Source organism: Bacillus sp. Root131 (assembly GCF_001429475.1).
GTDB lineage: Bacteria > Bacillota > Bacilli > Bacillales > Bacillaceae_G > Bacillus_A > Bacillus_A thuringiensis_S.
Map to the genome: position 1 here is coordinate 937599 of NZ_LMJQ01000001.1, position 193474 is coordinate 1131072.

Below are 193474 nucleotides of genomic sequence, written 5' to 3' on the forward strand. Positions count from 1 at the left end.
TGTATTATGTGTCGTGTCATTCATTATCGCAATTTTAATTCAAGCACCTAAACATAAAAAAGAACAAGAAGAAGAGTATCGCAGCGTAGCATAAGTATATAAATCTTCTATAACACTATGATTACGAAAAAGCATCCTATTCTATTAATTAGGATGCTTTTTTTATGAGTTATTTTAACAAGGTTAAATTACTTTTTGGATTTTTATAGATGTAAAAGTGAGTGAAGTACTTATTTGGATTATATTGGAATATAATAAATTAATACATCGCATTCGAAATATATATTAAATCTTAAATAACAAAGAAGACATTCATTAGTATTTGCAAGATTTGTTTTCAGAAAAATATTGAGAAAATATATACTTGAGTTTTTCATAAAGCGTTGTTAATGAACGTAGCTCTAGTTTATCTTCTTCAATTTTAAAAAGAGGAGTTTGAATTTTATTTATAATATAAGTACTTTTAATGCGTTTACATATGATTTTATTAAGAAACATTAAAATACTTTATCTGAAAAATAAAAAAAGATTGACAAGTTTATTGAGAAACATTATCATTTCGGTGTAAGATAGTAAATGAAAAACATTATCAATAAAATAGATTTTAAAGTAATGCGCACTTGACCAATTAGTTTAGTAAGTGTATTATTTTTTACAACGCTGATGATAATGAAAATCAATATCATTATTATTAGTGTTACTTAATGAAATTAATGTTTATGTGAAAGGATAGAGAAAATGAACTTAGGGGAATTTGATGGGAAAACAGTTTTAGTAACAGGTGCAGCACAAGGCATAGGCAGTGTCGTTGCCAAAATGTTTTTAGAAAGAGGAGCCACAGTTATTGCGGTTGATCAAAATGAAGAGGGGTTAAATGTACTCTTAAATCAAAATGAATTAAATAAAACACGTATGAAAACGTTTCGTTTAGATGTGAGTGATAGCACTGCTGTTGAAGACATTGTAAATCATATTGCAAATGAAATAGCGCCAATAGATATTTTAGTAAACGTTGCAGGGGTTTTACGTATGGGAGCAATTCATTCGTTAAGTGATGAAGATTGGAATAAAACATTCTCTGTAAATACTACAGGGGTTTTCAATATGTCCCGAGCGGTAAGTAAAAATATGATGTTAAGAAAATCAGGGGCAATTGTTACAGTCGGTTCAAATGCGGCAAATACGCCGAGAATGGAGATGGCTGCGTATGCTGCGTCAAAGGCTGCAACAACGATGTTTATGAAGTGTTTAGGATTAGAGCTTGCAGCATACAATATACGCTGCAACTTAGTTTCTCCAGGTTCTACTGAAACTGAGATGCAAAGATTACTATGGGCTGATGAGAATGGAGCTAAAAATATAATTGCTGGTTCTCAAAATACATATAGACTCGGAATTCCATTACAAAAAATTGCACAACCTTCAGAAGTTGCTGAAGCAGTGTTATTTTTAGCTTCAGATAGAGCAAGTCATATTACAATGCACAATTTATGTGTCGATGGCGGTGCTACGTTAGGAGTTTAATAAAAAATCAGGAGGTTATTATATTATGAGTGAACATACAGCTGTAAAGGAATTGTCAGAAAAACTTTTAGAAGATTATAAGACTGAATCTTCGTTCTTTTTTGCTTCACCAACTCGAACGATATTAGCAGAAGGAGAGTTTACTACAGTAAAGCATCGTGAAATTGAAAGTTTCCCAGAGCTTGTGCAAGCGACATTAAGTAATGCGAAACAAGCTGGAAATCCAAATCCTATTGTTATGGGTGCTTTGCCATTTGATCGTAGAAAAGAAGTCCAACTTATCGTACCAGAATATAGTAGAATTTCTGAGCGTTTACAATTTGATACAACCAATCAGCTTGAAACAAATGAGAACGTAACATTTGAAATGACGCCAGTACCAGAACCTGAAGTTTATATGAATGGTGTGAAGCAAGGAATTAAAAAAATACAGGACGGTGATTTGAAGAAAATCGTTCTATCTAGATCGTTAGATGTTAAATCTTCCGAAAAGATTGATAAGCAAAAACTTCTGCGAGAATTAGCAGAGCATAATAAGCATGGTTATACATTTGCTGTGAATTTACCGAAAGGTGAAAAAGAGAACAGTAAGACGCTAATTGGAGCAAGCCCTGAATTACTTGTTTCACGTAATGGTATGCAAGTTATTTCTAACCCGTTAGCTGGTTCGAGGCCACGTAGTGAGGACCCAGTAGAAGATAAAAGAAGAGCAGAGGAATTACTTTCTTCTCCAAAAGATTTACATGAACATGCGGTAGTAGTTGAAGCGGTTGCCGCTGCACTTCGTCCGTATTGTCATACATTACATGTTCCAGAAAAGCCATCAGTTATTCATAGTGAAGCGATGTGGCATTTGTCTACAGAAGTGAAAGGTGAACTTAAGGATCCAAATACTTCTTCTTTACAATTAGCAATTGCCCTTCATCCTACGCCAGCAGTTTGCGGAACTCCGATGGAAAAGGCAAGAGAGGCTATACAGTATATTGAGCCATTTGACCGCGAGTTCTTTACAGGAATGCTAGGATGGAGCGATTTAAATGGAGATGGAGAATGGATTGTTACAATTCGTTGTGCTGAAGTACAAGAAAATACACTTCGTTTATATGCAGGAGCTGGAGTTGTTGCTGAGTCAAAACCAGAAGATGAGTTAGCAGAAACATCAGCTAAGTTCCAAACAATGTTAAAAGCTTTAGGGTTAAGAGATAGTTCACTTAATGAAAAATAGGGGGAAGAAAGAATGCTAGTAGGTTATAGGGAATGGCCAAAAGAATTTGCCGATCGTTATCGAGAAGAAGGGTGTTGGCTTGGTGAAACATTTGGAGGAGTGTTAAGAGAGCGAGCTGAGAAATATGGAGATCAAATCGCGGTTGTAAGCGGTAAGACGCATGTAACGTACAGTGAACTTGATAAAAAGGTAGATCGTTTAGCAGCAGGTTTACTGAATTTAGGAATAAAGAAAGAGGACAGAGTTGTAATACAGTTACCTAACATTATCGAGTTTTTCGAAATATGTTTTGCACTATTTCGAATTGGAGCGCTTCCTGTCTTTGCACTGCCTTCACATCGAAGTAGTGAAATTAGTTGTTTTTGTGAGTTTGGTGAGGCGAGCGCTTACGTTATTTCAGATAAGGCCCTCGGTTTTGATTATCGAAAACTAGCAAGAGAAGTGAAAGAGAAAGTGCCAACTTTACAACATGTAATTGTAGTGGGAGAAGAGGAAGAGTTTGTGAACATAAATGATCTGTATATGGATCCTATCTCATTGCCAGAAGTTCAGCCCAGTGATGTTGCATTTCTCCAATTATCAGGAGGGACAACAGGTCTTTCTAAATTAATTCCTAGAACACATGATGACTATATTTATAGTTTACGTGTTAGCGCTGAAATTTGTAATTTGAATGCAGAAAGCGTCTATATGACAGTTCTTCCAGTAGCACACAATTATCCAATGAGTTCTCCAGGAACATTTGGAACTTTCTATGCGGGTGGAAAAGTGGTATTGGCAACTGGTGGTAGCCCAGATGAGGCATTTGCTCTTATCGAAGAAGAAAAAGTTACAATTACAGCGCTCGTTCCGCCATTAGCAATGATTTGGCTTGATGCTGCATCTTCTCGTAATGCCGATTTATCGAGCCTAGAGGTTATTCAAGTAGGTGGTGCTAAGTTTAGTGCTGAGGTTGCAAAACGTATACGCCCTACATTTGGATGTACGTTACAGCAAGTATTCGGTATGGCGGAAGGATTAGTGAACTATACCAGATTAGACGATCCGGAAGAAATTATTATTCATACACAAGGTAGACCAATGTCTGCACACGATGAAGTACGAGTTGTTGATGAAAATGACAACGATGTAAAACCTGGCGAAGTAGGTAGTTTATTAACACGAGGTCCATATACAATTCGTGGTTACTATAAAGCCGAAGAGCATAATGCACGATCATTTACAAAGGATGGATTTTATCGCACAGGAGATCTTGTAAAAGTAAATGAACAAGGATACATCATTGTAGAAGGAAGAGATAAAGATCAAATTAACCGTGGTGGTGAGAAAGTTGCTGCGGAAGAAGTTGAAAATCATCTATTAGCACACGATGCGGTTCATGACGTAGCAATTGTATCTATGCCTGACGATTATTTAGGTGAACGCACCTGTGCTTTTGTTATAGCTCGCGGACAAGTTCCAACTGTAAGTGAATTAAAAATGTTTTTAAGAGAACGTGGTATAGCGGCTTATAAAATTCCAGATCGAATTGAATTTATTGAATCATTCCCGCAAACAGGAGTCGGAAAAGTCAGCAAAAAAGAACTACGTAAAGTCATTGCTGAAAAACTTATTACAGTAAAACAATAATAAAAACCGGAAGGAAGTGATTAGATGGCTATCCCATCTATTTCAGTATATAAAATGCCAATTGAATCAGAACTACCAAAAAATAAAGTGAATTGGACACCAGATCCGAAACGTGCAGTACTTTTAATTCATGACATGCAAGAATATTTTCTTGATGCATATAGCGATAAAGAATCACCAAAAGTAGAACTTATTTCAAATATTAAAATGATAAGAGAAAAATGTAAGGAACTTGGTATACCAGTTGTTTATACAGCACAACCTGGTGGGCAAACGTTAGAACAACGAGGTTTATTACAAGACTTTTGGGGTGACGGTATTCCTGCTGGACCGGATAAAAAGAAAATTGTTGATGGACTTACTCCTGATGAAGATGATATATTCCTAACAAAATGGAGATATAGTGCATTTAAAAAGACAAATCTATTAGAAATTTTAAATGAACAAGGAAGAGATCAACTTATTATTTGCGGTATTTATGCGCATATTGGCTGTCTTTTAACAGCTTGTGAAGCATTTATGGATGGTATAGAGCCCTTCTTTGTAGCAGATGCAGTTGCTGATTTTTCACTAGAGCATCATAAACAAGCATTGGAGTATGCATCTAATAGATGTGCAGTAACGACATCAACAAACCTACTGTTAAACGATTTGCAAAGTGTAAAAGGTGATGAGAGTGAAGGAATCACTATACAGGAAGTGCATGAACTAGTTGCACAACTACTTCGTGAGCCAATAGAAAGTATTGATTTTGATGAGGACTTATTAAATAGAGGACTTGATTCGGTCAGAATTATGAGTTTAGTAGAGAAGTGGCGTCGTGAAGGGAAAGAAATCACTTTTGCAGATTTAGCAGAACATCCAACTGTTGCAGGTTGGTACAGTTTACTATCTTCACAAACAGCACAGGTGCTGTAACAAATAGACTACATAATAAAGGGGTAGTAAAGAATGCCTAACAGTCAAAAGATTCGTCATTCGTTATCATCTGCGCAGTCTGGTATGTGGTTTGCGCAACAATTAGATCCGCTTAACCCAATTTATAATACTGGGGAATATGTAGAAATAAACGGAAATATTCATCAAGAAATTTTCGAATTAGCTGTACGTAAAGTTGTAATAGAAGCAGAAGCACTTCATGTTCGCTTCGAAGAGGATGAAATTGGCCCATGGCAAGTTATTGAAGAATCACAGTTTTATATGCATTTTATTGACGTTCGTAAAGAAGAAAACCCTGAAGAAGCTGCTAAAGTATGGATGAAAAATGATTTATCTATGCCCGTCGATTTGAAAAAAGATATTTTATTTACGGAAGCACTTATTCAAGTTGAAAATAATCGTTTCTTTTGGTATCAGCGCATCCATCACATTGTGATGGATGGCTATGGATTTTCACTTCTTAGCCAAAAGGTAGCGAATGAGTATACATCACTTATAGAAGAAACAAACAAGAATGAAAAGCCATTTGGTTCTCTTACAAAAGTTGTACAAGAAGATATTGAGTATCGTGAGTCTAAACAATTTCAGGAAGATCGTACTTTTTGGTTAGAAAAGTTTGCTGATGAACCAGAAGTTGTAAGCTTGGCAGAACGAGCACCGAGAACATCAAATGGATTTTCACGAGAAACAGCTTATTTATCTAGTTCTAGCACGAAAACTTTACTAGAAGATATCAATATTTCGTTAACAAGTTGGCCGGAATTCATTGTCGCTGTAACAAGTATTTATATGCATAAATTAACAGGTGAAAATGATATTGTTTTAGGTTTACCGATGATGGGGCGTCTAGGTTCTGTATCTATTCATACACCAAGTATGGTAATGAATTTAGTACCACTGCGTCTCACTGTAACTCCAAATATAACTCTTGCGGAATTATTGCAGCAAGTTTCTAAAGAAATCCGAGATGTACGTCGTCATCATAAATACCGTCACGAGGAATTAAGAAGAGACTTAAAGTTACTAGGTGAAAATCAAAGGTTGTTTGGACCGTTAGTGAATGTTATGCCTTTTGATTACGGGCTTAATTTTGCTGGAAATCGTGGTATTACGCATAACTTATCAGCAGGACCTGTAGATGATTTATCGATAAATGTATATAAACGTTTTGATCAAAATGAGCTAATGATTCATTTTGATGCGAATCCCGAAGTATATAATGGCGCGGAGCTAGCATTGCATAAAGAAAGATTTATGAATCTATTTGAATTAGTAATAAAGAATTATGAGAAAAACGAGTCGATTGGAAAAATAAATATTACTCTGCCTGAAGAAAATCATAAGGTTTTATTAGAATGGAATGAAACGAAGGAAGATGATGAGTTAATCAGTCTACCTATATCATTTGAAAAACAAGTGCAAAAAAATCCAAATAAACTAGCGATTACTTGTGACGGTATAAACCTTACGTATAAAGAGCTAAATGAACGAGCGAATGAACTAGCACATTATTTAGTAGGAGAAGGAATACGACCAAATCAGTTTGTAGCTTTAGTATTCCCTAGATCAATAGAAATGGTAGTTAGTATGCTAGCAGTCTTAAAGGCTGGTGCAGCATATTTACCAATAGATCCAGAATACCCAGCAGAAAGAGTTAATTATATAGTAGATGATGCAAAACCAGTTTGTATCATAACACATTCATCTGTTTCATCTAAGTTAGTTATAGAAAATGGTATGAAAAAAATTGTATTAGATGGCGAAGAAACGAAACTAGCGTTACATACATATTCTCGTATGAATATAGCATGTAAGAATGATGTATTACTTTTAAACCCAGCCTATACAATATATACTTCAGGCTCAACAGGAAACCCAAAAGGTGTAATTGTTCCTATGAGAGGTTTAAGTAACTTTTTAATGGCTATGCAACAAAAGTTTTCGTTAAATGAAAATGATCATTTATTAGCAGTTACAACTTTTGCGTTTGATATTTCTGCTCTAGAAATTTATTTACCTCTTATTAGTGGTGCAAGTTTAACAATTGCGCAAAAAGAAGACATACAAGAGCCTTCTGCATTAACGACACTTTTACAAGAAGAAAGAGTGACCGTTATGCAGGCTACACCGACGCTTTGGCAGGCGTTAGTAACTGATTATCCAGAGAAGCTACAAGGGCTAAACATACTTGTTGGTGGTGAAGCTCTTCCAGCGCATTTAGCAAATAAATTAAAAGAATTAGGTTGCTCAATAACTAATTTATATGGACCAACTGAAACGACGATTTGGTCTACTTTCATGAACATTGATGAAAGTGAAAAGGGTATACCTCCTATTGGAAAGCCAATTTCCAATACAGAAGTGTATGTATTGGATGCAGGGTTACAACCAGTTCCACCTGGAGTTATTGGTGAATTATATATTGCAGGGGAAGGACTTGCAAGCGGATATTTAGGAAAACCTGAGTTAACAGCTGAACGGTTTGTTGCAAATCCTTATGGAGAATCAGGGAAGCGCATGTACCGTACAGGAGATCTTGTGAAATGGCGTAGTGATGGTGCGTTAGAGTACATTAGTCGCGCAGATCATCAAATTAAAATTCGTGGATTCCGAATTGAATTAGCTGAAATTGAAACGGTATTACAACGACATGAAAATATTCAACAAGCGGTAGTAATGGTACGAGAAGATCGTCCAAATGATAAACGCATCATTGCATATATCATTGCAGAAGAAAAGGAACCGATTAATCTTTCAGAAATTCGTTCTTATGTTTCAGAAAGTTTAGCGAATTATATGATACCATCGGCATTTGTTGTGCTAGAAGAATTACCATTAACGCCAAATGGTAAGGTTGACAGAAAGAAATTACCTGCGCCTAATTTTAATGGAATGAACAATGAGAGGGTTGCTAGAAATCCGAAAGAAGAAATATTATGTGATTTATTTGCAGAAGTACTTGGTGTTTCTCGAATTAGTATTGATGATAATTTCTTTGAAATGGGTGGACATTCCCTTCTTGCATCTCGTTTAATGGCAAGAATTCGTGAAACGTTAAGTGTGGAATTAGGTATCGGGAAACTATTTGAATCACCAACTGTTGCCGAACTGGCGAAACAATTAAACCATGCAAAAAGTGCAAGACCAGCTATTCAGAAAGCAAGTAGGCCAAATGAAGTTCCACTTTCATTTGCACAGCGCAGGTTATGGTTCTTAAATTGTTTAGAAGGTCCAAGTCCTACTTATAATATTCCGCTAGTCATTCGTATGAATGGAATATTGAATGAGGAAGCATTACAAGGTGCTTTTTATGATGTAGTTGAGAAACATGAAACACTTAGAACAATTTTCCCTAACGTATTAGGTAGTTCCTATCAGAAAATTTTAGATATGGAAAACTTAAATCTAGAAATGATTATAACAAAAACATGTAAAGATGAATTAGAAAGTGTACTTTCAGAGGCGGTAAGATATAGTTTTAACCTCGATATTGAGCCGGCAGTTCGTTTGCAACTTTTTACAGTGAGTGAAAACGAACATGTATTATTAATTTTATTACATCATATTGTAGGTGATGGCTGGTCATTACAGCCGTTAACGAGAGATTTTACAGCGGCGTATAAAGCACGATGTCAAGGTGACAGAGTTCAGCTGGAGACACTTCCAGTTCAATACGCAGATTATGCACTTTGGCAACAACAATTGCTAGGTGATGAAACGACACCAGAGAGTCTTATTTCAACACAATTAGATTTTTGGAAAGAAGAACTTAAAGGTTTACCAGATCAAATGGAGTTACCTACAGATTTCCAGCGTCCAATTGAGACGAGTTACCGCGGGGAAACAATTCATTTTCATATAGATGAAGGTATGCATAGTAGGTTAGTAGAGCTTGCACGTAAAAATGGAGTTAGTTTGTTTATGGTGTTACAAGCAGGGCTTAGTGCACTATTTACAAGATTAGGTGCAGGCACTGATATACCAATTGGAAGTCCCATTGCTGGAAGAAATGATGATGTACTTTCAGATATTGTTGGTTTATTTGTAAATACATTAGTGTTACGTACAAATACTTCAGAAGATCCAAGTTTTAAAGAATTATTAAATAGAGTGAAGCAGGTAAATCTTGCAGCTTATGAAAATCAAGATGTTCCATTTGAAAGGCTTGTTGAAGTGTTAAATCCAGTACGTACTCGAAACAGCCACCCGTTGTTTCAGGTTATGTTAGCTTTTCAAAATACACCAGAAGCAACGTTTCATGTACCAGGTTTAGAAGCGATCCTTGAAATTCAAAGCGTCGGTTCTGCGAAATTTGATTTAACATTTGAAATTAGTGAGAGTAACGGGGATGATGGTACTCCGAACGGTTTACATGGATTACTAGAGTTTAGTACCGATTTATATAAACGTGAAACGGTTCAAAAACTAATAGAACGATTCATTTTGTTATTAGATGATGCGGCGACAAATCCGGATCAATCCATTGGCAGATTAGAAATATTAACTTTAGCAGAGAAAAATACAGTATTAGAAAAGTGGAATGGTGGTTTTCAAATTGCACCAGAAATGACATTGCCACAATTATTTGAAAAACAGTCTCATATAAATCCAAATTCTATTGCTGTTGTCTTTGAAGATAAGAAATTAACTTATGAAGAGTTAAATAGAAAAGCAAATAAAATAGCTCGATTCCTAATAGCAAAAGGGATTGGTCCTGATCAACTCGTTGCTTTAGCGATGCCAAGATCATTAAACATGGTGGTAAGCTTATTAGCTGTTCTTAAAGCTGGTGCTGGATACCTTCCGTTAGATCCAGATTACCCAGCAGATCGTATTTCATTTATGCTACACGATGCGAAACCATCATGTGTTTTAACGAATTCAGAAGTGGAAATTGAATGTGACGAGGCACTAAAAGTTTTAGTTGATGATGTGAAAGTAATAGCAGAAGTTGAGAAATATAGTGAAGACAATATTGATGAAGTGGAACGAATTAAGCTATTATCTCCATCACATATTGCTTACGTTATTTATACATCAGGCTCAACGGGTAGACCGAAAGGCGTTATGATACCTCATCAAAATGTAGTAAGACTTTTAGGGGCAACTGATCATTGGTTCCAGTTTGACGGAAACGATGTTTGGACGATGTTCCATTCATACGCTTTTGATTTCTCGGTTTGGGAAATTTGGGGACCTTTATTATACGGAGGGCGTTTAGTTGTAGTGCCACATACTGTAAGTCGCTCGCCGAAAGAATTTTTACAGCTTCTTGTTAAAGAAAAGGTTACGGTTTTAAATCAAACTCCATCAGCGTTCTATCAATTGATGCAAGCAGATCGTGAAAATGAAGAGATTGGCCAAAAATTATCTTTACGATATGTTGTTTTTGGAGGAGAAGCACTTGAGCTAAGTCGCTTAGAAGATTGGTATAGTCGACATCCTCATAATGCACCAAAGCTTATTAATATGTACGGTATTACGGAGACGACAGTGCATGTTAGTTATATTGAATTAGATGAAACTATCGTCTCTTTACGAGCAAATAGTTTAATTGGGTGCAGTATACCTGACCTTAAAGTGTATGTGTTAGACAACTATTTACAACCAGTGCCACCTGGAGTAGTTGGAGAAATGTATGTTGCAGGTGCAGGGCTTGCGCGTGGATATTTAGGAAGAGCAGGATTAACGGCTGAACGCTTTATCGCAGATCCATTTGGCAAGCCAGGTACAAGAATGTATCGTACAGGAGACTTAGCTCGCTGGCGTAAAGATGGGACGCTAGATTATATAGGACGTGCAGATCATCAAATAAAAATTCGTGGATTCCGAATTGAATTAGGAGAAATAGAAGCAGTCATAATGAAGCACCCTAAAGTTGAGCAAGTAGCCGTTATTGTACGGGAAGATCAACCAGGGGATAAACGGTTAGTTTCTTATATCGTCGCATCAAATGATGAAGAGATTGATACGAATGAAATGCGTCAGTTTGCTAGTGGTAGTTTACCAGATTATATGGTTCCATACGCTTTTGTAGTAGTAAATGAGTTACCTTTAACTCCAAACGGTAAATTAGATAGAAAGGCATTGCCAGCTCCAGAATTTATCGCATCATCTTCTAGTCGTGGTCCAAGAACACCGCAAGAAGAAATGTTATGTGACTTGTTTACAGAAGTGCTAAGTGTACCTCAAATTGGAATTGATGACGGATTTTTTGATCTTGGTGGGCATTCACTCCTTGCAGTACAGCTTATGAGCCGCATTAAAGAGGCGCTTGGAGTGGAACTAAACATTGGCACTTTATTTGCAGCACCGACTGTTGCAGGGTTAGCTGAAAGACTTGAGATGGGGAATGGTCAAAGTGCACTTGATGTGTTGCTTCCATTACGAGCAAGCGGGGATCAATTACCACTATTTTGTGTACATCCAGCAGGTGGATTAAGTTGGTGCTATGCAGGACTTATGAAATCTTTAGGAACAGATTATCCAATCTATGGTGTACAAGCACGTGGTATTGCTAAAAATGAAGAACTTCCAAAAACTTTAGAGGAGATGGCGGCGGATTACTTGAAACACGTTCGTGAAGTACAGCCTCATGGACCATATCGTTTACTAGGCTGGTCGCTTGGAGGAAATGTTGTGCATGCAATGGCGGCGCAACTACAAAATGGAGGGGAAGAAGTAGAATTACTCGTTATGCTTGATTCTTATCCTGGACACTTCTTACCGAATACGGAAGCGCCTACTGAAGAGGAAGCGTTAATAGCATTACTTGCTTTAGGCGGATATGACCCAGATAACATGGATGGTAAACCACTTACAATGGAAAGTGCAGTTGAAATCCTTCGTAAAGATGGAAGTGCATTAGCAAGTCTTGAAGAAGAGACTATATTGAATTTGAAAGAAACATATGTAAATTCAGTAGGGTTGTTAGGGAAGTATGTACCGAAAGTTTATAACGGAGATATCTTATTCTTTAGATCTACTGTTATACCAGATTGGTTTGATCCTATTTCTCCAAATACGTGGCTAAATTATTTAGACGGGCAAATTGTGCAGCACGATATTGATTGTAGACATAAAGATCTATGTCAGCCAGGTCCACTCACGGAAATTGGACAAGTATTAGCGAAATATTTGCAGAATAAGAAAGGGGTAAGTAGAGTATGACGAATCCATTTGAAAATGATAATTACACATATAAAGTATTAATAAATGAGGAGGGCCAGTATTCTCTCTGGCCTGCTTTTCTCGATGTACCTATTGGCTGGAATGTCGTATATGAAGAAGCTAGTAGGCAGAGCTGCTTAGAATATGTTGAATATAACTGGAAAGATTTGAATCCGAAAAGTAATCAAGTTCGCGAAAAAACATTAGCAGGAAAACGATAATGAAAGCAAAACTAAATCCAAAAGTAGTTGTAAGTATCGTGTATATAACTGCGATGTTTATGGCTGCGATGGACGCAACGATTGTAAATGTAGCACTGCAAACGATAAGTAGAGAACTACAAGTACCTGCATCTGCAATGGGGACGGTTAATGTTGGGTATTTAGTTAGTTTAGCTGTTTTCCTTCCGATTTCTGGTTGGTTAGGAGATCGTTTTGGGACGAAAAGAGTATTTTTAATTGCTCTTTTCGTATTTACAATCGCTTCTGCTTTATGCGGAATGGCTAACGATATTACTTCATTGAATATTTTTCGTATCATTCAAGGTGCTGGTGGAGGACTTTTAACACCGGTCGGAATGGCGATGTTATTTCGAACATTTTCACCAAAGGAAAGACCGAAGATTTCCCGGTTCATTGTACTTCCAATTGCTGTAGCGCCAGCAGTTGGGCCTATCATCGGTGGTTTCTTTGTAGATCAAATGTCTTGGCGTTGGGCATTTTATATTAATGTACCGTTTGGAATCGTTGCATTGCTATTTGGACTTCTATTTTTAGCAGAGCATGTTGAAAAATCAGCTGGTCGCTTTGATTCTCTTGGCTTTATTTTATCAGCACCAGGATTTGCGATGCTCATATATGCACTCAGCCAGGGACCATCAAAAGGGTGGATTTCTCCAGAAATTATGAGTACCGGGGTAGCTGGGCTTGTATTCATTGCGTTGTTTATAATCGTAGAACTGAAAGTAAAGCAACCGATGTTAGATTTACGCTTATTAAAAGAACCAGTATTTAGAAAGATGAGCATTATATCATTATTTTCATCAGCTGGTTTATTAGGAATGTTATTTGTTTTTCCACTTATGTATCAAAATGTGATAGGAGTTTCCGCGCTAGAATCAGGACTTACGACATTTCCAGAGGCGATTGGATTAATGATTTCTTCACAAATTGTGCCATGGTCATATAAGAAATTAGGAGCTCGAAAGGTAATTTCTATTGGATTAATATGTACGGCGGTTATATTTGTTTTATTGAGTTTTGTAAATCACGATACGAATCCGTGGCAAATCCGGGCATTATTGTTTGGCATTGGTATTTTCTTAGGTCAATCTGTCGGTGCAGTTCAATTTTCTGCCTTTAACAATATCACGCCGCCTTCTATGGGGAGAGCGACTACTATATTCAATGTGCAAAATCGATTAGGTTCAGCAATAGGAGTAGCTGTTTTAGCTAGTATACTAGCTGGTTTTGGAAGTAATAACGTTCAATCCGATTTTTTACCATATCAAGCAGCATTAATTGGATCAGCAATATTTTTGCTCATAGCACTACTATTTTCTTTACGTATTTCCGATAAAGAGGTAATGTCAAAGAAGAAAGAAAAAACATTATCAGTATCAGAAAAAGAGAAAGTACTTGTCAATGAATAACAATATACGTATGCTTTTTTATGAAAATTGATATTCGTTGAATAAAGGAGAGTTTACATGATAGAAAGTAAAGTTGTAGATTCTATTCCAACTTTGAATGAGAATGATTGTCAAATATGGTGGGCAAGAATTTCAGATTTACAATCATGGCATTACAATTTACTAAATAATATAGAGCGAGAGAAAGCAAATTCGTATCATCATTCGGCAGATCGAGCTCGTTTTATAATAGGTTGCGTAATTAGTAGATTAGTTCTCGGCAAGATACTTTCTATGTCACCAGTCCAAGTACCAATTGATCGAATGTGTTCCGTATGTAAATTGCAGCATGGAAGACCACAATTACCAGAAGGTATGCCGCAATTATCTGTTTCGCATTCAGGTGAGTGGGTTGTCGTTGCATTTACAAAATCTGCACCTGTTGGCATAGATGTAGAACAAATGAATCCAAATGTAGATGTTATGAAAATGGCAGAAGGTGTATTAACAGACATTGAAATAGCACAAGTTATGAAACTGCCAAATGAACAGAAAATAGAAGGTTTTTTAACATATTGGACTCGAAAAGAAGCGGTGTTGAAAGCGACAGGTGAAGGACTAATGATTCCACCAGTACATATTACAGTATCAGCTCCAAATAATCCTCCAAGATTGTTAGTTTTTAAGGATAAGCAAGAGTTGGCAAATAATACAATGATGGAAGATGTAAGGCCTAGTTTAGATTATATGGCTTCTGTTGCAATATTCAGTAAGGAAGTGACTGAAATTACGCAATTAGACGCGGTAGCACTTTTAAATCTTAAATAAAAAATTATAGAAGAGGTGTTCCTCATGTTAGTGGCGGAAAATAGAAAGAATGAATTCACTTATAATATACAAGCAATTAAAAATATTTTATTTTCTGGAGATACATCATCCATTCACGCTTTAGAAAAGCTTTTAAATGATACAGTTCAGTTTGATGTTCTTGAACAAGAGGCACTTGGTAGACAGTACATTCCGAAAGAAGCAAAGAATTTCTTTGATAAAGATGGAACATTTCTTTACCGTGTATCTAATGTTAGTTATAAAGGTAAGGTTTTATCTGAAAATCTAATTTTTGCAGACACTTCGTTTTTACCGGACGCAATAAAGAGTGAATTAGAGAGTGGAAATATTCCTGTTGAAAAGCTTATAGAAAAGATGGAAGTAAGAAGAAACGTATTATATGAAGGATATCAGCCATCTGGAAATATTATCGAATTGTTTGATGGATGTTCTGTTACAGCGAATGTGTATCCAACTAGAAAGTATCAAATTGTAAGTAACTGCAAATGTGTATTTTATATTTGTGAAGTGTACCATGCAGAGAATATAAAGCAATTGCTTAAATGAAAACAAGAAACCAGCCTATAAAATGGCTGGTTTCTTGTTTATTTAACAGCTTCTTTTAATTCTTTACCTGCTTTAAATGCAGGAACTTTACCAGCTGCGATTTGAATTTCTTCGCCAGTTTGCGGATTACGTCCTGTACGAGCAGATCTTTCGCGCACTTCAAAAGTTCCAAATCCGATTAATTGAACTTTATCGCCAGATTGTAATGCATTAGCAATTGTGTCAAATACGGATTGTACAGCTGCAGAAGCGTCCTTTTGAGAAATATCAGCTGATTGTGCTACGTTTTTAATTAATTCTGTTTTGTTCATGTTTTCACCTCATAAAAAAATTTTTGGAATGAATGTTTTAGTATAATAGATAGTAAAGATAAAGCTATCACTATGATTAGAAAGAATACTATATAATTATGTTAATTTCGTTGCAAGAGACTGAATCCCTTCTATTATTTAGGGATTAATTAAGAATCGATGCATATAAAAAGCTTAAGTATGAGGATGAGGGGGAGTATAGGAATGATTTTTCGTGAAAAAAATGAGAAGGAAAGTATATTAATTCGTCAACATGATCATGGTTTTTTAGCTGGAGAGATTGCAAAGCATATAAAAGAGGACTTTTTTGAAGGTAAAACATATTTAAAAGAAACAGTTGATGCAATATATGAGCATGACAGAGGATGGATAGAGCTTGATAAAGTACCAATTTTGAATGATGCTAAAAATATTCCATATACATTTATGGATTGTCCAAGCCCATTACGTTTTGTTTTTTATACGATTGGTTTGAATGAAATTGAAAATTCTAATCCATACGGGGCATTGCTTTGCAGTAAACATTTTTTATCATTTCCACTAAACGAGGAAGATGAAGAGATGATGTCATTTTATAAACATGAATTAGAACGACAAAAAAGAATTTTGAAAACGTCAACAAAGGAACAGTTTGCGATGTTTGATAAACATTATAGATTATTAAAGTTTTGTGATGAACTTTCTTTATACGTATGTATGAATAAGCCTGGTGTAAAAAAGAAAGATGAAATTGATTTATTTAAAGATGGTTTTGAAGGAACAGAAATGTTTAATAGTAAGGAGGAGAAACTTATTCAAGCTGAATGGGTAGACGAGGAAACAATTCGGATTACACCATTTCCATTTCAAACGGAATTTCATACGTATGTAAAATATAAAACGATAAATAAACAGGAAATGAAAGGAAAAGGGATTGCAAAGGCTGATAGAGAATCGGAAATGAAGAAACAAACCATTCGTTTCATACAATAAGGAGGTAATATAAATTGAAAGACTATATATTAAAACAGTGTGATTACCATGCTTGGGCTAATACTAGATTATTCAATCGATTAAAAGAGTTACCAAACTATGAGACAATTTTTAATGAGCAGATACAGAGTGTATTCCCATCCATTAAGGATACTTTTGTGCATATTTATATTACAGATCAAGTGTGGTTACACATATTGCATAGTAAAAGTATGAATGAAGCAATACAAGACCGAGAAGATTTACGAAAACAAATTGAAACTAAATCGTTACATGAATTAGAAAAAATGTTTGAAAACATGGCAAATCAATATAAAGACTTTTTAATTACAATACAAGACGTGAATGCTGTATTTGTTATTGAGAACCCATATGCAGGGGCATTAGAAACTTCAATTTTAGAGTTAGTACAACATGTCGTAAATCATGGTACATATCATAGAGGAAATATAACAGCGATGATTCGTCAACTTGGTCATTCGTCGACAATGATGGATTTTGTACTGTATTTACATATGGTTAAAAAGCATGGAGAGTAATATAGTTTGTAAGAAGGAGAGGCTTTAATTATAGAAGTCTCTCCTTCTATTTTATTCCGCATTCATGGTAGATCGACTGATTAAAGTTTTCTTAAGAAGCTTTATTTTCTTGTAATTGCTTAGCGTATTGTACAGCCTTAAATGCATTGACTCTACCATTTTTCCAGTACGTACCTGTACCACTAATTTTATCAGAAGTTGACTCAATAATTTGGCGAATTTGTGTATTGCTATATCCTTGATTTGCTAAAAGAGCAGCGACTCCTGCAACATGAGGTGTTGCCATAGAAGTACCACTTAATGATTGATACGAGCTTCCTTTATAAGTGGAGTATATATTTGAACCTGGTGCTGCAACATCTACCCAGCTACCATAAGTAGAAAATGAAGATTTCTTATCTGCTTGATCTGTAGAAGCAACTGCAATTACTTCGCTGTAATAAGCAGGGTAATTAGCTTTTGTATTTCCAGCATTTCCAGCAGCTGCAACTATAACAGAGCCTTTATTCCATGCATATTGAACGGCTTGTTGTAATGCAGTACCACCATTTGGAGCTCCTAAACTTAAACTAATTACTTTTGCCCCCGAATCAGCAGCTTCTCGAATACCTTGCGCTACAGCATCAAGTGTACCACTTCCTTGATTATCTAATACGCGGACAGCATAAATTGAAGTTTGTGGGGCAACACCAGCAATTCCGACACTGTTATTCGTAAGGGCTCCAGTAATTCCAGCGCAATGTGTACCATGACCATTACCATCATCAGATGTATTGTCGTTATCAACATAATCATGCCCGTAAATTACTTTCGAAGCCAAATCAGGGTGTGAGCCTTGAACTCCTGTATCAATAATAGCTACTTTTACACCAGGATCACTTCGTTGGCTATCCCAAGCTTGTGGAGCTTGAATCTTTTGCAATCCATATTGATTTTTAAAATATGGGTCGTTCGGAGTCCAAAAGGCGTGAACGTAATAATTCGGTTCTGCATATTCTACATCTGGATTATTTTTATAACTCTTTATTTTTTCTTTTACAGTACCTTTCGAAAATTGAACGACTTCAAAACCTAACTTATCATCTTTAGATAAGACATTAGCTCCGACAGATTTATGAAAAGATTGCACGTTACTTAAAGATGCATTTTGCTTGAACTTAACGATTAATTGGTTAGGAACGTAATCAGTAGATGATGTTTCAGCGCTTGAAGTATTCGTGTTAAAGAAGAAACCACCAATAATAAATGATAAAACAGATAGGAAAACAATGATTTTGTTTTTCAAAAGATTTTTCCTCCCTTTTCTTGGATAAGTTTTTCAGCGACGCTTTAATGTCGCATTCCTTTTCAACTATATAGTTAGACCATACGATTTATGTCATTTATTTGAAAAACTTTTAGTGGAATAAAAAAGGGAAAGATTGATATAAATATATTTTTAATGATATTTACTGAGTAAGAAAACAAAAAAAGGAATGCTCATTATGTATGAGTCATTCCTTTATTATTGATTAACTTGCCTGTTTTTTATGACTTTCTTTTAATTTCTCTGCTTGTAAAAAGCGATTCGTTTCAGCGACAACAATACTACTTAATCCAATTAGACCAATTAAGTTTGGAATTGCCATAAGTCCATTTGCAATATCCGCAAATGTCCATACGATGCCTAATTTTAAATTCGCACCAATAGCAATCATGATGATAAAGATTGCTTTATAATATTTAACAGCACTTTCTCCGAATAAATAAGCTACACATTTTTCTCCATAATACGACCAGCCTAAAATAGTAGAGTAGGCAAATAAAATAATTGCGATACCGAGAATCATACTACCAGCAGTACCGAATACAGATTGGAATGCAAGTGTTGTAGCTTCAACGCCAGTTTTACCTGATTTCCATGCACCTGTTGTAATTAATACAAGTCCTGTAATTGTACATACAATAAACGTATCTAGAAAAGTACCGGTCATAGAAACTAATGCTTGCTTTGCAGGTGAATCTGTTTTTGCAGCCGCCGCGGCAATAGGGGCACTCCCTAAACCAGCCTCGTTCGCAAATACACCGCGCGCCATTCCGATTTGAATAGCTGATGCAACTGTTGCTCCGATAAAACCACCAGCAGCTGCAGTACCAGTAAATGCACCAGAAAAAATAAGTGAAAATGCTTCTGGAATTTGATCGTAGTGATAGAAAATAATAATAAGGCCAGCAATGATATAAAAGAAAGCTTTAATAGGAACGATATATCCTGTCACTTTCCCGATTTTTTTAACTCCGCCTAAAATAACAATAGCGATTAAAAACGACATCAATATACCAGTTAGAGCAGGGGGGAAAGAGAAATTAATTCGCATTGCCTCTGCAACTGAGTTAGATTGCACCATATTACCGATACCGAAAGAAGCAGTTGTACCGAATATGGCGAATAAAACAGCAAGCCATTTCTTTCCTAAACCACGTTCTAAATAGTACATTGGTCCACCCGAATATTCGCCATTTTCATTACTAACACGGTATTTCACCGCAAGAATTGCTTCGGCATACTTTGTTGCCATCCCGAACAAAGCAGTAATCCACATCCAAAAGATTGCACCGGGACCACCGATTGTCACAGCTGTTGCAACACCAGCGATATTTCCCATACCAATCGTTGCCGCCATAGCTGTCATAAGCGCTTGGAAGTGGCTAATATCTCCAGAAGAAGATGTATCTTCTGATTTTTTAAAAGCTAGTTTGTGAGCGTATAATAGTTTACTAAACTGTAAACCTTTTAAACGCACTGTGAGAATGATACCAGTACCAACGAGTAACAACAACGTTGGTAGTCCCCACACATAGTGATTGATTTGTTCTAACACTTTACTTACTGTCTCCATCTGTATTCTCCTTTTTTAGAAAAAAATAAAAACCACTTCAAGTAAATGAAATGGTCTCTGGAGAAACAAGGGATAGAAAAATAAACCGATACAAATCGGCATTTTCTTTCGCTTGTCTCTGTCCTTTTACCTGAGAGATTATCCGCTATAGTAGCGGATTTGCTCCTTCGGTGCTCGTTTTCCTCTGCGCTATATAAAGCGAAAGGGAGTCTCTCCAGAGATTCGTCCCCATGCAGTTCTACTTGTAACCAAGACCTGAGAGTTTCAAAGTTGGTTTTACAACTTTTTGCCCCGTCGGTAGATCAATAGACCTTCTCCTGAATGGTTCATCCGAATTATAAAATTTACAAACACATTGATTGTAAATCAATAAAAATATTATAGACAGACAAATTGTAAATTGCAATCATTTTTTATTTTAAAATAGTAAATAGTTTTATTTTTTTGTAAGTCCTAATTTATCTTCAACTTCATATAAAGTAGATAAAGCGATGACAATATGTTGATCCGCAAGTCCTAAAGCTTGTTTTGTTTTTTCAATAGTTTCATTGGTTGGAGTAGAGTTATTTGCTCCGTCTATAATCAAATTTGCTGCATTTTTCATGAAATTTGATGCGGATTTAAACTGAGTTGTGAATTGAAGTAGTTGTTTTTGTATATCTATATCTGTTATGTTTTCTTCAATTTTAAGTGTGTCTATTTCGTTCATAATTGTTTCATACTGCTTGGAAACGGCATTCATTGTAACTAATAGTTTATTTCGATCTACTGAATCTCCATTCGTGTTAATCTCTTCCCAGGCAGGCAACCAATCTTTTTCAATGATTTCATTATAATTAGTAGTCAATTCATTAATTTTAGGTTGTAATTTCGTTTTGAAAGTTTTTGTATCCGCTGTTTCTACAGGTGCTTTTTCGTTGTTATTTTTAACATTAGTAACGTAGAAAATTGTACCGAAAATGATGAAAATAGAAATAATAACTGTCCATTTAGTAAAAAGTAATTTCTGCAATATGTAACGCCTCCAAAATTTAAAAACTTATAATTATAATATATAACAATAATGTTGTTTGGAGTAGAGAAAATAGGTTGGAAATGATTTGAATTATGTCTTTTCTATACATAAATAATTAAAGTTAGTAAAATGATGAAAGTTATATGTGAGAAAAGAGGATTTTTAGTGAAAATGAATAGAAGAAAACTAGTTTCAAGTATTTCAATGGCTATGTTATTAGTTGGTGTAATTGCATTCATATTTATGAATAAAGAATCTAAAATTAAAGGTTTTCCAGTACCAATGTCAGCAATTCATATTAACGATGATAAGGAAGAGGATTATCAATATATAAGTGTAATGCCAATTACAAAGGCGAGTGGATGGGAGAACTTAGGGGAAAACGGGCATACTGTTAGTTTTAAAAAGGGGGAGCGGAAGGTAACTGTATTACATTATCCAGGAGAAATTACGTATTATTTGTTTGAAAAATAATTGATGATAAAAGAGATAGGGAGTAGATGATAATGTAAGATTGTTTACTTTCTATCTTTTTTGGATTTTAATTCTGAATTGTTTGAATTAAAATTATTATGCGTATAGTATAAAATAATATGTTTTATTGAATGATATAGATAATCGGTAATACATAATAATGTTATGTAAACTATAAGCGGGGTAAGAAAGCAAAGCAAGAGATTTTAATTTTTATATTTTAGATGTATTTTTACACGGTAAGTATTCCAATAATCAACTTACAACATTTACGGAGGGCATCAAACTTTGAATAAGTAATGGAGTTGATAACAAAATAAATTAACGTTTGTGTATATGGAAAAATAGAAAGTATGGCGAGTGGGAAATGGATCGAATCATAGGGGGGAATTAAAAATGTTACTAAAAACAATCTACTGTAAGGTGGAAGAAGAGAAAAAAGAATTGTTTTCCAGTGCGCAAGAAAAATGGCATGATATACAACACCTAGATGGTTTTCATGGACAATTTGGTGGATGGAATGAAGATGAGGCATGTGTATTTACTTTATGGGAAGATAGAAGTGTATATCAATCATTTATGAATGCTTCTCACGATACAATTTATTTAAATAGTAATCAAGAGGATACGTTTCTTTCATGTGAAATTGAATTATTTCAAACGTTGTATGATATAACTGATATGCATTTGGAAGATATTGTAATAGAGGGAGCATTCGTAAGAGTTGCTATATGTGATGTAAAGTTGGAAAAGGAAAAGCATTTTTTACATAAGCAAGAAACAATTTGGAATAAAGGAATGGAAAAAGCAAAAGGAATGCTAGGTGGAGTAGTTGGGAAGTCTTTAAAAAATGAAAATCGTTACATAGTGTTAACGTATTGGAAAGATGAAATAGCGCACCAACATTATGTGGAAGAGATTTTCCCAGATTTATATAAATTAGCTAATATTCATGAAGATATAGAAGAGATAAAAGGAAAACAAGCTGTATGTAAGGAAGAATGGCTTGTATATTAAACGCTGAAAAAGTGCATAAATGATTGTATAATAACGATATTTTCTTATAAACAAGTAATTAATAGAAGACGTTATATACCCTTTCATGTTAATATATTTAAGTTATAATAGGAGGCTTACCCTTTTGTATTGTACGGTAGAAGCAGTGTGAGCTTGAAATTTTTTTTAGAAAAGGATGTGCCTAATTTGCGTATCAATAAATTTATTAGTGAAGCTGGAAAAGCGTCTCGACGTGGAGCGGATAAACTAATTAATGAGAGAAGAGTAATTATTAACGGTAAGGTTGCAAAAATTGGTGACCAAGTAAATCCAGGTGATGATGTACGAGTAAATGGAGAGCAGCTTCGAATTGCTCGAGATCACGTATATATCGCTTTAAATAAACCAGTAGGTATTACATGTACGAGTGAAAAAGCTGTAAAAGGTAACATTATCGATTTAGTGAACCATCCTTTACGAATTAGTCACATTGGACGTCTTGATAAAGACTCAGACGGTTTAATTTTGTTAACGAATGATGGTGATATCGTTAATGAAATTTTACGTGCTGAAAACAAACATGAGAAAGAATATATCGTTTCAGTAGATAAGCCAATTACTCCTGATTTCTTAGAGAAAATGGCAGCGGGTGTTAAAATTTTAGGAACAAAAACGCTTCCTTGTGAGATTACACAGCTATCAAAATATGAGTTCCAAATTATTTTAACCCAAGGGCTAAATCGTCAAATTCGCCGTATGTGTGAAGCTTTAGGTTATCAAGTATACACGTTAAAACGTACGAGAATTATGAATATCGAATTGAATAATTTACCAGTTGGACAGTGGAGAGATTTAACGAAGAAAGAGAAAAGACGTCTATTTGCAGACTTAAATTACGAACCACAAGATTGGTAAAATTGTGAAGTGAAACCAAAAAAATTTGGTTTCACTTTTTAAATTAAATAAAAAATTTTTTTAAACACTTGCAAAAATAAAATGAATAAGATATATTAAATAACAATAAATGGATGTTTTACAAAAAGCAAAGAAAAGGACACGAGTTATTTTACCCGGTTATACAGAGAAGGAAGGAAAGCTGAGAACTTCCTAACGCAGAAAAATAACTTACCACCTTAGAGCTGCACTGGGGANAAGAAAAGGACACGAGTTATTTTACCCGGTTATACAGAGAAGGAAGGAAAGCTGAGAACTTCCTAACGCAGAAAAATAACTTACCACCTTAGAGCTGCACTAGGGAAATTAAGTATCTAGTGCCGTGTATGCGACGTTATCGCAAAAGAAGCCATTATGTTTTTTGTGATGGGAATCTGGGTGGAACCACGGATATAAGCATATTCGTCCCTATATTTAGGGATGAATATGCTTTTTTGCATTCAATTTCATAATAAGCGAAGAAAAGGACACGAGTTATTTTACCCGGTTATACAGAGAAGGAAGGAAAGCTGAGAACTTCCTAACGCAGAAAAATAACTTACCACCTTAGAGCTGCNCGAGTTATTTTACCCGGTTATACAGAGAAGGAAGGAAAGCTGAGAACTTCCTAACGCAGAAAAATAACTTACCACCTTAGAGCTGCACTGGGGAAATTAAGTATCTAGTGCCGTATAAACGACGTTACCGTAAAAGAAGCCATTGTATGTTTACAATGGGAATCTGGGTGGAACCACGGGTATAAGCACGCTCGTCCCTATTTTAGGGATGAGTGTGCTTTTTATTATGAAATGGAGAGATGAAAAATGAAAGAACAAATGATTGAAATTAAATTTCCAGATGGTAGCGTGAAAGAATTTGTAAATGGAGTTACTTTAGAAGAAATTGCTGGATCCATTAGCAGTAGTTTGAAAAAGAAAGCAGTCGCGGGGAAAGTAAATGATGGATTATATGATTTACGCCGAAATATTGAAGAAAATGCGGAAGTGGAAATCATTACTATAGATTCAAATGAAGGTGTAGAAATCGCAAGACACTCTGCGGCACATATTTTAGCGCAAGCTGTAAAAAGATTGTATGGTGATATAAATCTTGGAGTAGGGCCTGTTATTGAAAATGGATTTTATTATGATATGGATCTTCCAAGTAGTGTAAACATAGAAGATTTACGAAAAATCGAAAAAGAAATGAAAAAGATTATAAATGAAAATATAAAGATAGAACGAGTTGAGGTTTCTCGAGAAGAAGCAGCTAAGCTGTTTCAAGAAATAGATGATAGTTTGAAATTAGAAATTTTAGAAGCAATTCCTAGTGGAGAAAGTGTAACACTATATAAACAAGGTGAATTTGTAGATTTATGTAGAGGACCACATTTACCATCTACAGGTTATTTGAAAGCATTTCAATTAACTCACGTTTCCGGTGCATATTGGCGAGGTGATAGTAATAACCAAGTGCTTCAGCGTATATATGGTGTTGCATTCTCTTCTCAAAAAGAATTAGAAGAGTATTTACATTTCGTTGAAGAAGCAGCAAAAAGAAATCATCGTAAGTTGGGAAGTGAGCTTGAGTTATTTATGTTTTCTGAAGAGGCTCCGGGAATGCCGTTTTATTTACCGAAAGGACAAATTATTCGAAACGAATTGGAAGCATTTTTAAGAGAAATTCAAAAAGAGTACAATTATCAAGAAGTACGCACTCCGTTCATGATGAACCAAGAAGTATGGGAGAGATCAGGGCACTGGGGACATTATAAAGATAATATGTATTTCTCTGAAGTAGATAATAAAAGTTTTGCATTAAAACCGATGAACTGCCCAGGGCACATGCTTATGTTTAAAAATAAATTGCATTCTTATCGTGAATTACCGATTCGTATGTGTGAATTTGGTCAAGTACATCGTCATGAATTTAGTGGTGCGTTAAACGGATTATTAAGAGTACGTACTTTCTGCCAAGATGATGCACATTTATTTGTAACTCCAAAACAAATTGAAGATGAAATTAAATCCGTAATGGCGCAAATTGATTACGTATATAAAACTTTTGGATTCGAATATGAAGTAGAGCTTTCTACTCGTCCAGAAGATTCAATGGGTGATGATAAATTATGGGAGCAAGCAGAAGCAGCATTAGAAAATGTATTACAATCGCTAAATTATAAATATAGACTAAATGAAGGTGACGGTGCATTTTACGGGCCGAAAATTGATTTTCATATTAAAGATGCTTTAAATAGAAGTCACCAGTGCGGAACAATCCAGCTTGATTTCCAAATGCCAGAGAAATTTGATTTAAATTATATAGATGAAAATAATGATAAGAAAAGACCAGTTGTTATTCACAGGGCAGTTTTAGGGTCATTAGATCGCTTCTTAGCAATATTAATTGAGCACTTTGGAGGTGCGTTCCCGGCATGGGTGGCACCAGTTCAAGTGAAAGTAGTTCCGGTTTCAAATGCAGTACATGAACAATATTGCAGTGAGGTTGCACATAAATTAGCACAAGCTGGAGTTCGTGTTGAACAGGATGCACGAGATGAAAAATTAGGATATAAAATAAGAGAAGCACAAATGCAAAAAGTACCGTATTTTCTTGTTATTGGGGATAAGGAAATGGAAAGCGGAGCTGTAAATGTACGTAAATATGGGGAAGAGAAGTCAGAAGTTGTTGCGCTAGATGTATTTGTGGCAAGGATTGAAGAGGAAATAAAGAATAGAGAATATTGATTGTAAAGAAAACACACTATTAAAAATTAGTGTGTTTTCTTTTTTATCTTACAAAAATGTAAGGTAAATGTAAGCGAAATCGAGGGAACGAGTTGTAGAAAAATGAGAATATGAAGTAGGAAATAGGTTCATGTTACGGATGTAACTCTTATTGAATGCATAATTAAAAAATTCTTAAGAATTCACATGACAAAATAATAAGAAATATGTGAGAAATTGATTTTATACAAAAGGGATGGAGTGAAAGAGATGTCAACAAATGTAGTTACTGTAGAAAGTGTAGAAAAAACGTATGGGAAAAGAAATGAGAATCAGTCAAAAGCATTAAGGGGCGTATCGTTAAGTATTAAAGAAGGAGAATTTGTCGGGATTATGGGGCCTTCTGGATCTGGAAAAACGACTTTACTTAATGTGATAAGTACACTTGACCAGGCGACAGGTGGTAGTGTGACGATAGCTGGAACAAATATTACTTCTATGAAAGGTAATGCATTATCAGATTTTCGATCTCAAAAATTAGGTTTTATCTTTCAAGATTTTAACTTACTAGAAAATTTATCAATTTATGAAAATATCGCTTTACCACTTTCTTTGCAAGGCGTACCGTCCAGTGAGATTACTGGAAAGGTAAATGACGTTGCAAAAAAATTAGGCATCACTGAAATTTTAACAAAATATCCGACTGCTGTTTCTGGAGGACAAAAACAAAGAACAGCGGCGGCAAGAGCTTTAGTACATAATCCGGCAATTGTATTAGCAGATGAACCGACAGGAGCGCTTGATAGTAAAAACGCAAAAAGTTTATTAGAAGCGATGCAAGATTTACATGAAAATCACAATGTAAGTATTTTAATGGTTACACACGATGCATTTAGTGCAAGTTATTGTGAGCGTATTTTATTTATTCAAGATGGTCTTCTTTATAAAGAATTAAATCGTCAAGGCACTCGAGAGAATTTCTATCAAGACATTTTAGGTGTGCTCGCTCATATGGGCTCAGCTGCTGAGTCTAAGTAGGGGGCGAAACTATGTTATTTAAATTATCACGTCATAGTATGAAAAAGATGTTAAAAGATTATATGGTTTTACTTATTGGTCTCGTTATTAGTATTAGTATTTTCTACATGTTCCAAACGATGGCGATGAATAGTGAATTTACGAAAGATAATAGCCTAATTAGTAGTATTAGACTCGTCTTTTGGGTAGGTGCAATACTATTATCTTTCATTACTGTATTTTATATTATATATGCCAACTCTTTCTTGCTCACGTTAAGAAGAAAAGAACTCGGTATGTACATGATGCTTGGTGCGAAAAAGAAAAAAGTAGCACAGTTATTATTTATTGAAACATTCGGTATGGGGATTGTAAGTATTATTATCGGTATTGTAGTAGGGATGTTACTTGCAAGTGTAGCAGGAAACTTTTTAATGAATGGAATGGAAATTTCAGCAAAAGGTAGTTACGCATCTGTATACACACCAGCAATTTTAGTTACAGCTATTTTCTTCTTAATACTATTTTTCATTACTGGCTTAATGAACAGCGTCCGATTGTTACGTAAAACTGAACTAGAGTTAATTCGTGAAGATGAAACACTAGATGAAGTGAAGAAAAGTAAAACTCGCATTATTATAATGACAGTACTTGGTGTATTACTGGTAAGTACAGGGTACTATTTTATGATCAATGTAAAAATATATGCTGAATTAGGTTTTATTATAGCAACCATCGTTACAACACTTGGCACATATTTTATCTTTAGTTCATTACTCCCATTTTTTGTGATGAAAATTAAAGGGAATAAAAAACGAAATGAAATTGGTCTAAATAGTTTTACATATGCACAGCTACGCTTTCGAGTAAATAGTTTATCGAGAGTATTAGGTACTGTAGCGATGTTAATTGCATTAGGAGCAGGTGCGATGACTGCAGGTATGGCGTTCCAAAAAAATGTAGGTATTATGACAGACTTTTCTCGTGTATATGATGTTGTAATTCATGATCCGAATGATCAAGACAAAGCGGCCTTGAAAGAAATGGAAATTGTTGAAGAGAGCAATTACAAATATAAAGTAGATGGAGAAGCGGTTTATTATTTACGTAACGACTTAACTGCGAAACCACCACTTGTTTCAGACCATTTTGATACAAAAACTTTAAAAGAGCCTGTTCGTAAACGTGTGACTGAACCTTTAACTGAACCTGTATATTCAGCTTTAGAGGCTCCTGAATTAGCAAAATTCCCTCAAATGCCAAAGGATTGGGAAGACGCAGTTGTAAGAGAGATACAAATTACGCATAATCAATTTAGCGGAAAACCAGTAAGAATTGCAGACGAAGAGCATTATAAAGGGATTCAAGGAACAGAACACACTGTAACATTAGCAAAAGTAGATGATATGAAAAAATATAAACCGTTATTGATCGAAATAGACAAGAGACAAAAAGAACAAATTGAAAAAGCAACAGGTGCAAAGGTAGACTTATTTACGAAAATGACAATTTATCAGTTTATGAACAGCTTCATGAGCGGAACAATGTTTATGGGATTTTTCCTCGGAATTGCCTTTTTAGCAATGATGGCGAGTTCCCTTATGTTCAAAATATTAACAGGTGCTTCTCGTGATGTACGCCGTTATGAAATGTTACGAAAAATCGGCGTAAGACGTAGTATGTTAACGAAAAGTATATATAAAGAAATTTCATATTTATTTATCTTCCCAGCAATCATTGGCATCTCTCACGTTTTAGTGGGGCTTAACTTATTCAGCTTTATATTAGTTGATCCGTTTGTAAAAGTGTGGGTGCCAATAGGAATCTTCTTAGTCATTTATTTCATCTATTACTGGATAACTGTTCAACTTTATAAAGGGATGGTAATGCCGAAAGAAGAGGTAGCTAAATAGTTTATGAAAAGAGTCCTTGTTTTGAAAATAGGGCTCTTTTTATGTTTTTTATAAAGAAGGAAAAGATTGATAATGGTCGAAAAACATAATGTTATTTCCAATAAATTACTAAAATGATAATGTTTTATTAAGAGAAACGACCCGAAGTATGAAAGAAATGCTACAGTTATTTCGAAACAAAGTGTATGCACGTTTTTTCTAGGGAATATTTTAGAGCGACTTAGTTCTATGATTGCTGGAATTATTCTTTCTATAGAGAGATAGAAAGAATAAAAAAGATAGCTGAAGACAAATTGTTTTCAGCTATCTTTTTTGTTTAATTTAGTGATGTCCAGCTAGTAGAGTAAACGCTATTATTAGGAGAAAACCACTAGTTGCCCACATTAGAAATGTAAGGAAAGAGAGCTGTTTCTTAGCTTTCCAAAGCATTTCATGAATTGTGACATATCCAAGTGAACCAATAGCACTTCCCATAATGAGGCCTTGCAGGTGACGAGCTTTTCCTTCCATCAAAATTCCAAAAACCGTACCAGTACCGAGAATAAGAGAAAGTAATAAAGTCGTTAATAAAAAGGAAATATATTTATGCTTTGTAAAAAGAAATGGAATAATTAAAGCTAATCCTTCTGGAATATGGTGCACGACGATTGCTATTAAAAAGGGAATGGCAGAGTCATTATGATTTATAAAAGCTGTACCTAACGCAAATCCACTAGGTATATTATGAATAAATATAGCGAAAGAGAGAAAAAGGAAGGTTTGCCATGCTTGTTGATCTTTTTTATGTATCATTGGATGATGACAATAGTTATCTAATAAGCTCATAACTAAAATACCGATGGCTATACCAAGTATAGGCCCAATTATTTCATAGCTTGAAAATGTTTCAGGGATAATTTCAAGTGATAATAACCCGAATAAAATACCACCACATAATGCGTATAAACGATGCATCTTTTCTTCAATGAGTTGGCGTGTTGCTACTCCAACAGCACCACCTAACAGTAATCCACCGAACGAAAAAAATGTTACAATCATTGGGATCCATAAACGTTCCATAGTATCACACTCCGATTCTATTCCCTTATTTTTAGCTTACGAAAAATTAAGTTGGATTAGTCCAAGTAATTGTGTTTGAGTATAGAGAAAAAAGTAGTGATTCGTTATAATTTATATATTAAATTTAAGTGAGAAAATGAAAAGGGGAATTGGTTATGCAACAAATTAAAAAAATAGGAAACTCATTTTGGTATATGACACCAGTTTCTGAAACGGATAGACCTATATTAGGAATGGTTGTTGGAAAAGAAAAAACTTTAATGATTGATGCAGGGAATTCAGAAGAACATGCACAATTATTTTTAGAAATGTTAAAAGAACAAAATGTATCGAATCCTGATTTTGTAGCACTAACGCATTGGCATTGGGATCATATTTTTGGATTATCTGTATTACGGAATGCATTAACTATTTCGCACGCTGAAACGAAAAAAGAAATGCAGGCAATAGTATCTTATGAATGGACAGATGAAGCGTTGGACGCACGCGTAAAAGAGGGTACTGAAATTGAATTTTGTGCGGATTGCATCAAGAAAGAGTTTGAAGAAAAAGCGAGAAATATTAACATTATTCCTCCAACCTTAACGTTCCAGGATCAAATGGAATTAGACCTTGGTGAAGTGACCTGCGTGTTAAAACATGTGGGCGGAGATCATGCACATGATTCTGTTGTTATGTACATAAAAGAAGAAAAGATATTGTTTTTAGGAGACTGTATATATGCAGATATTTTTTCTTCGAAGTGGAACTATACGACGAAAAGAACGTTTAAATTGATAGATGAATTAGAGAAATTTGATGCTGAGACATATATTCTTTCTCATGGGGAAGCGATAAATCGAGAGGAGTTTTTACAAGAGATTCGTATGTTAAAAACAGTAGGAACTTATACAGAAATTCATAAAGGCGATGAAGAGAAGATAAAGGCAGTGTATAAACAAGAACTAGATAGAGAATTAAATGAAGATGAGTTAGAAACAATAACGTATTTTGTCAATGGTTATGAAATGAATAATCAATAAGACACTACATTAATCCAATATAATTAAATTGCACAAAAAGAGTATTGAAATTTAATTCAATACTCTTTTCAATAGTTAAATATGTAGTTTCAACTAAATTCTAAATATAGGGGTTCATCGTCTGAAGTGATTTTATTCTATTTATTTTTCGTATAGATAGTGGTTCAAGTAGAAGCTTTCTTTGCTAATTCAGTAATATATTCAAAGAATACATCACGTTTTACATCATAAACGACATTTACAGGTCGTCCATCAGCAGTTTCCTCTGTACGCCCCTGACTTGGTCCATATGTATGAACGATACTATTAATCGTTTCAGTTTTTGCAAGGCTAGTGTTTCCGACAAGCGCGGTAGTTAGTACATCCCATAAATAATAAGTAGAGTTCGTTGAGAAGTGAACGAGAGGGGGGACCATTGCATAACATTGACCAAGGAAATCAACACCAATATACTTTCTCTCTTTTGCCCACTGTTCACGTATGTTTATAGTTAACGGAACTTGGTTTGTACTTTCTAGTGTCACTAAGTCGATTTTAATTTTTGCATCCCATACACGAGCCACTGCTTCAGGGTCCCAAAACGAATTCCACTCAGCTGTTCCATCATGCTCTGGTTCATGTACATTGCCTGCTGTAAGAAATGTACCACCCATCCAAACGAGACGTTCAATTTTATCTTCGATTATGGGAGCTTCATATAATGCACGAGCAAGGTCAGTTAGGGGCCCAGTAAATAATAAAGTTGTTTTTCCTTCCGTTTGTAGAAGCGTTTCTATTAAATGATGATGCGCGGGTTTTGCCACCACGGGTGTTACAACTTTTCCAGACTCATTTAAAATTGGTAGAGCATCTACATAAAATGCATGCATCCGCCAGTCTTTTGGAAACGGGTTTTGCCCGCGAGAGTTTGAAGCGGCTACTGCAATATTACCTTTGCCGAAGCGATCGATAATTTTACGACTGGCAGACATTGCGGGTTCTAAATAGCAGTCTGCTGGGATAACAGATACACCGGTAAGCTCAACGTTTTCCATTTGAAGTAATAAAAATAATGAAATTAAATCATCTACGCCGCCATCATGATTGAAGTACACTTTTTTCTTCATTGTAATCTCCATCCTATATGATTTAGTTAGAAATTAAATATGAATTGAGGAGAAGTCATCAATAATTTCCACCACTTCAATTTCTCCATTAATCAGTAGCTCAGGAAGTTCATTTCTAATATTTCCTTTCCAATACTCTCTAGCTTGTTCGATTTTTTGAGAAAAAGGAATACCATCTTCTTTTGGTAAAAGATTCCCGTCACCTTCAAAAGAACTTCCGATTACTTGTAGTTTAACAATCTGTAAAACTTCTCGATTGTAAGAATCAAATAATGCTTTCCATTTTAAAGCATCTTCATAGCTTTTTGCAGCGTATAAACAAGATAATCTGGAAGGATATTCAGGGAATTCTTGTAGTCTAACCATTTCTACAATTGTTTCTCTAGCTGCTCTAATTGTTTGATCCATATAACTCATGACTACTTTAGCATTTTCATTATTTATATGTAATTCGTTATTTTTATAGTGTTTATTTAAAATTTGTATGCCATCTTCACCATTAGCATTTAATTGTTCTCTTTCAAAAAAGAAGTGATATAGAGTATTGTGTTGATTTTTGTTAAAAGGAATGATTTGTCCGATATGCATTTTTTTCTTTGTTACGATATGATATACGAAAAATCCTTGTTCATTCATGGTTATCCTCCTAGTAATAATGTAATGCAATGTTAAATTTAGTAATTCAACATTGAAATATATAAAACCTTTATAAGTAAAAGTGAGAATTTGAGTTGAAAGTAAAGAAAATACATGAAAACGTTTTAAATTTGTTCACAAAATGTTCACTTACGAAGGGGGTTTCAATATCGATATAATGACAAAGACTCAAAGAGAAAGGATGATGAATTTTGCCAACAACAAGAAAAGAAAACCTCCAATTTGGTATGATGATGTGCCTTGGGATGGTTATCGTAATGACTTTTTACAATTTACTAATGAATGAAACAGGAGGACCAATTTATATTAAAGAGATTGCATTAGAACTATTAATTGGCTTTATTATTGCGCTATTAATTGAAATATGTATCGTTGGACCTTGTGCGAAAAAAATTGTATTCATGTTGCCATTTGATAAATCTAAGAAAATAAATATTATCGTTGCGATGGCGACAACTATGGTAATCGGAATGGTGTTCTTTATGTCATTTTTCGGTATGGCTATGATGCATTTACATGGTGGACTACAAGGAGCTTCATTTGTTTCAATTTATTTTTCAATTTTTATTAAAAATTTCATAATGGCATATCCATTACAATTAATTATTATGGGACCGCTTGTACGTTTCTTATTTGCAAAGTTTGTTATGAAAAAGAAATCTTTTAATGTAGCGTAATTCAAATTTATAAAATTTTATATATAAATAATAAAGATAAACACATCTCGCATTTTTGAGGTGTGTTTTTTGTTCATTCCAAGTTATTTTCATAGTGATGTGACATTTGTCCTTTTGCCATTATAGGATTATAGCTTTTAATTAAGTCAGAAATAAAAGATGAGGAGATGATTTTTTGAAAGGTATTATATTTGCTGTTTTTGCGGGGATATTTATAACACTTCAAGGAACCTTTAATGCGAAACTTAGTTCACATATCGGTATATGGTCGACGAGTATTATAACCCATTTAATTGGATTCCTTATTGCAACAACTGTATTTTTGTTAAAGAAAGAAGAGAAAGTAACAGATTTAAAGAGTGTGAAAAAAGTATATTTAGCAGCGGGTGCATTTGGTGGATTCATTATTTGTGCAGAAACGATGGCGATATATTCACTAGGAGTTACATTGACAGCTGGCACACTAATGGTTGCTCAATTGTTAACGGCAACAGTTATTGAAATGAAAGGACTGTTTCATATAAAAAAGATACAGATGGAGAGATATCATATTGTGGGAACAATAGTAATGATTATAGGTATTGTTGTATTTAATATGTAAATGAAAGGAGAAATGAATATGGAGGATAAATCAGGTTTAATTACGCATTATTTGAGAACCAATAAAACGCTCGAGATTTTTTCAGAAATAGATACAGTTTATTTTCAATTAAATTACTTTGAAAAAGGCGAGCTTATTTGCAATATAGATGACGAAATGGATCGTTTATATTTTGTTGTTAAAGGTAAAGTAAAAGTTTACACGATTACATCAGAAGGAAAGAAACTAATCCTTCGCTTTATCAATCCATTGGCCATTGTTGGTGATATTGAATTAATTCAAAATAGCAAAGCACATAATGTCGTTGAAGCTTGTTCAGATGTTATAGCTATCTCCATTTCTAATACGGTTATTAGAAACAGGTTATTACATGATCCTATATTTATGAAGTTCTTACTTGAAAACATTGCGAACACGTTAAAAATATCGACTCGTTTTACTGCTCTTAATTTACTTTATCCTGTAGAAGTACGTGTAGCTAGTTATTTACTTTCAATTTCAACAGATAGTAACGGGGATATGTACAAAGGGGATTTGGATACGACTTCGGTAACAAGTATTGCAGACTTTATAGGGGTAAGTTATAGGCACGTAATTCGGGTATTACAAAGATTTTATAATGATAAATTAATTGAAAAGAGTAATGGAGTTATTGTCATTAAAGATTTTTCTAGAATGAAGGAAGTCGCTAAAGATAATATATATGAGCAATGAAAGGGAGAGGAAGATTTTGATTGGATTTAGTTTAGCTATATTAGCAGGAATATTAATTAGCTTACAATCTGTTTTTAATGCAAAAGTAAATGAAAATGTAGGACAGTGGTTAACGACTACATGTGTCCTTGGAATAGGTCTCATTAGTTCTATTCTATTTTATATCATTACAGAAAACAGTATTAACATTAAAGTGTATACTACAAATTATTTGTTTTATGTAAGTGGACTGTTTGGCATCGGGTTAATTATTTGTATAATGGGTGCAATAAAGAGCTTAGGTCCAGCATATACGGTGCTAATTAGTCTTATTACTCAATTGGTCGTTGCGTTATGCATTGATACATTCGGATTATTTGGAATGGAGAGCATTCCATTACAAATAAATAAATTAGTTGGTATAGGTTTATTAATTGTGGGGGTAGGAATTTTTAAAAATCTATTTTTGAATAAGAAAGCTATTCATATAAGAAAGGGTAGGGTCTAAAGAATATAAAGGGAAAAAGTGTGAATGGTCAGAACTTATACATCTAGATAGTAATAAGTGAGCTATAGGGAGATAGGATAAATGAATCAGTTAATGTTGCAAGATGGTGTACACTATTTGAAAATCAATGGGATTATGCATTGGTGTAAAGTTGCAGGGACAGCTCATAATACAGTCCCTCTTATTATAGTACATGGTGGTCCAGGTGGTAATCATTATGTATTCGAAAGAACGCTTGGTTTGAAGTTAGAAGGAAATATGACTGTAGTTTATTACGAACAAAGAGGTTGCGGACGAAGTGAGGCACCAGAAGATGACGGTGAGTACTCAATCAATACTCTAGTCGAAGATTTAGAGGAATTAAGAAAGCAATTACATGTAGAGAAGATAAATTTGTTAGGATATTCTTTTGGTGGACAACTTTGTTTAGAGTATGCTTTGAAATATCCAAAAAATGTTGAACAAATGGTATTACAAGCACCATCGTTAGATGATTTTAATGATATGTATACTGTGCAGATAGAAGGTTTTCTACAAGTAACGAAAGGGGAAGTGAAAGAACAAATATTGATAATAAGTAAGTCAGAAATTCCTTTAAAAGAAAGGTATAATCAAGTTTGGAGTATAGTTGATACAGAAAATGTAGATCGACTATTGTTTAAAAATGAAGAATTTGCAAAGCTAAATAGAAGGTTTTGGGAGGAAAGTAAGTTAAGTAATACAGGGAAGATGAGTAAAGTTATTTTTGGAACAAAATCATCTTTACCGCTTATTGAGCGTATTAAAGGTTTAGAAATTGATACGTGTGTCATAGTTGGAGCGCATGACTATAACACGGGTGTAGGAATGAGTTATAGAATAACGAGACAATTGAAAAATGGTAAACTTGTTATATTTGAAAATAGTGGACATTTCCCAGATATCGAGGAGACGGATAAAGTATGTGAAACGATTATTGAGTTTTTGGAATAAAAGGGGGATATTAAGGTCGAACCGAATTAATAGAGTTGAATTGGTTATTGGGATATTAAATCATGTAATATGCTAATTGTTTACTTGTAATTGAGGAAGAATCAATTAGTGTATTTGGAAAATAAGTAAAAAAGACCTCGTAAGGTGGAGGTCTTCTTGATTTATTATTTAATATTTTGAACTTATATGAACGGAAGTAGAAGAGTATGATAAGCACTTTCAGGGAACGAGAATATAACCGAAAATAAAATATTACTTAACATATATAACTAATGAATGCAATGTCTTTTTCAGTTATTAAGTTGTAAATCATTTTATGATAAAATCTTTTACATAATTTAATAAAGGGGTAGTTTTCAATGGGTTATTTCTCAAATGGTTTATTAGTTTTGTTTGTGCTAATCGTATGCAGTTGTATATTTTTTGGTTGATAATATAATGAGAGTCTTATATAAAAGAAGTTATCTTAAGTGAGATAACTTCTTTTTATTTTATATTGAGAAGGAATTCTATCTTTCTTATTGAAGTTTGTTCTAGTTATTTTTACATCAATCAGATTTGTGTAAAGGGAATTTTATGAAATATAAACAAGTCAGAGAATAGGGAGTATTTACATGGAAAATAGTATACGCCACACAAGTGAACATCCTACAGATTTTAATGGATTATTATCCTTATACGAATCTTTAGGATGGAATTCTCTTAAATTAACGGTTAACGAGTTAGAACAAATGTGTAAGCAAAGTTGGTATGCAATTTATGTTTTTGATGATAAGAGGTTAGTAGGGATGGGGCGTGTCATATCAGATGGAGTCATAACAGGCATTATTTGTGGAGTTGGTGTATTGCCAAAATATCAGTCTAGTGGCATCGGAAAAGAAATAGTGAAACGATTAATCCAGCACTGTGAACAAAACAAGGTTATTCCACAACTTATGTGTGTAGAAAAATTGCAATCTTACTATGAATCTATAGGGTTTGAAGCATTCTCTATTGGGATGACAAAACATATTATAAGATAAAGGTGCTTTATCCCGCTATTTGCCGGGCAGTAAAACCCCAACGGATTAAAGTTTCACTTTATATTTTCAGTTTACTCGTACATATTTTCAAACTTCAGTATAAAGGAGAATGGCTGTATGGAGATTGCTAAAGGGATAGAAATGTTACAACTTGAATTTCAAGAATTTGTTATTCATCCAATTCTTTTATGGGATGATGAAATGGCAGTATTAATAGATACGGGTTTCCCAGGACAAATTGAAGATATACAAGTAGAGATGGAAAAGGTTGGGGTATCATTTGATAAGTTAAAAGTCGTGATTTTGACGCATCAGGATATTGATCATATAGGTAGTCTTCCGGAGTTGTTGCAGCGCTGTGGAAATAATATTAAGGTTTATGCGCACGAATTAGATAAGCCATATATTGAGGGGGATTTGCCTTTATTGAAGGAAGGAAATGTAGAGAACCGACCAAAAGGAAAAGTGAGTGATACTGTGATTGACGGACAAGAACTTCCGTATTGCGGTGGAATACTAATTCTTCATACTCCAGGGCATACTCCGGGTCATATTAGTTTATATTTGAAACGAAGTAAAATTCTTATTGCAGGAGACTCTATGTATAGTGTGAATGGGATGTTAGGAGGAATTCACGCCCCAACAACTATAAATATTAAGGAAGCAAAGCAGTCTTTGAAGAAGTATTTAAATTTACATATTGAATCTATAGTTTGTTACCATGGGGGATTAAGTAAGGAGAATATAAATGTTCAACTTCAAAATTTGTAAAGTTAAAATGGAGTTTTTTGTTAAGTGACGTTGAAGTATAATCTGGTTATTAGTATATAAATAAATTATAAAAGAGCATGTTTGAAAAAATTAAACATGCTCTTTTATTAAAGTAAATCAGTTTAATATGAATGACCTAACCCATTCCAATAAAAAGAAACGATTTCTTGTGCTAATTCATCTATATTTGCAAGAATAGGATTGTGATTCTCATCTTTAAAATTCCCAATTGATAATAAAGATACGAAAGCATGAGCCGCAAATTTAGCGTTTCCTTTCGGAGTTTCTCCGATGTGCATCGCATTATCGAGTGCTTTTTCTAGTACTTCATACATATTATCTTCAGCATTTTTTAATTCTTTCAATTGTTTTTCAGATAACGACAGTTTTGCATCTTTCATAAAATTTTTCATATCAATATCCATCGTTGCGTGTAAGTAAACTTTAGCGAAGTCTAATAATCTTTCTTCTAACGTTTTGTTTGTAGAGAGTATTTGAGACATATTTTCGCGTATACGTACCATCATTTCGGTCATAGTAGCGGTAAATAAATCGGCTTTTGTTGAATAGTAATAGTAGACAGTTGCTTTCGTAACACCACAAACTTTTGCGACCTCATCCATAGAAACGACTTGATAATTTTGTGTAAGAAATAAGCGGGTTGCCACTTCTAAAATGGTTTCTTTTGTAGATTTTGTATTTTTATTTTGACGAGGCCTTCCGAGAGGACGTTGTTTTTGTTCCAAATACATTCGCTCCTGACATTTATGATTGAGATAATTATAACATAATTTTCAATCATTCTTGATTAATTAACCGACCAGTATATATAATTAATAATGGAGGAAAAAAGGAAGGTGGGTTTTTATGAAAAAGCACCCGTTACATATGTTAGGGAGGCTTGTAGCAGGGAAAAATACGCAATGGATCACTTTATCGGTGTGGGTTCTTATTACATTATTACTTTCATTTACGTTACCACAAGTAAACAGTACGAAAGAACCGAATCCAAAAAATTTACCTGAAACAGCTATGTCACAGCAAGCGGAAGCGCTTATGAAAAAAGAGTTTCCGAATAATACAGGGAATCCGTTGTTAGTAGTATGGTATAGAGATGGTGGATTACAGTCACAGGATTATAAACTCATACAAGACGTTTATAAAGAGTTAAAAGCTAATCCTTTAAAAGAACAATCAACGTTACCGCCATTTGATACAATTCCAGAGCAAGTATTATCAAAAAGTGCATCAAAAGATGGTACATCATTTGTTACACCGGTATTCTTTAATAAATCTGCTGGTACGGATATATTAAAAGGAAATCTGGAAAAGCTTGAAAAAAAAGTGAATAGTAAGGTGGATGAAGATCCATTTAAACAAAAAATAAGTGAATCTGGTTTACATGTTCGATTATCTGGGCCTGTAGGTATTCAAACGGATGCAGTTAGTTTATTTAGTCAAGCAGATGTGAAATTGTTAGTGGCTACTGTATTATTAGTCTTGATCCTATTAATTTTGCTTTACCGTTCGCCAATTTTAGCAATTTTACCTATACTTGTTGTTGGCTTTGCATACGGTATCATTAGTCCTACACTCGGTTTTTTAGCTGATCACGGATGGATTAAAGTAGATGCCCAAGCAATATCAATTATGACAGTATTATTGTTTGGTGCTGGAACGGACTATTGTCTATTTTTAATTTCAAGATATAGAGAGTACTTGTTAGAAGAAGAAAGTAAATATAAAGCATTACAACTTGCGATTAAAGCTTCTGGCGGTGCAATAATAATGAGTGCGTTAACTGTTGTACTTGGATTAGGAACATTACTACTTGCTCATTATGGTGCCTTTCATCGATTTGCAGTACCATTTAGTGTTGCTGTATTTATAATGGGAATCGCGGCTTTAACCATTTTACCAGCACTATTATTAATTTTCGGTAGGATTGCATTTTTCCCGTTTATACCGAGAACAACTTCAATGAATGAGGAGTTTGCAAGAAAGAAAAAGAGGGCTGTAAAAGTTGAAAAATCAAAAGGCTCCTTTAGTAAAAAACTTGGAGATGTAGTAGTACGAAGACCGTGGACAATAATTATGCTAACTGTGTTTGTATTAGGTGGATTGGCTTCGTTCGTACCACGTATTCAATACACATATGACTTATTAGAATCGTTTCCAAAGGATATGCCTTCTCGTGAAGGGTTTACGTTAATTAGTGATCATTTCTCAGCTGGTGAACTAGCACCAGTAAAAGTGGTTGTTGATACGAAAGGAAAAGAGCTTCCTATTAAACAAGAACTAGAGAAATTTTCTTTCGTAAATACAGTGAAAGAGCCAAAAGAGGGAAAAGAAAATAAGCAAATACAAATGTATGAAGTTTCTTTAGCGGAAAATCCATACTCAATTGAAGCGTTAGATCAAATTCCTAAATTGAAAAGTAATGTAGAAAAAGTATTAAAAGATGCTGGGATTCGTAATACTGAAGATCAATTGTGGATTGGTGGAGAAACAGCTTCATTATATGATACAAAGCAAATTACTGAACGTGATGAATCAGTAATTATTCCAGTAATGATTAGCATTATCGCTTTACTATTACTTGTCTACTTACGATCGGTTGTTGCGATGATTTATTTAATTGTAACTGTCGTTTTATCATTCTTCTCAGCGTTAGGAGCAGGATGGATATTGCTTCATTACGGTATGGGAGCGCCGGCCATTCAAGGTGCGATACCGTTGTACGCATTCGTATTTTTAGTTGCTTTAGGTGAAGATTATAATATCTTTATGGTTTCAGAAATATGGAAAAACAGAAAGACACAAAATCACATGGATGCAGTAAAAAATGGTGTAATACAAACAGGTAGTGTTATTACATCGGCAGGTTTAATTTTAGCAGGAACTTTTGCAGTGTTAGGTACACTTCCAATTCAAGTATTAGTTCAATTTGGTATTGTAACTGCAATTGGCGTATTACTAGATACGTTTATCGTAAGACCGTTACTTGTACCCGCAATTACAGTTGTGTTAGGCCGATTTGCTTTTTGGCCAGGTAAACTTTCAAGAAAGAGTGAAGAAATACAAAAGGTGGATGCATAGTTAAAAAAGCCAAGGATATTTTCCTTGGCTTTTTCAATGTAGTTAATTAATTTTTTGAAGTCAAATCATCAGCTGAAGCGTGATCAGCATCTTCAATTGTTGTTTCGGGCATTCCGTATAAGCCGTTCATTGCTTGTTCTTCGATAGTAAGGTTTGCAGTATTATTATTTTGAATAGATGTAGTGTTTTCAGTAACATTTTCTTTTTTATTCATATTTTTGTTATTCATGTATGTATCCTCCAAATTTCATTTGATTTATCTATAGTATGTGGATGGATTTCCAGAAATATGTGAATTGATTCTTACATATGTTATATAATTAAATAAATAATTAGGGTGAAATGTACACTGTTAGGAGTGAACAATTATGGTGAAAGCAAGGGAATTAGCCTTCTAAAATAAAAAGAAAATTTTAGGAGGCTATTAGAATGAAGTTCCATGTAATTGATAGAGAAGATTGGAATAGAGAGCAGTATTTTGAGCATTATTTAAAGTTGAAATGTACATTTAGTATGACTGTGAATGTTGATATCACGATGTTATTAGAGGAAGTATATCAAAAGGGAATAAAATTTTATCCCGTTTTTATATATTTAATTTCTAGAGTAGTAAATAATCATAAAAAATTTCGAACATGTTTTAACGATGAAGGAGTTTTAGGCTATTGGGAGGAAATGATACCGAATTATACAATCTTTCATAAAGATGATAAGTCTTTTTCAAGTATATGGACGGATTATTCAAGTGATTTCCGCACTTTCTATAAAAATTATGAAGACGATATGAGATGCTATGCTAATGTTCATGGTCTTTTCACGAAAGAAAATATTCCGCCTAATGTATTTCCGATTTCTAGCATACCTTGGACTAGTTTTACTGGATTTAATCTTAATATTAATAATGATGAAAAATTTCTATTGCCAATTATAACTTGTGGGAAATATTTTAACGAAGGAAATAAGGTTATGCTACCAGTTTCATTGCAAGTACATCATTCGGTTTGTGATGGATATGATGCGAGTCAATTTATAGAAGATTTACAGCAGTTAAGTAATACTTGCAACGAGTGGCTTAAGTAATATCTAATTTTTAATTATATAAAGTGAAACTTTAATCAGTGGGGGGGTTCAGCCCTCACCAATCGGGCGTTCACGGGCAGCAGGGCCCCACCTAACTTCTTTGCTTTTGCTGAATTTTGAGGTGGGGGTCTTACTGTCCGGCAAATAGCGGGATAAAATTGAAAATGAATAAAAGAAGAGAACATGTTGATATTACATGGTCTCTTCTTTTATTCATTAATACTAAGTAATTGTGGAAAATATAGGGTGATTTGTAGTTTAATAGTAAAGAGAGTGATTAGTATTAATTTTCTTTGTTTTTAAAAATTTAAGGATATAAATGTTTTAATAGGGGGGAATAAAGTGAAATTCTTAAGCATTGAAAAAGATGAAATCTTAATTGGGAATATGGCAAAATTGTATTGTAAAGTATTTGAGAAAACAAATTTCAATGAAATGATCGAGCGAATGAATAGGCATATAGAATATACAGGTTTTAAAGGTATAGTAGCAATAAATGATGAAAATGAAGTAGTTGGCTTTACTTATGGTTATCGCTCAATGGAGGGACAGTACTATAATCAATTAATGAGAGAAGCGTTACATCTAGAGCAAGTAGACGAATGGTTACAAGATTGTTTTGAATTTGTAGAGTTAGCAGTTCACCCACAATACCAAAATGAAGGTCTTGGAACGAAATTACATAATAAATTACTAGAAGGGCTTTCAAATAGAACAAGTGTTTTAACAACACAAATAAACAATGAAAAAGCACGTTCGTTATATGAAAGATTAGATTGGGTAAATGTATTAGAGCCATTTCATCCAAGTAAAAATGATGTTCCATATATAATAATGGGAAAAGCATTAAAAATAAAAGTGAATTGATAATTATGGAATTCACAATAGTTGTTGGTTTGTAATAATGAAAGGGAAAACAACAATGCTATCTATAGAAAAAGCTACAATTTTAGATGCTGAGAAATTAACAGAAATAATGAAAAGAACATTTGATGCAGAAGCAAAACAATGGCTATACGGCCAAGATAATGTCATTGATTATAACATTCAACCGCCAGGATATTCTTCAGTTGAAATGATGGAATATTCCATTGAAGAATTGGATTCTTTCAAAGTTGTCATGGATAAAGAAATAATCGGAGGGATAATAGTTACGATTTCTGGTAAGTCGTACGGTCGAATTGATCGTATTTTTGTAGATCCTGTTTATCAAGGAAAAGGAATTGGATCACATGTTATGAAATTAATAGAAAAGGAATATCCGAACATAAAGATTTGGGATCTCGAAACATCTAGTAGACAAATTAACAATCATCACTTTTATAAAAAGATAGGTTACCAAATGATTTTTGAATCGGAAGATGAGTATTGTTACGTGAAAAGAATAAAAACAAGCTCAAACAAAGAGAGTGTAGTTACAAATAAAGATATGAAAAATAGTCAATACGAAAACTGTAATTTAGCAAATACAGAGTATTATCAAGTGAATTTAAAAAACAGTTCATTTGTTGGTAGCAATATAATGAATACGAATATGAGTAATTGTAATGTAAGTCAATCAAAGTTTAGAAATATAAATTTTAGAAGGTCATCATATGCAGATTTAAATCTTTCTGGCAGTAAATTTAATTTGGTGACTTTAGGTGGAGTGCAATTTAAAAATACAAGTCTCGGAGATGAGAAGGAACCTATTGTATTCGATAAATGTGATTTGGAAGGTAGCACCATAAGTAATAGTAATCTGAAAAATATTGAAATAGAAAATTGTGATATAGTCGGCATGAAACTAAATGGTATTCTGATTGAAAATTTGCTTAATTTATATAACAAGGTGAAAAGTTAACCATATCCATATAGTTGTTAATCTTTTAGGAAAATAAGTATTATATCGAAATAATTATGTGAAAATGACATAAAGAAATACGAGTGAGAAGGTCATTCATACACGTTTCTAGAATACACACAAACAAATATATTGTTATTTATATGGAGGAGAGAAAGATGGGGATCAACGTTAGAGCAGTAGAAATACAAGATGCTAGAGCAATTCATCGTATATGTATACAAGATGAAGTTTTACCGTATATGGTTTTCTTACCTAGCATGCGTGTAGACGCTATGGAAAATAGAATTCGAAATTTAGCACCAAATCAATTTGAATTTGTTGCAGAATATGATGGAGAAATTGTTGGGTTTGTAGGTTTAACACAAAGTCCGGGACGAAGATCTCATTCAGGCGATTTATTCATTGGGGTCGATAGTGAATATCATAATAAAGGAATTGGGAAAGTACTTCTTACGAAGATGCTTGATCTGGCTGATAATTGGTTAATGTTAGAGAGAGTAGAACTAGGTGTGTTAGAAACGAATCCAAAAGCAAAAGCTTTATATGAAAAATTTGGATTTGTAGAAGAGGGAGTAAAGATAGGGAATTTGAAAGCTCAAGGAAAGTTTATTAATGAAATTATGATGAGTCGTTTTAGACCGGATGGTTTAATTGTACATAATTAATAGTTAAAAGCATGACAGTATACTGTCATGCTTTTTTATTAGAATTTGGCTGTAATAAAAATAATACTAAACCAATAAAAATAACGGTAATTCCTAGTCCTTGTTGTAAAGAAATGGTCTCATGTAATATAAAGTACGCTAGTATACAAGTTCCAATTGTTTCTCCTAAAATGCTCATGGAAATTAAAGTAGCACTCATCCATTTTAATAACCAATTAAAAATGGTTTGTCCTAAAATTGTAGCAATGAAAGCTAATCCAATAAAGCACAACCAAGTTTGTGTAGAATAATGGATGAAAGATTCTTGTTGCGTGAAAGCAAATATGCCAAGAAAGCCAGCACTACTTCCATAACTAATTACCGAATATGGTATAAGTGCCAAATCTTTACGAACGTGTTGGCTAATGAAAAAATAAGCAGTAATGATACCGGCAGCGATAAATGCTAAAATATCTCCATATAAAGCTGCTCCACTAATTTGGAAATCTTGCCAGCCAATAACGATACTACCTGAAATAGCGATGAGGCAACCAATAACCGCTCCTTTCGTAAATCTCTCCTTAAATAAAAAATAAACACCAATCATTGAGAACAAAGGTTGTAGCGTTACGATAACTGTAGAGCTTGCTACAGAAGTATATTGTAATGATTCAAACCAAAGTACATAATGTGCAGCTAAAAATAGCCCAGATATGGATCCGAATCCCCATTGTTTTTTCGTTAAAGTTTTTAGCTCATCTCGACTATTTTTATTAAATAGTAATAACGGTAACAGAATCAGTGTGGCAAAGAATAATCGGTAAAAAGCAATGATTGTAGCAGGAGCATCTGCCAATTTTACAAAAATTGCAGAAGTTGATAAGGCGAATACACCAAAAAATAAGATGCAATATGAAAGAATAGGTGATTTCAAAGTTTGTCCCTCCGATAGAATGTTTATTATAATAAACTTAATACGATATAATGTACAAAAGTAAGTATATAAGTCCCAGAGATGATAGGGAAGGATTATTTGCCTTTGTTTAGTATGTCAGCACAAAGACAAAGAAACATGCATTATGATGGACGAAAGGAATTTTTACTATGATACATGATAGGCTTGGACAAACGGTATTAAGTTACCGTAAGAAAAATAACATGACAATTCGTGAATTCGCTGATTATGCAGGGATTAGTACATCGTTAATTAGCCAAATTGAAAGAGGGCATGCTAATCCTTCTTTAAATGTTTTGGAATTAATTGCAAAAGCATTAAATGTACCGCTGTTTACACTTTTTATTAACGAAATTGATACAGATTCGCTCATTTCTAAGAAAAAAGATCGAAAAAAAGTATATCGGGAAAACAATAATCACATTGTATATGATGTATTAACACCTGATTTTATGAAAGCACGTATTGAAATGCTAATGATGGATTTAAATAAACAAGCAAACACAACAGAAAGCCATTATTCCCATGAAGATAAGGAAGAGATTGCTGTTGTTATGAAAGGGGAAGTGTATGTGGAATTGGAGGGAAAAGAATATTTTTTAGAAGAAGGCGATGTTGTACGTATTCCACCGAATGTGAAGCATCGATTTTTGAATAAAAGTGATGAATCGAATCACATTTTATTTGTACTGACACCATCTTTAGGGTGAAAATATAGTGATTTTTATCCCGCATTAACGGGCAGTAAGACCTCCCTCAAAATTCAGCGAAAGTAAAGAAGTTAGGTGGGGGATTAACTGCCCATAAATGCCCGATTGGTAAGGGCTGATTAAAGTTTCACTTTATTAGGGGAGATAGAAAATGGAAAACAAAAGTATTTTAAAAGGCGGCCTTTCAATTATTTCTCAATGCAAAAAAGAAACAAATGATATTTGGCATGCGCATTTTGGAGCAGCTGCAATTGCTAGTTATTTTTTTATGAAAGATAATAATATTGATGAAGAAACAGCTCGTAATATGTATTCGCAAACAAGGATGATGCTGAACAAGAAAAAAATTGGTGAGATGATTGATGATAAAAAAGAAATAGATTTTCAAATTGCGGAGAATATGATTATAAAATCTTTAGAACAAACGATTGATGAACTTCATTGGGTGGGGCATAACGTCATTTATGCGTCATTAAGTTTATTGGCTATGAAAGAGCTACAAAAATGGGGCGATAATCAAGCAATTGAAGGGATTACTACTCTTATTTTATCATTTCGAAAAACAATTCCAGGTAGATCGTGGATTGGTTATACGACGAAAGAAGTAAAACAATTAAGTTTTGAAGATGAGATGAAAAGTGAATTGAGTAATCCAACACAAGTATCTCAGTTCATTTTAAATGAGTTATCGAAATTTAATAGTATTTATCGAGCGGAATCGCATCATGATTTAATTGGGCATTTGCTTACTTACTCCCACGCAATTAATATAATGTACGATTTAGGGCATATAGATATATTTCAACGAGGGATACGCCCGCTTTTAAAACTAGTATACGTACTACGAGCTAGCCAAAAGCTCAAGCTGAATACGGGAATAACTTTACACTCACCTATAGATCGATTACCTTTAATTCAATCTAAACGTGCAAATATTTTACCAACTGAAAATATATTTTGGATAAAAGACTATAGTGAATTCGATTGGGATTTTGGTCATGTATTTAAATTCTCATATAGTTATTTTAATCATATAAAGAGAGCTCCAGATTATAAAGATATAACATTAGAAAAATTCCGGTATGTTATTAATTCTTAATGAACGTCAATAATCTGTAAGAGGGAGCTTAATCTAGTTTCTTTTTTGTTAGTAGTATATTATTTTTTCAAATTTGTAAGATTTTACATGCGTATTTTACTTTTACTAATTATGTAAGTAGGCTATACTGAAATACATACATTTTATTTTTGGAGAGATGTAAAACGACATGGAACTAGCGAAATTAGAAAAAGTAATTGAAATAAAAAAAGAAGAACTTTTATATTTAGTATCGGATTATGGAATTCAACATGAAAAAGTATTGGCATTGAGTCAAGAACTAGACAAATTAATCAATTACTTTATGTTTTTAAAATAAAGAGAACTATGACGTGGTTTGTATATGTTATAGTTCTTTTTTATTAGGTAATTTGAAAATATATTCAAATATATTGTCTAATTTCTTACAGAATGCGCAACTTGCTAGTCGAATATAAGGACTTTTGGTTATAATAAAAAGGAATTATTAATTGTATCGGTTAGGAGCGCAGCACATATGAAAACAGTTGTTGTTATCGGTGGAGGTATAACGGGACTTTCTACTATGTTTTATTTAGAAAAATTAAAAAAGGATTATAATATCGATTTAAATTTAATTCTTATTGAGAAAGAAGAGTATTTAGGTGGTAAAATCCATAGTGTGGAAGAAAAGGATTTCATTATGGAGTCAGGAGCGGATTCAATCGTTGCTCGTAATGAATATGTTATGCCACTTGTAAAAGATTTAAATTTAGAAGATGAAATGGTATATAATGAAACGGGTATTTCTTACATATATTCTGAAAACATGTTACATCCGATTCCTTCTGATACTATATTTGGGATACCGATGAGCGCCCAGTCTTTGTTTAGCAGTACGCTAGTCTCAACGAAAGGGAAAATCGTAGCTTTAAAAGATTTCATAACGAAAAATAAAGAGTTTACGAAAGATACATCACTTGCTCTATTTTTAGAAAGTTTCTTAGGGAAAGAGTTAGTGGAAAGACAAATTGCTCCTGTACTTTCAGGCGTATATTCTGGTAAATTGAATGAGCTTACAATGGCATCTACACTACCGTATTTACTGGATTATAAAAATAAGTATGGAAGTATTATTAAAGGTTTTGAAGAGAATAAAAAACAATTTCAATCAGCAGGAAATAAAAAATTCGTATCATTTAAAGGTGGACTATCTACGATAATTAATCGCTTAGAAGAAGTGCTTACTGAAACTGTCGTAAAAAAAGGTGCTATAACGACGGCTGTAAGTAAACAAGAAGATCGATATGAGATTTCTTTTGTAAATCATGAAACAATACAAGCTGATTATGTTGTTTTAGCAGCTCCGCATGATATAGCACAAACTTTATTACAGTCTAATGAGTTAAATGAGCAGTTTAATACATTTAAAAACTCATCTCTTATAAGTATTTACTTAGGATTTGACATACTAGATGAACAACTACCAGCTGACGGCACAGGGTTTATTGTAACGGAAAACAGTGATTTACATTGTGATGCTTGTACATGGACAAGTCGAAAGTGGAAACATACATCCGGTAAACAAAAATTATTGGTAAGAATGTTTTATAAGAGCACCAATCCGGTATATGAAACAATCAAAAATTATAGTGAAGAAGAATTAGTACGAGTAGCTTTATATGATATTGAAAAGAGTCTCGGAATTAAAGGTGAACCAGAAGTAGTCGAAGTTACAAATTGGAAAGATTTAATGCCGAAATATCATTTAGAACATAATCAAGCGGTTCAAGCATTGCAAGAAAAAATGACGAATCTTTATCCAAATATATATTTAGCTGGTGCCTCATATTATGGTGTCGGAATTGGTGCGTGTATTGGAAATGGAAAGAATATAGCCAATGAAATAATGGCTACATTAAATGAATAATACTGTAGAATAAATAAAAACTGTTCCTTCAGCAAAATGGAGGAACAGTTTTTATTTATTTTATTTGAATGGAAATTGTATTGTTTTTTACATTGTTTTCTTTTATTGTTAATGTTATTTCTCCAGACTCTTTAAATGAATACGGTGATAGTTGATAAATATCTTTTATATCATGTTTTTCTTGTAATTTATTTACCGGTATTGATACGATATTTGGCTTCCATGTTTCTTGTTTTCCTGAAGGATATTCTATAAGTATTACCGGATTTTTTAACTGTATTGTTTTCCAAGAGACGAAATATAGTTGTACTTCTGTATTTTTTTTTAATAATTCTTCGGAGAAATAACCGAATTCGCCTACATTACCGAAAACAGTATAGTTTTGATTTTTTAATTTAATATCTAAATAACTAGGTTGATATGTTACCGCATGATAAGTTCCATATGAAAGTGAGAGTATGGCAGCGATTAAAATACCGATTGAAAATGTCCTAAAGCTATTACCTTTAAAGCTAGTCATCATGAATGAGTTTGGTGTGAATTTTTTTGCGAATAAAAAAATAAGTAATATGAGTAAGAGGGATAAGCTGATGAATATATACATAGGAAATCTTCACCTCCACAATAAAATAAATATTAACTATATTTTACCATAAATGTATGGGGTAGGTTGGTTGTTTAGAAGGAGAAAATGAAGAAACAATTTCTTTACAGTTCTTGATAATTTAAAATTCGATTTATGGAAATTATAGCGTCATGTTTGAGGTGCAATCAGAAGGTATCTAATTCGTGTATATAGAATTAAGAGAGAATGTGCCATTAGAAATGTTTGATTTATGGAACAATAAGGACTTTACTAATTATACATATTTTTTCTGATATAATGAATGAGTAGAGAGAAAGGAGTGATCCTATGGCATTTCCTATATTAGAAACAGAACGCTTACGTTTAGTTGAAATAGAACAATCTTATTGTCAAAAAATATATGAAATCTTTTCATTGGATGAAGTGACGTGTTACTACGGTATGAATTCTTTTACGGAGTTTGGACAAGCTTCACGTATGATCGAATCTTTTTCAAAAAATTACTTTGAGAAAAAGGCAATACGATGGGGAATTGTGTTAAAAGAAACGAACGTTTTAATAGGAACAATTGGACTAAACAATTTACAATTATGGAGTAAACGATCTGAGATTGGATATGATCTGCATCCTCGCTATTGGGGAAATGGTTATGCTTCAGAAGCAGCTGGAGAAATTATTGATTATGGATTTAAAGATTTAGGTTTGTTTAGAATTGGAGCTATTACATATCCTGAAAATGTTACTTCTTGTAGAATGTTATCTAAAATTGGCTTCCAAAAGGAAGGGCTATTGCGCGGATATATTCATCAAGGAAATAAGCAACACGATGCATTATTGTATTCTATAGTGCGAACTGATGTTGAGGACATAAATTTATAATAAAAAAACCTCTTAATTAAAAGAGGTTTTTTTTATTATAAATTAACCTAATTTAGGTAATAAACGTTCTCCGCTTTTCATGCTACTTTTACATAAAGGGCATTTAGGCTCTTCTTCAAATGAAAAGTTCTTTCTCATCCATCCTAAACAATCCTCTGATTCACATTCCCAAACAGGGGTTTGTTCTGGTGGTACTTCTGCTACATCGTTCTTTCGATTGCGATACATGTAACCACTCCTTTTATGTAAAAAATTTTAGTTATATATTAAAAAGGTTGTTAACCTTGCTGGTAACAACCTTTTTATTGTTTGAATTATAGCTTTACAACGTTTTTAGCTTGAGGTCCGCGGTTACCTTCTTCAACTTCAAAGCTAACTTCTTGACCTTCGTCAAGAGACTTGAAGCCGTCGCCAGTGATAGCTGAGAAGTGAACGAATACATCGTTACCGTCTGCAACTTCGATGAAACCGAAACCTTTTTCGCTGTTAAACCATTTTACTTTACCTGTTAATGTCATGGTAATGCCTCCTAAAAGTAGAAAAATTACAATATGATCGGCCTTATTTGAATGAAAATAAAATTTCACATATTATCAAAAACCCATAAGGAGTACAAACTGTCCCTGATTGATACTTGATAATATGCAAAGAAAATATAGTGTTAAATTGACCTTAATTACTATCTTACAACAAATGGTGGGAAATAGCAAGTGCTGGTAATACCACTGAGTAATCTGGGTGATAATAGTAAAGGCACAAAGGCACCTCTTTTATTTATATATTATTCCTAATTTGGATTTATTCCAAACAAAAATCATTTATATGAAAAAATAAGTTTAAATAAAAGGCTAAATATTATTTTAATATTGCTGATGAGTACCATAATTAGGAGGATAGAATATTGCAAAATAAACAATTTAAAATAATTGAAGCAGCAAAAGAAGGAAGAAGAAAAGTTCATCCTGTTTTTGCTGTCATACTCGCGATTATATTTTTAACTTTAGGTGAATTATTTATGTTGTTTATGCTGATTTTACCGAAAGCAGAAACAACTTTTATGAAGGCGATTTATAGCGACATTGAGATGATATTAACGTTTGGCGGCGCAATATTTTTTGTGTTTTTATGGATTAGATTTGTAGAGAAAAGATCATTTTCATCCATTGGTTTTTGGAGAAATCAATGGATAAGAAAATATTTGAGAGGTACATTAATAGGATTTGTTTTCATTTCAATACCAGTAATTTTATTCCTATTAGCAGGAGTTGTAACATTACAAATACAAAAAATTACAGTAACCGCTATATTGGGTATTGTAGGTTCTTTAGTTGCATTTTTAATACAAGGGGCAACGGAAGAAATTATTGTACGAGGTTGGTTATTCCCGGTTCTTTCTGTTAGAAGTCGTATATGGGTTGGGATTGTTGTGACATCTTTCTTATTTGGTTTTCTTCATTTACTTAATCCAGGTATTACAATTCTTTCAATATCGAATATAATATTAGTTGGTGTATTTGCAGCTTTTTACGTTTTAAAAGACAGTAGTCTGTGGGGGATTTGCGCATGGCATTCCATTTGGAATTGGGCACAATATAACGTCTACGGTTTTGCAGTTAGCGGGATGACCATATATTCAACTCCGCTATTTAAACCTGCAACAAATGGCCCCGAATTCCTTCATGGAGGCACGTTCGGAATTGAAGGTAGTATCATTACAACAATCATGCTCACTGTCGCTTCAATTGTTTTATGGAGAAAGTTATGGGGAAGAAAAGCGAAACAACGAAATTTTAGTTAATGAAAGAGGGAGAAACTATGGGGATAATAGCATTTGAGGGAGCAAGCGCTGTTGGTAAAAGTACCACGTGCCGTGAATTAGAAAAGAATTATGGTGCTTATATAATACCTGAAGTCAATTCTTTATTTGAAAGGCCAAAAAATGAACATAGAACATGGTATTTTGAAAAACAAGTTGAGCGCTGGAATATAGCTGTTCAGAAGTCAGAGCAATATGAATTAGTAATACTCGATGGCGATATATATCAGCCACTTAGTTATAATTGGTGTTTTCATTTTGATCTATTTAATCAGCCATTATCTTTAATAGAAAATTTTTATAAAGAAAAGATGATAAATAGGGAAATTGGTTTTCCGGATCAATATTTTTATTTATATACGAACGATGAAGAACTTAGAAAGCGGAAAGTATCTGATGAAACGAAAAGAAGGAGAAACTTTGAAAAACATTTACATATATCAAAATCGTTTCAGTGTTATTATGAAAATTTAAATTCTGTTACAGATGGGTATTGTAAATTAATTGAGGCGAAAAGTGTAAAATCGAATGAAATAGAAATTGTAAAGAATTTAAACAGTTTAAATGTTTGTGAAGAAAGACGTTTTGATGTTTCGAGGTTAGATGCTATTACGAAGTGGTTAAAAGAAAATCGTGCATAAAGTAAAAACAACGAGTGTTATTTATCGCGCTCGTTGTTTTTTGTTTCTTTATAAATATAAAGGGAAAATTTGTAGAATATTTTCAATATTTAACAGAATAATCTTTCAATTTTAAAGAAAAAGAAATACAATATGAGGAAGTATATATAAATAATATGATAGGGGATGGGATGCGATATTTTGAATGAAGGAACAGTTTTTATATAAGAAGTAATTAGGTAGTAAGAACAGAGATATTTGGGAGGAAACAAGCGCGATGAAAACACTATTTAAAATAATAGGTATTCTAGCTGGTATGGCGGTAATTGGAGTAGGTTTAACATATGGTATGCTGTATTATTTAAATAATAGTAAACCAGCTGCGAAAAAGGCATCACCAGCTGCTCCAGCAGTAGAAGTATTAGCTGATAGTAATGTAAAAGCAGAAGATGCAAAGCTTTTAGAAAATGGCAATTATTCATTGCCGAATAGTGGTTTTAATAAAAATTTTAAATGGACAGATGAGAACATACAGACAGCATTACATGAAATGGCACATCAAAAAGCGAAAGCTGATCAAAAGTGGGGCTATATTTTTATTACACAAGAGCGGATTGAAAGCTTAATTGATATTGTAAAGAGTAATGATCTTGTACAGGGAAGTACATATGTAGAAATTTTAGAACGATGGAAACAAGGAAAATATGAAAAAGTTGATGCAGATCACAATAAGATTTGGAAATTACAAAGCGGGAATTTAGGAGAAGGAAAAGGAGTAATGTCGGAAGCTGAGCAAAAAGAATTAATTAATCAAGTGTTTATGAACAAAGGTACATATTCAGGTAGTAAATTAATTGCAGGCGGGGGACAGACTAATAAATAGTATACTAATTAATGAAAAAGAGTAATTGCTTATTAGGCAATTACTCTTTTTATATGTACGTCTTAATATTTTAGTCTCGTTCAAGTAAGGAAAGAAACGACTGTAATACCGGGGAAATCCATCTGGATTTATGATAGATTACATGACTTTGCATAATGGTTGGAGTTTCGATAGGCTGAAAACATAGTTGTTCTTTTTGGCAACTTTCTTGTACAACGATATAAGGAAGAATTGAAATGCCTAATTCACACATAACGGATTGTTTAATGACTTCAACATTGGAAGTTTCAAATGTTTTAGCTGGAATATTTCCACTTTGACGTAAAAAACGATCTACCATTGGCCTATAGCCGCAGCTTTGTTCTGTAAAAATGAACTGGGTGTCCTGTAATAACTGGAATGGATTTGCGTGTGCAGCGGAATAAGCTGGTAAAATCCATCCAAATGTTTCATTACTAAAAGTACGCGTAATAAAATCATTATGTTCTATACTTTCTCCAATTATGAAGACAACGTCTGTTTCTCCTTCACGTAATTTTTGTAATGCTTGTTCATTTGTGTTTGTTTCAAGTACGATATTTACTTTCGGATTTTTCTGTTTGTAAGTACGTAATAATTGTGGTAATCGGTATACCGCTAATGATTCATTAGATGTAATACTTAATGTACCTTCTAAATAATCTGTATTTTGGGGGATTTCTTGCGCTTTTTCATATATTGCAAGTAATTCTAATGCATAAGGATGAAATTGATGACCTGCTTTTGTAAGTAGCACTTTTTTCCCTAACCGATCGAAAAGAGGAATATGTAAATCGTTCTCTAAAGCTTTCATATGTGCTGTAACAGTAGATTGCGCATAACCTAGCGCATGAGCAGCTTTAGAAAAATTACCATACTTCACAATGGCGCAAAATGTTTTAACATGTCTCATTTCCATAAGCGATCCCTCTTTTATTATCATGATTTGTGAATGATTATATCATGTATTTTAATTTTCCAAATGATTAAATTCCGTATAAAATAAAATTGTGGAAATATTCATTCAAGTGATATTGGAGGAGAAAAGATGATCAAAAAGGGCTATCATGTAGCTGTTGTTGGGGCTACAGGTGCGGTAGGGCAAAAAATTATTGAACTGTTAGAGAATGAAATGAAGTTTAATATAGTTGAAGTTACATTGCTTTCATCAAAACGATCCGCCGGTAAGAAAGTAAGATTCAAAGGACGAGAGATAATTATACAAGAGGCAAAAACAACTAGCTTTGAAGGTGTAGATATTGCCTTTTTTAGTGCTGGGGGAGAAGTATCTAGACAATTTGTAACTCATGCAGTTTCTAGTGGTGCGATTGTAATTGATAACACAAGTGAGTACCGAATGGCACAAGGTGTACCGCTCGTTGTTCCGGAAGTGAATGCGCATACTTTAGAGCGGCATAAAGGTATTATTGCAGTTCCAAATTGTTCAGCATTACAGATGGTAACTGCACTTCAGCCGATTCGAAAATCATTCGGTTTAGAAAGAATTATCGTTTCAACATATCAAGCTGTATCGGGTTCTGGCATTCATGCGATTCATGAATTACAAGAGCAGGCTAAGTCTATGCTTGCTGGTAAAGAAGTGAAAAGTGATATATTACCGGCGAAAAAAGATAAAAAACATTATCCAATAGCGTTTAATGTACTGCCTCAAGTAGATATATTTACAGACAATGATTTTACTTTTGAAGAAGTAAAGATGATTCAAGAAACGAAGAAAATATTAGAAGATGAAAACTTGAAAATGGCAGCTACTTGTGTACGTGTTCCAGTCGTATCAGGGCATTCAGAATCGGTTTATATAGAACTGGAAAAAGAAGCAACCGTTGCGGAAATTAAGGAAGTATTAATGGATGCACCAGGTGTTATTTTGCAGGATAACCCTAGTGAACAGCTGTATCCAATGCCATTATATGCAGAAGGGAAAATAGATACATTTGTCGGAAGAATACGTAAAGATCCTGATACGCCAAACGGATTCCACCTGTGGATTGTTTCCGATAATTTATTGAAAGGTGCGGCTTGGAATTCAGTTCAAATCGCAGAGACTTTAGTGGAAAGGGGGATACTTTAATATAGTTTGAAAAATTGGGGAATCGTTAATGATTTCCCGGTTTTTACTCATTGAAAGTTGGAGGAAGTATGCCGTTTTCTGAGGTGAATGTGAACTTTAAAAATAAAACTTATACTGACTTTTGGAGGGAAGATAAGAATAAATTGATGCCTAAAAGATAAATGGGATAAGATGGTAATATAAAGAGTGCATATACACTGGAGGGATTACCAATGCTAAAAGTTATGTTACCATTTGTTCTTATCTTTTTTCTTGTTATTGCGATGTATATTGCTTATCAAAAGAGAAAAAAATCCGAGATAAAAGGATTGAAAAGTGCGCTAACTTCTATTTGTTTCTTTTCACTCGCAATATTAAATATGTTTGCATATTGGTTTCATTTTGGCGGTGTTTTTACTTGGTTATTTTCAATTGTATTATTGCTAGTTGGTGCATATTTTACAAAATATATTCCAATATCTAAAAAGGTACATTAAAATTTATAAGAGTTTACATGCAATGTTTACTTTTTTGAAAAGAGATTATTCTACTAGATCGTTGTGAAACGATTTCATAGGACAATCTCTTTTGTTTAGTTTTGGAAAGAACGTACTGTGATTTGTAGTTGCTCAATAAATTCTCGAGTGGCAGCACACATATATTTATCTTTTCTATAAATAAGCCCTATTTCAATTATTGGAGTAGGGTTTTCTATTTTAATAGCTTGAATGTTTTTATTTTGTAAAAAGTCTATATATGGTTGTGGTAACACTGTAATTCCCATTCCTTTAGAAACCATTTGGATTAAAGATTCCATCGTACTAATTTCTAAAATTGGTCTTGGTCTAAAGTTGAATTTTTGACAATGAGATGTAATTAGTTCGGTTAAAAAGAAATTTTTAGGTAAAAGAATTAAAGGGTAGTTCTGTAGTTCAGTAATAGATACATGATTACGTTTAGCTAATCGATGACCAGTTGGCACGACCAATGTAAGGTCGCTTTTGTATAGAGGGATGGAGATAATTTCTTTATCTTGCACCGGGAGAAATGTAATGCCGATATCTAGTTCGTTTTGTAATAATTTTTCACGAATATCTCCTGTACGAAGCCCTAATACAGAAAGCTCTATATTGGGATATAAATTATTGAAATTTAAAATAGCTGGTGGTAGTAAATAATTTACGACGGTTAACAAAGCCCCTATTGTTAAGGAACCTTGCTGTAATCCGTTTAGGTCTTGAAGGGCTGAACGAGCTTGTTCGACTTCATGAAAAATGGTTTTACAATGTGATAATAAAATCTTCCCTGCTTCAGTTAAAGATATTTTTTTACCAATTCGATCGAAAAGTGGCATTCCTACTTCATGCTCTAATGCACGTATTTGTTGACTTAGTGAAGGCTGTGAAATATTTAATTTCTCAGCTGCTTTTGTGAAATGTAATTCTTTTGAAACAGCTAAAAAGTATTCAAGTTGTCGTAATTCGATTGAAATCACCTCAAGTATAATAATAGGTTATACCTATCATTATTATATAAATAATTGAATTGAACAATGATTTTAGAGGTTTTATAATCATCTTTATATAGCAGAGAGGGTTGTAAAAATTAATCGAGAGAAAATACATGTAACACCTTTAAAGGAGGAAATAGAATGGCTAATGAATATCGATTATTATCTTTAAATATAGGATTACCAAAAGAGGTTACATACGGCGGAAAAGTAATTCATACAGGCATAAATAAGAAACAAGTAAAGGAACCGGTATATTTATCCTTTGTAAAGTTTAATGGAGATGGACAGGCGGACTTAGTTCATCATGGAGGAGTAGATAAAGCAGTTTGTGTTTATACTGGTGATCACTATCCATACTGGGAACAAGAATTGAATCAAGATCTTGTATATGGGGCTTTTGGAGAAAATATAACAGTTAGTGGTATGCGCGAAGAGGATGTTTGTATTGGTGATACGTTTGAGCTAGGACAGGCAATCGTACAGGTAACACAACCAAGGCAACCTTGTTTTAAATTAGCAAAAAAATATAATATTCCAAAGTTACCACTATATTTTCAAGAAACAGGATATACAGGATTCTATTTTCGCGTATTAAAAGAAGGATGGGTATCATCAGTCGATACATTAAAAAGACTACAGTCTGATCCAAAAGGTGTTTCAGTAGCGTTTGCTAACCGTATCATGCACAAGGAAAAACAAAATATTGAAGGGATAAAAAGGATATTAGAAGTAAATGCACTTTCAAGTAGTTGGAGAAAGTCTTTTGAAAAGCGTATAAGTGGAGAAGAAATTAATACGAAGGAAAGACTTGAAGGGATAAAAGACTAAAAATATTTTATTATAAATAGTGTATTTCTATTAGTAAAAGCTAATTAGAAAGCGCTATTTTTATATAATAAACTAATTAATATCCAAAAATCTTAATATTGTTTTATTCGACTTATTTTCAAATAGTCAAAACATAAAATTAATTAGACTTTTTTTTTATGTTTTATGATAGTATATTGATTGGTAAGACCTCTATTTTTAAGAGTAGGTCATATAAGTATATCTAATTTAATGGAATTTAACATTTGGAGGTACAACATGGGGAATGTTGAAAAAATGGCAAGTCTTCTAATAGAAGAACCGAAAAGAGAGCAGTTATTTCCTTTATTTGAAGAAGTGTTTGAAATTACAACTCAAACATTGAATGATTTTTCGGATAAAGGGTATTGGGATGATACATATAAAGCTTTATCATTTTTACAAGAAGATAAAGTGATTGCAAATGTTGCGGCATTTTCACTCCCATTATTAATTAATGGAGAAAAAATAAATGCGGCGGGTATTCAATCAGTAATGACACATCCTAATTTCCGTAGACAAGGGCTAATGAAACAATTAATGGGTAAAATGATAGAAGAAATCGATAAGAAATGTGAATGTACATTATTGTTTACGGAAAACCCTGAACTATATACAGCGTTTGGATTTAAAGTTGTGCAGGAATATTTGATGACTATACCATACGATAAAAACAATAATAACGATTCACTACTTAAAAAATTAGATTACTATAATGTAGAGAATAGACAGTTAATACATGAAACTATTGATAGTGGCCAAAGACTTTCAAATAATTTTTCAACTTTAAATTTCCGTCCTTCATTTTATTTGAATATGTATGACTCGGAATGGAATGAGAAATTGTATTATTCAGAGAAACTAGATGCTTTAATCGTTTATGAAGTAGACAATGAAAAGTTGAAATTATTTGGAGTATTTGCGCCAGTACTTCCGGTTTTAGATGAAATATGTGGAGAAATCAATGAAAGGTTTACGGAAATCGAATTTTATTTTTCTCCAGATCAATTAGGGATTGAGGATGTACAGTTTACAGAATTACAGTCTAGTAAGTATTTAATGGTTCGAAGTGATAAAGAGTTAGATTTTAAAGGTTATAAATTCCCAGTATTAGCGGAGTTTTAAATGTCTATATAAATGCTTTATATATCGTATATACCAGAACGTATTGAGCAACTCACTATAATGAATGTACCTGAATACTATAAGATTAATGACAATCATGCGTTTATTGTCCGTTCGAAAGCAGAAACTGATTTTTGGCTTAAAACACATTATGGTTTTGAAGTAATGAATGGTCATGTATTTTATAATGAGATGATGACAGACTTTCAAGCTGAAGTTCAGTTACGTATGAATCCAAATTCAAAATTCGATCAAGCAGGTCTTTTTGTTATGATTTCGGAGAACTGTTGGCTAAAAACATCTTTAGAATATATCCCTGAAGGGCCATCTCACTTAGGTGCTGTCGTAACGAATAATGGATATTCTGACTGGTCAACGCAAGATTATCCAACTGAAGAAGCTAAGCAACAAATTCGTTTTCGAATTATTCGAAAACGTGGTGATTATACAATATATGTGAAAAAGAGCCATCAATGGGAACAAATAAGAATCACTCATTTAATGGAGGATATAGGGAATGAGCCTATTAAAATAGGTTTTTACACGTGTAGTCCTTCTAAAAATAAGGGATTTGAGACTGAGTTTTTAAATTTTACAATTGAAGAAATATAGATGAAAAACCGTATTCTTTTCAGTAAGAATGCGGTTTTTGTATTTACATAATATAAAGCACATTTATTGACCAGAAAGTCATTAATGCTTATCATTTAATAATGTTAAATATTAATTTACATAATATAATAGAAGTAATGAAGAAATTACAAAATATATCGCTTAAATAAGGAGGGATATGAATTATTCAGTGGTAATTTCATGGGAAAAGGAGATTATGTATGAAATCATTTCGTAAGTTATTACAGTATTTAAAACCATACATGTTCTTCGCTATTATTGGACCGCTATTTATGGTACTTGAGGTTGCGATGGACTTAATTCAACCGACTATTATGCAACATATCATTGATGTTGGGATTGCAAATCGGGATTTAAATTATGTAATAAAAATGGGGCTTCTTATGATAGGGGCAGCAGCACTCGGTTTAGTTGGAGGGCTTGGGTGTATGATGTATTCTACAAAAGCAGCTGTTAATTTCGCTACAGACATAAGAAAAGATGTGTTTGCGAAAATAGAAACATTTTCTAGTAATAATCGTGATTCATTTGGAACAGGTAAATTATTAACGATTGTGACGAATGATATCACTTCTATTCAATCGGCAATGACGATGACATTACGTGTTCTCGTTCGTGGCCCACTGTTATTTATCGGAAGTATAATTATTGTTTTTGTAACAGCGCGAGAGTTATTTCCAATATTACTTGTAGTTGTTCCAATTTTATTACTTGCAATTATTTTAATTGCAAGTAAAGCAAGTGGTACATTTAAAAAGGTGCAAGAGGCATTAGATAAAGTGAATACAAAGTTACAAGAAAATTTATCTGGTGTGCGTGTTATAAAAGCGTATGTAAGACAAAAATATGAAATCGCTCAATTTGGAAATGTAAATACAAATTTAACGAAGATAAATATTCGAGCTGTGCAACTTATTTCTTTAATGATGCCAATCATTATGCTAGTTGTAAGTGGCGGGATTGTTGCAACATTATGGATTGGTGGAGAAAAAGTATTCAGTGGAACACTTCAAGTAGGAGCGATTTTGGCATTTATTAATTACTTGAATATCATTTTAATGTCACTTATGTCGATTAGCATGGTATTTATTCAAATTGCGCGAGCTTTTCCATCTGCGGATCGTGTAAAGCAAGTGTTAAATACTGAAGTTGATATTATAAGCGAAGCGAATGCGATTGAACCTGAGAAAATCGAGGGGAATATAGAATTTAAAAATGTTAGTTATAGCTATACGAAAAATAATGAATATGTTTTAAAAGATATTTCGTTTAGCATACAAAAAGGTGAAAAAGTAGGGATTATTGGATCGACTGGAAGTGGTAAATCAACCTTAGCGAAACTGTTACCACGTCTATATGATGTGGATCAAGGTGAAATATGTATAGATGGAATAGATGTTAAAACATATGATTTGCAAAAACTCCGTGCTTCAATAGGCTTTGTACCTCAGAAGGCGTTGTTGTTCTCAGGTAGTATAGAAGAGAATTTACGTTATGGTAAAGAAGATGCAACACACGATGAGCTGGAAGTAGCAACTGCATCAGCTTGTGCGACTGAGTTTATCAATAAGCTGGAAGAATCTTATCAATATAATTTAACACAAGGTGCAACAAATCTATCAGGTGGACAAAAACAACGTGTATCAATTGCAAGAGCACTTGTGAGAAAACCACCGATTCTAATATTAGATGATTCTACATCAGCAGTTGATGCGAAATCAGAGGCTACTATTCAAACAGCTTTAAAAACAAAATATAAAGGCACAACGACTTTATTAATTGCGTCCAAAATTTCTTCCATAATGGATGCGGATAAAATACTTGTATTAGATAATGGTGAATTAGTTGGTAATGGTACACATGAACAATTGTTAGAACAAAGTGAGGTTTATCAGGAAATTTATCTTTCCCAAGGTGGTAATTTGTATAAAGAAGGTGGGGAAGAACATGCGTAATTTTCAAGGACAATTTGCTAATAAAGGTAGAAGAAACACGCCAAAGATGGGAAAAGCTAAAAATGCTCAAGGAACTGTAATGCGGATATGGAATTATATGGGCTATCAAAAAGCTGCTCTTATGTTTGTTATATTTCTAGTAGTTGTTACTACATTACTTGGATTATTAGGTCCATATTTTATGGGAGTCATTATAGATCAATATATTGTACCGAAAGATTTAAGTGGTACAGCAAGAATGTGTATGTTACTTATCGCGATTTATGGTGTAACGGTACTTTTAACATGGTTACAAACGTTTGTCATGATTAACGTTGCATTAAAAACAATTCAAAAAATACGACAAGATATTTTTGAGAAAATCCAAACGCTTTCTTTACGGTTCTTTGATGTACGTTCTCAAGGTGATTTAATGAGCCGTGTGACAAATGATATAGATAATTTGAACCAAGCTTTGACACAAAGTGTTGTACAAATTATTTCATCAGCGTTAACTTTTATAGGTGTAACGATTGCGATGTTCGCCTTAAATTGGATTTTAGCAATTGTAACTTTAATTACAGTACCTATTATGTTTTACGTTACAAAAAAACTAGTTGCATATAGTGGTAAAAACTTTGCGAAGCGTCAAAAAGATTTAGGTGAATTAAATGGATTTATTGAGGAAGCAATTACAGGTGCGGATGTTACAACGTTGTACGGAAAAGAAAAAGAAACTGTACAAAATTTCAATAAAATTAATGAACAGCTAAGAGTTTCAGCTACGAAGGCTGATACATTTTCAGCTTTTATTTTTCCAAGTATGAACTTTATTAATAACTTAGGTATGGGGCTTGTCATTGGGACTGGATCAGTTATGGTCTTAAACGGAATGACAACAATAGGTGTTATTGCGGCTTTTATTAATTATTCTCGTCAATTCTCAAGACCGTTAAGTCAATTTGCGACTTTAATGAATACAATTCAAGCAGCAGTTGCTGGTGGAGAACGTGTTTTTGAGATTATGGATGAGGTACCAGAAATTCAAAATAAAAAAGACGCATTTGTTGTACAAAATTTACAAGGGCATGTTGTACTTGAGAATGTTTCATTTGGCTACGCAGAAAATAAAACGATTTTAAAAGAAGTAAGTCTTAAAGCGCAGCCAGGAGAGACAATTGCTTTAGTTGGTCCGACTGGATCAGGGAAAACAACAATCATTAATTTGTTAACTCGTTTTTACGATATACAGCAAGGACAAATTCATATTGATGGAAAAGATATAAAAGATTATGATATTAATTCTTTACGAAGTAAAATAGGAGTAGTTTTACAGGATACGTATTTATTTGCAGGCTCGATTATGGATAATATCCGTTATGGACGCTTAGATGCTAGTGATGAAGAAGTCATCACTGCAGCTAAGGCAGCATCTGCACATTCTTTTATTAAGCATTTGCCAAATCAATATGAAACAGAAATTGCTTCAGAAGGATCGAATTTAAGTCAAGGACAAAAACAACTTCTTGCGATTGCACGAGCAATTTTAGCAGATGCAGATATATTAATTCTCGACGAAGCGACATCTAATATTGACACAAGAACAGAATTACAAATACAAGCAGGACTAAATAATTTAATGAGAGGTCGCACAAGTTTTGTGATCGCTCATCGACTTAAAACAATTGAAAAGGCAGATCAAATCCTTGTTATAAAAGATGGAAATATTTTAGAAAGAGGGAATCATGAATCTCTCATGGAAGATAAAGGATTCTATTTTGATTTGTATACGAGTCAGTTTAAAATATAGTAAAAGCATTGATATGTTGCGGTTTCTCTTGAGAGGAGAAACCGCATTTTTTTATATTTGAAAATATTATTATTCTAATGGTCTTTCACTACATATTTTAACAGCATCCTCCTGCATTCCAGGCAAAACATGTGAATAGCGATTTAATGTTATGAACATATCTTTATGACTGAAGTGTTCTAGATGTATACCTTGTTTCAAAAGTAGCGGAGCATGTGTATAACGTAAATCATAAAATCGAACTTTAAAAATTGGGATTTAAATAAAAAGAGCGCAGTATAGCGCTCTGAGACAAACTATATATTTAGAGAGAAATCAAGATAATATATGGATATTGTTTGAGAATGTTGTAGGTTTTAATTAAAAATAAAGCACACATATAAGTGTGCTTTTATGAACGCTTTAGATTTGTATGACTATATAGTCAACATACAATAAAATATGCTTGTTTAATATAAATGTGTGTCAAATCTATAAAAATATATTTTAGTGTGTATAAGGAACATTAAATGTTAGTTAGCCAAGTCTTTTGTTTTTATCCCGCTATTTGCCGGGCAGTAAGGCCCCCACCTCAAAATTCAGTGGAAGCAAAGAAGTTAGGTGAGGGCCGGGCTGCCCGTAAAAGTTCGATTGGTGAGGGCTGATTAAAGTTTCACTTTATTAACGAATTTGCGCAACTGTTAACGCTGCAGAACGAATATCTACTGTACCTATTACTTCAACGGGGACAATTTGAATTACATCACCAGGGTTTAAGTTAATTAGAATGACACCACTTGATACATCGACTTCACCAGTTCCGATAATATTAGAACGGACTGCGGTTCCGGATCCTGCAATAACATTAGTCGATGAATTTAATGTCAAGAAAAAGCGCGCTGCTTCCGGGGCTACCGGAACGTTATCAAGGCTAATTGTTAATGTATAGCTAATTTGATAAATACCAGCTATCTGAATTTTAATACCAGTTCCAGTACTAATTGTATCATTGATTACAGGGACAGTAATGTTAGGATTTGGGCCTGTACTAGGTAATAGTAGTGGTGTAAATAATGTTGCAAATTGAGGTGAAGTAGCATTGAAGGCAAAACCTAGGGCAGGTAGTGTACTAGGTGCTTGTGCTTCACAATTAAAATTAGCGAATTTACGAATTGATGAGCGCATATTTTCACTCCTTTCTTGTATTTAGATTGCGTGAGTATTAACTTCACGTTTTGGACAATCATAATACAATATATGAAAATTTATAGTAGATAGTGCACAAGCGTTACTATTACGGATAAAGCTATAAATAATATATGGAAAAAGCAGTTAGCTAAATTAGCTAACTGCTTAGTAGGTTCTCTAAGAGCAAATAGGAGAAGAATTATTGTGCCATATAAAAGGTCACTATAGATAAGTGCTCTTTTTGTGAGTGAGTATAAGTTCCTATCATTCTATCTAGTATATGCAATGTACTATATGTAGTTGCTACTAAAATTGATGTGAATTTTTAAAATTAGAGGTTTCTTTTAATGAAACCTCTAAAAAGATAAATCAAGTTACGTTATAGTAAATTCAATTGCAATAGGAGTGCCTCCATCTAGGACTGCTCCTCCTATAATAGTAGCAGCTGTAGTAGTCACACCAGTAATAGTATCACCTGTTTGAATAACACCATTAATATAAAGTGTTAAAAAGGCATAAGAAGCAGGGAATGTTGTTACAGCGCCAGTGTCATCAGTGAAGTCTGTGTTAGCAAAAGTTAAATCTGCTCCAGCAGCAGTTCCTGTTGCTGCTGTACTTACAAATCGTCTTCCAGCTATAAAAGGTTTAACGATAGGCATTTATATTCACCCCTTTTTGAGAATTAACTCAGACAAGTTTTTTGAAGGTTTTGTCCTGTATCGTATTCTATGCTGTGCTTCTACTAAGAGATACGGCTTGTATACTAGTAAATGAGTATAATTATTATGCGTTTTATAAGTTAGGTTCTTATCAGTAATTAAGTGATTAAGGTTGGATTTTGTATATGGTATGTTTAGGTTAAAAAAGAGCTCGTAATCAAATTATTATCTTAGTGTTGTAGGGAAACTGGCGGCCTCAGTGACAGATGGCAAAAATAATTTACGTGGTATTGTAATAAATTCAAGCGCAATTTGCTTTGGATAAATAAGTATTTGAGTTAAATCTAGAGCATGTATTAATAGTATCATGAAGCTTGTAAGAATTAAAAAACTACCCCAAAAGAAACTTTTTGAAGTGTTGCGGAAATCTTTTATTAAAGAAAAGAATGAAAAAAATGCGGTAACAATGAGAATTAAAAATTTATACTTATCAGCCATTGTGATCCTCCTAAAGAGCAGTAATTTATATTATACGGTATTTTTTCTTTATAATTATAAAAAGATTTTAAAATACCTATGTTGTAGACTTATTGTTTTCATTTTGCCTACAATCGTATAATACTAAAGCGAATAATGTTGAAGAACTTTATTAAGCTAGCGGCACACAACAAAATTAATATTATCTAGTGAGAAACATTCTAGTTTACTTCGTAGTCCCAATCCATAAATTGTGAAACTACGAAATAGATTATTAATAAAAACATTTTAAGATTATTATAATATTGATGTGATGTATACAGAAAAGAGGATAAAAAGCATCCAGAATGAGTTAATAGCTAGTGAATAACAATTGAAATAGCACTGAAAATCAATAAAACAGCCATAATGATGTTAAATAATTGATTATGTTTTAATAAAATTTTTTGGAACATGGAACCAAAAAGGCTCCAACTAAATGTACTCAGTAAACCAACTATACCTAGGAATAATGAGAAAAGTAGAAAAATTGAATATGAGTTGTAGTAAGGGAGTATAAAAGTAGAGACTACGGTGAGTCCAAATAATATTCCTTTTGGATTAACAAATTGAAGAAAAATACCCACTGTAAATAAGTTTTTATTATTTTTTTCATCGGGTTCTGCACTGCCTTTACTAGTGATTATTTTAAAGGCTAAATATAGCATATACGCGACACCTAAAATCTTTAAAGGCAATTCAATTATAGGTACAATATTAATTAATACAATATTAAAGAAACTACATAAAGAAGTGAGGATGAAAAAACCGAATGCTACTCCAAAGCAAAAGTTTATACTTCTCTTTAATCCGTGTTGATTTGCGTATGTCATAGCTAAGAAATTGTTAGGGCCAGGTGTGAAGCTGCTTATAAAAACAAATAACAAAAAAGAAAATATTGGCATTTTAAAACCCCCTAATTATTTTGTATGTTATAATGATCAAAAAGAACAATATAACGTGTGCTTTTTATTATACATAACGGACGTTATATTGTATACAATGTAGGAGTGTTTTTTATGGAAGAAATTCAACTTATTCTGGCAAAAAATTTAAAATCAATACGTGAAAAAGAAAAATTAAGTTTAGAAAAGGTCTCTCAATTAACAGGTGTAAGTAAAACGATGATTGGACAAATTGAAAGAGGAGATTCAAGCCCGACACTAACAACAATATGGAAAATTGCTAATGGTTTGAAAGTATCCTTTACCTCTTTAATTAATAATCCACAGCCTGATACGAAAGTGATTTTACGAAATGATGTTCAAGCATTGTCTGAAGACAATGGGAGATATAAAGTGTATCCCTCATTTCCTTTCCAAGATGATAGAAACTTCGAAATCTATACGGTTGAAATTGAAACAGAAGGGAATTTAAGTTCAGAAGCACATAAAGAGGGTACTGAGGAATTTATAACGGTATTTGAAGGGGAATTGAAAATTGATATAAATGATTGTCAATATACGTTAAATAATGGAGACTCAATTCGCTTTAAGGCGGATAGACCGCATACTTATACTAATTCAGGAAGAACATTAACTCGGTTAAGTATGACTATTTATTATCCAGCTTTATAAGCTGGCAATAATATAAAGAGTAAAAGTAAATGTGTATTGTTAAAACCATCTATAAGAGATGGTTTTATTTTTTTGAATAAAAAAAGACACTCAATTGAGTGTCAATATAGTATTGCTCTCGCGTATAGGATTGGAGATGTTTCTCAAATACATATTGAGATGGTCTGTAAAGGAGAAACAATCTTCATCTTTAATGTAACATCGACTTGGGGGAAGTGTAAATTGATAATATATATACGGAAAATTTAGTATAGATGTTTTCTACTATGGATATAGTATAATTTGTTTTTATTACTTACTCACTATAGTAACATTTACTAAGTGAGTATTTAGATTTTTTATTATAAAAAAGAATGAATCATTTTTTAATCAATTCGTATAATTGTAAGAGAGGCACCTGTTGATCCGCCTCCAACTAAATTCACGACGGATAATATACCAAATAATTGTAGTGAAATTGTATTACCAGCATTTAAATTAGTAATTAAATTATTACTATAATTTGAAGTTGATAACGCGGGAGAAAAAATAGAGCCAGGAATTGGCGTAGAAGCGTTTAATAGTAGTCTTGTTCCAGCAAGTAGAGAGGTTGTCGTATTAACTTGATAGGTTAAATGATATCTTCCAGTTACAGGAATTGTAAATATATCGTTTGAGGCGTTAACTGTAAAATTACCGAGGCTTTGGTTATTAGAAAGAGGAATATTAGTGCCACCTAATATCACAGAGATGGGACCACCTAATGTATTATTAGCGAACATAGAGTTTGTTGTAACGATTAAACCAGTACTTCCGGTAGGCCCAGTAAGCCTGTAAGGGAAAATAATGTCAAGGGCCATTGACATTATTTCTTTTTTTCTAATTTCATTATTATCTTGAATATAAATCACCTCATCTTTTTAAATAAGAATGTTATAGATTTAGTACTTTTTAAATAGAATGATTTATTTATTATATTAATTAAAGCGGTTATAGCAACGGTAAAATGTTTAATATATGTAATAATTCTTTGGGAAGAAAAAGAGAATAGTTATAAAGTCATTCTTTAATAATAGGATCATAATGATGTGTATGAATTAAAAAACATGTGGAATGAGGTATTAAATTGAAACGCAATGACAATTTATCATTGAATAAGGGGATGATAGGGCCAGAAAATATTGGACCTACATTTCCGATTCTTCCACCAATTTATATTCCAACAGGAGAAACAGGTCCGACCGGAATAACGGGAGCAACCGGAGAAACGGGACCGACCGGAATAACGGGACCGACCGGAATAACGGGAGCAACCGGAGAAACGGGATCGACCGGAATAACGGGAGCAACCGGAGAAACGGGATCGACCGGAATAACGGGACCGATCGGAATAACGGGAGCAACCGGAGAAACGGGACCGATCGGAATAACGGGAGCAACCGGAGAAACGGGACCGACCGGAATAACAGGTTCAACGGGAATAACGGGACTGACCGGAGTAACCGGGCTAACCGGAGAAACGGGACCAATCGGAATAACGGGACCAACTGGAATAACAGGACCAACGGGAGTAACTGGAGCAACAGGTCCTACTGGGGGTATTGGCCCTATAACAACAACCAATTTGTTATATTACACTTTTGCAGATGGAGAGAAACTTATATATACAGATACTGACGGGATACCTCAATATGGTACAACAAATATTTTGTCTCCTAGTGAAGTTTCTTATATTAATTTGTTTGTTAACGGAATACTGCAGCCACAACCATTATATGAAGTGAGTACTGGTAAATTAACTTTATTGGATACGCAACCACCATCGCAAGGATCTTCAATTATATTACAATTTATCATTATTAATTAAAAGGACAGATCCTTAATGAAAAGGAATCTGTCCTTTTTGTTTCATATTTAAATAGTTAAAATTAAGTGAAGGTACATTCAATTTCTAGATGTTATAAATGGTTGAATGATAGGAAATTTACTTTCAATCCTTTTCATTGTGTATTGGAATAAAATATAGAATGAATTTTTCAATATATTATATGAGAGTTCTCTATGATACAAACGGCTTCATGTTTAAAAAGAGACCACAATTTTAGTAAAGAAATAATGTGAATTTATATGTAAAAAATGGCACCGTTAATTGTTGAGTATATTCAAATTAATATGTGTATTTGAACCTAAGAGATAAACGTGGAAAAATAAAATAAACTCTTAAGTTTAGGTATTTAATCTAAGCAGTCAATTATTAAAAACATATAATTAATATGTGAGTCATGAACATAATTAAATAGCGTTTGCAAGTTTAATTATATTTCATGTTTCCTATTTTAAGTCAATGTATAACACATACTCTTTTACAACTTTATGATCCTTATAATAGGAAAAACTCAAATATAAAACAAGTAAGGAGGACATAAATGACAAGTAATAATTGTTTTGGTCATAACAACTGCAATAATCCGATTGTTTTCACTCCAGATTGTTGTAAAAATCCACAGTCAGTTCCTATTACTAGGGAACAATTAAGTCAATTAATTACTTTACTAAACTCATTAGTATCAGCTATTTCAGCATTTTTTGCAAATCCAAGTGATGCAAACAGAGTAGCGTTATTCAATTTGTTTAATCAATTTTTAATTTTCTTAAATTCCTTATTACCTTCCCCAGAAGTTAATTTTTTGAAACAATTAACTCAAAGTATTTTAGTTTTATTACAATCTCCAGCTCCTAATTTAGGTCAATTGTCAACATTATTGCAACAATTTTATAGCGCACTTGCACAATTCTTCTTCGCTTTAGATCTTATCCCTGTATCCTGCGACTCAAATGTCGATCCTGCAACTTTACAAGTTCTTTTTAATTTATTAATTCAATTAATCAATGCTACTCCAGGTGCAACAGGTCCAACAGGCCCAACAGGTCCAACAGGTCCTGGAGGTGGAGTAACAGGTCCAACAGGCCCAACAGGTCCTGGAGGTGGAGCAACAGGTCCAACGGGAGCAACAGGAGCAACAGGAGCAACAGGCTTAACAGGAGCAACAGGAGCAACAGGTCCAACAGGCCCAACAGGTCCAACAGGTCCAACAGGAGCAACAGGCTTAACAGGAGCAACAGGCTTAACAGGAGCAACAGGTCCAACAGGCTTAACAGGAGCAACAGGTCCAACAGGTCCAACAGGAGCAACAGGAGCAACAGGCCCAACAGGAGCAACAGGTTTAACAGGAGCAACAGGTGCAACTGGTGGCGGAGCTATTATTCCATTTGCTTCAGGTACAACTCCATCTGCGTTAGTTAACGCGTTAATAGCTAATACAGGAACTCTTCTTGGATTTGGATTTAGTCAGCCTGGTGTAGCTTTAACTGGTGGAACAAGTATCACATTAGCATTAGGTGTAGGTGATTATGCATTTGTAGCACCGCGCGCAGGAACTATTACGTCATTAGCAGGTTTCTTTAGTGCAACAGCTGCATTAGCTCCACTATCACCAGTTCAAGTGCAGATACAAATATTAACTGCACCTGCAGCAAGCAATACGTTTACAGTACAAGGCGCACCTCTATTATTAACACCAGCATTTGCCGCAATAGCGATTGGTTCTACAGCATCAGGAATCATAGCTGAAGCTATTCCAGTAGCGGCTGGGGATAAAATACTGTTATATGTTTCATTAACAGCAGCAAGTCCAATAGCTGCAGTTGCTGGATTTGTAAGTGCAGGTATTAATATCGTTTAATTTGTTACAACGTTTAGTAGGAAATTAAACAGAGGTTTGTATATAGTCCTTCCTAAATTTAGGAAGGACTATATTTTTTGGGGGAATAGGTAATAAATCAATTGAATAATCACTCTTTGTTAAGTTCGTATAAAAAGTATAATTTATCCTTTCCTATTTAAGGAATAAGTTATGTAACATAAAAAAATTCCGGTCAGCAAAAAAAGATGAATTCTTTTACAAAAGAATTCATCCATAAAATAAACTATTTATTTTTATTACAGTTACATCCTTTTTTCTTTACATAGCCTTGCTGAGTTAAGTCTCTTTGCGATTGGGAATTGGAAGATTGGGAATTGGAAGATTGAGAGGATGCTGAAGAGCTACTATTTTTATTATAAGAGTAGTTTTTTCGATAGTTATAATTACTCATAGTACTATCACCTCCAATTTAATATATAAATATTATATGTATGTATACTATCAATTGTTACTATTATTAATAGGAAGAGAAGATACAATAAAAAATCTCCTCGGTATTTTCCTAGGAGATAAATGATGATTATTTTGAAAATTTACAAATTAATAACCCCAGTACAGAGGAAAGTAATAAGAATCTTGGCGATAGGGATTAGGCTGTTGAGTAAGGGGGTGGATTGGATAATTTTTCATTTCACGGTTTTGATTGCAGTTTGCCGGAGGACCAATTACAGTAGTTGATTGAATAGGAGAAATCGCTTGTTTCCATTGTTGTTCATTGAGGCAGTAAGTATGGGCCATCATATGAGCCGGAGTTAATCTTAAAATGTCAGAACCGAAAATAACTTCTGGCGCTGGGGCATTGAAAATAGCTAATAAATGAGTATTATCTGCTGTAGCAATTTCATAATGCCACCACGCTTGTGGAATGTTGGCAACTTGCCCCGGTTTTATCGATAAGTTTAATATTTGATTCGTAAATGGATTAAGTAAAGAAACAACAGCAGACCCTGAAATACAATAAACAAGTTCAGCTGCATTTTGATGAATATGTGGTTCTACAACATTTCCTGTACTTAAATAAATATCTAATAAAGAAGTATTTTCTAAAGTATTTAATTGTTTAATGCCAAGTACATTTATATAATTTTGGGCATCTTTCTGAAAAAAATTACTTTTATTTACATCATAAGTAAAATTAGTTGAGGGGGAGGTATAGTCGATGTTGGCAGTCAATTGTATTACCCGCCTTTCTATAGGTAAGTTAGGTTACAAAATTAGGATATGTGTCTAGTCTTTGTTTTGTGCTGTTGTCGATAACTTAATAAATTCACTTATTCCATAAAGAATAAGGTATTAAGATTAAACTATATTCGTATTCCCATTCATACTTTGGATTGATGGAAAAAAGTAATGAAAATGTTAACTTAAAATTACATCAATCATTTATAAGGAGTGAATGTTCATGTCATTTAGTGAAATGATTAGAAATGAAGTACTCAGCTGGGCGGGTGTTTCTGAAAAAACGCATCGATTTGGTGGTATTGAAATAAATTATGGCAAGAAAGAACTTGGCCATCTTCATGGTGATAAATTAGCTGATTTACCATTTCCGAAGTTAAAGCGAGATGAATTAGTGAAGCAGGGATTGGTAAAACCACATCACGTATTACCTGAATCAGGATGGATCAGTTATTATATAAAGAGTGAAGAGGATATTCCATTTGCAATTGAGTTATTTCGTATGCAATATGACCGAATTAAAAAGTAATGAAATAAAGTAGGATAATAAAAATTTATTTTTATGTCACATCCCTCCTTAATCGTTCGTCTTGTATGTAGAACGATAAGGAGGGATTTTATTATGAATACATTTGATATAGCAATTGTTGGCGGTGGGCTTGCTGGATTAACAGCATCTATATATTTAGCGAAAGCTGGAAGGAAAGTGATTGTATTAGAAAAGTCGAGTCAATTCGGTGGCCGAGGGATGACTATAAATAAAAATGGAATCTGCATGAATCTTGGTGCACATGCTTTATATAGAGGCGGGGCAGCGTTTATAACTTTTAATGAGCTCGGTATGAATCTTCCAGGTGGAATACCATCTACAAAAGCACATGGAATATGGAAAGGGGATATATTCACCATCCCAACAGATTTTCGCTCAATTTTATCAACACCACTACTTTCGTGGTCTGCAAAAGTACAATTCTCACGTCTTATGATTCGTTTAGGAAATTTAGATGTAGGAGAAATTCCAAAAATGAGTCTAACTACATGGGCAGAAAATGAAATAAAAGATCCAATGGTTCGCAATATCTTTTATGCGCTATGCCGGACGACAACATATACGTTTGCTCCTACAATACAATTAGCATCATCTGTACTAAAGCAAATACAGCTTTCTATAAAAGAAGGAGTGCTTTATGTAGATGGTGGTTGGGAAACGATAATAACAAAATTAAGAGCTATAGCGAACGATGCCGGCGTGCAATTTTTGGCTAAAAAGCATGTTTTGGAAATAGAGCATTACGAAGATAAACAAAGAATACATTGTGTTGATGATGAGGTTTTTGAAGTAGGTACAGTCATCGTGACGACTCCGCCGAAAGAAGCTTGTAAAATAATAAAAGGTGCAGAAGGAACAAGTTTGCATAGGTGGAGTGAACAATCGGTACCGGTTACTGTTGCTGCATTAGATATTGGCTTGAGACAATTACCCAATCCTACACATCAATTTGTATTAGGATTAGATCAACCTATATTTTTCACAAATCAATCGAGAGCAGCTAAATTAAGTGAAGATGGATCAATTGCAGTGAGTCTAATTAAGTACCATAATCCTGTGCTAGCGATGAATCATATTCATGAAGATAAAGAACAGTTGGAAAGTACGATGGAGTTGTTACATCCAAATTGGAAAAGAGAAGTTGTTGCACAGCAATATTTACCGAAAATAACAGTAGTACATGATTTTCCTCATATTGACCGTGTTGAAAAACCGGGCCCAAATATACCTGAAATGCCAGGTATTTATGTTGCAGGAGATTGGGCAGGGCATGATGAAATATTAGCTGATGCTGCGGTAGCAAGCGGGAAACGTGCAGCGTTACACATTTTAAAGCAATATGAAAGTGAGGTAGTTCATCATGGAAACGGAGCAGTTATATGAAGCGTATCAACCATTATTATTTTCGTTAGCATACAGAATTCTTGGGAGCGTTATGGATGCTGAGGATATCGTTCAGGATGTATTTATCTCGCTAAATAATATAGAAGATCCTCAATCTATAGAAAATATGAAAGCATATTTATGTAAGATGGCGACAAATCGTTCAATTGATAAATTACGATCGGTAGCGCATAAACGTAACGTGTATGTAGGGATGTGGTTACCAGAGCCACTTGTAGAAGAGAGTGATGAGCCATCAAAGTCATTTATAATGAAAGAATCCCTTTCCACCGCATATTTATTACTTTTACAACAACTATCTGAGGTAGAAAGGATTGTTTTCATATTAAGAGAGGTTTTCAGTTATGAATACGAAGAAATAGCTTCAATTGTTGATAAGAGTAGTGTGAACTGCAGGAAGATCTTTCAACGTGCACGAAAAAGCATTTTGGAGAAACCGAAGCAATCAAAATTAAGCACGGAGAAAATGGCTTCTTATGTTGAAAAGTTTGTATCATCATTACAGTGTGGGGATGAGGAAGGTATGTTAGAAGTATTAAAAACAGATGCTATACTCAAAGCTGATGGTGGTGGTAAAGTTACGACTGCGATTAATCCGATTTATTCTGCGGATCGAATTATGCGCTTGTTCTTTGGGATTGCACAACGATTGACAGAAGAGTACACTGTTGATTTCAAAATGGTAAATGGTATGCCAGGAGTTATAGTTACAATAAATAATAAAGTAACGTATGTTCTTTCGTTTGCATTTGAGGATGAGAAAATTTCAAATATTTATATGATGGTTAATCCTGAAAAACTTATGCATTTAAATGTAAAAATATAAAAAAGCGCATTTCTTCAGAAATGCGTTTTTTATTATTTTTCTAACATTTCAAGAGGTACATCTTTTTCGCCAGCTACCTCAAATTTAATTTCCCCGTCTTCTTCATAAATACGTGTAATAATCGGTATAGTAATCATTAATTTTTTATGCTGCTTTCGTTTTCGAGCAGCATCTAAGCTAATCACGTTCATTTGTAAGCATCCTTTCTTCTGGAAATATATAAACAAAGAAAATGCGTCCGAAAAGGGCGCTTAATTGAATTTGAAATACCGATTCATTTAAATGGGGTTTATATAATTTAATAACTGCAATTTTAATATGAAATAATATGAATGGAATAATTGCACGTAGAAATTAACTTTACCAAAAAACGAAACAATATGCTATAAAAAATTATAAATCTTTGTCATATAACAGGAAAAAGGTTTTTGTTTCGCATATAATAAAAAGTAGACGGGCAGCAAGAGCTTTTTCATCATATTGCTTGGAAAGGCGATGAAAAGAATGGATACAGTAGATTCATTATTATTGCAACTTGAACAATATGGAGAAGAGCATGATCGAAATAAAAAAACAAGGGAAGAAAAATTACGGAATGTTTCTCGTGAGATGGGGCAATTTTTATCAATTTTAGTAAAAGGGTGTAATGCAAAAAACATCTTAGAAATTGGAACTTCTAATGGTTATTCTACATTGTGGTTAGCTAATGCGGTAGAAGAAACGAATGGAAATGTAACGACTGTAGAGCTTTCTTCAGAACGAGTTGGAGAGGCACTTGTCAATTTTGAAAAGGCAAACCTGTTACAAAGAATCGATATTCATAATCAAGAAGCCGGGGCATTTTTAGATTCGCAATTAAATCATTCATTTGATTTTATTTTCCTAGATTCAGAGCGTACGCAATACATGTGGTGGTTTGAGCATATAAAACGTATGTTACAACCAAAAGGTTTTCTTGTTGTTGATAATGCAACTTCTCATGCGAGTGAATTAGGTGAGTTTATAAAAATGATTGAAGAAGATGATACGTTTGAAACGGTGTTATTAGCGTTTCAAAAGGGAGCATTTGTAGCTCGCAAAAATAAATAAAAGTGAGCGTAATAGAATTATCACATTGAAAAAGGGTGAATGTCAAAAGATTGAGTGTAGCACGATTGAAAGAACGTAAATTATTTAGGAAATATATGAAGAATCCGCCTTCAGCATGTAGTTCTCTAGGTCTTAAGTCTGAGGAAAATTATGTTGATTACAGGTATACTTATAGTAAGAAACAGGGAATGACTGCATAAACAGACATTTCTAAAAAATCGATTTCAAGCAGGCAGAATGTATATGAAATACGATATAATTGATGAAATATAGTGCATATGAATTCGCACATATAAATAAAGGAGCGATTTTGTTGACTGAACTCGAGAAAAAAGAACCTGTATCCATTGTGAAAGATAATAATGTAGAAGTAGTAGTTGATACAGTTATAAAAGATGCAGAATTAGAGGAACTAAATAAAGAAGCTGATCTTTATGTACAAAAGTTAAATAGCGAGCAAAATACAGATTTATCAAAAGTATTGTCTCAGCTAGGAGATTTAGGGGATAAAGAGCAACAAGCAGCAGGACAAACGTTATCAGCTTTAAAACGCCCTGTAACAGCGATGATGAATGGGAAAAATGAAGAAATTCCAAATACATTGTTAGAATTACGAAAAGTGGTATCAGAGCTTGATCCCAATTCACTTAAAGCAAGTGGTATGAAGAAAATAATGTTTAAAGTATTCAAGAAAAATCCACTTGAAACATACGTGCATAAATACCAATCTATAGATAAACAAATCGAGGAAATTATTAGATCCCTCCTAATTGGTCGTGATAACCTACAAGAGGATACAGTTGGTCTTGAAATGTTAAAAGAACAATCGCACGATAAAATTCATGCTCTTGATAAACAAGTATACTTAGGGAAAAAGCTTGCTGGCATGCTTGAAGCTGAAAAACAAAACCCAGAGCGTCAAAGGGATATTCCGTTAATTAACGATGCATTAGAAAAGATACTTGTACGTACACGTAATATGCAGCAAGCGAAAAGTGTATTATTACAATCTATAGCTTCTGTAGACATCATTAAGAAAAACAATGAAAAATTAACAGAGGCAATACGTAATGCGATTACGATGACGCAAAACGTTGTAACAGTTTCAGCTGCTATTCAGCTAGCATTAACGAATCAACGTAAAACAATTGATGCCGTAAATGCGACGAATGAAGCAATTGAATCGATGGTGTTAAGTAATTCTCAAGCGTTAAAACAAAATACAGAAGAAACGACGAAATTGCTTGAGAATCCTGCTATTAGCATGGATAAATTACGCGAATCATTCCAAAATGTGTTCGCTGCAATTGAGGCATCTGAAAAATCGTCAGAACGTATTATTGAGTCAAGTAAGAAGTTTGTTATTGAACTAGACACATTTAATGATGAGATGAAGCAGAAACTCATTCAGCGTCCAAGGAAATAACGGATTATTAGAGGAGGTGAACAAATGAGTTTCATTCAAACAGTACTATTACTACTCGGTACATTGCTTTTAATAGCATTTACTGTCGTTGTTTTAGTCGTATATTTCGGACGGAAACTGTATTTTTCATGGACGAAGCCATATAAAAAAGCGCAAGATTCTTTAGATAAGTTATCAAACAAATCAATACCGTTTCTACAAGAATTTACACAACACCCACTGTTTTATCGCTGGATTCGCACCGAAGGAAAGAAAGAACAAAATATACTAAATACTCTATTCTGTGCATCAGGTCAACGTACGAGAGAACAAGTCTTCTCGATGTTACCGAAAGAAAAGCAGAAAAAAGTGCATGTAATGGCAAAAACTACGAAAAAGCTTACAAGTGAAGATATCGATGTGGCTGCGATGAAAGTGAAAGATTTCTTAAGACAAGAAACGCAGCAAACTGTAAAACCGACAGACTTATCATTTTATAAATTGTATTTTTATGACCGTTATCCAGACGCATTAAATACAATTCAAGCGTATAAACGCTCAATAAATCCTTCATTACAAAGAACGGTTGATGATATTACAATTTCAGTATTAAATGCACTTCCGTACTATCAAGAGCAACGCATGTTTGAACAACAACATAAACTTGAAACGTTCTTAATGAAAGATTTAACGGCCATGTTATCGTTGGTAGTACAATTACCACCTTCACAAAGACCAGAGAAGGAAGAAGAATTGAAAATCTACTTGGAAAATTTCAAAAAAGAAATGGAAGTAGTAGAGCGAGATATTCGCGACTCAATTGATCATGATTTAAATGTGAAGATGAGAGCAGCGACTGAGAAGTTTAAGAATAAATAACAAAAAGCGCCTTAAAAGCTAAGTATCACAGCTTTAAGGCGCTTTTTGTTATGAGATTTTATTTTGCTCTAACGGTAGTATGACTAGAAGCCACACTTTCATTATGCAATCGATCAACTGCAGTTACGACATACGTATACATTTCTCCAGAAATAACGGTTTTATCTACATAAATTTCTCCAAGTTTTGTTTTTCTTACAGTAGTAAGTAAATTTTTAGGATTTTGTATATCCACTTCATTTTGCCCATTCGCGCGGTAAATAGCGTAATAAGCAGAATCATTATCTCTATTATCAATGATACCGATTGCAATACCTTCATTTCTTGGAATGGCACCTTTTAATGTCGGTTGTTTTGGTGCATCATGATCAATCCAAGGCATAGGCGGGATTAATGCAGGATGTATATATATGTCTTTTGAGAGTCTATCTTTAACTCCAAGTGGATTGTTATTAATATCTTTTAAGCTAAAATGCATACTACCTTTTATTTCAGGATATAGCCGGTTTAATGTAATTTGTCTTGGATATTCTTCTGGATCAGACCAAGCAGAGACGGAGTTATTATTAATTTTATAGGCCGCTTGACCGATGTATAGGTGAATCGGTTTGTTATTTGTTTCTTTAACCCACCAATCTACTAATATGTCATATGCAGCTGGGGTGAAACCTATATTCCAATATATTTGCGGTGTAATGTAGTCAATATATCCTTTTTGTATCCACTCACGTGTGTCAGCATAAAGGTCATCATAGTTTCTTTGGCCTGCGGTTGTGTTAGAGCCAGTCGGATCGTCAGCTATATTTCGCCATACACCGAACGGACTAATGCCAAACTTTACGTATGATTTTTCTTGTTTTATAGCAGTATTTAAATCTTTTACAAGTTCATTTACATTGTTACGTCGCCAATCTTCTATATTTGTAAATTTACCGTTATTATATGTTTCGTATGTTTTCTGATCTGGAAATTCTTCACCGGCTACTTTATATGGGTAAAAATAATCATCCATATGCAGCGCATCAATATCGTAATTTTGTACGATTTCTAAAGCACCTTCTGTTATAAATTTTTTCACTTCTGGAATACCGGGATTGTAATATAACTTTCCGCCATAAGGTACAACCCAATTGGGGTGTTGCCCTGCAGGGTGATTATTTGATAATCGATTTATATCAGTGTGATTCATCGTTATTCGGTATGGATTAATCCATGCGTGGAATTCTATATTTCTTTTGTGTGCTTCTTCAATCATAAATGCAAGTGGATCGTATCCGGGGTCTTTTCCTTGTGTACCCGTAATGTATTCAGACCAAGGGCCGTAATTTGAGGGATAGAAAGCATCAGCTGTTGGTTTAATTTGTACAACAACTGCATTCATACCAGTGCTTTTTACATCGTCTAATAATCTTATAAATTCTTGTTTCTGCTTTTCAATAGGTAAGCCAGTTTTTGTGGGCCAATCAATATTCAGAACTGATGCGATCCATACAGCACGTAATTCATGTTTTTTGTACGTAGTATTTACTTCAGCATAAGTAGAGTGAGGGGAAATGAAAGAGAAAGGGATGAACAAGATGACGATACAACATATCATTAATAAACGTTTAACGATCATTTATACGCCTCCCTATCATATGATTATTTAAAATAATATCTGAGGTGAGGTTGGCCTTGCAATAGAGAAAATTACACATTGAAACATTAATTTAATAGGAAAAATATTTTTAATGAAATTTACTTTCATTATAACTAAATTCATTTACTACTTCATATGCTTGTTAGTAAAGTGAAACTTCCTTTCATTTGAAGGGTAATAAATTATAAGTATAGGAGGATTAATAAATGAAGGTTTTGTTTGTCTGTTCTGGAGGAATGTCCAGTGCAATTGTTGTAAACGCTTTAAAAAAAGAAGCGGAGAAAAATGGTTTGAACATGGAAGTGCATGCAATTGGAACGAATGAGGTAGAGGAAGAAGTAAAGAATGGCTGGGATGTCGTAATGGTGGCACCTCAAATAAGACACCGATTTGACTCTGTAAAAAAATTTGCAGAGGAGGAATCTATTCCGTGTGGCATCATTCCACCGCAAGCATACACGCCGCTTGGAGGCCCGACTTTATTAAAAACTGTAAATGAATTAATCAGTTAGGGGGAAGCGTTATGAATAAGTTTGTCACGTTTCTTGATAAAAACTTATCTGGCCCGATGGCAAGGCTTTCTGAGCAGAGGCATCTACAAGCAATCCGTGATGGAGTTATTTCGGCGTTACCATTTATTATAGTAGGAAGCTTCTTTTTAATAGTAGCATTTCCACCACTGCCGAAAGATAGTTTCATATCGGTTTGGGCATTAAAGAATCAAACAAGTATATTAATACCATATCGTTTAACTATGTTTATTATGTCCTTATATATAGCATTTGGAATAGGATATAATTTAGCGAAAAGTTATAAATTAGATGCTTTATCAGGAGCACAGCTTGCGGTATGTTCACTACTTTTAACATTAACGCCTGAGTTAATTGATAAAAAAGGATTTATGCTTCCAATGACAAACCTCGGAGGTCATGGATTATTTGTGACGATGATTGTCTCTATTTTATCAGTTGAGATTTTAAGATTTTGTAAGAAGAATAACGTAACGATAAAAATGCCAGAACAAGTACCACCGTCAGTATCACGTTCATTTGAAGCACTTATACCTGCAGCATTCGTTATTATTATTATGAGTCTTATTACAGTCGTTTTTAAAGTTGATTTACATTACGTTGTAGATAAACTAGCCGCACCGTTAGTAAAAGCTGGTGATAGTTACTTTGACGTTATTATACCTGTATTTTTAATTACGTTTTTCTGGTCTTTCGGGATACACGGAGTATCAGTTGTAGGTACTGTGGCAAGGCCGCTTTGGGATGTGTATTTAGGAAAGAACGGTGAAGCTGTAGCAAGTGGAGCGAGTCATTTTCCGTTTATTGCACCAGAACCGTTTTATCAATGGTTTATTTGGATTGGTGGTTCGGGCGCAACGTTAGGGCTTGTGTTAGCTATGATCGTATTTGGTCGATCAAAATATTCGAAAGCATTATCGAGAACGTGTATTGTTCCGGGGATTTTTAATATAAATGAACCGGTTATATTCGGTTTGCCGATTGTATTAAATCCAATTTTAATTATTCCTTTCGTCATTACACCGTTAGTAACAGCTACTATAGCTTATGCTGCAACAGCGATGGGATTTGTAACACCAACGCATATTATGCCGCCATGGACATTACCTGCTCCAATTGGTGCTTATTTAGCAACAGGTGGAGATTGGCGTGCGATTGTATTAGTTTTTATAAATATAACAATATCGTTCCTTATTTATTTACCATTCTTTAAAATGTACGACAAAAATATGCTTGAAATTGAAAAGAATGGTGACGGGGAATCTGTTAATCCTTAATCTGCATGCTATTATTTTGAGTGATAGACTTTTTGTCTATCACTTCTTTCACATTAAAACTAGAAAGGGAGAAATAGAATGAATATAAAATTTAGTTATAAAGGCGTATTTTTATTATTATTTGGAGTGATTTGTGCAAATTTACTTTTTGTCCCTTTATTAGGCATGCTAAATCTATCACAAATGCATAGTATCTGGCTCGTTACAAGTATTGCGGCAAGCGTTTTGCTTACGGTAGTTGTTTCTTTCATTGATGGATCGTTTGCATCGAAAGCTCAGTTGTTTTTTAGATTTATATTGTTTTCGATTGGTTGTACGTTCGTTACTTACATGATTGTTTTTTTGTAAATAGGAGGTCATGCACGTTATGTATATTGCAGGGGTAATGTCTGGTACTTCATTAGATGGAATAGATGTAGCGCTCGTTCATATAGAAGGAAGTGGTGTAGATTCTAAAATCGAACTCATCCATTTTACTACTGTTCCATTTTGTAATGATATGAAAAATGAGATCCAACAAGCGTTATCAATTGAAACTTCGAATGTCCAACTTATATGTAGTTTAAATTTTAAACTTGGTTTATGCTTCGCCAATGCTGTAAAGGAAGTTTGTAAAGAGGCCAATTTTCCTTTGAGACAATTAGATTTAATAGGCTCTCACGGACAAACGATTTATCATCAGCCAAAGCAAGAAGGAAATATTATTTCTTCAACATTGCAAATTGGGGAACCAGCAGTAATAGCATATGAAACGAACACGACAGTTATCTCGAATTTCCGAACGATGGACATGGCGGCAGGGGGACAAGGTGCACCACTTGTACCATATTCAGAGATTATTTTATATCGGCATCAAACTAAAAATAGACTACTACAAAATATTGGCGGGATTGGTAATGTTACAGTGGTTCCAAGTAAACGAAGTAATGAGAGTGTTATTGCTTTTGATACTGGACCAGGGAATATGATAATTGATGAAGTATGTCAAAGGTTATTTCAGTTGTCATATGATCAAAATGGTAAGATTGCAAAACAGGGAGTAGTTGTAGATGAAATTTTGACTTATTGTATGAACCATCCATTTTTGAACGTGAAACCACCAAAATCAACAGGTAGAGAACAGTTTGGAGAAGCGTTTGTGACTGAATTATTGAATCGATTTGAAAAGCATAGTAGAGAAAATATATTGGCAACTGTCACAATGTTTACAGCAAGTTCAATTGTTCATCATTATCAGGAATTTATTTTTCCGTATTATGAAATCGATGAAGTAATTTTAGGCGGGGGCGGAAGTTATAATCGTACACTTGTTGAAATGATACGATTTGGATTAAAGGAAGAAAAATGCAAAATATTTACTCAAGAAGATTTAGGCTATTCCTCAGCGGCGAAAGAAGCAATCGCCTTTGCGATTTTAGCAAACGAAACGTATCATCGTAATCCGAGTAATGTGCCGAGCGCAACAGGTGCAAAGCAATCTGTAGTTTTAGGGAATATAACATTCCCTCCAATTTGAAGAGAATGAGGCGAATATATGAAGTATATGATTGGAGTAGATGGCGGGGGAACGAAGACAGAAGCAATTGCATTTGATAAAGACGGTAACGAATTTGCAAGAGCTACAAGTGGATTTGGAAATATATTAATAGATTTTGAAGAAGCTCTTGTGCATATTATGGAAGTGATTGATCAATGCCAGAAAGGGTTATTAAAGGGGGATTGCGTTTGTATTTGTTTAGGATTAGCGGGTGTAAGTGGAGCAAATACAAATGAATTAACATTACGTCTAAAAAAGAAGTATGGAACACCAATTGAAGTATTCAATGACGCAATGATCGCACATGCAGCTACTTTAAAAGGGAATGACGGAATTTTAACAATTGGTGGTACAGGTGCGATTTGTCTTGGAAAGAAAGGAGAAGCGTATGAGTATAGCGGTGGATGGGGACATATTTTAGGTGATGAAGGAAGTGGATATTGGATTGCATTACAATCTTTAAAGAAAATGGCAATTCAATTTGATCAAGGAATCAGTCTTTGTCCATTGAGTTTGAATATTCAAAGGCAGTTTCAACTTTTGACACCGTCTCATATAAAAAGCTTAGTATATACTTCTTCTAAAGATAAAATTGCAGCAATCGCGCCATTAGTTATTCAGGAAGCGAGAAATGGAAATGATGATGCACATGAAATTATAATGCAAGCTGGAAAGGAATTAGCAAGGATTACAGTAAATGTTTATAACAAGTTAAACTTTAAGCACTCAACGCCAATTGCAGTAAGTGGCAGTATATTGCGTTTAGTTCCTGAAATATTTGCTGTATTTAAGAAATGCTGTGAAGAAAGTATGAAAGAAATTATATTTGTATCACAAGCAGAAATGGCAGTGAAAGGAACATATTATTTAATGAGGGATATATATTTTTAAAAATAGCGTATGAGAATTTTTGTATGATTTGTAAAAATATGATGTTAAAATGTATAAAGGGATGTATATTAAAACGTACAATATACGTAGTAATTGAATATTGTATATGTAATCCCATGTAGAAAGTGAATGATTACATGATTAATAGTATGCAGTTTTTATATTTGGTGGCTTCTTATTTAATTGGAAACATCTTGACCGCTTATATAGTAACAAAATTGAGACATAACGTTGATATTAGGGGTGAAGGAAGCGGAAATCCTGGTGCAAGAAATATGGGGCGCGTATATGGAAAAGGGTATTTCATCGCTACATTTTTAGGTGATGCAATTAAAGGAGCAATCGTTGTTACTGTTGCAAAATATCTTTTTGAAGATCCTACATTCGTAATGTTAACATTATTGGCCGTTATTATTGGACATATTTACCCAGTTTTATTTAAAGGTAAGGGCGGTAAAGGTATTTCAACATTTATTGGAGGATTAATCGCATTTAATTATTTGATAGCGCTTACCCTCATAGGCATTTTTATTGTATTTTATTTAATATTTAAAGGATTTACGAAGCCAGGACTAATTACGATTGCTTGTTTACCAATTTGTATGATTCTTTATTCTTATTCTATTGTTACGACTATTTTAAGTGGAATGATTATTGTACTTATTCTATATGTAAATCGAGAATAAAATGAATGTTTAATAAGTGGGGATAGTCTCCACTTATCATTTTTTATTAAATAGATAAAGGAGATAAGGCATGGGGTTAATTTATAAAGTTGCTGATCAAGATTGGGAATTTGAAAGTATACATAAATTAAATTATAAAACTTTTGTGGAAGAGATTCCACAACATGAAGAAACGAAAGACCAGTTTCGTATAGATAGGTTTCATGAAGAAAATACATATTTAATTTGTTTAGATGAGGATAGATTAGTAGGTATGGTCGCGGTGCGGGGAAAACGACCATTCTCGTTAGATTATAAAATTTCAAATTTAGATGTTTATTTGCAAGAGCATGGAGAAAAAGTGTATGAAATTCGTTTACTTTCAGTAGAACGTGAATATAGGAATGGAAGAGCGTTGTTAGGATTAATCCGTTTTCTACATCGTTATTTGCTTCTAAACGGATATGAATTAGCACTCATTTCTGCAACAACACGTGAACTAGCTTTATATGAGCAGATGGGATTCAAAGATTTCCATACGTTAGTTGGTACAGAAGCAGCAACCTACCAGCCAATGTATGTTACCCCTGCTATGTTTGAAGAATCGAGTGTTGGAAGTATTATGACGAAAGAATACACGTTTTTACCTGGTCCAGTAGACATTGAAGAGAACGTTCGAAAGGCATTTTGTACTAAGCCTATTTCGCATCGCTCTAAGTCATTTCAAGTGACAATGGACAATGTGAAAAAACGGTTACTTCACATGACAAAAGCAAAACATGTACAACTTATGTTAGGAACAGGGACGTTAGCCAATGATGCGATTGCTTTACAGTTACGTTCTTTAAAAGGGAAAGGACTAGTATTAACAAATGGAGAATTTGGAAATAGATTAGTTGGGCATGCAAAACGAGCACAGTTACATTTTGATACGTATAAAAAGGAAATGAGAGAGCCGTTTATTTATACAGAATTAGAAGAAATAATGACAACTGGAAATTATGAATGGCTTTGGTTTGTTCATCATGAAACATCTACTGGAATGTTAAACGATTTAAACGAGCTAAATACTCTTTGTAACGAGAATCAAATGAAACTATGTGTAGATTGCATAAGCTCAATTGGAGCAATACCAATAGACTTGAAGGATGTGTATTTTGCAAGTGGTGTTAGCGGTAAAGCGATTAAATCATATACAGGAATTTCTTTCGTTTTTCATAACCACATTGTAAAAATAAACGAGGCTGTGCCGGCCTATATGGACATTGGCATGTATGAAGAAAATGAAAGCATTCCATACTCACAATCATGGAATTTAATTTATGCATTGCAAGAAGCGTTGAAGAGATTTGAAGATGAAAAGGCATTTGTAAAAATTAAAGAGACATACGATTATGTTGAAGAAGTTATTACTGATATGGGCTTAAAGCTTGTTTCACCTAAAGAACATGCCGCGCCAATTATACTTACTATTGTATTGAGCGAAGATCATTCTTCTAAAGTAGTAGGCGATGCATTAGCATTACAAGGATACATCGTTCATTATGAGTCATCTTATTTACAAAAGAATAATTGGATCCAAATTGCATGTTTAAATCATTATAAAGAACGTGATATGAAGAGGATGTTGAATTGTTTGCAAATGTGTTTATTTCAGAGTGGGGTACAAATATAAAGACTTTTTCTTTTCGTATAAAGGAGCTACGACTTACGAAAACTTAGGAATAGAACATTGGAAGAGGTGTAAGTATGATAACTAGAAAACTACCATTACATATAGATAATATTAAAAAAGCTCACAAGATTCTAGATAGAAATGCTCGTAAAACGCCATTAGTAAAATCTTTTTACTTGACTAGTAAAACGGGCGGAGAAATTCATTTGAAATTAGAAAATATGCAATTAACGGGTTCTTTTAAATTTCGTGGCGCATTTAATAAAATGTCGCGGCTCACGGATCAAGAAAAAGAAAGAGGTGTAATTGCATGTTCAGCAGGTAATCATGCACAAGGAGTTGCATTATCTGCTCATTTACTCGGTATTAAGAGTAAAATTGTTATGCCAATTTCTGCACCGCAGGCTAAAGTCGAAGCAACTAGAGGATATGGATCTGAAGTAATTTTACATGGTGAAACATTTGATGATGCAAAGGCAAAATGTGAAGAAATTATAAGGGAAACAGGTGAGACATACTTACATCCATATGATGATGTAGAGGTAATGGCTGGTCAAGGTACAATTGGATTAGATATTCTTGATGATATGTGGGATGTAGATACTGTCATTGTACCAATAGGTGGAGGCGGAATTATTTCTGGTATTTCTGTAGCATTAAAATCTTTTAATCCATCGATTAATATAATTGGTGTCCAAGCAGATAATGTTCATGGAATGAAGGCATCTTACGATAAAGGAGCAATCGTAGAACATTATGAGGCGCCTACTATTGCAGATGGTTGCGCTGTTAAAATACCAGGGGAATTAACATTTGAAATTGTAAAAGAATTAGTAGATGATATTGTAACTGTATCAGAAAAAGAACTGGAAGTAGCGATGAAAGATTTATTACAACGTGGGAAAGCTGTTGTAGAAGGTGCAGGTGCATTAGCAACTGCTGCACTTCTTGCAGGAAAAGTTGATAGCTATATAAAAGGAAAAAAATTAGTAGCGGTTATATCTGGTGGGAACGTGGACTTACAGCGCATATCAAGTGTATGTGAGCACTTTTTTGTCGCTAATGAAGTGAAATAGTTTTATGAAAGAAGAGCTAAGAGAAATAATTTTAGCTCTTACTTTTTGTCTACTGTTTATTGTAAGTAGCAATAAATTTGCTGTTTAATGAATTGTTTTATTTAAGCGCCAATTTTTACACATATCTTGAATGTTACAATAATTATTTCAATATTGTCGAAACGTAAGCAGAAATTTAATATAATAGTTTTAATGTACTAATGAGCGGTGAGGAGGGCAGGTCATGAATAAAGAAGAACAGGTCATGAACGGTTTCAGGGAATTATATAATAAGCTGGTTTGGCTTAATAAAGATAAGATGGAAGAAGGTCTTAAAGGTTTTAAGTCTTCTGAAGTCCACTGCATTGAATATATTGAAAATAATGTGGATTCTAATGTGACACAACTTGCAGAGGCTTTTTATGTGACTCGCGGTGCTATAAGTAGAATGACTAAGAAGCTCATACAAAAAGGCCTTATTGAAAGCTACCAAAAGTCGGAAAATAAGAAAGAAATTTATTTTAGGCTTACCGAAGAAGGGAAAGAAATTTATAAAATCCATGAAGATCTGCACAAAGAGTTTCAAGAGCGGGATAAAGCTGTATTTGAGCAAGTAACTGAAGAAGAATTCGACAGTATAATTAGTTTCGTGGAAAAGTATAGTAGACATTTGGATGCAGAAATAAAGAAACAAGGTATACATATTAAATCCTAATACATTTTAATAATGAAATGGCAGCCTTACTCTAATGAGAATAGGCTGCTTTTTTATTATGTTATTTTTGTTGACTAATCAACAAAACGGAGTTATCGTTTTGTTGACACGACAACAAAATGTTTTAAGGAGAGAAGTTAAATGTCTATATTTAGATCACAAAATGAAAGGAAAACTGAAAAAAGCATAGATAAACATGCTTTACTATTCGGACTTATTTCTGTATTTCTTTGTGGTATAGGTTTCAGTATTATCATGCCTGTAGTCCCATTCTTAGTACAGCCATATACAAGTAATCCGGAAGAACAAGCATTAGTTGTTACACTACTAACTTCCGTATATGCGGCTTGCGTGTTTTTAGCTGCCCCAGTACTCGGAGCTTTAAGCGATAAGTATGGCCGTCGTCCATTACTTTTAATATGCTTATTTGGTTCTGCAATTGGGTACTTAGTTTTTGGTATAGGAGGAGCTTTATGGGTACTATTTGCTGGACGCATAATAGAAGGAATAACAGGCGGGAGCATAAGTACTATCTTCGCATATTTTGCAGACATCATTCCAAAAGAGCAGAGAACAAAATACTTTGGATGGGTGAGTGCAGTTGTAGGTGCGGGAACTATCATTGGCCCCACTATTGGGGGATTACTTGCCAAGTTTGGTGATACTGTACCTATGTATTTTGGAGCAATCATAACGTTAATAAATGTTGTATATGGGATCAAATATATGCCTGAGAGTCTTGACAAAAATAATAGGTTAAAAGAGATTACTTTTGTAAGGTTGAATCCTTTTGCACAGCTAGCAAACATACTTTCCATGAAAAATTTAAAATGGTTACTTGTCTCAGCGTTTTTACTTTGGATACCTAACGGATCTTTACAAGCAATTTTCACGCAATTTACAATGGATACTTTCAGTTGGAAACCTGCACTAATCGGACTTATGTTTTCAATTTTGGGCTTTCAAGACATTGTTTCACAAAGTTTTATAATGCCAAAGCTTTTGATCCAGCTTAGTGATAAACAAATAGCAATTCTTGGGATGGTTTCGGAGATTATAGGATACAGTTTTATTGCGGCATCAGCTTTGTTTTCACTCTATCCACTACTTATCGTTGGAATGCTGATGTATGGTTTTGGGGATTCAATTTTCGGGCCTTCATTCAACGGGATGCTTTCAAAGTCTGGCGGTTCTAGTGAACAAGGAAGGATTCAAGGGGGAAGTCAATCTATTCAAGCTTTAGCAAGAATGATTGGTCCTATTATTGGAGGGCAAATCTATGTATCGCTTGGTCATGCTGCACCTGCTTTTATGGGTATGATCCTTATAGTCGCGGCAATAGCAGTTTTGTATAAGGGGACACATGCAACTGTATAGCAGATAGATATAAGAACAAATAAAAGGGTGTCAGAACTTAGGAACACGTGCTGACACCCTATTTGTTTACGGTTTGAGAGCTAAGAGAAATGCTTTTGTTTAGGGATTTATTCTGCAATGCTCTCATAGTGAAGAGTAATGTTCAGTGAGATTGAACTATCATTAATTACAGTTAGCTTTTTTGAAAGTAAAAAGGTATGTAAATGACTAGTTAGTTTAATTATGCTTGTGCTGAAGTAAATAATGACTCCATTTTTACCTTGCTCTTCTCTCGAATTTCAGCATCTGCATGGCGCATAACATATTTATGCGCTACAGCGATTGCTAAAACATCATCTAATAAGCCAATCCCAATAATAGCAGCTATATCTGGAATGAAATCAATTGTTAATACGTAATAAGATAAAGCGGCTAATATTATGAATTTCGCTTTAGTAGGTAATTCTTTCTTTTTCATTGTGTAGAATAAGATAATACTTTCATATACGCTGGATTTACCGAGGTTTACAGAGCTTTTTTTGAACTTTTTCCAAAGTGTCTGTTTCTCCATATAAATACTCCTTTTACAAAAACATAGATTTTTTAAAAGGATAGACAAAGAAGTGAGAGATTAATCAATGTTATTGTTTTTCTTATTATATATTTCCATAAAAATAGGGGATTACCTGTTCAAAATAATATAATGTGGATTATGCCACGATTCACAGTGTTCCGTTACATAGTATATATATTGTAAAATGTATGTGGATGATTTAGTTATTATTATGCATTTTATAAGCGGTATGGGGGAAGAAAAATGAAAATAATAGAACTACCAATTGAATTCGAATTTAACGGGCAAAAACAATGTATTTATCCAAGTTTAATTATATTACATAATGAATTAACGTTAGTCGATACAGGATATCCAAGTTTTTTACCTTTAATTGAAAATGCAATATTAAAACATGGATATGAGATGAAAAACTTAAAGAATATAATTATTACCCATTATGATGACGATCATATAGGGGCTTTATATGATTTTAAAATGAAATATCCAAATATTAATGTTATTGCTAGTGAAATTGAATCTAACTATATTAGTGGTGATATAAGATCAGAGAGGTTGGCTCAAGCCGAAAAAATGTTAGAACGTATGCCAAATGAAGAAAAAGAATTTGGTAAATGGTTTATTCAACAGTTAAAAAATATAAAACATATTTCCGTCGATGAAAAAGTACATGATGGTCAAATGATTTTGAATAATGAATGTCAAATAGTAGCGACGCCAGGACATACTTCGGGGCATATTTCATTATATTTTCCGAATTTAGACTGTGTAATTACAGGAGATGCAGCGGTTCAAGAGAATCGTGAGTTAGTAATAGCTAATCCGGATTTTTGCTTAGATATAGAAAGGGCGGAAAAGTCTTTAAATAGGATTAAAAGTCTTAAAGCAGCACAGTATTATTGCTACCATGGAGGAAAGCTGACTTTATAAAATAATGAAAACCGGTCTTTCCTAAATCAAAAAGATCGGTTTTTTAGTTCATATATTTTGCGATTTCAACCAAATCAGTAACAGTATATTTCGGTAAAATTGAAATGTATATGTACAAAAGAATATATATAATTTGAGCAAGGATATAGGAGGGAGAAGATGGGTTCGTTATTTGATGTAATAGCAAATGTTATTTTGTTTTATCCTCGAAATGACATGAAATTGAAACACCATATTGCAAAATTAAGTGAATTAGAGTGGTTTCGAAATCTACATGAAGATCCGAAGTATACAAGTTTAATTTGGAGTAATAGAAAAATTAAAAAGTATATTTTGACTTCTGCAAATATGGAACCATTAATAAAATCCGAGAAAAAGCAAAAAGAATTTGTCCATCTAGTACAGGATGAATATAAAAAAAGAAGATAAGAATTTTTTTATTTTTCATATTTAGCGAAACAAATGGTACAATGAAAGCTAATGTGAAAAATAAGGAAAAGAAGTGGTCTATTTGAAAAACTTTTTAGAATTAGGAATTAGTGAAACTTTTAATCATACATTACGTGAAAATGGAATTACAGAAGCAACACCAATTCAAGAAAAGGCAATTCCAGTTATTCTGTCAGGTAAAGATATTATTGGGCAGGCGAAAACTGGAACGGGTAAAACGTTAGCATTTGTGTTACCGATTTTAGAAAAAATCAATCCAGAGTCTAGTGATGTTCAGGCTTTAATTGTTGCACCAACAAGGGAACTAGCTCTGCAAATTACAACTGAAATTAAAAAAATGCTTGTTCAAAGAGAAGATATTAATGTACTAGCGATTTATGGTGGGCAAGATGTAGCACAACAATTGAGAAAATTAAAAGGTAATACACATATTGTTGTTGCAACACCAGGACGATTATTAGATCATATACGACGCGAAACAATTGATTTAAGTAATCTTTCAACGATTGTACTAGATGAAGCGGATCAAATGCTTTATTTCGGTTTCTTATATGATATTGAAGATATTTTAGATGAGACACCTGGTAGTAAACAAACGATGTTATTCTCAGCAACGATGCCAAAAGATATTAAAAAATTGGCGAAGCGTTATATGGATGAGCCGCAAATGATTCAAGTACAAAGTGAAGAAGTAACGGTAGATACAATTGAGCAGCGTGTCATTGAGACGACAGATCGTGCAAAGCCAGATGCACTTCGTTTTGTTATGGATCGTGACCAGCCATTTTTAGCAGTTATTTTCTGTCGTACAAAGGTTAGAGCAAGTAAGCTTTATGATAATTTAAAAGGACTAGGTTATAATTGTGCTGAACTTCATGGTGATATACCTCAAGCGAAACGTGAAAGAGTTATGAAGAGTTTCCGCGAAGCTAAAATTCAGTACTTAATCGCAACGGATGTAGCAGCTCGTGGACTTGATGTAGATGGTGTAACGCACGTATTTAACTTTGATATCCCTGAAGATGTAGAAAGTTATATTCACCGCATTGGCCGAACAGGACGTGCAGGTGGATCAGGTCTTGCAATTACGTTCGTTGCAGCGAAAGATGAAAAACATTTAGAAGAAATTGAAAAAACGCTTGGTGCACCAATACAAAGAGAAATAATCGAACAACCGAAGATAAAACGTGTAGATGAAAATGGAAAACCGGTACCAAAGCCGGCTCCAAAGAAATCAGGTCAAAATCGTCAAAGAGATAGCCGCGAAGGTTCAAGAAGTGAATCAAGACGTGATTCGAGAAATAGCTCGAGAAGTGATTCAAGAAATGAAAATAACCGATCATTTAATAAGTCAAGTAATAAAAAAGGTAGTACAAAGCAAGGTCAGCAAAGACGTGGCCGTTAAAGTATGAAATGGTAATCTGGATGAAGAGATATATCGTTTGTTAATAGAGAAATCGCTATATAATAAAAAATCCTGATATAATTATTAATGCAGAAGGAGTCACAAAAATTTGTGGCTCTTTTTGTATTTAATAATAGGTTGGCGTGCATTTGCACCATAAGAGTAAAGTTTATAATTTCATTTACCGTATTTAAAATAATTTAAAGAATAAAGAAAAAATTAAAATGTGGAGCCTTTATTCGTCTGAAAGTTCAAAAAGATATATAATAATTTTCTGACCATTAATTCATGGAGGGGTATTAATGAAAACTGAAACGTTACACACACAAGAAGACATCTTAAAAATGCTTGATTCATTATTAAGACCTGCAGAACCATTTTGGAATGAGTTTTATGAGAATAGAGAAAAGGATGTTCCGTTTTTTGAAAATGTTCCAGATGAGAATCTAGTTTCGAATATACAAAAAGAGAGAGTTTCAAAAGGGAAGGTATTAGAACTTGGATGTGGTCCAGGTAGAAATGCCATTTATTTAGCGACTCAAGGATTTGATGTAACAGCAGTGGATTTATCTGTAGAAGGCATTAACTGGGCAAAAGAGAGGGCATTGGCAAAAGGGGTAGAAATTCATTTTATTTGTAATTCAATTTTTAATTTAGAGGTTCAAAACGAATTTGATTTTGTATATGATTCGGGCTGTTTGCATCACATTCCACCGCATAGAAGAATAAATTATGTGGATTTAATTAAAAACTCATTAAAATCGGGTGGTTATTTCGGATTAACATGTTTTGCAGCAGGCAATTTAGATGAGCGAAATGGATCAGAAATAACAGATTGGGACGTATATAGAGAATGGAGTCTACAAGGTGGTCTTGCATACTCGGAAGAAAAGTTAAGAGAGATATTTAAAGAATTTGAGGTAATTGAGATTAGAAGGATGAAACAAATGAAACAACCGAAAGAAATGTTTGGAGAATCATTTCTTTGGACAGCATTATTTAAGAAGAAATAAGAAAGTAGATAATTGACAAACTCATCGTTTTTATAGACAATACACTTATAGGAATATACGTTCGGTTTTTTGGCCGACTTATGTTTTACATAAATATATAACAAGGGGCTGTCTCCATATGAGTAACACAAATCAAAAAATTACTACGTTTTTAATGTTTGAAGGCAAAGCTGAGGAAGCAATGAATTTTTATACGTCGCTATTTGATCAATCGGAAATTGTAAGTATTTCTCGCTACGATGAAAATGGACCTGGTAAAGAGGGAACTGTAATTCATGCAACTTTTACGCTAAATGGCCAAGAGTTTATGTGTATTGATAGTTATGTAAATCATAATTTTACATTCACTCCAGCTATGTCTCTTTATGTAACTTGTGAGACAGAAGAAGAAATTGAAACGGTCTTTCATAAACTAGCGCAGGATGGAGCAATTCTCATGCCTTTAGGTTCTTATCCGTTTAGTAAAAAGTTTGGCTGGTTAAATGATAAGTATGGTGTATCTTGGCAGTTAACTCTTGCTGAATAAAAAAGAAAAAGCGTAGCTTATTTGTTTAATGGATTTAGTTAAAAGCTTGAAAAATGAAATAACATAAAAAAGCGTTCCAACTGTCAACAGTTTTGGAATGCTTTTTTTGTGGAAATGAGTTGTTTAAAACTTACCAATTCTACGATTATTTTAAATGAATGATGGAATAGATGTATATTTTTGTGTCTTTTTAGAATTTTTAGTAATTATTAGTATTTATCTGTTAATATAAATGTAAACAACTATGTATGAACTATCAGGCAGGTTAATAGGAAAAGGAAAGTATAAATAGTTAATAAGCTTACACATTGAATGCCACTAGATCGTTTGGAGGACTAATCGCAATGGATACTACACAACAAAACAGTAATGCATGGGATAAGAAGGTTGAAGAAGGTTCTAGATACACGCAGCCTGTAAGTAGCGAGATTATTGAGAAAAGCAAATCAGGTGAATGGGAGATTACAGTCACTACGGAAAAGTCAGTTCCTAGAGAGTGGTTTCCAAAGTCATTAGATGGATTAAAGATACTTTGCTTAGCGTCAGGTGGTGGACAACAAGCACCTGTTCTAGCTGCTGCTGGAGCAGATGTAACAGTTACTGATATATCTAAGAAGCAATTGGAACAAGATAAAAAGGTAGCAAAACGGGATGGTTTGACTTTAAAAACCGTACAAGGAGATATGTCAGACCTTGGTGACTTTGAGGATGAATATTTTGATATTGTTGTAAATCCTGTCTCTAATTTGTTTGTAAAAGATGTTCATCTTGTATGGAATGAAGTTTCTAGGGTTTTAAAGAATAAAGGTATTCTTATTGCTGGATTTACAAATCCATTACTATGGATCTTTGATGATAACCAAGAACAAAAAGGTATTCTTGATGTTAAACATTCAATTCCTTCATCAACATTGGATTATTTGCCAGAGGATGAAGTTCAAGATTACATCGATTCAAATCAAACAATAGAATATGCGCATACTTTAGAAGACCAAATCCAAGGCCAAATTGAAGCTGGTTTTGCTATGACAGGTTTTTATGAGGATGATTTTGGTGGGACAAGGATATTAGATAAGCATATTAAAACATTTATTGCGACAAAAGCTATAAAGTTAAAGATGGATTAAGAATTTTTGCTTGTCACACGGGGCGTTAGTCGAAGAACGCTCTTAAAATAGAAAAAGATGGTGCTTTCCATCCTTTTCCTTATGTATTTTGAGTGTCGAAATTATTCTCAAAACAAATTTTACACTACCAATTGTATAATTAGTTTTTTTATATTAAGAATTTTGCTGACCGAATCTTTTCCCGAGTTTAGCTAACAATTCAGGTTGATCGCTTTGGCTCATTATTACCTCAATAAAGATAAGTTGATTCTTATTAAAAGTTATATTTGTTAAGACTTCTGTTAACTCTGTTTCATTCTCCACTTTAAATGTTAGGCTTTTTTCTTCTGATCCGAATAGGTTCGGCAAGCTAGTATAATCCCACATCTGTATGTCATTATATGGTTGGTTTTGGCCGTGAATGGCACGTTCAACAGTGTATCCGTTGTTATTGATTAAAAATATAATCGGTTTTAAATTTTGACGTAGTATAGTTGATAACTCTTGGGCAGTTACTTGGTAAGAACCGTCACCAATAATTAAAATGTTGCGCCGTGATAAATTGGCGACCTGTGTACCAATTAGAGCGGGCAGTGTATATCCGATAGATCCCCATAACGGTTGTCCTACATATGCAGTGTTATTAGGTAGAGGGATAGCAGCACTACCAAAGAAAGGTGTTCCTTGTTCTACAATTAAGATGTCGTTTTCTTGTAAGAAATGGTACATTTGCTGCCAAAAACGTTTTTGTGTGACCATTTGTGATTTGGGATTGAACTCTTCAGTAAAAAGAGATGATTTTAAAATAAATGGCTTAACGTCAAGAGTATCTTTATTACGATGCTCAATTGAATCACTTAAATGTTGTAAAATATCCTGCATTACAACTGAACCGTATTTTTTATCTATAATTTTCACAGTGTAGGGATGGATTTCTATAACTTGTTCTTTTGTAAAACCTTGTGTGAAGCCGCCTGTAATAGTATCAGTTAACTTCACACCAATACTAATAATACAATCGACTTTAAATTTTCATGTGGTACTACATCATCTAAAAAGGCAAGATTATAATCACCAGGAACCCCGAATGTATGTTCAATTCCTAATTCGTGTAGTCTATCCAATAAATATGTACTTACAGTATATTTTTTTCAAATGAATCATCTCCTAATTATGCAGTGAATGTTTCAATAGACTAAACAGGTTCTAATAAGTTGATTAAAATATTCATTACTAGATTGTGGTATAATTTACATACAGGGGGAAAGTAGATGACACAACATAAAGAAGAACAGATGAATGAGGCATTAGCATTATTTTATTTTGCATATAAAACATTTACTGAAAAGCCAGATGAAATTATAAAAGAATATGGCATTCAACGAGTACATCATCGAATTTTATTTTTTATCGCACGTTTTCCAGGGATAAGTGTAAATGAGTTATTATCATTATTAGAAATAAGTAAACAAGCTCTCCACGGGCCACTACGTCAACTTGTGGAAAAGGGCTTAATTGAGAGTAATGAAGCTACGCATGACCGCCGTGTGAAACAGTTGTCTTTAACAGAACAAGGTGCAGATTTAGAGAAAAAATTGAGCGATGTACAAAGACAACAAATGGGCGCTATTTTTTCAAAATTTGGTGAATCATGTGAAGACAATTGGCATCAAGTTATGAATGAAATGGCAAATAGTCGATCAGGTTTTGATGCTTGGATATCAAAACGGGAAATACCAGTCGATCAAAAATAATGAAAAACTTCTGTTTTTATAGTTTGAAAAAGAACAAATTTTATCCATACATTTGGCAACTATCGTTTGGTTATAGAGTGAATGGATAAAAAGATACATTACTAGATACTTTATACGTGTACGCAATGGAACAATAAAATTCACATTTCCGAAAGGGGAATTATAATGATAAAACTTGTACTTATTCGTCACGGACAAAGTTTATGGAATCTTGAAAATCGCTTTACTGGATGGACAGATGTTGATCTATCAGAGAATGGATTAAGTGAAGCGAGAGAAGCAGGAGCAATATTAAAGAAAAACAGATATACTTTTGATGTGGCTTATACATCTGTATTAAAACGCGCAATTCGGACGTTATGGATTGTACTTCATGAGATGGATCTTACTTGGGTCCCAATACATAAATCTTGGAAGCTAAATGAAAGACATTATGGTGCATTGCAGGGGTTGAATAAAGATGAAACTGCTCAAAAATATGGTGAGGAGCAAGTTCATATTTGGAGAAGAAGTGTTGATGTAAGACCACCGGCTCTTACTGAAGACGATCCTCGATATGAAGCGACCGATCCAAGATATAAAACACTCAAAAAAGGTGAATTTCCATTAACTGAATGTTTAGAGGATACGGAGAAGAGAGTACTTGCTTATTGGCACTCAGAAATTGCGCCGATATTAAAAAATGGTAATAAAGTAATTATTTCATCACACGGTAACACAATTCGCTCGCTAGTAAAATACTTAGACAACCTTTCGAGTGATGGTGTAGTTTCATTAAATATTCCAACTAGTATTCCGCTTGTTTATGAATTAGACGAAAACTTACGTCCGATTCGTCATTATTATTTAAGTATGGATGGAGAAGTACCTGAAGGGGAAATTCCGAAACATATTTCTTTTTAATACGAAAATTTGAAATGAATGCTTGTCTACATATACAATATAGACTCATGGTAAAGTAAAATTTTAATCAGTGGGGGTCTTACTGCCCACAAATAGCAGGATAAAAGACGTGGTACCTTCTAATATATATGCGATGTAGCTAAATTTAGAAGCTTGTCCATGTCTTTTGTCATAAAGAGAGCAGCTTGCGCATGTAATGATATCGTGAGTAGTTTTTGAATGGAGGGTGATGTGATTAATGATCTCTAACATTCGAATTGGCTTATTTGTTTTAGCGATTTTCTTTGTAGTCCTTGTTTTCTTTTATTGGAAAAATGAGGAGTTGTACGAGGAGAAAAAGCAACGTATTAGAAAGACTTGGTATGGTTTGTTTATCATATCTGTCACCGTGTATTTCATGATAAAAGGAATTGATTTAACCCTCTGGAAAAATCTTTTAATGTTTACTGCAATGGTTATTTTTGTTGATATTGCGTTCATTTTAACGCCTAATATTTCAGAAATATGGGGTGCGAAATTTAGCGATATTGGCAAGACAGTTCAATCAATAAAACGATCATTAATTGCATCTAAAGCGAGAGGAGAAATATACACCACAATTATTCAAAATGTTAATCCAGCAGTTTTCGGTACGATGGAATGGCATACGGAAGAAGAATATACAAAGAGCTTAAATGTATTTTTAGATTCATATGGGGAAAAAATTGGCGCGAAAATTGTTGTTTTTGAAGCGGCAAAGGAATTAAATACAAACTTTCGTGGTATTCGCTCGCAATTTAGTATTATCGTTCCGTTAGAACATATCGAGCAATTGAATGAGCAGAAAGCAGTGCAAGTAGAAAATGTCGGGATTATACCAGCAAAAATAGTAAGTGATGTTTTCATTGTTATTGATGGAAAGAAAAATAACCTGCAAGATCGGGATTTTGAAAATGTATATAATTTAACAATACATCATAGTTATTTTAGTAAATAAGGACAGAATCTTTTTCTGTCCTTTTCTTCTATACATAAATTAAAAACAAAATCCGACAAAGTTGAATAAAATTGGACAATCATTCCTACACTAGCATGTAGAGGTGATTGTAGTGGTAAAAGATTATGACAATGATTTTTTTAAAGAAGATAACGAAGATACAACAGATTTCTCTTTAATAAAAGGGGATGCGTTGCAGCAAGTAGAAGAATTAGAAGAAGAATTAAAAAGAAAATCATAAGTGTACACTCTTTCTACATTTGCTATATAATATAAATAAAAGGTTGTATCTTTTTGAAAAGGGGGAGAAGAGATGGCTGAAGTCAATGTACAAAAGTCTTCGTTTTTTAAAGAAAAAAAAGAAGAATCCAATACAGATTTCTCTCTTGTGAAAGGTGCATTAACGGAGAATATAAATCGGTTAGAGAAACTGATGAATAATAGTAGTTCAAAATATATACAAGTGAAAAGAACAAAAGAAAATGCATAGAGCATTTTCTTTTGTTTTTTATTTAATAGTAAACTTATCTTTTACTTTTTTAGGTAAATCTGTTTTCTGAATCTCTTCATAGGACTTTACTTCAATTGATGATATTTCATTTTTGCTATTATCATCTTGATCTACATAAAGGCGTAAAAACGCGTCTTCATTTAATTTATGGTCGTTTTCTTTTTTTGTACTTCTAAATGTAATTTGTTTTTTGACACCATCTTCATGATATGCGGGCAGCGTATAGTTTCGTAAGTTTCTACCATCTACTTTTTCGATAGCTCCTTCGCCTTTTATCTGCATGTAATATACATCTTTACCAATTTTATTTAGTGACGCTCTCTCACAGCCAATAGTAAAACTAAAAAATAATAAACATAGTGTAATAATTGCTGCAAACTTTTTCATTTTCTTTATCTCCTTTAATGTGTTTCTTTAAAAAGTATACGACTATTATTAAATGAGAAAAATCGATATAGCTTACAACGCCCTTATAATGTTGTATGAGTGTTGTAAATAAAATGAACAATAAAAGTTAAAAGAAAGGTAAAATAATGAATCATGGTATAATGATAAAAGACTTACATACTATTTTTTCATTTTGAGAGGAGCTTGAAAAATGTATTCTACTTTAGAACAATTAACAAAGCACCCTGTATTTTATCATTTTGCAGAAATTTCAAAGATTCCTAGAGGATCAGGTAATGAAAAGGAAATTAGTGATTATTTAGTGGGCTTTGCAAAAGAGCGTAACTTAGAAGTCATTCAAGATGAAGCATTAAATGTCATTATTAAAAAAGAAGCAACAGCTGGTTATGAAAATGTACCAGCTATTATTATTCAAGGTCATATGGATATGGTTTGCGAAAAAAATCAAGCAACAGTACATGATTTTGAAAAAGATCCAATTGAATTACGAATCATTGGGGACATGTTATATGCAAATCAAACAACTTTAGGTGCGGATAATGGTATTGCAGTTGCGTATGCATTAGCTTTATTAGATTCAAAAGAAATTCCGCATCCAGCACTTGAAGTCGTTATCACTACTGAAGAAGAAACGACAATGGGCGGGGCTTTTGCTATTGATCCAAATCATTTTGAAGGAAAGATATTTATAAATATTGATTCTGAAGAAGATCATAAATTACTTGTAAGTAGTGCAGGTGGTGCGAAAGCTGTTGAAACAATTCCCGTAATTTGGGATGAAACACCAGCGAATATGGATGCATACCGTCTATATGTTGGCGGTCTAAAAGGCGGACATTCTGGTATGGAAATTGATAAACAACGCGGTAATGCGAACAAAGTATTAGGACGAGTGTTACGTGATTTATCAGCACATACGGAGTTTAACATAAGTGAAGTTCACGGCGGATTAAAAACGAATGCAATTCCGCGTGAAAGTGTAGCTACAATTTTAATTCGTACAGAAGATGTAGGGCAAGTAGAAGAAAAACTAGAATCATGGACACGTGTATTACAAGAAGAAATGCGTGCTGTTGATTCAGATGTTCATGTTACACTGACAAAATTGGATGAAACAGTTGAAAAAGTATTTGCTAAAGAGACACAAAAGCAGCTTATTTCATCATTATTCTTAATTCCGAATGGTATTCAAAGTATGAGCATGGATATTAAAGGTCTTGTAGAAAGCTCAACAAATTTAGGCGTTATTGAAACGTTGCAAGATGAAATTAAATTACGTAACGAAGTGCGAAGTTCTGTAAGTAGTTTAAAACAACATGTTGCAGAAGAAATCAAATATATTGCTGAATTAGTTGGTGCTACATTTGAAATAGAGTCAGAGTATCCAGAATGGCCATACAATCCAAACTCACAAATTCGTAATTTATTTGAAAAAGTACATCAAGAAAAATACAATAAAGAAATTGAAATCTTCGCTGTACATGCGGGGATTGAGTGTAGCGCATTCGTTCAAAAGATGCCTGAATTAGATGCAATTTCATTCGGACCAGACATCTTTAACGTCCACACTCCAGATGAACATATCAGTATCTCTTCTGTAGTGAATAACTGGGGATTCTTCGTTGATGTAATGAAGGTTACGAAAGAATTAGCTAAGTAATAACGACGAAATAAAAAGGAGCCTATAAAAATTTATAGGCTCCTTTTTTGTATTGGAATTTATCTCGCTATTTGCCGGGCAGTAAGACTCCCACCTCAAAATCCAGCGAGAGCAAAGAAGTTAGGTGGGGATCGGGCAGCCCGTAAAAGCCCGATTAGTTTAACTAATAATCAGTGAGGGATGAATAAAACCCCCACTGATTAAAGTTTTACTTTATGAGAAGTCATTTTTCGTTAGTATGTAATATTAAGCTTGAACAATTAATAAGGATGAATTGTTGATGTTTTTTAGTACTGATGAAGGGGTGGAGAAATGAAGGGAAGAAAGCATTTTATTGTTTGTATGGTTTTATTGTTCTTCACATTTAGTTTTATTGGTGTTCAGAAAATAATAGCAGAAGAAGTTGAATTTTCAGGGACAACAGCTCCATTGAATGTAAATGTTAGAGAGGCGAAAAGTTTGAATGCAAATATTGTAGATGTGATTCCCGGAAATACAAAAGTATCTTTTAAAGGATGGGAGTATGGTGAAGCGGTTAAAGATTACTGGACAGGAAATTTAGATAATCGTTGGTTTTACTATTTTAAAGATGGAAAAAAAGTATATGTAACGTCAGCGTATATTAATGGAAATCCTCCAAGTACACCAATAGACCGTAAATTATCTGTACCTAACATATTACAAGAAAGATCAAATTGGTGTTGGGCAGGCACTTCGGTTTCAGTTTTAAATTATTTTGGGAAAACTCCTTCACAAGATCAGTACGTTAGGTATGTTAAGGGTGGATCATATAATAATCCTGCAACTTCACGTGAAATACAATATGGATTATCGGGATATGGTGTTAGTTCAGCTATAAGTTCTGGAGCAAAATCGTATGATTGGTTCAAAAGTCAAATTAATAGTAATCAGCCGATGATTGTACTCATTATGTGGCAAAATGGAGCTAACATCGGACACTTTCTAGTACTTGATGGATTTTATAAAGGGACAAATGGAACAGATTATATAACGTACATGGACCCTTGGTATGGTGATCATTATAATCATAATTTCAGTACGTTCCATAACAATAATAATTTTTGGTGGAGTGAAACTGTTTATAATATCCATGCAAACTAATAATATTAAAAGCGGGGGTTCATAAATGGGAAATCTACTTAAGCTTGTGATACCGTGCATGTGTTTAATGACCGTTATTATTTTCGCTAGTAAAATTAGTTATGCATCAAAAAATAAAAGTGAATCAGTACAATCGATCGCATTAAAAGATTATCAATATAGTAAGGGAAGTTCTTCTGAAAATTTAAATTTTGAAAAAATAACAACATCTCCATTTTCGTTACCAATCTATGCAACAATTCCAGCACAGCAAATTTTAAATAGCTCTGAATTTAAGCAATTGCTATTACCAACAAATGAAAAGCTGTGGTTTATTATGAAGGGTGAGCAGCCAGAAGGACTAATTGTTGCGAATGATACTGAACCGATTCGAACGGGCGGAGAAAATAGAAGTAAAGATTTATATGGATTATATAAAGCAATAAAAAATAATACAAATGAAACAAAAGATATTAGTTATTTCGAATTTGAAGGGCAAGGAATATTGGTAGTAAATCAAAATAATGATCAAGAAATATACCTTAGCAAAGGTGCCGCTGCCATATTAAAACTTCCTGCTGGTCAAAAAGTATTGAGCAGTGAAGTAATACAGAAAATGAAAGAGAGAATTGTAACTAGTTTTGAAAAGTAGGAAGGGCTAATTCTTTTTTGTGTTTATACAAGGTTGAACAGATAACAGGATTAATGGTAGCATTAGGGCTGTTTAAAAGCTAATATTGAATATAAAAAGGTTAGAGAAGTTAATTCTCTAACCTTTTTATATTCTGCTATCTACTGTACAACCTTTTTGCATAGCTGAATTTCCTTATTAGAAAATAAGGGTGCATCTATAAAACCATAATGATAAACTAAAATACCTAATTCCACTCTAGAATTAATATGCCATTTTTCTTTAATATGATTAATTATCGTTGAAATTCTTCTAGGGGTAACATATATTTTTCTGGAAATTTCTGCATCTGTATATCCTTTTGCTACATAAATAGCCACTTCTAATTCTCTTTCGGTTAATATTCTTTTCATAAAATAAGCCCCTTCGAAATTGTTTATATAAAATCAAAAGAAACTATTAAAAGAAATAAAGGTCAAAAATCATATTTATTTCTTTTAATTTCGCTATTTGCGGGCAATAAGATTCTCACCTCAAAATTTAGCTGTGACAAAGAAATCGAACTACCTGTAAACGCCTGCTTGGAGTGGACTAATAATCAGTGGTGATGAATAAAACTCCCATTGGTTATTAGTGAACTTTATTGTAATAATTTCTCATATTGTGATACAAGTTTGTGAAAAACTATAAATCTATATAAATAGTAATTGTAACTATACTAATTTTACATTACATTAAAAGTTGGAAAATATTCTTATACTCATAAAGTGTTACATTTGAGGGAGGAAAGATGGAATTCTACAATCTTGGTATTATTATTAAAGAACTTAGAAAGAAAAAAAATATGTCACAATCTGAATTATGTCATGGAATATGTTCACAAAGCCAAATTAGTAAGATAGAAAAAGGGATTATTTATCCATCTAGCATATTGTTGTATCAACTATCTGAAAGACTTGGTATTGATCCAAATTATATATTTGCACTGACCAAAAATAAAAAAATAAAATATATTGAAAATGTAAAATGTGTAATGAGAGATTGTGTGAAACAAAAAGAATATAATGAGCTTTACGAAATAGTGAAAAAAGAGAAAAACGAAAATAATTTCCAATCAAAAGAAGATAAACAATTTCTATTATGGCATGAAGCGATTGCTATATATTATGTAAATGGAGCAACAATTAATGCTTTTGACATTTTAAATAGAGCACTAAAACAAACTTTAAGTAGTAGTAACTTTTTATCAGAAAAAGAAATAAGCATAATGAATTCAATTGCTATAATACATGCAGAAAATGAAGAGTATGAGAAAAGCATAAATATATTAAAACAAAGTTTAATTAATTTTAATAAGATAGAATTTCCTAGAGAAAAAGAAATCAAATTAAGACTCATTCATACGTTAACAAAATGTCTACACCTTGCAAATCAATATGAAGAAAGCGATTAAGTATAGTGAAATAGGTATAAAATTAGCCATAAATATGAATACTTTATACTTATTAGGTGAATTGTTTTTTGAAAAAGGTGCAATTTTATTGAAAGTTCAGCACTCTAATGAAGTTGGTTTAACATACATAAAAAAGGCATTATTTATATTTGAACTAACAGAAAGAAAACAATATATAAAAATGATCAAGGATAAATATATTAAAAATGAAGAATAAACAAGAAACAATCCTAACATAAGCTATTTTTAATTGGTATTTATTCCTAAAAAAAGTACTGTAATACGAACTATTCCTTATTGTTGTTTATTGCTAAAATAAGTACCGTAATATTAGATAAAAATAAAGGGTGGCATTTTATGAAATCAAGAGGGATTACTCGTAAAGCAGATAGCATGGGGCGTATTGTTATTCCAATGGAAATAAGACGGAGTTTAGGAATTGTAGAAAAAGATTCTCTTGAAATGTTTATAGAAGAGGATCAGATTATTTTACGAAAATATCAATCTCCAAGAGCTTGTGCACTTACAGGTGATATTTCAGACAGCAATATTTCGTTAGCGAATGGGAAGATTATTGTAAGTCCAGAGGGGACGGAACTATTAATAAAGAAGTTACAGCAATATCTTTTAAAATAAAAGGTAAGTAAGGATTTTAAAATAGAATATTCTTGTAAAGAAAGTCCTCTATCATTTAGGGGGCTTTTTTATCCGCTATTTGCCGGGTAATAAGACCCCCACCTCAAAATTCAGCGGAAGCAAAGAAGTTAGGCGGGGGCCCTGTTGCCCGTAAAATCCCGATTGGTGAGGGCTGATTAAAGTTCCACTTTATTACAGTTAGTTCAATGAAATACAAATTACCTTAAAATAGTCTGACTATTTTTTATAAAAAAACTATTCGTTTACATTTTTTGGTTTCGTGTTATATTTTTATTGTTAATATTAGTGTATTGAAAATTCTGATTTCAATCTTAGGAAAATTCTAGGGAAAGGAATATTTGTGCTTGAATTGAAAATCCTATAAACATAGTTTGAAAGTAAAGTATGAAAAGAAATCTCCATTAAATATACTAATTTAATGGAGATTTACGGGGTTAATGTAACTAAAAAGAAATTTTGTTTACTCCACGTTTATGCTCTGTAATTTGGTAACTGTAATAGCTCTGACGAAAAGCAAAGGAGCAAAAAAGAAGTAGGTAGTTTATTTAATAGAAGATATGGTGAAAAAATAAAACAACGGAGGTTTTATAATGAATAAAGGAATACTGCAGATTACAGAAATCGAAGAAATTAGCATTCCTAATGTATTGAAGGATAAAATCAAGAATCTAATAGACCATGAATTAAAAACTCATAATCCTTATACTTGTGATCAAGAAATAGCTGCAAGCTTTTCAAGAGAGTGGCTTAATTGTTTGATTGATTATTCAAAGAAAACTTCGAATTCAGATATGAAAAAACTACTACATATGATAAAAGTAGCGAATTGTGGTGGAAACGTACCACCTACTCTTATTAAAAATATTCCATGTGATCCTATGGAAACCCTATTACCTGGGGAAAATCGCAAAGGTTTTAATTATGGTGAAGACGAAGACGATAGAATGAAAAAATATTTTTATGCAGAATGGGTCACATGGCTTTTTGCCACACTTTTTAATTATGATGCTTTAATTCACCCATCCGAACATGCAGGGAAAAATAGATTTCACCTCATTTCCCCTTTGAACAACGATGAAGTTTTGCGAAATGTCGGTGCAAGCACCGGTGGCGGGAACTTTTATCAACATAACGATGCCACAGTGTATACAGACATGAAAGACCAATCAGATATTGAAGCAAGATTGAAAATATTCAATACGAATTTAGAAATTGTATCAAATAGACTTAATAAATCCGTGGAACGAATAGTGTCTGAAATTACTTGTGGAAAATTTACTAGAGTTGATGCTCTTTTATTAAAAGGAGTGTTAAATTTAAAAACTCAAACTCATATTGGAACGCCAAAATTACTTCAAAAGCATCTTGAAGAAAATCACTTCAGTAAAGATGATATATTGGCGATAAGTAAAATGCCTATTGCTCATATCGCAGGAATGGCGGATGGTGAAATATCGGGATTTGTAGGGGAAATAAACCAAATCATATTTTTGGATGATAATGGTGATATTATTGCAACTTGTTTGAATGGAGCAGAAAATAGATTGATTTATGTGGGAAAAAGTGAAGAAGAAAAATTGAAATTTGACATGTTTTTAGAACTCTTACGAACAACGCCCACTTATAAGGTTCCACTTACATCTGAAGATTTATTAATTATTCCAAATTCATACTATGGTAAACAAACAAATGTAACTCATGGTAGGGAAAGGTTATCTGAGGAAGAATATAAAATTCCGATTGGAGATAATAAGTACGGAAGAAGAATTGTTTGCAGGCAGTACGTTTCCAGCCGATTACGTGATCAGAAAGAAAGTTACTTTACAGATATTATTAACTAGTTTAAAGAGAGGAGGGACGATGGGGAGGTTTGGGGTATAATAGCTCAAGCCTTCCCATATTCTTTGTATGGATTTTACTATTGAATTACTCATATTACTATTTTTAGTAGCTGTATTAGCAGGGTGGATAGATACAATTGCTGGAGGCGGTGGTATGATAACTATCCCGATAATGTTATTAGTAGGTATGTCTCCTTCTGTAGCGATAGCAACTAATAAATTGCAAGGGAGTAGCGGAACTCTCATGGCGACAGTGTTTTTTATTAAGAAGAAAGAAATTAATCTTAAAGAAATGCGTTTGTCCATCTTAATGACCTTTTTTGGATCAGTTTTGGGTGGATGGCTTGTTTTACAGATACGGGCAGAATATCTAATCATGATATTACCTTTTTTACTTATTATTATTGGTCTTTATTTTCTATTATCTCCAAATATAGCAAACGAAGATCGACCGAGAAAAATAAGTATGTTGTTGTTTGCGTTAACAGTGGCTCCATTCCTTGGATTTTATGATGGTTTCTTCGGCCCAGGAACAGGTAGCTTGATTGCTTTAGCGTTCATTCTTTTATATGGATATAGTGCTACACGGGCAACTGCAAATGCTAAGATTTTGAATTTTACTAGTAATTTCGCTGCTTTGTTGTATTTTATTATTTTTGGCCAAATCGATTGGACAATTGGATTGATTATGATGCTTGGTCAAATTATAGGGTCATATATTGGGGCGAAGATGGTGCTTACAAAAGGGACGTCATTAATACGACCAATAGTGGTTATTGTTTGCTTTGTCATGGCAATTAAGATTTTTTTACAAAATATGAACTAAATGTAATAAATATAGTATTTGTATCGAAGTTAGAGTGTTTTCATGTTGTTATTGCAGTATTACACTGTTTAAGATGTGTTCAAAATTACACAATTTGACTAGTGTAATGTATTGCGTTATGCTTTTTCTATTATAAAAGAAAGGCTTGAAGATAATGATTCGTCGTTTGAGAAAGCTAAAAAATGTAGCAGTCGTAGTAAGCTTCTAAGTAAATAGCAAAATATATAATACTTAGAAGCGAGGAATAAAGTTATGAAGCATCCATTATTTAATCATTGGTCAGAAACAAAATATATAAAAGATATAGTAACAAATCCACTCATTGAAGTAGGAGAGTACTCCTATTATTCAGGGTATTATGGTCATCAAAATTTTGAAGATGGTTGTGTAAGGTATTTGTGGGGGGATGCTAAGTCACAAGCACTGTTTAATCCAATTGAACAGATGGGATGGCATCTTGATAAACTCATTATTGGGAATTATGTTTGCATTGCAAGTGGAGTAGTCATTTTAATGGGTGGTAACCATAATCATCACTCAGAATGGATTACAGTATATCCATTCGCTGAGCAAATTGAACAATCATATGAAACTAAGGGCGATACAGTCATTAAAAGTGATGCTTGGATTGGAATGAATGCTATAATAATGCCTGGCGTTACTATTGGTGAAGGTGCAATTGTTGCTGCAGGATCTGTCGTAAGTAAAGATGTTCCGCCGTATACAATAGTTGGTGGAAATCCTGCTAAGGAAATAAAGAAACGATTCACTGATACAGAAATAAACATGTTAATGGAAATGCGTTGGTTTGATTGGGATAGGAAATTGATCGAGAAGGCAATTCCGCTGTTATCTAGTCCATCCATCGAACCATTATTTGCTTTTTATAAAAATGAAGTAAAAAATAAATAAATTAGTTAGTTAGAAAAACTACATTCAGTATTGGGTGTAGTTTTTTTATTACAAAAAACTAATGGTTTAGACTAAAGAAAATTTATCTCTAATATAAGTCTAGCAAATAGCTCAATTGAATAATTAAAATCCCGATTGGTGAGGGTTAATAATTAGTGGGGATGAACAAAACCCCCACTGATTAAAGTTTCACTTTATTTTTTGTAAATGTGGAACAAATGTATTATGTAGATTGTCTATTAATTGTAATCCTAAAAAATATGAAAGTGCGAATCATTTTAAAAAATATAAGGGGATTAAAAATAAGGATATGCGTGGGAATACAAAGTATCAGGGCACCTAAAAGTGTCAGATGAGATGGTCTATATGAAAGCAATCCTAACGTTTAATATGTATATACAATTTGAGAACACTGTCTATTTTTTTTGAGATTATGTTAGAATAACGCTTTTTTGAGTACAAAGATATTGGAGGTAACAGAAGTGAAAGGTATGTTTTGCAAGAGATTTATTGCAATAGTAACAGTGCTTACACTATTTTTTAGTATGTTCGTTACATTTGGAAGAGCAGCAGCGGAAACAGTTTCTGCTATAGACGTTGAAGCAGGATCAGCAATTTTAATAGAAGCAAATTCCGGAAAAATTTTATATCAAAAAAATGCAGATGAATCATTGGCAATTGCTAGTATGACAAAAATGATGAGCGAATACTTAGTTCATGAAGCGGTAGATAAAGGAAAACTTAAATGGGATCAAAAAGTTAAAATTTCTGAATATGCACATAAGATTTCGCAAGATCGTTCATTATCAAATGTTCCATTAGAAAATGGTGGCTCTTATACGGTAAAAGAGTTATATGAGGCAATGGCAATTTATTCTGCAAATGGTGCAACAATTGCTTTAGTTGAAGAGATTGCTGGTAAAGAGGGCAATTTTGTAAAAATGATGAACGATAAGTCGAAAGAGTTTGGAATGAAAGATTATAAATTTGTAAACTCTACAGGCTTAACAAATCAAGATTTAAAAGGATATCACCTAGAAGGGACAACTCTAGACGAGAAAAATAAAATGTCTGCAAGGGATTGTGCAATTTTAGCACAACGTCTTATTCAAGATTTTCCTAAAATATTGAATACAGCAAAAATTCCTAAAAAAACATTCCAAGAGGGTGGTAAATATCCAATTGATATGGCGAACTTTAACTGGATGTTAAAAGGTTTAATTAAGCAATATGAAGGTGTAGATGGTTTGAAAACAGGAACGACTCCAGAAGCGGGAGATTGTTTCACTGGGACAGTAGAAAGAAATGGTATGCGCCTAATTTCTGTAGTGATAAAAGCAAAATCTCATACGGCACGCTTTGATGAAACAAAGAAATTATACGATTATGGATTTGCGAATTTTGAAGTGAAGAATGTCTACGGAAAAGATTCAGTAGTAAAAGGACATGAAACGGTACGAGTAGCAAATGCAAAAGAGAAAGATGTAGTAGTTCAAACGAAGCAAGCTGTTTCACTTCCAATGCGGAAGGGAAACAAAGACGGTTATAAAAAAGAATTTAAAGTATCAAATAAAGAACCAGAAGCGCCTATTAAAAAAGGTGTAACAATTAGTAAAATAATTATCTCGCCTAAAGATAATACCGATCCTGGGTTCTTATCAGGTAATTCATTACAAATAGACCTTGTAACAAAATCTGATGTGGAACAAGCAAATTGGTTTACACGTTTTATACGTAAAACTGGATCTTTTTTTAGTGGTATGTGGGATAGTGCGATTGATATAGTAAAAAGCTAATTTTATAGGATACAACTAAATATTAGTTTGAAACAAAAGGTTTCAAAGTATTATAGATTCTTATGTGGATAGTTTGGAATGAAAGATTGTATTACTTTTCAAATTTGGTCCTTCGGAACTTTTTGTATTTCTATTAAGCTAAAATAAATTTTTATCCATATACTCCAAAAACGCTATTCTTTTTGTAGAAATATACAGAAGGGATGGCGTTTATTATGAATCTTTCGATTTAAAGGATTCTGGTGCAAGGTTAGTTTAATAAAGTTACATGATGAAAAACCACCCATTAAAGTTTCACTTTATAAAAATTTAATAAAATCTTTTCTTTGTATTAAATATTTTGTTTTAAATTATGTATATAAAGAAATGGAGGTCAAATTAACTTTTTACTGCTTATATTAGGAATTTAAAGAAACGATGTTTACAATTCTCTCACTACATTCGCATAGTGGCCTTTATGGAAAGCAAAATCTACAATTTACAAGGAGAACATTTTATGAGTAAGAGAATAAAAGAATTAGATTCCATACGAGGGTTAGCGGCACTTACTGTGGTATTTGGACATTTTTGTTTAATGCTACCATCGTTGCCTAATTCTATTAAATTTTCCCCGCTTAGGTTTTTATGGGCGGGTGGGGAAGCTGTTATCGTTTTTTATGTACTAAGTGGTTTTGTGTTATCGATGGCACTTTATCATTCAAAAACAAATTATTGGGGATATTTAATTAAGAGATTTGTAAGAATTTATATTCCTTATTATTTTTGGATAATTGTTTCCTTTGTTTTATTTATTTTATTTTCGTCGTATGAAGTGGTAGGACTACGGGATTGGTTCTATGATAGGTGGCAAGGGTCTATAACAAAATTAGATATTCTAAACCACTTTGTGCTTCTTAATAACTTTTTTACGGAAAATTATAATCCAGTTATTTGGTCATTGGCTCAAGAAATGCGTATATCTATTGTGTTTCCTTTGTTATTCCTTCTTTTTTATAAATTGAATTGGAAGAAAACGATACTATTTGCTTTGAGCTTTTCTTTAATTAGTGTTTTTCTTAATGTGTTGTATATTGGGAAAGCTGAAGGATTTTATAATGGTTATGCTGATACACTGCATTTTACATCTATGTTTATGGTTGGAATGTTACTTTTTAAGTATCAGGAAAAACTTATCTACTCATATAGGAATATGAAAAAATTTAAAAAAGGATTTCTTATTGCATTAGGGATTATTCTGTATTTATATTCCATTTTAATTTATGGTTTTTCCCGTAATGATACTACTTTCTTATTAAAAGATTGGGGTGTCGTAATGGGGGTTGGTATATTTATTATAATGGCTATGAGTAACCTAAAAGTAAAAGCATTTTTAAATAAGAGTGTATTTGTATATTTAGGAGAAATTTCATACAGTATCTATTTGTGTCATTTTCCAATCATGATGGTACTATTTAAACTTTTGTATACAAAGATACCTATCTTTTTCCTTCTTACTTTATGCATTGCAATGACACTACTTTTTTCTATAGTTTCATATCATTTAATCGAAAAGAAATGTATCAACTGGGCAAAACAAAGAACAACCAATTTTTTGAAAAAAGTATAATTCCTAGAGAAATTTTATTTCTTTAGTAAATATACGAATATGACCGATTCCTAAGTATACTTAGGAATCGGTCAATTTTGGATTCTAAATGTAAATATAATAAAGTGGAATATAATTGAAATCGAAAACCACTTAGAAATAACAATTACGGTGTGAGCTATTGTATAGTATAGATATGGTTAATAATAAAGGGGGAATACATATGTGGAAGCGATTTGTAGCAATTGGTGATAGTTTTACAGAGGGGATAGGGGATGAAGTTGAGGGAATTGCATTAAAAAGCTGGATAGATCATTTTGTTCAACTGTGTGAAAACGATATAAAATATGCTAATTTGGCAAAGCGTGGCTTAGTAACTAAAGAAATTCGCTCGCAGCAATTGGAAAAGGCGTTAACTTTTAATCCAGATTTGGTTAGTCTCATTGCAGGGGCAAACGATGTTTTAAAAGGACGTTGGAATCATGATGCATATAAGAACGATATGGAATTTATGATAGATTCATTAAGTAAAGCAGGGGCTGATATTATTATAGCAAACCTTCCTGATTTTACAGTTAGGCTTCCTTTTGCTTCTGAAAAAAAACAAGTAATAAAAGAACAATTATTAGAGGCAAATGAAGTTATACGTTCACTGAGCAGAGAATATAAGTTTCATCATGTTGATTTTTGGAATCATCATTTAGTTAATGACAATACGCTTTGGTCTAAGGATTTAATTCATCCAAACTCAAAAGGATATGTAAAAGTTGCTGATTTGATTTTTAGTAGTTTGTCTGTACAGAAGACAAAATAATAGTTTGCAATTTAACGAATATGATATTAATTGTGCTAAGCTATGTTTTTTAGTAAATGGAGAGAACTAGAAATTTAGCATACAAAGCGTATCTACGATATATTTCTACAGTAGTGCATAAATGTAGAATTACAAAGAAAGATCACTTATGGAAATAGGTGGTCTTTAAACGTTTTTATAACTAAATTAAAATATATACTGTAGTACTAACAATTTCGTACTACATAAAAATTAAGTTCTCTTATAGAAAAACTGATTTTATATTATCTTAAAATATAATAACATATTCAAATCATATTTTGGGTGTGTATCCTAATTGTGAATAATTTGTAATTTTTTTGAAGTGTAAATATCTAATAAATAAAATAGGTAGTAGGTGCAGAAGTATTAATACTATATTATTCAATTCTGTTATGAGTACATTAGTAATTGGTAGTATTATATTTTTATTATCAATTTTAGTTATTGGAATTAATTTGCATAGAAAATATGTAGGATAAGAAAAGATAAATATACTTTATTGTATATTTATCTTTTTGTTTAGTAGGATTTATAGTCTCTTTAAACTATTATGTTAATAAAATTAAGAAACTTAATTTTTGATATCCTTATGGCTAAAGCCATCTATAAACTGACAATATAACTAAATAATTGTTTGGTATGATTTGTGGGTTGGTTTTTTTATCTGAATTTTCTGATTCAAATATTTCAACTTTATGAATATAGTAGGTGAAATATTTGTGTGATAGTATTTGAGATAGAAAAAAGCCAACTTTAAAAAGGATGTGAATTGAATGTGCAAACAACTATAAATGGTTATATTAAGGTAATGTTTAGCTGTTTTTTAGTGTAAGGTAAAGGTCTATGTTGTAACAGTTGATATAAATACGAAGAAATAGGTGCGCCTAAATTTATCTGACTATTTAAAATAAACTAAACCTTGAGATTAGTCTAGGTTTTGACGAAGTTACATTCTAGGTGAAATCTTTATAATGATTAATTAGGTTTAATAAAGGGGTACCTTATACGCAAAAGCGTTTATATTAGTAACCTAAGGAGCTTGCTTTTATGAAAACTACTGATTCAAAAGGCCTATTAGGAAATAGGGTTTATTTACAAGTTTTCTCTGCTTATTCATTGCTTATGCTTGGTGTTTTTATTGATATGTTAGCGATTATGACTATAGTTGGGTTTGAATGGGAAGTAGATCCTACTATGATTGGATTGATCCCTGTTGCATATGCACTTCCTGGAATTATTTTTGGCTCATGGGCAGGTGTTATTGCAGATCGTTTTAGAAAAATTCCAATTATGATGTTCTGTAATCTAATGGTTGGTCTAATAACAATTGCTCTTTTATTTGTACAAGATATCCACTGGCTCTTAGTGGCATTAATGATTCGTTCCATTTTTATTGTTTTCTATTATCCTGCACAGCAAACACTAACAAGACAGATTGTATCCCCGGACTTACTTACTAAAGCAGTAAGTATCAACGGAATAGTAGAGCAGGGTACCAAGATAGTAGGTCCACTTATAGGGGGCATGTTGCTGAGCTGGTTTCAACCAGAGTTCTGCCTCATTATAAGAGCTATAAGTTGTTTATTAGCTACCTTAGTTCTCATACCCACAATAAAATTTAAAGAAACTATATCGAAAGAATTTGTTGAAAAGCAAAAACAAAGTACTTGGACCGCTTGGGTACAAGGGTGGGGTTATGTGTTATCTAATCGGATAATATTATCAACCATGATTTTCGTTACAATAGCCATGGCAGTATTACAATTAGTCGACTCACAATTCCCAACTTTATTTAAGAGCTTATTCCCACATGATAAAAGTAAAATGGGATATATCATTTCTATTATTGGTCTTGGCGGAATACTTGGTGCACTACTAACTCAGAAATTAAAACAATTTCAATATGGCTGGGTAGTATGTGGAGGTATGGTTTTAATGGGAATTGGTTTTGGGGGGATTGGTTTGATAACGCCCGGTACGGTCTTCGTTTTAGCCTATTTAATTAGTTTTATCGCTGGTATCGGAAGTGGGCTGATGCTTGTATCTAATCAAGTCATTTTACAAATAGAATCCGACCAAGATCAAGTAGGAAGAGTATTTGGTATACAAAGCAGTTTAACAAACGCAGTTCTAATTATTTCTCCTGCTATGAGTGGCCCATTAGTGCATTTGTTTGGAGTAACTCAACTCTATGTTTATGGAGGGATTGGGCTTGTTATTATTGGATTAATTGGAGTTTCACTGCAGAAATATTTATGGGCTAAACATAAACACGAACCTATAAGAGCAAATAATTTTTGAAGGGGAGATTTTTATGACCAATGAGGAATGTTATCGATTAAGCCATCCGCAGCGAAGAATATGGTATACAGAAGTTATTCATTCTGATAAAGGAATATGTAATTTAAGATTTTTATTTAAACTTCATCGGAAAATGAATTATTCAAAATTAAACCAAGTTGTGAATCGCGTTATCAGTGAAAATGACGGTCTGTGCATTAGGTTAAAAGAAAATGGGCATCAGGAACCGAAACAATATTTTATTAAACATGAAGAACAAGAATTTGAGTTTTTTGATTTCAGTAATGTGGAGAATACAAATTTGCTTGAGGAATGGATTGAGCAGAAAACAAAAGACACGTTTACATTATTTAATTCAGATTTATACTATTTCGCTTTAATAAAATTAAACGATAATGAATGTGCAGTCTTTGGAAATGTTCATCATATTATTATGGATGGTTTATCAATTCAAATATTTACTGAGCAAATTGCAAAATATTATTATGAAATGCATAACGAGAATGAGGAAGGCGAAATTAAAAATTCATATGTTCAATTCCTGACCAATGAACAAACATACTTGAATAGTAGTCGCTTTCAAAAAGATCAAAAATTCTGGTTAGAGGAATTTAAAACACTGCCATCTGTGACTGGATTGAAGCCCTATAATACGTACCAAGTTAGCACCAAAGCATCACGTGAGACATTTATATTAACGGAGCATTTGAAGAGAAAGATAGAAAAATTTTCTGAAGATTACAAAATTAGTTTATATACTTTTTTTGTTGCTGCTTTCTCGTTGTCCATGTATCGGTGGACTTCATCGCTTGATATTGGTTTAGGAATGGCTTACGGCAATCGTATGACTAAAATGGAACGAAAATTGATTGGAATGATGGTGAGTACAGTTCCTTTAAGAATGGATATTGATCCAGAAGAAGAAGTACTTTCATTTATTAGCAGGGTGTCCAGAAAACAAAGCAAATTATTGAGGCACCAGAAATATCCATTTGATTTGTTGTTAAAGCAGATTAATAAAGAGAATAATAGTAATGTGAGACTTTTCGGAACTACGATTGATTATAGGGATCGCGATGAAAGTGGTGACTCACTATGGATTCCAAACCATGAAGAGGTACAAGATTTTGCAGTGCATATTGAAAATCTAATTGATATTGACTCTTTACATGTACATATTGATTATCGTGAGGAGCTATTTTCTAAGGAAGAGATAAAACGGTTTTTTAACGTGATGTTAGCGATAATGGAAAACACTTTTGAAAAACCAAAGCAGAAGGTAGCTGAAATAGAAATCATTTCTGAGGAAGATAAAAGAATAAGTTTAGTTGAGTTCAACAATCCTAAACTGAATGTCCCACCTCAAGTAACTATTCATGAAATATTCGAACAGCAAGCGATGATTTATCCAAATACTATTGCAGTTACGTATGAACAAGAAAAAATTACTTATAAGGAGCTTAATGAACGTGCAAACCAGTTAGCTCATTATTTGCAGAAAAAGGGAGTAGGACCTGATACTTTAGTTGGAATATGCGTTGAACGTTCCCTCGAAATGATTGTAGGTATTTTAGGGGTTTTGAAGGCTGGTGGGGCTTATGTTCCACTCGATCCAACATATCCAGAGCAGCGACTTCAATATATTTTAGAAGATGCTAGCATTCAGTTATTCGTGACGCAAGAAAGTTTAAAAGAATTGAAATGGTTACCAGAAAATGTTGAGTCGATTTGCCTGGATCGTGATCAAGATGAGATTGGGAAAGAAAGTAAGACTTTGCCGCTTTCTAATGTCGGTCCCAAAAATCTGGCATATGTAATCTATACTTCGGGATCAACGGGAAATCCAAAGGGCGTTATGATAGAGCATCACAATGTCATTCGGTTATTTAAATCAACGGATTGTTGGTATCAGTTTAATGAAAAAGATACTTGGACGCTTTTTCATTCGTATGCATTTGATTTCTCAGTATGGGAAATTTGGGGAGCATTATTATATGGTGGAAAATTAGTTGTTGTTCCGTACTGGATTAGTCGATCACCTAAGGATTTTTATCAATTATTAGTGGAGGAAGAAGTCACAGTTCTAAATCAGACACCTTCCGCATTTCGACAATTAATACGAGTGTGTGAACAAGAAGATAAGAATAAAAATTTGCAGCTACGTTACGTAATATTTGGCGGAGAAGCATTAGAACCTATTAGCTTGTTACCGTGGTTTCAAAGGTATGGTGAGAAAAACCCACAGTTAATTAATATGTATGGAATTACAGAAACTACAGTTCATGTTACATATTATCCAATTACTCTAGATGATGTGCAGCATGCTTCAAGAAGTAATATTGGAAAGCGGATTCCCGATTTAGAAGTGTATATACTAGACGCTTATCAACAACCTGTTCCTATAGGTGTTGATGGTGAACTTTATATTGGTGGAGCAGGATTGGCACGTGGATATTTAAATAGACCTGAATTAACAGCAGAGCGTTTTATATCTCATCCATTTAGTAGTGATCCGAAAGCAAGATTATACCGGACAGGAGACTTAGCGAGGTATTTGCCAGATGGGAATCTAGATTATCGTGGAAGAATTGATTATCAGGTTAAAATACGTGGTTTCAGAATTGAAATTGGGGAAATTGAGTCTACTTTACATACATATGTATATGTAAAAGAGGCAGTTGTAATTGTAAGAGAAGATCAGCCGGGCGATAAAAGATTAGTAGCATATGTTGTAGGAGATGGAAATGTAGATGGGTGGAGAGAGTATCTTAAAGCGAAACTACCAAGTTATATGGTTCCTTCGGGATTTGTGGCGATGGAAGCTATTCCACTTACAGCTAACGGTAAAGTTGATCGTGAGGCCTTACCTATGCCGGAGGAAAAGCAGATTAATAGTGAATGTGTTGGCCCTCGGAATAGTAACGAACAGATACTGACTACCATTTGGAAGCGAGTATTAGGTGTTAAAAAGGTGGGAATCTATGATAATTTCTTTGAAATTGGTGGCGACTCGATTCTCAGTATTCAAATCATATCTCAAGCAAGTCAAGTGGGGTTAAAACTTACTCCAAAGCAAATGTTTGAATGCCCAACTATCGCTGAGCTGGCACAAGTGGCTATAGAAACGCAGGGAGTACAAGCGGAGCAGGGAATTGTGATAGGTGATGTGCCTCTTACTCCAATTCAGTGCTGGTTCTTCGAGCAAGAACATCCACATACAGAGCATTGGAATCAATCAATGCTTTTAAGAGTAAAAGAAAGATTGGATGTGAAATTACTAGAGGGAGCGATATTAAATTTACTCAAACATCATGATGCTTTACGTTTCCGGTACGAACAGTTACCAAACGGAACGTGGAGGCAGAGAAATGAAGAGACTGATGAGCTGTCAGTACTCCATGTTGTAAAACGGAATCAAGTTAATGAAAAAGAGTGGAATACAATAATACAAGAAGAAATGAACATTAATCAAGCTAGTTTCAATTTAGTTACTGGTCCGTTAATGAGAGTAGTGTACTTTGAAGATAACTTGACTGGAAATGATCGAATATTCTGGGTGATTCATCATTTAGTAGTAGATGGAGTATCATGGAGGATTCTATTGGAAGATTTACAGGTGGTATATAACCAGATGAAACAAGGTCAAGAAGTTCGCTTACCTGCGAAAAGTACATCTTTTAAAGAGTGGTCTGAACGACTCCAGACATACAGTGATTCGGGTATTTCAAAAGAAGTACAAAATTATTGGAATCAACAAGTAGAAAAAGAAACGATGAAAATTCCAATGGACTATCCAATACAAGAAACGACAGAGGAATCGATTGATCAAGTGACGAGGACTTTAGGAATAGAAGAAACACATGAATTGTTACACGAAGTTCCAGTAACTCATAAGACAAGGATTGATGAGGTACTATTAACGGCATTAGGACAAGCTATCGTCGATTGTACAAATCAGCAAACCGTTTCTATTCATCTAGAAGGACACGGAAGAGAAGAGGTAATTGAAGGTATTGATTTATCAAGGACAGTGGGCTGGTTCACGAGTATTTATCCCGTTCATCTCAATTTTCAAGGAACTCAAACACCTATTGAAGGATTAAAGTCTGTCAAAGAACAATTGCGTCGAATCCCAAATCGCGGAGTTGACTATGGTATTTTACGTTACTTGAATAAAGGATTACTTCCGTTTTATCAGCAAAAGCCTTCAATAAGTTTTAACTATTTGGGCCAATTTGATCAGGTTTTCTCAAGGGAATCTTTGTTTATGCAAGAGACAGGATTTACATTTTTAGATCATGCTCCAGATTCCAAACCATCTCATCTAATTGATGTTATCGGAATGGTGAAAGATGAAAAGTTACATTTTGTTTGGATGTATAGTAGAGAACAGTTTTCTAAATTAAAAATTCAATTGATAGCAGATGGTATGTTGAGGCATCTTCGTCAACTTATAAATAAACCAACAACAGAGTCTGCTTTTACGGTATCAGATTTTGCTGATGCAGAGGATCTTACGGAAGAAAGCTTGAGCAAAGTATTACTTAAATTAAAAAAGAAGAGGGTGTAAAAATGGGAGACGTTATTGATATATATGGTTTATCACCTTTGCAAAAAGGAATACTGTTTCATACTTTATACGATCAAGATGATGAACATTCATTTTCCTATATTGTACAAGTAGGCTTCTTGCTCGGGGGGCAATTGGATATTGCTACTTTTGAAAAGGCCTGGGAATATGTTATTCAACGACATGAGGTTTTACGTTCAGTATTTGTGTGGGAGGAAGTAGAAAAACCACTACAAGTGGTTTACCAACGTCTTCCTTTTACTATTCATCAAGAGGATTGGAGCACCTATCCACATGATGAAAGGGCGAAGAAATTACAACAGTTTTTGAATGTAGATCGTAGAAAAGGATTTTTATTGGATGAAGCACCATTGATGAGAGTCACTGCGATTAAAGAGGCAAAAGAGGAAACGAGAATTATTTGGACACATCATCATATTTTGCTAGATGGATGGAGTGTGTCATTGGTCTTTAGTGAAGTGATGGAAGTTTATCTCAAGATGATAAAGGGAGAATTGTTGAATCTTCCTAAACCTCTTCCTTATAAAAAATATATTCAATGGATAAATAAACAAGATCAAAGTCAAGCAGAGGAATTTTGGAAAGAAGAATTAAAAGGGTTCTATGCACCTACTCCATTAGCAATGGAAAGAAAGGAACAAGGACAAGAGAAGGGTTATGGAGAATGTGCTTATCAAGTATCTGAGGAACTTACTGAGAGTTTACAAGAGTGGGTACGAAATAGTCGATTAACGTTGAATACGTTAGTACAAGGTGCATGGGCTTATTTGATGAGTAGGTATAGCGGTGACAGTGACGTCGTATTTGGCGTAACTAGCGCTGGGCGTCCTACTGATTTAATGGGAGCAGAGAATATGGTGGGGCTATTTATTAACACATTACCTACCAGAATTCGATTAACGGATAATACATCAGTAGTAGATTGGCTTCGTAAAATACAAATGAAAGAAATGGAACGAAGACAGTATGAGTATAATTCGTTGATAGATATTCAAGGCTGGAGTGAGGTTCCGCGAAATAGCTCCTTATTTCATACCTTGTATGTGTTTGAAAATTATCCAATTCAAGGTGAGAGAAATGATGATTTAAGATTACTAGATGTTACAAGCACGGAACAAACAAATTATCCTTTAACACTCATTGTAATGCCCGGTAAGAAAATTACTTTAAAGTTGATGTATGATCGAAGCTATTTTAATGAAGAAACAATAAATCTGATTCAGAATCACTTATTGCAAATATTAATTCAGATGACGAAGAGCCTAGATTCAAAACTATTTGAAATTACTCATTTAACAGAAGAAGAACAGATACAGTTACTAGAGGAATGGAATCATACTCAAGTTAATTATTCGGCTGAAGGCATGATTCATACGATGTTTGAGGAGCAAGTTAAAAAAACACCGGAAGCAATCGCGGCTAGTTACGAAAATGAACAAATTACCTATAAAGAGTTGGAGAAGCGTGCAAATCAGCTAGCTCATTATTTACAAAAGCATGGTGTAGGCCCAGAGTCTCTAGTTGGAGTATATATGGAACGTTCATTACAAATGATGATAGCGTTATTAGGTATTCTAAAATCAGGAGCAGCGTATGTTCCACTTGACCCTACTTATCCAGAGAGTCGGCTTCGATATATATTAGAGGATGCTGGAATCGAAGTACTAGTGACGGAAGAGAATTCTAAAAATTTGTTTGTATCTGAAAATATAGAAACGATTTGTATGAATAAAGATTACACTGCAATTGAAAAAGAAGAATCAACCCCATGTATAAGTGGTGTAACAGGAGAAAATTTAGCGTATGTTATGTATACTTCAGGATCTACAGGGAATCCAAAGGGAGTAATGATTGAGCATCATTCAGTAATTAATTATCTAGAATGGATGCAACATAAATATCCGCTTTCTGAAAAGGATGTGGTCTTGCAGAAAACGCCATTCTCATTTGATGTCTCTGTTTGGGAATTGTTTTGGGGCATTCACGTTGGTGCCAGTGTATCTTTCCTACCTCCAGGTGGAGAAAAAGATCCTTCTATTATAGCTGAAGTGATTAAACAACATCAGGTTACTATAGTTCAATTTGTACCTTCAATGTTATCTGTTTTCTTAGATCACTTCAATCGTATTGAATTGAACATGAATTGTTCGTCCGTACGCCATGTATTTTCTGGTGGAGAAGAACTAAGTTCAGGGTTAGTTAGACGATTTCAACAGAAATGGAATTATAGTGGACAAGTGAAATTAACCAACTTTTATGGACCAACTGAAGCCACTATTTATGTGAATGCATTTGATATTCAGCCTAATCAAGAATTTGTTTCTATTGGGCAGCCAATACAGAACACGCAATTATATGTATTAGACCAAAATCAACGCTTGCAATCAATAGGAATTGAGGGTGAGTTATATATTGGTGGTGCTGGTTTAGCACGTGGATACTTAAATCGTCCGAATCTTACTGCTGAAAAATTCGTTTCGCATCCATTCCAATTGGGGGAACGACTATATCGAACAGGAGATTCAGTAAGATATCTAACTGATGGAAATATAGAATTTATAGGTAGAATGGACCATCAAGTCAAAATGCGTGGTTTTAGGATTGAATTAGGAGAAATTGAAGCCACTTTAGAAAAATGTTCGTTTATTAAAGAGGCTGTCGTATTAGTTAGAGAAGATCGTCCAGGTGATCAACGATTGGTTGCATATGTAATAAGCGATGAAAATACCGAGGAGTGGAGAGAGTATTTACAAAAACAATTACCGAATCATATGATTCCAGCGCACTTTGTAGAGTTAGAACACTTCCCGCTTACTCCGAATGGGAAAATTGACCGAAAGGCCTTGCCAATACCTGATGAGCAAGCTATTGGAGATTTAAATGTTCTACCTCGGACGCCATCGGAAGAGCTTATTGCCTCGGTTTGGGGTCAAGTGTTAGGGATAGAAAATATTAGTATTCAGGATTCCTTCTTTGAACGTGGTGGGCACTCACTACTTGCTACTCAAATCGTCTCTCGGTTACAAGAACTGTTCCAAATTAAAATTCCATTACGTGAACTTTTCAAGCACGATACAGTGGAAGCATTGGCGAAACGAGTGGATCAGTTACGAAAAGAAGATAAAGAACGAGAGGTTGCTCCTCTTGTACCTATGAAACGAGAAGAAGTTATCCCACTTTCCTATGCGCAGAAACGTCTATGGTTTATTGATCAATTAATGCCAAATAGTGCGATGTACAATATTCATGCAGCGTGTCGCTTAACAGGTAAATGGTCAATTGAAGCATTGGAGGTCGGATGGAATCAATTGTTGGAGCGTCATGAATCATTAAGGACGACAATTCTAGAACAAGAGGATGAACCTTTTCAACAGGTTCAATCTCATGTGTTCAGACATATTCCTCAAACGAATCTAACAGATCTTTCTTTGGAAGATAGGGAAAGAGAAATGAAACGCCTTATTCAAAACGAGGCGGAGGAACCATTTCATTTGGGACAAGGTCCTCTGATTCGAACACGAATATTGAAAGTGGACAGGGAAGAATGGGTTCTCATTTGTACGATGCATCATATTATTTCAGATGGATGGTCAATGGGAATCTTACTTGAAGAATGGATGGCTTTTTATGAAGGAGCACTAACCGGAAAACCAGTGGAATTGAAGGAGTTATCTATCCAATATGCAGATTTTGTCATGTGGCAGAAGGAATGGCAAAAAGAGGAGAATTTGAATCAGCACCTTCAATATTGGAAGGAAGAATTATCTGGGGAACTACCGGTTTTACAATTACCGATGGATCGTCCTCGACCTGCAGTTCAAACCCATCGTGGTGCAAGTCAGTCCTTAATAGTGGCGAATTCCCTACAGGAAAAGCTCAAAGATTTAAGTCTGCAAGAAGGATGCACTTTATTTATGACATTGATGGCAGCGTATCAAAGCTTCCTTTCTCGTTATACAGGACAGGACGACATTATAGTTGGAAGCCCAATCGCTAATCGAAATGTGAAAGAGATTGAGGGATTAATAGGATTCTTTGCAAACACGTTGGTTTATCGAGCTGATTTCAGTGAAAATCCGACGTTCCAAGAACTTTTGTCGCAGGTAAGAAAAAAAGCGCTAAAAGCATACGAGTATCAGGACATCCCATTTGAGAAAGTGGTAGAATCCGTAAAACCTGAACGGAATACAAGTCATTCACCAATATTCCAAACTATGTTTACTTTACAGAATACGAAACAAGAGTTTCTTCAGCTATCTGAAAGACAAATGGAACTCATGGAAAGCCATGCTTCTGTTGCCAAATTTGATTTGAGTTTATTTGCTTCTGAGACGGAAGAAGGATTATCACTAACCTTTGAATATAATACTGATTTGTTTAATGATACAACCATTGAACGTATGGCAAGTCATTTTAAACATTGGTTAAATCAAATTGTCTCTCATCCAAAATGTGTACTATCAGAACTGAATATGTTATCGAAAGTAGAATATAAGCAACTACTAGAGGAATGGAATAAATCGCGTGTTATAGATATGGAAGAAAGTACGATTCATACAATGTTTGAAGAACAGGTGAAAAAAACACCAGAAGCAATTGCAGTAGTGTGCGAAGATGAAGAACTAACATATCGAGAGTTGGACGAACGCTCGCATCAGTTGGCACATTATTTACAAAAAAATGGTGTAACATGCGAATCATTAGTTGGGGTTTGCGTTACACGTTCATCCGAGATGATTGTCGGTCTTTTAGGAATTATGAAGGCGGGAGGAGCATATGTCCCAATTGATCCAGCGTATCCGGAAAGTCGACTGCAGTACATTTTAGAAGATGCTCAAATAAAGGTACTGGTGACGCAGGAAAAGTTACAACAAAAAATGGTTATACCTAAATTCGTCAACGTGATTTGTATTGATCGTAATCGAGCAGAAATAGAACAAGAAGTAACTACGGTATGTACGAGTGAAGTGACGGGCGATAACTTAGCCTATATTATCTATACTTCAGGTTCCACTGGAAATCCAAAGGGAGTAATGATTGAGCACAGGAATACAGTAACAATGATTCATTGGGCGCACCACACGTATTCCCGAAAGGAATTAGCGGGAGTGTTAGCTTCAACTTCGCTATCTTTTGATTTATCCGTTTTTGAAGTATTTGTTCCCTTAACGATGGGTGGTAAGGTGATTGTCACTGAAAATGCTCTACATCTAGAGAAGTTGTCTTCCAAAGGTGTGACTTTGGTTAATACTGTGCCATCGGCAGCAAAGGAACTGGTTCGAGCAAAAACAATACCTTCTTCGGTAAAGGTGATGAATTTGGCTGGAGAACCATTGCCATATTCGCTTGTTCAAGATTTATACGAGAGAAATACGATTGAAAAGGTGTACAACCTATATGGACCGTCCGAAGATACTACGTATTCCACGTATATGGAATTAGAAAAGGGTGTCATGCATAGGGTCCCACCGATTGGTAAACCAATATTCAATACAGAAGTATATGTACTAAGTGCTGAACAAAAAATGGTTCCAATTGGTGTAGTTGGTGAGTTGTACATTGGTGGATCAGGATTAGCACGTGGATATTTAAAGCGCCCTGACTTAACGAAAAATCGTTTTATACCGCATCCGTTTAAAGAAGGAGAGCGAATATACCGGACTGGAGATTTAGTAAGGTATTTGCCGGATGGAAATTTGGAGTATGTTGGGCGAATCGATCATCAGGTGAAAATTCGTGGGTTCCGGATTGAACTAGGAGAAATTGAAGCGATATTACAAAGGCATACACTAGTTAACGAAGCTATTGTGATGGTGCGGGAAGATTATCCTGGCGACCCACGTTTGATTGCCTATGTTGTAGGAGACGGAGATGCTCAAAAGTGGCGTGATTATCTCAAGGATCAACTACCAAATTATATGATCCCAGCCTATTTTGTTGGATTAAATGCATTTCCACTCACTCCTAATGGGAAAATTGATAGGAAGGCTTTACCAGCACCAGAGAAACAGGAGATAGCAAGTGGTTATATTGCTCCTCGTACGTCTACGGAAAAAACAATCGTTTCGATATGGCATGAAGTTTTAGGTATGGAAAACATCGGAATTCAGGATTCGTTTTTTGAAATTGGTGGCCATTCATTACTTGCTACGCAAGCTGTTTCTAATCTTAAAGAGGCTTTTGCAATCGACATACCATTGCATGATTTATTTATGTTTCATACGGTGGAGCAATTGGCAGAACAGATTGATCAATTGCTCGATAACAAAAATCAAGAAATGCAGAATGGTAGTAAGGAGAATGTAAGTCTTCAAGACTATATTCAAAAGGAAGCAGAAGTGAGTAATGATGAAGAATTACTGGAACTACTTAAGCAATTAGAAGAGCTATCAGAGGAAGAAGCACAAGGGATATTCGAGAGTAATTTGATTGAGGAAGGGGTAAAAAAATGAGAAGTGATTTACTTGCAAAGCTGAGTTCACTTTCTCCTGAGAAGAGAGCATGGCTTCAGAAGCAAATGCAAAAAAAGGAGAATAAAGAAGCTCTCCCGTTGTCTTATGCACAACAACGTTTGTGGTTTATGGACAGATTTAATCCAAATAGTTCTTTATATAATATTCCAACGGTATGGCATCTAAAAGGAAATTGGATACCTGAAGCATTAGAAAAGGGATTCAATCGACTCATTGAACGCCATGAATCATTACGAACTGTTTTTAAAGAAGTAGGAGAACAACCTGTGCAACAAATTGTCGAATTCCTTCCTAGAGCATTACCTGTAAGAGATTACTCTCAACTTCCTCTAGAAGTAAAAGAAAAAGAGGTAGATAGTTTAATTGCGAGAGAAGCGCAAGAACCATTTAATTTAATGAATGGTCCTTTAGTTCGTAATCAGCTTGTTCAATTAGAGAAGGATGAATGGTTATTACTGTGTACGATGCATCATATTATTTCTGATGCTTGGTCCATTGGTATATTCATGAATGAATTACTTGCTTTCTATGAAGAAGAAACGGGCGGAAATCCTGCTAAATTAAGTTCATTATCCATTCAATATGCAGACTTTGCGAAGTGGCAAAAGGAGTGGTTGCAAGGTGATGTGCTAAATCGTCAGCTTACGTATTGGCAAGAAGAATTATCTGGTGAGCTTCCTATTTTACAACTGCCAGTGGATCGACCTCGACCGGTTAAGCAGACTTACTCTGGGGCTACGCATCACGTAATTTTTCCTTATAAATTGCTTAGTCAATTGAAGGATATAAGTCGACAAGAAGGATCTACTTTATTTATGACTTTAATGGCCGCATACCAGAGCTTTCTTGCTCGTTATACGGGACAAAAAGATATTCTAGTTGGTAGTCCGATTGCAAATCGGAACCATAAGGGAGTAGAAGGATTAATTGGTTTCTTTGTTAATACGTTGGTTTACCGATCAGATTTGAGTGGCATCCCTACTTTTCGAGAGATTTTGAACCAAACAAAGAAAAAGGCGTTAAAAGCTTACGAATATCAAGATATACCATTTGAAAAAGTGGTAGAAGCTGTGCAACCTGAACGAAGCACGAGTCATTCCCCTATATTTCAGACCATGTTTACGCTACAAAATATAAAACAAGAACGACTAGATTTGCCTGATAGAAGTATTGAAATGGTAGAAAGTAATATGTCTATTGCTAAATTTGATTTGAGCTTAACTGCCTATGAAGTGGAAGAAGGTCTATTCGTCTCATTTGAATACAACACGGATTTATTTGATAGTAGTACCATTGCACGTATGGCAGGACATTTTGAGAACTGGCTAAATGAAATCACGTATCATCCAGATGAATCATATACAAAGCTGTCAATGTTATCGGATACTGAGCAAAAACAACTCCTAGAAGAATGGAATGATACGGACGTAGTTTATGGTCATGATTGTATGATTCATGAGCTATTTGAGCAGCAAGTTGCACGGACACCTAATGCAGTGGCGGTAGTTTATGAGGGTGGAAAGCTAACGTATCAAGAACTGAATGAAAAATCGAATCAATTGGCACATTTTCTACAAAAACGAGGTATCGGACCTGAATCATTAGTCGGTATATGTATTGAACGTTCTCCTGATATGATTATTGGTCTCTTTGGGATTTTGAAAGCAGGTGGGGCTTATGTCCCACTGGACCCAAGTTATCCCGAAAACCGCCTGAGATACATTTTGGAGAATTCACAAATTCAAGTGCTGTTAACAAAAGAGGCACTACAGGACTGGTTACCTAAAGATATTCGAGCAATTTGTTTAGACCGGGATCAAGTAATGATTTCTAAAGAGAGTAATTTAGCTCCGGTGAGTGGAGTAACAGCAAATAACTTAGCCTATATTATATACACTTCGGGTTCGACGGGAAATCCAAAGGGGGTAATGATTGAACATCATTCCGTTATCAACCGTCTACAGTGGATGCAGAAAAAATACCCATTGTCCGAGGACGATACAATCCTACAAAAGACACCGTTTTCATTTGATGTTTCTGTCTGGGAATTATTTTGGTGGTCATTTGTAGGAGCACGTGTTTGTTTACTTCCACCAGGAGGAGAGAAAGATCCTGCGGTGATTGAGGAGTATATTGAACGATATCGTGTGTCCACCATGCACTTTGTTCCGTCGATGTTATCTACTTTTTTAGATTATATGGAACTATATAATTCGAAAAGGGATGTATCGTCTTTAATTCAAGTTTTTACTAGTGGAGAAGCGTTAAACACTGAGCAGGTTCGCCGGTTTAAGGGGATCTTTTACAATGTTCAGCAAACAAAGTTAATGAACTTGTATGGTCCTACTGAAGCGACTGTGGATGTGACTTATTACGATTGTGATTTAGAAAAAGAGGCAATGCTTATTCCGATTGGTCGTCCGATTGATAATACAGAGTTGTATGTGTTAGATCAATATCAACAAGTGGTCCCGATTGGTGTGGCAGGGGAACTTTACCTTGGAGGAGTAGGATTGGCACGTGGCTACTTCAATCGACCGGATTTAACTACTGAACGTTTTATTCCGCATCCTTTTAAGGACGGGGAACGATTATATCGAACGGGTGACTTGGTGAGATATATGAATGATCGTAACTTAGAATATATTGGAAGAATAGATAACCAAGTCAAAATTAGAGGATTCCGAATTGAATTGGGAGAAATTGAAGCAGCTTTACATGATCACTCATCTGTAAAAGAGGCAGTCGTGTTGGTGAAGGAAGATCGACCAGGAGATAAGCAGTTAGTAGCTTATGTAGTGGGTGAAGGGGATACTGGAGAGTGGCGTGAATATCTCAAGAAGCAATTACCACATTATATGGTTCCGGCATACTTTTTCCAAATTGAAGGTATGCCACTCACTCCAAATGGTAAAGTGAATCGGAAAGCATTATTGGAATTAGAAGAACAGTTCATAAGTGAAGATATTACTTCATCACGAACACCAGTGGAGGAGCTCATTGTTTCCGTTTGGAGCCAAGTGTTAGGAATAAAAAATATTAGTGTGCAGGATTCCTTTTTTGAAATCGGTGGTCATTCACTACTAGCTACTCAAGTAGTGTCACGTTTACAGGAAATTTTTCAAATCGAATTACCAGTACGTGAACTATTTGAATATACAACGGTGGAGTCACTGGCAAAGCGATTAGAACAGCTACGTAAAGGAGATAAAAAACGAGAGATTCCGCCACTAATACCGATGGAGCGAGGAGAAGCTATTCCACTATCTTATGCCCAACAACGTTTATGGTTTATTGATCAATTTACACCTAATAGTGCCCTTTACAATATGCCAATGGTATGCCGTCTTACAGGGAATTGGCTACTTGAAGCATTGGAAACGGGATGGAATCAACTAATAGAACGTCATGAATCACTGCGGACGGTCTTTCAAGAAGTGAATGGTCAACCCGTACAGCAAATTAAATCGTATGCTTTTCAATCAATTCCGAAAACGGATTTAACTATGCTTTCTTCTGAAGACCGAGAAGAAGAGGTTAAACGTTTCATTCAACAAGAAACAGAAGTGCCATTTGATTTAACAGAGGGTCCATTAATCAGGACGAGTATTTTGCACGTGGGAGAGGAAGAATGGATACTCCTTTGTACTTTACATCATATCATTTCAGATGGATGGTCAATGGGAATCCTACTTGAAGAATGGATGGCATTTTATGAGAAAGCAACGGATGGAAAGGTGGCGGAACTTGAACCATTACCGGTTCAATATGCCGACTTTGCTCAGTGGCAAAAAGGATGGCTGAAGGAGGAAGTGCTTGATCAACAACTTCAATATTGGAGGGAAGAATTGTCTGGGGAGCTTCCTGTACTCCAACTTCCTATGGATCGCCCGCGTCCTGCAATACAAACTCATCACGGGTCGACATACACTCTAGTTTTGCCAAGCACGCTACATGATAAATTGAATGAACTTAGCCGAAAAGAAGGGGCTACACTCTTCATGACGCTGTTGGCTGCGTATCAAAGTTTTCTATCTCGTTATACGGGACAAGAAGATATTTTGGTCGGAAGCCCAATTGCGAATCGGAATTATAGAGAAATTGAAGGACTAATTGGTTTCTTCGTTAACACGCTGGTTTATCGAACTAATTTGAGTGGTGGACCGACATTTCAAGATGTACTGTATCAGGTTCGTCAAAAGGCATTGAAGGCGTATGAATATCAAGATATCCCATTTGAAAAAATTGTAGAAGTTGTGCAACCGGAGCGAAGTACAAGTCATTCGCCAATCTTCCAGACTATGTTCATCTTGCAAAATATGAAACAAGAGTTTCCGGTGTTATCTAGTAGAAGTATTGAAATGATAGAAAGCCATAGTCCAATTGCAAAGTTTGATTTAAGTGTGATGGCAGTTGAGACAGAAGAGGGATTACTTTTTACTTTTGAATACAATAAGGATTTATTCAATGCTACTACTATTGAACGGATGGCAGGACACTTTGAGAAATGGCTATATGAAGTTTCTCATCGCCCACAAAATCCGTTGCATGACCTGAGCATGCTATCGGAACCCGAGCGTAATTTGTTATTAGAAACATGGAATGAAACTGTAATGGAAATGTCCCATCAGGGTCTTATTTGCGAAAGATTTGAGGAGCAAGTAGCAATGCGTCCTGATGCGATTGCGATAGTTGATCAAACAAAACAGTGGACTTATGGTGAACTGGATATACAAGCAAATCAGTTGGCAAATGTTTTACAGCGAAAGGGAGTAGCCCCAGAGTCAGTGGTGGGAGTTTATCTTCCGAGGTCAGCAGAGCTAATGGCAAGTTTACTAGGCATTTTAAAAGCTGGTGGAGCTTATGTTGTTTTAGACCCGTTGTATCCAAAATCAAGGTTAGAATACATGATTGAAGATGCAGGAATTCAATTTGTAGTGACGGCGGAAGTACAAGAAGGACATTTCGCACACGTCGAAATGGTGAGGTTAGAAGAATTAACGGTGGAAAGCGTAATTGCACCTACACGTCAAATAAATCCAGAGAACTTAGCCTATATTGTCTATACCTCTGGTTCTACAGGAAAACCGAAGGGTGTTATGGTTGAATATCGCTCATTAATGAATATGGTTTCTTGGCATCAAGAAGTTTATCGTATTTCAGCAGAGGATCGTGCGACTCAGATTGCAGGGGTTGCTTTTGATTCGGCTGTCCAGGAGATTTGGCCGTATCTAACTGCTGGTGCAGCACTCTACTTGTCAACAGAGGAACTGAGAATTAATCCAGAAGCACTAAGGGACTGGCTCATTGATTCACGAATAACAGCTAGTTTTGCACCTACGCCTATTCTGGAAAGACTCTTGAAATTATCTTGGCCAGATAAAACGGATCTTCGTTTTATCATTACTGGTGGGGATCAATTAACACAGTATCCATCTAACGATATTCCTTTTGCGGTAATTAATCAGTATGGTCCATCGGAAAATACCGTTGTTACCACAGATTGTTATGTACCTGTAGGAGTGACAACAGGTACGCCATCGATTGGTCGACCGATTGCGAATACAGAAGTTTATGTGTTAGATTCTCATCTTCAGCTAGTACCAATTGGTGTAATTGGAGATCTCTATATTGGAGGGAAGAGTCTTGCACGTGGATATGCTAATCGTCCGGATCTTACAAAGGAAAAATTTATTCCACATCCTTTCAAGTCAGGAGAACGTCTCTATTATACAGGAGACAAAGCAAGTTATCTTTCTGATGGTAATCTCCAGTTCCATGGACGTATAGATGACCAAGTGAAAATTCGTGGTTTCCGGATTGAATTGGGAGAAATAGAAGCTGTTTTGCAGGCGCATTCTTCTGTGAAAGAAGCTGTTGTATTGGTGCGAGAGGATAATCAAGGTGATAAGAGATTAGTAGCTTATGTAGTTGGTGAAGGAAGTGTCCATGAATGGCGAGAACATCTACAAACACATTTACCTAATTACATGGTTCCAACAAACTTTATTGAGATGGAATTTTTACCACTTACACCGAATGGAAAACTTGATTTGAAGGCATTGCCTATACTTAGTGAACAATCCGCTGAAAATACTGTATACCCAAGAACTCCGCTGGAAGAACTTATTGCTTCAGTGTGGAGTCAAGTGCTAGGAATAAGAGACATTGATGTTCAGGATTCTTTCTTTGAGCTCGGTGGTCACTCTCTACTTGCTACACAAGTGGTCTCACGCTTACAGGAGGTCTTTCAAATCAAATTGCCAGTACGTGAACTGTTCGAATATTCAACGGTCGAGGCATTATCGAAACGAATAGATCAGTTACGTAAGGGGAGCGAAAAACGAGAAATTCCACCATTGATGCCGATAGAACGAGGGGGAAATATTCCACTGTCTTATGCCCAACAGCGCTTATGGTTTATTGATCAATTTGCACCTAATAGTGCACTTTATAATATGCCAATGGCATGCCGTCTTACAGGGAATTGGTTACCTGAGGCATTGGAGTTGGGATGGAATCAGTTGATAGAGCGTCATGAATCTTTGCGGACTGTATTTTATGAAGAGAATGGCCATCCTATCCAGCAGATTCAACCGTACGTTTTCCGTCCGCTTCTGCAAATGGACTTAACTAAGCTTTCATTAGAGGAGCGAGAAAGAAAGTTGGAGCAATGGATTCAAACTGAAGTCGAATCTCCATTTGATTTAGAACAAGGGCCATTGTTCCGTGGGAAACTCATAAGAATTTCAGAAGAAGAATGGATTCTTCTGTGTAATATGCATCATATTATCTCAGATGGATGGTCGATGGAAATCTTACTTCAAGAATGGATGGCATTTTATGAGAATGCGATTGGTGAAAAACAAGCAGAGCTGGAACCACTACCAGTTCAATATGCCGATTTTGCTCAGTGGCAAAGAGAATGGTTGAAAGATGAATTACTATATCAACAACTTGCGTATTGGAAGGAAGAATTATCCGGTGAGTTACCAGTCTTAATGTTGCCAATGGATCGTCCGCGTCCGCCAGTGCAAACCCACCATGGATTAACTCATAATGTTTTGTTATCGTGCTCATTACTGGATAAATTAAACGAACTAAGTCGTCAAGAAGGGGCCACACTTTTCATGACCTTATTGGCAGCGTATCAAAGTTTCCTTGCTCGTTATACGGGACAAACGGATATTATTGTTGGTAGCCCAATTGCAAATCGAAATTATCGAGAAATTGAAGGACTGATTGGTTTCTTTGTCAATACATTGGTTTATCGAGCTGATTTAAGTAATGCACCGGCATTTCAAGAGTTGTTGTCTCAAGTACGGATAAAAGCATTGAAGGCGTATGAGTATCAAGATGTTCCGTTTGAGAAAATTGTAGAGGTTATCCAACCTGAACGAAATACAAGCCATTCTCCGATTTTCCAAACCATGTTTACTTTGCAAAATACGGGACAGAAGCTACCAGAACTACATGGAAGAAATATAGAAGTAATGGAAAGTAATTCCCCTATCGCTAAGTTTGATTTAAGTTTAACTGCTGCAGAAGTGGAAGAGGGTTTATTACTTACTTTTGTTTATAGAACTGATTTATTTGACAGCTTAACTATTGAATCCATGGCTGAACATTTTGGGAACTGGTTGAATGTAATCGTGGAGAATCCTGATAAATCATTAGCTAAGTTGCCTATATTATCAGGATTACAGCAAAAACAGTTGGAAGAGTGGAATAATGATGCTGTAGCATATCTACAGGAAAGTACGATTCATCAGCTGTTTGAAGAGCAAGTAAATCGTACACCTGATGCGGTAGCAGTGGTAGATGAAAAACAGCAGTTAACGTATCGAGAGCTGAATGAAAAAGCTAATCAATTGGCCCACTATCTTCAGCAATGCGGAATTGGGAATGAATCATTGGTTGGACTTTACTTTGAGCGTTCAGTTGAGATGGTTGTTAGTATTATGGGGATTTGGAAGGCTGGAGCAGCCTATGTTCCATTAGACCCATCATATCCAGAAAGTCGCCTACGATATATTTTGGAGGACACTGGAATTCAAGTATTAGTTACGAACGAGTCATTGGAAGACTGGATACCTAAAGAAATGAAGATAGTTTGTCTAGATAGGGATCAAGCAATGATTTCACAAGAAAGCATTCTTTCACCAAAATGTGAAGTAACAGGAGAAACCTTAGCGTATGTTATCTATACTTCAGGATCAACGGGGAATCCAAAGGGTGTCTTGATACAGCATCATTCTGTACTAAACTTGTCACATGGTTTACAAAAAGAGGTTTTCGAACATGAGATACCATCTAACATGCATGTCGGTTTAAATGCGTCAATTGCCTTTGATGCATCTATCCAGCAATTACAAATGCTGCTTTATGGTTCAAGTTTGTATATTATTCCAAATGAAGTACGAAGTGATCCGGAGCAGTTTGTAGCTTATATTAGGGAGAACAAGTTAGAAATCTTTGATATAACACCTTCATTGCTTCAATTACTTATAGATGTCGGATTGTTAGAAACGTGCGATGGCATTCATGTTCCAAGTAAGGTACTGGTTGGTGGTGAAGCAATTATGCCGTCATTATGGGAACAGCTAGTAGAGACTGATAAAATACAGTTTTATAATGTATATGGTCCTACAGAATGTACGGTTGATGCAACATGCTATCATATCAAAAAAGATAGTAAGAGAGTAACAATTGGGCGTCCATTGCCTAACGTCCAAACTTATGTATTAGATAGAAATAGGTTACCAGTTCCAGTTGGTGTGATGGGGGAACTTTATATCGGAGGAGCAGGTCTAGCAAGGGGGTACTTGAATCGTCCAGAGTTAACATCCGAACGATTTATTTCTCATCCATTCAAAGAAGGCGAGAGGTTATATAGAACAGGCGATCTTGTGAGATATCTTCCAGATGGTAATATAGACTACTTAGGAAGAATGGATAATCAAGTGAAGATTAGAGGATTTCGAATCGAACTTGGGGAGATTGAGTCGACTTTACAAGAGCATGACTTGGTAAAAGAGGTAGTTGTAATAGTTAGGGAAAATCAGTCGGGAGATAAGAGATTAGTAGCTTATGTAGTGGGCGAAGGTAGTTTAGAAGAATGGCGAGAGTATCTTAAAACAAAACTGCCAATCCATATGATACCTTCCTACTTTGTCGAAATGAAAGAATTACCGCTAACCATAAATGGAAAGGTTGATCGGAAATCGTTACCTATACCAGATTATCAAGGAACACAAGAAGGCTACGCGGCCCCAAGAAATGAACGTGAACATAAGCTTTCTATCATTTGGGAACGTGTGCTAGGTTCAAAACGTATTGGTATTTATGATAACTTTTTTGAAATTGGTGGAGATTCAATTCTTAGCATTCAGATTGTCTCTCGTGCAAAGCAAGCTGGTTTACAGTTGACACCAAAACAACTATTTGAACACCAAACGATTGCTGAGTTGGCGCAAGTAGTCAAAGAAGAACAAGGTGTACAAGCTGAACAAGGAATTATAACTGGAGAGACGATACTTACACCTATTCAGCAAAGGTTTTTTGCACAAAATCATCCTAATCCACATCATTGGAATCAATCCATGTTCTTTAGAACGAAAGAAAAATTGGACATAGGATCACTGGAAAAGGCAGCGCGTAGCCTTCTACTTCATCATGATGCCCTGCGTTTAAGATATGAACGTTTACCTAATGGGACTTGGGAACAGTGGAATGAAGGAATTAAAGAACAATTGATGCTGACTGTCATTTCATTAGACGAAGTGCCGGAAGCGGATTGGCATGAAGTTATTCAAAAAGAGATTAATGTTGCACAAGAAAGATTGAATTTACATGATGGTCCTTTAATGAGAATGGTGTATTTTGATGAAGATGAGAAGACTGGCCGATTATTTTGGACAATTCATCACTTAGCCGTGGATGGTGTTTCTTGGCGAATTTTATTGGAAGATTTGCAAACAGCGTATACGCAAGCAGTCCAAGGACAAAAAATTCAATTACCTATGAAGAGTACATCTTTTAAAGAATGGTCGGAGAAATTACAACATTACGCTGAAACTGGAATATCAAAAGAAGTGCTACATTACTGGGAGCAGCAGGCTGAACAAGACGTAGTTATACTGCCAGTAGATGGTACTATAAGTAATCCAGTAAGCGCAGTAACTGAGGAAATTACTGTGGTGTTAAACGAGAATGAGACCCGTATGTTATTGCAAGAGACTTTAAGCACTCACCGTGTCCAAATCAATGAAGTATTATTAGCAGCATTGGTACAAGCTACAGCAGCATGTACGGGGCGGCCGATATTAAGCGTAGATTTAGAGGGACATGGTCGAGAAGAGATTATTGAAGATGTTGATTTATCGAGAACCGTGGGATGGTTTACAAGTATTTACCCAGTTCATTTAAATATTACTAATGCTAATACGCCAATTGCAGCATTAAAAGCAGTTAAAGAACAAGTTCGCAAAATTCCTAATAAGGGTGTTGATTATGGGGTGTTGCGTTACATGAACGCAACAATGTGTGAGCAATTAAGCTTCCAATATACACCGTCTATTAGTTTTAACTATCTTGGACAATTTGACCAATTGTTTTCTAGCGATGCAATGTTTATTCCAGAGAACGAATTTAAGCGTTTAGATCATGCTGCCGGTTCCAAGCGATCGCATGTAATTGATGTAATTGGGGTTGTAACGGATGGAAAACTTCAATTCACTTGGGTATACAATGTTGGACAATTTGCCAAATCAACGATTCAAAGTATTGCACAGAATATGCTATATCAAATGAGTACATTGATCCAATTTTCAGATAGAGAATCTGCACTGACCATTTCGGATTTTGCAATGGCTAATCTTAGCCAAGAAGGTTTGACAAATGTACTAAACAAAATGCATCGCGGAAAGAACAATCAGATTACTGATTTATATCCACTATCACCTTTGCAAGAAGGTATGATTTTCCACACATTGCATGACCAAGGGGATGAATATGTTGCACCGTATATAGTGCAATTGAGTTTTATGATTCGAGGGAAAATGAATATTCCTACATTTGAGCAGGCGTGGAAATCTGTAATTCAGCGGCATGAAATTTTTCGTACAGCATTTGTATGGGACGAAATTGAAGAACCTGTACAAGTGGTGTATGAAAATATCCCATTTAAAGTGAACAAAGAAGACTGGCGTACAATGACGAGTGAAGAGATAGAGGAAAAAAGAAAAGTCTTTTTGGAATTAGATCGAAAACAAGCCTTCCAATTTGATGAAGCACCATTGATGCGGGTAACAGTCATTCAAGAAGGTGAGGAAGAATATCGGATTGTTTGGACCCATCACCATATTTTACTGGATGGATGGAGTTTACCATTAGTATTTAATGAATTACTTACAGTCTATCAAAAGAGAATGAATGGAGAAGCTGTGAAGTTACCTAAGTCCTCACCATATAAGAAATATATCCAATGGCTCAGAGAACAAGATAAGGAGCAGGCGGAACAATTCTGGAGAGAGAAGCTAAAAGGTTTTACTGCACCAACTTTACTGGGCTTAGAAAGTAAAGAGGAAGAAAAAGGTTACACAGAGAAGGTTACGTATTTATCAGAAGAGCAGACTCAAGCGTTACAAGGATGGGCGAAACGCAATAAACTTAATTTGAGTACAGTAATTCAAGGTGCATGGGCATATCTCATGAGCCGATATAGTGGAGAAAATGACATTGTTTTTGGTGTAACAAGCTCAGGGCGTTCTACGGAGATTATTGATGTTGAAAACATCGTAGGTCCTTTCATTACAACGTCACCGACGCGAATTCAATTGATGGATGATATAAAATTAATAGATTGGTTGCAGAAGATACAAGAGGAAGAGATAGAAAGAAGACAATATGAGTATGCTTCTTTGACAGAGATTCAGGGGTGGAGTGAAGTTCCTAGAGGAATACCGCTGTTCAATAGTTTATATGTGTTTGAAAATTATCCAGTGAAAGAGGAGTCTTCAGAAAATCTGGAAATTGGTGAATTGGAAGGGGTAGAACAAACCCACTACCCATTAGGGTTAGCTGTAGTTCCAGGAATCCAGTTATCGTTAAAGTTAATGTATGACCGTAGTAAGTTTAATAGAGTAACCATTGAACGAATGCTGGGTCATTTACACCAAGTGTTAATGCAAATGCTCAAAAACATTGATCAAAATCTATCGGAGCTAGTATATATTACGGAAGCTGAACAAAGAAAGCTATTGGAAGAATGGAATAATAATACTATATCCTATCCACGTCAAAATGTAATTCATCAACTATTCGAAGAGCAAGTAAATCGTACGCCTGACGCGTTGGCAGTGGTAGATGAAAAACAGCAACTAACATATCGAGAGCTGAATGAAAGAGCTAATCAATTAGCACATCATTTACAGAAATGTGGAATTGGGACAGAGTCATTAGTTGGCCTTTGCTTTGAGCGTTCAGTTGAGATGGTTGTTGGTCTCATGGGAATTTGGAAGGCTGGAGCAGCCTATGTTCCATTAGATCCATCGAATCCGGAAAGCCGCCTACAATATATTTTAGAAGACACAGGAATTAAAGTGTTAGTTACAAATGAAGTATTACTAGGCTGGATACCTAAAGACATCAAGACAGTTTGCCTAGATAGGAACCAAGCAATGCTTTCTCAAGAAAGCAAACTTTCACCAATATGTGAGGTAACAGGGGAAAATTTAGCGTATGTTATCTATACTTCTGGTTCGACAGGGAATCCAAAGGGGGCTTTAGTACAGCACAATTGTGTAATAAACCTATCCTATGGTTTACAAAAAGAAGTTTTCTCACATGAAATACCTAATAATATGCGCGTCGGTTTGAATGCGTCAATTGCCTTTGATGTATCTATTCAGCAATTACAAATGTTGCTTTATGGTTCAAGTTTATATATTATCCCAAGTGAAGTTCGCACTAATCCGGAACAATTTGTGTCCTATATTAGGGAGAATAAATTGGAAATGTTTGATATGACACCTTCATTACTTCAATTACTTATAGATGGAGGATTGCTAGAAATAAGTGCTGATGTTCATGTACCAAGTAAGATATTAGTCGGTGGTGAAGCAATTATGCCGTCATTATGGGAACAGCTAGTAGAGACAGAAAAAATTGATTTTTATAACGTATACGGTCCTACAGAATGTACGGTTGATGCAACATGCTATCATATCAAAAAAGATAGTAAGAGAGTAACAATTGGCCGTCCGTTGCCGAACGTTCAAACTTATGTATTAGATAAAAATTTGTTACCTGTTCCAGTTGGTGTAACAGGTGAGCTATATATTGGGGGTGCAGGTATAGCGAGAGGATACTTGAATCGCCCAGAATTAACAGCAGAGAGATTCATCCGTCATCCATTTAATGAAGAAGAGCGTTTATATCGTACGGGAGATTTGGTTCGTTATTTACCTGATGGTAATTTAGATTACTTGAGAAGAATTGATAATCAAGTAAAAATTAGGGGCTTTCGTATTGAACTTGAAGAGATTGAAGCGAATCTAGAGAGGCATCCATTGGTAAAAGAAGCAGTAGTTTTGGTAACAGAGGATAAATTAGGAGAGCAGAGATTGGTTGCTTATGTAGTTGGAGATGGTAGTATGCATGATTGGCGTGAATATCTCAAGACACAAGTACCGAATTATATGGTTCCCGCACACTTTATTAAGGTAGACGAGATTCCTCTTACAACGAATGGAAAAGTTGATCGAAAGGCATTGAACAATTTAACTATTTTAAGAGAAAATAACTTTTCTACACCAATCATTCCAAGGGATGAAATTGAATATCAGTTGATTAAAATCTGGCAGGATGTGTTACAGATAGAAGATGTCTATGTAAATGATGATTTCTTTAATAGAGGAGGACACTCTCTCCTTGTAATTAAATTAGTTTCAAAAATTAGGGAGAAGTTTGGAAAAGAGATTAAGGTGTCTACATTGATTAAGAATCCAACAGTGGAAGGAATCGCATGCCTTATTCGTGATAAGCATGATATGACGAAATCAGTAGCAGCGCTAGTTCCACTACAAGAATCAGAGAAAAGACCTTTCTTCTGCGTTCATCCGTTTATGGGGAATGTATTCTGTTACATTCAACTAGCAAGATTGCTTAAGAGCCGTTGTTCATTTTATGGTTTACAGAATCCTCTTATAGAAAAGAAAGAAATTGACGAGTTAACTTTGCCGGAAGTAATTCAACTTTACATGGAAGAAATAAAACGTGTTCAGCCAGAAGGTCCATATCGTCTTGGAGGATGGTCTTTAGGCGGTGCGATTGCTTATGAAATCGCAACTGTATTAAAGAATCAAGGTGAGGAAGTTGAGTTGTTGGTACTCATGGATACTAAAGTACCTTCAAAGCAGGATCATAAAACAAGTGAGGATATGCTCTCATATATATATGAGCATTTCATTCCTAGAGATCTTACTGAGCAGGAAGGAGACCTTGTCCATAAACAAGATATGCTTGTGGAGCAATTAATTATGGAAGGAGTACTCACGCCTGATGCAGATCTTATCAATTTGAAGCAAGTTATCAATGCGCATAGGAAATGCCTGAACATAATGGCAGAGCATGATTTAATACCATACTCTGGAGAAGTTCTCTACTTTAGTGCTGAGGAAGGAAAAGAGTTGTTTACAGATTGGGGACCTTTATTAAAAGGTAGAGTAAATAGGTATTCAGTCCCTGGATCACATGAAGAAATAGTGGATTCACCTGCAGTTGAAAAAATAGCTATGTATCTACTAAATGAATTTGAAGGAATAAAAGAGAAATCCATTTTATTAACGGAAAAGTAGAGAGTATAAAAGATGCAATGCAATGAACGAAAAGGGGAGACCAATACCTGCATATCAAGTGTAGGGAATAATGAATATATTAAGAGCATTACTTTTTAAGGGGATAATGTAAAAAGTAATTGGTAGAGACATAGAAATCTTTATGAGTTACCCATAGTATGATGTAAATACTATGAAATCTTTGTAATAGAAGCGAATGCCTGATGATATTACTGAGGAAAGGTGCATATTTTCATTGATATGTAAATATGCACCTATTCTATTGTATATGCAATAGAATAAAGTTAATTTGAATTTCCGTAACGTTCATATATGAAGTAATTCTTTAAAAAAGGAAGTGATTTATTATACAAATTCAAGCTGTGAAAATACCAAAGAATATTGAAAGTCATTTGTTTAAGCAACTTAGTAACTTAGTTTCAAATGAGAAGAAAGAACGAATGAAGCGTTTATTAAATTCATGCGACATTAATAGAACTCTAATAGGAGATTTACTAATCCGATCTCTAATCTGCCAAAAGTATAAAATTAATAATAAAGAAATTAGATTTATATATAATAAGTATGGAAAACCTTTTGTTGAAAAAATTTCTGACTTTCATTTTAATGTGTCTCATTCAGGAGAATGGGTGGTTTGTACTACTGCTAATTTTAACGTGGGTATTGATATAGAAAAAGTTTCAGAAATAGAGGCTTTTAAATTAGCAAAAGAATTTTTTTCAGCGGAAGAATTTTATGATATATCTAATATGAATTCTGATGAAAAAATTAATTATTTTTATGATTTATGGACATTAAAAGAAAGCTATATAAAAACGATTGGAAAAGGGCTTTATACCCCATTAAATTCATTCTCTATAAAAAAAGAATCACGAACTTCAATTTCATACAAGAATATACCTAAAAACTTTTACTTTAAACAATATAACATTGATCCAAATTATAAGTTATCTGCTTGTGCAACAAGAGATGAATTTCCGCAAGAGATAATAATTAAAGACATTTATACAATTTGCCAAACTATATACAAATTTGAAAGTAAGGAGAAAATCAATGCAGAAGACTAAACTTTTTTGCTTTCCACATGCTGGGGGATCTGCGTTTAACTACGCAAAATGGAAAAATTACTTTAATCCATATATTGAAGTAGTCCCGATAGAATTAGCTGGTAGAGGATATAGAATTGAAGAAAGCTTGTACCAAGGTATGGAAGAGGCCGTAAATGATGCCTACACTAGTATAGTTAAGCAAATAGACGCTTCACCGTACATTCTATTCGGGCATAGCATGGGGAGTTTGATTGCTTATGAAGTAGCTAGAAAAATACAGGGTTCTAATAACGAATTACCCGAATTTCTTGTTTTATCCGGTAGAAACCATCCAAATAGTAAAATAAAAAATATCCGATATAATCTTCCTAATGAACAATTTAAAAGAGAAGTTATTGCAATGGGAGGTACACCATCTGGGGTACTTCAATCAGAAGAATTAATGGAGATTTTTCTCCCTATTTTAAGAGCAGATTTTAAGATTGTCGAGACATATATTCATGAAAATAATATACAACCATGTGATATTGATTTTCTTATATTTAATGGGAAAAATGATGAATTTACTACATATGATCAAGTAATAAAATGGAAGCAATATACAAGTAAAACGTGTACTTTTCATTCTTTTGAAGGTAGTCATTTCTTTCTAAATGAAAATATTGAAGAAATAGCAAAGAGTATTATAGGAAAATTAAATTCTAAAAGATTATCAACTAGTTTTTAGGATTTTTCTAAGTATGCTCATGCCTAAGAAACAAAAATATGAAAGATGAAAAATACAGGCATTGCTGAAATATTGTTGAATATATGCATAGAAGCCTAAACGAACTGTTTAAAGGTAGAAACTCTAAGCAAAATGTACATGAATTAACTTTAGTTTAAGCTGGCTTTACCTATAATACCATCAAGATTCCTTATTATACTTAGTACAAAGTACACAACAGTTAGAGAGGCTGTATGTAAAGCAAATGAATATGTGAAGTGAAAAGGCCGACTCTTATAATTATGAGTGGGCCTTTTGGTTTTATGGATATCAAATTAGTGAGCAACATTTCAAAGGGTATCTTGTGATATAACTAAGTAGAATTTTTTAAACAAGGGGATGATGAGATGAATAAATTGAAGGGGAAAATTGCATTAGTAACAGGGGCTAGTAGAGGAATAGGTCGAAGTATTGCATTACATTTGGCACATGCTGGTGCGTTAGTCGTTGTTCACTATAGTAAAAGAAAAGAAGAAGCAGAAAGTGTAGTGGATAAAATTAAACAAGATGGCGGTTCCGCATTTGCGATTCGTGCAGACTTAAGTACTTTTAATGGCATTAATAACTTGTATTCAATGATGGATCAATCTCTTCAAAAATATATAGGTAATACTACATTTGATATCCTTGTAAACAACGCTGGAATTGGGCAGGTTTTAACATTAGAGGAATCTACAGAGGAGTCTTTTGATGAGGTTATGAATATTAATGTGAAAGCTCCATTTTTCATTATTCAGAAGGCTTTGCCACGTTTAAAAGATGGGGGAAGGATTATAAATATTTCGTCTTTTGTCACAAGGGTAGCCTCCCCAAGTGTTTTTGCCTACAGTATATCTAAGGGGGCAATAAATACACTCACTCATACTTTAGCTCAACAACTTGGTGTTCGTGGTATTACAGTAAATGCAATTCTCCCAGGCATAATTAACACAGAAATGAATGCTGAGACATTGGGTAACCAAGATGGACAAAAATATGCTGCAGGTTTATCGACCTTTAATAGGTGGGGGGAACCTAATGATATAGCTGATATTGTAGGTTTTCTTTCATCATCAGACAGTCGTTGGATAACTGGTGAGTTAATTGATGCAAGTGGTGGATCTTGCTTATAATATTAGAGGAAAAGCCAACTTAAATTAAGTTGACTTTGTAATTCTATTATTTGTTTGTTAAACCAGTGAACTATGTACCATTTTTTAGTTCTTAGAATAGTCACCTTGAGATGGGGCCAAATGTAGTAAGTCAATCAGGGGAGAGAACTAATTATGCTTTAGTATGATTTATGATAAGTATAAATGGTAAAAAGCAATGAATATGCACAATTTCATATGTAAATAGGTACTTTTTGTTAACTCTTTTAAAGGGAAGGAAATGTATGAAATTATTATGATAGAATCAATTTGTATTAAATCGAAAGGGGATGAGAGTATGCTAAAAAGAATGATTATAGGAGTTTCATCATTATTAGTGGGAGCAACAGTTGGCTTAGCGACTGATGTATCCGCAGCACCTGCACCACCATTAACATCATTAAATGTGGTAAAAGTTGAATCTCAATTAGGCGGGGTTGAATTTATTGGTCCTAATAATTTAAGTACAGCTAAAGATCACGGAGGGAGCTATTTATACATTTATACAAATGAAATGGGATATGGTAGAAATCCAATTGCTCAAATGAGTGGTCAAAAACTAAAAAAAGTAGATTCTAAGATGATTGATATAAATGGGGATAGAACAGTGGATGGATGGGAATATAAATGGGATGCTTCAGGACAGCAAAATGGGCAATTTAAATATCAAAATACATCTACAAATGCACCTTGGAATACATTATCTACGTCATTAAATATTAAATAAACTAACAGAAGAATTCGATGTTATTTTTTTATGTTTGTTATATATGTAACGTTTGGATACCTAAAGGAGTCTACGTTTTTAAGTAGGCTCTTTCTAACTAATGATAAGATATCAGCAAATAGATAAACTATTTTTTCTAATCGACAAATTAAAAGTTTACATAACATTTTTCTGGTAAACAATTCTAGGTTTAATAGTGTAATCAATAAAGTAAGGAAATCTTTCATAAAATAAATTAAGTTATTTAGTGGGTCTTTCATCATAAATATCTAAAACTACATATTTATGAAATTTTATAAAATTTTCACTTTATATTTAGTCTTAAATCATACGATTTTAATACAAAATACTATAATTTGATTAGTAATAGCAGTGAAAAAAACATTAAATATATCTAGATTTTAAAGCTAATGTTACTTTATTACGTAATTTGTTTAAAGGGATATATAGGGTTATTATTCAATGTAACTAAAATAATTTAAAAGGAGATAGGAAGTTATGTTTAAAGTAAAAACAAGGGGAAAAATAAAAGAAATTGTTATGGTTTCAACGGCTTGTACCATGTTGTCAATGTATGGAGCACCAATTTCTAGTACAGAGGCAGCAACCCGATCTCATGCCCCATCAGTTTATGTAACACCACAGAATACTGCTGCTTCAGATATTATTAGCATAGACTGGTCACCAGTCCAAACAGCACCTTATACATATTGGGCTGTGCATAACTGGAATCAGGGAGGAGAAGGTGGTGGTTATGCGGGCTTCCAACAACAAAGTGGTTTTGATCAATTCGGTAAACGTACCCTTCACTTTGCGCTTTGGGATCCAATAGCATCAAACCAAGCAATAAAAGCTGAATATTTATCGCCGACTTCAGAAGCCAGTAGATTTGGTGGAGAAGGAACAGGTCTAAAGGTACAAACAACTTATAATTGGAAAGATAGTGAATGGTATCGAATGACTCTACGTTCTTGGCAAGAAGATGGCCATACAAAGTTTGGCCAGTGGATAAAAGATAATAAATTAAATCAATGGAAGTTAGTTGCTATTATGGATCATCCAGTTGCAAATGTGGCATTTAACTATGGTTTATCGATGTTTCAAGAGGACTGGGCTGGTAATGGACAAGATGTAAGAGAAGCACGTCTTAAAAATGGATACAGCAGAAAAGTTTCAGATAAACAATGGAATTCTTGGAATAATCAGCGTATCTCTGGGCAACATGATACGTCCTATCAATACGATGGAGGAGCAACTTCAGAATATCTATGGGTTAGGGCAGGAGGAAATACTCAATCAACTATTGGTACTGGAAAAACCTTTAATATAAATCAGCCTAGTCAACCAGAAATGGGAAATTTAGATTTTGATATTCAAAATACTCGCTTTGAAGATGGAAAATTAAATGTTTCATGGAAATTGAAAGAACAAAGTACTCCACAGTTTAAAGGGAAAATTGAAATCTATGACAATGAAAAGTTAATGGGACAACCTTTGAAAGTAATCGATAATATTAAGTCTTACAAAACTGAGGTAAGTCAAACTATGCAATTGCCTCAAACGGCTTTTGCTAAAATTACATTAACAGACATATTTGATCGAACTGTAGAGAAAAAAGTAGAAATTACAAATGGAAATTCTGATATTTTAGTAGGGAACCAATTTGCATGGTCCCTAAAAGGATATAGTGATCGAGAAATTGCAAAAGTAGATTATAATAAAACAGCAGAAGAGCTGAAAATCAAATTAGAAGCTGGTGTGCCGCATTCTTATTTCAATAGCACATATGCAAGTATTAAAGTCCAGAANGATTATAATAAAACAGCAGAAGAGCTGAAAATCAAATTAGAAGCTGGTGTGCCGCATTCTTATTTCAATAGCACATATGCAAGTATTAAAGTCCAGAACTCATCTGGTAGCGTTTTGTACAATAAGGAAATTATGGGAAATAGACAACAAAATGCTGAAACCCAAACAGTACCTGTAAAAGTAGGAGATTATTTAGAATTCACTCATATAGAAGGGGAAGCAGCAAAGGAAAAAACACGCGCAACATTAACGAATCTTGAAAATAATAAAAATGAGACTATTGGAAAGTCAGCAAGGTATGAGGTTACAAAAGAGGGATTAAAGAAAGTAGAAAAAATGCCAGAGACAACAATTCTAGATGGAAAACAATTTGCATGGTCCCTAAAAGGATATAGTGATCGAGAAATTGCAAAAGTAGATTATAATAAAACAGCAGAAGAGCTGAAAATCAAATTAGAAGCTGGTGTGCCGCATTCTTATTTCAATAGCACATATGCAAGTATTAAAGTCCAGAACNAGATTATAATAAAACAGCAGAAGAGCTGAAAATCAAATTAGAAGCTGGTGTGCCGCATTCTTATTTCAATAGCACATATGCAAGTATTAAAGTCCAGAATTCATCTGGTAGCGTTTTGTACAATAAGGAAATTATAGGAAATAGACAACAAAATGCTGAAACCCAAACAGTACCTGTAAAAGAGGGAGATTATATAGAATTTACTCATATAGAAGGGGAAGTGGCGAAGGAAAAAACACGAGCGACTTTAACTAACCTTGAGAATGGAAAACAGGAATATATAGGAAAGAAAAGAACATATCGGGTTACATCTACAGGTTTAATCAGACAATAGACGTATTAAAAAGTTGGGGGAATCCCCAACTTTTTTTATCATTTTAGTCAAGAGGATTCCTTCTTCAAGGAATGCGAAGTGAGTAGGTGGAGATAAACTGGCTTCGAATAACGGATAGCAGGAAGCTTTATCAATAAGTATGCAAATATTTTAAAAACTAATTTTTATACAAAAAGTGTATACTTATGACAAAAAAGTTTCATTAAACCAATAATTTTGTTTTGGGTAAATTTAAGGTGCGTAATTAATATGCATTTTTTGAGAAAAATGCATAATTATGTCAAATTTTCTTCATTTACATGACCATGAACGTGGTATAAAAATGAAGCATATCCAAAATTATTAAAGGAGCTGAAAAAATGATTAAAAAACTTATTATTGGTTCTATTTTTTTAGGAACAGCAATAGGAGTAAGTAAACCTACATTTGCTTCAACAAATGATTCTCCATCACAGTTTCAAGATAGGGGAAATGCCCAAGTTCAATCAATACCATCACCATGGCAGTATTTAGGGCAAACCTCTAGGGAACTTCAAATTAAAACTAAGGATCCAAAAGTGCTTGCTTTTGAATTAGCAAAAGAGGCTCCATTTTACGAAGATGAATTAGTGGATGTGTGTTCTGCAATCTTAAGAGAAAATGTAAATGTAGTATATTGGACAAGTAAGGAATGGGCTAGATTTGAAGTAGGAAATTACGAGTTTAAACATGAAATGAAAATTTATAGAGATAAAGAACGTCAGCAATTAATTACTTCACTAGAATCATAAAAAAAATAGAAGCTATCTTTAGTAAGATATGCATCCAATGTAGACAGGAAAAGAAAGCACATAAAACTGTTTCGATATTGGAAAGTAAACTAAAAAACAAGTATAATTACTTGTTTTTTTTAGGTACAGTAATTATTTAGAAGGCTTAGCTTGTGCATGGTCACCTACATTAATTGGATAACCATAATCCGCTCTACAACATGATTGGGATACAAAAGCTAGAAAGATATCAATCCATTTATTTTTAAATTGAATTAATATTCCTCCATCATGGTATGATTCGTTATATTTTGAAAAATCATTTCACAAGCAATATGTAATACTTTATGGGAACATTATTAAATTTGAACGATATTAACAGAACTTTGTTGATAATTAGCTAAAAAAGTATTGTACGATTAAATACATTGTGTTACATTTGTGTTACAAAACTATTACTTAATGTTATTATTGTTTCGTTAATGTTTCTTGTTGTTTCTGTAATGTTACGAAATTTATAGATGTTTTATGTGTATAGGAGTGTGTGTAGTAAAGAGTCTGAGTTGAAAATAAGTGCACACTTTAAATTTCCTTTCTGTCTGAATGAAGAAGACTACCAACTAATTAAGGGGTTTAAAGTAAAAACTTTAAATAAAATGTGCTTCCTTTCCCACACACAATTTAGTACATATTTAAAGTACAGTCTAGTTGCTACACAGACTCTTGTACATATAAACATTAAGGTGAAATAGAGATAAGGATTTATTACATAAAAAGCATTACTTAGCTAAACGTAAAAATATTATCTGTGCATTTTGATAAAATGTTAAAATGCCTAGATGATATTTTTTAGAAGATTTCTTGGATATGTTTATGAATAACAATTTCTAATACTTAATGATTCTCTACTGCTAAAATATCCAATAATTTATGTAATTGGATTTATAAGGTGTATGTACATTCACTTATATAGGGAAAATGAGGTTTTTCATATGAAGTATAGTTATAAAGTTTTTATATTTATTTGGACAATTATTTTATTGTTTTTTCTACTTTATTATGGTTACAGTGAATTTTCCGACACCGAGCAGGTGCCAGTCATAACAATCAAAAAATAGAAGTGAAAAATATTGAGAAAACCAAATGAGATAAAAATAGATACAGTAGAAAGACTACTACAGGAAGTAATTAATCGTACGAAGTTAGATGAAATATTGGAAATAAAAAACTTTAATGGAAAATATGTTGATTGCTGCTTGGGGAGAAAATTGTAGATATCACAATTGGTATAAAGATATTCATGAGTTATTCAGAGGTTACGATTTACACTGCCTTAGGAAAAAAAGGATAGGTTTCCGAGACACCCTTTATATTTAAGTAACGATTCAAGCTAATAGATTACATAAAATCAGAGCGGATTGTGCATCGTCTTATTCGAACTACAAGAAACCATAAACGAACAAGTAAAGCGGGACTTAGAGTAAACTGTAATGGTGAAACAGGAGGAGACGCATGGGTGTGGTGTTCAATTTGTCATGAAGAACATCCCGTTCTTTTCTGATATGTTTCAATATAATCAAGGAAACCCCTATCATTCCTTACCATTATGTCAGCACACATATATGGTATACGCTCATTTAACAGAGAATTATGTAGGGGAAGATTTATTTCTTCTGCAAAGTGCTGCAGCATTCCATGATACAGGTAAACCGTTTTGCCGTGTATTTAAAAAGCTCAAAGGGTACCATTCGTATTATGGTCACGAATATGTCAGTACTCACATCGCTTGCCACTTTTTAATGGAACTTGGTTTCGAATAGGAGTTTATTGAGAAAGTATTAATGATTACAGAGTTTCATATGAAGATGTTACATGGCGGGGAAGAGGCAGCACGTGAAATCTATCATTACTGCGGTGATGAGATGCTTACGAAATTATATTTTTTCCGAGATGCAGATGCATTTGCGAAGTAGAGAAGGGAAAAAATGCTTGTAAATATCCACGAACATTGCACGTTCCTTGGTCGATAGGGGTAACAAGTGATGACCGTGTTCTACAAAATATGGACGGATTTGAAACTCAAGAAGTAATCGTACTAGAAAAGTTAGATGGTGAAAATACATCCCTTTATAAAGATGCTATTCATGCAAGGTCGTTATCAAGTGGTCATCACCCATCGAGAACATGGGTAAAAACGTTACAAGGAAGTATGGGGTATAGAATTCCAGAAGGATGGCGTATATGTGGTGAAAATGTATATGCTTGTCATAGCATTCACTACACAGCACTGACTTCCTATTTTTATGTCTTTTCAATATGGAATGAGAAAAATGAATGTTTATCGTGGGATGCAACAGTTGCATGGTGTAAAAAGTTAGGCCTTGCACACGTTCCAGTGTTATATCGTGGCCCCTATAATGAAAAGGTAATTCGTTCGTGCTACAACGGTACTTCACTCTTTGGAGGGATTCAGGAAGGGTATGTACTTAGATTAACGGATGCGTTTCACTATAATGATTTTTCAAAATCCGTAGGGAAATTTGTTCGAAAAGACCATGTGCAATCCAATCAGCACTGGATGACACATGCGGTTATCCCCAATAAATTAGCAAAATAAAAACACGCAATTCCAAATGGAACTGCGTGTTTTTTCGTTTTCTAACATCATTTGACGTTCATGTATGGTTACTCTTATCAGAGAATATACTCCCTAACACGGAAAACTATTAATTTATTAGTTTTTATTCGTAACTTTTAAAGTATCTAATACGACTTTAGTCGCGTCAGCAATAAGCTTATCATTATATTCTGCATCTTCTTTATCATGATTAGAAAGGATGGCAAGAACAATTGGCTTTTTGTTTGGTGGCCAAATAATCGCAATATCATTCCTTGTTCCATAAGATCCTGCGCCTGTTTTATCAGCTACTTCCCATCCTTTTGGTACGCCCGCACGAATCAACTTATCACCAGTCGTATTTCTCTTCATCCAATCTACTAATAATTCACGTTTCTCTGTTGGAAGTGCAGATCCTAATGTAAATGATTGAAGTGTCTTAGCGATCGCTTCTGGTGTACTGGTATCGCGCGTTTCTCCAGGATGTACTTTATTTAATTCAGGTTCAAATCGTTCAGATTTAGTAACCGTATCTCCCGTTTCTCTCAAGATTTTTTCAAATGCGGATGGACCACCTAATTTTTTAAGAATTAAATTATGTGCCGTACTGTCACTATATCGAACAGAAGCATCTGCAAGTTCTTTTAACGTCATTCCTGTATCCACATGCTTTTCTGTAATTGGATTATAATTAGAAAGGTCTTCACGCGTATACGTAATCCTTTCATCAAGAGCTTCTATTGAGTTCTGACGTAAAAGAGCTCCCGCTGCTAATGATTTAGATGTAGAGGCAAATGCAAAACGATCATTTGGATGATAAGCAACAGTTTGATTTGTACCTGTATCCAGAGCATAAATACCAAGCTTAGCATTATATTCTTTTTCAAGCTTAGCAAAAGAATCATGACCTGTATTTTCTTGTTTAATTTGCTTTATTTGTTTTGTTTGCTTAGGTGGTTCAGATGGAGTATTACTATTAGAACACCCTATTAGTGTTACACATGAAAGTAATACGACAGGTACAATCTTTTTGTAGGTAAAGAACTTGTTTAAAACGTACATGAATTTTCAACCTCTTTCAACAATATATGGATTTTGTTTTGGTATTTTAAATACCGATGTTAATTAAAGTGGGTGTTGGATACCAATACTTCTGAAGTTGAATTTTAACAGGATAAGCAGAACCAAAGCGTTTATATGAATGAACGGTTACTGTTTAGGGTGTTTCTTTTTTGCTTACACTTGTAATAGTTTACCTGTGAAAGTATTAAACTCGTAACATTTAAATGAAGTATTTCAATACACACTTTTTTTACATCACTTTACTTTTGGGAATAATAAGTCCTTTCATATTTTTAGGAATACACATAATAGACCCTCTAAGTAATAAATTTGTTCCATTTTAACTTGGTGAACGGTAAAGAAAATACAATGAATTGTAAATGAAACCTGTACGGGAGTATAGTACAGTGCATATGAAAAACCCCTCAATGCTATCTCTGAAAAAATCATAATTCTCGGCTTTATAAACTGTATTTTCAAAAACATTGCGAGCTTGTAAGAAAAATGAAAGGTAATTCAATATGAGATAAACAACCTTACTACTACAATGAAAAACAGAATTATTCTTAAAAATCATGAGATACGATATCAAGTTATTTGCGTGTTTAATATATTTGACCAAATATTCCAGTTTCAATAGGAAAAGTCGAATCAGACCATTAACGAATGGTATATTATTCGTATTTTGGAAAAGTCAAAATGTAGACAAGCATCTTCTATCAAATCTCATTCTTAGTGTGTACATTTGGAGGGGATTTCTCATATGAAATTAGTAAAAGTAACAGATGTTAGTTAGGAGAAAGATGATAATGTTAACAAATTCTATGGGAAGGTGAAGAAAGAAGGTAGCGTAGGTCTATTCCTACGTGTATATCATTTAGATAAAAAAGGTGTAACAGCTTGGGAGGAAGTGTAGGAAGACGAGCTTCCTAAGAAAGTAAAAGAAAAACTAGGTGTGAAATAATCATTTATTTGTGATGGTGGATTCTCCTACGTCGAGGGTTTGCCGTTTTTTATTATATGTTATGTTGTAATTTTTTATATGAAGTATATTGAAAAGATAGGGTAGATCTTCTGGAATGATATTTCCATAATTAATAATTTGTACGTTAACCTTTCCATTATTACTAATTCCTTTTGTATCAACAAATTTCCCCACATATCCCTTTGTACCAATATCTTTTAAAGTACGTATAAAAAATGCCCTTTATCTTATCTTTATCTTATCTTTACCTTATCTTTAAATTTTTATATTAAACTTGAAACCTTAAAGTATTGATGTTTGAGTCTAAAAAGGGCGGGAGATAGATGTTCATTACATAGTTTGTAAATAACCAATTACCTTTGAAAAATTGAATTTTTTATACGAGGAGGAATATATGAAGGATACAAGTAAAAAACAAATTATAAAAGTGTTCCTTATTAGTATTTTAGGCTTAGGAATAATACTTGGAATGCTTTATTTTAATCATAAAACCAATATTCAACAAAATAAAGCACTAGCCACCGAAAAACGTGTATTGCAATATGAGTCTACCTTAAAAAAAGAATTAGAAAAATATAATTTAGGAGAGAAAACTGCAGTTTTATTAGGAATTATGTACCAAGAGAGTAGAGGTGAGGGAAACGACCCTATGCAGTCATCCGAATCACTTGGATTAAAACCAAATGAAATTCAAGAGACAAGCTTGAGCATTAAACAAGGGGTAAAACACTTTGCTAAAATGTACAAATATGGAACGGACAAGGATGTTAGCATGGATACAATTATTCAAAGCTATAATATGGGGCCAGGGTATATTGATTTTATTGCTAGTCAAGAAGTTAAACAACACTCGGAGGATTCAGCCAAAACGTTTTCTAAGATGAAGGTTGATCAAAATCCAGCGATGTATACTTGTGGTGGAAATAAAAATAATTTTAGGTATCCATATTGTTATGGTGATTTCACATATGCCACAAAGGTAAATGAAAAAACAAAACTTATTGAAGAACTTCTTCGAAATGTACATATCTCTTCTAAATAAGTTGCAGAATGAAATATAATGATACCATCAGTTATTAACAATAATATCTAAGAAAAAAACTACTTTCTTTCTTAATTCATACAATTTTCAAAAAAAAATTCCGTGGATGTCAATATTTGTTATATAGTATATTTGTCAAAGCATTACCCCTAAAGTTTCTAAAGTCAAGCTGTAAGATAGTTTGTTTGTTTGGCCCGTATTTTCACCTTAAAATAAAAAAACTTGTAGAGATTCCTGCAAGTTCTTTTTGTTTTAAGGGTTAAAAGTGGATTTTAAATATAGTTGCAATTTTTTGAGGGGGAAAAGTAAATGTTTATAAAAACAGAAAGATTATTAATACGAAAATTTGAGTTCAAAGATTGGCAAGCTGTTCATGAGTATACATCAGATATCAATGTTATGAAATACATACCTGAAGGGGTTTTTACTGAAGAAAATACAAGGAACTTTGTGAATGAAAACATTGGTGAAAACGCTAAGAACTTTCCTGTAGTATTAATTAATAAAGATATTCTGATTGGTCATATAGTTTTTCATAAATATTTTGGTGAGCATACATATGAGATTGGTTGGGTGTTCAATCCAAAATACTTCAATAAAGGATATGCTTCCGAAGCAGCACAAGCTACATTGAAATATGGCTTTAAGGAAATGAAATTACATAGGATTATAGCTACATGTCAGCCACAAAATATTCCATCATATCGAGTGATGGAGAAGATTGGAATGAGAAGAGAAGGCTATTTTAGGAAGTGTATACCACATGGGAATGAATGGTGGGATGAATATTATTACGCTATTTTAGAAGAAGAGTAGTTTTTTAGAACGCACTATTTAAAACGGCAGATTAAAAACAAGTAGGTTATATTTCTTCTGCATATGTTATGAAAATAGTATAATTTAAGAACCCACAATGAAGATAATTACTGATAAAGGTATGGTAGTGATGAGATCAGTTGTAGGTTTTGGTGCAAAAAAGTTATCAAACTTGGACATACTAATACTATTCCTCTACAAAGGCTTATAAACGGTATGAAAACAAAACAGTTGTTCAAGTGTAAGAATTTTGAGCCTAACTTTATTTTGTAAATAGTGAGATGATACATGCGGTACAACTTGAATCTTCGTAAAGAAGTATTTCTACATGTATATTACACTGAAAAAAAGTGCAATAGCTTGGGAAGATGTGAAGATAGATGAGTTTCCAACAAAAGTAAATGAAAAAATAAATATGAAATGATTAGTTACTTGGTGCGGATTATGTTGGTCAAGATAACAAAATGTATTCAGTTATTCCTGTTGGATGGGGTGAAAAAAATAATCTTTGGGCTGAAGAGAAAAACGTAGGCGTGCAATCTAATGAGAATAATCCAAATAATTACAAGCCTCAAATAAACGAAGGCAAGAATATTGAAACGAATGATAAGCCCGCATCTAGTACAGCAGGTATAAAGGCAGATAATAAGCCCGAAGAAGCTACTACCAATTGTAAACCTAATAATAAAGAAGTTGAACAATATCATAATAAGGAACAGCAACATAAGGAAGTAGAAGGATTTAAGCCGAGCGATGCAGACATGGAGCGTATTAAACGACAAGAAGACCGGTGGAATACACCATCAGGTGGTGTTGGTGCTACATGGCAAGAAGAAATGAAAAAACAGAAATAAAATAACATACCTATTATACGGATTAAGTGAATTTAAAGTGGAAAATTTATAGTCTTTATTATATTTCATTATATTCATTCTATAAAATTCAAAAAGATTTCCCAGCACCCTGTCTATTAAAAAACATTAATATTGTTTTTGATATTGTCTTATAAGAAGGAATTCATTTAAGATATTAATTGAAAATATTGATTGGGAGGATGTTAGAAATGGAATTAAATAATGTGGATGGAATTAGTATAGAAAAAAGTACAAGTATTAACATGGAAGAAATGGAGTTATTGTTACTAGCTGATCCCTCAACAGAAGTAGTTAATGGATATCTTAAAAAGGGAGATTGTTTTGTTTTAAAAAAAGGTGCTGTTACTGTAGGTATTATGATTTTAATTCCTACCCGAACAGAAACGATTGAGATTATAAATATAGCAGTTTCCGAAAAAGAGCAAGGAAAAGGATATGGGAAATATTTACTTGGGTTTGCTATAGACTATGCTAAAAAAGAAGAATATAAAACTATAGAAATAGGCACAGGAAATTCTAGTTTAATGCAACTAGGCCTTTATCAAAAATGTGGTTTTAGAATAACCAGTGTGGATAAGGACTTTTTCTTACGAAATTATAATGAAGAAATATATGAAAATGGTATTCAATGTATGGATATGATTAGGTTAACGCAAAATTTATAAAAATTATTTGTACATAAAAATCGCAACCCCCATTAAATGTAGAGGGTTGCAATTTTTTTGATGTAAAGCGTCATTATGATTTTTGGGTAGCATTAAGGAGTTTATGTATTTGAGAATTATTACAAAATCAACAAGTGTTAATAAATTCATCTGTTATGTCAACAATTTGAATATATTTCAAATTGTTTTTTATAATTCAGATAGATTTTTTTCCATTAATTTTAATGAAAAGTAAAAAATATGAAACTCATCCATTTTAGTTATGGTTAAATGTTCATTTAAATCACTAAAAAATGGGATTTATTGGATAATTATAAGCATAATTTTTTCTTTATTCAAGGATGAAAATCGTACTAAATGTAGATATAACAACTATTATATTGTTTTAATGATATAAAAATATTTGGTTTTTTTAAAAAGAATTTTCTGAATTATAAATATTATTATATATTGAGAAAGTGAAAAAATAGAAAAATATCAATTGAATCCCAAAAAATAACGTGTGAATATTATAGATATAAATTACATCTTGATATTTCGCATGAATTTCTACAAATTTAGATGTTTATTAAATTAGGAGGATTGATAGTGCCAAAAATGTAGTTTGTTGCTAATTCAGTATTTTATATGCATCCATGGGATTTTAGAACGCACAGTTATTATTTGCTAGTAAGCATTTTAATATCAAATCTTTTGGGGAAGTGATAAGTAATGGTCACAGTATTAAATAATGAAACTAAAAGTTTATTAGTTGAAAAAATTGCAAATAAAAATGCGTGTATTGGATATGTAGGCCTAGGTTATGTTGGACTACCATCGGCTCTTAAATGTTTAGAAGTAGGTTATGCGGTAAGAGGTTTTGATAAAAACTCAGTAAAAATAAGAAAACTAGAACGTGGAATAAGCTATATCAGTGATATTCAAGATACTGAAATCCAAGATGCTTTACATACAAATAGATTTTTTGTTAGTACAGAAATGGATTATATAAACGAATGTGATGTTGTAGTTATATGTGTTCCTACACCATTAGAAAGAACTAGTAAACAACCAGATTTAACATATATTCATTCAGCAGTTGATGAAATAGTTAAATACATTAAAAAAGGTACATTAATTATCTTAGAAAGTACTACTTATCCAGGTACTACAAGAGAAGAAGTTTTATACAAATTAGAACAGAAAACTAATTTTAAAATTGGTGTAGATATATTTGTAGCATACTCTCCAGAGCGAATCGATCCTGCAAATCAATCGTTTTCAATTCAAGATATTATAAAAATCGTAGGTGGAGTTACATCTAATTGTACCGATTGTGCAGCAGCTTTCTATAGTAACTTAATTAAGGATATTCATAAGGTAAGCAGTCCAGAAGTAGCAGAGACAGCTAAGTTATTAGAAAATACGTATCGTTTTATAAATATCGCTTTTATTAATGAAATGACACAAATTTGTAATGAGTTAAACATAAATATTTGGGAAGTAATTGATGCCTCAGGAACTAAGCCATTTGGATTTCAAAAATTCTATCCTGGCCCTGGCGTAGGAGGACACTGTATTCCGATTGATCCTATTTATTTTAAGTGGATTGCAAATAATAAGGATTTAGCAACAAAAATGATTGATGTGGCAAGAGAAATTAATGAAAACATGCCTAAGTACGTTCTTAATAGAGCACTACAGTTACTAGATGATAAAGATGGTAAGGATATTCTTATGGTTGGTGTTGCATATAAAAAGAATGTTAATGATGCTAGGGAATCGCCAGCTTTGGATATTATGAATGATTTAATGATAGAAGACTATAACGTGGATTATTACGATCCGTTTATAGAGGAACTCATTGTGGGCGATAACACATTGAAAAAATCTATAGATTTAAACCTAAGTCAATTAGACAAATACACTTTAATTATTGTTCATACGGATCATGATTGCATTAATTTTAAATTGCTTAACGAGGTAAATTGTTTAATTTTAGACACAAGAAACATATTTAAAGATGAATCAGTATATAAAAAAAATATTATAAGTTTGTAGGTGATTACATGGTAGAGTTTATTCCTTTTTATCGACCGGAAATCAATGATGAAGATATAGATAGGGTAGTTTCTGCCCTTAAATCTGGATGGCTTTCAAAGGGGCCAAAAGTGATAGAGTTTGAAGAGAATTTAAAAGAATATCTGAATACTGAACATGTAGTAAGTTGTAATTCAGGGACTGCCGCATTACATTTAGCATTACTGTCTCTGGGAGTTGGATTAGAAGACGAAGTAATAGTTCCAAGTTTTACTTTTTGTTCAAGTGTAAACGTTATTATGCATGTAGGTGCAAAACCTGTATTTGTAGATATAGATGAAGAGAATTTATGTCTTGATCTTCAAGATGTTAAAAGAAAAATCACTAAAAAAACGAAAGCAATTATTGCAGTTCACTTTGCTGGATATCCGGCTAAATTAAAAGAACTTCAAAAACTATGTAAAGAATACGGACTGTTTTTGATAGAGGATGCAGCGCATGCATTAGGAACAAAATATGATAATACTTTAATTGGTACACATGGAGATGTTATTTGTTTCAGTTTTTATGCCACAAAAAATATAACAACAGGTGAAGGTGGAGCGTTAGTCACTAAAAATGAATCGATTGCTGAAAAAGCTAGATTATATGGTTGGCATGGTATCACCAAAAATGCATGGAATCGTTATGGTGAAGAAGGAAGCTGGCGTTATGATGTTCTATTACCTGGGTTTAAATATAACATGATGGATCTACAAGCTAGTTTGGGTATTAGTCAGTTAAAAAGAGCTGATGAAATGATTGAAAAACGCAAGAGAATAGCTGAAAGGTACCAAGAGGAATTAAAAGAGGTTCAAGAGTATATAACGTTACCTAATTATACTAACAATCCAAGTGTAAAACACGCATGGCATTTATTTGTTATAAAAATTAATTCTAATTCTCCTGTTAGTAGAGATCAGGTAATTCAAGAAATGAAAAAGAGAAACATTGGGCTAAGTGTTCACTTTATTCCTGTTCACATGCATCCGTATTATGAAGAGAGATTTAACGTATATTTACCTAAAACGGAAGAGATATTTAATCAAATTATTTCATTACCACTGTATAGTGCTCTTACAGACAATGAGGTTGAACATATTATAACGTCTTTAAAAAGTCTATATCAATTAAAAATAGGGAGGTAAATATTTATGAAAATTGGGGTTATTGGTGGCAGCGGATTTATTGGTAAGCATGTTACAAAGGAGTTACTAGCAAGGGGGTATGAAGTAGTTATATTTGATAAATTTAAACCAAGTATTGATGTTCCTTTTAAAGAAATTGATATTTTAGATATTGCAACATTAAGAGAAAATCTTATTGATGTCGATGGGGTAATCCATTTAGCTGCATTAGTGGGTGTTGATAATTGCCGTTTAAATGAAGAAGATGTAGTGAGGGTGAACTTTGAAGGCACGAAAAATATTGTACAGGTTTGTAACGAAAATGGCATAGAAAAATTATTGTTTTCTTCCAGTTCGGAGGTATATGGGGATGGAGTGAGTGTTCCGTTTAAAGAAAATGATATTAAAATTCCAAAATCAGCTTATGGAAAAGCTAAATTAATGTCCGAAGATTATTTGAAAGAATACGCTAGTAATAGTTTGAAAATTAGAGTGGTTCGTTATTTTAATGTATACGGTTCACAACAAAATGATAACTTTGTAATTTCTAAGTTTTTAAAACAAGCTCATAGTGGTGAAGATATTACTATTTATGGAGATGGACAGCAAATTAGATGTTTTAGTTATATAAGTGATATTGTTAACGGAACTATACTAGCCTTTGAATATGAAGGAGAAAACTTTGCAGATTTTAATATTGGCAATAACAAACCTATATCTATGGAAGAACTAGCAATAAAAATTAATGAATTAATGGGCAATAAAAGTAAAATTAAATTTCTTGATTTAGGTGAAGAGGGAGTCCGAAATTCTAGCATTGAAATCTTTAGAAGAATCCCTTCAATAGAGAAAGCTAAATTATTTTTAAACTATCAACCAATTATTTCATTAGATAAAGGACTAGAGATAATAATAGGGGAGAAGTATGGAAACACAGTATCTATATCCTAAGAATCCAAAGAAAATTAAGTATCCCATATATTCTTCTCTTTGGAGTATATCTGATCATGTATTTTTTTTGAAAAGTGTATATAGACCTAATGATTCTAAACTTAAAAAAAGTCTTCAAGCTCTTTATCCGGATGCAGAAATTGTATTAACTAATAGCGGTACATCTGCATTAGTAGTTGGTTTAAAGTACTTAAAAGTGGCAAAGGGAGATGAAGTAATTCTATCAAACTTTAATTGTCCTAATGTAATAGAAGCAATATTAACGGTGGGAGCAAAACCTGTATTAATTGATTTAAACACTAATCATTCAATTTCTCTTAATAAAATAAAAAAACATTGGAATGCTAATACAAAGGCAATTATTCTTACGCACTTGTATGGATGTCATGACGATTTAGAAATTATTGACTGGGCTAGAGAAAATAATATTTATATCATCGATGATGCTGCACAAGCAATGTTTTCTTATCAAAATGGAAAGCCAGTTGGTAGTTTAGGCGACATTGGTATTTTAAGTTTTGGGGGAACTAAACCGATCCCAAGTATTGGGGGAGGAGCGTTACTTCTTAATCGTACAATAAGTGAATTATGTGACATGGGTGAAGAAAAGAAGGAAGAAGTAATTTTAGATTATAAGAATCATTTAAAAACACAATTGGCTATAAAAATAAAAAAGAGTAGAGTACTGAGTTTATTTACTAATTATTGGAGGAAATTAGAGATTCTGCCCTCCTATAATAATAGTAAATTAGATTCTTTACCGGAGAAAACGGAAGTTATAAATCCAAAAAGAATGTCTATAGTACGTTCATTGTTAATTGATAAACACCTACAGAAAACAAAGAAGATTTTAGAAATAAATATATGCAACGCTAGTCTGTGTTATACAATGCTGCAGGAAATTGAAGAAAAGTATGGCGTTAAGATTATATTTTCAGCTCAGAATGTTTATTTAAACTATTTTACCATTATATTCAAAGAATCATCTGATAGATATGAGTGTTCTGTACATTTAGCGGAAAAAGGTATACAAACTTGTTGGAATTACTTACCCCTGAGTGAGATCCCTATTTTTTCGAAGTACGCAACTGAGTCAGAAAATATAGATTATTTATGGCCAAGGGTATTATCAATACCTTTTAAATATCCTTTAGTGAATAAGGACCTTAAGTATATATGTAGTCAAATTCTGAAATATTTAGAGAATAAGAATTAAAAGGTGATTATATGGAAATTGAAATATGTACTGACGCCCAATATTGGGATGCCTGTATGGAAGAATACAATGGTTCTGTATTTCATAGTTACGAATGGGGAAAGTTAATGGAATTATTACCTGGTGTTCAATTTTTCCCAGTACTAATAGAAACACGAGATACAGTAGTTTTAACTCCTATGTATGTACAGGATGGTAGGCTTTTGGGAAGTTTAATTGGTTATGGAGGTCCAATAATAATTGGCCAAGATAAAATAGATTTTTCAGTTTATGAATCCATAATAAATAAGAAGTTTGAAAATAAAATTCAAAAGCTTTTATTACCTATAACGATAAATCCTTTTCAAAGTTATAGTAAAGAAAAGTGGGATTATAAAGAAACTTATATGTTAGATCTACCAAATAGGTTTGAGGATTTATGGACATCGTGTTCTGGAAAAGCTAGGACAAGTGTTAGGTATGCACGTAAACAGAATGTTGAAGTTCGTCCTATAACTGTAGCGGAATTAGATGAGTTTTACCAATTATATCAAGAACATAATACAAGTATAGGAGCGAGTTATTCATTTAGTAGAGAGTTTTTTTATCATTTAGTTCTTAATTTGCAAGAAAAAATCCTTTTCTTAGGGGCATTCTTAGAAGAAGAATTAATTAGTTCCAGCATTTTTATAATGGATAAAAAGGTTTTATATTATTGGATTAACATTAACAATACCGAAGGGAAAAATTCACAATCTTCATATTTACTACTAAATGATGCGTTTGAATTAGCAATTCATAATAAATTAAAGTATGCGGATTTAGGATATTCACATAATAAAGGGATTGCTAGACCTAAGATATACTGGGGGGCAGCTTTGAAAAAATGTTTTTGTTTAAAAGAAAGGATTTAAACTATGATTATTAGTGGCCACCAACCAAGTTATTTACCTTGGTATGGTTTTTTTGAAAAAATTCATAAATCAGATGTGTTTGTATTTCATGATATAGCACAATTTGAAAAAAAAGGTTTTTTAAATAGGAATCGTATTAAAACTTCACAAGGAGCGTCTTGGTTAACTGTTCCAATACAAATGAAGAATTATAAAGAAATTCCATTTAATAAGTTAAAGATAGACAATACTCAAGATTGGGAACGGAAGCATTGGAAAGCAATAAGAATTAATTATTCTAATGCACCTTACTTTAATGTATATAAGGATTATTTAGAAAATTTTTATTCGGAAGATTGGATTAATTTAAATGATATGAACATGAATTTTATTCATTTTATTATCCGTGAATTAAACATTGATACGGAACTATATTATGTATCAGATTTAGAGGGGATTACAGGTAAGAAAAGTGATTTTGTATTAGAGTTGTGTCAGAAATTTAATGCCAGTACTTATTATTCTGGAAGTTTAGGGCAAGATTATTTAGACGAAAATGATTTTGAGAATGAAAATATAGAAATTATCTACCAAAGAATAAGGGATTATTCCTACAAGCAATTATTTGGGGAATTTATACCACATTTATCTATTTTAGATATTTTACTAAATTGTGGACCAAAGGAAACAGAAAAATTAATTAAAGGAGTCTAAAATTTTATGAATGTACTTGTATTTGCCGCTCATCCGGATGATGAAATAATTGGTGTTGGTGGAACAATAGCGAAACATGTGAAACAAGGTGATGATGTACATGTTGTAATACTTGCAGAGGGAAAATCTTCTAGAGCTAAAGAATATAAAGAGCTAGATTTAGAGGTTAAGAACTTATCTTATAAAGAAACAGAGGGGGCATGTACTACACTTGGTGTAAAAAGTTTTGCAAGACTAGATTTCCCTGATAATCGTCTTGATACATTACCCTTACTTGATGTAGTGAAAGAGATTGAAAATCACATTAAAAAAATAAATCCTACAATTATTTATACTCAATATGGTGGAGATATAAATATTGATCATACTGTTGTTTACAGAGCAGTAATGACAGCGACACGCCCTCTGCCAGATACTAATATCAAATGGGTATTTGCATATGAAACTTTATCTTCTACAGAGTGGAATTATAATGAAAAAGATAAGTTTCTTCCTAATTATTTTGTGAATATTGAAAATCATTTGGAGGAGAAATTAAGTGCGATGAGACATTATGAATCTGAGTTAAGGGAATTTCCTCATCCACGCTCTATAGAAGCAATGAGACATAACGCATTTGTATGGGGTGCCAAATCTGGATACCAAGCGGCTGAGGCATTTATGTTAGTAAGGGGGACATGGTAGGTGAAGAGAATATGTTAATACCACAGGTCCCGTTCTTTGGTTTAGATAGTAAACAGATTGACTTAAAATGGGTTGAAAAAGGCTATGGATTAGAAGCAAATATTTTTGATGGGACATCTTTATTTGATAACTCATATACAAAAAGGTTTTCTGAGGTCCTGTCTTTTGTTCAAACCCTTAATCCATCCTTGTTAACGCTGCATTTTCCTACTGATAATGCAGACTATCTCAATGATGAATTTATTAAAAAGCAACTATATGAATTTATTAACCTTGCTATAAAGTATAATGCATCAGGTATAACAGTGCATGCTAATCAATTCATGAATGTCGCGGAATTTCAAAACTATAATCTTCTAGATAATAGAAAAAGGATTATAGAGTTCTTTAATATGCTAGATGAGGAAATAAAAGGGACTGATATATGGATTGGCGTTGAAAACCTACCCATTATTGGAAACTTGGGCGATGATTTTGATCCTATATTTATATATCCCGAAGATTTTACTGATTTGGTTAATCTGGAGTTATCTAACGTTGGAATAACATGGGATATATGTCATTGGTCTATAACCTATCTTACACGTTTAGGTATTTCTAAATTATTAAGGCAAGAAGAAATTGAATATAAGGATTTTCATAAGTATTTAAGCTTAATGGATTATATTAAACATTTTCATTTTAGTTCTTTTAAGCATTTAACGATTCCTTATAGTGAGATACGTTGCTATGAGGGAGAGAATCCGGCTAATGGATCTATTGATGAAAGTTTATTACATGAAACTTTATTAAAAGTGAAGAACAATACTTTGGATAAAAACATAGGAATTGTATTTGAGGTTCAGGAAACTGATTATACGAATAGAAAGAGGTCATGGGAGACTCTTAATTGGTTTCATAAAAATATTACTGGTATGCAAACAAAAATGAATTATTTGGAGATATAAAAGGCACTATCGGTTTATTTATTTTTACATGTAACTTGAGTTAGAGATTATTTTAATGAACCTTTTCTTCTAAGTAAGTGTGTTAGGAGGGAAGGTTTTACTATTAATCTTTTTTAATCATAGGGAGGACAAATGAAAAAACTAACTCTTATAAAGAAGCTTATTGTAACTTTTGGGATTTTGTTGCTTTTCCTTTTTAGTAATTTATCTGAGGATGTAATACTAGTACATGCTATGACTAAGAACGATCAAAGTTCTCTCATGTCAGATAAGGTTCGTGCTAGTCGAGCTATTGAACATACACGTTTTCTGTCTGAGAAAATTGGTCCACGTCCAAGTGGGACTAAGGAAGAACATAAAACAGCTACATACATTGGAGATACATTAAAAAAATTAGGGTATGAAGTTGAGTATCAGGCCTTTCCTGTACCAGATCAATATATTGGGAGTATCTCTTTTAGTGTGTATGGAGAAAAAGAATGGCAAGTTGGAGCAGCATCTAATGCATCTATACCTAAAGATCCTGTCGTAGGGCCGGTAGTTTCTATAGGAAAAGAGAACGATATTAAAAATTCACCTGAGCCAATTCATGGGAAAATAGTATTACTGGAACAAGCTGATACGTATAAGAAATATAATGAACAAGTTGAGTATGCAGCAGAAAAGGGAGCAAAAGCTGTATTGTTATATAGTACGATTGGGGATAGAGGCAACTATGGAGAAGCCTTTAACCCAGTTCTAAAAAAGAAACAATCAATACCTGTATTTGGGCTTGCTTATAATCAGGGAATTAGAATGAAAGATAAAATAGTGCATAATAAAAATATAGTTAGTTTAAAGGCAAAACACGAAATGAATTTGAGTTCATTAAATGTTATTGCGAAAAAAAAGCCCAAATACAAGACAGATAATGAGGATGTAGCAATAATGAGTGCTCATTATGATAGTGTTATCGGAGCACCTGGAGCAAATGACAATGCTTCTGGCGTAGGACTTTTATTAGAGTTAGCATACAATTTTAAAGATATAGAGATTAATAAAGAAATTCAATTCATAGCGTTTGGAGCAGAAGAAAATGAATCCTTAGGTGCTTACCATTATGTTAATCAGTTATCTACAACAGATAAGAAACATATTCTAGGGGTTTTTAATGCAGATATGATAGCGACAAGTTACCAACAGGCTAAGGACTTATATGCAATGACACTAGATGGCTCTCAAAATGAAGTAACAAATACTGCAGTAGCTACTAGTAAAGCATTAGGGAAATCGGTTGTATTAACTGGAAAGTTTGATTCTAGTGATCATGTACCATTTTACGAAGCTGGAATTTCCTCAGCACTATTTATTTGGATGGATGTAGAGAGTTGGAATCCCCTAATTTATCATGTTGAAAAGGTATTCCATACACCTCAAGATACCGTTTTAGAAAATATTTCTCCTCAACGTATGCAGGAGGCACTAGAAATTATAGGGACAAGTTTATATTACTTTATCAAAAGATAGGTTTTTTCGGGGGGGGGGTCAGCATAGCCGACTAAATTTAGATTTTAATAATAATATAGTAAAACTTTTGTTGGGATAAAAATATACTTTGAGCATAGGCGAGGTAACTATATGAGGAGTACATGGAAAGAATTAAAGGGGATGGATCTTAATGTCTGGATCCGCTTTATCGGAGAAGCCTTAAATGGTATTGCAATGATGATGTTAATGCCATTTTTTGCATTATATTTGAAGGATAAAGTGGATTCTCTACTTGAGGTAGGTATAGTTATAGCTTTATCCCCAATTGCGGCGAGTTTTGGTTCATTAATTGGAGGGCATATAGCGGATACTTATGGACGGAAACCAACTATGGTACTCTCTATGGCCAGTAATGGGCTACTAATGCTTGTTTTTTTGTTTATTGATAGTTTTATAGGGTATGCCATTTTATCTATTGGTTTAGGGCTATGTAATTCTTTCTTTGAACCAGCGGCATCTGCAATGGTTACCGATGTAACAGAACCTGAAAAAAGAACTGAGGCATATGGATTACTTAGAATGGCTCATAATATAGGAGCTGCGATAGGCCCTATAATTGGTGCAGCAGTTGTGGTTGTATCAAAAGATGTCATATTTTTGATTACTTCTGGAACCATGCTGTTTTATACAATATTAATGTTATTGTTTCTAAAGGAAACAAAGCCTAAAAATATAATGATACATGAGGAAACACATAAACAGTCAATAAGATTTACGTTAAGAGTTGTTATAAGAGATAGAATATTTCTATTCTATATAGTGACGGGAATCATTATATTTATGGGATTCTCACAATCGGAAGGTATGTTACCACTTCATTTTAGTAATGAGAATACAATGATTTTTGGAAATAGTAATCCATTTCCATATTTAATGACTTTAAATGGCTTATTGGTTGTATGTTTCCAATTTCCTATTTCAAAGTGGTTAACTCACAAACCAATTGGTAAATCAATGCTATATGGTGCTATTCTTTTTGGCGTTGGCCTTTTAGCAATAGGATGGTTACCAAAGTGGTTTCAAGTAATAGACGCAAATGATTTAATTATTCTAGGCTCATTATTAATAGCTTATACAGTTTATACAGTAGGGGAAATGATTATGTCACCTGTCCAAATGACATTCGTCGCTAATATAGCTCCAGAACATTTGAGGGGGACTTATATGGGGGCGGCTAATCTGCAATGGATTACAGGTAATGTATTTGGACCTCTTCTAGGCGGTGTATTACTGGATCAGCTTTTAGGACATATGTTATTTACAATCTTAGGTGTGGGTTGTATTATTTCTGGATTTGTTTACTTACTATTAGATAGACTTATTGAGAATAGAAGTAAACAAATACCTATAAAACAAACATCTTAATTTTAATATTGTTAATGAGTTGAAAATTAAATTTTATGTTTTAAGGATTAAATAAAGTGCACGTTTATTAAGAGTAAACGTGCACTTTATTTATTAGTGTTTAAACTTAATTTATATATAGTGAGTTTTTTAGGTGACGACTTAAGTGTATAAAAGTAATTTGCTACTTTATTTAATTAATTTCAACTAGACTTCTTGTCTTATCAATATGATTAAGTAACATACGATACTCTTCTTCGTACATAGTTACACGTTGTAGAAGGGAATGATTTTCTGTCTCTAAAGTTTTTATTTGACTTTGTAAGTTTGTAAATTCATATGTTTTTTTATAATTTTGTAGAAAGAGAATAATATCATCTAATGTCAAAGATAAAGAGTATGTTTCTTTTTTTGTTGAGAGGGAGAAATATTGTTTCCCACTTCTCGATTTTGTTTTGCTTGTTGTATTTCCTCTTGGTATTGTTTTCTCACGTATGAATTCCAGCGAAATCCACAAGCTGCAGGTGTCCGATTTAGTAGCTTTGCTACTTCCTTGAATGCAGTTAACTGTGTTCCACCGTTACGAATATTCTGGAGTACTGTGGATGCGAGAAGTAAATCGTTATCGTTCGTCCAGGAATCTTGTCTTGAGAGTACCACGTTTTAACCTCCTTTATATGTTTTATAACATTAATCAAATTAAACGTTCTCTTTTCCTTTTGTAAATTTGATATCAATCTCTCATTTTAATCTACTTAGAATAAATCCGTTAATACGTAGATTGCTGATGATGCGTTAGGTGGATTTACTTATATCACCCACCAATTTATTAGTGAAAAATTAATTTCGTTGTACGTAATATTATAGGATCTTCTGACAAGAGACAATTACGCTGATATAGCCACTAATAGGAAATAAGAGTACTTTATCTGTTTGTATTTTGGGTTCTGGATAACGATTGTAATATGAGTTTTTAATAGACATTTAGTAGATATTTGTTAATTTAACATCTCTAAATGGAGGCATGTAACTTGAATATAATAGATTAAAAGAGGATATATACTATCGGGGTTAAAAAGAAAACGAAATAGAGAGGATATTTTAGGTTAGGAAAATTTGAATGGAATTGTCATTAAAGATAGGACCTTTCAAAAAGGGAGGATAATTGACAACTGTAGGTACTATGATTAGGAATTTAATTCTAATCATTTTATGTTGAGAAATAAAAAATTATTTTGTAAAAGGCGCGATGGGGTTTTCTTACTGTAACCATTTCTTATTTATCACTAGACAGCTTGATTAATAAGAGAAAAAAGTTGGTGAGATAAAGGGCATCATTCTAATTAGAATGATGCCCTTCTTAATTTTAAATATAATTTAATGAAATACTTTTTCAATTGTAGGCATAACAGCTATTGGTGGTAGGGATTTAGTCCATGCAGCTGCATATACATTTAATTTCTCACCTAATGTGTAGTTTTCACTATCTGAAACAGGAACTCTTAAAATCTTATTTTGAGAAACTAGATTCCACCAATCATGTTGATAAGCAAGAGCTTCATCTTTTGTAGACGTAGCTGCAACTACTAAATAATTGTTCTCTACTGAAATGACATATCCAGTAAAAGGTTCTTGTTCTTGGTTCTGAATAGAATGAACAGGAATATTGTTGGCGGAAATCTTGTTAAAATCTGCAAAGGCCGGTGTTAATCCGAATGTAAATCCACATCCTAGTGTTAAAGCTGTTACCGTTGTTACGAATGTTTGTTTTTTGTTAAACATGATATATCCCCCTTATATTTTATCCTTACACTATCCACTTTCAATTTACATACATATAAAGCCTTTTAATATTAAGATATTTAACGATTCTGTCACAATTATTCCATAAATGTTAATATTATCTATTAATGGAATTGGGTTTATGTTATAATTCACTAGGTGAACTATTATTGTTCATTTCATCTCTTGATGAATGTATGCCCTTCCTTAAGTGTAAAGATGTTCGATTTTATTGGTGAAGAGAGGATATATCCCTCTTCTTTTTTTATTAATATGGGACTTTAGGGAATGAACAGAAAAAGAACCCTATGGGGTTCTTTTTCTAGGCATATTAACAGTAAGGAGAGTAATGAAATGCTATTTTCAAATCTTTACAAGGAGAAAAATTTGAAAAAGCTTATCATGTTATTATTTTTACATATATGTAATATAAAGTGAATTGATAATATTTAGACTTACTATTAGTAATATTTAATTAAGATAGTTAGTACTACATTAATAGTGTTAACTATCTTGATTGGTATGGAATGTGATAGAAAGCATAAGTTTGTCGCAAATTTATACTTTCATAATTTGAAGAATATTCTTTATATTGATTTTAAAGAAAATACAAAATTTTTACTAGATGTGAGAAAAAAGAATTGAAAATATCCTTTAAAATAAGATATATTTGGTTCAAAAAATTAGAGGGCACCAATTCATTAAAGTAGTAAAAACGTTTTAATGAATTAGTGTCCTTTTTGTTTTAAAAAGAGAATATATTTTCTCAACAGGACAAATGGTAATCAGCTATAAGTATTAGTTATAAGAATAAAAGGAAAATAGAAATTAATAATAAAGGAGAATGCGAAATGATAACATTAATATCTGAAAAAAATCTAGCTGAAATCCACGAAGACGATGTAGATGTATTAAAAGTAATGGCACATCCTGTTCGATTACAAATTGTAAATGAATTAATGCACCATAAAATGTGTAATGTTACACAGTTAACGGAAATATTAAGAATCCCCCAATCNAATGGCACATCCTGTTCGATTACAAATTGTAAATGAATTAATGCACCATAAAATGTGTAATGTTACACAGTTAACGGAAATATTAAGAATCCCCCAATCTACTGTTTCACAACATCTATCAAAATTAAGGGGAACCGTACTCCGTTCAGAAAGAAGAGGGTTAGAGATGCATTATTATATAGATAATGCTAAGGCACGTCAGATTGTTGAAATTTTAGGTTTGTAGATTAATAATACATAAAAGGTTTTCTGTTACAAGGCAGGAAACCTTTTTTATATGTATAACTAATTGTGTGATAATATCATACTGTAGAAACTACCTAACAATAATTTAAATTTAACAGCTTGTTTTATCTTGCCATACACAATTTAACACGATATATAGGTATAAACTTACAAAGAAGGGTTTTAATTAGAAATTAGATATAACAATGGATAATGGTAAGTGTATTAAAGAAATTATAGAATTAATGAAATAAAAAATAATCAATAGTTGTTGTAAAGGCATATATTTATAAGAATGTGGCAGGAATGAAATGAACTTTACAGTTACTTTAACTTGGATGAAAAGAGATTTAATAATTGTTTAATAGAGTTCATTACCTAGTAAATACGGAGTTCCTGGGCTTGAAGGGGAGGATATAAAAAGATAATGTGAATAATCCGAAACAAATATGTTTCGGATTAGAGGTTCGAGATTTTATCCATTTTCATTCAACGGTTTGTAAAAGGTAATAAGTTGAATTTTCTGGATTTTAATAAAGGAAATGTATTAGGTTAATCAATAGATACTCCACCAGAGACAATCAGTTTTGTTGGTGCTGGCGTATCTCCACCATTAAACGAAGAGTGTTGTGATACATTTAAACTAATTATGCTACATGCTAATGCACTTACTACTACCATATTTAATACAATTTTCTTAATCTTTTTCATTATTTTAACGCTCCTTTTCTCAAATATTTCTTATCAGCATTATTACTAATATAGAAATATTTGCTTGCCTTAACATGATTATCTGCCTCATAAAATTGGATTGCTAAAATCCCTGCATATTCTTTTACACAATCCCACATTTCCTCTTTTTCAAAATAAGAAATAGCATCAGTAACTACTTTTTCTAGTTTAATTCTAGGTAGTTCTGTGATTAGTTCATTTAAAACTGCGAAACGATGCTTATATTCCTCATTTCCTGATTCATTTGTATACTTCATTCCTTGCTCGATATATGATTTTGCTGTTTCAATGCCTTCTAAATTATAATATGCTCTTGCTAAGACAAATAATGCTTTAAAATGATTCGGTAGGGTATTTATAATTTCAGAACTCTGTCTGATCGCCAATGGAAATAAATCTTGAATATTATATAACCAGCCCAAATTATGACGTACTCTTAATAATAATTGTTCTTCATTATACTTTTTAAAAACATCAATAACCGTATTGAGACATTCTTCAGCTCTTTCAAACTCTCTTAGATCTATACAAGCTAAACCGTATACATTGTCGCATAAGGCAACATTAATTTCATAGCCTACATGATTCTGGTATACTTTTTTTGCCTTTACTACATGTTGAATTGCTTCAAATGGTTGATAAGATTGATAACAGTAAGTTGAAAATCTATACTCAAACTCGGCTTTTTCTACTGCGTCAGGTATATCAATTAAAAGTTCTTCCGCCTTTTCATAGTGTGTTTTCGCTTCAGTATAATTTGCTAAAATTGTAGAATGAATTGCCTTAAAGAAATGATAATAGTAAGCTAAAAATAAAAAATCATCTTTGATAGTAGAGAGTTTTTCTATTTGATTAAAAGAATCTTTTGTAATACTCATTGCATCTACCAAGACCATATATCTAAAATTCAGTAGGGAATAATAGAATGATACATAGTGATCTGCTTTTAGTCCTTTTAAACTTTCTTTTACTTTTAGGTATGTTTGTTTTGCTTCTTTTACATGATATAAACGAATTTCTTCATACCATTCGTGTAATAATCCCATCAATTGCTCATTACTCTTCTCTTGAACATTCATAATATCCCCCTTTTCTATGTAAAGGCTTATTCTGATAATAACAGGAATTAGATACATTAAATTTAACAATGAGTTTTTTTCATCAATATAAAGAATATTCAGAATATGGCAGTTACCCACCCTTTGTAATGCGACAAAATATAGCTAAGATAGTACAAATTTCGCTAAGTGATTTTTTGATGCTTAAATGTTTGCTATTGAATATATCGTATAAGAGGTGTCTTAGTACTATGGTAGAAAAGGAGGTAGCTTACATTGCTATTTTTTTGAGAAAATATTGGACTTATTAAGTTTCAAGGAATTCAATATAAGTATACTCATGTCTACTTATATTGAAAAGTGAGCGTTAGTTTATGATAAGTTTTGGGATTAATTTACTAAGGACAATGACAAATTTAAGAACAAGAAGAAAAGTAATGGATGCTAGAATTCTGCAAGCGTTAGGGTAGAATTTAAATGTTTTTTGAAAAAAAGAATTAGCTGAAGGGGATACAGTTGCTCTTCATGTACATTCTCGTACTAATTCTCAAGATAAGGGAGTTGCTATAGTTGATATATTTCGTATCAAGGATGGAAAGATTGTCGAACACTGGGATGTAATTCAAGAGATTCCAAGTGAAGCAGTTAATGATAATACGATGTTTTAGGTAGAAGGATATATAAATTCAGATTTATAATAAAAAACCCCATTTTGATTAACCTTTTTTCAAAATGGAGTCTTTTTATTTTCCATATAAAATTAACAGTACCCTTGATGTATGAGTCACATCATAGTAAAAACTCTTCTATAGGCAAGAAGAGTTTTTTAGTAAGTCTATAGCATTCTGGGAGAAATTAATGTTTTTATTATTAATAATGAAAAATAATTAGGATAAGAAGGGGAAAATAGCATGAAAATGAAAGTAATGATTTTAACAGGCTCAGTACTTGCAGCAACAAATGTTACGGGCAGATACAACTTTTAAAGATGTTCTTACTGATCATCATTTGGTCATATAAAGCATAAAAGAGAAAAATATCGTAGCAGGTTATAGAAATCGTATATATGGTTTCGGTGATAGTATTATACGTGGTTAAGTTGCTAGATTACTTTATCATTTTAGCCAAGATGGTTTTTAAAACATAATCAGTACGATTAAATGGGAGACATGAGTCATTGCTTATCGATGGTAAAGTAGACGTATATAATTTAAAAGGAAACCCATGCAACAATATAAATAATAATTTGTATGTGAACGTAAAAAATACCAAGATGGCCCTGAAGGGGAGGGGGGCTTGGTGTTTTTTAGCTAATATCACGATTTTTAAGTAATTTTCATATTCTGTTAACCGCACTAATATCAAGTTTTTTAATTCAATCGTTTAAATTTCGCAAGTGTATTCTTTATCTCTTTATCTTCCACATATCAGTGGGTAATCTTTGTATAATCTGATCTTATCTCTAAATCACAACTGTTACCCCAGTACCATCAAGTTAAAGTTTCATTTTATTTTGCTAACTTGATGGTGATGTGACGTAACCTTAATTATTTGGAAATTTTAAAAAAGTCCCCTTAGTCATGTTAAAGGGACCTTGATCACGCAAATGATCTGTAAATCAATTCATTTTTGATAGGCAGATCATTTGTATGATAATTTTTGTAAATAATTGCTGAATAGTGAATTTACATAAATGCTTTTAGAAGTTCTTGAATTAATGGGATTGCTCCACCTATAAATTTTAAAACTGCCATTGCGATTTCCATATTATTCTCTCCTCTTTTTTCGTATTAGGATATGATAAATCTTTATAAATTCATTATAGTAAGCGCTTACAATTATTACAATACATTTTCGTATGCAATATTGCATATTTATACATTAGATCTCTATCATTCATTTTTTAATGGTACTATAGCGAGGTGAGAGTCTTTAAGGGTTCTCCTTAATAGGAGGAAATATGGAAAGAGTGCAAGCGATTTACAGTAATCAAAAATTTAAGAGTTGGGTTAAACAGGTATTAGCTGTAGGAGGAGTAATAGGGTGCTGTTATTTGGTGTTATATGTTTTCTGCTTCTTAGTTATCATGTAAATATTATACAACGAAACTAGTAGAGTCTTACCTAGAGAGGTAAGGCTCTTTTATTGTAGTACCTCGAGATGAGCAAACTACATACAATATCTATCAGGTTTTTCAGATCACTTTGTATGGTTCCTTGTTTAGAACAATAATTCCTATCATTGAAATTAAATAAACTTCTATTTAAAAGTTTGAATTTATATTGAAAACAAAATTCTATTGATAAAAAATATGTTTTTACTAGATACATATTAAAAAGACAAGTATAAATTATATTAGATTTTGGCAAAGTCTTTTTGACTTGGAAAAGGATTTAAATATTACTTGTAGATTTGATTCCTTTTTACATACTATAATCCTTATATTGCTACGTAAACATAATACAGTAATAATGATTTAAAAGCAAGAATTTTAGTAGCGGTACGTTCACACATCCATCAACTTAAGATTTTAAAGTAGCTCTTAAACAAAAAACTTCTTTTTTTAATTGATTCATAGTAAACAAGAAAGGTTGGCAAATTAACAACTAAAGAGATTTCTTCAGGTAAGCTAATAAGTAATCTATCAAAAGGTCCTTTACAAAATTTATACATAAGTCAATTATAAGATCATGTAAAATTTAAAATTATGTAAATGTTATACATTTTTGTAAAAGACATTCATTGACACTTGCGTATATAAGTAACTATACTCGTTACATCAAATTGAATGTGTGATAATACGATTTTATTATTATTACAAACATGTAAATATAAAAATAGAAAATCCCAATTTGATAAATACAATGGTAGAGGTGTTTATTTTAATGAAGCACAAATTAATTGCAACAGGTATCCTTGCAGGATCTATATTATCCTATTCTTCTAATATTTTAGCAGATACTCATAAATTCCCTGATGTTCCTGTATGGGCTGATAAATCTGTTAATTATTTAGTTGATAAACAGGTATTGAATGGTTATCCAGATGGAACTTTTGGTTCAAATGACTCATTAGACAGAGCTTCGGCTACAAAAATTATGACAAAAGTTTTAGGGATACAAATTGATCCTAATGCAAAACCATCTTTTACAGATTCACAAAACCACTGGGCTACTCCTTATATTGCTGCTGCTGAAAGAGCTGGTATTGTTAAAGGTGAAGGTAATGGAATCTTCAATCCATCCGGGAAAGTAACTCGCGCTGCTATGGCTACGATGCTAGTAAATGCATATAAACTACAAAACACACCAAATTATAACGAGCAGGTTAGATTTGAAGATTTAAAAGGGCATTGGGGAGAAAAATATGCCAATATTTTAATAGATTTAAAAATTTCTAATGGTACTGAGAACGGTTGGCAACCAAATAGATTTATAACACGTGCTGAAGCTGCTCAACTTACTGCAAAAACAGATATGTTACAACAAAATTCAAACGATGAAAAAGAGATTATTACTGCTACTTCATATGAAGATTTAAATTTAACAGTGGCTTCGAAAATTACAGCTCAAGAGATTGATAGTTTTATTGCGAAATATCATTCGGATAGTCCTTTAGTTGGACATGGGCAAGATTTTATCAATGCGCAAAATCAATATGGCGTGAGTGCTCATTATTTAGCAGCGCATGCGATTTTAGAATCTGGATACGGAAAATCAGAAATCGCATATCAAAAACATAATCTATTCGGTCTACGTGCATATGATGGAGATCCGTTTAAATATGCGAAATATTTACCAAGCTACGGCGATAGCATTGCTTATAACGCTAATTATGTACGAGAAAGATATTTAGAAGAAAGTGGTATGTATTATAACGGGCCAACATTAACTGGCATGAACGTGAAATATGCATCAGATAAAGGTTGGGCTAAGAAAATTGCGGGTATTATGGAACGTATTAAACCGTTTCGTGTAGAAGACTATACATATGCAAAAAAATTACCAAAGAATCCTGAAACATTAGATGTCGACGCATTATCTAATGAAATTCCATATAAAATGTATGCAGACGGTTCAAGCTTAAATGTTGTATCATCAGCTACTTACTATCAGGTACCTTATCCATTTAATTTAAAAATTAAAAGTAGACCAGATGTAGCTGTCGAGGAGAATAAAGTTGGTACAGTAACTTCTGGAACAACCATCTTTATTTATCGTGAAGATCCAAATGGATGGGTAGAATTCTCTTTTGAAGCGAATGGAGAAAAATACTGGACATTAAAAAGTAAATTAAGTATGTAATTAAAAAGATCTATTTCACTACTTTTAATCGATTAGATTATAATCTCATATAATTGAGAGACAATTTTTTTACTTTCTTAAAATAAAGTTATGTATACAAGAAAAGTTAGAGGATTATTTTCTCTAACTTTTCTTCGCTAGTATTTGAAATTAAAAAGATGGTGGAGTTACTCCAAATATAACAGTGACCTTGTTTAAAGAAGTGTTTTCCCATTTATGCTTTGCATAAGGTGGGATTTTAACACTATCACCTGTATTGAGAAGTAAAACCTCATCATTTAGATATAGTTTTACTTGTCCTTCCATAATAAATGCTATTTCTTCCCCTTTATGTGCCACAGGCTCCATAGATGAAGCAGTTTGAGGTAACAGATTCATTAAAGCCAATTCTAGTGATCCATCTAAATTAGGAGATAATAGCTCATACGAAACATTGCCGCTTTCAGGAAAAGTTATTTTTTTTCTTTGGTTAGCTCTTACAACTAATTCTTCTGTACTGGTATCCTCTAAGAAAAAATTAAACAATGGAATATTTAATGCTACAGAAATTAATTTTAGTGTTTGTAATGATGGATTTGTGATTCCTTTCTCAATTTGACTTAACATGGAAGGTGTTATATCAGCTAACTCTGCTAAACGTTTACTGGTTAATCCGGCACCTTTTCTAAATGCCATAATTTTTTGACCAACATTAATATTGTTCATATATGTAATCCCCTTTAAATAAGTAAATGAAATTAAATTATTATTAATTTTATTTACTTATACTTAATATATTGTTAATATATACTTAATTATAATAAATTATGATTAATTTTAAAATATCGTATGTACATATGGCAGCAGCTGCGAAAAAGTGGGAAAAAGATTTACTTAGAAATAAAGGGGCTACTATTTTTGAATATACAGCTGGTTATAGTAAAGCAGTAGAAGAAGGGGGAACATAAGTTAATAAGAATCAAATGTGCTATTTTATTAACGATGAAAAATCAAAGCATGTATTTTAAGGTAATGCAGTAGTTGCTACTCGTCTGAATAATTGATATACAAATAAAAGTTGATGGATCGCATCCTCTATTTGTATATCTACCATGTGGAGTAGGATTTGGTGGAGCTTCGTTTAGTTTAAAAATTATGGTATGGGATCATGTACATGTAATTTTTGCTGGGCTATCCATTCTTCGTATATGCTAATAGGTATGATGACCGGATTATATGATGGGATTCCCATACAAGATTTTTAATGAAAAGGATTCTAATAAGTAAAGGACAACTTAAGAGTAGACTTCAATGCTGTATTGTAAAATTTTTAAGGAAGTGAAAAAAGTATGAAATCAGCTTTAAATAGTATTATGATCTCCTCGATTTTTGCAGTAGGAGGGATCCTTTCGCTTTTGTTTAATTTAATGGGGGATCAAGATTGGATCTGGAATTGGGTAGGGCTATTACTAGCATATCTATCTTTGGGCATTTTAATCGGTTTATATAATAAAACTGTGGATCACAAAACATTTCCTAAAATACTAAAAAGAACTTTGTTTATTTCCTTTAATGTAACTATATTAGGGATAATAATAGGGGTAACATACCAACTATTAGGAAAGTGGAATCTTACTATAATGATGTATTATTGGCTGATAATTTTATTACTACATTTAATTACTGTAATAACATTAGTCATCCTAGCATTCGAAAACGGTAATAGTAAAAATTACAGCTTACTATATAGTTTTATTATACTTTTAAACATTGTCCTTACCTTAGGACCAGTATTATTTCCAGTAGTTCTAACTATTATAGGAAATGCCATGAACGTTAGTGCAGGGCACTAATTTTCACCTATATAGATTATTAAAATGATTAGTCCAAAATTGAGATTGTTTAAGTTAAAAAACTTAATAAGCTAATAGGATAGTAAAACTAAACGACATAAAGTGGAATGATTTGATAGAAAGAAGATTATAATATGAAAATTAAGCTTAAGAAAAAAAGAATTATAAGTGTATTGTTAGCTATTACATTAGTAGCAATAGGGTATTACATGTTTCAATCTATTACAAATCCTAAGCTGGTAAATGAGGAAGAGGGAAACAGTGTTCAACAAGTGAGCAGTCTACCTAAAAATGAATTAAAAAAACCAATACCTAATCGTTTTGATGGTAAAGAAAGAAAAGTTGCATATTTAACTTTTGATGATGGACCAGGAAAATATACAGCTAACCTATTAGATGTATTAAAGAAAAATGATGTGAAAGCAACATTCTTTTTAATTGGCGATAATGTGAAAAGGTTCCCAGATTTAGTGAAACGAGAGCATGTAGAGAACCATTATGTGGGTATGCATAGTATGACACATGATTTTAAAAATTTATACACCAATCAGGAATATGTGAAGGAAATGAAAGAGGATCAATCTTTAATTAGAAATGTTATTGGAAACTCCCCGAAATTAACACGCCCACCATATGGATCAATGCCTGGATTAAATGAATCACTTCGAAATGAAGTAGTCAGAAATAATTTAAAAGTATGGGATTGGACAATTGACTCTCTAGATTGGAAATATAATAAACTACCTGTGGATGTAGCGGCCGCAAAAATTGTTCAAAATGTCTTAGCAGGTGCGACGTCTTCAAAGGAAATTGTTTTAATGCACGATATTCATCCACAATCTGTTGCGGCAGTTCCAGCAATTATAAAAGGATTAAGAGAAAAAGGGTATGAATTTGAAGCTTATGATGAGAACAATCATTTTCCAATAAACTTCTGGCATGATAGCCGGATATAAAAGTATTTATGAGTTAAATGAATGGAATAAGAAATTGATATAGGGTTTAAATATATGTAAGAGCGCGTTGATCTAAATATATACCAACACGCTCTTTATTTATTATTTAAATGTAAGTATAGGGTTTTTATCGTATATAAATAATTAAATATCTTTTATTTTTATACAATAAATTACTTAATTGTTATATAAATATTGAATGAATTTAATTGTCGTTTTTAAAAAACAGTAAAATTGGCACAACACTAAACGTAATGGTAGTTATAGCAAGTGTCTCTTGTATCATATTATCTATACTAGGATTTTGGGGCCTTAATAAAGGGGAGCATTGTGAAGTCTTTTAATAGTATGCTGGATAACTTGCAAAAATTAATTGGAGAAGTAAAAAACACAACACAAGAAGTTACTTTTTCTACTGATGGGATGTTACAAGTTACTAAACGAGCATCTCATATATCAAGAGAGGTTGTTCATACTTATATTTGTTATCTATCTTGTCTCTTATTACTTGTATCTTCCAACCACTTAGAAACATATTCTTGCATACGAGATTCTAATGATTGAATCGTTTCATTTGATATAGCAAGTGCTTGATCCGCATACTTATTCGGGAACATGTTGCGCAAAGTAGGTTCATTTTCAGCACCATCTCCTGGTTCACGGTAATCTTCAATGATGTAATCATCGCCATTTTTTGTGACTGTCACACGGACTGGAAGTAAATGTCCTGCTTGAGGAACTGTCTGTGTTTCGCGGTTATATCCTTGCATGAGGGAATGGAGATAGACATACATTTTTTCATCCTTCATCTCAGTTCCATAGATTACATGCGTCTCAAATTGTTTTTTTGTATGATTTAATTTGTCTTGATTCCAGGCAATGATACTTTCTGAAATAAGGGAATCTAGTTTGCTGTTTAGCGGAATCTCCGTTACATCCTTTGCATCATTTTGGACTGAATCACACCCTGTTGTAATGAAAACGAGTGTGATAATGCTTACGGTAATCATTATCTTTCTCAAAATCTTATTTTCATATGTTAATGCAAAACGTCTGCTCATCAATTCACTCCATTTCTCTTCGTGCTAATCATCCACTGACATAAATATTTTATATAACAATAGTAAAATCGTCTTCAAACTAGAAACTTATTCTATCCAAGGGAATATAATACATACTATACCATTCTTACACATAACGGGAGAGACTCTATGAGAAAAGTTATAATGTATTGTGGGATCTTTAGTATGATTCTTTTAAGCGGTTGTATCCGATTCGGAAAAGACACTACAGATACCATTTATCTCATTCCAGAAGCATACGAAGGAGACCTTTTGGTTCTATACAATGTTCCAGGAGCTGAGTTGTTGCCAGAAGAAGATGGGTTTCGTGTTGTTACTTTTTCTGCAGACGGGACCGCAGTAACATCAACACCTAATATGAAATATGGGGAAGTCAACGATACCTATTACACGGTTAACAAGGAAGGAAAGCGCACCAAACTTGACGAAAGCTGCATACGCGTTGGTTCAAATGGAAGCACTACTGAAAACATCGGTGAAGAAAATGAGCATACTTTCTCATACGCGAAATTGGAAGTCACACCTAGTGCATGCTCACAAAGCTTCTCATCATACGGGAGAGAAGTACCAGAAAATCAAGAACATCCTGTAGAGAAGAAACTGAGGGACTTACTGGTGCGTGTAAAAGAGCAGTATATGAAAGTGAAGAGCTAAATTTTAAAATTCTAAAAAGGGTGAATGGATGGATGATGTTAGGGATAGGGCTAATTGTATTAGGCATTTTACTTGTCAGCATAGTATCATACCGAGAAATAAAGAAAGCAGGGGGCGTTACCTGGATTGAAATTCTAGTCTATCCCTTTTTATTATTAATATGCGCGCTACTCGAGCATATTGATTTGCCAGGGTTTTTAATATTTTTAGGTTTGGTATGTATTGTTTTTGGTAGCTGTATGGTCATGGGCGTCAATATTCTATAACATTAAGAGCAAAGCATCTAGTTCAGTTGCTTTTTTATTTTATTTTGTAATTTTTATTTTTAATGTCTATCACACTAGTTACCCAGACATACAGGGTTCCAAGTGCTGGTAAAAAACTTAGCAAGTTGAATGTATTCTCTATAATATAGAATGAAATAAAAATGGAGGAAAAATAAATAGACAATGGAAGAAAAATGTATACGTCACGTTTTAAAGATTTTAAACTTTGCACTTTATTCACCTCAGCTTTTCTGGCATTATGTTTTAAATAAGAACCCGTAAATTTGCAGATTCTCCTGGTGATGATTTTAAAATATGTAACTCAGTTTTAATCATAGAATGTATTGAGTCACTATAAAAATCAAATATTAATTTTCTAAAGAATCCTATACAAACCTTATTGCGTTAGAAATACAGACCTAATTATAACCGTTGTAAATGGATCCAATTAGATTTCGGCCATCCCAGTATCCGCATCATAACTAGTAACACTTCCTGTCATCCCTTTTAAAATACCAACATGGACTGTTGCATCCGCACTAACTGTTACAATTTTCATCACATTCAGCTCCGTTTCGATAATATGCTTTGAATTCCCGCGTGATCATTTATTCGTTAGATAACAAAAACGCACCGTAACCCAGTGCGTTTCAGACAAATATACCTATATGTTTTACTTTGTAATTTGGAAGGAGCCACCATAATAATATGAAGTGTCTATCTTCAGTACTGCTACATATGTACCTGGTGTGTAAACTGTTGTAATAGGTGTTGTGAACCTAGAATAGTAGTGGTGCCCAGCCTCACCTGCAGAAATGGTTTTGTAGCGCTGCAATTCACCTTCTCCGTTCAATCTATAAATCTTTACAACACCCACATCTTTTCCGCCTATATATACCGTCGTATCAAACGTACCACCTTGTTTTAACCTACCAGGGGCTAATTCTTGTATATAGTCCGCATTGTGATGCAATAAGAAATACGTTTGCCATGGCCAATCATCCACAACAGCTGAAGCTTGCTTAATCGTATTTACTTCAGCGCGCGCTTTATCAGGTAGCGTACTGTCTAAAACGATAAAACCCGAAAAGGTTAAGGCACCAATTAAAGCAAATGAACATAATTTTTTCATATTAAATTCCTCCCGTTTATCTGACATTTTCATAGTCTACTTACAGGTATTAGGTTGTCATCCATTAATTGGATTGTTATTATAAAATCAATATATCATTTTCTTTTAATTTAATCAAATTAGAATTTTCTAACAAATCATGAGAATAGATAAAATTCTACCTTTCTCCGTTTTTTCTATCATACAGAAGAAAGAACAGAGGCGATAAAGAAATTTTATTCCTCTCTCTTTTCAAATTAACAACATTTCCCGTTTGTACGGTACGAGACTATATTAAACATAAAATAGACACGAAAGGGGATTGGAATTAGCGAATATTTACATGGAATCTAGGAGATGCAAGCTCAACATTTCATAACGGATCGATGGTTCCATTTCAACAGACTCCGAATCCGACAGTAATTTTGTTCTGTTTATTCATGAGGTAACGGAAGAGAATTTAGAAAAACTTGCTACAATTGCTCATCAGTATATAGAGGAGACCATCCATTGTTACAATTACGGCATTGTAGAAGAAATAGGTTAAAAGAATAAAACATACTGTTCCAAATTAATATTCCGTGTGTTTTTTGAACATATATCCCTTGCTTTTATGTATATATTGAATATATAAATATATTGTGTTATGATGTTAATTAGAAACTCGCGTGTTTCAAATACAACATTTTTATCTTCTTGATGACCTCTTATCTTTCCGTAAGAGGTCTTTTTTATCCCTTCGTATTGCATAGCCGTTAAAATACTATGAAAAGATACTTGAGACTACTACACTGTGATATTCTCTAGTGTTTTTTCTTTATCCATATTATCTATTGTTGGGTAAACGATGAATTATTACTTTTTGTATAATTTTTATACATCCTGCAAATACGTTATTTTTTAGTAGGCAATTAAAATTTACATACATAATGCATAGAACAGTAGTGAGGAGATAACAGGAAGTAATAAATATAAGTTTGGATGACTTCTTATTTTGTAAAACTAGGGTGTAGAAAGGATGAAACAGATGGAAGAAAAACGAATTGCGATTTTTGTAGTGGATGGCAATGTCAAAGTCGCGAGCAAACTCCGTGATGTTGTGTTAGATATTGTTGGTTTTGATAATTTAGGAGAATACGTAGAGCCTGCTTTTACAGGGATATTGTATTAAGAACAGGAGGGAGTATGATTCCAAAAGAAGTAATGGTAGAATACGTCTCAATTTCCTGATTTAGCAAACCTGCTACCAACTGAAATTGTTGTTTATCCGGCTATTTGCCGCGCAGCCCGATTGGTGAGGGCTGATTAAAGTTTCACTTTATTAAATTGGATTAAGAGATTCTTGAAATGAGGTAGTAACAAAACAGCTTTGTGGGAATTAAACAAAAGGCTGTTAAAACAATTAAAGTGTTAGTTAAAAAAAGCTGATAGCTGAGCGAGAAGTAAACAATTAAAAAACTTTACTACATATGTAGCAAGTTTTTTCTTAACGTACGAAAATCTCGTTATGCATTACTATTAACTTAAGATCATGTATCTTATGATGAAAATAATTCTATCTCTCTATTAATTTATTCGAAGATTCTTAAAACTCTTGCGATAAAACGTGGATGTATTTATAATTATAGTTAGTTAAGCTAACTAATTATAGTTGGATTTTCAACACAGGAATAGTTCAATAAAAAACAAGAATCTGAAGCAAATTTGTTAATCTATAGGGCGATTCCTCAAAGAATAGAGCTGTACGCAGAATGAATTAAAAAAAACGGTAGCGAAGGGAAACTAATTAAATGGCAGCTAAGCTTGGTTTATTTATGTTATGAGTATCTGATAATGCACGAGACAAAGAAATGGTATGTCGCTAATTACTTGCTTTCTGTGCTTCTTGTGTATAATTAATTGAGAAGTAAAGTTATTAAATAAAATACATGTAAGTATAAAAGATAAAGTTGGAGAAGATAGATAAATACGTTGGATTATTAAATTCAACGTATTTTTACAGAATAAAAGTTAGTCTAACTTATTATAAGTTAAGCTAATTTAATTAGAAGGAGGTGAAAATTGTTTACAACTTGTCTTAGTAATAATACAAATTACTTAAATATACTGATTTCTATGGAACTTAAGAAATTTGGAACAAATAACAAGGAGGGTTTAATTAATGAATAGTTCTAAAGAAAATAATCCTATTTTGGCGGTCGTTAGCTCCAGCGGTAATCAAATTCATTTCTTCAATACGAAAAATTTTGAAAGAATAGGGGTTATAGATTCTCCAGTTACAGAACCTCATGAATTATGTTTCGATTCTAAGCGTCAATTGTTATATGTAAGTATTACTTATCGCTCAGGTTTTTATAGAAATAATCCGGAAAAAAGCCATGAAATTTTAGTTATCGATATTGATCAATTTAAAGTAACTGATATCATTGATATTTCGCCGGAATTTGCACCACATGGTTTAGTTTATAATGAAAAAAAAGACTTATTGTATGTAAGTGTTGAATCTGGTGAAGGAGGAATTTTAATTATTAATCTTAACACAAGAAAAGTGCTAGATAGAATCTCTACAGAAGCAACAGGTCCACATTGGTTTGTGACGAATCCAGATGGTACAAAAGGATATTCCTCTAATAAAGAGGCGCCCTTTATATCGGTTTTAGATACACATAATAAGGAGTTAATTGGAAAAGTATCTATGCCCTATGGTAGTGAAGAACTAGCTATTTCTCCTAAAGGTAATCGAGTTTATATCCCTTCACCATGTTTACTTGGAGACTACAAAGAGGAGCAACCTACACTTAGCATCATTAATACAGAAACCAATAAAATTATAAAGACAAAATCATTTTCAGATTTAATTACTCCGGTTCATGTAACGAATGATGGGAAAGTATTGGTAGGACATACGCGTTTTCAGAATAAGAATGGAGAGAGAACAAGAAGTATGTTTTCTCCAGCACCAGGGTATGTTTCTGTTCTTGATGGAGAATCGTTAAATATGTTAGGTACAATAGAAGTAGATTTACTCCCAATTACAATGCGTTCTTCTACGGACGGAACGGTTGGATATGTTTCTAACCTTAGATCAGGGACAATAAGTGTATTAGATTTAGTTAATTACAAGAATGTTCATACCATTGAAGTTGATCCAGGAGATCGAAATGCAGATCCTTCTGTAAATCAAGGAGCTCACGGTATAGCATATATAGAAAGGTAAAATAAGAAAACGCTATTCTTTTTGTAGAAATTTACAGAAAGTATGGCGTTTTTTATGTATCTATTAATTTCTGATGAATTCCAATTAGGTCTATTTTTTTTGCTGGTTAGGAGCGCCTGTTATTCATTATTGACTTCTGATAAATAGATTATGTTTCCATGTTAAAAGAGTAGGCAAAGTTTTTTAATGCTCGTTATTAGCTTTTGTATGAAATTAACTTTGGATAATTGATTATTGTATTCTTCTAATTGGATTAGATATTCATAATTAATTTGCAACAACCAAACTTCTTTGAAAACGAACTAAAAGGTATTTTAAATGTATGTTTTAAAACACCACTAATAATGATAACGTTTGCTAAATATAGGAGCTCCTTAAGTTTGTAAGAAGCTTACAAACCTCCTTCTTCCAATGCAACTTAAGCGTAAATTAATTTTTTGTAAATATGGAACAATGTCCTTACTTACACTGTCTATTAAGCGTTAAACATTTTTTATTAAATAAATTAAGAAAGGAATCATCATTTTTAACTAAGGGAGAAGATTGAATTGAAAAAATTATGGATGCTGCTTTTCGTTTGTTTCGCAGTTATGTTGGTAGGATGTAATAAAAACGAACCGCCAAAACAAGCATTTGAAGAATATATCAACTTATGGAATGATAGAAAATTTGCAAATATGTATGATCATTTATCAGATCATGCCAAAAAATCGATTTCTAAAAAAGAATTCACAGAAAAATATCAAAAAATCTATGAGGGGATTGGAGCTAAGAATTTAAAAGTTAAAATGAAAGGAGAGAATACGAAAGATAAAGAGCTTTTTCTTTTTGAAGTTAAAATGGATACGGATGTAGGATCAGTTTCATTCATCCACGAAGCAAAACTTGTGAAAGATAAAGAATCTTGGAAAATAGATTGGACACCGGACTTCATTTTCCCAGGAATGAAAAAAGATTACAAAGTACGTATGCAAATAGAGCAAGGAAAACGAGGAGAAATATATGATCGAAATGGAAAAGGGCTTGCAACGAATGGTAAAGCAACTGAGGTTGGAATTATTCCAGAGAAACTAGGCGAAGCAGCAGCGCAAACGAAAGGAATAGTAGCGCAATTACTTGATATGTCTATAGAAGAGGTCGAACAAAAGCTCACAGCGAAATGGATAAAACCAGACTCCTTTGTACCAATTGGCGTTTTAAAAGAGGGAACTAGACAGAATGATTATATTGAATTAGAAGGAGTTTCATCTCGCCCAGTAAATATTCGTACGTATCCATTAGGTGAAGCAGCGGCACACTTAACTGGATATATAGGAAAGGTGAATGCGGAGGAGTTAAAATCACTTCAAAAACAAGGTTATCAAGCAGATGATTTAGTAGGTAAGACCGGTTTAGAGAAAGTGTTAGAAAATAAATTGCGTGGTGAAAAGGGTGGACGCGTATTTATAGAAGATGAGAATGGGAAAGAGATTAAAAACGTAACAAAAAAAGAAGCAAAAGAAGGAGAAAATGTTACGTTAACAATTGATGCTGCAATTCAAGAAAAAATCTTTAATGAGATGAAAACTGAAGCAGGATCTAGTGCAGCGGTCAATCCTAAAACAGGTGAAACAATCGCACTTGTAAGTAGCCCTGCTTATAATCCAAATATAATAGTTAGAGGAGCATCGAAAGCCCAACGAGAAGCATGGAGTAACGACTCGAAACTACCAATGATGAATCGCTTCACACAAGCATTTGTACCAGGTTCCGTATTTAAAACGATTACAGGTGCAATTGGTTTGGAAACAAACACAATAAATCCGAAGGAAGAATTTAAAATTCAAGGATTGAAGTGGACAAAAGATTCATCTTGGGGAAATTACTATGTAACGCGTGTAAAGGATGCAAGTCCAATTGATTTTGATAAGGCAATGAAGTACTCTGATAATATTTATTTTGCTCAACAAGCTTTGAAAATGGGAAAAGATCAGTATATAAATGAATTTAAAAAGTACGGATTTCATGAAAAATTACCAATCGAATACGAATTTCCTATTTCAATCATTGCAAAAGATGGGATAAAAAATGATATTCAACTAGCAGACACGGGCTATGGACAAGGACAAGTATTAATGACGCCACTTCATTTAGCATTAACATATGCACCGATTGTGAATGAAGGGAATATTCCGTCGCCACATCTTTTAAAAGAAGCAAAAGTAGCGGGGAATTGGAAAGAAAATGTGATTTCTAAAAAGAATCAAGAAATATTAAAGAGTGCATTAATCAAAGTCATTAATGACCCTGATGGCGCAGGGAGAATTGCAAAGGTTGATGGTGTAACGCTTGCTGGTAAAACTGGTACAGCAGAACTGAAAGAGTCGAAAGAAGCAGACGGAAAAGAACTGGGATGGTTCGCAGCTTTCGATGCAAATGCACCAGACATGATTGTTACAATGATGATTGAAGATGTAAAAGGAAGAGGAGGAAGTAACGTTCCAGGTGAAAAAGTAAAACATGTATTTCAGAAATAATACTTAATTATAAGGTGAATTTTTTCACTAAATTTATTACATGTTTGCTTAACTCAAAGATATAAATTGGGGAAAATATAGAACAATTAAATTTCAAAAAAGCATTCTTTCTAATCGAGAATGCTTTTTTGCTGCGACTCTAGAAAGTTAATACCTTATCTTAATTTTCATTTCTAAAAAGTTGGCATTGCTAATGGTAAATAGAAGAGTATAGCAAATTGAAATGGACAAGTGGAGTTTTACGTTAAATTCAAAAAAACAGATTTTTATGAGTGGATTTTTATCATTGTATGCTTTACTTGTTTTTTAGTAGTATTATACTGCCTGAAAAAAGATAAACAATGGAACAAATGAAACTTGTATCTTGTCTATATATTGAAACCATAATAAAAGTGAGGGCAGTTTTATGTTTATTCAAATAAGTTTGAGGTGTGGAAATGGAACAGACGTTTATTGAAAAGTGTAATCATGATGAGCTGGACTATGTTATAAAAGACTATTGGCAAGATGTATGGAATTATTCATTTATTATTACGAAAGATCCACACTTATCAGATGATATCACGCAAGATGTATTTATAAAGGTGTTTAAAAATTGGAATTCATTTCGAAAGGAGTCATCTATTAAAACGTGGATATTAAAAATCACAAGAAATACGGCAATAAACTATTTGAAATCCTCTTATTTTAAAAGGATATCTTTAATAGGATTTTTTAGTGACGATAAGCAATCCCTGTCAGCAGAACAAGAATTTTTTAAGCAAGAAGAAATGAATGATGTGTGGAAGGTTGTATTAGAACTACCTAAAAAGCACCGTGAAATAATTATATTGGACGCAAAATATGAATTATCTTATGAAGAAATGGCTGAAACATTAGGAGTATCCATTGGAACTGTAAAATCGAGATTAAGTAGAGCGAGAAGTAAGGTTTCAAAATTAATAGGGGAGGGTAGTAGTGATGAACAATAAACAAAATCCTGACTGGTATAGAAAAATAAAAAAAGGGCCAATGGAGAATCGTAAAGATGAAGAAGAATTTATTTCTAAAATAAAGCAGTCTATATATGAAAATAATGAAGTGGATTTTGTAAAACATAAAAGACCATTTCGTAAAAAAGCATTACCAATTGTAGTTGTTTTAGTTTGTACAATGTTATTTTTCATTGTTCAACAACCTTGGCTTGATGATAATAAATCACCGGTACAAAGTAGTACTCAAATTAAGCCTAAAACAAAAGATGAGTCTGCTCAAGATCCATCATTAAAACAATTTATGAATGAACTATATCAAAGTACGAACTCGAAAAATGAAAATGACCTGTACAAAGCGTTAAATGATGAAGTTCTATTTAAAGGGAAGAGTTATAAGAAGGATGAACTGAAGTTTGATGAAGATATTTTTCATGAGTTGCAAGTCGCTCTTACAATGGGGGGAGAGTTTGCAAATGATACAAAAAAAGTATACAAAGTACCAAGTGGATTGACAGAAAGTAACCAACCAAAGCAAGCGCATTTTATATATGCAACGGTTACTGGAAATAAAACGAAAATTTTAGCTGAACCAAAACGAGAATCACAAGTGTTATATGAAGTATCTAATGAAATGGTAAAAGCTTGGATTCCAGAAAAAGTGCAAAATGATGGATATATAAAAATATCGACAATTAATGGCAATACTGGATACGTACAAAAAGAGTATGTTTTAACTGATATTAAGTATTCATTTATGTTCGAAAAAAATGATAATGGTGAATGGAAAATAATAAATATAGATTCTATTTGGTAAAAGAGGAAGGTTCACTTTAATGAACCTTCCTCTTTGTTTTTATTCTCTTTTTGAAGTGTATGCCAAGACTCTAAAATTTCTGATGTAACGAGAGCGGCAATGTTTTTTTCTGAATTACTACCAGGAATAACGACAGAAACGGCAATTTGTGGATCTTCAGTAGGAGCATATGCAATGAAAAGAGAATGATTTATCATTCTTTCTTGCTCATTTGGAAAGCCTGTAATACCTGTTTTACCTGCGACGTCAAAAGGCAACTTTTTAATTTCCTCTATATTTTGACTCATTCCACCTTGCACGACACTCCAAAAGTTCATCGGGTAACGATTTGAACTTTCTAAAATTGGTTTAAACTTTTTTGTTTCCTTACCGTCCGGACTAATAATTGCACTTACAGTTTGAGGTTTATATTTATCACCTTTACTTGCCAAAGTTGCTGCATATTGAGCGAGTTGAAGAGGGGTATGCACTTCATTTCCTCCCCAAGAGGCGTTTAATAAAGCGGAGATTCCATTTTCAAACTTATTAGATGGATGGAATTCATATTGTCCGTCTTCTTCAAAGGGTAAATCAATCCCGGTTTTAGAACGTAGGCCGAATTGTATTAAATAATCTGTCCATATATGGGCCACTTTTTCTATATTCCCATTATTTTGGTTGAATAGGGGCAGAGCTACTTTTGCTGTCATAAATGTGTTAGATGAATTAATGATAGCCTGCCTCGGTGTAATCTCACCTGTTGGTGTTCCAGGTGCATTCGTAATGTTATTTTGATTATCATACTGAAAAGTCCCTTTATCTAAATAAGTATCTTCGGGTTGGAAAAGCTTTTCGTTTAATCCAATTAAAATAGTGAGTGGTTTTATAGTAGAAGCCATATTTACATAAGATTCACCATACTTTAATTTTTGAATTGCTTTATTTTGCGAAAGAGAGTTAATGTTTTCTTTTCTAGAAGATACAAGTGTATTTAATATATTTGGATCAAAAACTGCCGTGTTGGCCATAGTTAAAATTGCGCCAGTTTTTGCATCGCTTACTACAGCATAACCAGCTTTAGCATCAGGTGTTTTCTTAATTTGAGATCTTAATGCTTCTTCTGCCTTTTGCTGCAACTCAGAGTCTAAAGCTAGCCGTACATCTTTACCTTTTTGTACTTTTTGAATATTCCATAAGAATTTTTTATTATTCAATTTAAAAATAAGAGTTTTACCTGGTTTTCCTTTTAAATCATTTTCATATTGCAGCTCAATCCCGCTTTTTCCAACAGCCTTATGCTTTGAATTAAGGTCATTTTCTACATACCCAATTACTTGTGAACCAATTTCGTGTTTAGGATAATATCGAATCCATTCATTTTTAATTATTACATTATTGGGTTTGTTTTTGTTTATGAATGCAAGTTCATTTTCAGTTATATCAGAGTATAACGGTATATCATTCATAGTCTGCTTTTTACAAGATTGTTGTAATTGAGATTTTATGTTCTCTGTAGAAATATCATGTTGA

At 33.5% G+C, this 193474-nt stretch carries 158 protein-coding genes, 12 pseudogenes and 1 riboswitch (1 of these 171 running past the window's edge); of the genes and pseudogenes, 131 read left to right on the forward strand and 39 right to left on the reverse strand.

Annotated elements, in window-relative coordinates:
- From ASE54_RS04775 to ASE54_RS04820, 10 genes are all read left to right on the forward strand, one after another.
- On the forward strand, positions 1-94 hold the final stretch of the coding sequence (locus ASE54_RS04775; protein WP_000750108.1) for an OFA family MFS transporter. It extends 1109 nt beyond the left edge of the window; the window shows 94 of its 1203 coding nt (coding positions 1110-1203); the start codon falls outside the window, past its left edge; the stop codon is at positions 92-94.
- A 644-nt stretch (positions 95-738) separates the two neighbouring features.
- Complete coding sequence (gene dhbA / locus ASE54_RS04780) at positions 739-1524, forward strand: 2,3-dihydro-2,3-dihydroxybenzoate dehydrogenase (RefSeq protein WP_001048427.1); 786 nt, start codon at positions 739-741, stop codon at positions 1522-1524.
- A 25-nt stretch (positions 1525-1549) separates the two neighbouring features.
- On the forward strand, positions 1550-2749 hold the full coding sequence (gene dhbC / locus ASE54_RS04785; protein WP_001289293.1) for an isochorismate synthase DhbC: 1200 nt from the start codon (positions 1550-1552) through the stop codon (positions 2747-2749).
- Positions 2750-2761: 12 nt separating this feature from the next.
- Entirely contained in the window at positions 2762-4378 is a 1617-nt protein-coding gene (locus tag ASE54_RS04790) for a (2,3-dihydroxybenzoyl)adenylate synthase (protein WP_000960108.1), read from the forward strand.
- A 24-nt stretch (positions 4379-4402) separates the two neighbouring features.
- On the forward strand, positions 4403-5296 hold the full coding sequence (locus ASE54_RS04795; protein ID WP_001007265.1) for an isochorismatase family protein: 894 nt from the start codon (positions 4403-4405) through the stop codon (positions 5294-5296).
- A gap of 33 nt (positions 5297-5329) precedes the next feature.
- Positions 5330-12487, forward strand: coding sequence for a non-ribosomal peptide synthetase (locus tag ASE54_RS04800; RefSeq protein WP_001133920.1), 7158 nt, complete (start codon positions 5330-5332; stop codon positions 12485-12487).
- Positions 12484-12708 (forward strand): MbtH family protein, encoded by a 225-nt coding sequence (locus ASE54_RS04805; RefSeq protein ID WP_000184057.1) that lies wholly within the window; start codon positions 12484-12486, stop codon positions 12706-12708. The genes ASE54_RS04800 and ASE54_RS04805 overlap by 4 nt, the downstream gene beginning before the upstream one ends.
- Complete coding sequence (locus ASE54_RS04810) at positions 12708-14138, forward strand: MDR family MFS transporter (protein WP_000644938.1); 1431 nt, start codon at positions 12708-12710, stop codon at positions 14136-14138. The genes ASE54_RS04805 and ASE54_RS04810 overlap by 1 nt, the downstream gene beginning before the upstream one ends.
- A 57-nt stretch (positions 14139-14195) precedes the next feature.
- Positions 14196-14945, forward strand: coding sequence for a 4'-phosphopantetheinyl transferase Sfp (gene sfp / locus ASE54_RS04815; protein WP_000573014.1), 750 nt, complete (start codon positions 14196-14198; stop codon positions 14943-14945).
- 24 nt (positions 14946-14969) lie between these two features.
- Positions 14970-15512 (forward strand): hypothetical protein, encoded by a 543-nt coding sequence (locus ASE54_RS04820; RefSeq protein ID WP_000959120.1) that lies wholly within the window; start codon positions 14970-14972, stop codon positions 15510-15512.
- A 38-nt stretch (positions 15513-15550) separates the two neighbouring features.
- Here the strand turns inward: ASE54_RS04820 and ASE54_RS04825 are convergent, their stop codons facing one another.
- Positions 15551-15823, reverse strand: coding sequence for an HU family DNA-binding protein (locus ASE54_RS04825; RefSeq protein WP_001043905.1), 273 nt, complete (start codon positions 15821-15823; stop codon positions 15551-15553).
- A gap of 204 nt (positions 15824-16027) precedes the next feature.
- Here ASE54_RS04825 and ASE54_RS04830 point away from each other — a divergent pair, with 204 nt between their 5' ends.
- Together ASE54_RS04830 and ASE54_RS04835 are read left to right on the forward strand one after the other, a co-directional pair.
- A complete protein-coding gene (locus ASE54_RS04830) occupies positions 16028-16795 on the forward strand; it encodes a DUF3891 family protein (RefSeq protein WP_000577288.1) in 768 nt (255 codons plus the stop codon).
- 14 nt (positions 16796-16809) lie between these two features.
- Positions 16810-17334, forward strand: a complete 525-nt coding sequence (locus ASE54_RS04835) for a DinB family protein (RefSeq protein ID WP_000656272.1) — start codon at positions 16810-16812, stop codon at positions 17332-17334.
- Positions 17335-17425: 91 nt separating this feature from the next.
- On the opposite strand, the gene ASE54_RS04840 is transcribed toward ASE54_RS04835, so the two are convergent.
- From ASE54_RS04840 to ASE54_RS04850, 3 genes are all read right to left on the reverse strand, one after another.
- On the reverse strand, positions 17426-18619 hold the full coding sequence (locus tag ASE54_RS04840; protein ID WP_000790929.1) for a S8 family peptidase: 1194 nt from the start codon (positions 18617-18619) through the stop codon (positions 17426-17428).
- A 226-nt stretch (positions 18620-18845) separates the two neighbouring features.
- Positions 18846-20213, reverse strand: coding sequence for a sodium:alanine symporter family protein (locus ASE54_RS04845; protein ID WP_000451017.1), 1368 nt, complete (start codon positions 20211-20213; stop codon positions 18846-18848).
- 108 nt (positions 20214-20321) lie between these two features.
- A riboswitch (glycine riboswitch) is annotated at positions 20322-20441 on the reverse strand.
- A gap of 208 nt (positions 20442-20649) precedes the next feature.
- Entirely contained in the window at positions 20650-21225 is a 576-nt protein-coding gene (locus ASE54_RS04850; protein ID WP_001170867.1) for a hypothetical protein, read from the reverse strand.
- A gap of 132 nt (positions 21226-21357) precedes the next feature.
- On the opposite strand from ASE54_RS04850, the gene ASE54_RS04855 reads away from it, so the two are divergent.
- From ASE54_RS04855 to ASE54_RS33625, 7 genes and pseudogenes are all read left to right on the forward strand, one after another.
- On the forward strand, positions 21358-21702 hold the full coding sequence (locus ASE54_RS04855) for a hypothetical protein (RefSeq protein WP_003278183.1): 345 nt from the start codon (positions 21358-21360) through the stop codon (positions 21700-21702).
- Between the two features lie 396 nt (positions 21703-22098).
- Entirely contained in the window at positions 22099-22719 is a 621-nt protein-coding gene (locus ASE54_RS04860; RefSeq protein WP_000925174.1) for a YdbC family protein, read from the forward strand.
- A gap of 186 nt (positions 22720-22905) precedes the next feature.
- A complete protein-coding gene (rluF, locus tag ASE54_RS04865) occupies positions 22906-23613 on the forward strand; it encodes a 23S rRNA pseudouridine(2604) synthase RluF (protein ID WP_001222160.1) in 708 nt (235 codons plus the stop codon).
- 842 nt (positions 23614-24455) lie between these two features.
- On the forward strand, positions 24456-26378 hold the full coding sequence (gene thrS, locus ASE54_RS04870) for a threonine--tRNA ligase (protein ID WP_000663090.1): 1923 nt from the start codon (positions 24456-24458) through the stop codon (positions 26376-26378).
- A 249-nt stretch (positions 26379-26627) separates the two neighbouring features.
- A complete protein-coding gene (locus tag ASE54_RS04875; protein WP_000106426.1) occupies positions 26628-27395 on the forward strand; it encodes an ABC transporter ATP-binding protein in 768 nt (255 codons plus the stop codon).
- A gap of 11 nt (positions 27396-27406) precedes the next feature.
- A complete protein-coding gene (locus tag ASE54_RS04880) occupies positions 27407-29287 on the forward strand; it encodes an FtsX-like permease family protein (RefSeq protein WP_000897903.1) in 1881 nt (626 codons plus the stop codon).
- Positions 29288-29435: 148 nt separating this feature from the next.
- Positions 29436-29536: pseudogene (locus tag ASE54_RS33625) on the forward strand (MFS transporter); the annotation flags it as partial.
- Positions 29537-29608: 72 nt separating this feature from the next.
- Here ASE54_RS33625 and ASE54_RS04885 read toward each other — a convergent pair.
- On the reverse strand, positions 29609-30346 hold the full coding sequence (locus ASE54_RS04885) for a ZIP family metal transporter (protein WP_000440613.1): 738 nt from the start codon (positions 30344-30346) through the stop codon (positions 29609-29611).
- 155 nt (positions 30347-30501) lie between these two features.
- On the opposite strand from ASE54_RS04885, the gene ASE54_RS04890 reads away from it, so the two are divergent.
- Positions 30502-31368 carry an MBL fold metallo-hydrolase gene (locus ASE54_RS04890; RefSeq protein ID WP_001184095.1) on the forward strand — a complete coding sequence of 289 codons (867 nt, stop codon included), beginning with the start codon at positions 30502-30504 and terminating at the stop codon, positions 31366-31368.
- A 164-nt stretch (positions 31369-31532) separates the two neighbouring features.
- Here the strand turns inward: ASE54_RS04890 and ASE54_RS04895 are convergent, their stop codons facing one another.
- Both ASE54_RS04895 and ASE54_RS04900 read right to left on the reverse strand, forming a co-directional pair.
- Positions 31533-32486: a nucleoside hydrolase gene (locus ASE54_RS04895; RefSeq protein WP_003261685.1), complete on the reverse strand. Its 954-nt coding sequence runs from the start codon at positions 32484-32486 to the stop codon at positions 31533-31535.
- Between the two features lie 21 nt (positions 32487-32507).
- Complete coding sequence (locus ASE54_RS04900) at positions 32508-33110, reverse strand: DUF2441 domain-containing protein (RefSeq protein ID WP_001005235.1); 603 nt, start codon at positions 33108-33110, stop codon at positions 32508-32510.
- A 212-nt stretch (positions 33111-33322) separates the two neighbouring features.
- Between ASE54_RS04900 and ASE54_RS04905 the strand changes: the two genes are divergently transcribed.
- The 7 genes from ASE54_RS04905 (at position 33323) to ASE54_RS04935 (ending at position 38375) form a co-directional block, all read left to right on the forward strand.
- A complete protein-coding gene (locus ASE54_RS04905) occupies positions 33323-33808 on the forward strand; it encodes a hypothetical protein (protein ID WP_001143403.1) in 486 nt (161 codons plus the stop codon).
- 175 nt (positions 33809-33983) lie between these two features.
- The gene (locus ASE54_RS04910; RefSeq protein ID WP_000676020.1) at positions 33984-34409 is read left to right on the forward strand and encodes a DMT family transporter; all 426 of its coding nucleotides are present in this window, start codon (positions 33984-33986) and stop codon (positions 34407-34409) included.
- An 18-nt stretch (positions 34410-34427) separates the two neighbouring features.
- Positions 34428-35123: a Crp/Fnr family transcriptional regulator gene (locus ASE54_RS04915; protein WP_000389685.1), complete on the forward strand. Its 696-nt coding sequence runs from the start codon at positions 34428-34430 to the stop codon at positions 35121-35123.
- A 16-nt stretch (positions 35124-35139) separates the two neighbouring features.
- Positions 35140-35610: a DMT family transporter gene (locus ASE54_RS04920; RefSeq protein ID WP_000579007.1), complete on the forward strand. Its 471-nt coding sequence runs from the start codon at positions 35140-35142 to the stop codon at positions 35608-35610.
- 81 nt (positions 35611-35691) lie between these two features.
- Positions 35692-36582, forward strand: coding sequence for an alpha/beta fold hydrolase (locus ASE54_RS04925; protein ID WP_001072687.1), 891 nt, complete (start codon positions 35692-35694; stop codon positions 36580-36582).
- 614 nt (positions 36583-37196) lie between these two features.
- Positions 37197-37604: a GNAT family N-acetyltransferase gene (locus ASE54_RS04930; protein WP_000431724.1), complete on the forward strand. Its 408-nt coding sequence runs from the start codon at positions 37197-37199 to the stop codon at positions 37602-37604.
- A 117-nt stretch (positions 37605-37721) separates the two neighbouring features.
- Entirely contained in the window at positions 37722-38375 is a 654-nt protein-coding gene (locus tag ASE54_RS04935) for an MBL fold metallo-hydrolase (RefSeq protein WP_000401470.1), read from the forward strand.
- Between the two features lie 122 nt (positions 38376-38497).
- Here ASE54_RS04935 and ASE54_RS04940 read toward each other — a convergent pair whose 3' ends face one another.
- Positions 38498-39121 (reverse strand): TetR/AcrR family transcriptional regulator, encoded by a 624-nt coding sequence (locus ASE54_RS04940; RefSeq protein WP_000436035.1) that lies wholly within the window; start codon positions 39119-39121, stop codon positions 38498-38500.
- 121 nt (positions 39122-39242) lie between these two features.
- Between ASE54_RS04940 and ASE54_RS04945 the strand changes: the two genes are divergently transcribed.
- Entirely contained in the window at positions 39243-41474 is a 2232-nt protein-coding gene (locus ASE54_RS04945; RefSeq protein ID WP_003258932.1) for an MMPL family transporter, read from the forward strand.
- 46 nt (positions 41475-41520) lie between these two features.
- Here the strand turns inward: ASE54_RS04945 and ASE54_RS04950 are convergent, their stop codons facing one another.
- Positions 41521-41703 (reverse strand): DUF4021 domain-containing protein, encoded by a 183-nt coding sequence (locus tag ASE54_RS04950; RefSeq protein WP_001060661.1) that lies wholly within the window; start codon positions 41701-41703, stop codon positions 41521-41523.
- 200 nt (positions 41704-41903) lie between these two features.
- On the opposite strand from ASE54_RS04950, the gene catA reads away from it, so the two are divergent.
- The 4 genes from catA to ASE54_RS04970 all read left to right on the forward strand — a co-directional run bounded on the left by catA (position 41904) and on the right by ASE54_RS04970 (position 45065).
- Positions 41904-42554 carry a type A chloramphenicol O-acetyltransferase gene (gene catA, locus ASE54_RS04955; protein ID WP_000668530.1) on the forward strand — a complete coding sequence of 217 codons (651 nt, stop codon included), beginning with the start codon at positions 41904-41906 and terminating at the stop codon, positions 42552-42554.
- Between the two features lie 342 nt (positions 42555-42896).
- Positions 42897-43421 (forward strand): GNAT family N-acetyltransferase, encoded by a 525-nt coding sequence (locus tag ASE54_RS04960; protein WP_000670761.1) that lies wholly within the window; start codon positions 42897-42899, stop codon positions 43419-43421.
- A 37-nt stretch (positions 43422-43458) separates the two neighbouring features.
- On the forward strand, positions 43459-44397 hold the full coding sequence (locus tag ASE54_RS04965; protein ID WP_003309472.1) for a GNAT family N-acetyltransferase: 939 nt from the start codon (positions 43459-43461) through the stop codon (positions 44395-44397).
- A 158-nt stretch (positions 44398-44555) separates the two neighbouring features.
- Entirely contained in the window at positions 44556-45065 is a 510-nt protein-coding gene (locus tag ASE54_RS04970) for a GNAT family N-acetyltransferase (protein ID WP_000512623.1), read from the forward strand.
- Positions 45066-45090: 25 nt separating this feature from the next.
- Here ASE54_RS04970 and ASE54_RS04975 read toward each other — a convergent pair whose 3' ends face one another.
- Positions 45091-45978: a DMT family transporter gene (locus ASE54_RS04975; protein WP_000841795.1), complete on the reverse strand. Its 888-nt coding sequence runs from the start codon at positions 45976-45978 to the stop codon at positions 45091-45093.
- Between the two features lie 170 nt (positions 45979-46148).
- Between ASE54_RS04975 and ASE54_RS04980 the strand changes: the two genes are divergently transcribed.
- The 4 genes from ASE54_RS04980 to ASE54_RS04995 all read left to right on the forward strand — a co-directional run bounded on the left by ASE54_RS04980 (position 46149) and on the right by ASE54_RS04995 (position 49696).
- Positions 46149-46709 carry an XRE family transcriptional regulator gene (locus ASE54_RS04980; protein WP_000581034.1) on the forward strand — a complete coding sequence of 187 codons (561 nt, stop codon included), beginning with the start codon at positions 46149-46151 and terminating at the stop codon, positions 46707-46709.
- Positions 46710-46860: 151 nt separating this feature from the next.
- Positions 46861-47808 carry a hypothetical protein gene (locus ASE54_RS04985; protein WP_000428901.1) on the forward strand — a complete coding sequence of 316 codons (948 nt, stop codon included), beginning with the start codon at positions 46861-46863 and terminating at the stop codon, positions 47806-47808.
- A gap of 169 nt (positions 47809-47977) precedes the next feature.
- The gene (locus ASE54_RS04990) at positions 47978-48127 is read left to right on the forward strand and encodes an aspartyl-phosphate phosphatase Spo0E family protein (RefSeq protein WP_000417698.1); all 150 of its coding nucleotides are present in this window, start codon (positions 47978-47980) and stop codon (positions 48125-48127) included.
- Between the two features lie 177 nt (positions 48128-48304).
- Positions 48305-49696 (forward strand): protoporphyrinogen oxidase, encoded by a 1392-nt coding sequence (locus ASE54_RS04995; RefSeq protein WP_000860361.1) that lies wholly within the window; start codon positions 48305-48307, stop codon positions 49694-49696.
- A gap of 55 nt (positions 49697-49751) precedes the next feature.
- Here the strand turns inward: ASE54_RS04995 and ASE54_RS05000 are convergent, their stop codons facing one another.
- Entirely contained in the window at positions 49752-50300 is a 549-nt protein-coding gene (locus ASE54_RS05000) for a hypothetical protein (protein ID WP_000275270.1), read from the reverse strand.
- 309 nt (positions 50301-50609) lie between these two features.
- Between ASE54_RS05000 and ASE54_RS05005 the strand changes: the two genes are divergently transcribed.
- Entirely contained in the window at positions 50610-51161 is a 552-nt protein-coding gene (locus tag ASE54_RS05005) for a GNAT family N-acetyltransferase (protein ID WP_000885387.1), read from the forward strand.
- Positions 51162-51203: 42 nt separating this feature from the next.
- Here ASE54_RS05005 and ASE54_RS05010 read toward each other — a convergent pair whose 3' ends face one another.
- On the reverse strand, positions 51204-51389 hold the full coding sequence (locus ASE54_RS05010) for a cold-shock protein (RefSeq protein WP_000286203.1): 186 nt from the start codon (positions 51387-51389) through the stop codon (positions 51204-51206).
- A gap of 86 nt (positions 51390-51475) precedes the next feature.
- On the reverse strand, positions 51476-51679 hold the full coding sequence (gene cspD, locus ASE54_RS05015; protein WP_000176366.1) for a cold-shock protein CspD: 204 nt from the start codon (positions 51677-51679) through the stop codon (positions 51476-51478).
- Positions 51680-52062: 383 nt separating this feature from the next.
- On the opposite strand from cspD, the gene ASE54_RS05020 reads away from it, so the two are divergent.
- From ASE54_RS05020 to ASE54_RS05030, 3 genes are all read left to right on the forward strand, one after another.
- Positions 52063-52959, forward strand: coding sequence for a type II CAAX endopeptidase family protein (locus ASE54_RS05020; RefSeq protein ID WP_001180190.1), 897 nt, complete (start codon positions 52063-52065; stop codon positions 52957-52959).
- Entirely contained in the window at positions 52959-53618 is a 660-nt protein-coding gene (locus tag ASE54_RS05025) for an AAA family ATPase (protein ID WP_003309476.1), read from the forward strand. Before ASE54_RS05020 ends, ASE54_RS05025 begins: the two co-directional genes overlap by 1 nt.
- A 256-nt stretch (positions 53619-53874) precedes the next feature.
- A complete protein-coding gene (locus ASE54_RS05030; RefSeq protein WP_000853597.1) occupies positions 53875-54480 on the forward strand; it encodes a PRK06770 family protein in 606 nt (201 codons plus the stop codon).
- A 70-nt stretch (positions 54481-54550) separates the two neighbouring features.
- Here ASE54_RS05030 and ASE54_RS05035 read toward each other — a convergent pair whose 3' ends face one another.
- Complete coding sequence (locus tag ASE54_RS05035) at positions 54551-55417, reverse strand: LysR family transcriptional regulator (protein ID WP_000425890.1); 867 nt, start codon at positions 55415-55417, stop codon at positions 54551-54553.
- Between the two features lie 129 nt (positions 55418-55546).
- Here ASE54_RS05035 and ASE54_RS05040 point away from each other — a divergent pair, with 129 nt between their 5' ends.
- The 3 genes and pseudogenes from ASE54_RS05040 (at position 55547) to ASE54_RS05045 (ending at position 57066) form a co-directional block, all read left to right on the forward strand.
- Positions 55547-56590, forward strand: a complete 1044-nt coding sequence (locus tag ASE54_RS05040) for an aspartate-semialdehyde dehydrogenase (RefSeq protein ID WP_000591707.1) — start codon at positions 55547-55549, stop codon at positions 56588-56590.
- 41 nt (positions 56591-56631) lie between these two features.
- Positions 56632-56751: pseudogene (locus tag ASE54_RS35610) on the forward strand (choloylglycine hydrolase); the annotation flags it as partial.
- A 51-nt stretch (positions 56752-56802) separates the two neighbouring features.
- The gene (locus ASE54_RS05045) at positions 56803-57066 is read left to right on the forward strand and encodes a hypothetical protein (protein WP_000921855.1); all 264 of its coding nucleotides are present in this window, start codon (positions 56803-56805) and stop codon (positions 57064-57066) included.
- Positions 57067-57161: 95 nt separating this feature from the next.
- Here the strand turns inward: ASE54_RS05045 and ASE54_RS05050 are convergent, their stop codons facing one another.
- Positions 57162-58064 carry a LysR substrate-binding domain-containing protein gene (locus ASE54_RS05050; RefSeq protein WP_000623400.1) on the reverse strand — a complete coding sequence of 301 codons (903 nt, stop codon included), beginning with the start codon at positions 58062-58064 and terminating at the stop codon, positions 57162-57164.
- Positions 58065-58220: 156 nt separating this feature from the next.
- On the opposite strand from ASE54_RS05050, the gene ASE54_RS05055 reads away from it, so the two are divergent.
- The 5 genes from ASE54_RS05055 (at position 58221) to ASE54_RS05075 (ending at position 64430) form a co-directional block, all read left to right on the forward strand.
- Entirely contained in the window at positions 58221-58910 is a 690-nt protein-coding gene (locus tag ASE54_RS05055; RefSeq protein WP_001263005.1) for an MOSC domain-containing protein, read from the forward strand.
- A 258-nt stretch (positions 58911-59168) separates the two neighbouring features.
- Positions 59169-60053, forward strand: coding sequence for a GNAT family N-acetyltransferase (locus ASE54_RS05060; protein ID WP_000528683.1), 885 nt, complete (start codon positions 59169-59171; stop codon positions 60051-60053).
- A 12-nt stretch (positions 60054-60065) separates the two neighbouring features.
- Positions 60066-60665, forward strand: a complete 600-nt coding sequence (locus ASE54_RS05065; RefSeq protein ID WP_000965798.1) for a DUF1349 domain-containing protein — start codon at positions 60066-60068, stop codon at positions 60663-60665.
- Positions 60666-60886: 221 nt separating this feature from the next.
- A complete protein-coding gene (locus ASE54_RS05070; protein ID WP_000834778.1) occupies positions 60887-62641 on the forward strand; it encodes an ABC transporter ATP-binding protein in 1755 nt (584 codons plus the stop codon).
- Positions 62634-64430: an ABC transporter ATP-binding protein gene (locus tag ASE54_RS05075; RefSeq protein ID WP_001243568.1), complete on the forward strand. Its 1797-nt coding sequence runs from the start codon at positions 62634-62636 to the stop codon at positions 64428-64430. Before ASE54_RS05070 ends, ASE54_RS05075 begins: the two co-directional genes overlap by 8 nt.
- Before the next feature lie 660 nt (positions 64431-65090).
- Here the strand turns inward: ASE54_RS05075 and exsF are convergent.
- From exsF to ASE54_RS05095, 4 genes are all read right to left on the reverse strand, one after another.
- Positions 65091-65594 (reverse strand): exosporium protein ExsF, encoded by a 504-nt coding sequence (exsF, locus tag ASE54_RS05080; RefSeq protein WP_001257874.1) that lies wholly within the window; start codon positions 65592-65594, stop codon positions 65091-65093.
- A 377-nt stretch (positions 65595-65971) separates the two neighbouring features.
- The gene (locus ASE54_RS05085; RefSeq protein WP_001123246.1) at positions 65972-66256 is read right to left on the reverse strand and encodes a DUF4183 domain-containing protein; all 285 of its coding nucleotides are present in this window, start codon (positions 66254-66256) and stop codon (positions 65972-65974) included.
- Between the two features lie 225 nt (positions 66257-66481).
- The gene (locus tag ASE54_RS05090) at positions 66482-66754 is read right to left on the reverse strand and encodes a hypothetical protein (protein WP_000774122.1); all 273 of its coding nucleotides are present in this window, start codon (positions 66752-66754) and stop codon (positions 66482-66484) included.
- A gap of 338 nt (positions 66755-67092) precedes the next feature.
- Positions 67093-67677: a LysE family transporter gene (locus ASE54_RS05095; protein WP_001121279.1), complete on the reverse strand. Its 585-nt coding sequence runs from the start codon at positions 67675-67677 to the stop codon at positions 67093-67095.
- Positions 67678-67791: 114 nt separating this feature from the next.
- Here ASE54_RS05095 and ASE54_RS05100 point away from each other — a divergent pair, with 114 nt between their 5' ends.
- A complete protein-coding gene (locus ASE54_RS05100; protein ID WP_000391292.1) occupies positions 67792-68349 on the forward strand; it encodes an XRE family transcriptional regulator in 558 nt (185 codons plus the stop codon).
- A 365-nt stretch (positions 68350-68714) separates the two neighbouring features.
- Here the strand turns inward: ASE54_RS05100 and ASE54_RS05105 are convergent, their stop codons facing one another.
- Positions 68715-69239 (reverse strand): hypothetical protein, encoded by a 525-nt coding sequence (locus ASE54_RS05105; protein WP_000639405.1) that lies wholly within the window; start codon positions 69237-69239, stop codon positions 68715-68717.
- Between the two features lie 215 nt (positions 69240-69454).
- Here ASE54_RS05105 and ASE54_RS05110 point away from each other — a divergent pair, with 215 nt between their 5' ends.
- Together ASE54_RS05110 and ASE54_RS05115 are read left to right on the forward strand one after the other, a co-directional pair.
- Positions 69455-70195, forward strand: coding sequence for a DUF4183 domain-containing protein (locus ASE54_RS05110; protein ID WP_000827728.1), 741 nt, complete (start codon positions 69455-69457; stop codon positions 70193-70195).
- A 559-nt stretch (positions 70196-70754) separates the two neighbouring features.
- Positions 70755-72071, forward strand: a complete 1317-nt coding sequence (locus ASE54_RS05115; protein ID WP_014895243.1) for an exosporium glycoprotein BclB-related protein — start codon at positions 70755-70757, stop codon at positions 72069-72071.
- 561 nt (positions 72072-72632) lie between these two features.
- Here ASE54_RS05115 and ASE54_RS05120 read toward each other — a convergent pair.
- Positions 72633-73265 (reverse strand): cupin domain-containing protein, encoded by a 633-nt coding sequence (locus ASE54_RS05120; RefSeq protein ID WP_000126312.1) that lies wholly within the window; start codon positions 73263-73265, stop codon positions 72633-72635.
- A gap of 229 nt (positions 73266-73494) precedes the next feature.
- Between ASE54_RS05120 and ASE54_RS05125 the strand changes: the two genes are divergently transcribed.
- From ASE54_RS05125 to ASE54_RS05135, 3 genes are all read left to right on the forward strand, one after another.
- On the forward strand, positions 73495-73800 hold the full coding sequence (locus tag ASE54_RS05125) for a luciferase family protein (protein ID WP_000010327.1): 306 nt from the start codon (positions 73495-73497) through the stop codon (positions 73798-73800).
- Between the two features lie 93 nt (positions 73801-73893).
- Entirely contained in the window at positions 73894-75204 is a 1311-nt protein-coding gene (locus ASE54_RS05130) for an FAD-dependent oxidoreductase (RefSeq protein ID WP_001091191.1), read from the forward strand.
- Complete coding sequence (locus ASE54_RS05135) at positions 75182-76051, forward strand: sigma-70 family RNA polymerase sigma factor (protein ID WP_000447150.1); 870 nt, start codon at positions 75182-75184, stop codon at positions 76049-76051. The genes ASE54_RS05130 and ASE54_RS05135 overlap by 23 nt, the downstream gene beginning before the upstream one ends.
- Before the next feature lie 32 nt (positions 76052-76083).
- On the opposite strand, the gene ASE54_RS36210 is transcribed toward ASE54_RS05135, so the two are convergent.
- Positions 76084-76242 carry a hypothetical protein gene (locus ASE54_RS36210; RefSeq protein WP_001100984.1) on the reverse strand — a complete coding sequence of 53 codons (159 nt, stop codon included), beginning with the start codon at positions 76240-76242 and terminating at the stop codon, positions 76084-76086.
- 304 nt (positions 76243-76546) lie between these two features.
- Between ASE54_RS36210 and ASE54_RS05145 the strand changes: the two genes are divergently transcribed.
- From ASE54_RS05145 to ASE54_RS05155, 3 genes are all read left to right on the forward strand, one after another.
- Positions 76547-77140, forward strand: a complete 594-nt coding sequence (locus ASE54_RS05145) for a class I SAM-dependent methyltransferase (protein WP_002082794.1) — start codon at positions 76547-76549, stop codon at positions 77138-77140.
- Between the two features lie 313 nt (positions 77141-77453).
- Positions 77454-78566, forward strand: coding sequence for a toxic anion resistance protein (locus ASE54_RS05150; RefSeq protein ID WP_000137396.1), 1113 nt, complete (start codon positions 77454-77456; stop codon positions 78564-78566).
- Positions 78567-78590: 24 nt separating this feature from the next.
- A complete protein-coding gene (locus ASE54_RS05155) occupies positions 78591-79424 on the forward strand; it encodes a DUF3974 domain-containing protein (RefSeq protein WP_000008362.1) in 834 nt (277 codons plus the stop codon).
- A 58-nt stretch (positions 79425-79482) separates the two neighbouring features.
- On the opposite strand, the gene ASE54_RS05160 is transcribed toward ASE54_RS05155, so the two are convergent.
- The gene (locus ASE54_RS05160; RefSeq protein ID WP_000636024.1) at positions 79483-81042 is read right to left on the reverse strand and encodes a family 10 glycosylhydrolase; all 1560 of its coding nucleotides are present in this window, start codon (positions 81040-81042) and stop codon (positions 79483-79485) included.
- A gap of 227 nt (positions 81043-81269) precedes the next feature.
- Between ASE54_RS05160 and ASE54_RS05165 the strand changes: the two genes are divergently transcribed.
- From ASE54_RS05165 to ASE54_RS05210, 10 genes are all read left to right on the forward strand, one after another.
- Positions 81270-81575 (forward strand): PTS sugar transporter subunit IIB, encoded by a 306-nt coding sequence (locus ASE54_RS05165; RefSeq protein WP_000865903.1) that lies wholly within the window; start codon positions 81270-81272, stop codon positions 81573-81575.
- Positions 81576-81586: 11 nt separating this feature from the next.
- Positions 81587-82870: a PTS sugar transporter subunit IIC gene (locus tag ASE54_RS05170; RefSeq protein ID WP_001032287.1), complete on the forward strand. Its 1284-nt coding sequence runs from the start codon at positions 81587-81589 to the stop codon at positions 82868-82870.
- A gap of 78 nt (positions 82871-82948) precedes the next feature.
- Positions 82949-83218 (forward strand): hypothetical protein, encoded by a 270-nt coding sequence (locus ASE54_RS05175; RefSeq protein WP_001021964.1) that lies wholly within the window; start codon positions 82949-82951, stop codon positions 83216-83218.
- Positions 83219-83237: 19 nt separating this feature from the next.
- Entirely contained in the window at positions 83238-84386 is a 1149-nt protein-coding gene (anmK, locus tag ASE54_RS05180) for an anhydro-N-acetylmuramic acid kinase AnmK (protein WP_000274969.1), read from the forward strand.
- Between the two features lie 18 nt (positions 84387-84404).
- The gene (locus ASE54_RS05185) at positions 84405-85298 is read left to right on the forward strand and encodes a BadF/BadG/BcrA/BcrD ATPase family protein (protein ID WP_000876580.1); all 894 of its coding nucleotides are present in this window, start codon (positions 84405-84407) and stop codon (positions 85296-85298) included.
- Between the two features lie 137 nt (positions 85299-85435).
- Positions 85436-85984, forward strand: a complete 549-nt coding sequence (gene plsY / locus ASE54_RS05190; RefSeq protein ID WP_000610880.1) for a glycerol-3-phosphate 1-O-acyltransferase PlsY — start codon at positions 85436-85438, stop codon at positions 85982-85984.
- Between the two features lie 70 nt (positions 85985-86054).
- Positions 86055-87638 carry an aminotransferase class V-fold PLP-dependent enzyme gene (locus ASE54_RS05195; protein WP_000523040.1) on the forward strand — a complete coding sequence of 528 codons (1584 nt, stop codon included), beginning with the start codon at positions 86055-86057 and terminating at the stop codon, positions 87636-87638.
- A gap of 74 nt (positions 87639-87712) precedes the next feature.
- On the forward strand, positions 87713-88714 hold the full coding sequence (tdcB, locus tag ASE54_RS05200) for a bifunctional threonine ammonia-lyase/L-serine ammonia-lyase TdcB (protein ID WP_000632965.1): 1002 nt from the start codon (positions 87713-87715) through the stop codon (positions 88712-88714).
- A 223-nt stretch (positions 88715-88937) separates the two neighbouring features.
- The gene (locus ASE54_RS05205; protein ID WP_001030909.1) at positions 88938-89408 is read left to right on the forward strand and encodes a MarR family transcriptional regulator; all 471 of its coding nucleotides are present in this window, start codon (positions 88938-88940) and stop codon (positions 89406-89408) included.
- 141 nt (positions 89409-89549) lie between these two features.
- Entirely contained in the window at positions 89550-90785 is a 1236-nt protein-coding gene (locus tag ASE54_RS05210; protein WP_000021836.1) for a tetracycline resistance MFS efflux pump, read from the forward strand.
- A 220-nt stretch (positions 90786-91005) separates the two neighbouring features.
- Here the strand turns inward: ASE54_RS05210 and ASE54_RS05215 are convergent, their stop codons facing one another.
- The gene (locus tag ASE54_RS05215; protein WP_000415089.1) at positions 91006-91335 is read right to left on the reverse strand and encodes a DUF1232 domain-containing protein; all 330 of its coding nucleotides are present in this window, start codon (positions 91333-91335) and stop codon (positions 91006-91008) included.
- Between the two features lie 246 nt (positions 91336-91581).
- Here ASE54_RS05215 and ASE54_RS05220 point away from each other — a divergent pair, with 246 nt between their 5' ends.
- The 6 genes from ASE54_RS05220 (at position 91582) to ASE54_RS05245 (ending at position 96789) form a co-directional block, all read left to right on the forward strand.
- Positions 91582-92268 carry an MBL fold metallo-hydrolase gene (locus ASE54_RS05220; protein WP_000691155.1) on the forward strand — a complete coding sequence of 229 codons (687 nt, stop codon included), beginning with the start codon at positions 91582-91584 and terminating at the stop codon, positions 92266-92268.
- Positions 92269-92427: 159 nt separating this feature from the next.
- Complete coding sequence (locus ASE54_RS05225) at positions 92428-92697, forward strand: hypothetical protein (protein ID WP_000535041.1); 270 nt, start codon at positions 92428-92430, stop codon at positions 92695-92697.
- A gap of 73 nt (positions 92698-92770) precedes the next feature.
- Positions 92771-94123 (forward strand): DEAD/DEAH box helicase, encoded by a 1353-nt coding sequence (locus ASE54_RS05230; protein ID WP_002082792.1) that lies wholly within the window; start codon positions 92771-92773, stop codon positions 94121-94123.
- 302 nt (positions 94124-94425) lie between these two features.
- Entirely contained in the window at positions 94426-95136 is a 711-nt protein-coding gene (locus tag ASE54_RS05235; protein ID WP_000846298.1) for a class I SAM-dependent methyltransferase, read from the forward strand.
- A gap of 118 nt (positions 95137-95254) precedes the next feature.
- On the forward strand, positions 95255-95662 hold the full coding sequence (locus ASE54_RS05240; RefSeq protein WP_000072495.1) for a VOC family protein: 408 nt from the start codon (positions 95255-95257) through the stop codon (positions 95660-95662).
- Between the two features lie 344 nt (positions 95663-96006).
- The gene (locus ASE54_RS05245; RefSeq protein ID WP_000381785.1) at positions 96007-96789 is read left to right on the forward strand and encodes a class I SAM-dependent methyltransferase; all 783 of its coding nucleotides are present in this window, start codon (positions 96007-96009) and stop codon (positions 96787-96789) included.
- A 153-nt stretch (positions 96790-96942) separates the two neighbouring features.
- Here the strand turns inward: ASE54_RS05245 and ASE54_RS05250 are convergent.
- Positions 96943-97788 (reverse strand): annotated as a pseudogene (locus ASE54_RS05250) (thiamine pyrophosphate-dependent enzyme); the annotation flags it as partial.
- Positions 97764-97892, reverse strand: a complete 129-nt coding sequence (locus ASE54_RS33635; RefSeq protein ID WP_003265031.1) for a hypothetical protein — start codon at positions 97890-97892, stop codon at positions 97764-97766. The pseudogene ASE54_RS05250 and the gene ASE54_RS33635, both read right to left, overlap by 25 nt.
- 147 nt (positions 97893-98039) lie before the next feature.
- Here ASE54_RS33635 and ASE54_RS05255 point away from each other — a divergent pair, with 147 nt between their 5' ends.
- The 5 genes from ASE54_RS05255 to spoIISB all read left to right on the forward strand — a co-directional run bounded on the left by ASE54_RS05255 (position 98040) and on the right by spoIISB (position 100891).
- The gene (locus ASE54_RS05255) at positions 98040-98522 is read left to right on the forward strand and encodes a MarR family winged helix-turn-helix transcriptional regulator (RefSeq protein WP_000191905.1); all 483 of its coding nucleotides are present in this window, start codon (positions 98040-98042) and stop codon (positions 98520-98522) included.
- A 165-nt stretch (positions 98523-98687) separates the two neighbouring features.
- Positions 98688-99425, forward strand: a complete 738-nt coding sequence (gene gpmA, locus ASE54_RS05260; RefSeq protein ID WP_000594159.1) for a 2,3-diphosphoglycerate-dependent phosphoglycerate mutase — start codon at positions 98688-98690, stop codon at positions 99423-99425.
- 238 nt (positions 99426-99663) lie between these two features.
- Positions 99664-100401 carry a type II toxin-antitoxin system SpoIISA family toxin gene (locus ASE54_RS05265; RefSeq protein ID WP_000624969.1) on the forward strand — a complete coding sequence of 246 codons (738 nt, stop codon included), beginning with the start codon at positions 99664-99666 and terminating at the stop codon, positions 100399-100401.
- 112 nt (positions 100402-100513) lie between these two features.
- The gene (locus tag ASE54_RS05270) at positions 100514-100642 is read left to right on the forward strand and encodes a hypothetical protein (protein ID WP_000237817.1); all 129 of its coding nucleotides are present in this window, start codon (positions 100514-100516) and stop codon (positions 100640-100642) included.
- Positions 100643-100714: 72 nt separating this feature from the next.
- The gene (gene spoIISB, locus ASE54_RS05275; RefSeq protein WP_000852629.1) at positions 100715-100891 is read left to right on the forward strand and encodes a stage II sporulation protein SB; all 177 of its coding nucleotides are present in this window, start codon (positions 100715-100717) and stop codon (positions 100889-100891) included.
- A gap of 18 nt (positions 100892-100909) precedes the next feature.
- Here spoIISB and ASE54_RS05280 read toward each other — a convergent pair whose 3' ends face one another.
- Positions 100910-101299, reverse strand: coding sequence for a YxeA family protein (locus tag ASE54_RS05280; RefSeq protein ID WP_000712655.1), 390 nt, complete (start codon positions 101297-101299; stop codon positions 100910-100912).
- Between the two features lie 211 nt (positions 101300-101510).
- Here ASE54_RS05280 and pepD point away from each other — a divergent pair, with 211 nt between their 5' ends.
- From pepD to ASE54_RS05295, 3 genes are all read left to right on the forward strand, one after another.
- A complete protein-coding gene (gene pepD / locus ASE54_RS05285) occupies positions 101511-102980 on the forward strand; it encodes a beta-Ala-His dipeptidase (protein ID WP_000287541.1) in 1470 nt (489 codons plus the stop codon).
- 312 nt (positions 102981-103292) lie between these two features.
- On the forward strand, positions 103293-104102 hold the full coding sequence (locus ASE54_RS05290; protein WP_000678376.1) for a papain-like cysteine protease family protein: 810 nt from the start codon (positions 103293-103295) through the stop codon (positions 104100-104102).
- Positions 104103-104127: 25 nt separating this feature from the next.
- Positions 104128-104733 carry a hypothetical protein gene (locus ASE54_RS05295; RefSeq protein WP_000527414.1) on the forward strand — a complete coding sequence of 202 codons (606 nt, stop codon included), beginning with the start codon at positions 104128-104130 and terminating at the stop codon, positions 104731-104733.
- A gap of 140 nt (positions 104734-104873) precedes the next feature.
- On the opposite strand, the gene ASE54_RS05300 is transcribed toward ASE54_RS05295, so the two are convergent.
- Positions 104874-105125 carry a LuxR C-terminal-related transcriptional regulator gene (locus tag ASE54_RS05300; protein WP_000821942.1) on the reverse strand — a complete coding sequence of 84 codons (252 nt, stop codon included), beginning with the start codon at positions 105123-105125 and terminating at the stop codon, positions 104874-104876.
- Between the two features lie 377 nt (positions 105126-105502).
- On the opposite strand from ASE54_RS05300, the pseudogene ASE54_RS05305 reads away from it, so the two are divergent.
- From ASE54_RS05305 to ASE54_RS05390, 20 genes and pseudogenes are all read left to right on the forward strand, one after another.
- A pseudogene (locus tag ASE54_RS05305) lies at positions 105503-106382 on the forward strand (helix-turn-helix domain-containing protein).
- Positions 106383-106522: 140 nt separating this feature from the next.
- Positions 106523-106801, forward strand: coding sequence for an AbrB/MazE/SpoVT family DNA-binding domain-containing protein (locus ASE54_RS05310; RefSeq protein ID WP_000842214.1), 279 nt, complete (start codon positions 106523-106525; stop codon positions 106799-106801).
- Positions 106802-107412: 611 nt separating this feature from the next.
- Positions 107413-108663 carry a hypothetical protein gene (locus ASE54_RS05315; protein ID WP_001032355.1) on the forward strand — a complete coding sequence of 417 codons (1251 nt, stop codon included), beginning with the start codon at positions 107413-107415 and terminating at the stop codon, positions 108661-108663.
- Positions 108664-108730: 67 nt separating this feature from the next.
- Entirely contained in the window at positions 108731-109489 is a 759-nt protein-coding gene (locus ASE54_RS05320; protein ID WP_000347992.1) for a TSUP family transporter, read from the forward strand.
- Positions 109490-109741: 252 nt separating this feature from the next.
- On the forward strand, positions 109742-110401 hold the full coding sequence (locus ASE54_RS05325) for a CatB-related O-acetyltransferase (protein WP_000682536.1): 660 nt from the start codon (positions 109742-109744) through the stop codon (positions 110399-110401).
- A 482-nt stretch (positions 110402-110883) separates the two neighbouring features.
- A complete protein-coding gene (locus tag ASE54_RS05330) occupies positions 110884-112197 on the forward strand; it encodes a D-alanyl-D-alanine carboxypeptidase family protein (protein ID WP_000677655.1) in 1314 nt (437 codons plus the stop codon).
- Between the two features lie 457 nt (positions 112198-112654).
- On the forward strand, positions 112655-113803 hold the full coding sequence (locus ASE54_RS05335; protein ID WP_003309496.1) for an acyltransferase: 1149 nt from the start codon (positions 112655-112657) through the stop codon (positions 113801-113803).
- A gap of 202 nt (positions 113804-114005) precedes the next feature.
- Positions 114006-114596 (forward strand): SGNH/GDSL hydrolase family protein, encoded by a 591-nt coding sequence (locus tag ASE54_RS05340; RefSeq protein ID WP_000265867.1) that lies wholly within the window; start codon positions 114006-114008, stop codon positions 114594-114596.
- 1068 nt (positions 114597-115664) lie between these two features.
- Positions 115665-116918, forward strand: coding sequence for an MFS transporter (locus ASE54_RS05345; RefSeq protein ID WP_000858612.1), 1254 nt, complete (start codon positions 115665-115667; stop codon positions 116916-116918).
- Between the two features lie 13 nt (positions 116919-116931).
- A complete protein-coding gene (locus ASE54_RS05350) occupies positions 116932-121488 on the forward strand; it encodes a non-ribosomal peptide synthetase (protein WP_000180455.1) in 4557 nt (1518 codons plus the stop codon).
- A 2-nt stretch (positions 121489-121490) separates the two neighbouring features.
- Positions 121491-127961 carry a non-ribosomal peptide synthetase gene (locus ASE54_RS05355; protein WP_000503021.1) on the forward strand — a complete coding sequence of 2157 codons (6471 nt, stop codon included), beginning with the start codon at positions 121491-121493 and terminating at the stop codon, positions 127959-127961.
- Complete coding sequence (locus ASE54_RS05360) at positions 127958-142840, forward strand: non-ribosomal peptide synthetase (protein WP_014895246.1); 14883 nt, start codon at positions 127958-127960, stop codon at positions 142838-142840. The genes ASE54_RS05355 and ASE54_RS05360 overlap by 4 nt, the downstream gene beginning before the upstream one ends.
- Before the next feature lie 440 nt (positions 142841-143280).
- Positions 143281-143907 carry a 4'-phosphopantetheinyl transferase superfamily protein gene (locus ASE54_RS05365; RefSeq protein WP_014894766.1) on the forward strand — a complete coding sequence of 209 codons (627 nt, stop codon included), beginning with the start codon at positions 143281-143283 and terminating at the stop codon, positions 143905-143907.
- The gene (locus ASE54_RS05370; protein WP_001172926.1) at positions 143894-144616 is read left to right on the forward strand and encodes a thioesterase domain-containing protein; all 723 of its coding nucleotides are present in this window, start codon (positions 143894-143896) and stop codon (positions 144614-144616) included. The genes ASE54_RS05365 and ASE54_RS05370 overlap by 14 nt, the downstream gene beginning before the upstream one ends.
- A gap of 386 nt (positions 144617-145002) precedes the next feature.
- Complete coding sequence (locus tag ASE54_RS05375; RefSeq protein ID WP_001037508.1) at positions 145003-145767, forward strand: SDR family oxidoreductase; 765 nt, start codon at positions 145003-145005, stop codon at positions 145765-145767.
- Between the two features lie 259 nt (positions 145768-146026).
- On the forward strand, positions 146027-146512 hold the full coding sequence (locus ASE54_RS05380; RefSeq protein WP_000272949.1) for a DUF4879 domain-containing protein: 486 nt from the start codon (positions 146027-146029) through the stop codon (positions 146510-146512).
- 498 nt (positions 146513-147010) lie between these two features.
- The coding region (locus ASE54_RS36700; RefSeq protein WP_097825746.1) for a DUF3472 domain-containing protein at positions 147011-148320 on the forward strand (1310 nt) is incomplete at its 3' end.
- A gap of 1 nt (position 148321) precedes the next feature.
- Positions 148322-148837 (forward strand): annotated as a pseudogene (locus ASE54_RS36705) (putative mucin/carbohydrate-binding domain-containing protein); the annotation flags it as partial.
- 1 nt (position 148838) lies between these two features.
- A pseudogene (locus tag ASE54_RS36710) lies at positions 148839-149172 on the forward strand (putative mucin/carbohydrate-binding domain-containing protein); the annotation flags it as partial.
- A gap of 359 nt (positions 149173-149531) precedes the next feature.
- The gene (locus ASE54_RS05390) at positions 149532-149942 is read left to right on the forward strand and encodes a hypothetical protein (RefSeq protein WP_000592185.1); all 411 of its coding nucleotides are present in this window, start codon (positions 149532-149534) and stop codon (positions 149940-149942) included.
- Between the two features lie 132 nt (positions 149943-150074).
- Here ASE54_RS05390 and ASE54_RS35615 read toward each other — a convergent pair.
- A pseudogene (locus ASE54_RS35615) lies at positions 150075-150230 on the reverse strand (DUF2278 family protein); the annotation flags it as partial.
- A gap of 1181 nt (positions 150231-151411) precedes the next feature.
- On the opposite strand from ASE54_RS35615, the gene ASE54_RS05395 reads away from it, so the two are divergent.
- The 3 genes from ASE54_RS05395 (at position 151412) to ASE54_RS05405 (ending at position 152538) form a co-directional block, all read left to right on the forward strand.
- Entirely contained in the window at positions 151412-151741 is a 330-nt protein-coding gene (locus ASE54_RS05395) for a hypothetical protein (protein ID WP_000240601.1), read from the forward strand.
- A gap of 21 nt (positions 151742-151762) precedes the next feature.
- Positions 151763-151894 carry a hypothetical protein gene (locus tag ASE54_RS05400; protein WP_000627209.1) on the forward strand — a complete coding sequence of 44 codons (132 nt, stop codon included), beginning with the start codon at positions 151763-151765 and terminating at the stop codon, positions 151892-151894.
- An 89-nt stretch (positions 151895-151983) separates the two neighbouring features.
- A complete protein-coding gene (locus ASE54_RS05405; RefSeq protein ID WP_000348599.1) occupies positions 151984-152538 on the forward strand; it encodes an RNA ligase family protein in 555 nt (184 codons plus the stop codon).
- A 117-nt stretch (positions 152539-152655) separates the two neighbouring features.
- Here ASE54_RS05405 and blaIII read toward each other — a convergent pair whose 3' ends face one another.
- Positions 152656-153600: a class A beta-lactamase BlaIII gene (gene blaIII / locus ASE54_RS05410; protein WP_000289421.1), complete on the reverse strand. Its 945-nt coding sequence runs from the start codon at positions 153598-153600 to the stop codon at positions 152656-152658.
- 1379 nt (positions 153601-154979) lie between these two features.
- Between blaIII and ASE54_RS05420 the strand changes: the two genes are divergently transcribed.
- The 14 genes and pseudogenes from ASE54_RS05420 (at position 154980) to ASE54_RS05485 (ending at position 169444) form a co-directional block, all read left to right on the forward strand.
- On the forward strand, positions 154980-155627 hold the full coding sequence (locus tag ASE54_RS05420) for a lysozyme family protein (protein WP_000655722.1): 648 nt from the start codon (positions 154980-154982) through the stop codon (positions 155625-155627).
- A 309-nt stretch (positions 155628-155936) separates the two neighbouring features.
- Positions 155937-156443 carry a GNAT family protein gene (locus ASE54_RS05425; RefSeq protein WP_000470152.1) on the forward strand — a complete coding sequence of 169 codons (507 nt, stop codon included), beginning with the start codon at positions 155937-155939 and terminating at the stop codon, positions 156441-156443.
- Between the two features lie 428 nt (positions 156444-156871).
- Positions 156872-157297 (forward strand): annotated as a pseudogene (locus ASE54_RS05430) (hypothetical protein); the annotation flags it as partial.
- A gap of 209 nt (positions 157298-157506) precedes the next feature.
- Positions 157507-157983, forward strand: a complete 477-nt coding sequence (locus ASE54_RS05435; RefSeq protein WP_000422453.1) for a GNAT family N-acetyltransferase — start codon at positions 157507-157509, stop codon at positions 157981-157983.
- A gap of 711 nt (positions 157984-158694) precedes the next feature.
- Entirely contained in the window at positions 158695-160023 is a 1329-nt protein-coding gene (locus tag ASE54_RS05440) for a nucleotide sugar dehydrogenase (RefSeq protein ID WP_000259078.1), read from the forward strand.
- An 8-nt stretch (positions 160024-160031) separates the two neighbouring features.
- The gene (locus ASE54_RS05445) at positions 160032-161189 is read left to right on the forward strand and encodes a DegT/DnrJ/EryC1/StrS family aminotransferase (protein WP_000229112.1); all 1158 of its coding nucleotides are present in this window, start codon (positions 160032-160034) and stop codon (positions 161187-161189) included.
- A gap of 6 nt (positions 161190-161195) precedes the next feature.
- Entirely contained in the window at positions 161196-162119 is a 924-nt protein-coding gene (locus ASE54_RS05450; protein ID WP_000690425.1) for an NAD-dependent epimerase/dehydratase family protein, read from the forward strand.
- The gene (locus tag ASE54_RS05455; protein ID WP_000449976.1) at positions 162094-163335 is read left to right on the forward strand and encodes an aminotransferase class V-fold PLP-dependent enzyme; all 1242 of its coding nucleotides are present in this window, start codon (positions 162094-162096) and stop codon (positions 163333-163335) included. The genes ASE54_RS05450 and ASE54_RS05455 overlap by 26 nt, the downstream gene beginning before the upstream one ends.
- Positions 163336-163346: 11 nt before the next feature.
- Entirely contained in the window at positions 163347-164228 is an 882-nt protein-coding gene (locus ASE54_RS05460; RefSeq protein ID WP_000401946.1) for a GNAT family N-acetyltransferase, read from the forward strand.
- 3 nt (positions 164229-164231) lie between these two features.
- Positions 164232-164921 (forward strand): WbqC family protein, encoded by a 690-nt coding sequence (locus tag ASE54_RS05465; protein ID WP_000587149.1) that lies wholly within the window; start codon positions 164232-164234, stop codon positions 164919-164921.
- 6 nt (positions 164922-164927) lie between these two features.
- Complete coding sequence (locus ASE54_RS05470; protein WP_001101896.1) at positions 164928-165605, forward strand: PIG-L family deacetylase; 678 nt, start codon at positions 164928-164930, stop codon at positions 165603-165605.
- A gap of 11 nt (positions 165606-165616) precedes the next feature.
- On the forward strand, positions 165617-166552 hold the full coding sequence (locus ASE54_RS05475) for an endonuclease (RefSeq protein ID WP_003281342.1): 936 nt from the start codon (positions 165617-165619) through the stop codon (positions 166550-166552).
- Between the two features lie 132 nt (positions 166553-166684).
- Positions 166685-168058 (forward strand): M28 family metallopeptidase, encoded by a 1374-nt coding sequence (locus ASE54_RS05480; protein WP_000737101.1) that lies wholly within the window; start codon positions 166685-166687, stop codon positions 168056-168058.
- 111 nt (positions 168059-168169) lie between these two features.
- A complete protein-coding gene (locus ASE54_RS05485; RefSeq protein WP_001258009.1) occupies positions 168170-169444 on the forward strand; it encodes an MFS transporter in 1275 nt (424 codons plus the stop codon).
- A 172-nt stretch (positions 169445-169616) separates the two neighbouring features.
- On the opposite strand, the pseudogene ASE54_RS33650 reads toward ASE54_RS05485, so the two are convergent.
- Together ASE54_RS33650 and ASE54_RS05500 are read right to left on the reverse strand one after the other, a co-directional pair.
- Positions 169617-170083 (reverse strand): annotated as a pseudogene (locus ASE54_RS33650) (RsfA family transcriptional regulator).
- A 717-nt stretch (positions 170084-170800) separates the two neighbouring features.
- Positions 170801-171205 (reverse strand): DUF3221 domain-containing protein, encoded by a 405-nt coding sequence (locus ASE54_RS05500; protein WP_000482311.1) that lies wholly within the window; start codon positions 171203-171205, stop codon positions 170801-170803.
- 1019 nt (positions 171206-172224) lie between these two features.
- On the opposite strand from ASE54_RS05500, the pseudogene ASE54_RS35625 reads away from it, so the two are divergent.
- Positions 172225-172450: pseudogene (locus ASE54_RS35625) on the forward strand (metalloregulator ArsR/SmtB family transcription factor); the annotation flags it as partial.
- Positions 172451-173001: 551 nt separating this feature from the next.
- Here the strand turns inward: ASE54_RS35625 and ASE54_RS33660 are convergent.
- Positions 173002-173160, reverse strand: coding sequence for a Phr family secreted Rap phosphatase inhibitor (locus tag ASE54_RS33660; protein WP_000721348.1), 159 nt, complete (start codon positions 173158-173160; stop codon positions 173002-173004).
- Positions 173160-174260, reverse strand: coding sequence for a RapH N-terminal domain-containing protein (locus tag ASE54_RS05515; protein WP_001102552.1), 1101 nt, complete (start codon positions 174258-174260; stop codon positions 173160-173162). Before ASE54_RS05515 ends, ASE54_RS33660 begins: the two co-directional genes overlap by 1 nt.
- A gap of 467 nt (positions 174261-174727) precedes the next feature.
- Here ASE54_RS05515 and ASE54_RS33665 point away from each other — a divergent pair.
- Positions 174728-174907: pseudogene (locus ASE54_RS33665) on the forward strand (ester cyclase); the annotation flags it as partial.
- Positions 174908-175924: 1017 nt separating this feature from the next.
- Here ASE54_RS33665 and ASE54_RS36215 read toward each other — a convergent pair.
- A pseudogene (locus ASE54_RS36215) lies at positions 175925-176111 on the reverse strand (hypothetical protein).
- 1013 nt (positions 176112-177124) lie between these two features.
- Between ASE54_RS36215 and ASE54_RS05525 the strand changes: the two are divergent.
- Entirely contained in the window at positions 177125-178543 is a 1419-nt protein-coding gene (locus ASE54_RS05525) for an S-layer homology domain-containing protein (RefSeq protein ID WP_000680991.1), read from the forward strand.
- Positions 178544-178693: 150 nt separating this feature from the next.
- Here the strand turns inward: ASE54_RS05525 and ASE54_RS05530 are convergent, their stop codons facing one another.
- The gene (locus tag ASE54_RS05530; protein WP_001059815.1) at positions 178694-179248 is read right to left on the reverse strand and encodes a helix-turn-helix domain-containing protein; all 555 of its coding nucleotides are present in this window, start codon (positions 179246-179248) and stop codon (positions 178694-178696) included.
- Between the two features lie 101 nt (positions 179249-179349).
- Between ASE54_RS05530 and ASE54_RS05535 the strand changes: the two genes are divergently transcribed.
- The 3 genes from ASE54_RS05535 to ASE54_RS05545 all read left to right on the forward strand — a co-directional run bounded on the left by ASE54_RS05535 (position 179350) and on the right by ASE54_RS05545 (position 181331).
- Positions 179350-179490: a hypothetical protein gene (locus tag ASE54_RS05535; protein WP_003260087.1), complete on the forward strand. Its 141-nt coding sequence runs from the start codon at positions 179350-179352 to the stop codon at positions 179488-179490.
- A gap of 381 nt (positions 179491-179871) precedes the next feature.
- Entirely contained in the window at positions 179872-180375 is a 504-nt protein-coding gene (locus ASE54_RS05540; protein ID WP_000833539.1) for a DUF3902 family protein, read from the forward strand.
- A 134-nt stretch (positions 180376-180509) separates the two neighbouring features.
- Positions 180510-181331 carry a peptidoglycan-N-acetylglucosamine deacetylase gene (locus tag ASE54_RS05545; protein ID WP_000694604.1) on the forward strand — a complete coding sequence of 274 codons (822 nt, stop codon included), beginning with the start codon at positions 180510-180512 and terminating at the stop codon, positions 181329-181331.
- Positions 181332-181816: 485 nt separating this feature from the next.
- Here the strand turns inward: ASE54_RS05545 and ASE54_RS05550 are convergent, their stop codons facing one another.
- Entirely contained in the window at positions 181817-182392 is a 576-nt protein-coding gene (locus tag ASE54_RS05550; RefSeq protein ID WP_000091044.1) for a hypothetical protein, read from the reverse strand.
- Between the two features lie 150 nt (positions 182393-182542).
- Here ASE54_RS05550 and ASE54_RS05555 point away from each other — a divergent pair, with 150 nt between their 5' ends.
- The gene (locus ASE54_RS05555) at positions 182543-183067 is read left to right on the forward strand and encodes a hypothetical protein (RefSeq protein WP_001233342.1); all 525 of its coding nucleotides are present in this window, start codon (positions 182543-182545) and stop codon (positions 183065-183067) included.
- 32 nt (positions 183068-183099) lie between these two features.
- Positions 183100-183333, forward strand: a complete 234-nt coding sequence (locus tag ASE54_RS05560; protein WP_000979114.1) for a hypothetical protein — start codon at positions 183100-183102, stop codon at positions 183331-183333.
- A 673-nt stretch (positions 183334-184006) separates the two neighbouring features.
- Here ASE54_RS05560 and ASE54_RS05565 read toward each other — a convergent pair.
- A complete protein-coding gene (locus tag ASE54_RS05565) occupies positions 184007-184465 on the reverse strand; it encodes a DUF5065 family protein (protein ID WP_000732058.1) in 459 nt (152 codons plus the stop codon).
- 997 nt (positions 184466-185462) lie between these two features.
- Here ASE54_RS05565 and ASE54_RS36220 point away from each other — a divergent pair.
- The 5 genes from ASE54_RS36220 to ASE54_RS05585 all read left to right on the forward strand — a co-directional run bounded on the left by ASE54_RS36220 (position 185463) and on the right by ASE54_RS05585 (position 191965).
- The gene (locus ASE54_RS36220; RefSeq protein ID WP_000812116.1) at positions 185463-185615 is read left to right on the forward strand and encodes a hypothetical protein; all 153 of its coding nucleotides are present in this window, start codon (positions 185463-185465) and stop codon (positions 185613-185615) included.
- A gap of 990 nt (positions 185616-186605) precedes the next feature.
- The gene (locus ASE54_RS05570) at positions 186606-187661 is read left to right on the forward strand and encodes a hypothetical protein (protein ID WP_001088902.1); all 1056 of its coding nucleotides are present in this window, start codon (positions 186606-186608) and stop codon (positions 187659-187661) included.
- Between the two features lie 548 nt (positions 187662-188209).
- Positions 188210-190177: a penicillin-binding transpeptidase domain-containing protein gene (locus ASE54_RS05575; protein WP_000737760.1), complete on the forward strand. Its 1968-nt coding sequence runs from the start codon at positions 188210-188212 to the stop codon at positions 190175-190177.
- Positions 190178-190614: 437 nt separating this feature from the next.
- Positions 190615-191148: a sigma-70 family RNA polymerase sigma factor gene (locus ASE54_RS05580; protein WP_000438327.1), complete on the forward strand. Its 534-nt coding sequence runs from the start codon at positions 190615-190617 to the stop codon at positions 191146-191148.
- A complete protein-coding gene (locus ASE54_RS05585; RefSeq protein WP_001060761.1) occupies positions 191138-191965 on the forward strand; it encodes an SH3 domain-containing protein in 828 nt (275 codons plus the stop codon). The genes ASE54_RS05580 and ASE54_RS05585 overlap by 11 nt, the downstream gene beginning before the upstream one ends.
- A gap of 11 nt (positions 191966-191976) precedes the next feature.
- Here the strand turns inward: ASE54_RS05585 and ASE54_RS05590 are convergent.
- On the reverse strand, positions 191977-193474 hold a 1498-nt coding region (locus ASE54_RS05590), incomplete at its 5' end, for a penicillin-binding transpeptidase domain-containing protein (protein ID WP_057272977.1).

Bases quoted from the DNA above. Each gene is read 5' to 3' on its own strand.
- spoIISB (WP_000852629.1), top strand. From the start codon at position 100,715: ATGGCTGAAGTCAATGTACAAAAGTCTTCGTTTTTTAAAGAAAAAAAA.
- gpmA (WP_000594159.1), top strand. From the start codon at position 98,688: ATGATAAAACTTGTACTTATTCGTCACGGACAAAGTTTATGGAATCTT.
- ASE54_RS05450 (WP_000690425.1), top strand. From the start codon at position 161,196: ATGAAAATTGGGGTTATTGGTGGCAGCGGATTTATTGGTAAGCATGTT.
- ASE54_RS04820 (WP_000959120.1), top strand. From the start codon at position 14,970: ATGTTAGTGGCGGAAAATAGAAAGAATGAATTCACTTATAATATACAA.
- ASE54_RS05400 (WP_000627209.1), top strand. From the start codon at position 151,763: ATGATTACAGAGTTTCATATGAAGATGTTACATGGCGGGGAAGAGGCA.
- ASE54_RS05340 (WP_000265867.1), top strand. From the start codon at position 114,006: ATGTGGAAGCGATTTGTAGCAATTGGTGATAGTTTTACAGAGGGGATA.
- ASE54_RS04860 (WP_000925174.1), top strand. From the start codon at position 22,099: ATGTTACTAAAAACAATCTACTGTAAGGTGGAAGAAGAGAAAAAAGAA.
- ASE54_RS04890 (WP_001184095.1), top strand. From the start codon at position 30,502: ATGCAACAAATTAAAAAAATAGGAAACTCATTTTGGTATATGACACCA.
- ASE54_RS05360 (WP_014895246.1), top strand. From the start codon at position 127,958: ATGAGAAGTGATTTACTTGCAAAGCTGAGTTCACTTTCTCCTGAGAAG.
- ASE54_RS04805 (WP_000184057.1), top strand. From the start codon at position 12,484: ATGACGAATCCATTTGAAAATGATAATTACACATATAAAGTATTAATA.
- ASE54_RS05255 (WP_000191905.1), top strand. From the start codon at position 98,040: ATGACACAACATAAAGAAGAACAGATGAATGAGGCATTAGCATTATTT.
- ASE54_RS05035 (WP_000425890.1), bottom strand. From the start codon at position 55,417: ATGGAAATGAGACATGTTAAAACATTTTGCGCCATTGTGAAGTATGGT.
- ASE54_RS05155 (WP_000008362.1), top strand. From the start codon at position 78,591: ATGAGTTTCATTCAAACAGTACTATTACTACTCGGTACATTGCTTTTA.
- ASE54_RS05335 (WP_003309496.1), top strand. From the start codon at position 112,655: ATGGAAAGCAAAATCTACAATTTACAAGGAGAACATTTTATGAGTAAG.
- blaIII (WP_000289421.1), bottom strand. From the start codon at position 153,600: ATGTACGTTTTAAACAAGTTCTTTACCTACAAAAAGATTGTACCTGTC.
- ASE54_RS05320 (WP_000347992.1), top strand. From the start codon at position 108,731: ATGGATTTTACTATTGAATTACTCATATTACTATTTTTAGTAGCTGTA.
- ASE54_RS05225 (WP_000535041.1), top strand. From the start codon at position 92,428: ATGGGTTCGTTATTTGATGTAATAGCAAATGTTATTTTGTTTTATCCT.
- ASE54_RS04915 (WP_000389685.1), top strand. From the start codon at position 34,428: ATGGAGGATAAATCAGGTTTAATTACGCATTATTTGAGAACCAATAAA.
- ASE54_RS05375 (WP_001037508.1), top strand. From the start codon at position 145,003: ATGAATAAATTGAAGGGGAAAATTGCATTAGTAACAGGGGCTAGTAGA.
- ASE54_RS05395 (WP_000240601.1), top strand. From the start codon at position 151,412: ATGGTGAAACAGGAGGAGACGCATGGGTGTGGTGTTCAATTTGTCATG.
- ASE54_RS04795 (WP_001007265.1), top strand. From the start codon at position 4,403: ATGGCTATCCCATCTATTTCAGTATATAAAATGCCAATTGAATCAGAA.
- ASE54_RS05485 (WP_001258009.1), top strand. From the start codon at position 168,170: ATGAGGAGTACATGGAAAGAATTAAAGGGGATGGATCTTAATGTCTGG.
- ASE54_RS36220 (WP_000812116.1), top strand. From the start codon at position 185,463: ATGAAACAGATGGAAGAAAAACGAATTGCGATTTTTGTAGTGGATGGC.
- ASE54_RS04810 (WP_000644938.1), top strand. From the start codon at position 12,708: ATGAAAGCAAAACTAAATCCAAAAGTAGTTGTAAGTATCGTGTATATA.
- ASE54_RS05170 (WP_001032287.1), top strand. From the start codon at position 81,587: ATGAATAAGTTTGTCACGTTTCTTGATAAAAACTTATCTGGCCCGATG.
- ASE54_RS05215 (WP_000415089.1), bottom strand. From the start codon at position 91,335: ATGGAGAAACAGACACTTTGGAAAAAGTTCAAAAAAAGCTCTGTAAAC.
- ASE54_RS05315 (WP_001032355.1), top strand. From the start codon at position 107,413: ATGAATAAAGGAATACTGCAGATTACAGAAATCGAAGAAATTAGCATT.
- ASE54_RS04970 (WP_000512623.1), top strand. From the start codon at position 44,556: ATGGGGATCAACGTTAGAGCAGTAGAAATACAAGATGCTAGAGCAATT.
- ASE54_RS05075 (WP_001243568.1), top strand. From the start codon at position 62,634: ATGCGTAATTTTCAAGGACAATTTGCTAATAAAGGTAGAAGAAACACG.
- dhbC (WP_001289293.1), top strand. From the start codon at position 1,550: ATGAGTGAACATACAGCTGTAAAGGAATTGTCAGAAAAACTTTTAGAA.
- ASE54_RS05500 (WP_000482311.1), bottom strand. From the start codon at position 171,205: ATGTTTAACAAAAAACAAACATTCGTAACAACGGTAACAGCTTTAACA.
- ASE54_RS05195 (WP_000523040.1), top strand. From the start codon at position 86,055: ATGGGGTTAATTTATAAAGTTGCTGATCAAGATTGGGAATTTGAAAGT.
- ASE54_RS05065 (WP_000965798.1), top strand. From the start codon at position 60,066: ATGCTTTATATATCGTATATACCAGAACGTATTGAGCAACTCACTATA.
- pepD (WP_000287541.1), top strand. From the start codon at position 101,511: ATGTATTCTACTTTAGAACAATTAACAAAGCACCCTGTATTTTATCAT.
- ASE54_RS05085 (WP_001123246.1), bottom strand. From the start codon at position 66,256: ATGCCTATCGTTAAACCTTTTATAGCTGGAAGACGATTTGTAAGTACA.
- ASE54_RS05000 (WP_000275270.1), bottom strand. From the start codon at position 50,300: ATGTATATATTCATCAGCTTATCCCTCTTACTCATATTACTTATTTTT.
- ASE54_RS05390 (WP_000592185.1), top strand. From the start codon at position 149,532: ATGATTAAAAAACTTATTATTGGTTCTATTTTTTTAGGAACAGCAATA.
- ASE54_RS04845 (WP_000451017.1), bottom strand. From the start codon at position 20,213: ATGGAGACAGTAAGTAAAGTGTTAGAACAAATCAATCACTATGTGTGG.
- ASE54_RS05455 (WP_000449976.1), top strand. From the start codon at position 162,094: ATGGAAACACAGTATCTATATCCTAAGAATCCAAAGAAAATTAAGTAT.
- ASE54_RS04925 (WP_001072687.1), top strand. From the start codon at position 35,692: ATGAATCAGTTAATGTTGCAAGATGGTGTACACTATTTGAAAATCAAT.
- ASE54_RS05535 (WP_003260087.1), top strand. From the start codon at position 179,350: ATGATTAATTTTAAAATATCGTATGTACATATGGCAGCAGCTGCGAAA.
- ASE54_RS36210 (WP_001100984.1), bottom strand. From the start codon at position 76,242: ATGAACGTGATTAGCTTAGATGCTGCTCGAAAACGAAAGCAGCATAAA.
- ASE54_RS05380 (WP_000272949.1), top strand. From the start codon at position 146,027: ATGTATGAAATTATTATGATAGAATCAATTTGTATTAAATCGAAAGGG.
- ASE54_RS05295 (WP_000527414.1), top strand. From the start codon at position 104,128: ATGGGAAATCTACTTAAGCTTGTGATACCGTGCATGTGTTTAATGACC.
- ASE54_RS05265 (WP_000624969.1), top strand. From the start codon at position 99,664: ATGATCTCTAACATTCGAATTGGCTTATTTGTTTTAGCGATTTTCTTT.
- ASE54_RS05070 (WP_000834778.1), top strand. From the start codon at position 60,887: ATGAAATCATTTCGTAAGTTATTACAGTATTTAAAACCATACATGTTC.
- ASE54_RS04885 (WP_000440613.1), bottom strand. From the start codon at position 30,346: ATGGAACGTTTATGGATCCCAATGATTGTAACATTTTTTTCGTTCGGT.
- ASE54_RS05460 (WP_000401946.1), top strand. From the start codon at position 163,347: ATGGAAATTGAAATATGTACTGACGCCCAATATTGGGATGCCTGTATG.
- ASE54_RS05025 (WP_003309476.1), top strand. From the start codon at position 52,959: ATGAAAGAGGGAGAAACTATGGGGATAATAGCATTTGAGGGAGCAAGC.
- ASE54_RS05220 (WP_000691155.1), top strand. From the start codon at position 91,582: ATGAAAATAATAGAACTACCAATTGAATTCGAATTTAACGGGCAAAAA.
- ASE54_RS04825 (WP_001043905.1), bottom strand. From the start codon at position 15,823: ATGAACAAAACAGAATTAATTAAAAACGTAGCACAATCAGCTGATATT.
- ASE54_RS04965 (WP_003309472.1), top strand. From the start codon at position 43,459: ATGAAAGGGAAAACAACAATGCTATCTATAGAAAAAGCTACAATTTTA.
- ASE54_RS05565 (WP_000732058.1), bottom strand. From the start codon at position 184,465: ATGAAAAAATTATGTTCATTTGCTTTAATTGGTGCCTTAACCTTTTCG.
- ASE54_RS05420 (WP_000655722.1), top strand. From the start codon at position 154,980: ATGAAGGATACAAGTAAAAAACAAATTATAAAAGTGTTCCTTATTAGT.
- anmK (WP_000274969.1), top strand. From the start codon at position 83,238: ATGTATATTGCAGGGGTAATGTCTGGTACTTCATTAGATGGAATAGAT.
- ASE54_RS05290 (WP_000678376.1), top strand. From the start codon at position 103,293: ATGAAGGGAAGAAAGCATTTTATTGTTTGTATGGTTTTATTGTTCTTC.
- ASE54_RS04830 (WP_000577288.1), top strand. From the start codon at position 16,028: ATGATTTTTCGTGAAAAAAATGAGAAGGAAAGTATATTAATTCGTCAA.
- ASE54_RS05310 (WP_000842214.1), top strand. From the start codon at position 106,523: ATGAAATCAAGAGGGATTACTCGTAAAGCAGATAGCATGGGGCGTATT.
- cspD (WP_000176366.1), bottom strand. From the start codon at position 51,679: ATGACATTAACAGGTAAAGTAAAATGGTTTAACAGCGAAAAAGGTTTC.
- ASE54_RS05440 (WP_000259078.1), top strand. From the start codon at position 158,695: ATGGTCACAGTATTAAATAATGAAACTAAAAGTTTATTAGTTGAAAAA.
- ASE54_RS05280 (WP_000712655.1), bottom strand. From the start codon at position 101,299: ATGAAAAAGTTTGCAGCAATTATTACACTATGTTTATTATTTTTTAGT.
- ASE54_RS05175 (WP_001021964.1), top strand. From the start codon at position 82,949: ATGAATATAAAATTTAGTTATAAAGGCGTATTTTTATTATTATTTGGA.
- ASE54_RS05550 (WP_000091044.1), bottom strand. From the start codon at position 182,392: ATGAGCAGACGTTTTGCATTAACATATGAAAATAAGATTTTGAGAAAG.
- thrS (WP_000663090.1), top strand. From the start codon at position 24,456: ATGAAAGAACAAATGATTGAAATTAAATTTCCAGATGGTAGCGTGAAA.
- ASE54_RS33660 (WP_000721348.1), bottom strand. From the start codon at position 173,160: ATGAAAAAGATTAAGAAAATTGTATTAAATATGGTAGTAGTAAGTGCA.
- ASE54_RS04985 (WP_000428901.1), top strand. From the start codon at position 46,861: ATGGAAAACAAAAGTATTTTAAAAGGCGGCCTTTCAATTATTTCTCAA.
- ASE54_RS05560 (WP_000979114.1), top strand. From the start codon at position 183,100: ATGATGTTAGGGATAGGGCTAATTGTATTAGGCATTTTACTTGTCAGC.
- ASE54_RS05240 (WP_000072495.1), top strand. From the start codon at position 95,255: ATGAGTAACACAAATCAAAAAATTACTACGTTTTTAATGTTTGAAGGC.
- ASE54_RS05350 (WP_000180455.1), top strand. From the start codon at position 116,932: ATGACCAATGAGGAATGTTATCGATTAAGCCATCCGCAGCGAAGAATA.
- ASE54_RS05210 (WP_000021836.1), top strand. From the start codon at position 89,550: ATGTCTATATTTAGATCACAAAATGAAAGGAAAACTGAAAAAAGCATA.
- ASE54_RS04895 (WP_003261685.1), bottom strand. From the start codon at position 32,486: ATGGAGATTACAATGAAGAAAAAAGTGTACTTCAATCATGATGGCGGC.
- ASE54_RS05010 (WP_000286203.1), bottom strand. From the start codon at position 51,389: ATGTATCGCAATCGAAAGAACGATGTAGCAGAAGTACCACCAGAACAA.
- ASE54_RS05355 (WP_000503021.1), top strand. From the start codon at position 121,491: ATGGGAGACGTTATTGATATATATGGTTTATCACCTTTGCAAAAAGGA.
- ASE54_RS04800 (WP_001133920.1), top strand. From the start codon at position 5,330: ATGCCTAACAGTCAAAAGATTCGTCATTCGTTATCATCTGCGCAGTCT.
- ASE54_RS05530 (WP_001059815.1), bottom strand. From the start codon at position 179,248: ATGAACAATATTAATGTTGGTCAAAAAATTATGGCATTTAGAAAAGGT.
- ASE54_RS04930 (WP_000431724.1), top strand. From the start codon at position 37,197: ATGGAAAATAGTATACGCCACACAAGTGAACATCCTACAGATTTTAAT.
- ASE54_RS05045 (WP_000921855.1), top strand. From the start codon at position 56,803: ATGCTAAAAGTTATGTTACCATTTGTTCTTATCTTTTTTCTTGTTATT.
- ASE54_RS05005 (WP_000885387.1), top strand. From the start codon at position 50,610: ATGGCATTTCCTATATTAGAAACAGAACGCTTACGTTTAGTTGAAATA.
- ASE54_RS04950 (WP_001060661.1), bottom strand. From the start codon at position 41,703: ATGAATAACAAAAATATGAATAAAAAAGAAAATGTTACTGAAAACACT.
- dhbA (WP_001048427.1), top strand. From the start codon at position 739: ATGAACTTAGGGGAATTTGATGGGAAAACAGTTTTAGTAACAGGTGCA.
- ASE54_RS05555 (WP_001233342.1), top strand. From the start codon at position 182,543: ATGAGAAAAGTTATAATGTATTGTGGGATCTTTAGTATGATTCTTTTA.
- ASE54_RS04875 (WP_000106426.1), top strand. From the start codon at position 26,628: ATGTCAACAAATGTAGTTACTGTAGAAAGTGTAGAAAAAACGTATGGG.
- ASE54_RS04990 (WP_000417698.1), top strand. From the start codon at position 47,978: ATGGAACTAGCGAAATTAGAAAAAGTAATTGAAATAAAAAAAGAAGAA.
- ASE54_RS05135 (WP_000447150.1), top strand. From the start codon at position 75,182: ATGGAAACGGAGCAGTTATATGAAGCGTATCAACCATTATTATTTTCG.
- ASE54_RS05040 (WP_000591707.1), top strand. From the start codon at position 55,547: ATGATCAAAAAGGGCTATCATGTAGCTGTTGTTGGGGCTACAGGTGCG.
- ASE54_RS04900 (WP_001005235.1), bottom strand. From the start codon at position 33,110: ATGAATGAACAAGGATTTTTCGTATATCATATCGTAACAAAGAAAAAA.
- ASE54_RS05060 (WP_000528683.1), top strand. From the start codon at position 59,169: ATGGGGAATGTTGAAAAAATGGCAAGTCTTCTAATAGAAGAACCGAAA.
- ASE54_RS05325 (WP_000682536.1), top strand. From the start codon at position 109,742: ATGAAGCATCCATTATTTAATCATTGGTCAGAAACAAAATATATAAAA.
- ASE54_RS05300 (WP_000821942.1), bottom strand. From the start codon at position 105,125: ATGAAAAGAATATTAACCGAAAGAGAATTAGAAGTGGCTATTTATGTA.
- ASE54_RS05205 (WP_001030909.1), top strand. From the start codon at position 88,938: ATGAATAAAGAAGAACAGGTCATGAACGGTTTCAGGGAATTATATAAT.
- ASE54_RS05540 (WP_000833539.1), top strand. From the start codon at position 179,872: ATGAAATCAGCTTTAAATAGTATTATGATCTCCTCGATTTTTGCAGTA.
- ASE54_RS04980 (WP_000581034.1), top strand. From the start codon at position 46,149: ATGATACATGATAGGCTTGGACAAACGGTATTAAGTTACCGTAAGAAA.
- ASE54_RS05095 (WP_001121279.1), bottom strand. From the start codon at position 67,677: ATGCCAATATTTTCTTTTTTGTTATTTGTTTTTATAAGCAGCTTCACA.
- exsF (WP_001257874.1), bottom strand. From the start codon at position 65,594: ATGCGCTCATCAATTCGTAAATTCGCTAATTTTAATTGTGAAGCACAA.
- catA (WP_000668530.1), top strand. From the start codon at position 41,904: ATGAAGTTCCATGTAATTGATAGAGAAGATTGGAATAGAGAGCAGTAT.
- ASE54_RS05570 (WP_001088902.1), top strand. From the start codon at position 186,606: ATGAATAGTTCTAAAGAAAATAATCCTATTTTGGCGGTCGTTAGCTCC.
- ASE54_RS04855 (WP_003278183.1), top strand. From the start codon at position 21,358: ATGATGAAAGTTATATGTGAGAAAAGAGGATTTTTAGTGAAAATGAAT.
- ASE54_RS05370 (WP_001172926.1), top strand. From the start codon at position 143,894: ATGCAGAAGACTAAACTTTTTTGCTTTCCACATGCTGGGGGATCTGCG.
- ASE54_RS05345 (WP_000858612.1), top strand. From the start codon at position 115,665: ATGAAAACTACTGATTCAAAAGGCCTATTAGGAAATAGGGTTTATTTA.
- ASE54_RS05425 (WP_000470152.1), top strand. From the start codon at position 155,937: ATGTTTATAAAAACAGAAAGATTATTAATACGAAAATTTGAGTTCAAA.
- tdcB (WP_000632965.1), top strand. From the start codon at position 87,713: ATGATAACTAGAAAACTACCATTACATATAGATAATATTAAAAAAGCT.
- ASE54_RS05365 (WP_014894766.1), top strand. From the start codon at position 143,281: ATGAAGCGTTTATTAAATTCATGCGACATTAATAGAACTCTAATAGGA.
- ASE54_RS05160 (WP_000636024.1), bottom strand. From the start codon at position 81,042: ATGATCGTTAAACGTTTATTAATGATATGTTGTATCGTCATCTTGTTC.
- ASE54_RS05235 (WP_000846298.1), top strand. From the start codon at position 94,426: ATGAAAACTGAAACGTTACACACACAAGAAGACATCTTAAAAATGCTT.
- ASE54_RS04995 (WP_000860361.1), top strand. From the start codon at position 48,305: ATGAAAACAGTTGTTGTTATCGGTGGAGGTATAACGGGACTTTCTACT.
- ASE54_RS05115 (WP_014895243.1), top strand. From the start codon at position 70,755: ATGACAAGTAATAATTGTTTTGGTCATAACAACTGCAATAATCCGATT.
- ASE54_RS05125 (WP_000010327.1), top strand. From the start codon at position 73,495: ATGTCATTTAGTGAAATGATTAGAAATGAAGTACTCAGCTGGGCGGGT.
- ASE54_RS05475 (WP_003281342.1), top strand. From the start codon at position 165,617: ATGTTAATACCACAGGTCCCGTTCTTTGGTTTAGATAGTAAACAGATT.
- ASE54_RS05245 (WP_000381785.1), top strand. From the start codon at position 96,007: ATGGATACTACACAACAAAACAGTAATGCATGGGATAAGAAGGTTGAA.
- ASE54_RS04790 (WP_000960108.1), top strand. From the start codon at position 2,762: ATGCTAGTAGGTTATAGGGAATGGCCAAAAGAATTTGCCGATCGTTAT.
- ASE54_RS04945 (WP_003258932.1), top strand. From the start codon at position 39,243: ATGAAAAAGCACCCGTTACATATGTTAGGGAGGCTTGTAGCAGGGAAA.
- ASE54_RS05480 (WP_000737101.1), top strand. From the start codon at position 166,685: ATGAAAAAACTAACTCTTATAAAGAAGCTTATTGTAACTTTTGGGATT.
- ASE54_RS05405 (WP_000348599.1), top strand. From the start codon at position 151,984: ATGGACGGATTTGAAACTCAAGAAGTAATCGTACTAGAAAAGTTAGAT.
- ASE54_RS05185 (WP_000876580.1), top strand. From the start codon at position 84,405: ATGAAGTATATGATTGGAGTAGATGGCGGGGGAACGAAGACAGAAGCA.
- ASE54_RS05470 (WP_001101896.1), top strand. From the start codon at position 164,928: ATGAATGTACTTGTATTTGCCGCTCATCCGGATGATGAAATAATTGGT.
- ASE54_RS04880 (WP_000897903.1), top strand. From the start codon at position 27,407: ATGTTATTTAAATTATCACGTCATAGTATGAAAAAGATGTTAAAAGAT.
- sfp (WP_000573014.1), top strand. From the start codon at position 14,196: ATGATAGAAAGTAAAGTTGTAGATTCTATTCCAACTTTGAATGAGAAT.
- ASE54_RS05515 (WP_001102552.1), bottom strand. From the start codon at position 174,260: ATGAATGTTCAAGAGAAGAGTAATGAGCAATTGATGGGATTATTACAC.
- ASE54_RS05165 (WP_000865903.1), top strand. From the start codon at position 81,270: ATGAAGGTTTTGTTTGTCTGTTCTGGAGGAATGTCCAGTGCAATTGTT.
- ASE54_RS05055 (WP_001263005.1), top strand. From the start codon at position 58,221: ATGGCTAATGAATATCGATTATTATCTTTAAATATAGGATTACCAAAA.
- ASE54_RS05030 (WP_000853597.1), top strand. From the start codon at position 53,875: ATGAAAACACTATTTAAAATAATAGGTATTCTAGCTGGTATGGCGGTA.
- ASE54_RS05145 (WP_002082794.1), top strand. From the start codon at position 76,547: ATGAAAAGAATGGATACAGTAGATTCATTATTATTGCAACTTGAACAA.
- ASE54_RS05445 (WP_000229112.1), top strand. From the start codon at position 160,032: ATGGTAGAGTTTATTCCTTTTTATCGACCGGAAATCAATGATGAAGAT.
- ASE54_RS05130 (WP_001091191.1), top strand. From the start codon at position 73,894: ATGAATACATTTGATATAGCAATTGTTGGCGGTGGGCTTGCTGGATTA.
- ASE54_RS05100 (WP_000391292.1), top strand. From the start codon at position 67,792: ATGGAAGAAATTCAACTTATTCTGGCAAAAAATTTAAAATCAATACGT.
- ASE54_RS05465 (WP_000587149.1), top strand. From the start codon at position 164,232: ATGATTATTAGTGGCCACCAACCAAGTTATTTACCTTGGTATGGTTTT.
- ASE54_RS05435 (WP_000422453.1), top strand. From the start codon at position 157,507: ATGGAATTAAATAATGTGGATGGAATTAGTATAGAAAAAAGTACAAGT.
- ASE54_RS05585 (WP_001060761.1), top strand. From the start codon at position 191,138: ATGAACAATAAACAAAATCCTGACTGGTATAGAAAAATAAAAAAAGGG.
- ASE54_RS05580 (WP_000438327.1), top strand. From the start codon at position 190,615: ATGGAACAGACGTTTATTGAAAAGTGTAATCATGATGAGCTGGACTAT.
- ASE54_RS04935 (WP_000401470.1), top strand. From the start codon at position 37,722: ATGGAGATTGCTAAAGGGATAGAAATGTTACAACTTGAATTTCAAGAA.
- ASE54_RS05545 (WP_000694604.1), top strand. From the start codon at position 180,510: ATGAAAATTAAGCTTAAGAAAAAAAGAATTATAAGTGTATTGTTAGCT.
- ASE54_RS05525 (WP_000680991.1), top strand. From the start codon at position 177,125: ATGAAGCACAAATTAATTGCAACAGGTATCCTTGCAGGATCTATATTA.
- plsY (WP_000610880.1), top strand. From the start codon at position 85,436: ATGATTAATAGTATGCAGTTTTTATATTTGGTGGCTTCTTATTTAATT.
- ASE54_RS05090 (WP_000774122.1), bottom strand. From the start codon at position 66,754: ATGGCTGATAAGTATAAATTTTTAATTCTCATTGTTACCGCATTTTTT.